Consider the following 230686-nt stretch of genomic DNA (forward strand, 5'->3'; position numbering starts at 1 on the left):
ACGTCCACTTATGGCTAGGCTGCTGGCGACGCTATGGCCACGCGGTTGCCCGAGCATGTCTCTGATGTTTCTGCCGTGTTACGTCATCTGCGGAGCGTGATCGCCGCCGATGGTCAACCCGATCCCCTCCGCACCATACTCTGCTCTGACCGGTTAGCCGAGCTTGCCACGTTCGCCCTTTTCGGGAGATCGGCAGGGGACCGCCACCGAGTCGGCCCTCCGGCTGCGGAATATCCTGGTCGATCGTGACAGGAGAGCACGACGGCCCCGCTGCGTTCGCCCCGGCGGCCGAGCCGACCACGCCACCGCCGAGTCTGGCACGCCGGTTCGTCGCGCTCAGCATCGACTGGGTGCTCTGCCTGCTCGCCACCAACCTCTACGCCGACCCGGTCGCCGACAGTTGGGCGCCGGTGCTCACCCTGGTCCTGGTCTACGGCTTCTTCCTTGGTCTCTTCACGCAGACTCCCGGCATGTGGGTGTGCCGGCTGCGGTGCGTGGCGTACGCCGACGGCGGCCGGATCGGCATCCTCCGTGCGCTGCTCCGGGGTGCCCTGCTCGGCCTGGTGGTCCCAGCGCTGATCATGGACGACCGCCGCCGTGGGCTGCACGACCGGGCGGCCGGTTCGATCGTGGTCGCCGCACCTCCGGCCGGGGCCGGCTCCGTCCCTGGGCGGTGATCCACAGATAATTCGGCTGGCGTGGATGCCTGGGCCGGAGTACTGTATCGATTCAGAACCTCCTGGATCGATACAGAAGGCGGATCGGTGAAGCCGACACTACAGACCGTGGCCGACGCGGTGGGCGTCTCCCGCAGCACGGTCTCCAACGCCTACAGCCGGCCGGACCAGCTGTCACCGGCGCTCCGGGAGAAGATCCACGAGGCGGCCCGCCGCCTCGGCTATCCGGGGCCGGACCCGACCGCCCGATCGCTGCGCCGGGGCCGGATCGGCGCCATCGGCGTTCTCTTCACCTCGGCACTCTCCTACGCCTTCACCGACCCATACGCGGTGCAGTTCCTCCGGGGCATGGCCGAGACCGCCGAGCGGCACGGCAGCGGACTGCTGCTGGTCCCGCTCGCCGAGGAGGACGAGGAGGCCGGCATCGAGGCGGTCCGGAACGCCGCCGTGGACGGGTTCTGCGTCTACTGCGTACCCGCCTGGCACCGGGCACTGGAGGTGACCCGCTCTCGTGGGCTGCCGCTGGTCGCCGCCGAGCGCCCCGCCGAGGCGGGGCCGGAGAGCATGTACGTGGGCATCGACGAGGTGGCCGCCGCCCGATCGGTCGGCAGCCACCTCGCCCGGCTGGGACACCGCCGGATCGCGGTGGTCTCCGACTTCCTGATCGCACAGCGCCGGACCGGCCCGGTCGCCGTGGCCGACCCGGCCGACATCCGCTACGACGTCACCCGGGAGCGGCTGCGCGGCTTCGCCGACGGGCTGGCCGAGGGCGGTGTCGGCTGGGGCGACCTGCTGCTGTGCAACGCCGCCGGGAACAGCCGGGCCGAGGGGGCGGGTGCCGCCGCGTACGCCCTGGATCGCGCGGACCGGCCGACGGCGGTGCTGGCCGTGACCGACCTGCTGGCGCTCGGCGTGCTCGACGCGCTCGCCGCCCGCGGCCTGCGACCGGGCCGGGACGTCTCGGTGACCGGCTTCGACGACATTCCGGAGGCCACCGCCGCCGGGCTTACCACGATCCGGCAACCGGCGGTACGCAAGGGCGCGATCGCCGCCCGGCTGCTGCTGGAACCGCCCGACGATCCCGCCGATCGTCAGGTGCTCCTTCCCACCGAACTGGTCGTCCGCGCCTCGACCGGTCCTGCCGAAAGGAACTGACCGTGGACCTCGTCGGCTACCACCTCGCGCTGGGTGCCACCGAACGGCACGTCAACTCGGCCCGCCCGGGCGCGCCCGTCCGGCCGGACCCCGAGCCGCCGCAGCGCGCCCCTGGCCGGCTGCGCCGGAGCACCGCCGCGATGCTCCGGCTCGTCGCGGACCGGCTCGCCCCGGCGCCGCCGACCCGAGCAGCGTCGACCACCCACGCCTGCACCTCGTGACCGCCGGCCCGAGTCGGCCGTAACACTCCGGCGGGGCGGCGCGGCATTGGGGAACCAGGCTAACCGGCCGCGCATCTGCCGGGACGCGGGCTATCGGCCGCGCATCTGCCGGAAGGCGCCCTTGGGCGGGCGCATGTTCTTCGGAATCGCGCCCTTCGGCAGCTGCGGCCGGGCCGCGGAGAGTGCCTTGAGCCGCTTGTCCAGGGCGTTCACGTCCTTGCCCTTGAGGTTCGGGGGCAGCCGCAGCAGCGTCGTCCGCAGCTTGCGGATCGACAGCTCGTTCTCGCCCTGGCCGATCATGTAGTCGTAGAGCGGCGCGGTGCCGATGACCTTGGCGAGCCGGCGCTTCTCCTGGCCGAGCAGGCTGCGGGTCCGCTGCGGGTTGCCCTCGCCGAGCAGAATCACCCCGGGCTTGCCGACCACCAGGTGGACCATGTCCATCTGGGTGGTCGAGCTGACGGCGGGGGTGACCCGCCAGTCGCCGCGCATGCTCTCCAGGATCGAGGCGGCTGCCCCCGGCTGCCCTTCGGCGGCGTTCATCATCGCCCGGTTCGAGCGCAGGTTCAGCACGATCAGCACACCGAGCAGGGCGACCAGGATGCCGATCGGCAGCCAGAGCCAGCCCCAGTTCAGGACCGCGACCACGGTGAGCGCGATCGGCACCAGTGCCGCGACCACGGCGAGCGGCACGAACCACCTGTCGCGTTTGGCGGTGAACGAGAACACCATGCCGATCTGCTTCAACCGCTGGCCGAACGACACCTTCTCCTGCGCCTTTGCCATGCCACGGAGTCTAGTGTGCGGCGCCGCGTCGCCCGCTCCCCGGCCGGCTCGGGGACGGGCCGCAGCCGGGGCGGACCCGGGGCGGGTAAGGACCTTACGGCGCGCAGGACGCCACGGCGGCCGCAACTGAGGAGGTTGTCCCGGCGGAGATGGGGCGGCGCACCAATGTCTTCGGGGTGCCTTCCGGCGAAGAGTGGAGATCGGCGACGAACACCCGATCGAGACGGAGATCAGCCATGTTCACCACCGACGCCCACTTCCTGCTCATCCTGCACCACACCCATGCCGACGAACTCCGGGCCGAGGCCGACTCCGCACGACTGGCGCGGGCGGCCACCCGCCGCTCCCGCCGGAGCCCGGCCCGGGCCGCGCTCCGGCGGGAGCGGCGGGACACCGCCACCTCCCGGTCCCCGGCGGCCCGGTGAGCCAGGACGCGGCGCCCACCACCACCGGCGCGCGGGACCGGGTCACGGGCCCGGCCCCGCCGCTACCGGGCCATCCGGCTCCGACCCGGGCCGCCCCCGCGACCGGCGACGGCGTCCGGACCTTCGGGCATCCCAGCCGGCGTGGCATCCTCGATCCCGTGACCACTCGCGCCGCCAGCAGTGTTCTCGTCGGCCGCCAGCCCGAACTTGCCGCCCTGCGCGACGGGCTCAAGCGGGTCCGGGCCGACGAGCCGGTGGCGCTGCTCGTCGGCGGCGAGGCCGGAGTCGGCAAGAGCCGGCTTATCGAGGAGTTCGGTCGGTACGCCGCTGCCGGCGGAAGCCAGCTCCTGGTCGGCCACTGCCTGGAACTCGGCGAGCAGGGGTTGCCCTTCGCACCCTTCGCCGAGGCCCTCCGCCAGTTGCTGCGCCGGGACGGGCCGGCCGCCTTCGAGGGCTACGAGCGGGAGTTCGGCCGCCTCCTGCCGGAGCTGGACCGGCTCGCCGCCGCCCCGCCGGGCGCGGAGCACCGCACCGCGCCGGAGGGTCCGGGCGGCGCCGGACTCTCGCCCGACCCGCACCGGGGCTACCTCTTCGAACTGGTCGCCGGACTCTTCACCCGGCTCGCCGCGCGGTGCCCGCTGGTGCTGGTCATCGAGGACCTGCACTGGGCCGACCGGTCGACCCGGGACCTGATCGCCTTCCTGGTCCGCGCGGTCCGGCCGGCCCGGGTGCTGCTGGTCTGCACCTACCGCTCCGACGAGCTGCACCGGGGGCATCCGCTCCGCCCGTTCCTGGGCGAACTCGACCGGACCCGGGGGGTGGAGCGGATCGAGCTGGACCGGCTCGACCGGGAGGGCACCGGCCAGATCCTGGCCGACCTCTTCGGCTTCGAGCCCAGTGACCGGGCCATCGACACCATCCACGACCGCACTCAGGGCAACCCGTTCTTCGTCGAGGAACTCGCCGCCGCCAGCGATCCGAGCGGCTGCGCCGACCTGCCGGAGACACTGCGTGACCTGCTGCTGGCCCGGGTCGACCGGCTGCCGGAGCCGGCGCAGCGGGTGCTCAGGATCGCCGGTGCCGGCGGCACCCGGATCGCGCACGAACTCCTCGCCGAGGTCGCCGGGGTGCCGGAGACCGAGCTGGAGGAGGCGCTCCGGGCCGCCGTGGCCGCCCAGCTCGTGGTCGCCGATCCGGACGGGGGCTACGAGTTCCGGCACGCGCTGGTCCGGGAGGCGGTCCACGAGGACCTGCTCCCCGGCGAGCACGCCCGGCTGCACGCCCGGTACGCCGCCGCCATCGAGGCGCAGCCGCAGCTCGTCGCCGACGGCCGCGTCCCGGCCGAGCTGGCCCACCACTGGTACGCGGCGCACGACTATCCCCGGGCCCTGACCGCGGCCTGGGCCGCCGCCGAGGCGGCCGGCTCCCGTTTCGCGTACGCGGAGCAGGGGCGACTGCTGGAGCGGGTGCTCGAACTCTGGCAGCAGGTGCCGGACGCGGAGCAGCGGCTCGGCCGCGACTATCCGGCCGTGCTGGAGGCGACCCTCTCGGCGACCTCGACCGCGGGTGACTACGGCCGGGCGCTCGCGCTGACCCGGGCCATGCTGGCCGAGCTGGACGGCGCGACCGAACCGGTCCGCACCGCCCGGGTGCGGCTGCTGCGCGGCCGGCTGCTGCGGATCCTCGGCAAGTCCGACGGGGTCGACGAGCTGCGCGAGGCATACCACCTGGTGACCGGCGTGGACGTCGAGCCGAGGGCCGGCGTGGACGTCGAGCCGAGGGCCGGGATCGACGGCGGGCCGGGGGCCGGCGTCGACGGTGACCCGCGTCGGGTCCGGTTGCTGGCCGACATCGCCTTCCAACTGGCCCGGGTGGACCGGGCCGAGGGCGGGCGAATCGCCGCCGAGGCGGTGGCCGCCGCGACCGCCCTCGGCGGCGAGGTGCTGCTGAGCGCGACGCTCGCCGCCGGCTGGGTTTGCAGCCGGCAGGTCTCCGCCGACGCCGGCCTGGCCGACCTGCGCAGGGCCGCCGAGCTGGCCAGGGCGGCCGGTGACTCGGAGACGCTGGTCACCGCGCTGGTGGTCACCTCCGACGTGCTCTGCGAGGTCGGCAGGTACGCCGAGTCCGCCGAGGCGGCGGCGGCCGGGTACGCCGAGGCCCGGCGGGTCGGGATCAGCCGCTCCACCGGCGCCTTCCTCCTCTCCAACCAGGCCGAGGCGCTGATCGCGCTCGGGCGCTGGGACGAGGCCGACGAGCTGTGCGGCCAGGCGGCCCGGCTCGACTTGCCCGGCATCACCGGCTACCACTGGTTGCAGCTGCGGGCCGGGCTGCGGCTGGCCCGCGGCCAGGCCGGTGCCGACGACCTGGTCGCCCGGGCGCTGGGTTTCCTGCGCCGGCCGTACCTGCCACTGGAGTTGCCGCTGCACGAGCTGCGGGTCGAGGCGGCGCTGATGGCCGGGGACGTCGCGGCGGCGGTGGAGGCCGCCGGAGTCCTGCTCGGCCGGCGGCTCGACACCAACCCCCGGTACGGCTGGCCGGCGCTGGCCGCCGCCGCCCGCGCCGCCGTGGCCGCCGGGGACCAGGATCTCGCCGAGCGGGTACGGTCGGCGGCTGCCGGCATCACCGCCCGCTACCCGGCCGAGCTGGCGTACGCGGCCCAGGTCCTGGCGACCTTCGCGAGCGGTGGGGCGGCGGTGCCGGGCTGGCAGGCGGCGGTGGCGGCCTGGCGGGTGGGCGGTCAGCGGTATCCGCTCGGCCGGGCGCTCTACTCGCTGGCCGAGGCGGCGGCCACGGCCGGGGACCGGGTGCAGGCGGCAGCCGCCCTCGAGGAGGTGGTGGCGATCGCCGGCGAGCTGGCCGCCGTACCGCTGGGGGAGTCGGCGGCGACGCTGGCCCGGCGGCTCGGGTTGCGTGCCGCGCCCGGCGCGGCGCCCGGCACCGACCTGCTCACCGCCCGGGAGCGCGAGGTGCTGCGGCTGGTCGCGGAGGGGCACAGCAACAGCCGGATCGCGCAGCGGCTCTTCATCTCGCCGAAGACCGCGAGCGTGCACGTCTCCCGGATCATCGCCAAACTCGAGGTGTCGAACCGGATCGAGGCGGCGGCGGTGGCACACCGGCTCGGCCTGCTCGACCCGCCGGACGCCCGCACCTCGACCCCCGGCCGGGCCGCCGGGTGACGACCGGGGTCGTCAGCCCGAGACCGGTTGCCGGGGCAGCACCGGGGCGGCCCGGCCGGTGCCGTGCTCGCCCGGCCCCTTCTCCTCGTGGTACTCCTCCTCCACGTTGACCGTCCAGACGTCGTGGTCGGTGCCGTCCAGGATGTTCGACACCGACAGCAGCGCGGTCATCATCGAGTGGTCCGCGTTGTTGTAGCGGTGCATGCCGTTACGCCCCACCGGATGCACGTTCGGCACCTCGGCGGCGAGCCAGGCGCGGATGGTGTCGACGTTCTCCCGGTAGGCGAAGTCGTAGAAGGGGTAGGCGCGGGGCATCCGCACCACGTAGCCGGCCTCGACCGAGCCGGGGCGGACCAGCCCGAGGCGCTCCAGCTCGGCGGTGCCGAGTGCGACCAGGTCGGCGTCCGGACTGTTCCACAGCTCGTCGCCGACGTTCAGGAAGTATTCCAGCCCCAGGCAGGTACGCCCGTCCTTGACCAGGTACGGCGACCAGGAGCCGAAGTTCTGGATCCGGCCGACCTGCACCTCCGGTGCGTGGATGTAGATCCAGTTGTCCGGAAAGCTGAACTCGGCGGGGACCACCAGCGCAACGGTCAGGAAGTCGCGGTAGTGCAACTCCCTCGCGGCGGCCTGCACGGCCGGCGGGGCCGGCGGATCCATCGCCAGCACCAGGTGCGAGATCGGCATGGACGACACCACGTGGTCGGCCTCGACCCGGCGCACTGCGGCTCCCGCCCCGACCGTGACCGCGACCGCCCGGCCGTCCGCCCGGTGCACGGCGACGACCGGGCTCTCCATGCTGATCCGGCCGCCGCGCTTCTCGACGTGTTCGGCGCAGCGCTCCCACATCATTCCGGGCCCGTGCTTCGGGTAGTGGAACTCCTCGATCAGGCTGGTGATCTCCTTCTGGTTGCGTTTCGGCAGCAGCGCGCCGCGTACCGCGTTGGAGAGCGAGAGGTTCTTGATCCGTTGTGCCGCCCAGTCGGCGGAGAGTTCGGTCGCCGGTACGCCCCAGAGCTTCTCGTTGTACGTCTTGAAGAAGTGCTCGAAGAGCCGCCGGCCGAACCGCGCCGTCACCCAGCCCGCCAGGTGTGACTGGTCCTTCGGCGGTGCCACCTTGGACCAGAGGTACGAGCCGACGCAGCGAAGCGCCTCCACGATGCCGAGGTTGCGCAGTGCGTTGCCGGCCTTGAGTGGATAGTCGTACAGCTTCCCCCGGTAGTAGATTCGGCTCATCCGGGGCCGGAGCAGGAAGTCCTCGGCGGGCAGGATCTCGTGCCAGAGCGCCTCGACCTGACCGACCTTGGTGAAGAAGCGGTGGCCGCCGATGTCGAAGCGCCAGCCGTCCCGCTCGACGGTACGGCTGATCCCGCCCACCACGTCGTCGGCCTCGAAGACGTCGACGGTGGCGTTCCGCTTGGTCAGCTCGTACGCCGCGGTCAGTCCCGCCGGGCCGGCTCCGATGATCACGGTGTGGGGTGGGGGTGCTGTCATGCTTCTATTCATCACCTTCGACGCGTTGTCGGCAAGCGGCTCCCGGCTGACGGCCGGAATCGCCGAGTGTATGACGCGTCGAGCCCGGCCCACCCTGCCGGTGAACGAGCCGGAGCTGACGAACTTCCGCGGAGCTGACGAACTTCCGCGGAGCTGACGAACTTCCGCGGAGCTGACGGAGTTGGCGGAGTTGGCGGCCGGCGTTACCGGAGGTAGCGGAGTTATCCGGCGGCGGCGCTGGCCGGTGCCCGCCGGGCCTCGACGGCCTGCTGGTAGAGCCGGCCGGCCCGGTACGACGACCGCACCAGCGGCCCGCTCATCACCCCGGCGAAGCCGATCTCCTCGGCCTCCTCGCGCAGCTCCACGAACTCCTCCGGGCGTACCCACCGCTCGACCGGGTGGTGCCGGGGCGTCGGGCGCAGGTACTGCGTGATGGTGACCAGCTCGCAGCCGGCCGCATGAAGGTCGCGCAGGGCCTGGGAGATCTCGGCGCGCTCCTCGCCGAGCCCGAGGATCAGGTTGGACTTGGTCACCAGCCCGGCGGCCCGGGCCTGGGTGAGCACGTCGAGCGAGCGCTCGTAGCGGAATCCCGGCCGGATCCGCTTGAAGATCCGGGGCACCGTCTCGACGTTGTGCGCCAGCACCTCCGGGCGGGCGCCGAAGACCTCGGCGAGCTGCCCCGGGTCACCGTTGAAGTCCGGGATCAGCAGCTCCACCCCGCAGTGCGGCAGCCCTTCCAGGGCGCCCTCGGCCGCATCGGCGGCCTGCGTCCCCTCGCCACCGGCCGGTTGCTCCCGCCGGGTCAGGGCGTGGATCTGCCGGACCGTCTCGGCGTAGAGCCAGGCGCCGCCGTCCGGCAGGTCGTCCCGGGCCACCCCGGTGACCGTGGCGTAGCGCAGGCCCATCGAGACCACCGACCCGGCGACCCGGCGCGGCTCGTCGGCGTCGAAGTCGGCCGGCTTGCCGGTGTCGATCTGGCAGAAGTCGCACCGGCGGGTGCACTGGTCACCGCCGATCAGGAACGTCGCCTCCCGGTCCTCCCAGCACTCGTAGATGTTGGGACAGCCGGCCTCCTGGCAGACGGTGTGCAGCCCTTCCCGGGCGACCAGGCCACGGAGCTGGCTGTATTCGGGACCCATCTTCGCCTTGACCTTGATCCATGGCGGCTTGCGCTCGATCGGGGTCGCCGCGTTGCGGGCCTCGACCCGCAGCAGCCGGCGCCCCTCCGGCGCGACGGGATGGCCGGGGCGGATCTCCGGTGCGGTCACGACGCTCACTCCTCCGGCTCCGGTGGCGGAGGAGGGCGCGGAGTGCTCGATGGTCACGAAATCGAGCCTACGCCGCACCGCCGTACCGATCGACCGTAGGCGACGGGACTCACGTGCCGGACCAGGTGATACCACTCACGCGGGTCGCGGATATTCGGTGTCGGGCGGGCGGCGTCTCCGGCTACCCTCGCCGGCAGAGCGTTGACGGAGCCGAGTACCACCCCGACACCGGAGTCCAGAGAGTCACCGTCGCTGGAAGGTGATCTCCGGTCGGGGCGGGAAGACCCTCCCGAGCTGCGGGAAGAACGGCGCACCGGCGCCCGGTAGAGCCCGCCGCCCGGCCCGGCGTCACGGGCTGTGTAACGAGGCCATCGGCCGGACAGCCGGTGGTGAAGGTGTGGTGGCACCGCGAGTTCCCGCTCGCCCACACCCCGCGGGACCCTTCGGTGCGTCCGCCCGGACCGGTCGGGCGTGCCACGACCACGCCAGGAGTAACGCGAGTGCCACGCATCCTTTCCACGTCCCTGCCCGCGCACGTCGGCGCGACCGTGACGGCCGCCGGCTGGGTGCACCGGCGCAGGCAGCTCAAGTCGGTGACGTTCCTGATCCTGCGCGACGCCGCCGGGTTGGCCCAGGTGGTGGTGACCGCCGACCATCTCCGGGCGCGGCTGGCCGCGCTGCCCGAGGAGTCGGTGGTCGAGGTGACCGGCCGGGTGGTCGGCAACCCGGCCGCGCCCGCCGGGGTCGAGCTGGTCGACCCGGCGGTACGCCCACTGGGCGACCCCGCCGAGCCACCGCCGTTCGACGTCTACCGTCCCGCGTTGACCGCCGCGCTCCCCACCCAGCTCGACCACGCGGCGGTAGCGTTGCGGCATCCACGCCGCGCGGCCGCGCTGCGGATCTCCGCCACCCTGCTGGCCGGCTTCCGGGCCACCCTCGACCGGCTCGGCTTCGTCGAGGTGCACACCCCGAAGATCGTCGCCTCCGCCACCGAGAGTGGCGCCAACGTCTTCGCCCTCGACTACTTCGGCCGTCCCGGTTACCTGGCCCAGTCGCCCCAGTTCTACAAACAGATGCTGGTCGGTGTGCTGGAGCGGGTCTACGAGGTGGGACCGGTGTTCCGGGCCGAGCCGCACGACACCACCCGGCACCTGGCCCAGTACACGTCGCTGGACGTCGAGTTCGGGTTCGTCACCGACCACCGGGACGTGATGCGGCTGCTCCGCGAGGTGTTGTCCGGCATGCTCGACCGACTCGCCGACGTGCCGATGCCGCATGCGCAGATCCCGACGGTGCCGGTGCAGATCCCGGCGGTGCCGGTGCAGATCCCGGCGGTGCCGGTGCAGATTCCGGCGGTGCACTTCACCGAGGCGCTGACGATCGCCGGAGCGCCGCCTGACGAGCCCGACCTCGCCCCGGCCCACGAGCGCGCCCTCGGCGACTGGGCCAGGGCCGAGCACGGCTCCGACTTCCTCTTCGTCACCGGCTATCCGCTGGCCAAGCGCCCGTTCTACACCCATCCCGCCACCGGCCCGGCACCGTCGGGCAGCCCGGGACGGCTGTACTCCAACGGCTTCGACCTGCTGTTCCGGGGCGTCGAGCTGGTCACCGGCGGGCAGCGCCTGCACCGCTACGGCGACTACCTGGCCGCCCTCGCCCAGCGGGGCGAGCCGGTCGAGCCGTACGCCGGCTATCTCGACGCGTTCCGGCACGGCATGCCACCGCACGGCGGGTTCGCGATCGGACTGGAACGGATGGTGGCCCGGCTGCTCGGGGTGGCGAACGTCCGGGAGGTCACCGCCTTCCCCCGCGACCTGCACCGCCTGACCCCGTGACGTGACCAGGGACCCTGCCTGCGGGTTCCTCCCTCGGGAACTTGGGCGGTGGGTCAGGGGAGCAGGGTCGGCAGGTGGCGCTCGACCACCGGCAGGACCTCGGCGACCGTGACGGGGCGGCCCAGCTCCGCGCTGAGCGAGGTGACACCGGCGTCGCGCAGCCCGCAGGCGACGATCCGGTCGTACGCGGAGAGGTCGCAGTCGCAGTTGATCGAGAAGCCGTGCTGGGTCACGCCCCGGGCCACCCGAATGCCGATCGCGGCGACCTTGCGCTCCGGGCCGCGTTCGTCGGCCGGCACCCAGACCCCGCTGCGCCCCTCGACCAGCATGACGGTGCCGAGCCCCAACTCGGCGCAGACGTCGAGCAACAACTGCTCGGTGCGCCGGACGAAGGCCACGACGTCCACCGGCAGGCCGCTCTCCGCGCCGGGGAGCTTGAGGATCGGATAACCGACGAGCTGGCCCGGCCCGTGCCAGGTGATCTTGCCGCCCCGGTCCACGTCGATCACGGGCGTGCCGTCCATCGGCCGGTCCCAGGGCTCGGTGCGCTTGCCGGCGGTGTAGACGCTCGGATGTTCGAGCAGCAGTACGCTGTCCGGCCGCTCCCCGGTGACCACGGCCTCGTGCATCCGGCGCTGCTCGTCCCAGGCCGCCAGATAGTCGATGGTGCCGAGCCGGACACTGGTCAACTCCCCGGCGCCACCGGCGACGCCGGTCACCGCTGCCGTGCTGCCCACCGTGCCAGTGCTACCCACACCTCCAGGGTAGTCCGCTACCGAGCGGTCGCCCCCGCACGTGGCCGGAGTCACCGGCCGGGCCGGATCGCCGGTCGTCGGGTAGCGTCCGGCTCGCCCGCGCAGGCCGGAGGCTACCCGATCACGAGCGGTCACCGGGCGAGGCGCCAGAGCCAGACGTCGGCGACCCGTTGCGGCGGGCCGAGCAGGTCGGTGGTGACGTCGCGCAGCGCGTCGACGTGGATCGGGAACTTCGACCCGTGCACGCGGTCGGGCAGCACCACCGCGTCGACCCGCCAGTAGGCCAGGTCGGCCCGGGCGGCCTCCCGGTCGGCGTCGGTGATCACCGGCCGCTCGCCGGTCTCGGCCACCCGCAACAGCAGCGTGTCGGTGGCCCGGGGCACCGGCCCGATCCGCCCCCGGTCGTCCGGCCCACCCGGGCCGAGGAAGAAGCCGGCGGGGATGCGGAACTCGCCCTGCCGGTGGCTGAGGGCGTACGCCTGCCAGCGCTGCCCGTCGGGGGTCAGGTCCAGGGTGAGCGGCAGCGGCGTCAGCACCCCGCCCGGGGAGACGTACTGCCGCCAGGTGCCGGAGGCGACGAACTCGGGTATCGGTGCCCGCTGCGAGGTCAGCAGCGGCACCGGCAGCAGCGGCAGGAGTGCCACGGCATACCCGGCGAGCCAGCCGATCCGGGCCCGCCGGGATGGCGGGGCGGCGCGCAGCAGGTCCACGGTGTGCGCGAGGACGAGCCCGACCAGCGGAGTCACCACCAGGGCCAGCCGGGACGGCAGGGCTGCGTTGAAGACCGGCAGGTGCCCGAGGAGGGCGTACGGCAGCGGGACGTCGGTGTGCATCCCGAAGATCTTCACCCGGGGTCCCCAGGAGAGCACCGTGAAGACCGCGATGGAGACGCCGAGCGCCCGCAGGGTGGCCCGGCGCTCCGGTGCGGCACGCCGCCAGAGCACGACGAAGCAGAACACGGCCAGCACCAGCAGGGGCAGCCCGAGGAAGGAGTTCTCCTCGGTCGGGTTCGGGGCCAGCGTGGTGCCGAGCCCCGCCTCCCCGGCCAGCGTCCGCTGCGGGTACGCCCCGTACGCGGCGATGTCCTCGGCGTGGATGACCGGGTCGAAGCCGGTGCCGTGGAACCGCTGCGGGCCGAGGAAGTGCAGCCACAGCGGGTACGCCAGCAGCGCGAACGCCACCAGCGCGGTGACCCCGAGCCCGCGTAGGAAGTCCGGCAGCACGGCTCGGGCCTCGGCGCGGCGGGCCGGGTCCAGCGCCCAGGTGCCGAAGAAGACTCCGCAGGCCAGCGCGGTGAAGAAGAGCCCCTCGGCGGCGATGGAGAAGGCGACCGCGACCAGTGTCCCGAGCAGGAGCCCGCCGGAGCGCCATCGGCCGGGCCGGCGCAGCCGGAGTACGCCCCAGAGCAGCATCGGGACGATCCAGCCGGCGCTCCAGTTCAGGTGCGCGTTCGCGTGCGCCACGATGCCGGGGGAGAAGCCGATGAAGAGCCCGCCGAGGATCGCGGCCGGAGTGCTCCGGGCGAGGTGCCGGGAGAGCAACCAGTACCATCCGAACGCCGTGGCGGCGAGGTTGCCGGTGAGGATCACCAGGAAGGTCGTCGGAGCCCCGACCAGGTAGATGAGCGGGGCGAAGACGACGGCGTAGACCGTGATCGAGGTGTTGACCGCCAGGTTCACCCCGTCGGGGACGTTCAGCAGATCGGTGAAGAACGGGTCCTGCCCGTGGGTGAGGGCGTGCGCGCCGTATGCGAGCAGCCACTCGAAGAGAGCCTGGTCGCTGGAGTTGACGGTGACGGCCCGCCCGGCCGGGTCGGGCCAGAGTCCACTGGTGACCCAGCTCGCTCCGGCGATCGCGATCAGCGCGACGAGCAGGTCGGCGCGGCGACGGGCCGACCGCCCGCCGGCGGGCGGGTGCGACGGTCGGGGAGTCGGCCCGGCGAGCGCGGGCGGGGTGAGCGGCACGGGCCGGAGGTTACCAACCCTCGGTCGACACGCCGATCAAGCGGCCATCCTTGACGGATCCCATGGAAATGATTTCCAATTGGATTAACGTCGCAGATGGCGCGTCAACCACCATCTCGGGATGACGTTCGAGGCGACGGAGGCGGAGGCGGCCCGGCCACCGACGTGGCCGGGCCGACGACGCCGGTCCGGTGATCCCCGACGGGAGGAGAGAAAGATGTCCCTGGACGTACCCGCCGCACTGCTGGAGCGGGCCGAGGCCGGCCAGGTCGACGACAGGGAGTTCGTCGACTGCGTCCGGCAGTCCCTGCCGTATGCCTGGGCGGTGGTTTCCGAGGTCTCGGCCCGGGTCCACGCGACCACGGCCGACTACGCCGACCACGCCGTGCCGCCGCCGGGTGAGGCGGAACGGGGCCAGCTGCTCCGCGCACTGGCCAGCGACGCCATCCGGGGAGGGCTGGAACGCCACTTCGGAGTACGGCTCGCGTTCCAGAACTGCCACCGGGTGGCCGCGTTCCGGCCGGGGGCGGTCGGCGGCACGACGTACCGGTGGTTCGTCTCGCCGGTCGCCCAGCTCCGCAACCAGTCACCGGAGCTGCGCGACTGCTGACCGCGATCGTCCGGGGTCGCCGCTGACCGGAGTGGCGCGGGGCCAGGCCGGTTATCCGGTCGGCCCCACGCCGTCGGGCCGCCGTCCGCGGCGGGCGACGGCGACGGCCAGGCCGCCCGTGAACACCAGCAGCGCGCCGAGCGCGGGCAGCCAGTTCGGGATCGGGCCGGCGCCTCCGGTGACCGGGAGCTGCTCGGCGGGCGTCGGCCACGGCGTGGGCGGCTGCGATGTCGTTGGTTGCGGTGTGGGCGTCGGTGGGGTGGGCGTTGGCGCGGGTACGACCCGGAAGGTGACGGTGCCGGGATCCGGCGGCGCAGGGGTGGCAGCCGGGGCCGCCGTCCCGCCGGATGTGCGGAGAGGTGCCGTTGACGCCGCCCTGTCCGAGGCGGGTGCCGGGGCGCCGGCCACCCCCGCCGCCGGACCGGCGACCGCCACAGCGACGGAGAGCGCCAGCGCGAGGGAGAGCGCGAGTGGGCCGGTGGCCCGTCGGGCCTGCCGGATGGCAGTGGCGGTTCGGGCCTGCCGCGGGGTGGTTGCCGGGTGACCGATCCGGTCCTGCGCGCTCATTGAGTCTCCAGCCTGACGGCGCCGCTCGCGGCGCGGCTCTGCCCGGTAGGGGCGGTGAAATTACTTTTGCACGCCTCCTCGCTTTTGCTGGCTCGTTCCCGTAACGGGGAGAGCGGGTGGCGCCGTGCGATCAGCGCTCGGGTAGCGCCGCCGCCAGCGCGCCCGCCAGGTCGGGATGCTCGAACCGGAAGCCGGCCCGGTCGAGTACGCCGGGCAGCACCCGGAGGCTGCGTAGCGGCTCGGTCGACATCTCACCGAGCAGGATCCGCAGGGCGATCGCCGGCACCGGCAGCACCGCAGGCCGGTGCAGTGCCCGGCCCAGCGCCCTCGTGAACTCGGCATTCGTCACCGGGGCGGGACCGACGACGTTCACCGGTCCGGCGATCTCCTCGCGGTCGAGCAGGAAGGTCGTCGCGGCCAGCCAGTCGGCCATCGAGATCCACGGAATCCACTGCCGGCCGCTGCCGAACCTGCCCCCGATGCCGAGCCGGTACGGCAGCAGTTGCGGCTTGAGCAGGCCACCGGTGTGCTCCAGCGGCAGGCCGGTGCGCAGCCGTACCACCCGCACTCCGGCATGTTCGGCAGGGGCGGTCGCGGCCTCCCAGACCCGGCACAGATCGGCCATGAAGCCGTCGCCGGCAGGAGCGTCCTCTTCGACCGGCCGGTCGCCGGTGTCGCCGTACCAGCCGATCGCCGAGCCGTTGAGCAGTGCGCCGGGCCGGCGCTCGGCCGGCAGCGCGGCGATCGCCCGGGCCAGCGTCGCGGTCGTGTCGACCCGGCTGGCCCGGAGCACCTCCTTGAAGCGGGGCGTCCAGCGCTGGTCGCCGATGTTGGCGCCGGCCAGGTTGACCACGGCGGAGACCTCGGCGAGCGCCGCCGGCTCCAACTGCCCGGCGGCCGGATCCCACCGGACCTCGTCCGGGCCGCGCGCCGGGCGCCGGACCAGCCGGACGATGTCGTGGCCCGCCGTCCGGAGCCGATCGGTCAGGTGGGTGCCGAGCCAGCCGGACGCGCCGGCAATCACGATCCGCATGCCTCATCTTCGCGCACGCCGGATCGTCGGCCGCGCAGGCCGGGCGAAGCCGTCCGGCGCGGCTGGTCGAAGGCGCCGGCGGCCGGCGTACCGACGACGGGGCGCCCGGCCGACGGCCGGGCACCCCGTGCGACGCGCCGGTGCGGCTGCTGGTCAGGCCAGGCCGAGTTCGGCCTCGAACTGGCCCGCCTCCAGCCGCTCCTTGATCGCGGTCAGGAACCGGGCGGCGTCCGCACCGTCGACCAGCCGGTGGTCGTAGGAGAGCGCCAGATACACCATCGAACGCGGCGCGATCACCTCGCCGAGCTGCGGGTCGGTGATCACCATCGGGCGCTTGACCACCGAGCCGGTGCCGAGCATCGCGGACTGCGGCGCCGGGACGATCGGCGTGTCGAAGAGCGCACCCCGGCTGCCGGTGTTGGTCAGCGTGAAGGTGGCGCCGGCGATCTCGTCCGGGCTGATCTTGTTGGTCCGGGTCCGCTCGGCGAGGTCGGCGACCCGCCGGGCGATCCCGGCCAGGTTCAGGTCACCGGCGTTGTGGATCACCGGCACCATCAGCCCGCGCTCGGTGTCCACGGCGATGCCCAGGTGCTCCGCCTCCGGATAGGTGATCGTCCCCGCCTCAAGGTCCATCCGGGCGTTGACCACCGGGTAGGTCTGCAACGCCTCGACGGCGGCGAGCGCGAAGAACGGCAGGAACGACAGCTTGACGCCGTGTCGCTCCAGGAAGCTGTCCTTGGCCCGGGCCCGCAGCCTGGCCACCTTGGTGACGTCCACCTCGACGACGGTGGTGAGCTGCGCCATCTCGTGCAGCGACTGCTGCATCCGCTTGGCGATGACCGCGCGGATCCGGGGCAGCTTCTGGGTGCTGCCGCGCAGCGGGCTGGGTGCCGCCTTCGGGGCGGGCGCGGCCGGCTCGGCGGCGGGTGCGGCGGGCTGCGCCTGCTTGGCCGCGCGGGCCGCTTCCGCCGCCGCGAGTACGTCCTGCTTGCGGATCCGGCCACCGACACCGGTCCCGGTCAGCGTGGCGAGGTCGACGCCCTGGTCGTTGGCGAGCTTGCGGACCAGCGGGGTCACGTACCCGGCACCGTTCTCGGTCGACGGGCCGCCGGCCGGCGCGGGGGCCGGGGTACGCGGTGCCGACGGCTGGGCCGACCGCTCGGTCCGGGCCGGCTGCTCGGAGCGCTCGGTCTCCGGCGCCGGGGTCTGGTACGACGCGCCGGGCTGCGCCGTGCCGGTCGGCTGTTCCGCCGGGGCCGGTTCGGCGGCCGGCTGCTCCGGCGCGGGTGCGGGCTTCGGGGCCCCGGTGGCGGCCTGCTCCGGCTCCGGGGCGGGCGTGGCGGGCTCGGCCGCCGGCCGCTCCGGCTGGGCGGGAGCGGCGCCACCGGGCGTGCCGATCACCGCCAGGTCGGCGCCGACCGGGGCGGTCTCGTCCTGGCCGACCCGAATCTCCAGCAGCGTGCCGGCCGCCGGGGAGGGGATCTCGGTGTCGACCTTGTCGGTGGAGACCTCGACCAGCGGCTCGTCGGCCTCGACGGTGTCGCCGACCTCCTTCAGCCAGCGGGTCACCGTGCCCTCGGTGACGCTCTCGCCGAGCGCCGGCATCTTGAGGACGGTGCCCGAGTCGCCGGCCGGTGCGGTCTGGGCCGACACCGTCTCCGGCTCGGCCTGCTCCTCCGCGCCGGCCTGCTCCGCCTGCGGCGCGGCCTGCTCCTCCGCGTCGGCCTGCGGCGCGACCTGCTCGGCCTGTTCCGGCTGCGCAGGCTCGGCCTGTTCCGACTGTGCCGGTGCGGTCTCGCCGGCCGACTCGCCGTCACCGTCGATCACCGCGAGCTCGCTGCCGACCTCGGCGGTCTCGTCCTCGCTGACCACGATCCGGGCCAGCACGCCGGCCGCCGGGGAGGGGATCTCGGTGTCGACCTTGTCGGTGGAGACCTCGAGCAGGGGCTCGTCGACCTCGACCCGGTCGCCCTCCTGCTTGAGCCACCGGGTTACGGTGCCCTCGGTGACGCTCTCGCCCAGCCGGGGCATGGTGACCGATACCGGCATGTTTCAAGACTCCTTCGTGGCCTGTGCGGTCCTGGCCCGGTGGTCGCCGGGCCGGCGCGGAGATTTCTGTGGTCAGGCGTGTGCGTGCAGCGGCTTGCCGGCCAGGGCGAGGTGGGCCTCGCCGAGCGCCTCGCTCTGGGTGGGGTGGGCGTGGACGAGTTGCGCCACCTCGGCCGGGTACGCCTCCCAGTTGAAGATGAGCTGCGCCTCGCCGACCAGTTCACCGACCCGGGCGCCGACCATGTGCACGCCGACCACGGGGCCGTCGTCGACCCTGACCAGCTTGACGAAGCCGGCGGTCCTCAGGATCTGGCTCTTGCCGTTGCCACCGAGGTTGTAGTTGTAGGTCTTGACCTTGTCGGCGCCGTACTGCTCCCTGGCCCTGGCCTCGGTGAGCCCGACCGAGGCCAGCTCGGGGTCGGAGTAGGTGACCCGGGGGATGCCGTTCTCGTCGATCACGGCCGGGTTGCGACCGGCGATCTCCTCGGCCACGAAGATCCCCTGCTGGAAGCCGCGGTGCGCGAGCTGGAGGCCGGGCACGATGTCGCCGACCGCGTAGACGTTCGGCACGCCGGTCCGCAGCCGCTCGTCGGTCAGCACGAAGCCCCGGTCGAGCTTGACGCCCTGCTCCTCGTAACCGAGGTTGGCGGTGTTCGGCCCGCGGCCGACCGCGACGAGCAGCACCTCGGCCTCGAAGGTGTCACCGCCCTCGATGGTGACCCTGACACCCTTCTCGGTGTGCTCGACCTTCTCGAACCGCTTGCCGGTCTTGAACGCGATGCCGCGCTTGCGGAACGCCCGCTCCAGCGCCTTGGAGGACTCCTCGTCCTCGGCCGCCACCAGTCGGGGCAGCGCCTCGATGATCGTGACGTCCACGCCGAAGGACTTCCAGACGCTGGCGAACTCGACGCCGATCACGCCACCGCCGAGCACGATCGCCGAGGTCGGCACCCGGTCCAGGGTCAGCGCGTGGTCGCTGGTGATCACCCGCTCGCCGTCGATCTCCAGGCCGGGGAGGGTCCGGGCGTACGAGCCGGAGGCGAGCACGACGTTGCGGCCGGTGTAGCGGGCGCCGTTCGCCTCGACGGTGTCCGGGGAGACCAGCCGGCCCTCGCCCTCCACCAGGGTGATCTTGGCGCCCTTGATCAGCCCCTGCAGGCCCTTGTAGAGCCGGGAGATCACGCCGTCCTTGTAGGCGTTCACGCCGGACATGTCGACGCCGACCAGCTCGGCCTTGATGCCGAACTGCTCCGACTCGCGGGTCTGGTCGGCGATCTCCGCCGCGTGCAGCAGCGCCTTGGTCGGGATGCAGCCGTTGTGCAGGCAGGTGCCGCCGACCTTGCCCTTCTCGATCATCGCGACCGAGAGGTCCAGTTGGGCGGCACGCAGTGCCGCCGCGTACCCGCCGCTGCCACCTCCGAGGATGACGACGTCGAACGTTCCGCCGTTCGGCTCGCTCACAGTTAACTCCCAGGTCGCGTCGCTGCTACGAGGGTGATGCCGGTCAACCGGGCATACCGCCGCCCGCGACCGGGGTCTTCCGGCCGGTGCGGCGTGGACTTTTCCCGGACGGCCGAGCAGAACCGGGGAGCGCCCACCTCGGTCATCTTGTCACTAGTGGAAGCGGACCGCGTACCGAGGTGCCCAAGGACACGTCGTGGGGACGTACGCTTGCCGGAAGTCGCCGGTTTCGCCGTGCGGCGGCCGTGCCGGGGAGGAGAGGATCGGGTGGCCTGGTTTCGCCGACGTAAGAAGGCGGTTGTCACGGCGGGTGATCGCCCCGCCAGCCGTGCGGATCTTGACCATCTTGAACAGTTTGTCCGGTCGAAGCGCGGCGTCGAGGCGTTCATCGAGCCTCGCACGACCGTGACCGAGACCACCGTGATGTTGATCGCGCACGACGGTGAGTGGACGCGGCGCCGGATCGACGGCCCGGACGGGGCCCGCCGGTTCGCCCACCGGATGGCCATCCCGGTCTACGACGTCCGGCTGGTCGGCTACCCACAGCGGATGCGCGACTTCAACGAGCGTCGCAAGCGGGCGAGCGGCTGACGCGAGCGGGCGAGCCGGCTGACGCAAGCGCGCGAGCGGCTGACCCGCCGGGAGCCGGCGACCCCGCAGGGGGCCGGTCCCGCCGCCATCCGGCGGGACCGGCGGCCGGTCCGTCAGTCGTTGGCCGCGATGTCGTCGACCAGCTCCAGCAGGGTACGCACCGGCACCCCGGTGCCACCCTTCGTCCAGTAGCCGGTCGGCTCGCCGGAGTGGTAGCTCGGCCCGGCGATGTCGATGTGCGCCCACGGCACCTCGTCGGCGACGAACTCCCGCAGGAAGACGCCACCCTGCAGCATGTGGCCGGCGCGGTCCATCGTCGCGTTCACCTGGGAGATGTCCGCGACCTCCGAGTCCATTCCCTTCCGGACGTCGTCCGGCAGCGGCATCGGCCACGTCGGCTCTCCGGCCGTCTCGCCGGCCTGCTGGACCCGCTGGCAGAGCTCGGTGCTGCCCATCACGCCGGCCACCCGCTTGCCCAGCGCCACCACCTGGCCGCCGGTCAGCGTCGAGGTCTCGACCAGGTAGTCACAGCCGTCCTCGCAGGCCCGCGCCATGGCGTCGCCGAGGACCATCCGGCCCTCGGCGTCGGTGTTGAGCACCTCGACCCGCTTGCCGTTGTACATCGTCACCACGTCGCCCGGCCGGTACGCCGTGCCCGACGGCATGTTCTCGGCCATCGGCAGGTACGCGGTCACCGCGACGGCCGGCTTCAGCTCGGCGACGGCGAGCATGGTGGCGGCGACCGCCGCCGCGCCGGCCATGTCGGACTTCATCTCCCACATGCCCTGGGCGGGCTTGATCGACACGCCGCCGGTGTCGAAGGTGATGCCCTTGCCGACCAGCGCGAGCCGCTTCACCGACCCGCCGGCCCCGGCGGTCGCCGGGTCGTAGCTGAGCTTCACCAGCCGGGGCGGCGCCGCCGAGCCCAGCCCGACGGCGAGGATGCCGCCGTAGCCTCCGGCGGCCAGGGCCTGCTCGTCGAGGACCTCCACGCCGAGCCCGGCCTCCCGGGCGGCGGTGGCCACCGAGTCGGCGAAGGACGGCGGGCGCAGCTCGTTGGGGGCGGTGTTGACCCAGTCCCGGCTCCGGCAGACCGCCCGGGCCACCACGCCGGCCCGGCCGATCTCCACGCGGGCCCGGTCGTCACCGGCGTCCGGGACGTGTACCGCGATCGCCGCCACCGGTGGCCGCCGGGTCGGCTGCGGCCGGGTCTTGTAACCGGCGAACCGGTACGCCCCGAGCAGGCCCCCCTCGGCGATGGCGCGCAGCGCGGCCGGGGCGTCCTCGTCGTCCGGCACCGGCAGGGTCAGCGCGACCCGCTCGGCGCCGGCCAGCGCCCGCACGGCCGAGGCGGCGCCCCGGCGGAGGACCTCCGGTGCCGGTGCCGCGCCGGTCGGCTCGGGGCCGAGCCCGACGGCGACGACCAGCGGCGCGGTGATCGTGCCCAGGGTGGCGAGCTTGATCACTTCACCCGGACCGCCGGTGGCGCCCAGCAGCGCCAGGGTCTCGGTGAGCCGGCCGTCGAACGCCGCGGCGATGCTCTCCGCACCGGTGGCGAGGAGCAGGGTCCCGGCGAAGTCGCTGCTCCGCGCGGATTCCACCGCGTCCACCGTCTGGCTGTGCAACCCGATGACGATGGCGTCGACGGCGAGTTCGGCGGGGTCGGTGTCGACCAGGCTGAGGGTTGTGCTGGGCGATGTCACTACGCGGCTCCGGACGGGCGTGGCCGGCCGCGTGGGTGCGGCCCGGCGAAGTGGGTCTCCGGCGCAACTTACAGGCCGGACGAACGGGCTGTCCCGCCGACGGTCCGCCGGACGGGTCCCGCCGATGCTAACCATGGGCCGGATCGCAGGTAGGTTGCGACCCATGACCGACCCGACCCAGACGACCGGCCAGACCCCGGAACACCCCGCCGACCAGCTCCCGGAAAGCGTCGCCGGCCAGCTCCGCCACTCGCCGCTGCACGAGCGGCACGCCGCGCTCGGCGCCAAGTTCGCCGCCTTCGGCGGCTGGTCCATGCCACTGGAGTACGCCGGCGGCGGCGTCCTCCGGGAGCACACGGCGGTGCGTACCGCGGTGGGCGTCTTCGACGTCTCCCACCTGGGCAAGGCCCGGATCACCGGCCCCGGGGCGGCGGACTTCGTCAACGCCTGCCTCAGCAACGACCTGGGCCGGATCGGGCCGGGACGGGCGCAGTACACGCTCTGCTGCGACGACGCCACCGGCGGGGTGGTGGACGACATCATCGCCTACCTCCACGACCCCGAGCACGTCTTCCTGGTCCCGAACGCCGCCAACACCGCCGAGGTGGTACGCCGGCTGCGCGCCGCCGCCCCGGCCGGTATCACCGTCACCGACGAGCACGACGCGTACGCCGTACTGGCGGTGCAGGGGCCGCGCTCGGCGGAGCTGCTCGGCGCCCTCGGACTGCCTACCGGACACGACTACATGAGCTTCTCCACCGCCGAGCTGAGCTTCTCCACCGCCGGGGCCGCCACCGGGCTGGGCGGCCCGGTCTCGCTGGTGGTCTGCCGGACCGGTTACACCGGCGAGCACGGCTACGAGCTGGTGGTGCCGGCCGAGGCGGCGACCGCGGTCTGGGACGCGCTGCTCGCGGCCGGCGAGCCGTACGGGATCCGCACCTGTGGCCTGGGCGCCCGGGACACCCTGCGCACCGAGATGGGTTACCCGCTGCACGGCCAGGACCTCTCCCCGGAGATCAGCCCGGTGCAGGCCCGGCTGGGTTGGGCGGTGGGCTGGGACAAGCCGGCGTTCTGGGGGCGGTCGGCGCTGCTCGCCGAGAAGGCGGCCGGGGCCCGGCGCACCCTCTGGGGGCTGGTCGCGCTCGACCGCGGCATCCCCCGGCCCGGCATGACGGTGTTGACCGCCGACGGTACGCCCGCAGGCACGGTCACCAGCGGCACCTTCTCGCCGACCCGGAAGGCCGGGATCGCCCTCGCCCTGCTCGACCGCGATGCGGGACTGGCGCAGGACGCCGAGGTCGAGATCGACGTACGCGGCCGGCGCGCGGCGATGCGGGTGACCCGCCCGCCCTTCGTCCAGCCCTCCGTGAAGTAGCCACCCACCGGGGCGGCCGCCGGAGGCTGGTCGCCGGATCAGCGTTGGGAACGGTCCCCGGCGTCGAGGACGGCCTGGGTCCAGCCGCCCTCGATCACGCCGCTGCCGTCCAGCAGGGCCCAGTCGACCACGTCGACGGCGTCCACCACGACGGGCTGGCCGACCCGGACGGTCGGGTCCGCCGTGGCGTCGCTGGCGCTGGCGCCGACGATCCGCTCCGGAGTCGTCCAGGAGGTGACCCCGGCCCAGACGAACTCCGGCCCCTCGTCGGTCGGCAGGCCGTACTTGACAAGCAACTGCACCCCCTCCGGCAGGCTGCCGGCGAGGAAGCGCTCCCGGATGCCGGGCAGCCCGTCCCGGGCCGTCGTGATCGCCCGGGCCATCGCGTCGTCGGGGCGGGCGTACCGGACGTCGGACTGGGCGGTGGCGCCGAAGAGGGCGGCGCAGACCGCCGCGAAGTACCGCCCGGCCGGCCCGGGATGGTCGGTGGGCGGCAGCAGGGTCAGGAACGAGTCGGCGTCCGGGTCGGTGGCGGGGTCGAGTTCCAGCCGCAGCGCCGCCGGGCCGGTGGTGTCGTGCTGTTGCGGATTGCCGTAGGCGACCGCGATGTCGTGCCCGGTGACCGAGGTGACGACCGGCAGCTGCACGAAGGCCGGCACCTCGCTGTCGGCGAGTCCGTCCGTCCAGGCCCGGAGCAGCCGCCGGGCCACCCCGGTCATCACCGCGCCCCAGGCCCGGGTCAGATGGGTCGGTACCCCCTGCGCCTGCAACTCCAGCAGCCCGAACCGGCGCAGTCCCTTGGTGGTGAACCAGAGGCCGCCGTCGTCCGAGGAGTACGGCACCAGGACCCAGTCGATCAGGCGTACCCGCCCCTCGGCGTCCGGCAGCGAGCGCAGCGCCGCAGCCGGGTCGAGGAACTGCAGGGCGAAGACGTCGACCACGTCCGCGCCGAGCGACTCGGCGACGGCGGAGGCCACCGTGCGGGCCGCCCACTCGTGCGCCGGTGGCCAGCCGGGCCGGTAACTGGCCTGCACGACCACCAGGTCGGTGGCGGCGTCGAGCCGGGCCAGCTGGGTGTCGGTGGCCCCGAAGGCGGTGAGCAGGTCCGGTGGCAGGTGCGGAAACTCCGCGATCGGTCGGGTGTCGACCGTCATGAGCGGACTGTCCAGCATCTGCCGGGCGAGGTCGTGCACCGGTCCGGAGAGCCGGCCGCCCAGCGCCGCCACCGCGTCGGCCGGAGCCGGGTCGGCCGGGCCGGAGGTGGGCACCAGGTAGGTCGCGGTCAGCGACTCCGGGACCGGCACGGGCAGGAAATCGTCCGTGATGAGCATTGCGTCCCCCCGCTCGGCCGCGTGCCGGCCTCGTCCTCGTATCTGATGTCCTTTTCGCGAACGCTACCCGCGAACGGCAGCCCGGTCAGCCGGTCGGCACCGGCCGGTCGTCCGAGCGGCCCCGCCGGGGCACACCGGTCGGGACTCTCTCCATCCGCCGGCGACGGCACCGCGGGCCCGTCCTCACCCGGCCAGCACCAGACCCAGGAAGCAGAGCGTGCTGGCCACTTCGACGGCGGCGCCGAGCACGTCGCCGGTGATGCCGCCGAGCCGGCGTACCACGTGCCGGAGCAGCAGCAGCGTGCCGGCCAGCGCCGCGGTGACCGCGAGCGGGCCCTGCCACGGCCGGCCCGGCACCGCCGGCACGGCGAGCAACGCGACCGCGGCCGAGAGCCCGACCAGCGTCGCCGGGCCGACGGTGCCGGCGACCAGCGCGCCGAGCCCGTCCGGGCGGGCCGCCGGAACGCCGCGCCGGCAGGCCCAGCTCACCGCGAGCCGTCCGGCCGCCGTCCCGGAGACCATGGCCGCGACCAGCGCGGACCACGGCCGGCCGGCCAGCGCCGCGAACGACGCGGCCTGGAGCAGGAGTACGAGGAGGAGGGCGACCACCCCGAACGGGCCGACGTCCGGCTGCCGCATGATCCGCAGAGCCGCTTCCGGCGACCGGTAGGAGCCGAGCGCGTCGACGGTGTCGGCAAGCCCGTCCAGGTGCAGTCCGCGGGTGAGCAGCGCTGCCGCCGCCACGGTCAGCACGGCGGCGACCAGCGGTGGGGCGATCGTGCCCAGCCCACCCAGCACCGCGGTGAGGAGCACGCCGAGCAGCGCGCCGACGAGCGGCGCCAGGGCCATCGCCGTACCGGCGGAGGCGCGGTCGACCCGGTCGGCCCGCAGCGGCGCGACGGTGAAGATGGTCACCGCCAGCCGGCCGCCGGCCGCGAAGCGGCCCTCAGGCACCCGGTGGCACGGTGGCGCCGTCGCGGCGCCCACCCTCCCGGCCGCCCGCCGCGTCCGTCGCCGGACCCGCCCCGGCCGGGTCCGGCTCCTCCGGGATGCTGGTCGGGCCGGGGCCGGCCGGCGGCGGCTCGACGAACTCCCGATCGTCGTCCGGGCCGTCCTCGACGTCCCGCCCGGGCCGCTCCGGTGCCGGTGGCGCCGGTTCAGGGGTCGCCGGTTCAGGGGCCCACGGTTCGGCCGGGTCCGGCACCGGCGGGCTCTCCGGATGCGACTGCCCGGCCCGGGGCGCCGGATCGGCGGCACCGGTGCCGCCGGGACCGGGCGCCGGAGCGGAGCCGGCGGTGCCGGGTGCCGGAGCTGGGGTCTCGGCGGTCTCCTCGGCGGGATGCGGCGGCAGGGTGGCGGCGAGGGTCAGCGCGGAGCGCAGCACCGGCAGCGCGGCCAGCGCGCCGGCCCCTTCACCGAGCCCGAGCCGCAGATCCAGCAGCGGTTCCAGGTCGAGCACGTCGGCGCCGAGCCGGACACCCGGATGGTCGCCGTGGTCGGGAAGCAGGCACCAGTGCCGGGCCTGGCCGGCGAGGTCCCGGCTGACCAGACCGGCCGCGACCCCGACCGGCCCGTCGAGCAGCACCGGGGTACGCCGGGCCGTCGCGCCGAGCAGGACGCCGGTGGCGATCGCGATGTCGCCGCCACCGAACTCGGCGAGCACGTCCTTGGCGTCCCGGGGACTGCGCCGGGTGCGGTGCATGGCGTCCCGGACGGCGGCGCAACGCAGCATCCATGCCTCGTCGTCGACCTGGCCGCCGTGCGCCACGACCCGGCCGAGCACCGCGGCGGGTTCGGCGCCGGATGTGGCGGCGAGTACCGCCGCGGCGGCGGCCTCGGTACCGGCGCCGCAGGCGGCGAGCACCAGCAGATCCGCGCCCGCGTCCACCGCCTCCTCGGCGAGCCGCCAGCCGTAGCGCAGGGCCGCCTCGATCTCGTCACCGGTCAGCGCCGGGCCCTCCTCCATCGGCCGGGCCTGCGGTGCCGCCACGACCTGGAGGGTGGCGTCTGCCTCGGCCGCCAGCCGGGCGATCGGGCCCGTTCCCTGCCGCGCCTGTTCGGCCCGGCGGGCGGACTCGCCGGGCACCGCGCCGGCGGCTGCCCCGCCGGCGTGGTCGCCGTGCAGCAGGAGCACCCGGACGGAGCGCCAGGGCTGCGGGGTGTCGCTGGCCTGCGTGGCGGCGGCGAACGCGACCACCCGGTCCAGCCGGCCGAGGCCGGTGCCGGGCAGGTCGAGGGTGCCGAGCCGGTCGACGGCGGCGGGACCGGCGTACTCGTCCGGCATCGGCAGGTCCATCCCGGCCTGGATGACCAGGCCGGTGGCGACCATCGGCAGCGCCATGGTCGGTGCGGTCCAGCCGGTCCCGTCCGAGGGAGAGGGCTCGGCCGGGGGCGCGGGGACGACGGTGGGCCGGAGTACCTGGGGCACCGCACCCAGGACGTCGGTCCAGGCCGAAGCGGCCGGTGCGGTGGTGCCACGGTCGGCGGACGTGTCCCGGTCGGCGGGCGGGCCGGGATCGGCCGGGACGGCGCGGTCGGGCTGGGCCGGCACGCCCGGCCGTCGGGCGTCCGGGCTCGGGCCGCCGGCCGGCACCGCCGCCGGGGCTGGCCGGTCGGCGCCGACCTTGAGCCAGGCCGGCTGCCCGGCGACCATCAGCACCACGGCGTCGCAGGCGTCGGCGACCGTCCGGTTGGTGGTGCCGACGGCGTCGGCGAAGGCCCGACCGAGCGGCGTCGTCGGCACCGTCGACAGCCCCACCTCCGGACTGACCAGCACCAGCCGGGCCGGGCAGGCCCGGATCGCGGCGCCGAGTTCGCCGATGGTGGCGACGTCGTCGGCGGGCTGGTGCGCCGGGTCGAGCAGCACGGTCACCCAGCCACCGAGGTCGTCGACGAGCAGGGTCTCCCCGGGCCCGGCCCCGGCGAGCAGTTCGGCGAGCCGGGACGGGTCGGCATTGGCCTCCTCGGTCGTCCAGCTCGGCGGCCGGCGGAGCCGGTGGGCGTCGATCCGGGCCGCCCACTCGGGGTCGTCGACGCCGGTCGAGGCCGTCGCGACGTAACGGACATCCGGTACGTCCTGCACCAGTGCTTCTGCGAACTCGGACTTGCCGGAGCGGATCCCGCCCAGCACCAGGAGCCTGTGCCACCCGTCAACGGACATGCCCGTACCTTAGAGCGCTCGGCCCGGCATCTCGCGGTGAGGTATGTCGCGGGTGAGGTACGGATGCCGTGCCGGGATCGCACCGAGCGCTCCGGGCCGGCTCGTACCGTGCGGCCGACTAGGCTGGCGGAGGTTTGTCGGCGCGGAAGATCGGCGAGGGGAGACGCGACATGCCGTGGAGCTGGCGGTACGAGGGCGCGGACGGCGGTCCGGTCACCGGACCGGCCGAGGCGTTCAGCAGCCAGGCCGACGCCGAGTCCTGGATCGGCCAGACCTGGCGTGAACTCGCCGCCGCCGGCGTCGCCTCGGTGCTGCTGGTCGAGGACGACCGGGTGGAATACAAGATGAGCCTGCAACCGGCGGCCGAGTGACCGGGATGAACTTCGACCAACGCGGCCGGGACCGGCTGGTCCTCGGCGTGCCCCGGGAGGCCTTCCGGCCCAGCCCGATCTTCCTGGCCCTGGTCGCGCTCTTCGTCACCAGCGGGGTCATGACGTGGAACGGGTTCGGCAACCTCCGGCTCGACGTCTTCCTCTTCGTCGTCTCGGGCTGGCTGGTCTCGCTCTGCCTGCACGAGTACGCCCACGCCGTGGTGGCGTTCCGGGCCGGCGACCGGGGAGTGGCCCACCGCGGCTACCTGACCCTCAACCCGCTCAAGTACAGCCACCCGCTGCTCTCGATCATCCTGCCCGTGGCGGTGGTGCTGCTCGGCGGCATCGGCCTGCCCGGCGGTGCCGTCTGGGTGGACCGGCACGAGATTCCCGGCCGCCTTCGGCACTCGCTGGTCAGCCTGGCCGGTCCGGCCACCAACGTGCTCTTCGCGCTGCTGCTGGTCGTGCCGTTCGCTATCGGGGTGGACGTCTTCGCCCGCCCCGAGTTCTGGTCCGGTGTCGCGCTGCTCGCCTTCCTCCAGCTGACCGCGAGCATCCTCAACCTGCTGCCGGTGCCCGGTCTGGACGGCGGCAACGTCCTCCAGCCGTGGCTGACCCCGCAGTGGCGGCGCGGCTACGACCTGATGGCGCCGTACGGCTTCATCCTGCTCTTCGCCCTGCTCTGGAACCCGCGCGTGGGTGGCTGGTTCTTCGGCGGTGTCTTCGCGACCGGCGATCTGATCGGCCTGCCCGCCCACCTCTACGCCGAGGGCCTCCGCATGATCCGCCTCTGGCAGAACTGAGGTGTAAGGAAGGGCCCCCGCTTATCGTTTTCTGTCGTAGCGGGGGCCCTTCCTAACACCCGCTACGGGCGCTTGGCCGGGCTCTGGGTCTTGGCCGGGTCCCGCTCGGTGATCGGGTCGACGACCTCGTCGATCGCCTTGAGCAGGTCGGAGTCGAGCTTCACCCCGGACGCCTTCACGTTGTCGTGCACCTGCTCCGGGCGCGAGGCGCCGATGATCGCCGAGGCCACGTTCGGGTTCTGCAGCACCCAGGCGACGGCGAGCTGGGCCATGCTGAGCCCCGCCTGCTCGGCGAGCGGCCTGAGTCGCTGCACCCGGGTCAGCACCTCGTCGGACATGAACCGGGCGATGAAGCCTGCGCCGCCGGAGCTGTCGGTGGCCCGCGAGCCGGCCGGCGGCTCCTGGCCGGGCTGGTACTTGCCGGTCAGCACGCCCTGGGCGATCGGCGAGAAGACGATCTGGCTGACGCCGAGCTCCTGGCTGGTCGGCACGACCTCGCCCTCGATCACCCGCCAGAGCATCGAGTACTGCGGCTGGTTGGAGACGAGGTGGATCTTGAGCTCCCGGGCCAGCGCGTGGGCGGCCCGGATCTCCGACGCCTTCCACTCCGAGACGCCGATGTAGTGCGCCTTGCCGGAGTGCACGACGTCGGCGAAGGCCTCCATCGTCTCCTCCAGCGGCGTGGCGTAGTCGTACCGGTGTGCCTGGTAGACGTCGACGTAGTCGGTCTGGAGGCGGCGCAGCGATCCGTTGATCGACTCCATGATGTGCTTGCGGGACAGGCCCCGGTCGTTCCGGCCCGGGCCGGTCGGCCAGAAGACCTTGGTGAGGATCTCCAGCCCTTCCCGGCGCTCGCTGCGCAGGGCGCGGCCCAGCACCGACTCCGCCTTGGTGCCGGCGTACACGTCGGCGGTGTCGAAGGTGGTGATGCCGGCCTCCAGCGCCGCGCGTACGCAGGCGAGTGCGGCCTCCTCCTCGACCTGAGAGCCGTGGGTGATCCAGTTGCCGTACGAGATCTCGCTGATCAGCAGGCCGGAGCGGCCAAGGTGTCGGAATTCCATACCTTCGACCCTAGTCCCCGCGCCGGAGTGGATCACGTCGGGCGAGGCCGTGGGGAATGCGGATCACAGCACGGCGGGGAATGCGGATCACAGCACGGGCTTGGTGTCGGCGAGTAACCGGTCGATCTCCTCCATCACGTCGTTCCGGCTCGGGTGGACCGCGTCGATCAGTGGCTCACCCCGGCGGTCGAGCGCACCCCACTGCCCGGCGCCGTTGCCGACCAGGAAGGCGACCGGGTGGATGACCAGCGCCGGATGGGCCGGCGGGACCAGGACCTGCCCGGAGCGGTCGACCACGCCCTTGCGCCCGTTCACGTCCACGATCGCCAGCCCTTCGTCGGTGAAGCCGTCGACGTAGCGGCCGTCGGTGAGCGCGGTGCTGAAGCCGGTGTAGCGGGTCGGCAGCACCACCTTGCCGGTCTTGTCGACCGCGCCCCAGCCGCCCCGGCGGACGGCGGCGATACCGCGCCGGAACGGGCGCACGTCCTCGAAGCCGACCGGGATGACCACCTTGTTGGACTTGTCGATCGCGATCCAGCCGCCGGTGCCGTCCCGGGAGACCCAGGCCAGTCCGTCGGAGAAGGATCCCACGCCGAGGTAGCCCGCCGAGGCCTCGACGAGCAGTTCACCGGTCTCGTCGATCAGCTCCCAGGTCCGGGTCTCCGGCCGGCGTACCCAGGCGGCGCCGTCCCGGAACGGCTGCACGTCGGCGTAGCTCGGCGCGATCGCCAGCTGGCCGTCGGGGTCGGCGTACCCCCAGCGCTGGACCTTCTCGCTGAAGGTCGGCACCGGTGGCTTGTGCACCTGGAGAATCTCGTCCCGGTCGCGCGGGTACGGACCCCAACCGTCCTTGGCGACCTTGTTGAAGACCGCGTCGAGCGCGAGCTCGGTCCGGGAGATCAGATCCGGGTCCTCGACCTTGCGCAGCTCCAGGGCCTTCTCGAAGTGGTTGCACGCCTCCATGTACCGGCCCTGGTCGTAGCAGGACCGCCCGGCGTGCTCGTGCATGGTGGCCCGCAGCCGGTCCGGCAGCTCGGACGAGTTGGCCTCCGCGAAGAGCCGGTCCGCCTCGGCGAAGTCCCCCCGCCACTGGAGGACGTGGGCCAGCCGGGCCTGCGCGATCGCGATCCGCCGCAACTGGCCGGTCGCCTCCGCGTGGGCGAGCGCCAGCTTGCCGTCGGAGAGCGCCTTGCCGAGGTCGCCGAGGATCCGGGAGACCACGGCCCGCAGGCTTAGCAGCCGCGCCCGGGTGGCGTTGTCCTTGGCCGGTTCGAGCTTCTCCGTCAGCCGGTCCCGGATGGCCCGCAGCTCCTCCGGGTCCTCGACCAGCTCCCGCAGGGTTTCGTGGTGGAACCGCCACTCGTACGACGCCAGCACGTGTTCCGGGTCGGTCGCCGACGGCTCCGCCGGAACGTCCTCGGGCTTCGGCTCGGCCGCACGCGCCCCGCCGGGCCGGACGATCGGGGTGAGCATGGTGGGCGCGCTCAGCGCGGTGGCCGCACCGGCGGCCGGCCCGGTCGGCAGCACCGTGTCCGGGCTCGCCTCGGCGACGGGCGACCCGGGCGGCGAGGTGGCCAGCGGCGGGCCGGAGGTGGGCGCGGCGGACGGCGGCCCGGCGGCTGGCGGGCCGGAGGTGGCGGCCGTGGCCGGCGGGCCGCCGGCGCCGACTGCTGGGGCGGTCTCCGCCGATCCACGATCGGCCGCTCCGTCCCCGCCGCTGGCCGTGGGCGGCGCTGCGGTCGCGTCGGCCGCCGGCTCTGCGTCGCCGTCGCCCCGTTGTCGGGGTACGGCGGCGCCGGCGTCCGCTCCGGCGTTCGCGGCGGTGGTGTCGGTGCCCGGCTCGGCGGGGGAGGCGGCCGTCGCGGCAGCATCGTCAAGCGGCCCGAGGGGGGCGTGGTCCGTGACAGGTCCGGTCTTTGGCATGGAGGGTACGGAAGTTCCACTCAGGTCGGCGGCCCGTCCGGTGTCCGGGACGGATCCCGGGCCGGCCGGTTCGATCGGAGGGCCGGACGAGGGGACGGAGGAGGCGGGTTCGATGAGGATATCCGCCGCCGGGGCGGCGGCTGGCTCGACCAGCCAACCACTCTCCGGCCCGGCCGCCTCGTCCGGCAACGGGCTGGCGGACGGGGTGGAGTCGGCCGGCGGCGTGCTGGCGGGCGGGGGTGCGGGGCCGGTGGCCGGCGTCGGGGGTGTGGCGGTGGGCGTCGGCGCGGGCAGGAACTCCAGGCGTAGGCCCGCGGACGGGGGAGGCGTGGCGGGAGGACGCGGACCGGTCTCGTCGGCGGAGGGCTGCCGGGGCGCCGGGGGAACCGGATCCGGCGCCGCGCTCGGGGTCAGCCAGCCCGCCGCCTGCTCGCGTGGCGGCTCCACCGGCTGCGTCGTCTCGGCGGGGCGGGCCGGTTCGGTGGGGCGGACGGGGTCGACGGGGCGGGCCGGCTGGACCGGGCGGGCCGGTTCGGTGGGGCGGACGGACTCGGCGTGGCGGGGCGGTTCGACCGGGCGGGCCGGTTCGGTGGGGCGGACGGACTCGGCGTGGCGGGGCGGTTCGACCGGGCGGGCCGGTTCGGTGGGGCGGACGGACTCCGTGTAGCGGGGCGGTTCGACCGGGTGAGGCGGTTCGGTGGGGCGGGCCGCTTCGGCGGGGCGGGACGGGGCCACGGGGCGAGGCGCTTCCACCGGTCGCCCGGCGTCGACCGGGCGCGGCTCGATCGGGCGGGACTGCTCGACCCGGCGTACCGGCTCGACCGGGTGCGTGGGTTCGATCCGGCGGGCGGGCTCGACCGGGCGCGGCTGCTCGACGGCGCGGGCCGGTTCCCCGGCCCGGGGCGGCACGCTCGGCCCGACCCGCTCGGTCGGTCCCGCCGGAGCGTTGGCCGCGGGCGGATATCCCGCGCCCCGCTCCGGACGGGTCGGCGCTCCGTCCTGCTGGCCGCCGCGCGGCGGCACCCGGTCGGGTCCGGGGACCGGCGGACGGTCGGCTCCGGGGACCGGTGGACGGTCGGCTCCGGGGACCGGTGGACGGTCCGGCCGGCCGTATCCCGGTGCCAGCTCGGCGGCTGGCCGTTCGGCGCCGGGCGGGGGCGGACCGATCCGGTCGCTTCGATCACCACGGTGCGCCGGCCCCGGCCGGCCGGCCGGATCGGTGCCGCGCGGATCGCGGGCCGGCGGTCGCCCGGAACCCAGGTCGGGGAAGCGCCGGCCCTCACGCGGCGGCTCCTGACCCGGGCCGCGCTGCGCCGGCCAGGCCCCGGCGGCGGGTCGCCGGACCGGCGGCGGCTCGGCGCCGGGACGGTCGGGCCGGGCCCGGGGCGGGGTGCGACCGGGCGGCACCTCACGGCCTGCCGGGTGCGGTGGACCGCTGGATCGCGCGGCCCAGCCGTCGGCGCGGTCCGGTCCGGGAGCGCCGTCGAACGCCGCCGGCATCTGGCCGGGACGTCCACCCGGCGCGATCCGGCCCCGGCCGTCCCGTGGTCCGGGGCGGCCGTCGGACGGCATGGGGCGGCGGTCCTGCGGCGGCGGGGTCTCCTCCGAGGCGGGACCGGTGAGCCACCGTCCCCGCCGTTCCTGCGGGGCGGCGGAACGGCCCGGTCGGTCGTCTCCGGAGCGGCGGGGATCGTGCTGCGACGCCGCCCGGCCGCCCGCGAACCCGCTGTCGCCGCGGCCTCCGCGCGGTCCGGGCTCCGCCGCCCGGGGCGAGCGGCGGTCGTCCCGGGCGACCGGCACCGAGCCGCCGGTGCGGTACTCCGCCGGCGGCCGGGCGCGCCCGTTCGACGGTTCGTCCCACGGTTCAGGGGTGGTATCCCGGGAATCGGACGCCGGCTCCCAAGTCGTGGACCGGTCGCCGCTCCAGCGGTCGATGCGGCCGGTGCGCGCGTCGCGCGGCGGTCCGTCCGCCCGGGCGGCCACCGGGCGGGGCCCGGCAGGCTGTCCGGGGCGCCCGTTCGGGATCGCCTCGGGGTGCCCGTCGGGGACAGCGTCGGGCCGGCCCTGGCGGATCGGCTCGGGTGCGTGCGGGGCGCCGTCCGGGCGGCCGAAGGGCTCCGGCTCACCGGGGCGGCTACCCGGTGGCGGCACCTTGGCCCGGCCGGTCGGCACGGCTGCGCGGCCGGCGGGCCGGACGGGGCGACGCCGCTGGTGGCCGATGTCTCCGGCATACCGCTGGCCGGGGAACTGCGGCTCCCACTCCGAGGTCGGTTCGGTCGCCCAGGAGGGTTCGGGTGCCTCGCCCCAGCCGCCGGAGTATCGCCCACTCATACCGGCGCTCCCGGTCGTACTCCGGCGTCTCGACCTGTGGCGCCCCGGCGGGCCGTTGCTCCGGGCCCGGGGCCGCCGGCGAGGCGGCTGACCGCGCGCGGCGCGGCCGGGGAAGCCGGCTCGCGTCGCTCACTCACGGGGTGTCACCTCGTCGAAAATTCTCGCTGGGCAGCCGGGCGTTCCGGGTAAAGTCGCCCGGCTTGGTGCAGCGTGGTCGCGGAAGGAGGGTAACGGCGTGGGCTCGGTCACCGCCACTGTGCCACCACCCATCCGCCGAAACATCATCCCGTGGTTCCGGACATTTGCTGCCATAACCAGATCGGGGTTTCGTCGGTACTCTACATATCGGCAAGCTACCCTTGCCGGCGCCTTCACCAACACCGTCTTCGGCTTCCTCCGTTGCTACGTCCTGCTCGCCGTCGCGTCCGGTGCCGGTGGCGTGGCGAATGGCTACACCCCGGAGCAACTCGCCACCTTCGTCTGGGTAGGACAGGGACTGCTCGCCGTGATACTGCTGTGGCGGTGGACCGAGCTGGCCGACCGGATCCGCACCGGCGAGGTCGCGAGCGACCTGCTGCGCCCGGTGCATCCGGTGGTCAGCTACCTGGCGACCGACCTCGGCCGGGCCGGGTACGCGCTGCTGACGCGGTTCCTGCCGCCGGTCCTCACCGGGCTGCTCTTCTTCGACCTCGCCGCGCCGACCCGGTGGCAGACGGTGCCGCTCTTCGCCCTCTCCACCGGCCTGGCCGTGGTGATCTGCTTCGGCTGCCGCTACCTGGTGAACGCGACCGCCTACTGGCTGCACGACGCCCGGGGCGCGCTGATCCTCTGGACCCTCGGTTCCGGTGTGCTCGCCGGGCTCTACTTTCCGCTGCGGTTCCTGCCGGACTGGATCACCGTGACACTCTGGTTGGCCACGCCGTTCCCGAGTCTGTTGCAGACGCCGCTGGACGTCCTTGTCGAGCGGGACGGACGGCTGGTCCAGGCCGCGATGGTCATCGTGCAGGTGCTCTGGGCCGGGTTGGTGTTGCTGGCGTGTCACGCCGTGCAGCGCCGGGCCGAACGCAGGCTGGTGGTGCAGGGTGGCTGAGGTGCAGGGTGGCTGAGTCGCCGTACCGGCTGCGGCGGGCGCCGGCCTATCTGGCCCTGCTGCGCGGACAGGCCCGGTCGCAGGCGTCGTACCGGACCTCGTTCCTGGTCGACCTGGTCAGCAACGTCGGCGCCACCGCGCTCGACGTGCTCACGGTGCTGGTGCTGTTCCGGGTCACCCGGGAGCTGGGCGGCTTCGACCGGAGTGAGGCGATGGTGATGGTGGGGCTCTCCTCGGCGGCCTTCGCCACCGCCGACCTGGCGGTCGGCAACGTCGAGGGACTCCGCCAGTACGTCCGGACCGGGCTGCTCGACGCGGTCCTGGTCCGTCCGCTCGGCGCGCTTCCCCAACTGCTGCTGATGGACCTGCCGCTGCGCAAGGCGTCCCGCGCCCTCTTCGGGGCGGGGGTGCTGGCCGTGGCGCTGGCCACCGCGGACCTGCACTGGACTGCGGGTCGGGTGGCGCTGGCCGTGCTGGCGCCGCTGGCCGGGGTGGTCTTCTTCGGCGCGATCTTCGTGGCTGCGGCGACGCTCTCGTTCTGGTGGATCGACTCCGGCGAGGTGGGCTCGGCGTTCACCTACGGTGGTCGGGACTTCACCACCTACCCGATGACCGTCTACAGTGGCTGGTTTCGAAACGTCTTCGCGTACGGGCTGGGGTTCGGTTTCGTCGCCTACTACCCGGCGCTGGCGCTGCTCGGCCGGGCCGACCCGCTCGGTTTGCCGGGCTGGGTGGGTTGGGCCGCACCGGTCGTGGCGCTGCCGGCCGGTGCGCTCGCCGCCGCCGTCTGGCGGCTCGGCGTGCGGCACTACCGGAGCACCGGCTCGTGACCGCGACCCGGCCGGAGTCCCCGGTCATCGAGGCGCGCGGGTTGCGCAAGGAGTTCGCGGTACGCGTCCGGGCCGGCCGCTTCCGCCGGACCAGGCGGGTGGTGAGCGCGGTCGACGGGATCGACCTGGCGATCCGCCGGGGCGAGATGGTCGGATACATCGGGCCGAACGGCGCCGGCAAGTCCACCACGCTCAAGATGATGACCGGGGTGCTGACGCCCTCCGCCGGCCAGGTACGCGTCTGCGGGCTGGTCCCGGTGGACCAGCGTACCCGGCTGGCGCTGCGCATCGGGGTGGTCTTCGGGCAGCGCTCGCAGCTCTGGTGGGACCTCCCGCTGCGCGACTCCTTCGACCTGCTGCGGCACGTCTACCGGGTGCCGGCGGCGGAGCACGCGGCGCGGCTGCGGCGCTGCCGTGCGCAGCTCGACCTGGACGACTTCCTCGACATCCCGGTCCGGCAGCTCTCGCTCGGCCAGCGGATGCGCGGCGAGTTGACCGCCGCGCTGCTGCACGGCCCGGAGGTGCTCTTCCTGGACGAGCCGACGATCGGGCTCGACCTGGTGAGCCGGCAGGCGGTCCGGGCCTTCCTGGCCGAGCTCGGCGCCGCCGGTGACACCACGCTGGTGCTGACCACGCACGACCTGGCCGACATCGAGCGGCTCTGCCGGCGCCTGGTGGTGATCGACCACGGCCGGGTGGTGCACGACGGGTCGATCGAGGCGCTGCACGCGCGGTACGGCTCCCGCCGGCTGGTCGTGGCGGACCTGGACGAGCCGCTGCCCGAGCCGCCGGTACTGCCCGGCGCGCCCCTGCTGCGCGCCGAGGCGGAGGGGCGGCGGTTGGTCTTCGCCTGCGAGTCGGCGACCGCCTCCGAGGTGGTGGCCGGGCTGGCCCGGCTGGTGGCGCTGCGCGACATCGCCATCGTGGAGCCCGCCATCGAGGACGTCGTCGCCCGGCTGTACCGCGGGCCTGCGCCGGCCGACACACCGGTGCCGAACTGACCGCATGCGCCGCCGCTGTCCCGGCCGGTCGCATGCCGCCGCCGTTGTCCGGCCGGTCGCATGCGCCGCTGTTGTCCGGCCGGTCGCATGCGCCGCCGTTGTCCGGCCGGTCGCATGCGCCGCCGCTGTCCCGGCCGGGATGGCGGCCGCCGCGCCGGGGGCGTGGAGCAGTGCGCCCGGTCAGACAGGGTCGCCGAGCTTGACCCGGGGGACCGGGGCACGCATCCGGCGGAAGGTGATCGAACGCATGATCGCGTAGAGGTAGAGCGAGCCCATCCGCTGGTCGGTGTTGGGGAACCGTTGCCGGACCAGCTTCCTGATCCGCCGGGAGATCAGCACCGAGTCGATCACCAGGGCGATGGCCAGCAGCCCCCACAGCAGGTTGGAGGCGAACCGCACCTCCGGGGGCATGGTGTTCGCCGAGCCGATCAGCACCACCAGGGCGCCGCCGAAGAACCAGGTGCCGACCGTACGCCGGGAGTCGACCACGTCGCGGGCGAGCCCGCGCTCCGGGGCACGGTCCCGCGGACCGCCCTCCCGGCGGAACTCGGCTGCCGCGTCGGCCCGCGCCTGCCGGCGCCGCTCCCGGACCTCCTGCTTGGTCAGCGGCCTGGTGTCGCCGACCGCCCGCCGCCCGGCGCTCGGCCGCTTCGGAGTCTCCCGGCCCAGCTCCTTCTTGCTCGGCGTGTAGCCACGGGGGCGGGCAGGCGTGGACTCCTCGTCCGGGGTCACCTCGGCGGTGGCCTCGTCGACGAGGTCGGCTGGCTTGCGGCGAAACAACGACGGCACGCAGAAAGGGTAGCCAACCGCCGGCCCGACCCGCACCTCGCGGGTCTGCCGGCGGTCGTCCCGTCCGCTTGCGGCAGCTCAGGGGCGCTCGACGTGGGCGCCGAGCGCGGCGAGCTTGGCCTCGAAGTCCTCGTAGCCGCGGTTGATCAGATCCACCCCGTAGACCCGGGAGGTTCCCTCGGCGGCCAGCGCCGCGATCAGGTGGCTGAACCCGGCCCGCAGGTCGGGGATGACCAGATCGGCGGCGTGCAGCTTCGACGGCCCGGCGATCACCGCCGAGTGCTTGAAGTTGCGGCGGCCGAACCGGCAGGGCGTACCGCCGAGGCAGTCCCGGTAGACCTGGATGGTGGCACCCATCTTGTTCAGCGCCTCGGTGTAGCCGAGCCGCTGCTCGTAGACGGTCTCGTGCACGATCGACAGGCCCCGGGCCTGGGTCAGTGCCACCACCAACGGCTGTTGCCAGTCGGTCATGAACCCCGGGTGCACGTCGGTCTCCAAGGCCACCGCGCGCAGCTCGCCGCCGGGGTGCCAGAACCGGATCCCACCCTCCTGACCCGGGCTGCCCTGCCGGGGCGGCCGGGTGTCGGTGACCTCGTACGCCCCGCCGACCGAGCGGAACACGTTGAGGAAGGTCATCATGTCGGCCTGCTCGGCGCCGAGCACCTCGACCCGGCCGCCGGTGGCCAGCGCGGCGGCCGCCCAGCTCGCCGCCTCGATCCGGTCCGGGATCGGCCGGTGGGTGTAGCCGCCCAGCCGGGCGACGCCCTGCACCTCGATCACCCGGTCGGTGTGCACCTTGATGATCGCGCCCATCTTCTGCAGGACGCAGATCAGGTCGATGATCTCCGGCTCGACGGCCGCGTTGCGTAGCTCGGTGACGCCCTCGGCGAGCACCGCCGTCAGCAGCACCTGCTCCGTGGCGCCCACGCTCGGGTACGGCAGCTCGAACTTGGTGCCGTGCAGCCCGCTCGGCGCGGTCAGGTGCATCCCCTCGGGCGCCTTGTCCACGATCGCGCCGAACTGCCGCAGCGCCTGGATGTGGAAGTCGATCGGCCGGGGACCGATGTGGCAGCCGCCCAGGTCGGGGATGAACGCGTGGCCGAGCCGGTGCAGCAGCGGGCCGCAGAAGAGGATCGGGATCCGGCTGGAGCCGGCGTGCACGTTGATCTCGTCGGTGCTGGCGCTCTCGACGTTGGCCGGGTCGAAGACCAGTTCACCGTCCTCGACGCCGTCGGTGACCTTGACGCCGTGCAGTCCGAGCAGGCCGCGTACCACCTCGACGTCGCGGATGCGCGGCACGTCGAAGAGACGGCTCGGCTCGTCGCCGAGCAGGGCGGCGACCATCGCCTTGGAGACGAGATTCTTCGCGCCGCGCACCCGGATCTGCCCGGAAAGGGGCGTACCCCCGTGTACGACCAGGACGTCGTCGGTCAACGCAACCTCCAGCGGGTCGGTGCTGTGCTCATCCGTCGATGCTCTCCGCGAGGGTGGACCCTCGGGTCCACACTGCCGTCGCCCCGTGGCCCGGTCGGGGCGGCGCGGTCACGCCGTCCGGCCCGGACTCTCTGCACGGCCCCGGGCAGCATAGCGCTCGGTTACGAAAAAGGAACGGTCGCCGGGCGGCGGATGGCACGAAACGGGGACAGAGGCAGGAATCCGTACCTCGTCAATTACTCTCCGTGATGTCCCGTCTCCGTTACGGCAGGGCCAGCATCTGGTCCAGGGCCACCCGGGCGTGGTGCGCCGTCTCCGGGTCCACGGTGATCTGGTTCGGCACCCGGCCGGCGACGAGTTCCTCCAGCGACCAGACCAGATGAGGCAGGTCGATCCGGTTCATCGTCGAGCAGTAGCAGACGGTCCGGTCCAGGAACATGATCTGCTTGTCCGGGTGGGCGTTCGCCAGCCGGCGTACCAGGTTGAGTTCGGTGCCGACCGCCCAGGCCGAGCCGGCCGGCGCCGCCTCGACGGTCTTGATGATGTATTCCGTCGAGCCGACCCGGTCGGCCGAGGTCACCACCTCGTAGCGGCACTCCGGGTGGACCAGCACGTTCACCCCGGGCACCCGCATCCGGACCTCGTCGACGCTGCTCCTGGTGAACCGGCCGTGCACCGAGCAGTGCCCCCGCCAGAGGATCATCTTCGCCTCGCGGAGCTGCTTGGCGGTGAGCCCGCCGCCAGGCTTGTGCGGGTCGTAGAGGACGCAGTCGTCGGCGTCCAGCCCCATCTTCAGCACCGCCGTGTTCCGGCCGAGGTGCTGGTCGGGGAGGAAGAGGACCCGCTGGCCCCGCTCGAAGGCCCAGGCGAGCGCCCGCTCCGCATTCGACGAGGTGCAGACCACGCCACCGTTGCGGCCGACGAACCCCTTGATGTCGGCCGAGGAGTTCATGTACGTCACCGGCACCGTCGACCCGGCCACGCCGAGGTCTTCCAGCGTCTCCCAGGCCGCCTGGACCTGGGGCAGCGCCGCCATGTCCGCCATCGAGCAGCCGGCGGCGAGGTCGGGCAGCACCACCCGCTGGGCGTCGCCGGTGAGGATGTCGGCGCTCTCGGCCATGAAGTGCACACCGCAGAAGACGATGTATTCCGCCTGCGGCCGGGCGGCGGCCTCGCGGGCGAGCTTGAAGGAGTCGCCGGTCACGTCGGCGAACTGGATGACCTCGTCCCGCTGGTAGTGGTGGCCGAGCACGAAGACCCGGTCGCCGAGCGCCGCCTTCGCCGCCGTGGCCCGGTCGACCAGGTCCGGGTCGCTCGGCGCCGGCAACTCGCCGGGACAGTCGACACCGCGCTCGCTGGCCGGGTCGGCGCCCCGGCCGAGCAGCAGCAGGGCGGTTGCGGTGCTGGACGGCTCTACCCAGGTCGAAGTCACGGGTTCCATGCTTCCACAGCGAGGACCGCTTTCCGGCTGTCCGGATGTGGGCTGCCACACTTGCCGACCATGCGGATCCTGATCTGTCCGGACAAGTTCGCCGGTACCCTCTCCGCACCCGAGGCCGCCGAGGCGGTCCGCGACGGGTGGCGGGAGGTCGCGCCCGGCGACGACCTGGTGCTGCGGCCGCTCGCCGACGGCGGGCCGGGCTTCGTGGAGGTGCTGGCCACGGCCCTGCCCGGCCGCCGGGTGCCGGTGCCGACCGTCGACCCGCTCGGCCGGCCGGTGCGGGGCGAGATCCTGCTGAGCCCGGAGGGCGGCACGGCGTACGTGGAGAGCGCCCAGGCATGTGGCCTGCACCTGCTCGACCCGGTGGAGCGGGACCCGAGGCGCACCACCTCGTTCGGCCTCGGCGCGCTGCTCGCCACCGCTGCCGAGGCCGGGGCCGGGCGGGCCGTGATCGGGCTGGGCGGCTCGGCGGTCAACGACGGCGGGGCCGGGCTGCTGGCCGCGCTGAACGCCGTGCCGGTGGACGCCTCCGGCGCGGCCCTCCCGTACGGCGGGGCCGCGCTGCTCGCGGTCGCCGGGCTGGCCGGGCGCCCGCAACTGCGCGGCATGGAGCTGGTGGCCGCGACGGACGTGGACAACCCGCTCACCGGGCTGACCGGGGCGTCGAACGTCTTCGGCCCGCAGAAGGGCGCCTCCCGCGCCGACGTCCTTCTGCTCGACGACGCGCTGCGCCGCTTCGCCGAGGTGCTGGAGCGAGACCTGCCCGACTGCCCGGCCGGGCTGGCGGGACTCCCCGGTGCCGGTGCGGCGGGCGGCCTCGGTGCGGCGGTGCTGGCGCTCGGCGGCCGCTGCGAGTCCGGAATCGGGCTGGTCATTCGGCTGACCGGGCTGGACGCCGCGTACGAGGAGGCCGACCTGGTGATCACGGGGGAGGGTTCCTTCGACCACCAGTCGCTGCGCGGCAAGGTGGTGGCCGGGGTGGCCGGGGCAGCCCGGGACCGGGGCGTGCCCTGCGTCGTGCTGGCCGGCCGGGTCAGCGCGGGGCGGCGCGAGGCGGCGGTGGCCGGCGTGACCGAGGCGCACAGCCTGGTCGACCACTTCGGCGGAGAGCAGCACGGCGGCGCCGAGCGGGCGATGAGCCGGCCGGCGGAGGGCCTGCGGGCGCTGGCCTCCCGACTGGCCCGGCAGTGGAGTAGGTGACGGTCGGTATCGGGCATCGGGGACAGACCGCGCGGCGGGACCGAATCCACCCGAGCCTGGGTGACCAGCGTCGCACCGGCCTAGAATCGTTTTTGTACCCGCATTGGGAATCACCGGCCAGCCGGCTAGCGTTGGCCAGTACGGATAAACATCGCACCGGCGCAGGGGAGACTTTCATCGTGACAACGCCAGCGCAGACCGAGTCGACCGCGGCAACCGCTCCGAGCACCGTCGTCCTGACCGACGTCGCGGCGCAGAAGGTGAAGGCTCTGATCGAGCAGGAGGGCCGCGACGACCTGCGGCTGCGGGTGGCGGTGCAGCCGGGCGGCTGCTCCGGCCTGCGCTACCAGCTCTTCTTCGACGAGCGCTCGCTCGACGGCGACGTGGTCAACGACTTCGGCGGGGTCGAGGTCGTCGTCGACCGGATGAGTGCGCCGTACCTGACCGGCGCCACCATCGACTTCGCCGACCGGATCGACGCCCAGGGCTTCACGATCGACAACCCGAACGCGCAGAACTCGTGCGCGTGCGGCGATTCGTTCCACTGATCGGTGCTATGTCCCGGTTTCGGCCGGCGCGCCCCGATTGACACTGCATACTGAATGCCTGAGCGGGCCGCACCCGCGCGGGTGGCGAGACGTTTCCCGGAGAGTCCGTCACGCCCCCGCGCCGGGCGCGGTCCGCTCGGTGTACACGCCCGCTGCCGGCCGGCCGGCCGGGCGTGGCGACGGGGCGACCGCGTCGGCCTCGCCCCGCTCGTGCAGACGCGAAGGTCGGTGGACGGGCCGCGAAGGCTGCTGGACTGGCCGCGAGGACCGCTGGACGGGCGGCGGAGGCTGCTGGACTGGCCGCGAGGACCGCTGGACGGGCGGCGGAGGCCGGTGGACGGGCGGCGAGGGCCGGGTGACGTTCAGGTGGCCGGTACCCGATCGATCGGGGACGGATCGGACGACGTACCGGTAGGCTGACCCGGCCGTATTCCCGTCTCGACTCCGAGGGCCGACATGAAGATCGCCGTCACCGGCTCGATCGCCACCGACCACCTGATGAGCTTCCCGGGCCGGTTCGCCGATCAATTCATCGCCGACCAGCTGCACAAGGTCTCGCTCTCCTTCCTCGTCGACGAGCTGGTGCTCCGGCGCGGCGGGGTGGCTGCCAACATCGCCTTCGGGATGGCACAGCTCGGGTTGCGGCCGGTGCTGCTCGGCGCGGTCGGCGCCGACTTCGACGACTACCGCTCCTGGCTGGAGCGGCACGGCGTCGACTGCGCCTCGGTGCACGTCAGCGAGGTCGCGCACACCGCGCGCTTCGTCTGCACCACCGACACCGAGATGTGCCAGATCGCCTCCTTCTACGCCGGTGCGATGAGCGAGGCCCGCAACATCGAACTCGCTCCGGTGGCGGACCGGATCGGCGGGCTCGACCTCGTACTGGTCAGTGCCAACGACCCGGACGCGATGCTGCGGCACTCCGACGAGTGCCGCCAGCGCGGATACGCCTTCGCCGCCGACCCGTCGCAGCAGCTCGCCCGGATGGACGGTTCCGACGTGATCGGGCTGATCGACGGTGCCGACTATCTGATGACGAACGACTACGAGAAGTCGCTGCTGCAGAGCAAGGCCGGGCTGACCGACGCCCAACTGCTCGAGCGGGTCAAGGTCCGGGTCACCACCCTCGGCAAGGACGGCGTCGAAATCGCCGGCCGGGACATCGATCCGATCCACGTGCCGATCGCCCGGGAAACCCAGGCCGCCGACCCGACCGGGGTGGGCGACGGCTTCCGGGCCGGCTTCTTCGGCGGCCTCTCCTGGGGACTCGGCCTGGAGCGGTCGGCCCAGATCGGCTCCCTGCTCGCCACGCTGGTCCTGGAGACGGTCGGCACCCAGGAGTACGAGGTCCGCTCCGACCTCTTCGTCAAGCGCCTCGCCGAGTCGTACGGCGACGTGGCCGCCGAGGAGGTCCGCCCGCACCTGCCCTGAGCGGTGCCGCCTGGCGGGGCGCCGGGCGGAGCGCCACGCTCAGTGGGCGCGCCGGATGTCGTAGGCGGGGGAGCCGTCCACGGTCGAGGTGCCGACCAGCTCCTGGCCACGCATCCGGCACCAGGCCGGGATGTCGATCGCCGCTGCCGGGTCGTCGGCGAGCACCCGCAGCACCCCGCCGACCGGCAGCCGGGGAAGCCGCCGGGCCGCCGCGATGACCGGCAGCGGGCAGCGCTGACCGAGACAGTCCACGATCTCGTCCGGTGCGCTCACCGGCGGCCTCCCCGCCGGACGAGCCTGGCTGGCCCCAACACCTCGCATACGTCCTTCCGACCGTCGTCCACCCACGGCTGTCAGCCACGGCTACGGCTCCGCCTACGACGATTGTCCCGGTTGCGCCGACTGGTGGCCAACCGGTCCACCGGGCGCCGATCGGAGGGCCTAGAGCCCGACCACGCCGGCCTCGGCGCGCAGCCCGGCCACGATCCCCGGAAGTTCGGCGAGGAACCGGTCCACCTCGGCCTCGGTGCTCTCCCGGTGCAGTGAGATCCGGACGTTGCCGTGCGAGAGCACCCCCATCGCCTCCAGCACATGCGACGGGCGCAGCGTCGAGGAGGTGCAGGACGAGCCGGACGAGACGGCGAAGCCCCGCCGGTCCAGGGCGTGCAGCAGCGCCTCGCCGTCGACATAGAGGCAGGAGAAGGTGACCAGGTGCGGCAACCGGTGCACCGGGTCGCCGACCACCTCCACGTCCGGCACGGTCGCCGCCACCGTGGCACGGATCCGGTCGACCAGCGGGCCGAGCCGGGCCGCCTCGGCGGCCGCCTCCGCCGCCACCGCCCGCAGCGCGGCCGCCGCCGCCACCACCGCCGGCAGGTTACCGACCCCGGGTATCCGCCCGGTCTCCCGCTCGTCCGCCGGATAGGGCGACTCCCAGCGGGTGCCCTTGCGGACCACCAGCAGCCCCACCCCGGCCGGGCCGCCCCACTTGTGCGCGCTGGCCGTCAGCACCGACCAGCCCTCCGGCACCGGCAGCCGACCCACCGACTGGGCGGCGTCGACGTGCAGCGGCACCCCGGCCGCCGCACACGCCTGCGCCGCCTCGGCGACCGGCTGCACCGTACCGACCTCGTGGCTTGCGCTGATCAGGCTGGCCAGTGCCACCCCGGGGCCGGCCACCGCGGCCGACCAGGCGTCGAGGTCGAGCCGCCCGGACCGGTCCACCGGTACGCCGGTGGCGGTGCCGCCGGCGGCCACGTGTTGCTGCGCGGCGTGCAGCACGGCGGAGTGCTCGATCGCCGAGTGCACCAGGGTGCCGCCCGTCCGGCGCCGCCCGGCCAGGCCGCCGAGGAGAGCGGCGTGCGCGGCGACCGTACCGCTGGGGGTGAAGGAGACCTCGTCGGGGCGTACCCGGAGCACTTCGGCGGTGGCCGCCCGCGCCGCGTCGAGAAGCTGGCGGGCCCGGCGGGCGGGCGCGTAGAGGCGGGCCGGGTCGGCCCAGCCGTCGGCGAGCGCGGCGAGCATCGCCTGCCGGGCTACCGGGTGTAACGGTGCCGCGGAGGCCGCGTCGAAGTAGGCCGGCGCCTCGCTCACCAGCAAACCGTAGCGCGCGACGGGATCGGGGCAGGATTCCCCGGCCGGGTGGGGACACCGACCCCAAGGCCGGTGAGCCGACCCAGGTCGAGTAATCTGCGACCGTCGGTGACGCCTTTGCCGCCGGTGTCGACGAACGCCGACGCCGCGGCGCGCTAGGGAGGCAGGACCAGGTGGTCGCAAGGGGTTCGGAGGTACGGCCGGCGGCCGTACGGCAGAGCAGTCCCCGGGACGCCCGGAGGCGCGGCCCGCGCCCGTCGGTGGGCCGGCTGGCCGGGCTCGGAGCCGGCGGCGCTGCCCTGCTCTTCCTGCTCACCGGCTGCGACGTGGGCCGCACCTTCGCCGGCTTCGGTTGGCCGCAGGAGGGCATCACCCCTGAGGCCAATCGGATGTACGACCTCTGGATCGGTTCGGTCATCGCGGCCCTGGCGGTCGGCTTCTTCGTCTGGGGCCTGATCTTCTGGTGCATCATCCGCTACCGCAAGCGGGGCGAGGCGCTGCCGGTGCAGACCCGGTTCAACATGCCGATGGAGTTCCTCTACACGATCACGCCGATCCTGGTCGTCTCCGTGCTCTTCTACTACACGGCGATCGTGCAGACCGGGGTCAACAAGGTCACCACCGATCCGGACGTGACGGTCGAGGTCGTCGCCTTCAAGTGGAACTGGCAGTTCAACTACCTGGACGGGCCGGGCGAGGACGCCGAGACGGTCGCCTCGACGCTGGGCACCTCCGACGTGGTCCCGATCCTGGTGTTGCCGACCGGCCGGAGCATCCGGTTCGAGGAGACCAGCCGGGACGTCATCCACTCCTTCTGGGTGCCGGACCTGCTCTTCAAGCGGGACGTCTTCCCCGGCAACGTCCGCAACGTCTTCGAGGTGAGCAGCCTCACCACCGAGGGCGCCTTCGTCGGCCGCTGCGCCGAGCTGTGCGGCACCTATCACTCGATGATGAACTTCGAGCTGCGGGCTGTCTCGCCCGAGGCGTACGACCGGTTCATCGAGGCGAAGCGGGCCGGTCAGTCGACCCAGGACGCGCTGGTCTCCATCGGCGAGGAGCCGCTGGCACAGACCACCCGGCCGTTCGACACCCGGCGGGACGTCAACAACTTCGGTAACGCGAGCGCGGGAAGCTGAGGGCAGCGGCAGATGAGGACCGAGTGGAAGCTGTTCAGCGTCGTCTCGCTCTTCCTGGCGGTCGCGGGCGTCGTCTACGGGTTCTGGACCTACGGCGTGGACGGCCGGGTCGAGTGGATCGGTACGGTCGCACTGGCCCTCTCCTTCCTGCTCACCGCGATGTGCGGCGGCTTCTTCTGGTTCGTGTCGCGCCGGATCGACCCCCGTCCTGAGGACCGGCCGGACGCCGAGATCGCCGACGGCGCCGGTGAGGTCGGCTTCTTCAGCCCGGGCAGCTACTGGCCGTTCGGGCTGGCGGTGGCCGCCACCATCGCCGGGCTCGGCCTGGTCTACTGGCAGTGGTGGCTGATCGCCGCCGGTCTGATCGCGGTGGTCTTCGCCGCCTGCGGACTGCTCTTCGAGTACTACACCGGCACCCGGCGCACCGCCGAGCACTGAGGCACCGCCTCCTGCGGTACCCACAATCGCGGCAGAACCGTTGCGCCGTACATCCGGGCTGGGGTCTGTCGCCGTTGACGCTGGGTGCGCGCCCCGGTCACCTGCGCGCCGCCGAACCAGGTGCCATTGGCGGCGGTGAGCTGGTCGAGAATGGCGGTCACCGCATCTTCCGGTGCGACCGCGGGATGGCCGAGCGCGATCGTCACGTCCAGCGAGTGGATGACGGCATGCTCAGTGCACCGACGGCAGCACCGCCCGGCGGCTGCCACGCGTGCAGGCCCGGCGTCGGAGCTGGTCGAGGAGGTCGGCCACCGGCAGCGAGGCGTCCCGCGCGGCCACGGTGTCGGAGAGCGCGGTGAAGTCACCGCCGACCGCCACCATCTCGGCCCCGAACTGCTCGGGTGTAAGCCGTGCCGGCATCGTCACGTGCGCGGTCACGTGGCGGACGAGCCACTTCTCGCACAGCGACGGGGCATCCCACGCCTCGACGGGTGCAGCGGCGAGGATGTCGGCGAGCCGGTCGTAGGTCGGCGTCACCCAGGACTGCAGGTCGGTCACGAGCATTCTCCATGCATGAGGTGGGTGAGGTGCTCCTGGAGCTTGTCGAGGGAGGTGAGAAAGCCGTCGCGGCCCTCGGGCCCGCGCATCGCCTCAGGCACGTGCCGCTGATGGATGACGACCTCGGTGCTGCCGTCACCGAGGTCGTTGAGTGTGCTGGTGGTGTGCAACCCGCTCGCCGGCTCGACCCAGGCGAGCCGCTCGGGCGGGACGACCTCGGTGAAGGTGGCGACCATCCGGTGGCTGCCGTACCCGCCGAGCATCAGGGTCTCGAAGCGGCCGCCAGGGTGGAGCTCGACGACAATGCCGTCGATCGGGGCGGTCATGCCGCGCGGGCCCCAGTAGCGCGCGAGCTCAGCGGGCCTGGTGAGGCACCGCCACACCACATCGCGCGGCGCGCGGAAGACCCGGCGGTGGACGAATTCGTCGTCGTTCACTGATTCTCCCGCTTCTGCAGGCGGGCGAGGTGTGTCTCCAGCCGGTCCATGCGCTCTGACCACCTGCGCCGGCTCTCTTCGATCCACGACACCGCAGCCTCGAGCGCCGCCGGTTCGAGCCGGCACGGCCGGGTCTGCCGATGCCGCCCCCGGCTGATCAGGCCGGACCGCTCGAGCACCCCGAGGTGCTGCGACACGGCCTGCATGCTCATGGCATACGGCTCTGCCAACTCCTTGACCGTCGCCTCACCCACGCTCAGCCGGGCCACGATGTCGCGCCTGGTGCGGTCGGCGAGTGCCGTGAACAGGGCATCGAGCTGCTCATCCTCGACAGCGGATCTCATGCGCAGTACTCAAGCATGCACTTTATAAAGTGTCAACTGGAGAGTACGGTTCGCTATGCTGGGACGATGACCGCGGCCGACGAGATCGTCCGTAGCCGGTACGTCAGTCTGACCACCTACCGCAGGGACGGCACCGCGGTCAGCACGCCGGTCTGGCACGTACCGCACGGTGCTGAACTCTGGATCGTGACCGAAGCGGGTTCGGGCAAGGTCAAGCGGATCCGGAACAACCCGCACGTGCGCGTGCAGCCGTGCTCCGTACGCGGGAGGGTGGCGCCGGATGCGCCGAGCGTGACGGGAACGGCCCGGTTGCTGGACGGCGACGGGACGGCGCGGGCCCGCAAACTGCTGGCTCGTCGATACGTCATGTCACGGATGGGGAACTGGATCGCTCGCCTGCTGCGGCTACGCCGCCCCCCGATGGTCGGCATCATCGTCTCGTTCTAAGGCGTGTTTCGTAAGTCGGGCTGGCGGCGTCAAGGTCACGGCGTGGCGGTGATCGACAACTGAAGAGGTCTCCGGTATCTGGTTCTGCGACCAAGCAAGAACTTCGTACCGGAGACCTCGTGCCCAGCGTAGCGGTGACGAGGCGGCATGACCTGACCGACAGGCAGTGGGCTGTTCTGGCCCCGCTGCTGCCTGCCGCACCGAGAACGGGTCGGCCGCCGAAGTGGGAGAAACGGCAGCTCATCGACGGGATCCGGTGGCGGATCCGGATCGGCGCCCCATGGCGGGACGTCCCGGCCGAGTACGCGCCCTGGCCCACCGTCTACGGCCTGTTCCGCCGCTGGCAGCGCGACGGGACCTGGGACAGGATCCTGGCCGCGTTGCAGGCCGCCGGCGACGCGGCCGGCCGGATCGCCTGGACGGTGAGCGTGGACTCGATGACCAGCCGCGCCCACCAACACGCCGCTGGCGCCCGCACCGACGGCCACCTGCAGAAAGAGTCGCCCGGTGGCGTGCACGACGAACCAGCCGACCACGCCCTCGGACGGTCACGCGGCGGGCTGACCACCAAGACCCACCTGGCCTGCGAACAGGGACAGAAGGTCCTGTCGATGATCGTGACCGCCGGGCACCGTGGCGACAGCCCGCAGTTCATCCCCGTCCTGCGCCGCATCCGCGTGACCCGACTCGGGGTCGGCCGACCCCGCACCCGTCCCGACCTGGTCCTGGCCGACAAGGCCTACACCAGCCGAGGCAACCGCGCCCACCTACGCTCACGCGGGATCAAGGCCTGCATCCCCAGCAAGACCGACCAGGACGCCCACCGCAAAGCCAAAGGCTCCAAGGGCGGCCGCCCGCCCACGTTCGACAAGGACCTCTACCGGCTACGCCACGCCGTCGAAAACGGCATCAACCGGCTCAAACGCCACCGCGGCGTCGCCACCCGCTACGACAAGCTGGCAGTCCGCTTCCAAGCCGTCCTGACCATCACCATCATCACCGAGTGGCTCTGACCGGCTTATGAAACACGCCTTAGTCGACCCGGCCTTCCATCGGAGGGGCACTCAGATCGCCTCCGTTGGCAGAGCAAGAGACCGATGCGCCACAGGGCCGCCGGCTTGCCGGCGGGACGACCTGGCCGGTGGGCCGGCTGTGGGTGTCGTGGCCGCGGCCGGTGTTGCGTGGAATCCGGTATGGGATCGTGGGTCGCCGTACGACGTCCTGATCCCGGTCAACCGACTTCACGCCACACCGCAGCCGCGCACCGTCCCGATAGCTCGATGTGGATGTGGCGTGTACGGCTGCGGATCAACCGACGTGACCATCACCCGCGACGGGGACCTGGTGCACTGGGACTGGTCGGTTGAGGTGCCCATGACGCGGGGGAGTCTCCGGGTGGCAGGACCGCAGCCCTGGGGAACTGGCTGCCGAGGTGTGCCAGACCTTGGCGCGCGTGCCCGGCGAACGGCCGGCGAGCTGGCATGCGATCAGGCCAGACCTGACCGAGCCACCCCCCGATCGCACGCCGGTCGTGGCGACGGGAACAATTCCGGTAGCGAAGCCGGCAAGCCGAGTCACCCGCCGGCCAACCGAACGGCGGGCATCTTCTGCCGCGACCGGTGCGAGCGCGCCTATCGTCGAGGTGACCCTGAGCTGCGTGGACACTGCGTCCGGCGTACCCGCAATTCGCCGACTTCCTGGCGTGCGGGACAGTTCCGTCTCAGCCAGGGGAACGCCCCTCGCTACCAGCGGAGGGTCTTCCGCCACGCGTCCGCTGCCTGCTGTATGGCCTTCGCCGCCTGACGCTGGGCCCGGCCCTCGTCACCTCGCCGAAACCCGGCTACCGCCCCCGACACGTTCGCTCGCGGATCCCGGGTGTTAAGAAGGGCCCCTTCCTATGCAAAATGCGATAAGAAGGGGCCCTTCCTTGCAGGGTCAGCGGTTGGTGCCGCTGCCGATTTCCTTGCGGTCGGGGTGGGGCTCCACCGGGGGGTGACCGGGGGAGACCGGCGCCTCGGCCGGCTTCTCGATCGGGTAGAAGAAGCCCCGGATCGCCGGCCCGAGCGCGCCGAGCCGGTTCATCTTCTTCGGCACCACCCAGCCGACGTACTCCAGCTCGCTGTGTCCGTGCTCGTCGGTCGGGCCGAGCGGCTGGTGGATCTCGACGAACTGCCCGTTCGGGAGCCGCCGGATGATGCCGGTCTCGACGCCGTGCGCCAGTACCTCCCGGTCGTGCTGCTGGAGACCCAGGCAGAGCCGGTAGGTGAGGTAGTAGGCCAGCGGCGGGACGATGATCAGGCCGATTCGGCCGGCCCAGGTCATCGCGTTGAGGCTGATGTAGAACTTCTCGGCGATCACGTCGTTGGCGCCGGAGAGCGTCAGCACCAGCCAGAACGACACCGCCATCGCGCCGAGGGCGGTCCGGCCGGGCACGTCGCGCGGGCGCTGGAGCAGGTTGTGGATCGCCCGGTCCCGGTTCAGCCGGGCCTCGATGAACGGATAGAAGAGCGGGATCACGGTCATCAGGCCGGGCAGCACCACGGTGGGCCAGAAGAGCGGCGGGATGACGTAGCCGTCGCCGATCGGGATGTTGATCTCCCACGGTGGCATCAGCCGGGTCGACCCGTCCAGGAACATGACGTACCAGTCGGGCTGGCTGGCCGCGGAGACCACGGCCGCCTCGTAGGGGCCGAAGAGCCAGATCGGGTTGATCTGGGCGAGTCCGCCGAGCAGCGCGATCACCGCGAAGACGACCATGAAGAAGCCGCCCTGCTTGAGCGCGTAGCGCGGGAACATCCGTTCGCCGACCACGTTCGTGTTGGTCCGGCCGGGGCCGGGCCACTGGGTGTGCTTCTGCTTGAAGACGAGCCCGAGGTGCACACTGATCAGGGCAACCAGCAGGGCCGGGATCAGCAGCACGTGCGCGATGAAGAACCGGCTGATGATGATCTCGCCCGGGAACTCGCCGGAGAAGATCGCCGTGGTGACCCAGGTGCCGATCACCGGGATAGAGAGCATGATCGCCGAGGCGATCCGCAGCCCGGTGCCGGAGAGCCCGTCGTCCGGGAGCGAGTAGCCGGTGAACCCGGCGAGGAAGCCGACCCAGAAGAGCAGGTAGCCGATCATCCAGTTGAGCTCGCGCGGCTTGCGGAACGCTCCGGTGAAGAAGATCCGCATCATGTGCACGATGATCGACGCCATGAAGAGCAGCGCCGCCCAGTGGTGCATCTGCCGCATGATCAGGCCGCCCCGGATATCGAACGAGATGTCCAGGGAGGAGGCGTACGCGGCGGACATGTGCACGCCCTGCAACGGCCGGTAGCTGCCGTCGTAGCTGACCTCCCGCATCGAGGGCTCGAAGAAGAGCGTCAGGTAGACGCCGGTCAGCAGCAGCACGATGAAGGAGAAGAGCGCGATCTCGCCCAGCAGGAAGGACCAGTGGTCCGGGAAGACCTTGTTGAGCAGGGACCGCAGCGGGGTGTTCACCTGGAGCCGGTCGTCGACCTCCCGGGCCGCCTTGCCCGGCGCCGCTGCCAGGTCGAACCTACGACGCTTCATGGCCGCTCCCAGAAGTCGGGCCCGACGGTCTCGGTGAAGTCGGACTGCGCGACGAAGAAGCCTTCCTCAACGGCCAGGGGAAGCTGAGGAAGCCGCCGGCTCGCGGGTCCGAAGATCGGGCGGGCGTTGTCGGTGATCAGGAACTGGGACTGGTGGCAGGGGCAGAGCAGCCGGTTCGTCTGCTGCTCGTAGAGGCTGGCCGGGCAGCCGGCGTGCGTGCAGATCTTCGAGTAGGCGATGTAGTTGCCCCACATGAAGTCCTGCTTGCCGTCCCGCAGGTTCGCCGACCTCGCCTGCTGGGCGTCGCTCTCGCGGAGGTGGATCAGCAGGATCGGGGAGTCGGCGTACTTGTTGGTGGCGCCGCCCGGGATGCCGGGGAAGGCGGTGATCTGCCCGCCGGGGCTGATGTCCTCGGGGCGTACCGGGACGCCGTCGTGGTGGGTCAGGTGGACCCGCCGACCGTCCTGCGGCTGCCAGCCGGTGGTGAAGTACTGGTTGTCCCTGTGCGGCTGCTCGATGAGCCCGCCGATCAGCGGTGCCGCGGCGACCGCGCCGACCGGGGCCAGACCGGCCAGCAGCGAGACGCCGAGCAGCGGGCGGCGGCGTACGCCCATCTCGTCGGCCATGTAGAGCAGCGTGTTGCCGGTGATCTTGCGTTCCTCGTCGCTGTCCGGCTCGACGTGCCGATCCTGGATCGACACCTCCTTGGGCAGCAGCTTCTTGCCCCAGGCCAGGATGCCGACGCCGATCAGCAGCAGCGCGAGGCCGAGGGTCAGGCCGAGGATCGGGGTGTAGAGCTTGCCGGCGCCGGTGCCCGGCTCGTACTCCCACGGCCACCAGATGTACGCCACCACGAACGCGGTCGAGAAGAGGCCGACCAGCAGGAACATCATCGTGATGACCCGGGAGAGCCGGCGCTCGGCCCTGGTGCCCGGGACCGGGAACTGCGGCTCGTAGTGGACGATCTCGATGTCGTCGCGCCGGGCGCCCTCCCGGACGATGTCGAAGCGCGAGACCTGCGGGTCGTTCACGTCGATCGGCTCGCCGGTGGTGGTGTGCGTGTCTCCGTCGGTACGAGTGCTCATGACTTCCCCGCAATCCACAGCGCAGCGAAGACCAGCGCGACCATGCCGACCAGGAAGATCGCCAACCCCTCGGTGGACGGTCCCAGCCGGCCCAGGTTCAGACCACCGGGATCGCGGTCCTCGGCCAGCGTCTCCTGGACGTACGCGATGATGTCGGCCTTCTGCTCCGGCCGTAGCTGGTTGTCACCGAAGACCGGCATGTTCTGCGGACCGGTGAGCATCGCGGCGTAGATCTGCCGGTCGGTCGCGTCCGTGAGGTTGGGGGCGAACTTGCCGGAGGAGAGCGCGCCGCCACCGCCGCCGAAGGTGTGGCAGGCGGAGCAGTTGATCCGGAACAGCCGGCCGCCCTCGGCCGGGTCCCCGTCGCGGTGCAGGTTGTCGCCCTCGGGCAGCTGCGGCCCGCCGCCGAGTTCCTGGATGTACCGGGCCATCTGGGTGATCTGGTCGTCGGTGAAGACCTGCGGCTTCTCCTCGGCCTGGGCCTCCTGGCGGGCCAGCGGCATCCGGCCGGTCCCCACCTGGAACTCCACCGAGGCGGCGCCGACGCCGACCAGGCTGGGCCCGCGCCCCTCGACGCCCTGCGCGTTGCGGCCGTGGCAGCTCAGGCAGCTCGTGTCGAAGAGCGCCTTGCCCTCCTGCGCCGCGGAGCTGAACTGCGGGGTGTCCTGCGCCGCGAGGCCCGGCGCGAAGACGGTGTAGGCGCCGCCGGCCAGGGTGAGCGCGGCCAGCAGCCGGACCGTGGCGCCCAGTCGACGGCGGGCCTTGCCGCGCGGCCTCGACCGCGCGCGGCGCAGCCGCGAGAGCAGCCCGCGGGAGCGGTCGCCGCCGGGGGTGTCAGAAGTCATGGCCTGTGTCCTTAACGGGTTTTCTCGACCTTGTCTCAGGGACGGGGCATCGGGGCGGAGTGTGACAACTCCAAGATCACTGGAGCCAGTAGATCATGCCGTACAGCGCGATCCAGACCACGTCGACGAAGTGCCAGTAGTAGGAGACGACGATCGCCGCAGTGGCCTGCGCCGGGGTGAACCGGCCCATGGTGGTCCGGATCATGAAGATGATGAAGGCGACGAGGCCGCCGGTCACGTGCAGCGCGTGGAAGCCGGTGGTCAGGTAGAAGACCGACCCGTACCCGTCTCCGTTGATCTTCACGCCCTCGTGCACCAGCTCCCGGTACTCGTTGAGCTGGCCCAGGACGAAGACCAGGCCCATCAGGAACGTGATCGTGAACCAGCGGCGCAGCGCGTGCACGTCGCCCCGCTCGGCGGCGAAGACCCCGATCTGACAGGTGATCGAGGAGAGCACCAGGATCACCGTGAACGTGGTCGCGTACGGGATGTTGAGCACCTCGGTGTGCTTCTCCCACAGCTCGGGCGCTGCCGCCCGGATGGAGAAGTACATCGCGAACAACGCCGCGAAGAACATGAGTTCACTCGAGAGCCACACGATCGTCCCGACGCTGACCATGTTGGGTCGGGTCAGCGAGTGGATCCGGCTCTTGTCAATGGCTGAGGCCGCAGTCACGCGGTCATTATTGCCCCTGAGCGGCATCGGCCATCGTCGGGGTGGCCCAACTGCCTCGTCGGACGGGGTCGCGGCGCCCCGCCCGGTTCGGCTGGCCTAGCCTGAAAACGTGCCGCACCTCGAATCCGGCGCCGTCACCGGTGTGCCCGCCGCCCCGGCCGTCCTGGCCGCCGGGGGCACCGAGACGACGCCGTTCACCGTCTCCGCGATCTTCACCGAGAGCACGCTGAACAGCTGGCTCGCCGTCGTCCTGGTGCTCGCCGCCGGCTGCTACCTCTACGGCGTACACCGGCTGCGGGTGCGCGGCGACTCCTGGCCGGTGCTGCGCACGGTGCTCTTCCTCGGGCCGGGGCTCGGCGGCATCGCCGCGGTGACGCTCAGCGGGCTGGGCGCGTACGACACCACGCTGCTCTCGGTGCACATGGTCCAGCACATGGTGCTCTCGATGGTGGCGCCGATCTTCCTCGCCCTGGGTGCCCCGGTGACGCTGGCGCTGCGCACCCTCGGCAGGGCGCCCCGACGCCGGCTGCTCGCGGTGCTGCACAGCCGGGTGGCGAAGGTGGTGACCTTTCCGCTCTTCGCCTACACGATCTTCGTGGTGAACCCGTTCGTGCTCTACTTCTCCGGGATCTACCGGTGGACCCTGGAGAACCCCTTCGGCCACGAGCTGGTGCACGCGCACTTCATCCTCACCGGCTGCCTCTTCTTCTGGCCGCTGGTCGGCCTCGACCCGCTGCCCGGCCGCTGGCCCTATCCGGCCCGGGGGCTGCTGATGGTGCTGTCGGTGCCGTTCCACACCGTGCTCGGGCTCACCGTCATGCAGAGCAGCACGCTCTTCGGCGGCGACTGGTACCCGTCGTTGGCGCTGGCCTGGTCCGACCCGTGGGACGACCAGAGGGTCGCCGGCGGCATCCTCTGGGCCGGCGGCGAGTTCGTCAGCGTCACCATGATCGCCGTGCTGGTGGTGCAGTGGGTCCGGCAGTCGGAGCGGGAGGCCCGCCGGGTCGACCGGGAACTGGACCGCGAGGAGGCTCGGCAGCGCGCCGCCGGCAGCGCGGTGTGACGGCCGGACCGGGTGGCCCCGACCGGCGTACCCGACATCCCGGGATCTGGGCGTGGTCGTCCCCGGCGGCGGGCGGGCCGATCGGGCGCCGGAGCCGACCGGTACGATCGGCGGGCAGCTACGAGGTGGGAGCCCAGCGAGCGATGAGCGATCGTCAGTACACCGTCCTGCTCTACAGCGACGACCCGCAGGTCCGCGACCGGATGCGGCTCGCGGTCGGTACCCGACCGGCGGCCGGGCTCTCCGTGGAGTTCGTCGAGGCCGCCGACTTCGACGAGTGCATCCGGTTGATCGACGAGTACGAGATCGACCTGCTGCTCCTCGACGGTGAGGCGACCCCGACCGGCGGCCTCGCCATCGCCCGGCAGATCAAGGACGAGCGGGACGACGCCCCGCCGGCCTGCCTGGTGATCGCCCGCGCCGCCGACCGCTGGCTCGCGGCCTACGCACAGGTCGAGGCCACCCTGGTGCACCCGCTCGACCCGGTGGCCACCGGCCAGACCGTGGCCGGGCTGCTGCACGGCCGCGCCCGCGGGGCGAACGCGCACTCCTAGGGCTCCGCTCCGGGCTCCGGGGTTCCGACAGACCACCGCACACCGCCAACCACCCGCCCGCCCGGGAGGCCCGCATGGGGGAACGGACCTGGCCCAACCTTCTCGCCGCGCTACTGCGTGCCGAGGAGCTCTCCACCGCCGACACCGCCTGGGCGATGGGCGAGATCATGTCGGGGTCCGCGACCCCGGTCCAGATCGCCGGGTTCGCCACGGCGCTGCGCGCCAAGGGCGAGACAGCGGCCGAGCTGGCCGGCCTGGTCGAGACGATGCTGAGCCGGGCCACCCTGGTGGATCTCTCGGAGCCGCTGCGGGCCGAGGCCGTCGACGTGGTCGGCACCGGCGGCGATCGGGCGCACACCGTCAACATCTCCACCATGACCGCGATGGTGGTGGCCGGGGCCGGCGTACGCGTCGTCAAGCACGGCAACCGGGCCGCCTCCTCCTCGTGCGGCGCGGCGGACCTGCTCGAATTTCTCGGCGTCCCGCTCGACCTCGGGCCGGTCGGGGTGGCCCGGTGCGTGACCGAGGTCGGGATCGGTTTCTGCTTCGCCGCCCGGTTCCACGCCGGGATGCGGCACACCGCGGTACCCCGGCGGGAGATGGGAGTGCCGACGGTCTTCAACTTCCTCGGCCCGCTGACCAACCCGGCCCGGCCCCGCTCCGGCGCCGTCGGCTGCTTCGACCCCCGGATGGCTCCGGTGGTGGCCGAGGTCTTCGCCCGGCGTGGCGACTCGGTGCTGGTGATGCGTGGCGAGGACGGCCTCGACGAGTTCAGCACTGCCGCGCCGACCCGGCTCTGGATCGCGCACCAGGGCCAGGTCACCGAGAGCGTCGCCGACGCGACCGACCTCGGAGTAGCCCGTTCGGCCCCGGGTGCCCTGCGCGGCGGCGACGCCGCGTACAACGCCGAGGTGACCCGGCTGCTGCTGGCCGGCGAGCCGGGACCGGTCCGGGACGCGGTGCTGGTCAACGCGGCCGCGGCCCTCGCCGCGCAGGGCGGGTTCCCCGGCGGGCTGCTGCCGGCCATGCGGGACGGACTGGCCAGGGCGGCCGAGTCGATCGACTCGGGCGCCGCCGCCCGCACCCTCGACGCCTGGGTCGATGTCGCCAAGACCGCCAGGGCCGACGAGCCGTAGCCGGCACCGGCGGCCGACCCTGCGGCGGCCGACCCTGCGGCGGCCGACCCTGCGGCGGCCGACCCTGCGGCGGCCGACCCTGCGGCGGCCGACCCTGCGGCGGCCGACCCTGCGGCAGCCGACACTACCGCCGGCTCCGGCGTACCCGGAGGATCGATCGCCTAACGCCCCGGCGGCGGAGCCGGACGTCCGGGCCGCGGGAGCACACCGCAGTTGACCGATCTCGGCTGCCGTCAGGCCGCGTGTCCACCGGACAACCGGGTACCCCCGAAGTTCAACGACCGGAGGGGGGAACAAACATGTTGGTCGTCAAAAGGTTGGGTGTGATCGTCTCGATGGCGCTGCTCGGCCTCGTACCGGCCGGTGCCGCGTACACCGCCGCCGCGGCGGCACAGCCGTCGGGGACGCCCTCGGCCACGCCGTCCGCTTCGCTCTCGGCGCAGGACAGACAGTTCCTGCAGGCGATACACCAGGTGAATCTCTTCGAGATCGCGGCGGGCAACCTGGCCAAGCAGAAGGGGACGAACCAGGAGGTCAAGAACCTCGGCGGGCGGTTCGTGACGGATCACACGCAGCTCGACCAGAAGGTGCAGAACGTCGCCTCGGCGGCGTCGTTCAACCTGCCGAACAAGATGACCAACGAGCAGCAGGCGGTCATCAACCAGTTGCAGAACGTCTCGGGTGCGGACTTCGACACTCAGTGGATCACGTCGCAGTTGACCGCGCACACCCAGGCGATGCAGTTGGTGCAGGCCGAGCTGACGCAGGGCTCGGACCCGTCGGCCAAGCAGGTGGCGCAGCAGGCGGCGCCGGTGCTCCAGGCGCACCACAACGCGCTGGTGGCGCTGGCGCAGAGCATGGGCGTACCGATCCCGGGTGGCACCACGGTGGCGCCGAGTCCGGGAGTCAGCTCCGGTGCTCCGTCGCCGGGCGGCACGGGCACGCCGAGCCCGTCCGTCAGCTGACCGGTCGCCGCGAGGCGGCATGACGGGTCCTCCGGCCACCACGCCGGGGGACCCGTCGGCGTGTCCGGGCCGGGGAAAGACCTCCGGACCGCCGGCTGACCGGGGGCGCCTCAGTCGGCGTCGGCGAGGCCGATCGCGAACGCCTCCTCGAGGTCGTGCTGCGAGTACGCCCGGAAGGCGATGTGCGACTCGGTGCCGAGCACGCCCTCCACCTTCGAGATGCCGCCGGCGATCACCTCGGCGATCTGGTCGAACTCGCGTACCCGGACCACGGCGATCAGGTCGACGTGGCCGGCGACCGAGTAGACCTCGCTGACGCCGGGCAGCGCGGCCAGCGTCTCGGCAACCTCGGGGATCGAGTCGGTGGCGCAGTCGATCAGGACGATCGCGGTGATCACCGAAGACTCCTCTCGTCGACGTGCTCGCTGGCGCACCCCGCGCCGGACGAAGGTCGGATGCCGCGTTGCGGCTGCCCGCTCATGCTAGAGGTATCCGGTACCGGCGGCGGCCGGCGGTATCCGCGCGCCGGCTGTCGGTCCGGCGGCCGTCGGGTCCGGTCGGAGACCCGACCGGCGACCGGGCTCACCGAACCGGTGCGGAGGACGGCCGCGCGGAGACGGTCAGGGCGTCGCCGACCCGGATCGCGTCGGTCAGGTGCTCGTCGGGGCGTACCCGGCCGCCGGGCCAGATCACGCAGCGGTCCAGGGTGCCCCGGACCACGGCACCGGCGCCGATCACCGCCATCCGGTGTGCGCCGGTCACCTCGGCGGTCGGGTCGACCAGGCTGCCACCGCAAGCGGCGTGCAGGTTCGCCGCCAGGTAGTCGGCGGGGGTGCCGGTGTCGAGATACCTGCCGGAGAACCCGACCACCTCCAGCGCGCCGGCAGCCTCGGCCGGGCGCCACACGGTGCGGACCAGCTCCGCCGGCTCGGTCGGCAGGTCGCGCACCCGGGCCCAGGGCAGCAGCGAGAAGCCGGCGAAGCGGTGCCGGCCGAAGTCGCCGGGGCGGGCCGGCCCGTGCACCGGCTGGCCAAGCAGCCGTACGGTCGTGCCGTCCCAGCCGTCGAGTAGCGCGGCGATGTCCGGGCCGGGCGGCGTGCCGGGCGCGGCGAGATAGGCGTCGGCGTTTCCGACGAGTACGCCCCGCCCGTCGATCCAGTCCCGCAGGTTCGCCACCCCACCGGAGGTGCCGAGCGGGCTGCCGGGCTCGACCGAGAGCCGGGCCCGGCCGGCAACGTGCTGGACCACCTGGTCGCCGAGGTAGCAGGCGTTCACCGCCACCGTCGCCGGGGTGGCGAAGCCGAGCGTCGAGACCCGGGCCAGGGCCCGGTCCAGCAGCGGCACGTTCCCCACCGGACAGAGCGCCTTCGGTAGGTGCTCGGTGAGCGGGCGCAGCCGGCGACCTTCCCCGGCGGCCAGTACCACGGCACAGACCTCGACCCCGCCCGGACCCCGCTCCGGAGTCGCGGCGGTGGCGGCCCCGCTCACGACGGCGGGGGACCGTCGGCCGGACCCGTCTCGGCGAGGGGGCCGATCCGGTAGTGGCCGAGCAGCCGGGCGGTGGCGGTGGTCAGCCGAGGCAGTTCGTCGAGCCGGTGCCAGGCGGCTTCGTAGACCTCGGCGCCGTCGACCACCAGTTCGGTGCGGGAGGCCGGGATCCGTACCTCGAAGACCATGTCGACCCAGCCCCGCAGGTGTACGACGGCGTTCGGCACCGCCGGTCGGAACTCCGTCAACGGCAGCTCGATCCCGGTCTCCTCGTGCAGTTCCCGGGCCGCGCCGACCAGCGGGGACTCGCGGCGCTGGAGCAGCCCGGCCGGCAGTGTCCATCCGCGACCGGGCGGCTGGCGCAGCAGCAGGATCCGGCCCGGCGCCGTCGCCTCGGCGTCGTGGACCAGGGTGACCGCGCCGACGATGTACTTCGGCACCGCCAGCCGGACCAGCTGGCGGCGCAGCCCGATGGGTAGGCGGTAGAAGATCTTGTAGCCGACGGCGCGGGCCGGCGAGCGGCGGGAGGTCACCGAGCCAGGCTAGAGGGCGTGCTGACCCGGCGGGTGACCCGGGGCATGGCCGGTCACTCCTCCTGGTGATCCACCAACGCGATCAACTGCTGGACCACCGTGTCCGGCTCGATCGTCCGGTCGACCACGGCGACAAGCAGGGTTTCCAGGTCGGGGTAGCCCTGTGCCTCGGCGAGCCGGCGCAGCGGCAGGTCGTTGGCGAGCCCGCGGTTGTGCTTGCGCAGCGCCAGCCCGATCGTGGCCCGGCCGAGCCGGACCTTGTCGGAGATCGAGATCGCCGGCTCCTGGTGCTCGGCGAAATAGCGGTTGATCTGCATCTGCGCGTGCGGCGACTTGACGAAGCGGAGCCACTCCCGACGCGGCCCCGGTTGCGCGACCGTCAGGTCGAACTCGCTCTGCGCGTCGGTCTCGCCGAAGATCTCGACCACGTCACCCTCCTCCAGCTCGGAGGAGAGCGGCGCCAGCCGGCCGTTGATTGTGGCGGCGAGGCAGTGGTCGCCCCGGTGCGGACCCAGCTCGTATGCCAGGTCGACCGGGGTGGAGCCGGCGGGAAGGACCACCTGCCGGCCCTCGGCGAAGACCTGGATCTGGGTCTCGGCGAGGTCGCACCGGAGCGACTGGAGGAACTGCGCCGGGTCGGCGGTGTCCCGCTCCCAGTTGAGCACCCGCTGCAACCAGTCGAGCTGTTCGGCGCTGTGCACGGCGTCGGCGCCCGGCGTGGGATAGCGGAAGCCTGCGGCGATGCCGTACTCGGCGGAGCGGTCCATCGCCTTGGTCCGGATCAACACCTCGACGGTACGCTCGCCCGGCCCGATCACGGTGGTGTGCAGTGACCGGTAGAGGTTGTTCTTCGGGGCGGCGATGTAGTCCTTGAACCGCCCGGCGACCGGTCGCCACAGCGCGTGGATCGTGCCGAGCGCGGCATAGCAGTCGGTGTCCGGACCCTCCACCACGATCACGATCCGGGGCAGGTCGAACGGGACGGCATGGTCCCGGGCGACGGTGTCCTTCCAGATCGAGTAGTAGTGCCGGTCCCGGCGCCGGACGGTAGAGACGATCTTGTCGCGCCGGAGCACCACCTTGGCCTGGCCCATCACGTTCTCGAGGTAGTCGGCCCAGGCCGGCCGGTTCGTGACGTACTCGTCTATCCGGGCGTACGCCTCCGGTTCGAGGTGGCGCAGCACCACGTCGTCCAGGTCACGCTTGAGCGCCTGGATGCCGAGCCGGTCGCAGAGCGGGACCAGCACCTCCTGGGTGGCCCGGGCGATCCGGGCCCGGGAGGCGAGCGAGCGGGCGTCGAGGGTACGCATGTTGTGCAGCCGGTCCGCGAGCTTGATGATCAGCACCCGGACGTCCTTGCCGGCCGCGACGATCATCTTGCGGATCGTCTCGGCCTCGGCGGCCTTGCCGTAGAACGCCTTGTCGAACTTGGTCACCCCGTCGACGAGGTGCGCGACCTCGCGTCCGAAGTCACCGGTGAGCGCCTGCAGGGTGTAGCGGGTGTCCTCGACCGTGTCGTGCAGCAGCGCGGCCACCAGGGTCACGGTGTCCATGCCCAGCTCGGCGCAGATCTGCGCCACCGCCAGCGGATGGGTGATGTAGGGGTCGCCGCTCTTGCGGAACTGTCCCCGGTGCATGCTCTCGGCAATGGCGTAGCTGCGGCGCAGCACCGCGACGTCGGCGTTGGGGTGCACAGTGCGGTGGGCCCGGACCAGGTCGGTCACCGGATCGTCCTCACCCGACTGCCAGGACAGTAACGAGCGCAGCCGCCTGCTCAGCGTGATTTCCGTCGGGCGGGCGCTCCCGAGGGCGGCGCCGTGACCGGCGTCGAGGTCCACGCGGAGCCACCTCCTCACTCACCGCCGCGAGCCGGCGCCGACGGCGCGCCGGCATGGCGGCGCGAACGCAAGCCCCGAAATCGGGCAGGACTGCACTTCTCTAACAGCCTAAAGGAGTGAAGGTCGTCCGATCGGTTACTTGCTCATGTGCGTTCGGTCGGTACTTGGCGCGTCGACGCCGCCTCGGCCCGCGCCAGCAGGTCACGGAACCGGGCCGCACCCCTGGCTGGAGAGGCCCAACCGGTGGATGTCTCCACCAACCGCGTGTCGGGTCGTTCCAACCAGGACAGGATGCGTTCGGACTCCTCGGCGGAGGCGCTGGGGACCGGCCCGTGCCCCGGGGACACCGTCTCGGCGGTCGCCCGGACCAGCTCGAGGACTCTCCGGGGCGGCACGCCCGGTGCGGCGGTGCCGGCCCCGGCCAGCCGGCCGTGCCGGATCACCGCGATCTCCCAACCGCCGTCGGCGGCCCGGCGGGCGGCGGCCAGCTCGCCGATCCGGGTCAGCCCGACCAGGCGTTGCATCCGGACGGTGGCCCGGAGCACCGCGACCAGCCGGCTCCGCACCACCGCCGCCTCCTCGTAGCGGCGCGCGTCGGCCAGCACGCCGATCCGGGACAGCAGCGCCTCGACCAGCACCTGCGGGTCGTCGGCCAGGGCGGATCGGACCGGCTCGACCGCCCGGGCCGCGTATTCCCCGGTGGAGATCCGGTGCTCGCAGGGTGCCGGGCAGCGGTCCAGCTCGGCCAGGGCGCACGCCGGGCTGGTCGTCCGCACCGAGAGCCGGGGTGTGCACTGGCGCAGCGGCACCGCGTCGTGCACCCCGGCCGCGGCGAGTTCGGCCGAGCGGCGGGAGCTGAACGGACCGAGATAGGCCTCGTCCTCCGGCCCGAGCGACCGGACCAGCGACAGTCGCGGGTACGGCTCCGAGGTCAGCTTGAGCCAGACCGCCCGCTCCGGATACTTCGACCGGCGGTTGTACGGCGGCGCGTGCGCCGCGATCAGCCGCAGCTCGCGCACCTCGGCCTCCAGCGGATGGGCGCACTCGACCGCCTCGACCCGCTCGGCGGCGGCCAGCATCTCCGATATCCTGGCCCGCTTCTCCGAGGCGGTGAAGTAGCTGCGGACCCGGGCGGCGATGTCGCCGGAGGTGCCGACGTAGAGCGGCCGGTCGTCGGCGGCCCGGAAGATGTAGACACCCGGCACCTTCGGCAACCCGTCGGCCAGGTGCCGCTTGCGGCGCTGGGTCGGGGTGACCGCCCTGGCGAACTCGATCGCGTCGCCGAGGGTCTCCACCCGGTGCCCGCCGAGGCGGGCGATCAGCCCGTGCAGCACGTCCACCGTGGCGCGCGCGTCGGCGAGCGCCCGGTGGGTCGGCTGGTGCGGGGTGCGGAAATAGGCTGCCAGCGTGCCGAGCTTGCGGTTGGGCACCTCGTCGCGGGTGAGCACCCGGCGGGCCAGCGCCGCGGTGTCCAGCACCCGGGGGTTCGGCCAGGTGTAACCGTGCCGGGCGCAGGCCGCCTTGAGGAAACCCACGTCGTAGGGGGCGTTGTGCGCGACCAGCACCGCACCCCGGAGGAACTCCAGCACGCTGGGCAGCACCTCCTCGATCGGCGGCGCCGGCAGCAGCATCGCCTGGGTGATCCCGGTCAGCACCGTGATGAACGGCGGGATCGGCTCGCCCGGGTTGACCAGGGTGCCCAGCACGCCCAGCTCCTCGCCGCCACACACCTTGACCGCGCCGATCTCGGTGATCCCACCGCCGTCCGGGGCTCCTCCGGTGGTCTCCAGGTCGAGCACCACGAAGGTGGTCCGGCGCAGCGACGTCGCCTCGTCGGGCCAGCCGTCCGCGCCGGGAACGCCGCCCGGCAGGCCGTCCAGCGTGCCCTGAACATATTGAGGTGGGACCACGGCGGGCAGGCTAGGCGGCACGTACGACACTTCCGCATCATCCGTACCAGTCGTTACCGGGGGCCGTCGGGGCGAGATCATCTGAGCCGTTCGGCAATTGGGAGGGTGTCGGTGGGAGACTGGCGACATGGCCCGCGCCGAACCGTCCGACGACCGCCTCCGCGAAGAGGCGGCGGAGCCCGCACGTCCCGAGCGTGCCGGCGACCCCGGACGCGTCGGCGGCCCCGAGCCTGCCAGCGATGCCGGCGACCCGGCCGCGGCCGTCGCCGCCGACCACACGCCGGAGCCGGCCGATCGGGATTCGGCCGATGGAGAGCCGGCCGATCGGGAGCCGGACGATCGGGAGCCGGAACCGACGTTGCCGGAGCCGGTCAGGACCCGGATCATCAGCCTGGCGGCGACGGCGCTGCCGACGCTGCCCGTCGAGGAGGTGCCGCCGCCGCTGCGCCGGGTCGCCAAGTTCGCGCCGAACCGCCGGGCCCGGCTCGGCGGCGGGCCGATCGCCACCCAGCTCGCCGCCGACCCGCTCTTCCGGCAGCGGGTGGCCAGCCGGGTGCTCGCCGAGGTCGGCGAACTCGGTTCCGTGGTGGTCTCCGGTGGCAGCCCGGCCGCCGCCGATCCGGTCGAGGTCGCCGCGCTCGCCTACCTGACCCGGCCGGCGGGCTGGCGCGACCTGGTCGAGAACGCCGGTGCGGCGGTCCGGGCCGAGGTCGACAGCGCGATCGTCGCCGAGCTGGTCCGCGAGGCCGAACAGCGCGCCACCCGGGCCGAACACGACCGCGCGGTGGCGAAGGTGGAGGCCGACAAGCTGCGCGACGAGGTGGCCCGGCTCCGGGAGGAGCTGGGCCAACTCCGTGAGGAGAACCGGGTGCTGGGCCGCACGCTCCGGGAGGCACAGGCCCAACACCGGCGGGCGGCCGAGCTGCTCGCCACCGAGAAGGGGCGGGCCGGCCGGGCGGCGGCCGACCACGAGGCGGAGCTGCGCCGGATACGGGCCCGGCTGGCCGAGGCCGAGGCGGCGGCGGGTGCGGTCCGGCAGACGGCGAAGGAGGCCCGCTCGGTCGACGACGCCCGGCTCTGGCTGCTGCTGGAGACGATCGGTCGGGCCGCCGTGGGGCTGCGCCGGGAGCTCGCCCTCGACCCTGCCGACCGGCTGCCGGCCGACTATGTCGCGGACGCGTTCGCCGAGCAGCCGGCCGCGGCCAACTCGGCCCGCGCCCTGGACGCCGACGATCCGGCCCGGCTGGACCAGTTGCTGGCGCTGCCCCGGGCGCACCTGATGGTCGACGGCTACAACGTCACCAAGCGCGGTTTCGGCGACATGTCCCTGGAACAGCAGCGAAAGCGGCTGATCACCGGTCTGGGCGGCATCGCGGCGCAGACCGGGGACGAGGTGACCGTCGTCTTCGACGGCGCCGAACGGATGCACGGACTACCGCCGTCACCCCGTGGCGTACGCGTGCTCTTCTCCCGCAAGGGGGAGACCGCCGACGACCTGATCCGTCGGCTGGTCCGGGCCGAGCCGCCGGGCCGGCCGATCGTGGTGGTCTCCTCCGACCGCGAGGTCGCCGACGGCGTACGCCGGCACGGCGCCTACCCGCTCGGCGCGGACTCCCTGCTCCGCCGCCTCGCCCGCTCCTGAGCCTGTAAGGAAGGGCCCCCGCTTATCGCTTTCTGCATAGGAAGGGCCCCCACTTAACCGGCTGCACGCAGCGCCGGCTGTACGCAGCGCCGGCTGTACGCAGCGCCGGCTGTACGCAGCGCCGGCTGCTTCGCCCGGCTTGATCATTTGTCGCGGCAATGGTGGGCAACGGTGGTTTTGTCGTACCCCTGTCCTAGGGTTCGATGTAACGGACGGTGGTCGAGTCACGACAGCCATCGTCACCGCTGCTCGAGGAGGGCACGTGCTCATCGACTGCGAGAGTTGCACCCGCCGCCGGGGCACGGCGGCCTGTTCCGGGTGTCTGGTCAGCGCGCTGCTGGACCAGGCACCCGGGCAGGCCGCCCTGGCGGCCGACGAGATGCACGCGATCGAGGTCTTCACCCGGGCCGGTTTCGACGTCGAGATCCTGGACGCCCCGGTTTCGGCGCCGACGCGGCTGGGCAACCGTCGACGCAGGCGGGTCGCCTGACGGATCACCATCCGGCGGGGCCACGGCCCGCGGGGGGCGGGACGCTGCCGGGCCCGCCCCAACTGCCCGACGGACGATCCGGGCATAGGATTGGCGGCGCGATCGGGTCGGTGGCGGCGCGATCGGGTGCGCGGAGGGCGGAGCGGATGACAGAGCGGGTGCGGGCCACCGCATGACGCCACGTGCCTGGGCCGGGCTGACCCTCGTCGCCCTCGTGTTGCTGCTCGTCACCGCGACGGCGCTGCTGGTGCCGTGGCACCGGCCGCCCGCGCCCCGCGCCGACCAGCTCGCCGCACTCGACGACCTCGACCCGGCACAGGTGGCCCGAGGGCGGGCCTTCGCCGCTGCCCTGCGGCCCGGCGGCTACGCTGCGCTCGCCGTCGGGCTGGCCGGCGCGCTGCTGCTCGGCCTCACGCCGCTCGGCGCGAAGCTCATCGGCCTGGTCGGCCGCCCGTTCGGAGATCACTGGATCGCCCAGGCCGTGCTCGGCGGCCTGGCCGTGGTGCTGGTCGCCGACCTGGTCACCCTGCCGTTCGCCGCCTGGCGACACGCGGTGGTGGCCCGCTACGGGCTCTCCACCCAGGGCTGGGGCGGGTGGACGGTCGACCTGCTCAAGTCGTACGCGGTCAGTGCCGTGATCGGCGCGGTGGCCCTGCTCGGCTTCTACACCGTTACCCGGCTGGCACCGAGGTGGTGGTGGGCGTTCGGTGCGGCCGGCGCGGCGCTGTTGGTCACGCTCCTCTCGTTCATACTGCCCGTGCTGGTGGAGCCGATCTTCAACCGGTTCACCCCGATGGAGCCGGGGCCGCTCCGCACCGAGCTGCTGGCGCTCGCCGACGCCGACGGCGTACCGGTGAAGGACGTGCTGGTCGCCGACGCGTCGCGGCGGAGCCGGGCGGTCAACGCGTACGTCTCCGGGTTCGGTCCCACCCGCCGGATCGTCGTCTACGACACGCTCCTGCGCGAGGCGCCATCCGCCGAGGTGGCCGCGGTGGTCGCACACGAGCTGGGACATGCCAAGGACCGCGACGTGCTCACCGGCACCCTGACCGGTGCCCTCGGCGCCGCCGCTGCCGTGGTCGTGCTCTATCTGCTCGGCTCGTCGGGCGGGCTGCTGCGGGCCGCCGGGGTCGGCACGGTAGCCGAGCCACGCGCGTTTGCGCTGCTGCTGGCACTGGTCACCGTGGCGGGCCTGCTGTCGACGCCGGTCCAGGCCTGGGTCTCCCGGCAGGTGGAGGCGCGGGCGGACGCACACGCCCTGGCACTGACCCGGGACCCGGCCGCCTTCGAGGCGATGCAGCGCCGGCTGTCGGCGGTCAACCTCGCTGATCCCGACCCGCCCCGGTGGGAGTACCTCTACCGGGCGAGTCACCCATCGACCGTGGAGCGCATGGCCGCGGCCCGCGCGTACGCCCGAGGAGCTGGCGGTTGACCAGGACCCTGCTCGTCACCAACGACTTCCCACCGCGTCCTGGCGGCATCCAGTCGTTCGTGCACGCCCTCGCGGTCCGGCAGCCGACCGGATCGATAGTCGTGTACGCCTCCACCTGGCGTGGCGCCGACAAGTTCGACGCCGACCAGCCGTTCGAGGTGGTCCGGGAGTCGACCGAGCTGCTGCTGCCGACCCGGCGGGTGGCGCGTCGGGCAGCGGAGCTGGCCCGGGCCTACGACTGCGACACCGTCTGGTTCGGCGCGGCCGCCCCGCTGGGGCTGCTCGCCGCCGGGCTGCGCCGCCGGGCAGGGATTCGCCGGGCGGTGGCCCAGACCCACGGTCACGAGGTCGGCTGGGCGGCGCTGCCGGGCGCCCGCTCGGCGCTGCGCCGGATCGGCGACGGCATCGACGTCACCACCTACCTGGGGGAATACACCCGGGTGCGGCTGGCCCGGGTGCTGCGGGACCGCACCGAGCTGCGCCGGCTCGCCCCGGGGGTGGACATCGACGTCTACCACCCGGACGTCGACGGCTCCGGGGTCCGTGCCCGGCACGGCCTGACCGGCCGGCCGGTGGTGGTCTGCGTCTCCCGGCTGGTGCCGCGCAAGGGGCAGGACGCGCTGATCCGGGTCCTGCCGGAAGTCCGGCGCCGGGTGCCGGGAGCCGCCCTGCTGGTGGTGGGCGGTGGGCCGTACCGCAGGGCACTGGAGAAGCTGGCCCGGCGGGTGGGCGTCGCGGCCGACGTGGTCTTCACCGGATCGGTGCCGACCGCCGAGCTGCCGGCATATTATGCAGCCGGCGACGTCTACGCGATGCCGTGCCGGACCCGCAACGGCGGACTGGACGTCGAGGGCCTGGGCATCGTCTACCTGGAGGCGTCCGCGACCGGGCTGCCGGTGGTGGCCGGAAACTCCGGCGGTGCCCCGGACGCGGTCCGGGAGGGCGAGACCGGCTACGTCGTCGACGGCCGTGACGCCGGGCAGCTCGCGGACCGGCTCGGCGTCCTGCTCGCCGATCCGGAACTGGCCCGCCGGATGGGTGTCGCCGGACGCGCCTGGGTGGAGAAGGAGTGGCGCTGGGAGCGGCAGGCCGGGCGGATGACGGAAATCCTGACGGGCTGACCGAAGCCTGTCCGGCGGGTCGTCGGCAACTGCCGACCGTCCTGGTCACACGCCGGGCCGGGGTGCCGCTCGCCCGGCGGGGTGCCGCTCGCACGGCAGGTTGAGTGGCGCCGCTCGCCCGGCGGCGTGGCGCTCGCACGGTGGCTACCGGTGCCCGTTCGCACGGTGGCGACCGGTGCCCGGTCGCACGGCGGGTCGAGTGGCGACGCTCGCACGGCGGGTCGAGTGGCGCCGGTCGCGCGCCGGGGCGCCAGCGGTGGCGTCTGCTGGCGTCCCGGCCGGCGGGGAGGCCGGTCGACGGTCAGAACTTCGGGGCGTCCGGAGCTTCGAGCAGGCCGAGCCGGAGGGCGGTCATCAGGGCCTGGGCCCGGTTGGCCGCGCCGAGCTTCTCGTAGAGCTTGGAGATGTGCGTCTTCGCCGTCGACTCGCTGACGAAGAGCTGCTTGGCGATGCCGGCAACGCTCATCCCGTCGGCCAACAGGCGCAGCACCTGACCCTCCCGGGGTGAGAGCTGCGGGCCGGACGGGGCGAGCCGGCGCTTCATCGCCTCGGCGAGGTCGGCGGCGGTGAACGCGCTCGGGGAGGAAGCGGCGTGCCGGGCGGCGGCGACGACCTCGTCGGCGGGCGCGGTCTTCGGCACGAACGCGCTCGCGCCGGCCTCCAGGGCGCCGAAGAGCTGGTCGTCGCCCGCATACATGGTGAGCACCACGATCCCCATGGTGGCGCTGGACTTGCGCAGCGCCCGGGTCGCCTCCAACCCGCTGCCGTCGGGAAGGCGGAGATCCATGATCACTACATCGGGTTGTAGTGCGCCGGCCTGCCGCACCCCCTCGGCAGCGGTGGCGGCCTCGCCGACGACCTCGAACTGCCGGTCCCGCTCGAACGCGTGCCGCAGGCCCTTGCGGATCAGGTCGTGATCGTCGACGAGCAGGACCTTGGTCCGAGTGGTCGGCGTGGGGCTGGTGGTCATGCTCGGGTTACTCCCCTTCTGATGCGGTGACGCTATCGCGCACGTTATCGCGCCGGGGCGAGCTTCCGAGCACCACTGCCACCGTCGTGCCGCTGGGGTGTCGCGGACTGATCTCTAGCCGGCCCCGGATACGTTCCGCCCTCTCCGCCATGATCGCAAGACCATACCTGCCATCGGGGCGCTGGTCAGCGATGCCCTGACCATCATCCGACACTTCAATCTGGGCGAATGGGGGATCCACGGCACAGGTCACCCAGAGGTTCGACGCCCCGGCGTGCTTGCGGGCGTTGGTGATCGCCTCCTGCGCGATGCGCAGCAACTCGGCCTCGGTGGCCGCCGGGAGCCGGGCGGTCGACTCGTCGAGGGTGTAGTGCACCCGCAGCCCGGCGGAGGCGCCGACGGTGCGGGCGTACTCGGCGATGGCGGCGGCGAGCCCGCCGTGCCGATCGACCTCGCTGCGCAGCTCGAAGAGGCTCAGCCGCAGCTCGGTGATGACCCGGGTCACCTCGCCGCGCAGCGTACGCAGCTCCTCGGTGGTCTCCTTGGCCTCCTCGGGGAGGCTGGCCAGGGCGTTGTCGATGCCGTAGCCGACCATCACCAGTTCCTGGGCCACTCCGTCGTGGATCTCCCGGGCGAGCCGCTGCCGCTCCTCGTTGGTGGCGAGCGACCGTACCTCGTCGAAGAGCAGTGCCGCCTCCAGGCGCAGTGCTGCCGGGCCGGTGATCGCGGTGACCTGGGCGACCACCGGCGGCGGGTAGGCGCCGGCGACGTCGGCCTCCAGGGTGACCAGGCCGACCGTCCGGACTCCGGCGACCAGCGGTACGACCAGTGCCGACACGTCCCCACCGGGATGTGACCGGGCCTGCGACCGGTGCGCCGTCTGCGGCTGCTGGCTGGCCCAGGCGTCGGCGATCGCCGAGTCGGCGTCCAGCGTCGTCTCCCAGTCGACCCGTTCCACCCCGGCCTGTGCGAGCACGACGAGCCGGCCGCCACCGCTGGCGGAGAGTACCGCCGCCCGGTCCGCCCGGGTGACGCCGCGCAGCTCCTCGATCAGGTGCTCCGAGATGCTGCCCGGATCGAGAGTGGCTCCTGGTAGTTGTCGTGCGACGCTGCGTAACTGGGTCAGCAGTCGAGTGGCCTCGGTGTACGGCGGCGGCTTGTTCTCGCCCCGGGCGTGGATGATCCGTTGCAGCGAGCCCGCCGCGAAGAGTCCCAGTGCGGCCAGAATCACCCACTGGGCCGCCACCGTCAGATATCCGACCTGGCCGATCTGCGGCCCGTCGTCGTCACCGGTGAAGAGGCCGCTGAAGACCAGAGTGGCGGCGGCGACCACGATCAGCGCGACGCCCTCCCGGGTACGCCGCTGCAACGCCGCAACGGTGAGCGGTACGGCCAGGTAGGGCAGGATGGCCGAGGCGCCCACACCCGGCATCGGGGTGCCGATGTTCGCCGCCGCGGCGACCTGGCCGGCGGCCAGCCCCACCAGCGCGACCTCGGCGAACCGCCCCAGCGGGGCGAGCAGCCGGTGCCCGGGGGCGATCACCGCCGGGACACCGGCGACGGCGAGCAGGGCGACCCAGCGGAGCTGCCCCGGTTCCCTGGTGGCGATCAGGGTCAGCACCGCGACGAGGGCGAGCATGACGACCCTGGCCGCCGCCGCGAGCGGGTGGGGGCGGGGGAGGGCGGAGGTCGAGGCGGGCACCTGACGGATGGTAGTCAGTCGCCGTATATCCCGGCGATTTCCGCCGAGTATGTCTTCTCCACGACGCTCCGCTTGACCTTCATCGACGGGGTCAGTTCGCCGGTCGCCTCGGTGAAGTCGCGGGGCAGGATCCGGAACTGCTTGATCGACTCGGCCCGGGACACCGCCTGGTTGGCCTCGTCCACGGCGGTCTGGATCTCGGCGCGCAGCTCCGGATCGTCCCGGAGCTCCCCGACCGGGGTGTTCTCCGGGCGGCCGTGCTCGCGCAACCAGCCCGGCAGCACCTCCTCGTCGATGGTGACCAGCGCGGCGACGAAGGGGCGGCGGTCGCCGACCGCCATGCACTGGCTGACCAGCCGGTGCGCCCGGATCCGGTCCTCCAGCACAGCCGGCGCGACGTTCTTGCCGCTCGCCGTGACGATGATCTCCTTCTTCCGCCCGGTGATGCAGAGGTATCCGTCGCTGTCGAGCTCGCCGAGGTCGCCGCTGCGGAACCAGCCGTCCGGGGTGAGCACCTCGGCGGTCGCCTCCGGGTTGTTCCAGTAGCCGTGGAAGACCACGTCCCCCTTGATCAGAATTTCACCGTCGTCGGCGATCCGGATCGTCACACCGGGCAGCGGGCGGCCGACCGTACCGATCCGGGTCGCGCCGGGCAGGTTCACCGCCACCGCCGGGGAGGTCTCGGTCAGCCCGTACCCCTCGTAGACCAGCACCCCGACGCCCCGGAAGAAGTGTGCGAGCCGGGCGCCGAGCGGTGCTCCGCCGGAGATCGCGTTGCGGCAGCGCCCGCCGAGCGCGGCCCGTAGCTTGCGGTAGACCAGCCGGTCGAAGACCCGGTGCCGCAGCCGCAGCCCCAGGCTAGGCCCGGACGGCGTGTCCAGAGCCTGGCTGTACGCGATCGCCACCTGCTCCGCACTGGCGAAGATCCTGCCCTTGCCCTCGTCGTTCGCCTTCTGCACCGCACCGGTGTAGACCTTCTCGAAGACCCGGGGGACCGAGAGCACGAAGGTCGGCCGGAACTCCTTCAAATCGTCGACCAGCTTCTTCACGTCGGCGCTGTGTGCCACGGTGGCTCGGGCCCGCACCGTGCCGATCTGGATCAGCCGGGCGAACGAGTGCGCCAGCGGCAGGAAGAGCAGCGTCGACGCGCCCTCGTTGAAGAGGTTCGGCAGCACCGGGATGGCGTTGCAGATGTCGGAGAGCAGGTTCCGGTGGGTCAGCACACAGCCCTTCGGGCGGCCGGTGGTACCGCTGGTGTAGATGATGGTGGCGATGTCGCCCGCCTTGACCGCCTTGCGCCGCAGGTCGACCTCTGCCGGGTCGACCCGCTCGCCGAGCGAGACCAGTTCGTCGAGGCCGCCGACGTCGATCTGCCAGACATGTTCCAGGCCGGGCAGCCGGTCCCGCACCCCCGCCAGCGCCATGGCGTGCCCGTTGGTCTCCAGCAGGCAGGCCACCGCGCCGGAGTCGGAGAGGATCCAGGCGACCTGCTCCGGGCTGGAGGTGTCGTAGATCGGCACCGGCACCCCGCCGGCCGCCCAGATGGCGTAGTCGACCAGGGTCCACTCGTACCGGGTCCGGCACATCAGCCCGACCCGGTCGCCCGGGTTGATCCCGGCGGCGATCAGCCCCCGGGCCACCGCGACCACCTCGTCGCGGAACTGCCGGCAGGTCACGTCTGTCCAGCCGTCCTGCCGTCCGGCGGGGTCGACGGCCCGACGGACGAACTGCACGCTGTCGGGGGCCTCCTCGGCGTTGTCCCAGACCGGGTCGGTGAGGTTGGCCGCGTCGCCGACGGTGACCTCCGGGGGGACCGAGAACTCGCGCACCTGCACTCCCTCGTGCTCGTTCGATCTCGTGCTCGCGTCGACCGGCCGACGTCAGCCGGTCGGGCTATCCGCAACCTACCTTTGACCGGTCCGGCCCGCCCGAGCAGGTGGTCGACCGGGCACGAACAGGTCGAGATGGTGGGCCGGATCCGCCCCGGCGCGGGGTAGCCTCCCGGACATGGCGGATTCCTCCACCCAGTCGATCGTCATCGCCGCGCCGCCGGCCCAGGTGACGGCGGTGATCTGTGATTTTCCGCGCTACCCGGAGTGGACCGACGCGGTCAAGCGGGTAGAGGTGGTCGAGGAGTACGAGGACGGCTATCCCGCCAGGGTCCGGTTCGTGCTCGACGCCTCCGTGATGACCGACGAGTACACCCTGGCGTACGAGTATGCCGAGGACATCTCCCGGATCGAGTGGCACCTGGTGGAGCCCTCCCGGATGCAGAAGGTCCAGAACGGGTCGTACGACATCGAGGACAACGGGGACGGCACGTCGACGGTGACCTACACCCTGGAGGTCGAGTTGTCGGTCGGCATGTTGGGGATGTTCCGACGCAAGGCCGAGAAGATGATCATGGATGCCGCGCTGACGCAGCTCAAGCGGCGCGTGGAGACTATGAAGGGAGCCGGACCGGCGTAGAGGAGCGGATCATGGAAGACAGCGGTTCGTCCGGACGGGCGACCGATCCGGGTTCTGCCCGGGAGGAGGCCGAGCGGCTGGTGGCCGCCGCGCTCGCGATGGCCCGTTCGGCGGCGTCGGAGGCGCGGGACCGTGCCGGCGCGTTCGGCCCGCTCGGCCAGGTGTTCTCCGACGTCCTGAGCCAGGCCGGCGGCGTACCGCCATCGGGCCGGTCGGAGTCGGGCCGGTCGGAGTCGGGTCGGTCGGAGTCGGGTCGGTCGGAGTCGGGTCGCTCGGGGTCGGGCCGGTCGGAGTCGGGCCGATCCGCGCCGAGCGGACCCGAACGAACGGCGCCCGAGGCTGCCCGCTCCGAGCCCACCCAGTCTGAGACCGCCCGGTCCGGGCACACCGCGTTCGAGGCCGATCTGGCCGGGACGGCGGCCCCGGCCGGGACGGCGGCCCCGGCCGGGACGGTTCCGCCCGAGGCCGGCCGGCCCGAGCCGGCGGGACCGGGATTCGCCGCCGGGTTCGCCACCGGTGATCCCGAGTGCTGTGTCTGCCCGATCTGCCGGTCGATCGCCGCGCTGCGTGACCCGGATCCGGAACTCGCCGAGCGGCTGGCCACGGGAGCGGGCGACTTCGCCGCCGGGGTGGCGAGCCTGCTGCGCGCCCTCTCCTCGGTCAGCAGTTCCAGCCGCGGCCGTGCCGGTGCCGGCCGGCAGGAGGGTGCCGGCCGGCAGGAGGGTGCCGGCCGGCAGGAGGGTGCCGGTGGTCAGGCCCGACCAGCGGCGGACGGGACCGCGCCGGGGACCGACCGGGCGCCCACCGACACCGGCCCTATCAGCGGGTCCGGCCCGGAGCGGGACACCGTGTGGCGCGAGGCGACCCGTACCAGGCATGATTCGTGGCCGGCGGACGAGCCGGACGACGTCTGGGCGGCCGCCACCCGTGCCGAGGCCGGTTCCCGGGAGACGGGGGCGGCCCCCGGTCCGGACCGGGCGACCCCGGCCGGGGCGGAGCCGGTCCGGCCCGCCGCGCCGTCGGCCACCGGACGACCACCGGTACCCGCAGCGCGGACCCCGGAGGGACCGGTCGGCACCGGTCCCGGTGAGCAGGCCGGACCCGGCGAGGGCGGCTGACCGCCGGGACGAGGCTGCCCGGTGGCCGCGGGACGGGGCGGCACGGTACGGCGGCAGTGGCGGACAGTGACCGCAGGGTGCGGTGTGGCAGAGGGGAGCGGCTCGGTGACGCTGACCATCGGAGTCGACGTCGGGGGCACCAAGGTGGCCGCCGGGGTCGTCGACGTCGAGGGTGAGGTGCGGGCACAGCTGCGCCGGGACACCCCCGCCGACGACGTCGCGCGGACCCGGGACGTGATCGTCGAGGTCGTCAAGGAGTTGGCGGCCGAGCACGAGGTGGCGGCGGTGGGCATCGGCGCTGCCGGCTGGATCGACGCCGACCGGTCGACGGTGCTCTTCGCCCCGAACATCGCCTGGCGGGACGAGCCGCTGCGCGACTACGTCGGCAATGCCGTGGGACTGCCCGTGATCGTCGAGAACGACGCCAACGTCGCGGCCTGGGCCGAGTTCCGGTACGGCGCCGCCCGGGACGCCGACGACTCGATGGTGCTCTTCACCATCGGCACTGGAGTCGGTGGTGGCATCGTGCTCGGTGGCGACCTGTTGCGCGGCGCGCACGGCATCGCCGCCGAACTCGGGCACATGCTCTCGGTGCCGGAGGGTCACCTCTGCGGCTGTGGCCGGCTCGGCTGCATCGAGCAGTACGCGAGCGGCAACGCCCTGGTCAGGTTCGCCCGTGCCGGTGCACGGCAGGAGCCGGCCCGAGCCACCATCCTGCTCGATCTGGCCGGCGGTGACGTCGAGGCGGTCAGCGGGCCGATGGTGACCGCCGCCGCCCGCTCCGGCGACCCGGTCTCGGCCACCGCCTTCGCCCAGATCGGGCACTGGCTCGGCATCGGCCTGGCCGACATGGCGCAGATCCTCGATCCACAGGTGCTGGTCGTCGGGGGTGGGGTGGTCGAGGCCGGTGACCTGCTGATGGGGCCCACCCGGCGATCCTTCGTGGACGCCCTGGCCGCACGTGCCAAGATCCCGGTGGCCGAGATCCGTCCGGCGGAGTTGGGCAACTCGGCCGGCATGGTCGGCGCCGCCGACCTGGCCCGGCGGCGGTAGCCGGAACGGAATGCTGTTAAGAAGGGGCCCTTCTTCTACCGAAAGCGATAAGAGGGGGCCCTTCCTTACTCGAAGGGTATTCGATGCGGCTGCGGGTGCTCTCCTACAACGTGCACGGCCAGCGGGACGACGTCGACGCGCTGGCCGGGGCGGTCCGGGCGTTGGAGCCTGACGTGGTGATCGTGCAGGAGGCGCCGCGTCGGTTCCGCTGGCGGCACAAATGCGCAGCCCTGGCCGACCGGCTCGGTCTGGTGGTCGCGGCCGGCGGCCTGCCGTCACTGGGCAACCTGCTGCTGACCAGCCTGCGCGTCCGGGTCTACCAGACCTGGTGCCGGCAGTTTCCGCTGACGCCGGGCCGGCACATGCGCGGTGCGGTCTTCGCCGAATGCGGGGTCGGGGGGTCCCGCTTCGTCGTCGCCGGCTCGCACCTCTCCACCGACCCGACCGAGCGCCCCGGTCAGGCCGCACTCCTCAAGCAGGAGTTGACCGCGCTGCGGCTGCCGGTGGTGGTCGGGGCCGACCTGAACGAGAACTCGGGCGGCGGTGCCTGGCGTACCGTCGCCGACGGGCTCACCGACGTGGCGGTGGTGGCCGGTGGCGAGGGGCGGTTCACCTTCCCGTGCCGGCAACCGCGCGACCGGATCGACGCGCTCTTCGTGGACCCCCGGATCGACGTACTCGGTTACGACGTGGTGGACTCCGAGCAGACCCGGCGGGCCAGCGACCACTTCCCGATCTGCGCCGACCTGCTGCTGCCCGCCGTCGATTGATCCGATCCTCGCTACCACAAGAGGATCAGGCAAGAGAATGCGAGCATCAATCTAACGTTTCTCCTGGTCAGCTGATTCCATGGGATTGTCGATATCCCAATAGCGCTCCAACAGCGCCATGACCGAGGAGAACGCCGTCGATGGCCGTCAACCACGGGTTCCACGCCACCATGACCGCCCGACCGGGCAGGGGCGACGAACTGGTCGAGCTTCTGCTCGATGCGCCGTCCCTGCCGCAGCCGGACTGCGTCGTCTTCCTGGTCGGCCGCTCGGCCAGCAACCCCGACGTCGTCCACGTGACCGAGGGGTGGACCAGCGAGCAGGCCCACAGCAGGTTCTTCGCCTCCGAGCAGGCGCAGGCACTGGTCGCCAGGCTCCAGCCGCTGCTGGTCGGCGAGTCCCACTACACCGACGAGGTCCCGGTCGGCGGCAAGGCCGCCTTCTGAGCTCGCTGACCCGAGGAGGGACGCACCGTGACTCTCGCACGACCTGACGTCGATCCCGAACTGCGCGTGTTGCTCGCCGGCATGCCGCTCGGGTCCGAACTCAACCCCGAACTGCTCGCACAGATCCGGCCGTACGCGTCGACGCCGATCGAGCCGTTGCTCGACGGTCGGGCCGTCGACCGGCGCGAGGTCGTCATTTCCGGCCCGGACGGCGCGCCGATCCCGTTGTCGATCATCAGCCCGGCCGGGGCGCGCGGCACCACCGCGGCGCCGTGCGTGTACTGGATCCACGGCGGCGGCATGGTGATGGGGGACCGCTACTCGCAGATCGACATCCCCCTGGAGTGGCTGGAGCTGTTCGGCGCCGTGGTGATCTCGGTGGACTACCGGCTGGCGCCGGAGGTCGGCGGCACGACCCTGGTCGACGACTGCTACCACGGCCTGCTCTGGGCCGTCGAGCACGCCGCCGAACTGGGCGTCGATCCGACCCGCGTCGTCGTGGCGGGTGCGAGTGCCGGTGGTGGCCTCGCCGCCGGGGTGACCCTGATGGCACGCGACCTCGGCACCCCGCCCATCGCGGCACAGGTGCTGATCGGCCCCATGCTGGACCACCGCAACAGCACCACGTCGAGCCGGCAGTTCTCCGGTGGTCCGGGTGTCTGGACCCGCGAGATGAACGAGTTCGGCTGGCGATCGGTGCTCGGCGACGGCACCGACGGGCAGGTCTCCCCGTACGTCTCACCGGCGCTGGCGGGCAACCTCGCCGGCCTGCCCACCACCTACGTCGACGCCGGCTCTGCCGAGGTCTTCCGGGACGAGGACGTCGACTACGCCACCCGGATCTGGGCAGCCGGCGGCCAGGCCGAACTGCACGTCTGGGCCGGTGGCTTCCACGGGTTCGACGCGCTGTATCCGCGGGTGCCGATCTCGGCCGCCGCCAGGCGGACCCGCAACGACTGGCTCGCCCGCGTACTCACCACGATTTCCGGCGGAGACACTGCGGAACAGGTCAGTCGACCATGCTGACTTCCGGTGGATCGGACGGTGCCGAGCAGGGCGGCGAGCGGCCGAGGCAGGGTGTCCCGGTCAACCGCCGTCTCGACGGGCAGCCGTGCGTAGCGCAGCTTGCGGCGCGAGCCGCTGCCCAGGAACCGCCGCATCTGTGCGTCGAGGGGCCGGCCGCGCCAGGCGGGCTTGGCCACGGCGGTGGTTTCCACAGCGATTAACGGCGCGCGGCGGGCTGGACAAGGGCGACGGCAGCCGAGAGGATTCCCCCGCACGTCGGCACTCGTGCCGGACAAAAGGAGATTCTTCGGTGTCCACCTTCAGCGACCAGGAGAGCAACGAGCCGGCCGCGACCCTCTGGCGGGACGGGCGCCCGGTCTACGACCGGGGCGGCACCGTCTGTGTGATCGGCGCCGGGGCCAGCGGCCTCACCGCCATCAAGAACCTGAAGGAGTACGGCTTCGGCGTCGACTGCTACGAACGGGAGACCGGGGTCGGTGGGGCCTGGAACTGGCGGCACGACCGCAGTCCGGTCTACGCCAGCACCCACCTCATCACGTCCCGCCCATTCACCGAGTTCCCCGACTTCCCGATGCCGGACAGTTGGCCGGACTACCCGCACCACAGCCAGCTACTGTCCTATCTGGAGCACTACGCCGACCACTTCGACCTGCGGCCGCACATCTGGTTTGGCACAGAGGTCGTGCGGGTCGAGCCGGCCGAGGGCGACCGCTGGGACGTCACCACCCGCAGCACCGGCGGTTACGGTGCCGAGCGCACCTCCCGGTACGCCGCCGTGGTGGTCGCCAACGGGCACAACTGGGCGCCGAAGATGCCGGCGTACGAGGGGCTGGACGAGTTCCGGGGCAAGGTGATCCACGCGTCGGCGTACAAGGACGCCACCCAGGTGCGCGGCAAGCGGGTGCTGGTGGTCGGGGCCGGCAACACCGGCTGCGACATCGCGGTGGAGGCCGGCCAGCAGGCGGCCAGGTGCTGGCACTCGACCCGCCGCGGCTACTGGTACGCCCCGAAGTACGCCCTCGGCCGCCCGGCCGACCAGGTCAACGACTCCTTCGGGCTCTACCGCCTGCCGCTGCGGCTGCGGCAATGGATCTTCCAGTGGGTGCTGAACCTGACCGTCGGCGACCTCACCCGGTTCGGGCTGTCCCGTCCCGACCACCGGCTCTTCGAGACCCACCCGATCGTCAACAGTCACCTCGTCTACCAGCTCGGGCACGGGACGATCAACCCGGTGCCGGAGATCGGCCGGTTCCGGCGCAACAGCGTGACCCTCGTCGACGGCCGGGAGCTGGAGCCGGATCTGGTCGTCTTCGCCACCGGTTACCTGCCGCGCTTCGAGTTCCTGGCGCCGGAGCTGCTCGGCACCGACGCGTCGGGGCGACCTGCCCTCTACCTCAACGCCTTTCCCCGGCGGCATCCGACGCTGACCGTCGCCGGCCTGCTCCAGCCCGACTCCGGCCTCCTGCCGCTGGTGCACTGGCAGACCGTGATGATCGCCCGCTGGCTGCGGCTGCGCGAGGCCGCTCCGGAGCGGGCCCGCGCCTTCGCCGGCCGGATCGACGCCGAGGCCGGCAACCGGTGGCACTCCGCGAAGGTCAAGGAAAGCACCCGGCACTGGTTCGAGATCGGGCACATCGACTATCTGCGTGCGGTGCAGCGCACCCTCGACGAGCTGGAGGTGGCGGCGTGAAGACCCGGGTGCTGCGGGTGGCGGACTGGGCCCGCCCGGTGCCGGCGGTGTTCCGGGAGGTGCGGGTCGCCACCCCGGAGGCACCGGAGGGCAAGCCGCCGCTGCTCTTCGTGCCCGGGTTCGGGCACGGGGCCTGGGCCTTCGCCGAGCACTGGCTCGAACACGCCGCATCCCGGGCCTTCGCCGCGCACGCCGTCAGTCTGCGTGGGCACGGCGGCAGCGGGCAGGCACCCAAGGCGACGCTGCGGGCGTACGCGCATGACGTGACCCAGGTGGCCGCCAGCCTGGACCGGCAGGCGGTGCTGGTCGGGCACGGTGCCGGCGCGCTCGTGGTGGCACACGCGCTGGCCCGCTATCCGGCCCGGGCCGGGGTGCTGGTCGCGCCGGTCTTCGGCGGCTGGAGCACGTTCGGCCTGGCGCTGCGCCGCAACCCCGCCGGTACGCTGCCGGCGCTCGTCGGTGGCCCGCTGCGGCTGAGTCACCGCCAGCTGTTCAGTCGGGAGCTGCCGGACGCGGCGGCCCGGGAGTACGCTGGCCGGCTCGGCCGGGCCTCCTCCCGGGCGCAGTGGCAACTGCTCCGGCACCGCGCGCCCGAGCCGCCGGTGGGCAACCCGCCGATGCTGGTGCTCGGCAGCCCCGACGACCGGGTGGTGCCGGCGTCGGCGCTGACCCGCACCGCCGCCCGGTACGGCGCCGCTCCGCTGCTCTTCCCCGGCATGGGCCACGACATGATGCTGGACGCCCGCTGGCGGGAGCCGATCGACGCCATCCTCGACTGGCTGGAAAAGGACGAGACCCGGTAGGGCGATCCGTGATCAGGGAGTGTTCGGCCTGCTATGTGGCGAGCCGAGCGCTCCCTGAGCACGGAGGACCGTCAGGTGGCTGATCAGGGAGGACCGTCAGGTGACGGTGAGCCGGTTGGCCAGGTTGCCACTCTGGTCGAGGGCGGTCAGGTAGGACCGGGCCCAGGCCCGGATGTCGTTGACCCGTAGCTGCCCGCGCATCGCCCGCATCCGGGTCGTCAGGTCGGCCGGGGTGGCCTGGAGCGCGTGCATCAGGGTCAGCTTCAGTCCCTCCAGGTCGTGCGGGTTGACCAGGAACGCCTCCGGAAACTCGGCGGCGGCACCGGCGAACTCGCTGAGCAGCAGCGCGCCGCCGCCGTCGACCCGGGCCGCGACGAACTCCTTGGCGACCAGGTTCATCCCGTCACGCAGCGGGGTCACCGCCATGATGTCGGCGGCCCGGTAGAGCGCGGCGAGCTCGGCCCGGTCGAAGGGCTGCGTCAGGTAGTGGATCGCCGGCTCACCGACCCGGCCGAACTCGCCGTTGATCCGGCCCACCTCGCGCTCCACCCGGTCGCGGAGGATCTGGTACTGCTCGACCCGTTCCCGGCTCGGGACGGCGACCTGCACCATCACCGTGTCCCGCACCTTGACGTGCCCGGTGGCGAGGAGTTCGCTGTAGGCCTTGAGCCGCTGCTCGATCCCCTTGGTGTAGTCCATCCGGTCGACGCTGAGCAGCATGTGCTGCGGGTCACCGAGGTCCCGGCGGATCTGGGCGGCCCGGGCGACCACCTCGGGCCGGTTGGCCAGCGACTCCATCTCGGCCGTGTCGATGGAGACCGGGAAGGCGCCGATCCGCACCACCCGGTCGTCCACCGCGATCCGCCGGTCGGTGGCAGCCAGGTCGAGCACTTTGGTGGCGAGTTGCGCGAAGTTGTGCGCCGCCTGCGGGCGCTGGAAGCCGACCAGGTCGGCGCCGAGCATCCCGAGCAGCAGCTCGGCGCGGCGGGGGAGCTGCATGAAGAGCTCCGGCGGTGGGAACGGCACGTGCATGAAGAAGCCGATCCGCAGGTCGGGACGGATCGCCCGGAGCAGGCCGGGCACGAGTTGCAGGTGGTAGTCCTGCACCCAGACCACCGCGCCGGGCTCGGCCGCCTCTGCGGCGGCCTCGGCGAACCGCTGGTTGATCCGTTGGTACGCCTCCCACCAGCGACGGTGGTAGACCGGCTGCTCCACCGCATCGTGGTAGAGCGGCCAGAGCGTCGCGTTGGCGAAGCCCTCGTAGTGGTCGCGTACGTCCTCGGCGGCGAGTGGCACGGTGTGCATGCGTACGCCGTCGACGTCGGCGAGCAGCGGAGCCGGGCCGGTGCCGCCGGCCCAGCCGACCCAGGTCGCGGGGGTGTGTTGGAGCAGGGGGTGCAGGGCGCTGACCAGCCCGCCGGGGCTGCGGCGCCATTCACAGGCGCCGTCCGGCGCCACGCTGTCGTCGACGGGCAGCCGGTTGGCCACCACCACGAGGGAACTCTGTCGCAATCGGGCACCTCGTTCCGGGCGAGGCGACCACCGCGAATAATGAGCGATCGGGCAGTCGTGAGGGGAAGGTAACTTACAGCAGTATTCCTACTGAGGTGAAATTACGCGAGTGTTACGGGTTGCCTCCACAGCGCGATGATCTCGCGATCTGGACGCCAACTGTCAGCGCACCGGGTCAGCGCACAGGTCAGACCACCGCGCCGTCGTCGGGGTCGTCGTCGGGGTCGGTGCCGGGCCGCAGCCGCCAGATCAGGGTTACGAAGCCGGTGAGAATCCCGGCGAACCCGAGCATGGTGACCAGCCCTCGGTCGATCGGGAGCAGGTGGGGGAAGAGGAAGAGGGCGAAGCCGGCGACGATGGCCAGCGCCCCGATCACCGCGTACTTGGACAGCCGGGGCAGTGGCGGCGGCGGGGGCGGGACGTAGCGCTCCTCCTGCTCGTCGGGGAGCCCGGCGCCGAAGGTGTCCAAGCCGTCGAGGAGTGACCCGTCGCCGTCGGTCCGCCCGCCGACGGAGATCCCGGTGATATCGGTGGCCGAGGGGAGCCGGCGGACGCCCGGATCCGTCGGTCCGGAAGTCTCCGGGCCGGGCCGGGTGCCCGGGGTACCGGTGGCACGCTCCGTCGGCTCGCCGATCGTCACGTCCTCGACCGCCGGCCAGGAACGGTGGTCCGCCGCGACCTCGGTGTGGTAGCCGGCGACGATCCGGGCCCACTCCGCCTCCACGTCCGGGTCGCGGTCCGGGTCGGGGCGGGGGGCCGGCGGCTGGGCCGGAGACTCCTCGTCGGCGAGCTGGGTCAGGTAGTCCCGGGCGGTGGCCAGGAAGCTGCGGTCGACGTAGAGCCGATCCACCGGCCGGGGCGGCACGGTGGTGGTCCGGGTCACCGGGTTGAGGTCGGCGGAGGGTTGCAGGTACGCGGCGATACCGCCGGCGGCCAGCACATCCAGCAGGTGTTCACCGAGCCGCGGATCGACGTCACCGGCGACGGCGTACTCCGTCGCCTCCAGTCCGTTGTCCCGCCGTCCCCGGCGGGCGCCGCCCGCTGACACCCGACCCCCTCCTCACCGGCCCCGGCCCCGGCGCGCGGGGCCGTGTTCGCGACCGCGGCTCGCGCCTGCGTGCCGTGCAATGAATCGTGACACGGCGGGCACGGGTTGCGGGAGTGCGTTGTGGCGCGGCGTACCCGCTTCGTAGGCTTCTTGCCGACAGTTCCCGCCCGCGGCTTCTCCGGGGGCGGCGCGACGCACACCCGTGCGCCGTGCCGGCCGGCGGCCGACGTGGGGACGTGCGGGATCTCGGGAAGGACACTGGTGCTGTACGGGCTGATGAAGTACGTCATCCTCGGACCCTGGCTGAGGTTGGTCTTCAGGCCGCAGGTCGAGGGAAGGGAGAACGTCCCCGCCTCCGGCCCGGCGATCCTTGCCAGCAACCACCTGTCGTTCTCCGACTCGATCTTCATGCCGCTGATGGTCAAGCGAAAAGTGACCTTCGTCGCGAAGGCCGAATATTTCACCGGCAAGGGGCTGAAGGGCTGGCTGGTGAAGATGTTCTTCGTGGGGACCGGCACCATCCCGGTGGACCGTACCGGCGGGCGGGCCGCGCAGGCCGCGCTGGAGACGCAGCTCACGGTCCTCCGCGCCGGCAACCTGGCCGGGATCTACCCGGAGGGCACCCGCTCGCCGGACGGCCGGCTCTATCGGGGCAAGACCGGGGTGGCCCGGCTCGCGCTGGACAGCGGAGCCCCGGTCGTCCCGGTGGTGATGCTCAACGCCGACGAGATCCAACCTCCCGGGAAGCTGCTCCCGAAGATCAAGCGGGTGAAGATCAGGTTCGGTACGCCCCTGGACTTCTCCCGCTACGCCGGCATGGCCGGTGACCGCTTTGTCGAGCGGGCCATCACGGACGAGATCATGTACGAGCTGATGGAACTCTCCGGCCGCGAGTACGTCGACATCTACGCCCAGAAGATCAAGAACCAGCAGTTGAAGGCGGCCAGCAAACCCGCCGCCATCGCATCGCCCAGCGACTCCCTGGCCGCCTGAAAGGAAGGGCCCCCGCTTATCGTTTTCTGTTGTAGCGGGGGCCCTTCCTAACACTTTGGCGCCGAGGGCGGTGCCCAGCGGCGCGGGGCGGCGCTGGTGCTGCCTGGTGGCGTAGGGGCGGCGCTGGTGCTTGCCTGGTGGCGCGGGGGCGGCGCTGGTGCTGCCGGCGTCAGGAGGCGAGCATCGGGGCGCTGGTGTCCTGGGCCGGCCCGCCCTCGCCGAGCCGGAGCAGGCCGGGCATTCGGTTGCGCAGCGCGAAGGCGCGTACCTCGGCCAGCGCCACCTCGGCGGCGGCGTCCTCCCCGGCCAGGGTCAGCTCGGCGGCGGCGAGCGCCAGCCCCAGCATCCGGTCGGTGAGGTCGGGGATCTGCCGGTAGGCCTCCGCCGCCGCGGTGTAGAGCTGCCCGGCGCGGGCATGGTCGCCGTCGACACCGGCCAGCGCCGCCGTCACGGTCTGCACCGCCGCCTCCGCCCAGAGCGTCGAATGGGTGATCGAGTCGAGCATCGCCCGGACGCGTACCGCCGAATCCCGGCCGGCCAGTGCGGCGGCGTACGCGGCGGCTGGTATCCACTCCCCGCTGGCCAGTGCCGGCACCCTCGCCCAGGAGCCGGCCAGCTCGTCGAGGAGCCCGGCCGCCTCCCGGTCCCGCCCCTGCAACGCCCGGCAGAGCGCCCCCAGGGCCAGCATGTTCCAGTGCAGCCGGTGGAAGCCGCTGCGCCGGGCGGTCTCCAGGGCGTCCGTCACGTCGTCCGGGGCACGCATCCCGGTCCGCCCGCCCGCCGGTCCGCCCTTCGATCCGGCGACTGGTGCACCCTTCGATCCGGCGGCCGGTCCGCCCTTCGATCCGCCGGCCGGTACCGGCTCGTCGCGGAGCACCCGCAGGTATGCCCGCATCCCGCGGATCTGCATGTCCCAGCGGCCGGCCGGGGTGTCCACGAACCCGTCGGCCACGGTCAGCAACCGGCCGACGTCGCCCTCGTAGTAGGCGCGGGCCGCCTCCGCAGAGCCGCCGGTCGAGAGCGCCTCGGCCTGGGCCAGCGCCGGGCAGGAGGCGACCAGTTCGTCGGCGCGGATCCAGTCGCCCTCCTCCCGCATGGCGTGTGCGAGGTTGCGTACCACCCGGGGCAGGACCACGAGCTGCGACTCCTGGCAGAAGCGTAGGAGGCCGTGCAGCTCGTCCAGCCCGGCGCGGTCGCCGGACTGGTATCGGGCGGTCGCCACCGTGATCCGCGCGTCGGTCCGGGTCTCCAGCAGCCCCAGCCGCTGCGCGATGTCGGCCGCCGCGCCCGCCGCTGCCACCGCCGGGTCGCGTTCGTAGTTGAGCATGTGCAACCGGCCCAGCTCGGCGTAGGCGTCCGCCTTCTCGGCGGTGTCCGGCAACGCGTCGAAGAGCTCGACGGCACGGTCCAGACAGGACAGTGCCTCGCCCCGGTCCGCGCTCAGCCAGGCGGCCTTGCCGAGCAGGGTCCAGGCCCGCGCCGCGCCGCCGTGGTCGGCGTACGCGAAGAGCCGCTCGGCCAGCGCGTGCAACTGGTCGGTGCCGCCCCCGGCGATGAAGGCGGTGCCGTCGCGGTAGTAGGAGATCTCGGTGAGCAGCAGCTCCAGTTGTAGCCGGCCGACCGGGTCGCCGTCGTCGGCCAGCCCCAGCGCCCGGGCGGCGTGGTTGGCCGCGGCGTCGAGCGCGTGCAGGGCGTACGCCCGGCGGGCCGCCCGGTGCAGCGCCTCCCGGGCCGGTGCGGCGTACCGCCCGGTATCCACCCCGAGGGTGTGGGCGATCTCGTGCGCCGCCCAGCGGTGGTGGGCCAGCACCTCGGCCAGGTCGGTGTCCCGGCCCCGGGACAGCCCGGCCAGCCAGTCGGCGGTCCGCTCGTGCCGGGCGACCCGTTCGGTGCGGGGCAGCCGTTGATAGCAGACGTCGCGGACCAGGATGTGCCGGAACCGGAACTCCGGCTGCCCGGCCATTGCCGAGGTGGACTGCTCGTGCACGAAGTCCCGCTGCTCCAGCCGGCGCAGTGCCCGCTCGACCGACTCGATCGGCTGGCCGAGGGCGGCCGCGACGGCGCCCGGCCAGAACTGCATGCCCACCACCGAGGCGGCGAGCAGCACCATCCGGTCCGAGCCGTCGAGCAGGTCCACCCGGTTGGCGATAACCGAGTGCACGCTCTCCGGCATCGCCAGGTCATGCTGCTTCTCCAGCGACCAGCCCCGGCCGGACTGGCGCAGCGCGCCCTGCTCGACGAGCATCCGCACGTACTCGTGGGCGTAGAGCGGGTTGCCGTCGGCGACCTCGACCAGCGGGCTGAGGGTGTCGGTGGAGAAGGCGGCCTGCCCGAAGATGTGCCCGTAGAGCGAGGCGATTCCGCTGTCCCGCAGCGGCGGCAGCGTGACCGTCAGCGATGCGCCGATGGTCCCGGCCCAGCTCGGCTCCCGGCTGACCAGTTCGGGGCGGGCGGTGCAGAGCAGCAGCAGCGGCACGCTCTGCGCGTACGCCCCGAGCAGTTCGACGAAGTGCAGCATCGCCTCGTCGGCCCAGTGCAGGTCCTCGAAGACCAGCACCGTCGGCTGCCGGGCGGCGAGCGCCACCAGGAACCGGCGCCAGGCCGACTCCGCCTCCTCGGCCGGCAGGGTCGGTCCGGGCAGCCCCACCACCGGGCGCAGCGCGTCCATCAGTCGGTCCGCCGGACCCTGGCCGACCAGTTCGACAAGTGCCGTCTCCAGCCGTCGGGCCGCGGCGGCGGCCGGATCGGTGTCGAGGATCCCGGCCTCCGCCTTGACGATGTCGGCGAGCGCGGCGAAGGTGACGTTCTCGCCGAACGGCCGGCAGCGGCCGATCCGCCAGGTCACCGGCTCGTCGGTCAGCCGCTCGGTGTGCCGGAACAGCTCCCGGACCAGCCGGCTCTTGCCGATGCCGGCGTGCCCGAGCACCGTCACCAGCTGCGGCAGCCGGTCGCGGATGGAGCGGTGCAGGGCGTTGACCAGCAGCCCCAGCTCGTGTTCCCGGTCGATCAGCGGAGTGCTGTCCGGCTCGCGGTCCGGCGGCTGCCGGTCCACCGGCGCCAATGCCAGCCACACCTCGGTCGGGCTCGACCGGCCCCGAAGGGTCACCGGCGTCTGCTCGGCGTAGCGGACCGCGTCCCGGGTCAGCGCGTGGGTGGTGCCGCAGACCAGAACCCCGCCGGGCGGCGCCACCGACTGTAGTCGGGAGGCGGTGTTCACCACGTCACCGGCGACGATGGCCTGGCCACCGTCCCGCGCCGCCGAGACGTCGACCAGCGCCTCACCGGTCGCCACCCCCACCCGGAACCGCAGGTCGTCGGCGCCGGTCGGGGTCAGCCGGGTCAGCACCCGCTGCAACTCCAGCCCGGCGCGGACGCAGCGCAGCGGGTCGGTCTCGGTCGCGACCGGCGCGCCGAAGAGCGCCATCACCGCATCGCCGATGTATTTCTCCACCACCCCGCCGTACTGGCCGATGACGCGGCGGGCCGCCGAGAAGAAGGCCGTCTGCATGCCCCGGACCAGCTCCGGATCGGCCCGCTCGACGTACGGGGTGAAGTCGATGAGGTCCACGAAGAGCACGCTGACCCGCCGCCGGTCCTCCTGGGACAGCGGGGCGGGACGGCCCGACGGAGCCGGCCGGGGCTTTCCGCAGGCCGTGCAGAACGCGACGTCCGCCGGCAGCGGCTGGTCGCAGTGCGGGCAGCTCGGAGTCAGTTCGGTGCCGCAGCCGCCGCAGTATCGGTTGCCGACGGCGGCGATTCGGCCGCATCTGGTGCAGGTAGCGGAGATGCCGTCCTCCTACAGCGTCGACGGGACATGCTGTTCGGCGGGGGCGGCGCCGCCCGGCCGTGGCGGCGGCCGGCCGGAAACTCCGGCGAGTCACCGGCGGTCGTGCGGTCGCTCGACGGCGGCCGCGCGGCCTTCGAATCACCACCGCCGAGTATCAGGGTCGGCACCGGGTGTCCGGAACCGGGTGTCCGGAACCGGGCTGTTGGCTAGCGGACAGTCCCGCCCATAGTGATCCAAGATACAGTCATTGGCGCCTACCTATCGACGAGTTATGGAGGATGGCAATGGTGTACGTCCGACTGGAGAAGGAATGGACCGACGCCGACGGCGTTGGCCACTCCTCGGGAGACATGGTTGACGTGGACGCCGCCACGCTGGCGAAGCTGCAGGCCGCCGGGGTGGTCGGCGGAGAGGGCGGCGAGGGAAAGGGAGGCGGCGGAGAGACGATCAACTGGCCGGGCGCGACCTGACCGGTCCGGCCCGACCCGGTCGGGCCGCCGGTAACCCGGACGGTGGGGCCGGTCGGCGCCTGGTCGCACCTTCTGGACGTGAGTGTGTCGTACTGGACGTGAGTGTGTCGTACTGGACGTGAGTGTGTCGTGCCGTGGGTCGGCGGACGGGTCAGCGTTCGGTCATGCCGGCGCGGCGGCGCAACGCCGCCACGTCGGTCACCACGATCCGCCGCCCCTCGGTACGCAGCCAGCCCCGGCTGGCGAACGAGCCGATCGCCTGGTTGACGCTCTGTCGCGAGCCGCCCGCCATCTCCGCGAGCTGGCTCTGGTTGAGTTCGATGGTGATCATCGGAGCCTGGCTCTCGCCGGCCAGCCGCACCAGCGTCTTGGCGACCCGGCCCGGCAGGTCGAGGAAGACGTGGTCGGCGTTCTGTTCGGTCAGCCGCCGGATCAGCCCACCGAGCGACCGCATCACCGCGTCGAGAATCCGGGGGTTGGAGTGCACGAGTTCCATGAAAGCCCCTCGGGACAGCGCCAGGGCGGTGCAGTCCTCGATGGCCTCGGCGGAGGCCGACCGGGTGGAGGCGTCGAGCAGGGAGACCTCCCCGAGCACGTCCGGCGGCCGGATCACGTTGAGCACCGCGCGCTCGCCGGTCGGCGCGGTGCGGAACACCGCGACCGCGCCCCGGCGCAGGACGATCAGGGACTCGCCGGGATCGTTCTCCACGAAGAGCAGCTGCCCCTTGCGGTAGGTGCGCGGCACCGCCGCGGCGATCACCCGTTGGCGCACCTCGGGCTCAAGGCCGGCGAACATCTCGACGCCGGTGAGGGCGTCGCCCGGCTCAGGCAGGCGAACATCCACGGCTCAACCCCTCCCCGGTAAAAACCACAGTATTGCTCTCGGTCGACCCGCAACCGACCGGGAAGCAAGATGAAACTGATACCGGTAGGGTCCGGCAGCGGTACACATCAGATCATGACGGCCCTGTCGCTTGCTGTACACCCCCGAAATCACTTCTGTGACAGTTCTGCCGCTGACCAGGGGGCATTCTGAGGTCAGATCCGCCACTGGGTGGGGACCATACGGGGGCGTGGCGGATACGTGGGGGCGCGGGGAGCCGGGGCCGGTCGGAGGGCGCGAGTCCGCTGGCCGGCCGCGGCGGACGGGTACCACCCGGCGTGGGGGCGCCGGGCGACCCGATGGAGGAGGCGTGGTGATCCGCCGACACATCCGGATCACCACGCCGACCTCTCGCCGCGCCCGACCGGGCGCGCCGGCGCCGAATGGTGGAAATTCCACCCCGATTCCGGTACGGCGGGACGGATGGGCGAGGATGGCGGCGATGGTCTACCGCTATTTCTACGACTGCGAGTTCATCGAGGACGGCCGGCTCGTCGACCTCGTCTCTATCGGCGTCGTCGACGAGTACGGTCGCGAGTTCTACGCCGTCTCCACCGAGTTCGACGACTCCCGCGCCGTGCCCTGGGTGCGCCGGCACGTGCTGGACAAGCTTCCGTCGCCGGGCGACCGGGCCTGGCGTTCCCGGGAGCGGATCCGGGACGATCTCTACGAGTTCCTGATGGAGCCGGTCCGGGGCCGGCCGGGGGAGCGGCTCGAACTCTGGGCCTGGTACGCCGCGTACGACCACGTGGCGCTCGCCCAGCTCTGGGGCGCCATGCCGGCGCTGCCCCGGGAGATCCCCCGGTTCACCAGGGAGTTGCGGCAGCACTGGGAGGACCGGGGAAGCCCGCCGTTGCCGGAGGCCGCGGCCGGGCGGCACGACGCGCTGGTCGACGCCAGGCACAACCTCGCACGATGGCGGGCCATCCAGGCTCGGCCGGCATCGTCCTGAGCCGCGCCGGAATCCGTTGCCGAAAGGGTCCGGGGCGCGGTGGTCCGGCCCCGGGCGGGCGACTACAGTGCGCAATGACGGCCCGCCCCGGGCCGGCAACGACGCCGACGGTCTGACCTGACTCGCACCCTGGGGCTCGCGGGCTCACTCGTTGCTCCAGGAGGAGAAGCAGATCATGCGTATCGGCGTGCTCACCGGTGGTGGTGACTGCCCGGGTCTGAACGCGGTGATCCGAGCGGTGGTGCGTAAGGGCGTCGCCACCTACGGCCACGAATTCGTCGGGTTCCGGGACGGTTGGCGCGGTCCGCTGGAGGGGCTGACCAAGCCGCTCGACATCGCGGAGGTGCGGGGCATCCTGCCGCGCGGCGGCACGATCCTCGGCTCCTCCCGGACCAACCCGTTCAAGATCGAGGGCGGGGTAGAGCAGATCAAGACCAACCTGGCGCAGCAGGGCGTGGACGCCCTGGTGGCGATCGGCGGCGAGGACACCCTCGGCGTCGCCACCAAGCTGCACGAACTCGGCGTCCAGGTGGTCGGCGTACCGAAGACGATCGACAACGACCTGGGCGCGACCGACTACACCTTCGGGTTCGACACCGCGGTCAACATCGCGATGGAGGCGATCGACCGGCTGCACACCACCGCCGAGAGCCACCACCGGACCCTGGTCGTCGAGGTGATGGGCCGGCACGCCGGCTGGATCGCCCTGCACGCCGGTCTCGCCGGTGGCGCCAACGTGATCCTGCTGCCCGAGCGGCAGTTCGACGTCGACCAGGTCGCGACCTACGTCGAGAAGCGGTTCCAGAAGCAGTACGCCCCGATCGTGGTGGTCGCGGAGGGCGCTCTGCCGCTCGACGGCCAGATGCGCCTGCAGAACCAGGAACTCGACGCGTTCGGGCACGTCCGCCTCGGTGGCATCGGGCAGTGGCTCGCCGACCAGATCGAGGCGAAGACGGGCAAGGAGGCCCGCACGGTCGTACTCGGGCACATCCAGCGCGGTGGCACCCCGACCGCCTTCGACCGGGTGCTCGCCACCCGGCTCGGCCTCCAGGCGATCGACGCGGTCAACGAGGGCGACTGGGGCAAGATGGTCGCCATGCAGGGCACCGACATCGTCCGGGTGCCGCTGGCCGAGGCGACCCGCGAGCTGAAGACTGTGCCGCTGGAGCGCTACACCGAGGCCGAGGTCTTCTTCGGCAGCTAGGGCCCGGCGGTGGCGGGGTGGCCCGTCGCACCCGGCTCCGAGCGGTCACGCCTGATCTCTCGCACCGGGCGCGGGCCACCCCGAGCCTGCCGGCGACGGCTGGACGGCTCGACTGCTGGACAGGCTGATCTGCTTGCAGGCTTGAGCAGAGCTTGCAGGCTTCATGAGGGCCTGCAGGCTTCGGCAGAGTTCGCAGGCTTCGGCAGAGTTCGCAGGCTTGCAGAGTTCGCAGGCTTGCAGAGTTCGCAGGCTTCATCGGAGGAGGAGCGATGGTGCTGGCGCCGGGAGCGCACACGGTCGCCGTGATCGGCACCGGCAAGATCGGCGAGCTGATGCTCTCCGGGCTGCTCCGCGCGGGCTGGCCGGTGGACCGGCTGCTGGCCACCACGCGGCGGCAGAGCCGGGCCGAGGAGATCGCCACCCGCTACGGCGTACGGGTGGTGGAGAACCTGGTGGCGGTCGCCGAGGCGGACGTCCTCGCCGTGTCGGTCAAGCCGCAGGACGCGGACGCGCTGCTCGACGAGATCGGGCCGAAGGTGCCGGCCGACAAGCTGCTGGTCTCGCTCTGCGCCGGGCTGCCGACGAACTTCTTCGCCCGGAGGCTGCCGGAGGGCACCCCGGTGATCCGGGTGATGACCAACACACCGGCCCTGGTCGACCAGGCGATGACCGCGATCTCCGCTGGTGCGCACGCGACGGCGGCGCACCTGGAACTCGCCGAGGAGATGTTCCGGCCGCTCGGCGCGACCCTCCGGGTGCCGGAGTCGCAGCAGGACGCGGTGACCGCGCTCTCCGGCTCCGGCCCGGCGTACTTCTATCTGCTGGTCGAGGCGATGGTCGACGCCGGCATCCTGCTCGGCCTGCCCCGCCAGGTGGCGCACGAGCTGATCGTGCAGACCGCGATCGGCTCCGCCGTGATGCTGCGCGATTCCGGCGAGCACCCGGTGAAGCTGCGGGAGGCCGTGACCTCGCCGGCCGGGACCACCATCTCGGCGATCCGCGAGTTGGAGAACCACGGCGTACGGGCGGCGCTGCTGGCCGCCCTGGAGGCCGCTCGGGACCGGGCCCGGGAGATCGCGGCACAGCACGACTGAGCCAGCCGGTCGACCCGGTCCGGTGCCCGGTGCTCCATACTGTCCGCGTGTTCACCCTTGCCCAGGCACGCCACCTGGTCGCGACGCTGCGGCCCCGGATCGACGAGCTGATCGTGCTCCGCGCCGACCTGGCCGAGATGCGTGCCGACCTGACCGAACACGGGGCCAGTCCGCTCGGCGGGCTGGCCGAGGTGAAGGGTCTCGAGGCGCGGATCTTCGGCATTCTCGAGGAGCTGACCGGGCACGATATCCAGGTCAAGGGCTTCGCCCCGGTGTTGCTCGACTTTCCCGGCGAGCGGGACGGCCGCCCGGTGCTCTGGTGTTGGCTGGAGGGGGACAGCGACCTGGGCTGGTACCACCGGGTGGAGTGCGGCTTCTCCGGTCGGCGCCGCGTCTGATGCGGTAGAGCTGCCGGTCTGACCCGCCCGGCCGCCGTGGCCGCCGGGTCTGACCCCGGCACGCCCCGGTAGTGCTGGCGGGCGGGGTCAGCGGCGGCTCACGGCGCCGGTCGAGGTAGCACCCGCTCGATGGCGGCGGTGATCTCCGGCGACTCCGGTTCGACCTGGGGCGCGAACCGGGCGACCACGGTGCCGTCCGGGCCGACCAGGAACTTCTCGAAGTTCCACCGGACGTCGCCGGAGTGCCCGTCGGAATCCGCCGCCTCGACCAGCGCCGCGTAGAGCGGGTGCCGGTCGGGCCCGTTCACGTCGACCTTCTCGGTCATCGGGAAGGTGGCCCCGAAGGTGGAACGGGCGAACTCGGCGATCTCGTCCGGTGTGCCCGGTTCCTGCCCGGCGAACTGGTTGCTGGGCACCCCGAGGACGGTCAGCCCTCGGTCCGCGTATGTCTCGTGCAGGGCCTGCAGGCCGGCGTACTGCGGGGTGAGCCCGCACTTCGAGGCGAGGTTGACCACCAGTACGGCGGTGCCCCGGAACTGCTCGAGGGCGGCGGATTCCCCGGTCAGCGCTCCGATCTGGACGTCGAAGAGGGTCACCGCGTCCCTCCGTGCCGCTCGCCGAGGCGCCCGGGGCGCCGGTGCCGACTGGGACTCGTGTGTGGCTCGGTCATGGCCCGAGGCTACCGGGCGGCGCAGCCCGCAGGATCCACTTTCTCCTTCCATCCCCGACGTCCCGTCCGCCGTCGGCCGTACGAATCGAAAGATGGACATCTTGACGAAGCGGTGAACTGCTGAGTAGCGTCGCCTCAGCTATCTGGAAAGTTTCCTATCTATTAGGGAGACGCCCACCATGAGGAGATCCATCCGCCGGGCGCTGTGGGCCGGCGTCGCGGCCGCGATGGCCGTCGCCGTGGTCCCGGTCACCGCGGCCCTCGGCGCCGGCAGCCTGACCACGAGCTTCACCGCCACTTCCGACTGGGGCTCCGGCCACGAGGTACGGGTCACCGTCACCAACGGCACCGACGCGTCGGTGGCCAACTGGCGGGTCGAGTTCGACCTGCCCGCCGGGACCACCGTCGGCAGCTTCTGGGACGCCGACGTCACCCGCAGCGGCAACCACTACGTCGCGGTACAGAAGAGCTGGGCCGGTGCGCTCGCCCCCGGTGCATCGTTCAGCTGGGGCTACGTCGGCAGCGGTGGCTACCGCGCGCCGCTGAACTGCACCGTCAACGGCGCGTCCTGTTCGGGCGGCGGCACCCCCACGCCGACGCCGACCACCCCACGGCCGACCGCGACCCCGCCGCCGACCACCCCGCCGCCGACGACCGCGCCGCCACCGAACCCGGGTGCGCAGAAGGTGGTCGGCTACTTCGCCCAGTGGGGCGTCTACCAGCGGGCGTACCACGTCAAGAACATCCACACCAGCGGCTCGGCCGCCAAGCTGACCCACATCCTCTACGCCTTCGGCAACACCACCGGCGGCCGGTGCGCGATCGGCGACAGCTACGCCGACTACGACCGGGCGTACACGGCGGCGGAGAGCGTGGACGGCGTCGCCGACACCTGGGACGCCGGTGCCCTGCGCGGCAGCTTCAACCAGCTCCGCAAGCTCAAGCGGATGTACCCGCACCTCAAGGTGATCTGGTCCTTCGGCGGCTGGACCTGGTCCGGCGGCTTCACCCAGGCCGCGCAGAACCCGGCCGCGTTCGCCGAGTCCTGCTACAACCTGGTCGAGGACCCGCGCTGGGCGGACGTCTTCGACGGCATCGACATCGACTGGGAGTACCCGAACGCCTGCGGTCTGACCTGCGACAGCAGCGGCCCCAATGCGTTCAAGAACCTCATCTCCGCACTGCGGAGCCGGTTCGGCTCCTCGGCCCTGGTCACCGCCGCCATCACCGCGGACGGCAGCAACGGCGGCAAGATCGACGCGGCCGACTACGCCGGGGCGATCAACAACCTCAACTGGCTGATGCCGATGACCTACGACTACTTCGGTGCCTTCGCCCCGCAGGGCCCGACGGCGCCGCACTCGCCGCTGACCTCGTACAACGGGATCCCGCAGCAGGGCTTCTGGTCGGACGCGGCGATCCAGAAGCTGAAGAGCAAGGGCATCCCGGCCAACAAGCTCCTGCTCGGCATCGGCTTCTACGGGCGAGGCTGGACCGGGGTCACCCAGGCCACTCCGGGCGGTACCGCGACCGGGGCGGCACCCGGCACCTACGAGGCGGGAATCGAGGACTACAAGGTCCTCAAGAACACCTGCCCGGCCACCGGCACCGTCGCCGGCACGGCGTACGCGAAGTGCGGCAGCAACTGGTGGAGCTACGACACGCCGGCCACCATCGGCGGCAAGATGTCGTACGCCAAGAGCCAGGGCCTGGGCGGCTCCTTCTTCTGGGAGCTCTCCGGCGACACCAGCAACGGTGAACTCATCACGGCCATCTCCAACGGGCTCCGGTAAGCCCGGTAACCGGCCCGCCGGGCTGCGCCGAGGCGTGCGCCCGGGGCGGGGTGACAGCGGGGGTCGACGCCAGCGACAGGCGGAGTCGGCCCCCGCTGACCCGTTCGAATCATCGGCCGGTCCCTAAGGTGGTCGGATGGTCGCCGCCGTGGAACTGTATTTCGACACCGACGCGACCCGGCGGATCCGGGTGCTCTGGGACGCGCTGGAAGCCGAGGGTGTGCAGAGTCTCCGGTCGTTGCCGGGGCAGCGGCACCGGCCACACGTCTCGCTGACGGTCGCTCCCCGGCTCGACCCCGACGTGGTCGCCGAGGCGCTCGCCGGGACGGTGGTGGCCACGCCGCTGCGGCTCTCCCTCCAGTACGCCGGCCAGTTCGTCGGCCGGGTGCTCTGGCTCGGTCCGAGTCCCACCCCCGAGTTGCTGGACCACCAGGCGGCGGTGCACGAGCGGTTGGCCTCGGCGGGTGTGCCGGTCAGCGAGCTCTACCACCCCGGCCGGTGGGTGCCGCACTGCACCCTGTCGATGCGGGTGCCGAACGCGCTGATGGCGGCGGCGGTGCGGCGCTGCCTGGAGGTCCTGCCGGTCGAGGCGACGGTGGCCGGTGCGGCGGTCGTCGACTACGCCCGGGACATCGTCCGCCCCCTGACCTGACCGGCCGTCCCGCCGACCGGCCGTCCCGCCGACCGGCGGTCGCGTGGACCGGGTCGCTGGGTCGGGCACGCCAACCCGTCGACTGTTCTCAAGACGCGCGTCGGCGGCTGGACACGTGCCAGCCGCCGTCGATCACGTAGATTGCCCGCGGTCTATCCAAACCCGACCGTGGGAGGACACACATGCCGAATCGGTTCAGGACCGCCGGGAGATCCCCGGCGGCGGCCGTACTGGCGGCGACGGTGGCGGCCGGAGCACTGGTGGCCGGCGTGCTGGCGGCGCCGGCGCCGGCGGACGCGGCGGTCAGCCGGGCGGAGTTGGCACAGCGCTGGGCGCCGATCCACTACCAGGACGTGGACGCCACCGGCAGCCACGCGCTCGGCGGCCGCTCCGACTACATCACGAGGGTCGACTTCGACGGCGACCTGAACGGGCGGAACAACTGGGACAACGCCGCCAGCTCCGGCGCGTCCTTCGCCGCGCACGCCTACTACTCGGTGCTGGAGACCAGCTCGCACTGGTACATCACGTACTTTTTCTTCCACCCCCGGGACTGGATCGACCACCCGTTCTTCGAGACCGAGCACGAGAACGACGGCGAGGGCGTCATGTTCGCCATCGAGCGGGACGGCTCGACGTACGGAGTGCTGCGCTCGGCGGTCAGCGTGGCGCACAGCGACTTCTACTCCTACACGCCGGTCGGGAGCAGCTGGACCGGCGGGCGGGAGAACGTCGACGGCACGCTCCAGTTCGCGTCGTCGCCGCACGACTCGTTCCAGCATCCGGTGACCGCACAGGAGGCGCGGGGGCACGGGCTGAAGGCGTACCCGCAGTACAACATCAACGGTGACGGCATCGTCTACTACCCGTCGACGGTGGCGGAGACGCCGAGCAACGGCAACGACCGGGACGTACGCTACAAGCTGATCGACATCTTCGCCTCCGGCGGGCTCTGGGCGCAGCGGGCCAACGCCAGCCTCTTCGCCCACCTCGGCACCTTCGCCGGCGACACCTCCGGCGACTGCGGTGTCGGCACCTTCTCCTGCTCGACGAACTCGGCCAACGCGCCGTGGGGCTGGGACGACGGCAACGACCTGCCGGGGCGGGGCGAGATCGCGACCGACCCCGCGAAGCTGTCGGTCGAGTACTTCACGGTCCCGGGAAGCCTCTCCCGGTCGTACACCTACAACCCGTACGCCAGCGCGGCGGCGGCGCTGCGGGAAGCGGCGAGGACCGCACCGCCGGTCGTCGACTGAGACCGGGCCGCGTGGTGGTCGGGTGCCCGCCGTCCGTGCCGGGCGGGCACCCGACCCGCGCCGTCTCCTCCCAGTTGACCAGGCCGGGGGTCCGGGTGATCGAGGTCGACGGGAGCCGGGACGCCGACGGGGTCGCCGACCTGGTGGCCGAGCACTTCGCGCCCTTCCTGGCGCAGCGGTCGGATTGACAGCCCGGCCGGCACGCTGCCGGCTGAGCACCGGAGGTGGGTTTACCACGTGTCGGGCATGGGGACATTCGCCACTGACGGCCGAGGAGGCGGCACGTGCCCAACCGGCCTTCCCCGGCGCGCGCCGTACCTGGAAACACGAGGAGCGACCGATGCCCGACAACCAGCAGAACGAACCCCAGCAGCAGCCGCCCGGCACCCTCGACGCGATGCGTGCCAAGCCCGACCACGGCGAGGACTCGTACCGGGGCGCGGGCCGGCTGGCGGGGAAGAAGGCGGTCATCACCGGCGGGGACAGCGGCATCGGCCGGGCCGTCGCCATATCGTTCGCCCGGGAGGGCGCCGACGTGCTGATCTCCTATCTGAACGAGCACGACGACGCCCGGGACACCGGGAAGCTCGTCGAGGACGAGGGCCGCAGGGCCGTGCTCGTCGCCGGCAACGTGGGCGATCGGGCCGTGTGCCGGGAGGTGGTCGACCGGGCGGTCGAGGAGTTCGGCCGGATCGACGTACTGGTGAACAACGCCGCGTACCAGATGACCCACGAGACTATCGAAGAGGTCACCGACGAGGAGTGGCAGCACACCTTCGACGTCAACATCACCGCGATGTTCCGGTTGGTCCAGGCCGCACTGCCGCATCTCGGCGAGAAGGCGTCGATCATCAACACGAGCTCGATCAACTACGACACGCCCCGCCCGACGCTGTTGCCGTACGCGACCACCAAGGGCGCGATCGCCAACTTCACCGCCGGGCTGGCCCAGATGCTCGGCGAGCGGGGGATCAGGGTGAACGCCGTCGCGCCAGGCCCGATCTGGACCCCGTTGATCCCCTCGACCATGGCGCCCGAACACGTCGAGAAGTTCGGCAGGAACACCCCACTGGGCCGCCCCGGGCAGCCGAAGGAGGTCGCTCCCGCTTACGTGCTGCTCGCCTCGGACGAGGCCAGTTACATCTCCGGCGCGGTCATCCCGGTCACCGGCGGCAAGCCCATCCTCTGACCATCGTCTCCCCGGAAGGAGTTCCGCCATGCCCGCAGGTTCGAGCCCGAAACGGGAACGGCAGTACGAGCACATCAAGGCCAGTGCGAAGAAGCGCGGCGAGTCGACCGACCGCGCCGAGGAGATCGCCGCCCGGACCGTCAACAAGGAACGCGCCCGTTCCGGCGAATCGAAGACCGCCAGCCGCTCGTCGGTCAAGGACGTCTCCTCCGGGCACCGGGGCGGCAGGCGGTCGCACAGTGGTGCGCAGGGTCGTACCAAGGAGCAGCTCTACAACGAGGCGAAGAAGCGCGACATCAAGGGCCGGTCGAGCATGTCCAAGGCCCAGTTGGAGAAGGCGCTCTCGCGCTGAGGAAACCGTCGCGCACTGAAGAACTGGTCGGCCGCCGCCCGCCGCGGGTGGCGGCCGCGCCACACTGTCTGCGGATCAGCCGGCACGGCGGCACCGATGACGCGATCGGCAGGACCGACGTCGACGCCGGCGGCAGTACCCGCGCCGGGATCCGTGCCGGACTGCACCGCTGACACCCGGCTACCGCCGCCGCACCACCGGCGCGGTTGTCCGGGTCCGGGCGAGGCGGGCCACCCGGCGTTCCCGGGGCGGACCGGCGAGCAGATGACCGGCAACCGTGACGAGGCCGAGCAGGCCGACCGCCAACCAGTGTCCGTCGCCGAGATACTGCAGGCTCGCCCCACCGACCGCCGGCGCCACGAACGCCGCCGCCGGAAAGGTCAGGAAGAAGACCGCCTGGTAGCGGCCACGCAGTGCGAGCGGGGCCAGCTCGGCGTTGATCTCCGCGTTCGGCGGGGCGGCGAGCATCGCGCCGACCGTCCAGACCACCGCCGCCGCCAGGTAACCGGGCAGTCCGTCGGTGACGGCCAGGCCGGCGTACCCGATCGCGGCCAGCCCGAGCGCGGTGGCCAGCACCCGGTGCTTGCGGCGACCGTCGATCAGCCGGGGCACGAAGAGCTGTCCGATCACGATGAGGAACCCGCCGAGTGCCACCACCAGCCCGTACGCCGAGGAACCGAGGCCGTCGGCGCGCATCGCCAGCGGCATCACCGTCGAGGTCTGGGTGGTCATCACGGCGTACGCGAAGGTCAGGCCGACGAAGACCAGGAAGACGCGGTCGGTGAGCGGGGTGAGCAACCCGGCCCGGCGGCTTCCGGCCAGCTCCGGACGGGGCGTCGGCGCGGTGCGGAGCAGGGTCTCCGGCACCTTCCAGGCGATGACGACGGTGGCGGCCAGGGTGGCCGCCGCGTCGACCAGGAAGAGCGCCAGATAGCTCGCCTCGGCGAGCAGGCCGGCCAGCGCCGACGCGCCCGCCATGCCGAGGTTGAGAGCCCAGAACTGGAGGTTGAACGCGCGGGAGCGGCGGTCCGGCGGCACCACGTCGACGATCGCGGCGACGAAGGCCGGGCCCGGCATCGAGTGGGCGATTCCGACCAGCGTCGCGAGCAGCGCGATCGCCGGGAGGTTGGTCACGATCGCGGTGGTGGCCAGCAGCATCGAGGCCGCAAGATGTGACCAGACGAGGGTGCGTCGCCGCCCCCACCGGTCGGCGAGGACGCCGCCGGCCAGGACCCCGGCCACGCCGCCGAGCCCGTACGCCCCGACGATCAGGCCGGCGAGTGCGTCGCTGGCCCCGCGTACGTCGGTGAGGTAGAGCGGGAGGAAGAGCATGGCGAAGGCGCCGACCCGGTTGATCAGCAGCCCCGACCAGAGATACCAGAAGACCGCCGGCAACCCGCCGGCCGTGTCGGCGAGCCACGCCCGTGCCGTCGCCCGCACCCGTCCTCCGGTAAGGATTGTTTCCCGTAATCGGCCGCTGTCGACCGTAGAGAAGATCCGGGCCGGTCCGCCAGGGTGTCACTCGTCACCCCGGATCGGATCGACGGCTGCGTCCGACCGCTGTTCCGTGGAATTTCTGTCTTCGATGCCCACTCTCGACCGGACGTTCGGCAATCAGCGGTCCGGATTTTCGTTCGACTCAGGACGGCCGCCGAACCGATCGAACCGGTAATGCGCGTAGTAGGAAAAGCTCACGTCGGTTGACTCCTAATGTTTGCTCTGTGGATCCGGGCGCACACCGGCGAGTTCCAAACGTTCGGGTGAGATGCCGTACACAAATGGCGGGTTATTGTCGGGGCCGTGACGCGAGAGGCGCTTCGGTCATTGGCGAGCCCTGCGGCCGACGTCGCTGGCACAAACGATTGCCGGGCCGCCCGGCGGTATGTGATGGCCACCGTCGGGGTTGCCGCCACGGGCACCGTCTGGTATGTGGCGTCCCTGACGGTCGGCGCCGGCACCGAGGCGCTGTCGTATGTATTCGTTCCCATCGGCGGTGTGCTCACCACCGCGTCCGTCCGCCATCTGCTCCACAGCAGCGAGCTCGACCCCGTCGCCCGGCGGTTCTGGGGCACCCTGCTCGTCGCGGCGGCTGCCATCACGGTGGGCTACGGCTGGCTGGCGGTGGACATGCTGACGCACGCCGCCCAGGCCCGTACGCGCAGCATGCCGTTACCGGCCGCGGCCTGCGTGGCGATCGGCTTCGGCGTCGCGATCTGGGCGGTGGCCCGGGTCCCGGTGGTCACGACCGGTGGTGTCGAGTGGTGGCGCATGGTGCTCGACCGCACGATCGCGTTCCTCGGCTGCGCGACCGTGTTGTGGTACGTCGGGTTGGCCCCGATGCTCTCCGCCCGGGAGCCGTGGAGCCACCAGGCGATGGCGCTGGTCGGGCTCGCGTTCCTGGTCGCGGTCGGCGCCGCGACGAAGGTGTCGTATGTCGCCGGCGGCCCCGTCGATCGCACCGCGATACGGCTCGTCGCGGCCAGCGGCGGCGTCACCGCCGGGATCGTGGCCGTGCTCGCGGTGTGGTTCGGGTATGCCGGCGGCATTGCCGCCCAGGCGGTCGTGATGCCGCTGACCCCGGTGCTGGCCACGCTGGGCGTCGTGGCGCAGTGCCGTGCCGACCTCGGGCTTCGCCGCTACCCGGCCCGCAGTGGCCTGCTCCTGCCCTACCTGGCCATGATGGCGGTCGACGTGCCGCTGCTCGCGGTCGCGGCCGGCGCACCACTGAGCTGGTCGGTCCGGGTGGTCCTGATCGCCGCCGTGGTGGTGACCACGCTGGTCGGGGCCCGGCAGTTCATCGCCTTCCGGGAGAACGCCCGGCTGCTTCGGAACACGCGTCTTCAGGAGGAGCGACTACAGCACGAGGTCAGCCACGACGCCCTCACCGGGCTGGCCAACCGGGCGCTGTTCCGGGACCGGCTCGCGACTGCCCTCGCCACGACGGAACGGGTCTCGGTGCTCCTTGTCGACCTGGACGACTTCAAAACCGTCAACGATCTGCTCGGCCACGGCGTCGGTGACCGGTTGCTCGTCTCGGTCGCGCAGTTGCTGCGCGCCGAGGTCGGCGATGACGGCCTGCCGGTGCGGGTTGCGGGTGACGAGTTCGCGGTGCTGCTCACCGGCGCCGATGCGGACCCGGAGGCGTTGGCCGGCCGGCTGCTCGCCGCGCTCGACCGCCCGATCAGCGAGCACCGCCTGCTGGTGCAGGCCAGCATCGGCATCGCCGCCGCCCTGCCCGGCGCGACCGTCGACTCGGTGCTGCGGGACGCCGACGTCGCGATGTACACGGCCAAACAGCGCGGCAAGGCGAGCTTCGTGCGGTATGTGGACGGCATGGGGGAGCCCGTGTTGGCACACATGCAGCTCGGCGGCGAGCTGCGACGGGCCTTGGACAACAATGAGTTCCAGGTGGTCTATCAGCCGATCCTGCGGCTGGACGACAACCGGGTGATCGGTGTCGAGGCGTTGGTCCGCTGGCACCACCCGGCCCGCGGTGTCGTCTCCCCGGCGGAGTTCATCCCGGCGGCCGAACGGACCGGCCTGATCGTGCCGCTGGGCCGATTCGTGCTGCGCGAGACCTGCCGCCAGGCGGCCGCCTGGTCGTCCGAGTTCGGATCGGACGCGCTGCAGGAGGCAGGGCTGAACGTCTCCGCGCGACAACTGCACGACCCCGACTTCGTCTCCGATGTGACTGCCGCGCTCGCCGACAGCGGGCTGCCCGCCGAGCGGCTCGTGCTCGAGGTGACCGAGTCGGCGGTGCTTCGCGGCCAACAGGTTTCCCGGACACTGTGTGAGCTCGACGGAATGGGGATCCGCCTGTCGCTCGACGACTTCGGTACGGGCGAATCGTCACTGAGCCTGCTCCGCGCGTTTCCGGCCGCGATCGTGAAGCTCGACAAGTCCTTTGTCGACGGCATCGAGATCGACGACGGCCAGGCGGCCGCCGCCGACGCCCGGCAGGCGGTGGCCCGGGCGGTGCTTCAGCTCGCCCACGCGTTCGGCCTGGACACCGTTGCCGAGGGGATCGAGAACGGCGATCAGGCGGCCGTGCTTCGCGAGCTCGGCTACACGCACGGCCAGGGCTATCACCTCGCCCGGCCGACGACCGCGCAGGGTGTGTCGCGGTTGCTGGCACGCCAGCAGACGATGGTCGCCGCCGAACGCTGAGGCGGCATCATGACGGCGGGTCTGGCGGCCTGGCCTTCTGCGGATAGATGGTCTCGTGGCGGGCCAGCATGGCGACGAACTCGCCGATCTTCCGCTCGCGGGTCTGCGCCCGTTTGACGGCATTGACGCGGTGGATGAGAGCGAACCGGTTGGTGCTGGTGAGCACGTCGAACATGGCCTGGGCGGCGGGGACGGCGGCGATCGCGGCGAGCAGGTCGGCCGGCACCTCGGCCTCCGACGGCGGCGCGTAGGCGGCCGCCCACCGCCCGTCCGCCTTCGCGGCTTCCACCGCGGCGCGGCCCGGGGACAGCATCCGCCCCTGCGCCTCCAACCGGGCGACGTGGGCGACGTTCCGCTGCGACCACGAACTGCGGGACCGGCGAGGGGTGAACCGGATCCAGGAGGTCTCCTGATCCCGCTTACGGGCCTGCCCGTCGATCCAACCGAAGCACAGCGCCTCGTCGACCGCCTGCTGCCAGGTCAGCGTGGTGACCGTGCCGCCCTTCCTGGTCAGGGCGAGCCAGACGCCGGGCGACGTGGCGTGGTTGGCCGACAACCACGCGCGCAGCGCCCCGGCGTCCGCGACGATCAACTCATCCAGCTCGGCGCTCGCCATGACGGCAGGTTAGCCGCTGCACCGCAGCCACAGCACGCGTGGGTCTGGACTCATCGTCGAAGCTCGGCCACCTCGCGCAGCCGCTCGAGCTTGTGCGGGTTGCGGATCGCGTAGATCTGGGTGATCCGGCCGTCCTCGATGACGAACGACACGGCCGTGTCGTTTTCGCCGCCGGGGTCGATGCGCGCCGCGATGCCGCCGTTGAGGTCGACGACGGAAGCCCTGACGGCCGGCGTGACCTCGGCGAAGCGGGCCATCACCGGGGCGACCTTCCCGGCACCGCGGACCGGCTTCGGGATCGTCGGGGCCAGGCCGCCACCGTCGCCGACGACGAGCACGTCGGGAGCCAGCACCTTGAGTAGTCCGGGCACGTCGCCGGTGGCCAGCGCGGCCAGGAACCGCTCGACCACCTGCTCCTGCTCGGAGCGGCTCACCGACATTCGTGGCCGACGTGCCGCCACGTGCCGGCGGGCTCGCGTCGCGATCTGGCGCACCGCTGCCGGCGACTTGTCCAGCGCCTCGGCGATCTCGTCGTACGGCACGTCGAAGACCTCGCGGAGCACGAAGACCGCGCGCTCGGTCGGTAGCAGCGTCTCGAGCACCGCCAGCATGGCGATCGACACGCTCTCCGCGAGTTCGACGTCCTCGGCGACGTCCGGGCTGGTCAGCAGCGGCTCGGGCAGCCACTCGCCCACGTACTCCTCGCGCTGTCGGGCGAGGGTGCGCAGTCGGTTGAGACAGAGCCGGGTCACGATCCGCACGAGGTACGCCCTGGGTTCCCGGACCGCGCCGCGTTCGGCGTCGGCCAGGGCTGCCCACCGCAGCCAGGTCTCCTGCACCACGTCCTCGGCGTCGGCGACCGAGCCGAGCATCTCGTAGGCGACGGTGAAGAGCAGGCTGCGGTGGGCGACGAAGGGGTCCTCGCTCATGACACGGACGCTACCCGCGGTCGCTCGGCCAGTGGCCGCAGGCCGCACGCGGCGGCGAAGCCGTCGGACTCGATGCCGAGCGCCACGTTGCCGCGGGTGCTCATGTTCGCGAATGCGATCACCGAGGTGAGCTCGACCACGGCGGAGGGTCCCAGCGCGGCGTGCAGCCGGTCCACCAACTCGTCGGTCACGGTCGGCGGTGTCTGGCTCATCGCCTCGGCGTACTCCAGGACGTCGCGCTCCAGCGCGGTGAAGACATCCGCCTCCCGCCACCGTGGGATCTCGCGCGCCTTCTCCACGTCGAACCCCCTGTTGCGGGCCTCGAAGTAGTTGAAGTCCAGGCACCATGTGCAGCCGACCAGCGACGCGACCGCCATGTGGGCGAACGACTTCAGGTTCTCGTCGCAGGCGTTCCACTTCTGTAGCTTCCCGCCGAGGCCGAAGCTGGCGAACAGCACCTTCGGGTTGTGCCAGTAGACGCCCACCGCCGTCGGCACCTTGCCCAGCTTCTTCTCGATCATCCGTTTGATCAGCGCTCCCCTGACGCCGGTGATCTCGGCCGGCGGGATGCGGGTCGTGTGCGCCATGTCTCCTCCTGCGATCGGTGGCCGTGCCGACGGCGCGGCAGGTCGTTACGTCATGGAGACACCGGCCGGGCCACGGATGTGACATCGAGCGGGAGACAGCGGCGGACACACCTCGCGGCGGCGTCTGTCGACGTGGTCGGTCAGCAGTTCCTCGGTCGGCACCTCGTCGCACCAGCGGCCGCGGGTGGGATCCAGGGCTCTCCGGACGAAAAATCGATCTTGTTTCGGGTGCCTGCACCGGCACAATGAACGCCGTGTTCGCCGCCACCCGTGCCCTGCTGACGTCGCTCGATCCGCTGCCGTACCGCGAGCGGATGCACCGCCTCGCGGAATGGGCGCGCGTCTCACCCGATCGTGCCGAGGTCTGCGCCGACCTGCGCGAGCGGGGCCCCTACGAGCGGCATCTCGCCCTGGTCGCCGCGCTGGTCGCCCGGGACGGCGACGGCATCGCCGCTGCGGCACGGGACCCGCAGCCCTCGATCAGGAATTTCGCGCTCACCGCGGCGATACGCGCCGGCATGCCGGTCAGCGACATCGCCGACCGGCCGGCGGTGGAGCGGCGCCGTGTCTACCGGGCCCTGCGCCGCCGGCGTGCGCCGGCCGTCGCCGACGCGCTCATCACCGAGGTCCGTGCCCGGTTCGGCGACGGGGAGGCCGCCGCGCTGCTGCCGGCCTGCGGCGACGCGACGGTACGGGCGTTGCTGCCCGAGCTGGAGCACGCGTTCGACCTCGAGCGGCTGGTCCGCTGGCACGCCGGCCCGCTGCTGGACCGGGTCCGGGAGCGGCTGGTCGTGGCCCCACCCGAGCTGCGTGACCGGATCTGGGGCGATGCCGCCCCTGCGGTGCTGCGGTGCGACCCGGTGCAGGTGCTGGACCTGCTCGAACGGTACGCGCCCGAGGAGTCGCTGCCCGGTCCGCTCGACGCGTACGGGATGCTGGCCGCACACGATGCGGGCCGGGTCGCCCGCCTGCTCACCACGCCCGGCCGGGCGGCGTGGTTGACGTGGCTCGCGCCGCCGCCCGCGCTGCTGCGCCGCCTCGCGGTGCTGCCCACCGACGAGCTGGTGCCGCTCGCCACTCGGTGGCGTGAGCACAGCCGGGCATTCGCGGCGCTGCTCGACGCCGTCGCGCCGGCCCGGCGCGGGGAGCTGTACGACCGGGCCCTGGCCGACGCCGACACGGCGGTACTCGTTCCGGCCGCCGAGATCATGGAGGTGCTGCCGGCCGTGGTCCGGATCCGCGAGGCGACCCGGGTGCTGGGCCTGGCGAGGATCCGGGAGCGGGAGTCCGAGGTGCGCACCTGGAGTGCGTACCTGGCCTGGCCGGACGCGTCCGCGGCGCTGGATGCCGCGCTGCGCTCGGGTGACGCCGACGAGCGTGCGCACGGCTACCCGCTGCTGGTGGAGGCCGCCCGACGCTCCCGGGACCCACACGCGGTGGCCGAGGTGGTCGTCCGGCTCGGCCGGCTGCGCAACGAGCAGGATCCGGTACGCGGGGCCGCGCTCACTGCGCTGGCGAAGGTGGCACCACTGCTCACCGCGGAGACGGCGGCCGGGCTCACCCAGTTGACCACCGATGCGGTCGACGCCCGCGACGCCTCCGCCGCCACCACGACGGCGCTGAGCACGCTCGCCGTCGACGTCCTGCGCCGCCACGTCGCCGTGCCGCAGCTGCGCGAGTGGGCGTTGCGGACGATCGATCTGGTGAGCTCCGGCGCGGGCGTGCCGGTGCTGCGCCGCTTCGACACCGTGCTGCGCCGCGGGCAGGAGACGATGGTCTTCGAGCGGCTGCGCGGCTGGGTCGAGGCCGGCATCGCGCGCGGCCGGTACGGTCCACTCTTCGCGCTCACCCACGCGCTCGGCGGGCGTGCCCGGCGGCTGCCGCAGCTCCAGGACCTGCTGCGCCGGGCGATCGGTCCCGACACGCTCCCGTTGGTGGCCCGGACGGCGGTCCAGTGGTGGCTCGACGACCCGCGTACCCGGGCGGACCGGGTCGCCGAGGTGATCGAGATCGACGCCTCGGCGGTGACGATCGACGAGGTGTGGGCGGCGATCTGCACCTCCCGTACCGACCTGCTCGACCGGGTGCTCGACCATCGTCCGCGCGGTCGGTTCGTCGAGGCGGGAAAGTGGTGGGTGCCCGGCCGGGCGTTGCACGTCGAGCGTTGGCTGCCTCGGCAGCAGGCCCGTTTCGTGCACCTGCAGGAGTTGGTCGTCGCCGACGCCGAGCGGGGGGTGTGGGAGCGCGCCGGGGCGCTCCGGGCCGCCGCCGGTGTCCCCGGCGTCGGCCGTGAGCTGGTGCTGCGTCACCTCGACGCCCCCGAGGTGGTGATCGCCGAGGCGGCGCTGGGTGCGCTGGTCTGGACCGACCGGCCGGCCGAGGCGCTGCCTGTGCTGCTCCGGTACGCCGACGGCGACCGGGCGCGGGTCGCGCTCTACGCGGCCGGCCGGGCCGCCCGGCACGTACCGCCGTCCCGGCTGGCCGACGTGTTCGGCGAGGTGCTGACCGGCGCCGCGAAGGTCACGAGTCGGAAGGAGGCGGCCCGGCTGCTGGGCCGCTACGGGCCGCCACCGGTGATGGCGACGCTGCTCGACGCGTACACGGATCCGGGCGCGCACCGCGACGTGCGGGCGGCGATCGTCTCCGCCGCCCGGCAGCGACTGCCGGCCGAGGCGAGCTGGACCATCCTGCGGGCCGCGGTCGACGGCAGCCGGGAGGAGCGGCGTGCGGTCCTGGGCGCCTACCCGTACACCATTCCGGAGCGGCACCGCCCGCGCTACGCCGCGCTCGTCGTCGAGGCCTGCCGTGCCGCCGACCGGGAGGTCCGGCGCGCCGCGTTCGGCCAGCTCGGACAGTGGGCGCCGTGGCTGACCGGTGTCACCGGGCTGGTGGTGGACCGGCTCACCGACCTCGGCGAGACGGTGGCGCACATCGAGGTCGCCAGCCTGCTCACGGCCGGCGGCGACGCGGTACTCGGCGCCGCGCTGGCCCGGCTCGTCGACCGCGACGCGGGCGACGACCACCCCGGCGACCCGGCCGCGGACCGCCCGGCCCGGCGCCGCGTCGAACTCCTCGCCCGCGGTGCGGTCGTCCGGTCCGGAAGCCGTCCGGTCAACGCCGACCGGACCGCGCTGGTCGACGCGGCGCGCTGGCTCGCCGGCCGCCCCGCCTTCACCGGTACGGCCACCAGGCTGCTGGTCGACCTCGGCCGGCTGGACAATCTCGACGAGATCGCCGAACTCTGTACGGGCCGGCCCGTCCTCGCGGTCCGCACCGCGGAACGTGTCGGCACCCGGCTGCGGAACCTCCGCGAGTGGCCCGACCCGGAGATCCTCGCCGGCACGATCGCGCGACTCGCGGGCCACGGCGACCTTGCCGGCGGGCTGTTCGCGGTGGCACTGGTCCGGCACGGGGCGAGCTTCGGATGGAAGGCGCCGTGGCGGGACCTGCTGGTCGGACTGCGCCGGCACCCCGACCCCGACGTGCGCGAGGAGGCGTACGCCGTCGAGATGAGCTGATCGCCGTGCTCCGGTCGCTCGGGGCCTGGTTGTCCATCCGGTGCCGTGCGCGGGCGCGACGGCCTCAGGTTCGTGCGCGCGGGCGCGGCGGCCTCCGGTTCGTGCGCGCGGGCGCGACGGTCCGGTGCCGTCGCGTCGACGATCGCGGCGATGAAGGTCGGGGCCCGGCATGGAGTGGGCGATCCCGACGAGCGTCGCGGGGCGGGTTGGCCGGGCGGGACCACCCGCCGGAGGCACACTGTCGAGCTGCCCCGTTTGTGCGCCCAGCCGGATGGTCCGTGCTGATGCCCGATGGCGACCGAGCGGCGCCGAGCTGCGTGCCCCAGCCGAGGGCTGACTTCGATTGGCCGACCGCAGCGGGAGTGTGGCGAGCCGAGCCGGACCAGCGGACCCGGGCGAGGTCAGCAGCCGAGTTGCAGGCGCGCCTTGAAGCGCAGGGTTCCCGCCGGCACCTGGTCGTCGCAGCGGACGGTGCCCACTTCGATGTTGTCGAAGGTGGTGTACTGGCTTTCACCCATGTTCCAGACGTTGTAGGCCGTCCCCAACGGGGGTGGGAGGTCCTGGCGAATGCATCGGAAACTGGTGTACGAGCCGGCGACCGCCCGGGTGCCCTTGTAGAGGCCGTAGTAGCCCGGTTCGTTGAAGGTCCAGCGCATGCTGGTCGTCTCGGTGTCGGTGCTGGCGGTGGTGCTCTGCACGGAGAATCCGACCTTGACCGAGACCTTTGCGAAGATCGCCCCCGCACTGGAACTGATCTCGACGCTGCCGCCGATGGTCGTACTCACCGAATTGACCCTGCTCAGCGTCTCGGTGCGCTCGCCGGTCGTACCGGGGGCGATGTTGATGCTCATGAAATGCGTGAGCGTCGGGTTGACCTCGGCCGCGTTGATCTCGTACCAGATGGTGTTCGCGGTGCTCGCGTTGCACCAACCGCGAGGTGGCCAGACGAGCGCGGCACTGGCCGGGGCCGCGATCCCCGCGACCGCCAACAGCGCGACAACCGTGACGATGCTGATCCGCCGGAGGGAGCGCGACATCGGGCCGACCATCTTCACAGCGCCTCCAGGACCGGGGTGGTGCACAAAGTATGTCCTCCGGTCGATGGATCAGTCACAGTCCCGGTCGTGCAGCATGGGGAGAAAGATCCACCACGGACATTTCAGGGTCTGAAGCGGGCGGGCGAGCAGTGCAGCCGATTCCGTCGACAGACTTTCCTGGACTTCGCTGAATGTGAGGCCGGACAGGTCGACGCTCGGGGACTGGTCATGCGCACCTGGCCGGGTGTTCCGCCAGCTGGGCAGATTGAGGCGATCAGGTCGCTTTCTGGGACTCTGCGCGCTCCTGGCGTACCTGTTCGAGCATGGCGGTGTCGGATGCGAGGTCCGGGTGGCTGACCTGGCGGTCGAGGTCGACGACAAGTTCGAGTTCACCGATTGCCCGGTCGAGGTCCCCCTCCGCGCGGTGGATCATAGCGATGTTGTACCGCGTGACCGCTTCGCCGGCGCGGTCGCCGACCTCGCGTTGGATGGGGAGGGCTTGTTGGTAGTGGGTGAGGGCCTGTTGCTGGTCTCCGAGGTTGTCGTGCACGTGGCCGATGTTGTTGAGGGTGGTGGCTTCGCCGGTGCGGTCGCCGACCTCGCGTTGGATGGGGAGGGCTTGTTGGTAGTGGGTGAGGGCCTGTTGCTGGTCTCCGAGCCTGTTGTGCACGGCGCCGATGTTGTTGAGGGTGGTGGCTTCGCCGGCGCGGTTGCCGACCTCGCGTTGGATGGGGAGGGCTTGTTGGTAGTGGGTGAGGGCCTGTTGCTGGTCTCCGAGCCTGTTGTGCACGGCGCCGATGTTGTTGAGGGTGGTGGCTTCGCCGGCGCGGTCGCCGACCTCGCGCCGGATGGGGAGGGCTTGTTGGTAGTGGGTGAGGGCCTGTTGCTGGTCTCCGAGGTTGTCGTACACCGCGCCGATGTTGTTGAGGGTGGTGGCTTCGCCGGTGCGGTCGCCGACCTCGCGTTGGATGGGGAGGGCTTGTTGGTAGTGGGTGAGGGCCTGTTGCTGGTCTCCGAGCCTGTTGTGCACGGCGCCGATGTTGTTGAGGGTGGTGGCTTCGCCGGTGCGGTCGCCGACCTCGCGTTGGATGGGGAGGGCTTGTTGGTAGTGGGTGAGGGCCTGTTGCTGGTCTCCGAGCCTGTTGTGCACGGCGCCGATGTTGTTGAGGGTGGTGGCTTCGCCGGCGCGGTCGCCGACCTCGCGTTGGATGGGGAGGGCTTGTTGGTAGTGGGTGAGGGCCTGTTGCTGGTCTCCGAGCCTGTTGTGCACGGCGCCGATGTTGTTGAGGGTGGTGGCTTCGCCGGCGCGGTCGCCGACCTCGCGTTGGATGGGGAGGGCTTGTTGGTAGTGGGTGAGGGCCTGTTGCCGGTCTCCGAGGTTGTCGTGCACGAGGCCGATGTTGTTGAGGGTGGCGGCTTCGTTGCCGCGATGACCGGCCTCCCGGTAGAGGTGTAGGGCCTGCTCGTAGCTGTTCAGGGCCTGCCGGGGTTGTCCTGTGGAGGATTGGGCCCAGCCCAGGTCGTAGAAGGCGCCGGCGTCCGGACCGAGGGTCAGGGTCGCGTTCGCGAGGGCCGCGACGTCGGCGAACCGGGACCTGCCCAGCCACACCCTGCCGACCCGCTCCCCGATGTCCTGGGCGATCGCCGGCTCCCGACCGGCCACCGCCAGCCGGTGCACCTCCACCAACTGCGCGAGGGTGGTCATGACGCGGACGTGGGGGTGGCAGGGTCGGTGACCCAGAGTTTGTGGAGGGATCGTGCGGCGGCGGCGCATGCTGCGGTGTATTCGTCGTCGGTGAGCAGGGGACGGATGAGGGGGCGTAGGACGTTGGAGACGTAGTAGCGGGGTTCGCGGGTTTCGGGGTCGGTGCCTTCTTCGACCAGGCCGAGCTGGGCGGCGCGTTCGATGTGGCCGGTGGCGTCGGGGTGGTCGTGCACCGCCTTGACGGTCTCGGCGGGGACGGGTAGCTCGATGACGTTGACCTTGGCAAGCATCTTCTGCAGCTCGGGGGCCTGGGAGCTGAGGAGGTTCTTCGCGAGGATGGTTTCCCTGCGGAATCGGTCGGCTTCGCTCTCGATAGCGGTGATGAGGCTCTCGATGTCGAGGCTGGTGTCGGCGATGATGAGGTCGAGCCAGTCGAGCAGGCGGGGATTGCCGGCCGCAGCCTCGATGGCACGCCTGCGGATGTCGGGGTTGATGGAGGAGTCGGGCCGCAGGTTCGGCAGGTTTGCGATCTTCTTGGCCTGTTCGATTCCCGTGAGGGTTTCGAGCGACTCGACGACGACGGTGGTTCCGGCGGGTGCCGGGAAGCGGTAGCGGCTGGTGATGATGACTCGGCTGGGACTGCCGGTTCCGCGAATGGCCTTGAGCAGCGCGGGCAGGATCTCGGCCATCTCGGCGGAGAGCACGTGGCCGCCGTCGCGTTCGTCGAGGTTGCCGTCCTCGAAGTCGTCGAACACGAACAGGCAGGGGGTCTGCCCAAGGGGCCCGTCGACATGGAGCAGGTGACGCAGCCGGGCGGCGAGGGGGGCCTGACTGTTGTCGAGCAACTCGGCTGCCTCGATCTCCTGAGCGAGGGTGGGAAGCTTGACCTTGGTGGTGAGCTCTCGGAACTTGGTCAGGTCGACGCGGCCATACCAGACGACACGCTGGTGGGTGGGCATGCGTTCCAACAGCCGGGAGGCGAGACTGCTCTTGCCGAGGCCGCCCATGCCGTGTAGGACGAGGGCCTGCGCCGCGCCGTCGCTGCCGTGGGGTTTCTTGAGGGTACGCAGGCAACGTTGGATGACGCGGCGTCGTCCCACGAAGGCGGCGCGGGAGGCGACCCGGGACAACTGGGTCTGCGGGTCGAGGAATTCCTGGTCGGCGGGGCGGATGTCGATCCGTGCCCGCCGATTGGTGTGCAGCGGCGTGACCATGGGCGCCAGCGGCGACCTGTCGGCGTAGACGCGCAATAGGTGCCAGTTGCCGCGCTTGTGCGCGTACAGGTGCTGGCGGGCCTCGACGACGGCCCGGTCGAGGGGCCCGCCGTCGGCGAGTGTCTGGTAGAGCTGGGCGGCGAACTCGGTCGCGGAGACGTCGCCAACCGGCAGCGCCCACCCCAGCACGGTGGGGGCTCCGGCCCGGACGAGGCTTTCGCTCATCGAGGGGAAGGTGCCGGCGTCGGGGGCGTTGCCGGTGAGGCAGCCGGAGACGAAGACAAGACGGGGCCGGTGCCCGACCATGGCCTGGGCGATCTGGTCAGCGGTGGCGTAGGCGAGCCGACCGAACTCGTCCTCCATCAGGAAGGTGGGTTGGCCGCTCGCGCTGATGGCGGCGTGGCCGCTCAGATGCAGGACATCGAAATATCCCGCACCGTAGTCGCGACTGAGGAAGCGAAGCCCTTCCAAAGTGCCGCTCTCCTCGACGACCAGGTCGGTGCCGGTACGCGAGGTCGCCGACAGGATGGCGGCCTCCTCCGCCTCGTAGTTGAGCACGGGCTCGACGCCCTCCGGAGAGGTGGCCATGAAGAGCACCCGCAGGGGCCGGTTTCCGGGGGCGATTGGGGTCTTGAGCGCCGTACTGGTGCCGATGGCTCGTAGCGGCAGTAGCGGTGCGTGGCTGGAGACGGTCAGGTATGAGCCGTCTGCGGTGAGCAGTTCCCACGGCAGGTGCCGTAGCCGTTCCGCGGCGGTGATCCGCAGCGTTATGCCGGGCGGCTGGCCGAGGACCGGGGTCAGCCACCGTTCATCGCCGTCGAGGAAGGCGGCCAGTTTCGCGCCGAGCTCGCTCAGCTGCGGGGAGCCGAACACCTTCTGCGCGACCGCATGCTGGCTGTAATCGCGTTCCACCATCGCGATCAGGTGATCGACGGCCGCCTTGTCCAGGCCACGGGTCTTCGGTGGGCCGCCACCGGCCGACAGGCGCAGTTCGTAGTAGCTTGACGTCTGCTCGAAGATCTCCAGCTCGTAGCTGTCCATTTCGCCCACCCCTGGTCGTCCTCCGCCTCAGCCCTGCTGCGATTCGTCCTGCCGGAAAACAATCTCCAGCTGGCCCTGAGTGATGTGGGAAACGTCGACCCGGGTGCCGTCGCTGAACAGGATCTTGACGGTGGCGCCTTCGGGACGGCGGGAATGCCACCAATCCCAGATCGTCTTGGCAGAGCCGACACCGGCGAATACGAGCCCGATGACAGCGATCACCATTTCGGCGGAACGCTGTAGCTCTACGGGTGAGATGCTGTCGCCGGGCGCGGCCTTCGCGACAAGGGTGGCGTGCAGTTCCGCTGCCCAATGCGCGGCGTCCGGTCCCGAGACCTCAAGTATGGCAGTACCCACCCGTCTAGCCTTTCCTCGTTTCTTGGAGCTGGCTAAGGAACGCCCGCATCTGGTCCAGCGCCGGATGGCCCGTCTGTTCGGCCAAGGCGATGGCTTGGCGCTGAAAATCGACTGCATCGTCCACTCGCGCCATCTGCGAGAGCAGAAAAGCCATATTGAAGGCCGCAATTGCCTCAGATCAACGATCACCGATGATGCGGAATATCTCAAGCGCTTCCCCAAGGGTGTCCAATACCGCAGCGGAATCGCCCTGCTGGAACTGAATTGCGCCGATGTTGTTGAGAGTGGTGGCTTCGCCGGTGCGGTCGCCGACGTCGCGTTGGATGGGGAGGGCTTGTTGGTAGTGGGTGAGGGCCTGTTGCGGGTCTCCGAGGTTGTTGTGCACGTGGCCGATGTTGTTGAGGGTGGTGGCTTCGCCGGTGCGGTCGCCGACGTCGCGTTGGATGGGGAGGGCTTGTTGGTAGTGGGTGAGGGCCTGTTGCCGGTCCCCGAGCCTGTCGTGCACGGCGCCGATGTTGTTGAGGGTGGCGGCTTCGCCGGCGCGGTCGCCGACCTCGCGTTGGATGGGGAGGGCTTGTTGGTAGTAGGTGAGGGCCTGTTGCCGGTCCCCGAGCCTGTCGTACACGGCGCCGATGTTGTTGAGGGTGGCGGCTTCGCCGGCGCGGTCGCCGACCTCGCGTTGGATGGGGAGGGCTTGTTGGTAGTAGGTGAGGGCCTGTTGCCGGTCCCCGAGCCTGTCGTACACGAGGCCGATGCTGGTGAGGGTGGCGGCTTCGCCGGCGCGGTCGCCGACCTCGCGTTGGATGGGGAGGGCTTGTTGGTGATAGGTGAGGGCCTGTTGCCGGTCTCCGAGCCTGTTGTGCACGGCGCCGATGTTGTTGAGGGTGGCGGCTTCGCCGGCGCGGTGGCCGGCCTCCCGGTGGAGGTGTAGGGCCTGCTCGTAGCTGTTCAGGGCCTGCCGGGGTTGTCCTGTCGAGGATTGGGCCCAGCCCAGGTCGTAGAAGGCGTCAGCGTCCGGGCCGAGGGTCAGGGTCGCGTTCGCGAGGGCCGCGACGTCGGCGAACCGGGACCTGCCCAGCCACACCCTGCCGACCCGGTGCCCGACGTCCTGGGCGATCGCCGGCTCCCGACCGGCCACCGCCAGCCGGTGCACCTCCACCAACTGGACGACCGTGGCAGCCGACCTACCGCGCCTCAGAAACTCCGGCTCCTCCACCCGCCCGCTGTCGGCCGCCGACGCCGGACCATCCGTCAACTCGGCACCTTTCCTGTTTCCGGCTCCGCGACCCTCCGACCCGCACGGTCTATGACCACTCGGCCGTCCACGGCTTGACGCATCTGAGTCGCGACCGATCATGGTCCTCAAGTGATGGCTATACCGCGTCCACAATGGCCAGCACGATACGGCTGACACCGGTCGGGCGGACGAGACCGACCATGATCTGACACCCGGGACTGAGGCAGGTAAGAACACAGCCGGCGCCGATGACCACACGGAGAACCGGGACGGTCAGGGTCTGGCCGTGCCGCCAGGCTCGTCCGGCGAATTGGGGGGACTGTTGTCCTGGTCAGCCCTGCCTGGCGAGGTTGACGAAGGCGCGCCAGGCCGCCAGCTCGAAGGTCAGCACGGGCCCGGCCGGGTCCTTGCTGTCCCGGACGGCGACGACAGCGGGCAGGTTCTCGGCCACCTCTACGCACTCGCCGCCGTTGGTGCCGCTGCGGGTCGACTTCCGCCACTTGGCGTTACTGAGGTGCATGCTGGCTCTCTACTTCCTTCAGCAGGGCGAGCGACTGGTTCTGCGGCAAGGCTACCCCGCGCACGCCCTCCCATCGCGCGAGGAGCAGGGCAACGCTTTCCTCGTCGGTGACGACAAAATCGGCAAGCTGATTCGTCAGGTTTCCTGTCCAGTTGCCGTCGGCGGACCTGGCCAGGGCGAGCTGTCCGGAGAGGCCGACGTGCAGACCGGCGTCGTCGGGGATCAGATGCAGTTGGATGTAGGGCCGTTCGGCCATCCGCTGCAGGTGCCGGAGCTGCTCGGCCATGATGGCGTCACGGCGACGCAGCGCCGACTCGTCGAGAACGGCGATCACCAGCGGTGGCTGCTCCCGGGTCAGAATTTCCTGTCGTTCAAGCCGGTCGGCGACCAGCTTTTCCACCTGCTGATCGGTGCGAGTGGGGTCGAGGCGGAGCACCGCTCGGGCATAGTTTTCGGTCTGCAGCAGGCCCGGGACCAGGGTGGGGTGGTAGTAGCGGAGTTGCGTGGCGGCACGCTCCGCGTCCAGCCAGCGCTTGAACCAGCTAGGCCGGTCGTCCCGCTGCGCCGCCTTCACCAGGGACACCAACAGTCCACCCGTATCCAGGATCTCGTCGGCTCGCGTCGCGTACGGCATGTCGATCGGCCGGGTACCCGTCTCGGCTGCGGAGACGGTGGAGGCCGAGTAGTTGGCCCGCTTGCCGAACTCCTCCTGTGACATGCCGCGCAGGGCTCGTTGCCGCCGGACCTGATCCCTGATGAAGGCGAACGCGTCTTCGTGTCCCATCGGACCTCCAGAGAGTGTGTCTAGATCGCCAGGGCGTTGCCAGCCGCCGTTGGTGGCTGGCCAGACCTGTGCCGTCACCTGCTCGATTGCCTTCCGAGCCTAGTGCCGTCCACACCAGAGTGTCACCCAGCGGAACTGCTCGGTGACCGTCAAGCGCCCGGGTGGAACCTGCCTCGGGAGCCGGTGTCAACCTCCTGCTGAGACCGGCTCCCCTCCAACACCCCGACGAGCACTACCCCGAGGAGGACGTGATGAGTTGGCTCCTGCGGCAGCTGACCGGGCTGCGCCCCTACCACCGCCGAGACTGGCGCCGGCTGTGGCGCTACTGCCGATGCGGTTGGCGCTGGCGCTGCCCGGACTCGCTCGACCTGGTGCCGGTGCCCTACCAGCCACCGCCCCCGCTGACCGAGGCAGAGCTCACCGAGGCCGAGCGGGCCGAGATCCGGGCCCTCGCGACCATGCCGCCGCCCGCCGATGTTTCGAACACGCCTGCACCACCGGCCCGCGCCTGGGCACATGTCCGAGCGGGCAACCGTCGTGTGGTCCGAGCCGAGACCGACCGCGCACACCCGATCAACGCCCGCGCCGAGGGACTGCTCCCGGCACCGGCGCATCGTGCCCGGCACCGTAGTGCACGGACGTGAGCGGTGATCGGCCCGCAGGAACGCTGGTACCGGCACGTCGCCCGGAAACGGAGGCGCCGTCGCGTACCCGATCTCATCGGCGGGCATCTGCCGGCACGGACGTACGACTGCGGCGAGTGTGACCACGCCTGGCCGTGCCGGCCGGCCCGGCGGGCACTGCTTATCGGTTTCGACGGCGACCGGCTCGCCCTGATGATGTACCTCGCCGCCCACCTCGCTCGCGCCCTGGAAGCACTGCCGGACCGGCACCCCGCGCTGATCGTCGGCCAGATCCTCTGCTGGGTGCCCCGCCGCCGCTGACCGCCTCGTCGGCCGGCCGGCCCGCCCCGGTTCGCCGCCTCCCCTCGGCGAGCCGGGGCGGGCGCGCGCCGTCTCGGCAGGACGTCCCGGCCAGCATCGAGGGCGAGGGTTCCCTGCCCACCGCAGCCCGCCTACCGCAGCCCGCTGTCGGCGGATACGTGGTGCATGGCACGCTCGTCGGCATGCGCATCGTCGATCACGTCGCCATGCTGGACGAGGATGGAGTCCGGCTGGGGGAGGCGGCGGGCCGGGCCGGCCTGGACGCGCCGGTGCCCACCTGCCCCGGCTGGCGGATCCGGGATCTGCTGCACCACGTCGGCGGCGTGCACCGGTGGGCGGCGGCGCATGTGGCCACCGGGCGTCGCCGGCCGTTCTCCGCGGGCGAAGAGGCGATGTTCTTCACCATCGTCGACGACGACGAGCTGCTGGACTGGTTTCGGGAGGGGCACCGCGCCCTGGTGAAGACGCTGGGCTCGGCCGACGCGGGCATCGAGTGCTGGGCATTTCTGCCCGCGCCCTCACCGTTGGCGTTCTGGGCGCGGCGGCAGGCGCACGAGACGGCGGTGCACCGGGCCGACGCCGAGTCGGCCACCGGCACGGTTCCGCACTGGGCCCCGTCCTTCGCCGCCGACGGCATCGACGAGCTGCTCGGCGGCTTCTTCGGCCGGCCCGGTGGGCGCCTGGTGGCCGATCCACCCGCCAGCCTGGCCCTGGTGCCGACGGATGTCGATGCCGCCTGGACTCTCTATGTCGAGCCGTCGGGTCGACGGCTGGTCGCTGGCGAGCAGCCTGCCCAGTTGACCGTCGCCGGGCCGGCATCCGAGCTGTATCTGCTGCTCTGGAATCGGACCGGGACGGAACGTCTCGACCTACGCGGCGACAGCGCCGTGCTGGATCTCTGGCGGGCGCGGGCCGTCGTCACCTGGAGTTGACGCCGCCGCCAGACGAGGGGGAGCGAGCGCCGACACCGGCGCTCCCGAGGACCGGGCCTGCGCGGTCAGGGTTCCGGGGCAGGGTTCCGGGGCAGCGTTCCGGGCCTGCGCGGGCGCGGAATATCGGTCGCGGTCGTGAGCGTTCCGACCTAACGTGATCGCCATGTACGGCACGGCCGGTTTCGCGTGGCCCGCAGGGTTCCTCCTGCCGGGCCCCGCCGCCGTGTGCGTGGCATCCAGCTCGCCGAGCGTCCAGCCCCACCGGCTGGATAGCGGCGCGCGAGGCTGACCCTCCTCCCGCACCAGCAGAACCCACGGAGGAGGGTGGCCCGGTTTCCCGGTGTCGCCCTGTCTTGTCGGCGCACCGGATGCGCGGTTCTGGCGCGGTCTCCTACTCGCGGTGTGGCAGCCGCCCGCGCTCGTCGTCCGCCAACCCGTCTCTCTGTCGAGGACACAGTCATGGCCAAGAGCCAGTTCGTACGCACCAAACCGCACCTCAACATCGGCACGATGGGGCACGTCGACCACGGCAAGACGACGCTGACCGCCGCGATCACCAAGGTGCTCGCCGAGCGGGACCCGTCCGTCAACCGGTTCGTCGCCTTCGACGGCATCGACCGGGCGCCGGAGGAGGTCGCCCGGGGTATCACCATCACCATCGCGCACGTCGAGTACGAGACCGCCACCCGGCACTACGCGCACGTCGACATGCCGGGGCACGCCGACTACGTGAAGAATATGATCACCGGGGCGGCGCAGGTGGACGGGGCGATCCTGGTCGTCTCCGCGCTCGACGGTGCGATGCCGCAGACCCGGGAGCACGTGCTGCTCGCCCAGCGGGTCGGGGTGCCGTACCTGGTGGTGGCGCTGAACAAGGCCGACGCGGTCGACGACCCCGAGCTGCTCGACCTGGTCGAGCTGGAGGTCCGGGAGCTGGTCAGCGAGTACGGCTTCCCCGGCGACGAGGTGCCGGTGGTGCGGGTTTCCGCGCTGCGGGCCCTGGAGGGCGACCCGGCCTGGGTCGGCTCCATCGCCGACCTGCTCGACGCCGTCGACCGGTACGTGCCGGTGCCGCCGCGCGAACTCGACCGGCCGTTCCTGATGCCGATCGAGAACGTGCTGACCATCTCCGGTCGGGGGACGGTGGTGACCGGAGCCGTGGAACGCGGCTCGCTGCGCGCCGGTGACCCGGTCGAGGTGGTCGGGCTGGCGCCGACGCTGGCGACGGTGGCGATCGGGCTGGAGACCTTCGGCCGGTCGCTGGAGTCGGCGCAGGCCGGGGACAACGCGGCGGTCCTGCTGCGGGGGGTCAAGCGTGACCAGGTGCAGCGGGGTCAGGTGGTGGCCCTGCCGGGCAGCGTCACGCCGCACCGCCGGTTCAGCGCACAGCTCTACGCGCTGAGCACCGCCGAGGGTGGCCGGCGTACGCCGTTCCACGCCAACTACCGGCCGCAGTTCTACTTCCGGACCACCGACGTGGTCGGCGCGGTCGACCTGGGCGACCTACCCCAGGTCGCGCCCGGTGACACGGTGTCGATCACCGTCGAGCTCGGCAAGCCGATCGCGATGGACGTCGGGCTCGGTTTCGCGGTCCGGGAGGGCGGCCGGACGGTCGCCGCCGGCACGGTGACGGCACTGCTCGACTAGGGCCTCCGCCAGCCCTGGTCGACCGGAGAATCACCCGGCGGCCCGCTCGTCGGGCCGCCGGGTGAGCCGGACCAGCCGGTCGCCGTCCGGGGTGCGGTAGTAGAGCACGTACCGCCCCGAGCGGCGCCGGTGCACGAGTTGGGCGTCGAGCAGTACCCGCAGGTGCCCGCCGACCGAGCCGAGCCCGAATCCGGTGGCGGCTACCAGCCCGGTGGTGCTGGTCGGCGACTCCAGCCGGATCAGGATCTCCGCCCGGACCGGGCCGAGCAGCCGGCGGAGCGCGGCCGGCGGGGCGCCCCGCGCCGGGTCGGCCAGGATCCCGCGGCACGGGTAGACCACCGTGTGTACGTCCGGCTGGTCGGAGCCGACCCACCCCCGGCTGGACGTACTCGGCACGAAGAGCAGGCCGGTGTCGGCGAGGTCCTGCGGCGGCAGGTCGTACGTGTTGATCTGGAGTCGGCCGTGCCCGAGCCAGCGCATTCCCGGCCGCATCCTGTCGAGCGTCGCCGCCCAGCCTCCCGAGCCGAGCAGGTGGATCCGGGAGACGATGTCGGCCTCGAAGAGCCGTTGCCGGCGCGCCCAGTCCGGGCGCAGCGTGTGCCGCCAGACCCACTCCAGCAGGTCGGCGGCGCGTTCCGGCAGGTCGGCGCCGGTCAGCTCGGCGGGGAGCGGCCCGGTCAGCCCGGCCGCCAGGTCGGCCCGGACGACCTCGGCGGCGGTGCCGCGGATCCGATGCAGCTCGGCGGCGAGCGCCGCGTCGGCGTCGGCGGCCGGCGTGCCGGAGCCGCGGGGCGTGCCGGAGCCGCCGGGCGTGGCGAGGAAGTCGGGCAGCCAACGCGGTGGGAAGGCGGCCCGGACGAAGGCGGCGGCGAACGGGTCGGCAGCCAGCCGGGACCGGTACGCGGGGGAGTACGCCTCGATCCAGGACCGCTGGCCCGGCAGCGTCGGATGGCCGTCCAGCGCCTTGAGTGCCGCGACGGTCTCGACCAGCGGGGAGACGGCGAACCTGCTCCGGGCCAGCACGTCCGCGTCGAGCAGCCAGAGCCCCATGGCCACCTCCTGTCTCGCCTGCACGCCCACGACCCCTGGTTTCGTGTGCAGGTGAAAAGGTATCCGGTCGCGGGCGGCGCACCGCAGACTGCTGGCCGTGCGTACCTATCGGGAGTTGTTCCGGGTCCCGGAGTTCCGTCCCCTCTTCCTGCTGATCGCCACCCAGATCGCCGGGACCACCGTCAACGGGCTGGCCCTCGGCACGCTGGTCTACTCCGCCACCGGATCGCCGCTGCTCGCCGCGATCAGCATCTTCGGCCCCTCCTTCGCCCAGGTCGTCGGCGCCACCACGTTGCTCTCGGTCGCCGACCGGGTGCCGCCGCGCGCCGCCCTGGCCGGCGTCGCGCTCGTCCTCGGCGCGGGTGCTCTCGTGCTCGCGCTGCCCGGAATGCCGATCTGGGCGCTCTTCGTGGTGATCTTCTTCATGGGGCTGGCCGGCTCGATGGGCGGTGGCGTCCGCTGGGGGCTGCTCGGCGAGATCCTGCCGGAGGGCGGTTACCTGCTCGGCCGGTCGGTGATCAACATGTCGGTCGGGGCGATGCAGATCAGTGGCTTCGCGCTCGGCGGTGCCCTGCTCACCGTCGCCACACCCCGCCAGGTGCTGCTGATCGGCGCCACCCTGTATCTCACCGCCGCGCTCGTCGCGCGCTTCGGGCTCGGCCGCCGCCCGCCGAGGGCGGTGGGCCGGCCCTCGGTCCGCCGCACCTGGCAGGTGAACGTCCGGCTCTGGGCGGCACCCGCCCGGCGGTACGTCTACCTCTCGCTCTGGCTGCCGAACGGCCTCGTCGTCGGCTGCGAGGCGCTGTTCATCCCGTACGCCCCGGAAGCCGCCGGAGCGCTCTTCGTCGCCGGGGCCCTCGGGATGCTCGCCGGGGACACGACCGTCGGCCGGTTCGTCCCGGCCGGCTGGCGCCGCCGGCTCGTCACCCCGCTGCAACTGCTGCTCGGGGTGCCGTACCTGCTCTTCGCCCTGCCGATCCCGCTGCCGGTGGCGGCGCTCGCCGCGGCGGTGGCCTCGGCCGGCTTCGGCGCGGGAGTGCTGCTCCAGCAGCGCCTCGTCGACCTCACCCCGGCCGACATGCGCGGCCAGGCGCTCGGGCTGCACTCCTCGGGGATGCTGACCATGCAGGCGGTGGCGGCGACCCTGGCCGGTGCCGTCGCCCAGTACCTGCCGGTCGGTGCCACCATGGCCACGATGGCGCTGCTCTCCGTGACGGTGGTGCTGCTGCTCCGCCCCGGGCTGCGCACCTCGGCCGCCGCCCGCACGCCGGAACCAGCCGCCGCCTGATCTCGGCTGCCGGTATCCGACGCCGTACGATCCTCCCTGCTCGGTCCTCAGGCATGACCGGCATCGCTGGGCGGCGCCGCCGACGGGCCCACCACCTGAGGATCCCTCCGGTGGGACTAGGGTGGGAAGCTCTCCGGCGGAAGGAGCGGGATGGTCGGCGTACGGCGGCGGGTGGTCGGCGTGGTCGCGGTGCTGGCGATGGTGCCGCTGGGGCTGACCGGTTGCGGTCCGCTCGACGGGCTCGTCGGGCAGGGCGCCGAGCCCACCCCCACCCCGGACGAGGGGCCGGAGCGGGCCCGGGAGCGGGTGCAGGCGTACCTCGACGCGATGAGGGCGAAGAGCGTCGCCGACGGCCGCGAACAGCTCTGCGAGCCGCTGCGGGAGTCCTTCGACCAGGCCGCCACCGGCCCGACCGGCGACTTCGCGAAGCATTTCACGGTCTCTGCCGCCAAGATCGTCGACGTCCGGGCCAACGGCGCCGACCAGGACGTCAGCACGTCGATCACGGTGAAGGTCGGCGGCAAGGCCGCCTCGACCAGGATTCTCTTCACCGTCGCCAGGGCCGACGGACAGTGGTGCATCGCCAAGGAGGAGGTCGGCGGCCACACCCCGGCCCCGCCGTCCGGCACACCCACCCCGGAGGGCTGACCTGCCGGCGGCCGGTCACGAGGTGCGGGCCGGCGGAGGGCTCCCACGAAGCGGACCGGGACACCTCGCCCCCGTGCCGGTCCGACCGTCGCCGTACGCTTTCTGGCATGCGCCATGAGTGGCACCAGTTGAGCTACCCCGCCGTGAGCAACCCGACGTTGCAGACGAGCCGCCCCACGGAGGACTCCGCCGAGGACGAGGCGCTCGGCCTGGACCGCTGGCGGGAACTGCCCCGGGCCCAGACGCCGCCGTGGCCGGACCAGGCGGTGGTCGACGGGGTCTGCAAGATCCTCCAGAACGTGCCGTCGATCGTCGCGCCCTACGAGGTCGACCAGCTCCGGCAGCGGCTCGCGCAGGTCTGCGAGGGTCGGGCGTTCCTGCTCCAGGGCGGCGACTGCGCCGAGACCTTCACCGACAACACCGAGAGCCACCTGCTGGCCAACGCCCGGACCCTGCTCCAGATGGCGGTGGTGCTGACCTACGGGGCGTCGCTGCCGGTGGTGAAGGTGGCCCGGGTCGCCGGGCAGTACACCAAGCCGCGCTCCCTGCCGACCGACGCGCGAGGGCTGCCGGCATACCGGGGCGACATGATCAACTCGCTGGAGGCGGTGCCGGAGGCCCGGGTCGCCGACCCGCAGCGCATGATCCGGGCGTACGCGAACTCGGCCGCCGCGATGAACATGCTCCGGGCGTACCTCGCCGGTGGGTTGGCCGACCTGCACGCCGTGCACGACTGGAACAAGGGCTTCGTCAAGAACTCCCCGGCGGGCGAGCGCTACGAGGCCATCGCCCGGGAGATCGACCGGGCGCTCGCCTTCATCCGGGCCTGCGGGCTCACCGAGGACGAGGCGCTGCGCACCGTCACCCTCTACTGCTCGCACGAGGCGCTCGCTCTGGAGTACGACCGCGCCCTGACCCGGGTCTCCGACGGCCGGGCGTACGGGCTCTCCGGGCACTTCCTCTGGGTCGGCGAGCGGACCCGGCAGCTCGACGGCGCGCACCTCGACTTCATCTCCCGGATCGCCAACCCGATCGGCGTCAAGCTCGGCCCCACCACCACGCCGGACGAGGCGATCGAGCTCTGCGAGAAGCTGAACCCGGAGAACATCCCGGGCCGGCTCACCCTGATCAGCCGGATGGGCAACGGCCGGGTCCGGGAGGTGCTTCCGCCGATCGTGGCCAAGGTCACCGCCGCCGGCGCCAAGGTCGTCTGGCAGTGCGACCCGATGCACGGCAACACCCACGAGTCCTCCAACGGCTACAAGACCCGGCACTTCGACCGGATCGTCGACGAGGTGCTCGGCTACTTCGAGGTGCACCGGTCCCTGGAGACCCACCCGGGCGGCCTGCACGTCGAGCTGACCGGCGAGGACGTCACCGAGTGCCTCGGCGGCGCCCAGGCGATCGAGGACATCCACCTGCCGGACCGTTACGAGACCGCCTGCGATCCCCGGCTCAACACCCAGCAGTCGCTCGAACTCGCCTTCCTGGTGGCGGAGATGCTCCGTGGCTGAGGCTGACGGCGACCAGTTCTCCCCGGCTGCCCCCGGCCCGGCGGCGGCGGCTGCTGTTCCGGCTGCCCCGGCTCCCGTCGATCTTCGGTCGGACACGGTCACCCGGCCCACCCCGGGGATGCGCGCCGCGATGGCGGCGGCCGAGGTCGGCGACGACGTCTACGCCGAGGACCCGACCGTCAACGCCCTCGAAGCCGAGGTCGCCGCGCTCTTCGGGCACGAGGCGGCACTCTTCGCCCCGACCGGTTCGATGGCCAACCAGATCGCCATCCAGCTCCTGGTCCCGCCCGGCGAGGAACTGCTCTGCGACGCCGACGCGCACGTCGTGACGTACGAGATCGGCGCCGCCGCCGCGGTCGGCGGCGTCTCCACCCGGACCTGGTCGCCGGTCGGCGCCGACCTCGACCCGGAGGTGGTGGCCGCGATGGTCCGCCCGGACGGCTACCACGCGGTGCCGACCCGGGCGATCGCCGTCGAGCAGACCCACAACCGGGGCGGTGGCGGAGTCATCCCGCTGGCCACCCTCGGGCAGCTGCGCCGGATCGCCGACGAGGCCGGTGTCGGACTGCACTGCGACGGCGCCCGGATCTGGCACGCGCACGTCGCCGACGGGGTGCCGTTGGCGACCTACGGCGCGCTCTTCGACACCCTCTCCGTCTGCCTCTCCAAGGGGCTCGGCGCGCCGGTCGGCTCGCTGGTGGTCGGCAGCGCCGAGCGGATTGCCTGGGGCAGGACGATCCGTAAGCGGATGGGTGGCGGGATGCGCCAGGCCGGGGTGCTCGCCGCCGCCGGCCGGTACGCGTTGCGCCACCACGTCGAGCGGCTCGCCGATGACCACGCCCGGGCGGCCCGGCTCGCCGACGCGCTCGCCCCGTTCGGCGTACTGGCCGGTCCGGTGCGCACCAACATCGTCCCGCTGGACCTCACCAAGTGCGGGTTCGACGCTCCCGCGCTGGGTGCGGCGGCCCGGGAGCGGGGCGTCCTCGTCTCGGTGCTCGGCCCGCGCATCGCCCGGCTGGTGACCCACCACGACCTGGACGACACGGGCGTGGACCGGGCAATCGCGGTGCTCACCGAGCTCTTCCGGCGCTGACCCCGATCTCCCGGCGCTGACCCCGATCTCCCGGCGCTGACCCCGATCTCCCGGCGCCGACCCGGATCGTGTGGCGCCGACCCGGCGGGTGGCGGGCTCAGCCGCCGGTCCTGGTGAAGTGCTGGTAGTCGGGGGAGTCCCATCCGCCACCCCACTGCCAACCCGCTGCCGCGAACGCCTTGACCAGGGTGCCGCCCCGGACAGCCATCCCCGGGCGGTAACCGGAGCGGTCCCGGTACGCCGCCCCGGCCGGCGGCAGCACCCGCCCGTCGAGCAGGTACGGGTTCTCCACCGGGTTGACGTCGATCGCCTTCCCGTACGCGTGCGCGGACCACGTCGCCGGGCCGGTGGAGACCGCCTTCCGGCAGTTGAAGCCGGAGGTGTTGTCGTCGGCCATCGACCTGTCGTCGCTGCCGCCGTACGCGTCGACCGGCCGTAGCCGCCGGATCGGAAACCGTTCCCGGTAGAGCGTGGCGAAGACCTCGACCACCTCCGGGGTGACCGACCGGTGCACGATGATCGTGCCGACCTGGGGGCGGCCGTCGAAGTCCCAGTATCCGAGGCGGATCCGCCGGAGCTGGTCCGGGCCGACGGGACAGCCGGGGCGCCAGCTCGCGCCGAGGTCCTCGGCGGTGACCGTGGAGATTTCGATGACGAACCCGGGCACGGTCGAACTCCGGTCACCACCTCCACCGCTACCCGGGCCGGCGGGCGCGGTCGGCGTGCCCGATCCGTCGGTCGGTACGCCTGATTCGCCACCGGCCGACGCCGTCGGTGTCCCCGGGTCTCCGGCCGGGTCGGCCGATGGGGCGGCACAGCCGGCAGCGGCACCGCCGACCATGGCGAGGGCGGCCAGCAGCCCGATCAGCAGCGAATTGGGCGACCTGCGTTTCATCGCCGTCACGCTACGCCACCGGCCGCCACGCTACGCCACCCGGTGCTCCCATCAGGTGGCGGAGGGAGAGGTGGTCAGGTGGCGGAGGGAGAGGTGGCAGTGGGAGGGGTGGCCAGGTGGCGGAGGGTGGTGATGTCGTTGGCGTGGCCATGGTTCTCGCTGGGCGTCTCGACGACCACCGGGATGCCGGCGGTCGCCGGATGGGCCATCAGCTCGGCAAAGGCGGACTCGCCGATGCTGCCCTTGCCGATCGTCTCGTGCCGGTCCCGGGTCGAGCCGCAGAGGTCGCGCGAGTCGTTGGCGTGCACCAGCCAGAGCCGGTCCGACCCGATCGCACCGACCAGCGCGTCCAGCGTCTCGCGCATGCCGCCCTCGCGGGCCAGGTCGTGCCCGGCCGCCCAGGCGTGACAGGTGTCGAAGCACGCGCCGAGCCAGGGATGCCAGTCGACGGCGGCGAGGTACGGCTCCAGGTGCTCGACCCGGGAGGCCAGCGAGCGGCCACCACCCGCGCTCGGCTCCACCAGCAACTTCGGCCCACCAGTGGCGGCGGCCGAGTCGAGCAGTGGCCGCAGCGCCTCGCGTACCTGGCGCATCGCCGCCTCCGCATGCCCGGCGTCGACCGCGCTGCCGGCATGGAAGACCACCCCGGCCGCACCGATCGCGGCCCCCCGGTCCAGCGCGTGCGCCAGCGTCGCCACCGACCGTTCCACGGTTGCCGGGGTCGGCGAGCCGAGATTCACCAGCAGCGACGCGTGGATGTACGCCCGCAGCCCGCGCTCCTCGCAGCCGGCCCGGAACGCCGCGTCCTGCCCGGGATCGCCGGGCGGCAACGCCCAACCGCGCGAGTTGCCGACGTAGACCTGCACCACCTCCGAGCCGACCGCCTCGGCGTACGGCAGGGCCGCCCGGGCCAGCCCTCCCGAGGTCGGGGTGTGCGAGCCGATGGGCCGGTGCGGTGGCGCAGCGGCAGCCGCAGCGGCCGGCGGGCGGCGGCCCGGCCCCGAGACACCTCCCGAGGTGGGCGGAGCGGCGGGTTCAGAGGCAGGTGATGACAACCTGTGTCCCCGGGGGCACCGGCGTGTTCTCGTTCGGGTTCTGGAACCGGACCGTCCCGTTCGGGTTCAACTGCACGCCGACGGCGAGACCCTGGCCCTCCAGGAGCTGCTTCGCCTGCTGGCAGGGCAGGTCGATCACCCGGGGCATGGTCACGGCCGGCGGTCCCTCGCTGACCTCGACCTTGATCTCCGCACCCTTCTCCACCCCGGCGCCGTCCTGCGGGTTCTGCGCGATCACCTGGTCCTTGGGCTTGTCGGAGTCCTTGTATTCCAGGACGAGCTTGAGCTCTAGTTCCTCGACGATGCCGCGTACGTCGTTGATGTCCTTGCCGACCAGAAGGGGGACGGCGATCGGCGCCCTGCCCTTGCTCACGATGACGGTGATCTTGTCTCCGGGCTTGACCACGGTGCCGACCTTCGGGCTGGTGGCGATCACCACGCCCTCCGGCAGGTTGTCGTTGAACCGGTCGGTGCCACGCTCCACGACCAGATTCGCGTTCTCCAGGTCGAGCTGGGCGAGATCGAGCGTCTTGCCGACCACGTCCGGCACCGGGAAGCGCTCCGGACCGAGCGACAGGGTGAGGGTGAGGGTGCCGCCCCGCCGGATCCGGCTCGTCGGCTCGGGATCCTGCGCCAGCACCGCGTCCTTGGCCACCTCCTCGCTGTAGCGGGGATCGGCGAACTTCACCACGAAACCCGACCGCTCGGCCTGCGCCTGCGCATCCGTCCTGGCCAGGCCGGCCAGGCTCGGTGTCTCGGTGTAGCGGCCGAACGCGAACCACCAGCCGACCATCCCGACGACCAGGGCGAGCGCGACCGCGGTCACCACCACCGCGACCCGGCCGGCGAAGATCCGCTCGCCGGTCTCGCGTACCCGGTCGAGAAGGTCCGAACCCGGGCTCGCCGCACGACGGCGGTGCGGGGTGCCGCCGTCCCGGGCCTGTCGCTCCCGGGCCTGTCGCTCCCGCGGCTGGTCTGGCAGGCGGGCCCAGGACGGCCGCTCGCTGGGTTGTACGGGCGAGACCACCATGGTCGGCTGCTGCACCACCGTGGTCGGCTGGTCGACGGTGGATATCTGCCGCAGCACCGTGGTGTTGGCGTTGGCGACCGTGCCGAGGTCGTCCCGGACCACCTGGACCTCGCCCTGGAACGCACCCGCGTCCGTCGGCCGGGCTCCCGGATCGCGGCGGGTCGCCCGGCGGACCAGCTCGTCGAGGACGGGTGGCAGGCCGGGGACGAGCGTGGACGGCGGCGGCACGTCCCGGTCGACGTGCTGCCAGGCGACATCGACGGCCCGGTCGCCGTTGTACGGGACCCGGCCGGTGAGCATCTCGAAGAGCACGATGCCGGCGGCGTAGACGTCGGTACGGGGGTCGGCCCGGCCGTCGGTGACCAGCTCCGGCGCCACGTAGGCGACCGTCGCCATCAACTGGTTGCCGCCCTCGGTGTCGGAACTCGCCTCCACCGCCCGGGCCAGCCCGAAGTCGGCGACCTTCACCACGCTGTCGACCAGGTTGCCCGCGCCGCCGCTCGGCGCCTCGGCCACCAGGACGTTCTCCGGCTTGACGTCCCGGTGCACCATGCCGGCCCGGTGGGCGGCACCGATCGCGGCGAGCATCTGCTCCAGGATCGCGAGCGCCTCGCTCGGGTTGAGCCGCTTGCGCTCGGCCAGGATCTCCCGCAGGTTCCGGCCGCGGACGTACTCCATGACCAGGTAGGGCAGCCCGCCGTGGGTGCCCTGGTCGTAGACGGCGACCACGTTCGGGTGGGTCAGCCGGGCGATGGTCTTGGCCTCGTCGGTGAACCGCTCCAGGAAGTCGGTGAGTTGCACCTGCGCGGCGGGGGCCTGGTTAGGATGAATGATCTTAATTGCGACCGTACGGTCGAGTCGTTCGTCGATGGCGGTGTAAACGGTCGCCATCCCACCACGGGCCACGCGACCGCGGATGCGGTAGCGCCCGTCGATCAGCGAGTTCAGCAGCGTGTCGGCGACCTGTATGTCCATCGGCAGGCAGTCTATGTCTCCAGAGGGCGGCGGCAGAACAGGATGCCACAGCCGACGCCGAAGCGAAAAGTTTCGTGTCGCCCGGCTGTCCTCCGGCACGGCGGTCGCACCCGCTCAGGAAACCTTCCGGCCGGGCCGTCGCGGGGAGCCGCTCGTCGGTGCGGACGGCCGCGTGGCAAGGTGAGCGGGTGACCGAAACCTCACCCGCCGACCCGCAGCCGCAGCCCACCGAGCTGGAGCCCACCGAGCTGGAGCCCACCGAGCCGTCGGGGTGGCTGAGCCTGCCGGAGGTCGCCGAACGTCTCGAGGTGTCGATCAGCAAGGTGCACCAGATGATCAGGGACCGGGAACTGCTGGCGGTCCGCCGGGACGGCACCCGGGTGGTTCCGGCCGAGCTGGTCGCGAACCGGACCGTACGCAAGCACCTGCCGGGCATCCTCACCCTGCTGCACGACGCCGGATACGACGACGAGGCGACACTGCGCTGGCTCTATCTGCCCGACGACACCCTGCCGGGTACCCCGGCGGCGGCGCTCGGCGACGACCGGGCCCGGGAGGTCAAGCGCCGGGCCCAGGCCACCGGGTTCTGACCGGGTTTCGCGTCGTGCAGAGGTTCGCCTACCTGGCGGTGCTCGCCGGATGTCTCGGTGCCGCGCTGTGGCTGGAACCGGTCCTGCGGGTCAACGTGCTGCGGCGGTGGCGTCGACTTCTGCTCACCCTACTGCCGGTAGTCGTGGTCTTCGCGCTCTGGGACCTGGCCGCGATAGCCGCCGGACACTGGACCTTCGATCCGGAGCAGACCACCGGTGTACTGCTCCCCGGAGGGCTGCCCCTGGACGAGTTGCTCTTCTTCCTCGTCGTACCCTGCTGCGCCATCCTCGGCTTCGAGGCGGTCCGGGCGGTACGGCGCTGGCCGGCCGGTGACGAGTCGCCGCGAGACGGCGGCTAGCCCGAACGGGATGCGGGACGGAGTGGACGAGACGGGCGGAGAGGTGCGATGACCTACACGGTGGCGGCCCTGCTGGGGGTGGCCGGCGTCGCCCTGGTCGACCTCTTCGTGCTGCGTACCCGGCTGCTCCTCCGGTCGGTCTTCTGGGCCACCTATCCGATCATCGTCTTCTTCCAGTTGATCTCCAACGGGATCCTGACCGGCCGGAACATCGTCCGGTACGCCCCGGACGCGATCATCGGCTGGCGACTCGCGTACGCGCCGGTGGAGGATCTGCTCTTCGGCTTCGCCCTGGTGCTGCTGACCCTGGCCATCTGGGTCCGGCTCGGCAGGGCCGGCGTGCAGCGCACCCCGGCCGCGGGTGACGGAGCCCGGCTGCTGCGGCTGTTCCGGCCCCTGGATCGGCAGCATCCCGGCACCGCGCCGGTGGCACCCGACCCCGGCCAGTTCCCTGACGGCGCCGGCGCCGGCGCACGCCGGTGGTCCGGTCAGCGCCGTCGGGCGCGGCGCTGATTCGGACGGCCTGCCTGCGACAGGCGTCGCCATCTCCGGTACGCCACGACGGTCAGCACCGCCACCAGGGCCACGTCGAGGAGCGCACCGGGCAGCTTGGTGAGCACCGCCAGGCCGAGCCCACCGGGCAGGACCAGGAAACTGAGGACGATCACCGCTACGGCGACCCGTCGGACCCACCGGTCGGTGGAGAGGCCGACCGCGAGCACGGCCACGGCGGTCAGCCCGTACCACGGGTAGAAGACCGGGGAGAGCAGGGCGAGGGCGGTGAAGGCCACCCCGGTCGTGCCGACCAGGTGGCGCCGTGTGCGGGTCCGGTCGGCTGCCGAAGCGTCCCGCGAGCCGTGCGCCCGCGAGCCGTGCACCCGCGAGCCGTGCGCCCGCGAGCCGTGCACCCGCGAGCCGTGGACCAGTACGCGACAGCCGTGGACCAGTAGTAGTCCCCAGGTGCCGGCCAGGGCGAGCAGGCCGGCGAGCCGGGCCGCCGCCACCGCGCCGTCGACCGCCTCCGGGTGACCGAGGATGCGCAGCAGGTAGCCGGCCGCCATGCCCAGCCCGGTGGGTATCGACGTCCACTGCACCAGTCGGCCCGTGTCGGAGAGGGCGCCGAGCCAGCCCAGGTCAAGCCGGGTGGCCAGGGACACTCCGGCGAAGGCCAGCCCCGCACCGGCCAGCCCGGCGACGGCGGACACCACGACGGTCGGCAGGAGGGTCGGGAGGGGCTGACCGCCCTCGGCCTGGCCGCTGCGAGGCTGGGCGGCGTCGGGCCGGGCGGCGGCGAGTAGGAGGGCGAAGGGTAGTGCCACGATCGCGGTGACCTTGATCGCGACTGCCAGACCGAGCAGCCCTCCGGCGATTACCGCGACCGCGACCACCACGCCGACCGGGACACGGGCCCGGCCGGTGCCCGACCCCGGGCCGGCACCGACGGTCCGGTCGCTGGCCGCCAGCGCCAGGGCGGCCACGACCAGCCCCAGCACCAGCGCGTCGTTGTGCGCGCCGCCGATCGCGTGGACCAGGACGAGCGGTGAGACCAGCCCGAGCCAGGCGGCCCGGACCGGCTCGACGCCACCGGCGCGGACCAGCCGGGGCAGGCAACCCGCGACCAGCAGGACGCCCGCCACCGCCTCGGCCCGGAGCAGCGCGACCGCCACCAGCAGTTGGCCGTCGGTCGACGCCGTGACCAGCCGGGCCACGGCGACGGCCCCGCCGGCCAGCGCCACCGCCAGCGGCCCGTACGGGGTCGTGGTGTCCCGCCACAGCGCGGGCACCGCGTCCGCCCACACGCATCCGCCGGGCAGCACACCCACGGTGTACGGATCGACGCCGTCGAGCCAGAGCGCGCCCTGACAGGCGTAGGCGTACGCGTCCCGGCTGCCGACCGGGGGCGCGACCAGCAGTGGAGCCGCCCAGAGCAGCCCGGTGCGCAGCAGCCACCCCAGCGGCACGCTCCCGGGCCGGCGCCGGATCCGCAGGCCGAGCCGCCACCAGACGCCCGTCAGGATCACCAGTCCGGCGAACCAACCGGCCAGGCCGAGCCAGGAGATCCAGTCGTCCGGCACCTGCGGCGCTCCGGCACCGTCGGTCGGCAGCGCCCCTGCCCCGTACGCACCGGCGGCCAGCACCGCACCGGCGCCGAAGCCGGCCAGCCGGAGTGTGCGGAGCCCGCCGGGTCGGACGGCCCGAACCCGGGCGGTCCGACCCGCAGTCACGTCAGGCATGTCGGGCATGTCGAGCAGCTCAGAACGTCAGGCACGTCAGCATGTCGGGGTGTCAGGGGTGTCAGCACGTCAGGCACCGGGCACAAGGTTGCATCAGTCACATCGATCACATCGGGCAGGTCTTCGCCGGATCGCACCAGACCAGCATCCGGGCCGGCGGCTCGGCGGGCGGGTCCTTCTGCCCGGGGCGAGCGAAAAGGGGGAGGGGTTCCGTACCCCGGTCGTTCAGTCTTTGCGCCGGGTGGCCACGACGGCGAGGTCCACGAGCACCTCGCGGGCCTCGGCCTCCAGGTCGGCGTCGGCCAGCGCGGTCAGCGCCGCGTCGGTGAGGGCGGCGATCCGTCGCTCGGTGCGGTCCAGTGCCCCGCTGTCAGTGATGATCTCGCGTAGCTCGTCGACTCCGGCGGGGTCGAGTCCCGGGTCGCCGAGTCGCCGGGAGAGCACCTCCCGGCCGGCCGGCTCGGTCGTCTCGAAGGCCGCCGCCACCAGATAGGTACGTTTGCCCTCCCGCAGGTCGTCCCCGGCCGGTTTACCGGTCTGGCCCGGATCGCCGAAGACGCCGAGTACGTCGTCCCGCAGTTGGAACGCCTCGCCCAGCGGCAACCCGTACCCGGAATAGGCCGTCCGCAGCCCGGCGGGCGCGCCCGCGAGCGCGGCGCCGAACAGCAGCGGTCGCTCGACGGTGTATTTGGCGGACTTGTACCTGGCCACCTTGCTCGCACGGTCGACCGAGGTGTCCCCGGTGACCTGGGCGAGCACGTCCAGGTACTGCCCGATGGTGACCTCGGCACGCATCTCGTCGAAGATCGGCCGGGCCCGGCTCACCACGACCGGATCGATGCCGCTGCCGTGCAGCATCTCGTCGGACCAGACCAGGCAGAGGTCGCCGAGCAGGATGGCGCTCGACTCGCCGAACCCGTCCGGCTCGCCGGCCCAGCCGGCCGCCCGGTGCCGGGCGGCGAACCGCCGGTGGATCGAAGGCTCGCCGCGCCGGGTGTCGGAGCGGTCCATCAGGTCGTCGTGGATCAGGGCGCTCGCCTGCACGAACTCCAGCGCGGCCAACCCGCTGACGATGTCGTCGCCGTCCCGCCCGCCCGCACCCCGGTAGCCCCAGTAGGCGAAGGCCGGACGCAGCCGCTTGCCACCGCCGAGCACGAACCCCTCCAGGGTCTCCGCGACCGGGCCGAGAGCGTCGTCGACACCGGTCATCCAGGCGCGCTGTCTGGCGAGGAACCGGGTCAGCGACCCGTCGACCCGCCGGCGAAGGTCAGCGCGGTCGACGGGCGACGCGGGGGCGGAATCGGTCACGCCATGACGCTAGTGGATCGACCAACCTGTTGCTCGACGCGGCCACGCCGTTCCGTCCCGCGACCGGCGGCACAGGTCAGCGCCGCCGAACCGGCACCTCCGGCAGGATCAGTGCGGCGCGCCGGGTTCGGAGGGCGTGGCTTGGCCGGCCGGCAGGTCGGAGGTTATCCGGCAGGGCCGATCGAGGGCGCCGGTGGCAGATAGTGGCGCGCGGCGGCGGCCAGCGTCGCGTACCGCCGGCCCGCCGGCTCGGTCCGGTACGCCGCGAGCCGCCGCCCGGTGCCGGCAAGTTCCGCCGCCGCCCGGGCCGATCCGGACCGTACGGCGTCGAGCAGCGCGGCGTCCGCCACCTCGGCGGCCCGCTCCAACTCGCCGAGTTCGAGGTAGGTGCGGGCCAGCCAGGCGCCGTAGATTGCCGACGTCCTGGGCTGGCCCGACCGGGTCAGGGCGGCGCGGAGCAGCGCTTCGGCGCGCAGCGGGCGGCGCAGGGCAGCGAGGCAGCGACCGGTCATCGCGGCAAACTCGCGTCCGTCGAGCCAGTAGAGCCAGCCTGGCCCCCGGTCCGGCTCGTGCCGCCCGGCCGCCCGATCGGCGGCGTCCAGCGCCGCCTGCCCGGTCCGGCGCCGACCGCAGAGCGCCGCGGCGAGCGCGATCCGGTGCAGCAGCACCGCCCGTACCCCGGCCGGGGCGGTGCGCCGGGCACCGAGATATCCGGTACGGGCGAGCAACAGCCCGCCCCGAGGGTCGCCGAAGGTGTTGAGCAGGTGACTCGCCGAGCCGAGAAGGTATCCGCCGAGGCTCCGGTCGCCGGCACCGGCGGCGGCGGTCAACGCCAGCCGGTAGGCGCGGAGCGCGGCGCCGAGTTCGCCCGCGTCGGCGTGCAGCCAACCGGTGAGCTGCGCCGCCTCGGCCAGCAGCGCCAGCCCACGCCGGTCCCGGATGGCTGCCCGGTCGAGCCGATCGACTCTGGTCAGGGCGAGTCTGTCGACTGTGGCCGGGGCGAGCCGATCGACTCTGGTCAGGGCGAGCCGGTCGACTGTGGCCAGGGCGAGCCGGTCGAGTGTGGCCAGGGCGAGCCGGCCGGCCGGGGAGGACAGCAGGTCGCGCCCGGCGACCACGTCGTCGAGCCGACGCAGTCGGGCGACACCGGTCGCGTCGAGCGGCACCTCGGGCACGGGTGCGCCGCCCGTCTCCGGCCCGGGGTGGACCGTCCACCCCGGGCCGACCGGTCCGCCGGGGTCGACGAGCCAGGCGTGTGCCGAGGTCAACAACTCCTGCCGGGCCCGCGCCGTCCCGCCATCTCCCTCCTCCGCCCCTCCTTCGTCGCCGGCAGTCGCGGGCCGGCTCGCGGCGGCGGCAGTCGCGGGCCGGCTCGCGGCGGCGGCGACGTGCAGATCGGCTGCCGGCACATCGAGTATGGTCGCCAGCCAGCCGAGCCAGAACTCGCCGGGTATCCGCTGCTGGCGTTCCCAGCGGGACACCTCGTGCCGGCTGACCGTCGGCACGCCGGAGGCGGCGCAGAGCTGTTCGGCGACCCGGAGTTGGCTCCAGCCCCGAGCCAGCCGCAGCTCGGTCAGGAGCGCGCCGAGTGCGCCCGGTGCGGTGCACCGGCCGGGGACGACCTCGTACGGTCCGTGCTCGACTCGGGGCATGGCAGTCCTTCGGCGCGTGGTGATGACGAACCTGCTGCTGACCCCCGCGCACGACCCCCCGGGAACCGGCGAACCGCCCCCGCTGCGCAGGTCAATTCCTACCGTCCGGGTACGACGTTCTGCTTCCGTCGCCGTGCCTCCGGTGCGCTTCGGCTTTCAGCAGCAGCCGTGCCACCCGCACGGCCACGGCTGTCCGGGGCAGCCCGAGCAGTGCCAGAAGGGTTGCCGGGGCATGTGTGGCCGGAGCCGGAACGGAGCCGGGCGGTTGTAGATCGATGACTGCGGGTGTTTGCGCGATAACTGTCGGGCCTGGCGGACCGGGAGGACTTCCCGGCGCCGATCGCACACCTCACGGTCGGCCGCGCCTGGGCGACGAAAGACGTTCGGGCACGGGCCGAGAAGCGCCGTAAGGATCTTGAAGACGAACACGGGTAACGGCAGAGCACGCCAAGCAGGACGACGTACCCGAGTAGATCTTGACGACCTCTTGTCGTTCCAGGTGCAACAAATCGTCAAGGTCTAAGAGCGGCACCGGTCTGGCGGGGGCCCAGCGTCGCGGGGCATGTCCGGTTCGTACCGTTCAAACCCCTGCCGTAGCCCGGGCATCACCTGAGTCTTCTGGGCGGTACTGGCGGTGAATGCGACGCAGGCGGCCGGGCTGGTGACGATCGACGCCGGCACCATGGCCCGACCCGACCGCCCCGGGCCCCGGGGCCAGACGGCTGGCCCTCCCCGCTGGCCCCTCCTCGCTGGCTCCTCCCCGCCGGCCCGATCCGACGTTCGATCGACGGCAACGGCCAGGACCGACCGGTACGCCTGCCAGGCGCCGGCCGGCACCGGGCCGGTTCGATTCGATCGACGCGTCGAGGAGAGCGCCGTGCCCAGCGAGTTGCCGTTCGACCCGGAGAACCCACCCGACGAGCCGCCGCCGGAGGTGGTGTATCCGATGGCCTGGCGGCTGGCGCTACGCCTCCACCGCGACCACAGTCCACTGCCCGCTGACCCCGCTGACCCCGCTGACCCCGCTGACCCCGCCGACCCCGCCGACCTTCGCGCCAGCCCATCGGCCGGACACGACGCCAACCCACCCACCGGACCGGTCGCCTCCACAGGGCCCTTCGGGCCGTACGTCTGCCGCGCCTGCGCCGATCCGTGGCCCTGCTCCGGACGGCAGATCGCCGTGCGCGGCCTGCTCGCCGCCTGCCGGGAACCCGGCGGTCCTGACGGTGACCGGTAAATGGGACGGAAGAGCGGACTACCCGCCCCGAACGGGACGGAATGGTCTCAAACCCAGCCGGCTCGACCGGTAGAGTCGCCATGTGGCGCTCGGTCTTCCCTCCGTCCTTCCCGGCTCGCAACCGTCGATCGGGGACCTCGTCCGTGGTCCCGAGCCGACCTTCTCGTTCGAGTTCTTCCCGCCCAAGACCGAGAAGGGCGAGGTGCTGCTCTGGCAGGCCATCCGGGAGCTGGAGTCGCTACGCCCCTCGTTCGTCTCGATCACCTACGGGGCTGGCGGCACGACCCGGGACACCACAGTCGCGGTGACCGAGCGGGTCGCGACCGAGACGACCCTGCTGCCGATGGCACACCTGACGGCGGTAAACCACTCGGTCGCCGAGCTGCGCAACGTGATCGGTCGGCTGGCCAGTGCCGGGGTGCGCAACGTTCTCGCGGTGCGCGGCGACCCGCCGGGCGATCCTATGGGCGAGTGGGTGCGGCATCCGGCAGGGGTGCTCTACGCGGAGGAACTGGTCCGGCTGGTCCGCGAGGCGGGCGATTTCAGTGTCGGGGTGGCGGCGTTCCCCTACAAGCATCCCCGTTCGCCGGACATCACCACCGACACGACGTATTTCATCCAGAAGTGCCGGGCCGGTGCGGATTTCGCGATTACCCAGATGTTCTTCGATGCGGACGACTATCTCCGGCTGCGCGACCGGGTCGCGGCGGCCGGCTGCGACACTCCGATCCTGCCCGGCGTCATGCCGGTCACCCAGCTCAGCACGATCGAGCGTTCCCAGCAGCTCTCCGGGGCGCCGTTCCCGCCCGCGCTGGCCGCACAGTTCGACCGGATCGCCGACGATCCGGAGGCGGTCCGGCGGCTCGGCGTCCAGCAGGCGAGCGACATGTGTCGCCGACTGCTCGACGAGGGTGTGCCGGGAATCCACTTCATCACGCTCAACCGGTCGACGGCGACCCGCGAGGTCTGGCAGAGCCTCCAGGCCGGCGTCGGGGTCTGAGCCGGTGCGCCCCGAGCGGGCCCAGGGCCCGTGCGGCGGCGTCCGGCACTGCGTCCGGGCGCGACCTGGATCGCCGTACGGCGGTTGAGCCAGCGTGGGCAACCGGTTGACATGGGACGAGTACGCCAACAAGTGGGCGCGGCTGCACGGCGGCTTCGACCCCCGGATGGCGACCACCTCGGTGCGCCGATGGCTGCGGATGTCGTACCTGCTGGGATATTTTCTCGCCCGGCTGCACGTATCGCCGACCGCGGTGACGATGCTGGGGGTGCTGTTCTGCGTCGGCGTGCCGGTCGCGGTCGCCTGGGCGCCGCCCGGACCGGTCGGGCCGCTGCTGGCGGCGGGGCTCGTGCTGCTCGCCGCCGTGGCGGACAGCATCGACGGCGCTGTCGCCGTGGTCACCGGTCGGACCACCCGGCTCGGCTACGTCTACGATTCGCTGGCCGACCGGATCGGCGAGGTCACCTGGCTGGTCGCCTTCTGGCTGCTGGGCGCGCCGGGCGAGCTGGTGGTGGCGGCCGGGGCGCTCTCCTGGCTACACGAATACACCCGGGCCCGCTCCGTGTCGGCGGGGATGAAGGAGATCGGCACCGTCACCGTGGGGGAGCGGCCGAGCCGGGTCAGTGTCGCCGTGGTCGGGCTGCTTGTGGCCGCGCTGGCGCACCTGGTCATGCCGGAGCTGGCGGCCGGCACGATCACGCTGGCCACCGCGATCTGGGTACTGCTCGGCTTCTTCGGCATGGTCCAGTTGCTCTCGGCGGTGCGCCGGTCCCTGGACACCGGCAGGGAGATGGCCGGCAGGGAAGCGACCGGCCGGGGGACGAGTGGCAGTGCCCCGGCCGGCAGGCCGTCCGCCGCGGATCGACCGGTCGGCGCGGAGTCCTCCGGCCGGCAGCCGATCGGGGAGGAGCCGGCGGCGGAGGGGCCGACCGGCGACGATCTTCCCGGTAAGGAATTGGCCCGCCGCGAGCCGACCGGAGTGGAACTGAGCCGCCGCGAACCGCCCGAGTGACAGGGTGAGGCCCGAGTGGCGGAGCGGGTCGGGCGAGCGGCGGAGCGGGTCAGGCGAGAGCAGTTCGGGCGCGAGCAACCGGAAGCGACCGAGCGATCGGAAGCGACCGACTTTGGTCGATCCGATACCGACCGAAGCACGATGAGACCCGGCACCGGCGCCTGGTGTGCTGGCGGGCATGACAGCACCGCGCCAGCCAGGTGCCACGGGGCAGCCAGCGACCGGCCCGACGGCGAGTCCGGGCCAACCACCTCAGCCAGGTCCGCACCGACCGGGCCCCGTGTCGACCCGCGCCCTGGGGCCCGATCTGGCCCGTGGGTTCATGCTGTTGTTCATCGCCCTGGCCAACTCCCACTACTTCCTGCGTGGCACGTCGGTGCTCGGCGGCTATCCGCAGGACGGTTCTGCCGTCGACCAGGTCGTGACCTGGCTGATCGCGACCGTCGTCGACGGCCGGGCGTTCCCGATGTTCGGTCTCCTCTTCGGGTACGGGGTCGCCCGGATCGCCCACCGGCAGGAGACACTCGGGCCCCGGGCCGTACGCCGGCTGCTGTGGCGACGCAGCCTGGTGCTGGTGGTCGTGGGTTTCCTACACGCGGTGCTGCTCTACGCCGGTGACATCCTGGCGGCGTACGGCGTACTGCTCTTCGCCGGCGCCTGGGCGGTGCGCTGGAAGGACCGCTGGCTGCTGCTGACGGCCCTCGTCTTCTTCCTGCTCCACGCTCTGCCGGGCGGCGGTTCCCTGACGATCAGCAGCGAACCGCCGCACATCTCGATGCTTCCGCCGGATCCGCTTTCCGCCGTCGTCCACCGCGCTCCCGTGTCCCTCTACGTCGCGCTGCTCGGACCGCTCGGCTTCGTCTGTCCGTTCGTGCTCGGCCTCTGGGCGGGGCGTCGGCGCATCCTGGAGCAGCCGCAACCACACCGTGGACTGCTACGCGGGACGGCGGCGGTCGGAATCGGCGCCGCGCTGCTCGGCGCCCAGCCGATCTCGCTGGTACTGGCCGGTGCGTTGCCCGTACCGGACCGGGCGGTGCTCGAACTGCTCGGTCCGCTGCACGACGCGACGGGGATCCTCGGCGGCCTCGGGTACGCCGCCCTGCTCTCGCTGCTCGCCGCCCGGCTAGGGGCGCGGCATCCCCGGCCGGTGGTCGACGCGATCGCCGCCGCCGGTGAGCGGTCGATGACCTGCTATCTGGCCCAGTCCGTCGTCTGGGCCGTCACCTTCACCCCGTTCCTGCTCGACCTCTCCGGCACCCTCACCGTCGCCGGTACGGCGTTGCTGGCCGCCACGACCTGGCTCGGCACCGTGGCGCTGGCCGACCGGATGCGCCGGACCGGGCATCGCGGGCCGTTCGAGGTGCTGATCCGCCGGATCACCTACCGGCAGCCGCCGCGCCCCGGCTAGCCAGGGGCGGCCGGCCGGGGTCAGGCCGGGCCGATCTCGTCCGCGACGATCTGCGCGGAGAGCGTCACCATCGGCAGGCCACCGCCGGGATGGGTGGAGCCACCGACCAGGAACAGGCCACGGACCGGACCCCGGTTCGCCGGTCGCAGCAGCCCACCGACACTGCCGTGGATCGCCCCGCCCGGCGCGCCCGCCGTCCCGGCCAGGTCGGCCGGGGTACGCAGCTCGCGAAAGACCAGCCGGTCCCGCACGTCGACGCCGCGTTCGGCCAGTACCGCCAGCACCCGGTCGGCATAGGCGTCTGCCAGGCCCGGCCGGCGCCAGTCGATCCCACCCAGCGACCGTGCCTGCCGGGGCGCGTTGACCAGCACGAACCACGCCTCGTGCCCGGCCGGCCGCACCAGGGGATCGTCGGGCACGCTGACGAAGACCGTCGGGTCGGCCACCGGTCGGGCCGGTACGCCCCGACCCGGGTCGCCGAAGACCGCGTCGAACTCGGCGTCGTAGTCGGCGGGAAAGAAGACGTTGTGATGCGCCAGGCCGGTCTCACCGCGTACCCCGAGCAGCAGTACGAAGCCGGCCAGGCTGCGCTCGGTCAGCCCGGCGAGCCGGTCGGGGGCCGGCAGCAGTTCCCGGTAGAGGGTGAGCGCGTCGGTGTTCGCCACCACGATCTCCGCCGGGACCGGGGCGACAGCGCCGGCCAGGCGTACCCCGTGGACCCGGCCGCCGGCCGCCTCGATGCCGGTGACAGTGCTACCGGTCGCCACCACCACACCCAGGTCGAGACAGCGGGAGAGCAGCGCGTCGGCGAGGGTGCCGAGCCCGCCGCGCGGATACCACCCGCCGAAGGTCAGCTCGGCGTACGGGATCGCGGCGAGCGCGGCCGGTGCCCGGCGCGGATCGGTGCCGGTGTAGGTCGCGTACCGGTCCAGCATCATCCGGAGCCGGGGGTCGCGCAGGTAGCGCCGGCCGAGACCGCGCAGCGTACCGCCGGGGGCGATCGCGGCCAGGTCGCCGAGTCGCCAGGAGAGTCCCGCCAGGTCCCGGGCCGAGTCGACGGGCCGGCGCAGCACGTCCCGCCAGGAGGCCGTCCAGATCCGCTCGGCGCGGCGCCAGAGCCGGCGCCAGTCCTCGGCGGCCTCGGCGCCGAACCCCTCGGCGATCCGCTCGGCGAAGACCGCCGGATCGGCACAGGAGTCGAGCACCGCCGCCGCGCCCACGGCGGGCCCCGGCTCGGCAGCGGCTCCCGGCTCGGTGACGGCTCCCGGCCCGGCGACGGGGCCCGGCTCGGCAGCGGCTCCCGGCTCGGCTACGGGGCCCGGCTCGGTGACGGCTCCCGGCCCGGCGGCGACCCACCGCGCCGTCGACCCGGCGGTGGGCGGGAAGACGTGCCGGACGATCGGGTCGAGCGGCACCAGGTCGAGATACTCGTCCAGCTTGGCGCCGGTCGCCTCGAAAAGGTCGGCGAAGACCTGCGGCAGGGTGAAGAGGCTCGGGCCGGTGTCGAAGCGGAACGTCCCGACCGGAGTCTCCCGGGTGCGCCGGCCGAGCTTGCCACCGACCACATCGGACCGCTCGTAGACGGTGACCTCGTGGCCGAGTGCCGCTAATCGGGCCGCGGCGGCCAAACCGCCCACACCCGCGCCGATGACGACCACCCGACTCACGTCCGTCCGCCCCCTCGTTCCGGTCAACCGTCGTCGCCGTACCGGTGGCCGGAGCGGCGCGGGTGCGCACCCGCCGCCGGCCACGTGCGCGCCGTCGCGGCCCCCACCGCGCTCAGCGCACCGGTCGGCCCCGCCAACGCAGCCGCCCCCGCCTTCGCAGATGGTACGACCGGAACGTGAGCCAACCGAGGACCACGACCGACAACGGATGTGCCAAAGCGTCGGGCCAGCCGCGGCCGCCGGTCGACGCGGCGCTGACCAGGCGACCGGCCACCCCGAGCAGATAACCGAGCAGGCCGGCCATGGCCACCGTCGGCGCGCCGGTCAGCACCCCGGCGACGGCGAGCAGCGGCGGTAGGACATAGAGCAGGAGCAGCAGGGACAGCACGGCGGCGGCCCCGGCCGGCGGGCCGAACGCCGCCCAGAGCGACTTCGCGTAGCCGTCCCGCAGCTCGGCCCAGGATCCGTACATCCGGCAGTCGGCCAGCCCGGAGCCGTCGGCGAGCGCGATCCGGCCGCCGGAACGCTTCACCGCCCGGGCCAGCTCGATGTCCTCGAGGATCCGGTTCCGGACCGCCGCGTGCCCGCCGGCCCGTCGGTAACCGGCCCGATCCAGCACCAGGAACTGGCCGCCGGCCGCGGCCAGGCTCGGCCGGCGCGAACGCTCCATCGCCGGCAGCGGCAGGAAGGTCAGCCAGAGCCACTGCAACAGCGGCTGGACCAGCCGCTGCGCCGGCGAGCCGGCGACGATCCGGGGGTACGGCGAGAGCAGCACCGCCGAGGCCGACCGGAGCGTGTGCACGGCGGCGGCGACGGCGTACGGGGCGAGCGTGACGTCGGCGTCCACGAAGACCAGTACGGTCGCGTCCGGCCCGGCCCGGTCGGCGAGCTGCTGGCAGGCGTGCGGCTTGCCGAGCCAGCCCGGTGGCAGCGGCGCGCCGCCGAGCAGGCGTACCCGGGGGTTCCCGGCCGCGACCGCCCGGACCACCTCGGTGGTGCCGTCGGTCGAGCCGTCGTCGAGCACCACGATCTCCAGCTCGGGTACGCCCCGCTGGGCGAGCAGCGCCCGCAGGCACGGCGCGACCCGGGTCGCCTCGTCGCGTACCGGCAGCAGCACCGCGACCGGCTCGCCGGCGCGGACGGGCCCGGACGGCGGGCGGCGCAGCCAGCGGCCGGCGTTGCACCAGGTGTGCCCGGTGAGCAGGCCGACGGCCACCACCACCGCCCAGGCGACCATGGGGCCGCCGCTCATCCCGCCGGCCGGTCGGGGTGTAAGGAAGGGCCCCTTCTTATCGTTTTCTGTTGTAGAAGGGCCCCCTCCTTGCAGGCGAGGGGGAGGGCGACGGCGGCCATGGCCAGCGCCCCCCAGCCGGCCGAGGCGGGCAGGCCGAGGAAGACCGCGTGCGCGACGATGCTGCCGAGGTAGGTCCAGAGGTAGAGGGCGTACATGGGTGCGTCGTCCCGGGGACCGGCCGGTGCGGCGGCGGCCCGGCCGGCGACCGGCCCGAGCAGCGCCATCAGCAGTACGGCGAAGAGCAGCCAGCCGAGGTAGTTGCCGACCGGTACGCCCGGTACCCCGGGCAGTGCCGGGTGCGGGTCCTGCCAGCTCCAGTAGCCCTCGGCGACCATCTGCGGGTCGAGGAAGAGGTCCCAGCCGGCCAGCCCCACCGCGGCCAGGGCGACCCGACCCGTCCCCGACCGGGTCAGCCGGACCGCCGCCAGCCAGGCAGGCCAGGCCATCCATGTCCAGGCCAGTGGGATCACCAGCGGCACCCCGGCAAGCTTCGGGCCCAGCTGGCCGGAGTAGGCGTACCCGCCGAACGGCACGCCGGTGGCCACCCCGAGCACCTCGACCGCCAGTCCACCACCGGTGGTGACCAGCACCAGCCCGGTGGCGACCCGGAGGCCCCGGCTGAGCAGGGCGTGACCCACCGACAGCAGATAGCCGAGGCAGACCGTGGCGACGGTCAGCCGGGCCCGATCGGCACCGCCGGTGAGTGGGTAGCCGATCTGGGCCAGCACCAGTACGCCGAGCAGCAGCCAGCTCAACCGGCCGGCGATCCTGCCTCCGGCGGGATCACGTCTGGCGGCCCTGCCTCCGGTGGGGGTGTCTCCGGCGGTCATCGCTCCGGTGGGGTGAGCGGCAGGTCCCGGCCGAGGACCGCGAAGGCGCGCTCGTCACCGGGGAAGCGGAAGTCGCGCAGCACGTCGACGAAACCGAAGCGCCGGTAGAGCCGCCAGGCCCGGGAGGTCTGCTCGTCCGCCTCCGGGGTGGAGAGCAGCGTGGTGCTGCCCTCGGCCATGCCGAGCAGGGCGCGGAGCTGGCGGGCACCGAGTTGGTGCCCCTGGGCGGCGGGCCGGACGTGCAGCTCGACCACCTCGAAGCAGTCCGTGAACCAGGTCTTGCGGGCGTCGCCGGGCAGGGCGTTGTACACCTGGTCGTGCCACCACTGGCCGGGGGCGGAGAGGTACCCGTAGCCGAAGCCGACCAGGTGACCGCTGGTGGTGAGGGTGGCGACGGCGCGGAACCCGGATCGGCGTACGTGGGTCGCGATGTAGCCGCGCCGCGCCTCCAGCAGCTCGGACCGGTAACCCATCGCCTCGCCGTAGACCGCCACCACGTCGTCGAGCCGCCGGGCGAGATCGTCCGGTTTCCATGGCACCAGCCTCATGGTTGTCTGCTCCTCACTACCTGCCGGTGCCGGGCTCCCGGTCGTCGCCGGACGCGACCCAGCCGAGCACGGCCGGGTCACCGGCGAGATCGCGTACCTCGAACCGCGCGAACAGCTCCTCGGCGTACCAGCGTGCGCTGGACGTGCGGTCGATCGCCGCGCAGTGCTCGGGGGAACGGTACGCGAACCGGCGCAGGTACGTCGCGTTCCGCCACACGCTGACGGTGCCCTGCCAGCCGAGCGGGGCCTCCCCGACGCCGAACCGGGCCAGCAGGCCGGGCGCGTCCCGCAGTGCGGCGGCCACCGGCGGGACGGCCCGCCAGAAGGTGCCGGCCCGCGACGGGCGCAGCCGGGCCCGGGTGAGCGCCAGCACGTGCCCATCCCGTGCGGTTGTCGTCCGGGCACCCGTCGCCGGGGAGGGTGCCCGGAGGGTGTCCTCCGTCGGGGGGCGGGGCACACCGAAGGGCTCGACTCCGGACCACCGGCCCCGGCTGGCCAGGGGCCGCAGGTCGAGCCGGGCCTCGGCCACCGCGACGCGGCGCCAGGCCCGCCCGACCGGGCTCTCGCCGAAGGCGGCGGCCTGCCTCGGGTCGGCCCAGACGACCAGCGCGGCCCAGCGGGTCAGGTCGGCGTCGGTCGGCCCGAAGCCGTCACCCGTCCCGGTGCCGAGCAGCTTGCCGAAGCGTACGCCGGGAAGCGCCCGCAGCCGGCGCCGGTCGACGGCCAGCCGGGTCAGTGCCCGGACCAGGGCGCGCGGCGGCACCCGCCAGACGTGCAGGGTGACCAGCCGTACCGGTGGCGGGTCGCCGGACGGTTCGGGCCTGCCCCGTCCGGCCGCAACACGGTCCGGCCCGCTCACGCCACCTCGACGGAGCTGCCGGCGGTGATCCGCAGCAGCTCGGCGGAGGTGGTCGGAAAGACGGCCCGGGGCACGCCACCGGCCGCCCAGATCTCCGGGTGGTCGGCGAGCGCGGTGTCGACCAGGGTACGGATCGGCTTCGGGTGCCCGAGCGGGGCGACTCCGCCGATCGGCTGGCCGGTGTGCTCCCGGACGAACTCCGGGGTGGCCCGCTTGAGGGCGGTCAGCCCGAGGCCAGCGGCGACCCGGGCGGTGTCCACCCGGTGCGCGCCCGAGGTGAGCACCAGCAGCGGCTCGCCGCCCGCGTCGAAGATCAGGGAGTTGGCGATCTGGCCGACCTCGACTCCGAGGGCCGTCGCGGCAGCGGCGGCGGTGTGCACGGCCTCGGGCAGGATCCGGACCCGGCTGGGCGCTCCGGAACCGTCGCGCGCGCCCGCGTTCTCCAGCGCGTCCTGCACCGTCTGCACGTTCGGATGTGACTGCATGACCTCTATCTTGCCTTCCGGCGGTGTCACATCTGCCCCGGGACCGGGGAGGTCAGCGGGGCGTCGCGAGCACGTCGGGAACGAGCGCGGGCGGTGGATCCGCCGGCGGCTCGGCGGAGGGTTCGGCGGTCCGGGCCGTCTCGGCGAGCGCGACCCCGACCAGCACCAGCAGGCCGCCGCCGAGTTGGGCGGCGTTGAGCACTTCGCCGGCGCCGAGAGCGAGCCAGGCGACCGCGGCGGCGAGTACCGGCTCGGTCATGCCGAGGATCCCGACGCTGGTCGCCGGCAGGTGCCGCAACGCGGCCGCCACCAGCAGGAAGGGCAGGATCGAGCCGAGCAGGACGACGTACCCGCAGAGCAGCGCGACCGGGACGCCACCGCTGGTCGCGCCCAGCGGCGCCCAGCCCCCGGTGCCGTCGGTGACGGCCCGGGTGAGCAGGCCGGCCACGGCCGCGGCGCCGAACGCCCAGGTGGTCAGGGAGAGCGTGTCGTGCTCCCGGACGCCCCGGGCGCCGAGCACGTAGTAGCCGGCCAGCATGACGGCGGCGGCGAGGCCGGCGAGCACCCCGAGGCCGTCGAGTGTGAGTTCTCCCCAGACCTCGGCCACGCAGGCCAGGCCGGCGAGGCTGAGGGCCAGCCCGCCCCAGAGCCGGGGGCGTACCCGCTGGTGCTGACCGAATCGGGCCCAGAGCGCGACGAGCAGCGGGGCCGTGTATTCGAAGAGCAGCGCGATGCCGACCGGCAGCCGGGAGATGGCCACGAAGTAGAGCATCGGGGTCAGGAAGAACCCGGCCAGCCCGTAGGCGAGCAGCAGCGGCAGGTGGGCCGCGGTGACCTGGAGCCGCCGGGCGCCCGGTCGCAGCAGCAGGCTCAGGGCGAGCAGGCCGGCGAACGCCCCGGCGGCCCGGATCAGGGTGAGCTGCGCGGCGTCGACGCCGGCTCGGAGCACCAGCTTGGAGACGGTGCCGTTGACGGCGAAGAGCACCGCCGACGAGAGCACCAGGAGTACGCCGAGGGCCGGCCTGCGAGTCGTCACCGGAAGAGGGTAGCCGGCCATCGGTCAGGAGCCGAACAGCTTTTGGTCATTACTGAGCCCGGCCCTGGAGTAGGGGCGTGGGAGGTGGTGCACGGTTCCTTCGGCGGCGTTGACTTCATTGAAACGATTCGATACGTTGCGGACAGTGGGAAAGCCCTTTCCGATCCAATCCGTCCTGCCTGGCCTGTTGCCCGGCACCGAGCTTTCCCAGGCCACCGTTCCCCGCTCAGGAGGACCCATGACGCTCACCACCACCGACCGGACGCCACCCGACCGCCGGTCGCGACGACGTCGCTGGCGAGCCGGCCTGGCGTTGGCGCTCACCGCCGTGCTGGCCGGCGCCGGCACCGCGGTCGGTGCGTCGCCCGCCACGGCGGCCACCATCGACACCGGCGCCTACTACGTCTTCGTCTCCCGGCACAGCGGCAAGGCGCTCGACCTTTACGACTTCGCCACCAACGACGGCGCGCCGATCGTGCAGTGGGCCCGCAACGACGGCAACCAGCAGCAGTGGCAGTTCGTCAGCGCGGGCAACGGCTACTACAAGATCAGGTCTCGGCACAGCGGCAAGTTCCTGGAGATGCCGAACACCTCCGACGGCACCCAGTTGATCCAGAACGCCGACAACGGCACCACCCGCCAGCACTTCGGGGTCGCCGACTCCGAGGGTGGACACGTGCGCCTGATCAGCCGGCACAGCGGCAAGGCGCTGGACGTCTGGGAGTGGTCCACCGCCGACGGCGGGATCATCGCCCAGTACCAGGACCTGGACGGCTACAACCAGCAGTGGCAGATGATCCGGGTCGGCTCCGGCGGCGGCGACGGCGGCAGCGGCAACGGCTGCGGCAGCGGCTCGTTCAACGCCGAGGCGGTGCTGAACGGCGGCACCTGGACCGCTCGCAACGGCGGCAGCACCGTCTACACCGGCAGCGACATGCGCTCCGCGGTGCAGGCCGCGGTGAACAGCCTGTCGTCGGGGCGTACCTCGAAGCAGCGGGTGGTCGTCCGGGGTTCGGGCTCGGTGAGCGCCAACTCCCGGATCTCGCTGCCGAGCTACACGGTCCTGGACGTCTGCGGCACGATCAACGTGACCGGTTCCGGCTCCGGCGACCAGGCCCCGGTGTACGCCCGGGGCGCCACCGACATCGAGGTGCAGCACCTCAACCTGACCGGGTCGCCGCTCTACGGCATCTTCATGCGCAACGTGAACAACCTGACGCTGGGCCAGATCGACATGCGGCTCTCCGGCGGCCTCGGGGTGCGGATCGACAACCACGGCGGCGACCGGGCGGTGAAGGCCCGCAACATCCGGATCGACACCGTGTACGTCCAGGGCAGCGGCACCCACGGCGTGGAGACGTACGGGGTGGACGGGCTGACCGTCGGCACCGTCACCGCCCGCAGCGTCGGCGGGTCCGGACTGCTGCTCAACGACACCATCAACGCCACCGTCGGCACTGTCGACGCCGACAACGCCGGCGCCGGCACCGGGTACGCGGGGTTCCGGATGGCCAACCGCAACGGTCGGGTGGGCAGCAGCTATCCGACGAACATCCGGGTCGGCAACGTGATCGCCCGGGGCGGCGGGCGTGGCATCTTCTGCGTCTCGGAGAGCGGCGGCGCGGTGATCGACCGGGTGACCATCTCGAACACCGGCAACAACTCGATCCTGATCGAGAACTGCTACAACGTCACCATCGCCGGGCAGTCCGGGACGGTGACCGGCGGCGGCGAGGTCCGGATCGCGGCGCGCAGCGAGTTCCCGATCTCCTCGAACATCACCCTGCAGAACCTGACGGTGACCAACACCAACATCACCCAGAGCCCCTGCGGCGGCGCCAACAACGTCATCCGGAACGTCACCCGGAACAACTCCACGCTGAACTGGTGTTGACCCGTACCCGACGGACGCACCGGGTGGTCGCGGACGCTTGCGTTTTTGTCGGTGCCGGGGTGTACTCTCTCCAGTAGTTAGAACGAGTGTTCGATTGGGTGGGTGTCGATTCGAGTCGCCCTGCCGGTCGGGCGCTCGGGCTGACGTCGGGGGTGACGTTCGCGGCGTAACTCCCGAGTGCGGTTTCGCGGACCGCACGGGATCCGGATCCGCGAGTCCGGACCCACCAGGCAGGTCGTCGTCCGCCGCCCACGACCCCCGGGCGGCGGACGACGAACCCGCCGGGTTCGGCCGGTCGGGTGTGGGTGTGGGGAAGCGTCCACATCCGGCCGGCCACACACCGCTGCGTCTTCCTCCGCAGCGGACCAGTCAGACCAGGTGCGTCGCCCTCGGCCGCCGTGCTGGCGCTCGCCGGCGCCGACGTGTTGGCGCTGACCAGCGCGGAGGTGTTGGCGCTGACCAGCGCGGTCATGTCGGCCGGCGCGGGGTGACGCGGTGAATCGGGTGACGCGGAGGAGACAGTCCCATGCCGACCAGCCAGGCCCAGGCACCGACGGTGCCGACGCACGTGCTGCCGCACCGCACCCCGGCCCAACTGCTGACGATCGCCCGGATGGGCTTGGCGGAGGCCGCCGAGACCCGTCCCGACGGCCTGCGGTACGCCACCGCGCACCTGGCCGCGCTGCGCGCGGCGGCGGCGATGCTCGCCGCCCGGGCCCGTCCCGCACCCACCCGCCGAAACCGGGTCACCAGCGTCTGGGCACTGCTGGTGGTCGTCGCCCCGGAGCTGGGCGAGTGGGCCAACTACTTCGCCACCGGCGCCACCAAGCGGGCCGCCGCCGAGGCGGGCATTCCCCGGGTGGTGAGCGCCCGGGAGGCCGACGATCTGCTCCGCGCCGCCGAGCAGTTCGTCGCGGTGATCGAGGTGGCGCTCGGGGTGGCACACCAGCCGGTGCTCGACGGCATGGCCGCCGCCTGAGATAACCGCCGACCACAGACACGGGAAGCAACCGGCCGACCCGGAAACCCTGCCCACGGGAACACGGCGGCCTACGGGAACACGGGGGGCACGATGGCGGGGCGGATGGTGCGCGGTTCCACCGCCCTGGCCGGGCTGGTGCGACCGGCGAGCGACCCGGCGACGACCGATCCGCTCCGGACCCTGCCGGTGCTGTCGGAACTGGCCGGGCTGTTGCCCCAGCGGGGGTTACGGCGCGGCAGCACCGTGGCGGTCGGCCGCCCCGGCTCCAGCGGTGGCACCTCGCTGATGCTGGCGCTGCTCGTCGAGGCATCCCGGGTCGGCGCCTGGTGTGCCGTGGTGGGGATGCCCACGCTCGGTGCGGTCGCCGCTGCCGAACTCGGCATCGCGTTGGACCGGCTCGCCCTCGTCCCCCATCCCGGTCCGGAGTGGGCGACCGTGGTCGCCGCCCTGGTCGACGGGGTTGACGTCGTGGTCGCGGCGGTACCCGGCACGGTCTCCGCCTCGGTCGCCGACCGGCTCGCCGCCCGGGCCCGGCAGCGCGGCAGCGTCTTCGTGCCGTACGGCCGCTGGACCGGAGCCGACCTCACCCTCCAGGTGCTGCACGGCCGGTGGGAGGGGCTGGAGCAGGGGCGCGGCAGGTTACGGCGGCGGGAGGTGACCATCTCGGCCCGGGGGCGTGGTGCGGCCGTACGCCCCAAGGAGATCCGGGTGTGGCTGCCGGGTGACCGTCGGGCGGCGTCGGCGGCCCCGGCGGCGCCGGTCGGGTCCACCGCGCGGCGAAGCTCGCTCACCGTCGTCCGGACGTGGTGACGTTCCGCGCCCGGCCTCCGCCGTGTTCCCCGCTCCTCGACAGCTCCGGAGCGGGGGAACACGGCGGGAAGCCCGGGTGACCGTCAGCCGGTGAGGCCCTGCAGATCCTTCAACATCTCGGCGAAGTCGGCGGTCTCCGACGCGGCCGGAGTCTCGATGTTCACCGGCTTGCCGTAGTCGGTGTAATCGATCTTCATGTCGCTCATCGTGCCCATCACCATGTGCGCCCGACGCGGCAGGTACTGCTCGTCGACCCAGAGGTCGATCTTGACCTCCTTGACGCCGTTCTTGGCCAGCTCCTGCTCGACCGTCTTGCGCGCGTCGGCCTCGAGCTGCCCGAGATAGGTCGCCACCGGGGCGGTGACGGTGTAGTGGACCGTGGGCACCCCGTTCAGGGTCTCCTCACCGACGACGGTGGTCCCCTCGGTCGCCAGCAGCGTCTTGACCTGCTTGGTGGGGTCGACGTCCTCGAGCTGCTTGGTGTAGTCCATCCCCGCCTGGGCGCTGGCAGCGCTCAGGTCCATCTTGAACCAGCGCTTCCCGTCCAGGTCCGCGCGGTCGGCCTCGGGCACCTCGACATAGATGACGGCACCGATCATCCGGATGGTCGTCGGAGCGCCGTCGGGGCCCTCCATCGTCATCTCCGCCTTGACCGGGTCACGCAGGTCCAGGGAGCCCTGCATCTTGATTTTTTCGCCGGCCGCCGTGCCCTCCATGGCCATGGTCACGGAATCGGTCGTGCCGGTCTTGTCGACGACCTTCTGCAGCGAACCCTTGAGGTCGCTGGCGAGCTGCTCCAGTACGCTCGGCTGCTTCGACTCGCCCGGCGTGTCCGTGCCCGAACCGCAGGCGGTCAACGCCAGGGCCGTGAGCGCGGAGACCGTCAGGACCGCGGCGTTCTTCCAACGTGACAAGTGACAGCCTTTCCCCGAGATGTTGGGATCTCCCCATAGAACGGGCGACACGCTATCCCACCCGGGCAACCCGTGGTGGCCGGCCGTGGGCGGCGGGAGCTGGTGCCCTGGCCCGGTCCGGATGGCGGGGCCGGGACAACGCGACTCGAACACACGTTCTAAGATCGGCTTAACTGCAGGTCAAGGAGGTGTGGATCGACGTGTCGCCGCAGCGCGCCGCCGTACGCGCCATGCTGGTCTGGTGCCCCGACTGGCCGGTGGTCGCGGCCGACATCGTCGACGGGATCTCCGCCGCCACCCCGGTCGCGGTGCTGCACGCCAACCGGGTGGTCGCCTGTTCTCCGGCCGCCCGCGCCGACGGGGTGCGACCGGGGCTGCGCAAGCGGGAGGCGCAGAGCCGCTGCCGGCACCTGGCCGTCGTGGAGCACGACCCCGGTCGGGACGCCCGCGCCTTCGAGTCGGTGGTCGCCGCCGTCGAGGAGGTCGTCGCCGGGGTCGAGGTGATCCGTCCGGGGATGTGCGGGGTCGCCGCCCGTGGGCCGGCCCGCTACTTCGGCGGCGAGCTGCGGGCTGCCGAACGGATCGTCGAACACGTCGCCCAGACCTGCGAGGTGGAGAGCCAGCTCGGCGTTGCCGACGGGATCTTCGCCGCCGGGCTGGCCGCCCGGACCGGGCGGATCGTGCCGCCCGGCGGCACCCCGGAGTTTCTCGCCGGCCTGCCGATCGCGGCGCTGGGCCGGCCGCACCTGGTCGACCTGCTGCGCCGGCTCGGCCTGCGGACCCTGGGCGACTTCGCGGCGCTGCCCGCCGGGGACGTCCTGGCCCGGTTCGGTTTCGACGGGGCGCTGGCGCACCGGCTGGCGAGCGGTCAGGACCACCGGCCGCTCGCGGTCCGGCGCCCGCCGCCCGACCTGGCGGTGACCGAGACGTACGACGAGCCGCTGGACCGGGTCGACGCCGCCGCGTTCGCCGCCCGGGCGCTCGCCGAGCGGCTGCACGACAGGCTCGCCGGGCACGCCCTGGCCTGCACCCGGCTCGGCATCGAGGCGGTCACCGCGCACGGCCAGGAACTGCACCGGGTCTGGCGGCACGACGGCCTGCTGACCGCGGCGGCGATCGCCGACCGGGTGCGCTGGCAGCTCGACGGCTGGCTCTCCGGGACCAGCCGGCGCCCCGGTGCCGGCCGGCCCGGTCCGGTCCGGCCGACCGCCGGAATCATCCGGCTGCGGCTGGTCCCCGAGGGAATACTGACCCATCTCGGCCTGCAACCGGGGCTCTGGGGCGAGACCGGAGAGGAACGCGAGCGGGCGCGCCGGGCCCTGAGCCGGGTACAGGGACTGCTCGGCCCCGACGCGGTGGTCACCGCCGTGCTCGGCGGCGGGCGTTCCCCGGTCGAGCAGGCCCGGTTCGTGCCGTGGGGCGACGAACGGGTCCCGCTCCGGCCGCCCGCACCGCCCTGGCCGGGCCGACTGCCGGCACCGGCCCCCGCCGTCGTACTGCCCGAGCCGATGCCGGCGGCCGTCCTCGACGCCGCCGGTGAACCGGTCCGGGTCACCGCCCGCCTGGAGGTGAGTGCGCCGCCGGCCCGGTTGGAGATCGGCGCGCCGGCCGGCATCCGTCCGGCCGGTGCCGCCGTCCGGACGGGTGAGGTCACAGCTCGGACGGGTGAGGCCGCCGTCCGGGCCGGTGAGCCCGCGGCTCGGACTGGCACGGCCACCGTCGGGGCCGGTGGGGCCGCGGTCTGGGCCGGTGAGATCGTCGGCTGGGCCGGACCCTGGCCGGTCGACGAACGCTGGTGGGCTCCGGCCGAGGCCAGCCGGCGGGCACGGTTTCAGGTGGGGCTGGCCGATGGCGCCGCGATGCTGCTCTCCCTCGCCGGTGGGCGCTGGTGGGTGGAGGCGATCTATGACTAAGGCCGGGCTGTGACCAGGGCCGGGCTGTGACCCGATGAGTTTCCACAATCCCGACATGCCCTGGTCGGAGCTGGAACGAACGCTCTCCGGACGCCCGCACCGCCGGGGCGGACACCTGCACGTGGTGGATCCGCTCGCGGTCGACGCCGACGGCGGGGACTCGCCGGCCTGGGCCCGAAAGCGCCCCGGCTACACCCCGCCGGAGCTGCCCGCCCCGGCCGAGGGCACGCTGCCGTACGCCGAACTGCACGCACACACCAACTTCAGCTTCCTCGACGGCGCCAGCCACCCGGAGGAACTGGCCGAGGAGGCGACCCGGCTGGGGCTGACCGCGCTCGCGGTGACCGACCACGACGGCTTCTACGGGGTGGTGCGGTTCGCCGAGGCGGCCCGGGCGCTGCGGCTGCCCACCATCTTCGGCGCCGAACTCTCGCTCGGGCTGCCCGGCCCACAGCCGGGGTCCCCGGGGAAACGCGGAGCGTTTTCTCGGAGTGGCAACGGCGAACCGGACCCGCTCGGCCGGCACCTGCTGGTACTCGCGCACGGCCCCGAGGGGTACGCCCGGCTGGCCCGCACCATCGCCCGGGCGCAACTGCGCGGCGGCGAGAAGGGCCGCCCCGTCTACGGCGAGCTGGAAGAGGTCGCCGAGGAGCTGAAGGACCACGTCCTCGTGCTGACCGGCTGCCGCAAGGGGACGGTGCCGGCGGCACTGCTCACCGAGGGGGTCGAGGCGGCGGCCCGGGAGCTGGACCGGCTGACCGCGCTCTTCGGGGCGGAGACGGTGGCGGTGGAGCTGACCGACCACGGCGACCCGTACGACGGCGACCGCAACGACGCCCTCGCCGAGCTGGCCGCCGCCGCCGGGCTGCCCACCGTGGCCACCAACAACGCGCACTACGCCACCCCGTCGCGGCGCCGGCTGGCCACCACGGTGGCGGCGGTACGCGCCCGGCGCAGCCTGGACGAGATCGACGGCTGGCTCCCCGCCGCCGGCACCGCCCACCTGCGCAGCGGGGCCGAGATGGCGGCCCGGTTCGCCGCCCATCCCGGCGCGGTGGCCAGGGCCGCCGAGTTCGGCGCCGAGCTCGCCTTCGACCTCGACCTGGTGGCGCCGAGGCTGCCGGACTACCCGGTGCCGCCCGGGCACACCGAGATGAGCTGGCTGCGCGAGCTGACCATGACCGGCGCGCTGCACCGCTACGGTCCCCGGGACGCGCACCCGGAGGCGTACCGGCAGCTCGACCACGAGCTGGGGATGATCGAGGCGCTCGGCTTCCCCGGCTATTTCCTGGTGGTCTACGACATCGTGAAATTCTGCCGGGACAACGACATCTACTGCCAGGGGCGGGGCTCGGCGGCGAACTCGGCGGTCTGCTACGCGCTCTGGATCACCAACGTGGACGCGGTCCGGCACCAGCTCCTCTTCGAGCGCTTCCTCGCCCCCGAGCGGGACGGCCCACCCGACATCGACGTCGACATCGAGTCCGACCGCCGCGAGGAGGTGATCCAGCACGTCTACACCAGGTACGGCCGGGAACACACCGCCCAGGTCGCCAACGTCATCTCGTACCGGCCGAGGTCGGCGGTGCGGGACGTGGCCAGGGCGTTCGGCTTCTCTCCCGGGCAGCAGGACGCCTGGAGCAAGCAGATCGACAGGTGGGGGAGCGTGGCGGCGGTCGACGTGGACGACATCCCCGAGCAGGTCGTCACGTACGCGAACGAACTCCAGACGTTTCCCCGGCATCTCGGCATCCACTCCGGCGGGATGGTGATCTGCGACCGGCCGGTGATCGAGGTCTGCCCGGTGGAGTGGGGGCGGATGCCGGGCCGCACCGTGCTGCAGTGGGACAAGGACGACTGCGCCAGCGTCGGGCTGGTCAAGTTCGACCTGCTCGGCCTCGGCATGCTCTCCGCGCTGCACTACGCGTACGACATGATCGAGTCGACCCTCGACCTGGGTGCGATGTCCCTGGACGACCCCGAGGTCTACGACATGCTCTGCCGGGCCGACTCGGTCGGGGTGTTCCAGGTGGAGAGCCGGGCGCAGATGGCCACCCTGCCACGGCTGAAACCGGAGTGCTTCTACGACCTGGTGGTCGAGGTGGCGCTGATCCGGCCCGGCCCGATCCAGGGCGGCTCGGTGCACCCGTACATCCGGCGCAAGAACGGGCTGGAGCCGGTCACCTTCCCGCACCCGCTGATGCGCAACGCGCTGGAGAAGACCCTCGGGGTGCCGCTCTTCCAGGAGCAGCTGATGCAGCTCGCGATCGACCTGGCCGGCTTCGACGCCGGTGGCGCCGACGAACTGCGCCGGGCGATGGGGTCGAAGCGCTCCGCCGAGCGGATGGCGCAGATCCGCGACCGGCTCTACGCCGGGATGGCCGAGCGGGGCATCGTCGGCGAGGTCGCCGACGACGTCTATCTGAAGCTCTCCGCCTTCGCCAGCTACGGCTTCCCGGAGAGTCACGCGATGAGTTTCGCCTACCTGGTCTACGCCAGCTCCTGGCTCAAGCGCTATCACCCGGGCCCGTTCCTGGCCGCGCTGCTGAACGCCCAGCCGATGGGCTTCTACTCGCCGCAGACCCTGGTCGACGACGCCCGCCGGCACGGCGTCGAGGTACGCCGCCCGGACATCAACGCCAGCAACGCCAGGGCGACGCTGGAATCGACCCCGGAAACCCGGTGGGGGAGCGCACCCGGCGAGCCGCCGCACCGGTGGGGGCTGGGCGGCCCGGCGGTCCGGCTCGGGCTGGCCGGGGTGCGGAGCATCGGCGACGACCTGGCCGAGAAGATCGAGCGGGAGCGGGGTGCGCACGGGACGTACCGGGACATGGCGGACCTGGCCCGCCGGGTCAGGTTGACCGCCGCGCAGCTGGAGGCGCTGGCCACCGCGGACGCCTTCGCCTGCTTCGGGCTGACCCGGCGGGAGGCGCTCTGGGCGGCCGGCGCGGCAGCGCAGGAGCGGCCGGGCCGGCTGCCCGGCACCATCGCCGGGGCGGAGGCGCCGACCCTGCCCGGGATGGACGCCGTCGACCGGCTGGTCGCGGACGTCTGGGCCACCGGCCTCTCCCCGGAGAGCCATCCGGCCCAGTTCGTCCGGGCGCAGCTCGACGCGGCCGGTGCGGTGCCGATCGCCCGGCTGGCCCGGATCGAGCCCGGCACCCGGATCCGGGTCGGCGGCATCGTCACCCACCGGCAGCGTCCGGCCACCGCCGGCGGGGTCACCTTCGTCAACCTCGAGGACGAGACCGGCATGCTCAACGTCACCTGTTCACCCGGGCTCTGGCAGCGCTACCGCAGGGTGGCCCGGACCAGCAACGCCCTGCTCGTGCGGGGCCGGCTGGAGCGGCACGAGGGGGTGACCAACCTGGTCGCCGACCGGCTCGACGCGATCACCCCACCCGTCACCCCCGCCTCCCGCGACTTCCGCTGAGAGGTGTAAGGAAGGGCCCCCGCTTATCGCTTTCTGTTGTAGAAGGGCCCCCTCCTAACAGCCTTGGCGCCGGCGCGACCGGCTGCCCCGGGTGGCTTAGGCTCGTCGGGTGGAGCGAAGGGTGGGACGAAGGGTGGAGCCAACTCGCAGCGGACCGGCCAGCCCGGCGGCGACCGGGCCGGGTGCTGCCCCTGCGGCGGACAGGCCGGGTGCTGCCCCTGCGGCGGACAGGCCGCGTACCGGCCCGGCGGCGATCGGGCCGCGTACCGCCGTGGTCTGGGCCGTGCTGCGCCGTGAGCTTGACCGGCAGCCGGGGCGGGCGCTCACCGTGCTCGATGTCGGTGGCGGGACCGGCGGGTTCGCGGTGCCGCTGGCCGAGGCGGGCCACCGGGTGATGGTGGTCGACGCCAGTCCGGACGCGCTGGCCGCGCTGACCCGGCGGGCCGCCGAGGCCGGGGTCGCCGACCGGGTACGCGCGGTGCAGGGCGACGGCGACGCTCTCGCCGGCCTCGTCGAACCGGCCGGCGCCGACCTGGTGCTCTGTCACGCCGTCCTGGAGGTCGTCGACGATCCGGCCAAGGTGGTAGGGGCGATCCGCACCGCGCTGCGGCCGGGCGGCGCGGCCAGCGTACTGGTGGCGAACCGGGCCGCCGCCGTGCTCAGCCGGGTCACGAACGGGCACCTCGATGTCGCCGCCACGCTGCTGCGCGACCCGGACGGGCACGCGAGGTCCCGGGACACCCTGCGGCGGCGTTACGACGCCGACAGCGCCGCCGCGCTGCTGACCGCCGCCGGGCTGGAGGTCGAGCAGACCCACGGGGTACGCGTCTTCGCCGACCTGATCCCGCCGGTGGCCGCCGAGGCGGATCCGGCGGCCCTGCTCGACCTGGAGTTGGCCGCGGCGGCCCAGCCGCCGTACCGGGACATCGCCGCCCAGTTGCACCTCTTCGCCCGTTGCCCGGCATGACGGGCCCACTCGACCTGGTCCGGCCGGCCTACTTCGGTGGCAGCCTCGCCGACGTGCTGCCGAGCGCGCTGTCGGTGCTCGGTGTGCCGGTGGAAGACCCGACGGCCGGCGACCCGCTGCGGCTGGCCGACCGGCTGCCGGGCGTACGCCGGATCGCGGTGCTGCTGGTCGACGGGCTCGGCTGGTACCAGTTGCCGGTCGCCGCCCCGCACGCGCCGGTGCTGACCGACCTGGCCGACCGGTTCGGGCGCCCGCTCACCTGCGGTTTCCCCTCCACCACCCCGACCAGCCTGGTCAGCCTCGGCACCGGGGCCCCGCCCGGTGCGCACGGTGTGCTCGGCTTCCACGTCAACGTGCCCGGCACCGACCGGGTGCTCACGCACATCGACTGGCCCGGCTCACCGGTCGACGGCCCGAACGTCCCCGGCGGCGGCCCGGGTTCACCGGTCGGCGGCGACCGCCCGAGCGGTTCCTGGCCGCCCGTCGGTGCTGATGGGCCGCCCGTCGGTGCTGATGGGCCGCGCGCCGGTGCCGATGGGCCGTCCGCCGGTGCTGATGGGCCGCGCGCCGATGCCGGCGGGTCGCCCGCCGGAGTCGTGGATTACCCCGATCCGCGTCGGTGGCAGCCGCTGCCGACCCAGTTGCAGCGGGCCGGGGCGGCCGGGGTGGCGGTGACCGTGGTGAGCCGGCCGGCCCTGACGAGGACCGGGCTGAGCGTGGCGGCGTACCGGAGTCCGGTGTACCGGGGCGCGGAGGACGTCGACGCCCTGGCCACCGAGATGCTCGGCGCGCTCGGCGCCGGGGACGGCCCGACCCTGGTCTACGGCTACCACCCGGACGTGGACCGGCACGGTCACCTCAGCGGTGTCGACTCCGCCGACTGGCGCTCCGCCGTCACCGAGGTCGACCGTCTGGTGACCCGGCTGGTCGACGGGTTGCCGCCGGACGCGGCGCTGCTGGTCACCGCCGACCACGGCCAGCTCGACATCCCGGCGCAGGGACGGTACGACCTGGACACCGACCCCCGGCTGCGGGCCGGGATACGGGTGGTGGCCGGCGAGCCCCGAGTCCGCTACCTGCACACCCTGCCCGGGGCGACCGCCGACGTGGTGGCCGCCTGGTCTGAGGTGCTCGGCGAGCAGGCCTGGGTGGCGACCCGGGAGGAGGCGGTCTCGGCCGGCTGGTTCGGGCCGGTGCCCGAGGCGCACCTGCCGCGCATCGGTGACGTGGTGGCCGCCTGCCTGGGGGCGACCGTGGTGCTCGCCTCGAAGACGCACAACCCGCTCGAGACGACGCTTGTCGCCTACCACGGCTCCTGCACGGCGACCGAGATGACGATCCCGTTGCTGGTCGTACCCTCGCCCGGGAGCTAGCTCTCGTCGGTCCGTTGTCGCGCCATGGTCGGGAAGGTCGTGACTCGGTAGCCTCGAATGCGCCGGACGGCATGTCGAGCATGCCGCCCAGGTCGGCTGGGACTCGGGCGCGGGGGTGGGCTGATGACGGTACTGCGGGTCCGTGGTTTCGCGCTTCCCGAGGCGGAACCGGTCGACCTCTATGCCGACGGTGACAGATGGACCTCGGATCCGGTCGCCGGCGCCGAGCTGGTAGCCGAAGGCTGGCTGTTGCCCGGATTGGTCGACGCGCACACGCATCCAGGAGCGGAGGCGCCGGGACAACCACTGGACCTCAGCGTCCTGCGGGAGGATCTTCGAGCGCATCTGGCGTCGGGAGTTGCGCTCATCAGGGCTCCCGGTCTTGCGGGCGATCCGCCTGACTGGTTCGGTCTCACGGACGACAGCCCACGAGCCTTCCATGCTGGTCCGTGGATCGCTCAGCACGGCCAGTTCTTCGAGGGCTGGGGCCGCCGTCCGGAGCCGGCCGAGTTGCCCGCCGTCGCGGCCGAGCAGGCGGCTCGTACCGGGTGGGCGAAAATCGTGATCGATTGGCACGTCGGCGACGATGTCATGCCGGTGGAGGTACTGCGCGAGGCTGTCGCACACGTACACGCGGTGGGCGGGCGTCTTGCGGTGCACTCACAGCACCCGGCCGGTGGTACGGTCGCGGTCGAGGCCGGGGTGGACTCCGTGGAACACGGCATGGGGTTGGACCCCACGTTGCTGCCGCGCATGGCCGAGCAGGGCATTGCGCTGACACCGACACTCTCGGTGATCACGGCTTCCCTGCGGCGGGTCTCCGCCGAGCCGGACAGCTCACGCAGGCGGTGGTACGTGTCGGGAGCGAGCGTGCACGGCCAGCTCACAGCTGCCGCCGTCGAGGCCGGCGTCACCGTGCTGGCGGGTACGGACTCACGCCCACACGGCGGCATCGTCAACGAAATCCGCACTCTGGTGGTCGCCGGCGTGCCACCACACGAGGCGATCGCCGCTGCCTCCTGGACTGCCAGGTCCTACCTCGGTCTGCCCGGCCTGGTGGACGGAGCCCCGGCCGATGCGGTCGTCTTCGACGCCGATCCCCGGAGCGACCTCGACCAACTCGACAGGCCGCGCGCGGTCATCGTCCGCGGAAAGTGTCTGCATCGCCGCCCTGATCCTCGATGACCGCAGAACCTCGACCGCCACTCCCAGCCAGCCGCTAGTCTCTCGCCGCAGGCCAGCCCGGACGTCGGGCGTTCCCGGGCGGCGTGGCCGTCGTACCCCCGGGTTAGCCTGCCGGTATGGGTCGTAGCCAGTCCGTGCCACGTGGCGGTGATCCGCGTTTCGGCCCGGACGCCGACGACTCCGGCTCGCCGATCCTGCACGTCGACATGGATGCCTTCTTCGTCGCGGTCGAGGTCCGCCGCCGGCCCGAGTTGCGCGGCCGGCCCGTCGTGGTCGGCGGGGTCGGCCCGCGCGGCGTGGTCAGCTCGGCCAGCTACGAGGCCCGGGCGTACGGGGTGCGCAGCGCCATGCCGGCGATGCGGGCCCGGGCGCTCTGCCCGTCGGCGGTCTTCCTGCCGCCCGACTTCGCGCAGTACACGGCCGCCTCCCGGGCGGTGATGGAGATCTTCCGTGACGTGACCCCGCTGGTGGAGCCGCTCTCGCTGGACGAGGCGTTCCTCGACGTGGCCGGGGCGCGCAAGCTGCTCGGCCCGCCGGCCGGGATCGCCCGGTTGATCCGGGCCCGGGTCGCCGAGCAGGAGGGGCTGACCTGCTCGGTCGGGGTGGCGCCGACCAAGTTCGTGGCCAAGCTCGGCTCCACCCGGGCCAAGCCGGACGGGATGATCGTGGTCCCCGCCGGCCAGGTGCTCGACTTCCTGCACCCGCTGCCGGTCGAGGCGCTCTGGGGGGTGGGGGAGCGGGCGGCCGAGACGCTGCGCCGGCTCGGCCTGCGGACGGTCCGGGACATCGCCGAGGCGCCGGTCGGGCTGCTCCGCACCGGCGTGGGCGAGGCGGCCGCGACCCACCTGCACGAGCTGGCCTGGGGGCGGGATCCGCGCCGGGTCAGCCCGGAGCACGCGGAGAAGTCGATCGGTGCCGAGGTCACGTTCGACACCGACCTGGCCGAGCCGGAGGCGATCCGGCGGGCCCTGCTCGCGCTCGCGGAGAAGGTCGGGGTCCGGTTGCGCCGGGCCGGACAGGTGGGGCGGACGGTGTCGATCAAGGTGCGGTTCGCCGACTTCCGGACGGTCAACCGGTCCCGCACCCTCGCGGGGGCGACCGACAGCACCCGGGAGGTGTTCGACACCGCCTGGGCGTTGTTCGACGCCCTCGCCCCGGGTGACCGGATTCGGCTGATCGGCGTACGGGTCGAAGGGCTCAGCGACGGCGGCCAGACACCCCGGCAGCTCGCGCTCGACGCGCCCGAGCACGGCTGGCGGGACGCGGAGGCGGCCGCCGATGCCGCCGCTGCCCGATTCGGGCGTTCCATGGTGCGTCCCGCGAGCCTGTTGGGGCGCGGCGACCTGCGGCGGACGGAAAATCCGGCCCGGCCATGGGTCGTCCCGCTTTCCGACCCGCGACCCCCCTCGTAGACTGGCGGGTAAGCAGCCGGTTGGGCTGCCACGGTCTGTCGGTCCGACCGGACCGACCAACGTGACCGGGGAGGAGTGCCGTGCCGCTCTCGGAGCACGAGCAGCGGCTGTTCGAACAGATCGAGCAGTCGCTTGCCGAGGACCCAAAGTTCGCCTCGGCTGTGCGCGCCAGCGATCCGCGTTTCCACGCGCGGCGTCGCCTGCTCGTCGCGGTCAGCGTGATCATCGCTGGCCTTGCATTGGTCGTCTATGGCACGGTGAGCAAAACTCCGCTGCTCGGAGTGGCGGGCTTCGTGGTGATGCTCGGTGCGGCCGCCTTCGCGATGCTGTCGCAGCGCAAGGCGCAGTCACCGGACCTGCACGTGGTCGGCGGCACCACCAGCCGCCGCGTCCGCAGCGGGCGACGCCTGTCGTTGATCGACCGACTCGAGGAGAGGTGGCGTCAGCGGCCGGAAGGCCACCGCTGACCGTTCCCGTCCGTGGGGCCCGCCCGCCCCGCTGACGGTACCGCCGGGACCGCTCCCGGCGACCAGCGGCAATTCGCCATGCCCCCATATCTGCTGCCGGCGGTGCGTCTCCGCCGGCCGTTTGCGTTCCCGGTCGGGTTGCCGGCTTCCGGCACCCCTCCTGCCGGCCTCCTGCGAAACAGGTCGTCCTGCTCGGGACCCGGACGGAGGGACCCGGACGGAGGGACCCGGACGGAGGGACCCGGGCCCCGCCGATCACGGTTCGGGTCCCTCCGGCTAACCGCTCAGCGGGACGGGCGGCCGGCCAGGACGCGCCGGGGACTGAACCGCAGCAGCCGCTCCCGTAACCGGCCGGTCAGCCCGACGAAGCCGGCCGAGGCATCCATGGTCGCCAGGCGCCAACGGAGCAACACCGAGGGCGGCAGGGTCGACGCCACCAGCCGGGTACGCCGATCGGCTCCGGCCCGCAGCGCCCGGCGTACCGTGCGGAGGGCGTCGCCGAGCGGACCGTGCCGCAGTGGCTCCCGGGCGTACCGGGCCCGCTCCTCGGCGCGGGCGAGCAGGCGTACCGCCTCCTCGGCGTTGCTCGCCGACAGATCCTCCCGGGCCAGCCGTTCGGCGGTGGCCCGGGGCGTCTCCGCCGGATCCACCGTGACCCGGAAGTCGACAAGGGTGTCGACCAACTCGTCCCAGGCGGCGTGCGCGTCGGCCCGGGCCCGGGCGAGTTCGGAGTCGCTGAGCACCACCCGGGCCACCCCGGGCGGTGCGTCCCCGTCCGCCGCCACCGACGCCAGGGTGCTGGCCGCGGCGGCGGCCCGGGTCTGCCGGCGGCGGCGCAGCAGCACCCGCCGGAGGGCGGGGACGGCGAGCAGCAGCACCAGCAGCCCGACACCGGCGAGCACCCAGAGCGGCCACCGGGGTCCGCCCTCCGGGGCGATTCCGGCGCCGCCGTCGAAGGCCTCCCCGGGATCGCCCTCCGAGCCGTCCGGCGACTCCGGACCGGCCGACGGATCGGTGGCCTGGCCGCCCGGCGTCGTCGGGGTGGTCGCGCTCTCCTCCGGCGCGTCCGGATCCGGTGCCCAGCCGGACCGGACCGAACCGGTGACGCTGGCCGCCGGGGTGGCGTCGAACGGCACCCAGCCGACCCCGGTGAAGTAGACCTCGGTCCAGGCGTGCAGGTTGTTGTTGGTCAACGTATAGGTGTTGCCGGAGCGGTTGGCGCTGGTGAAGCCAAAGGCCACCCGGGCCGGGACGCCGGCCTCGCGGACCAGCCAGGTCATCGCGGCGGCGTACTGCTGGCAGAAGCCGACCTTGTTGGTGAGGAAGTTGACGATGTCCTGCCCGCTGGTCCCGCCCTCGGTGTTCAGGGCGTAGCTGAAGCCGTTCTTCCGGGAGAAGTGGTCGTAGATGGCCCGGACCCGCTCGTAGTCGTTGCGCTTGCCGGCGGTCAGCCGCTCGACGAGTTCCTCGACCTCCCGCACCGGCTCGACGGTCGTGTAGAGCTTCCGGAAGGCGTGCTCCGGCGCCAGGGTCGGCGCGGCCGCGAGCGCGGCCGGGGTGTACTCCGACCGGACGAAGTCGAAGGAGTACTGCCGGCCCCGCGACGACGCCCGCTCCGAGTAGACGACCTGCATGGTCGCGTCGTAGCGCCAGTTCCCGTCGATGCCCCGGGTGGTCACCGGCGCGGTGTAGACGGGCAGGAACGGCATGACGAAGTCGACGATCTCGACCTGGGCCTCGTACTGGGTCCGGGTGATCCCCCGATCCTCGCTCCGGCTCAGCTCACGGGGGACCGGCAGCCCCTGGGTCACCGGCGTCCCCTCTGGGGAACGCGGCCCGAAGCCGGTGCGCTCGAAGTCGTCGGCGACCGCGAAGCGCAGATAGAACGGGTCCGGGTCGTTCGTCGTCACCTTGACCATGTCGCGCTGCTCGGAGCGGTTCAGCTCGCCGCTGAGCTGGGCGAAGAGGTTGACCCGGCCCGGCGAGCCGCCCGCGCCGGGCCGGCCGCTGCCGTCACCGCTCCCACCGCTGCCGAACTGGCTGAGTAGTCCCGAGGTCATCCCCGGCACGGCCAGCGGCAGCAGTACGGCGACCGCGACGCCGATGACCGCCAACCGACGGCCGGCGGCGGCCAGCGGCGACGGCTCCCAGACGTCCACGTCCCGGCCGTCGCCGGTGAACCGGCGTCCGAAGTGGCGGACCCGGTCGACGTTGTCGGCGGCGAGCAGCCAGAGGAAGCCGGCGGCCCCGATCACGAACGGCACCGCCGAGACGCTGTCGACGTGCACCGCCACCGGCACCGAGTAGATCGCCAGCATCGGCAGTCCGGCCAGGGCGGGACGGCGCATCCCGACGGTGAGCACGTCCACCACGACCGCCACCCCGCCGACCCCGAGAGCGGTGAGGAAGAGCAGCGAGTCGAGGTCCTCCACCGGCACCCCGTACGACCGCATGTCCTCGCCCGAGCTGGCCAGCAGCGCGGCGAAGTGGGTGAGGGTGCCCGGCGTGGGCACCAGGGCCATCAGCTCCTGCCCGCTCGGGAAGATCCAGGTCAGCCCGAACAGCAGCGCGGTGGCCATGGCGAGGACCTGGGCCCAGACCGGTGCCCGCCACCACCTGGCCAGGGTCGCCGCACCGGCGATCAGGCCGACGACGACCGCGCACTGCACCAGCCAGGTCCACCGGTCGTAGATGGTGGACATCGGGGCGGCGGCGAGCAGGGTGGCCGCGGCCGCCACGAATCCCAGGTGTCGGCGTCCCCTCATCGGTCCTCTCCGTCCATGGTCACCGCACCCCGCCGGCGACCGTCTCGGCGAGCGCGGCCCGCCAGGCGAAACCCTGCGAGCCCCGGGCGGCCTGCGGCCAGAGCGCCGGCAGCTTGCTGCCGTGCTCGACCCCGACCACCCGCCAGCCGCTCTGCATCAGCGCGAGCGCGGCGGCGCCGTGGGCGCGGTTCGCCTCCTCCCTGGCCTGCGGGGTGAGGTTGAGCCAGGTCGAACTGTCCACCAGGAAGGCGATGCAGGTCACGCCGTTGCCGCGCAGCCCGGCCAGCAGGTCCGCCTCGGCGGTGGTGAGCGTGCCGAGCAGGGCGATGACGAGCCCGCCGTCGGAGCGCTGCCGGACCCGTTCGACGAGCGTCGCCACGTCGCCGCGCTGGCTGAGCCGGACGTCGGCGAGGTAGTCCAGCAGCAGCCCTTCGCCACCGGCGTCGCTGGCGTTCGCGTCGATGCCGGAGTCGCTGACCAGCCGCAGCTTGTAGCCGGCCTGCCGCAGGTGCACGGCGATGCTGGCCACCGCCGACACCGCCCACTCGAAGCTCGCGGTCGGCCCCTCGCCCCGGTGCGCGAACGCCCGGGTGTCCAGCACCACCGTCGCCCGGCTCTCCCAGGGCTGCTCCTCGCGGCGCACCATCAGCTCGCCGGTGCGGGCCGTCGACTTCCAGTGCACCCGGCGCAGGTCGTCACCGCGCCGGTATTCCCGGGTGGCCGCGTCGTCCTCGCCGTGCACCGCCACCGACCGGGCCCGGCTCTCCCCGGTGCCCGCGTACTCGCCGGCCACCCGCACCGAGGGGAGTGGGGTGACCTGGGGGATGACGGTGAGCGGGTCGACGCTGGGGAAGGCCCGGGTCAGCTCGCAGAGCCCGAACGGGTCGGTCAGCCGGATCACCAGCGGGCCGACCTCGTAGCGGCCGCGGACGTCGGCCCGGACCGTGTACGCCACCGAACTGGCCTGGTGCGCCCCGAGCCGCTCCAGCACCACCCGGGGACGGCTGCCGAGGGCGTACGGCAGCCGGTCCTCCAGCAGCAGCGTCCCGGTGGGCAGCCGGGACATGTTCTGCAGCCGGAGCACCACCCGGGAGCTGGCCCCGACCGGCACCCGGTGCGGCTCCAGCGAGCGGCTGCAGGCGAGCTTGTAGCGGCTGCGCCCGACGTAGAGCGCGGCGAGCAGCGGCAGGACGCCGAGCAGCACCGCCACCCGGAGCAGGTCCTTCTCGCCGAGGATCAGCGCGGAGATCGCCGCCGCCACGGCGGCGGCCAGGAAGGACCGTCCCCGGGTGGTGAGCCCCTGCAGCGCCTCGCGCACCGTCACCGCCTCCGCGGCTCGTACTCGGAGCGTCCGGTGCCGTCCCCGGAGGAGGGCCGGGTGTCGTACGGCGAGCGCTGCCGCTCGTGCGGCAGCGGCAGCCGGTGCACCAGCTCGGAGATGATCGCGTCGGTGGTGCGCCGGGAGAGCTGCGCGTCGGCGGTGGAGAGCACCCGGTGGGCGAGCACCGGCACGGCGAGCGCCTGCAGGTCGTCGGGGAGCACGTAGTCGCGTCCCTCCAGTGCGGCCACCGCGCGGGCGGTGCGCAGCAGTTGCAGGGTGGCCCGGGGGGAGGCGCCGAGCCGCAGGTCGGGAGCTTCCCGGGTGGCGGTGACCAGGTCGACGGCGTACTGCTTGACCGCGTCGGCGACGTGTACGTCGCGTACCGTGGCGATCAGCTTGCGCACGGTGGCGGCGTCGGAGACCGGGCGGAGCTCCTGGAGCGGGTCCCGGCCGCCGTGCACGTCCAGCATGGCCAGCTCGGCGCCGGGGTCGGGATAACCCATCGCGATCCGGGCGGTGAACCGGTCGCGCTGCGCCTCCGGCAGCGGATAGGTCCCCTCCATCTCGATCGGGTTCTGGGTGGCGATGACCATGAACGGCGTCTGCAGCTCGTAGGTGACGCCGTCGACGGTGACCTGCCGCTCCTCCATGCACTCCAGCAGCGCGGACTGGGTCTTCGGGGAGGCCCGGTTGATCTCGTCGCCGACCACCAGGTTGGCGAAGACCGCCCCGGGACGGAACTCGAAGTCGTGGGTCTCCTGGTTGTAGACGCTCACCCCGGTCACGTCACTGGGCAGCAGGTCGGGGGTGAACTGGATGCGCCGGACCGAGCAGTCGATCGACCGGGCCAGCGCCTTGGCCAGCTTGGTCTTGCCGACGCCCGGCACGTCCTCGATCAGCAGGTGACCCTCGGCCAGCAGGACGGCGAGTGCCAGCCGGACCGTGGCCGTCTTGCCCTCGATGACCTCCTCGATGTTGGCCACGATCGCGTCGCTGGCGGCGCGGAACTGGTCGCTCGGCAGCGTCCCGCCCAGCTCGTCCCAGGTCTGTGAAGTCACGGGCCTCCTCCTCGTCGGTCACGGCCACCGCTTGTAAGAGTCGCTGGGGTGGTCCGATGGTTCGCGGGAGAGTACGTCCGTCCGGAGTAACCGGATCACCCGCATCACTTCAGGCTAACCGTATTCCTCGGCGGAGCCGAGCACACCCGAGCACACCGGGGTGGCCGGAGGTCGGATCCTCCCCGGGCATACGGGTGCGACAGGCCGAGCAGGACCGGGGTACGATGAGCGCATGTCACGGGTCCACCTGCTCCTTAGCGAGCCGTGCTGACGCGACAGAGAGCGACAGCACGGCTACCCCTCCTGTGTGAGGGGCTTTTTTGTGCCCGGATAACGGACCCGGCCCACAAACCTGAACCCTGATGCTCAGCCAGCGCGGTCGACAAGGGCGAGCGACGACGGACGTAGCGAGGAGAGGACGACATGACGACCGAGGCAGCGGAGCCGGCGGCGGACATCCCGCCGTTCCGGTACACCGCCGAGCTGGCCGGCGAGATCGAGATCCGCTGGCAGGACCGGTGGGCCGAGCGGGGCACCTTCCGGGCGCCGAACCCGACCGGTCCGCTGGCCGACCCCGGCCACCCCCGGGCGGACGCCGAGAAGCTGTTCGTGCTGGACATGTTCCCGTACCCGTCGGGGGCGGGGCTGCACGTCGGGCACCCGCTGGGCTACATCGGCACCGACTGCTACGCCCGCTACCAGCGGATGGTCGGGCGCAACGTGCTGCACACCATGGGCTTCGACGCGTTCGGCCTGCCCGCCGAGCAGTACGCGGTGCAGACCGGCACCCACCCGCGGACCACCACCGAGGCGAACATCGGCTACTACCGGTCGCAGCTGCGCCGGCTGGGGCTGGGGCACGACGACCGGCGCTCGGTGGCGACGATCGACACCGACTACTACCGCTGGACGCAGTGGATCTTCCTGCAGGTCTTCAACTCCTGGTACGACACCTCCGCCAGGAAGGCCCGGCCCATCGCCGAGCTGGTCGCCGAGTTCGAGGCGGGCACCCGGCCCACCCCGGACGGCCGCCCCTGGCCCGAGCTGTCCGAGGCCGAGCGGCGCCGGATCGTCGACGACCACCGGCTGGCGTACGTCTCGGAGGCGCCGGTCAACTGGTGCCCGGGGCTGGGCACGGTGCTGGCGAACGAGGAGGTCACCCCGGACGGTCGCTCCGACCGGGGCAACTTCCCGGTCTTCAAGCGCAACCTGAAGCAGTGGATGATGCGGATCACCGCGTACGCCGACCGGCTGATCGAGGACCTGGACGCGCTGGACTGGCCCGAGCCGATCAAGCTGCAACAGCGGAACTGGATCGGCCGGTCGACCGGCGCGCACATCGAGTTCCCGACCGCCGCCGCGCCGATCCGGGTCTTCACCACCCGGCCGGACACCGTCTTCGGCGCCACCTACCTGGTGCTGGCGCCGGAGCATCCGCTGGTCGAGGCGCTGGTCGGCGACGCCTGGCCGGCGGGGACGAAGGAGGTCTGGACCGGCGGGCAGCCGACCCCCCGGGCCGCGGTGGCGGCCTACCGGACGGCGGCCTCGGCAAAGACCGACGTCGAGCGGCAGGCGGAGAACCGGGAGAAGACCGGCGTCTTCGTCGGGGCGTACGCCAGCAACCCGGTAAACGGCGCGCAGATCCCGATCTTCGTCGCCGACTACGTGCTGGCCGGCTACGGCACCGGTGCGATCATGGCGGTGCCGGGGCAGGACGAGCGGGACTGGGAGTTCGCCGAGGTCTTCGACCTGCCGATCGTCCGCACCGTGCAGCCGCCGGAGAGCTTCGACGGCAGGGCGTACACCGGGGAGGGCCCGGCGATCAACAGCGCCGCGCCCGACGGCGGCCCGGACCTGAACGGGCTGTTCGTCGCCGACGCCAAGGCCAGGATCATCGAGTGGCTGGAGGCCAACGGGCACGGCTCCGGCGCGGTCACCTACCGGCTGCGGGACTGGCTGTTCAGCCGGCAGCGCTACTGGGGCGAACCGTTCCCGATCGTCTACGACGAGCAGGGCAACCCGATCCCGCTGCCCGAGGAGATGCTGCCGGTCGAGCTGCCCGAGGTGGACGACTTCGCGCCGCGCACCTTCGACCCGGACGACGCCGACTCCGAGCCGGAGACGCCGCTGTCCCGGCGCAAGGACTGGGTCGAGGTGGAGCTGGACCTGGGCGACGGGCCGAGGCGCTACACCCGGGAGACCAACGTGATGCCGCAGTGGGCCGGCTCCTGCTGGTACGAGCTGCGCTACCTGGACCCGACGAACGCCGACCGCTTCGTCGACCCGGCCAACGAGCGCTACTGGATGGGCCCGCAGGCCCCCGGCGACTGCGGCGGCGTCGACCTGTACGTCGGCGGCCAGGAGCACGCCGTGCTGCACCTGCTGTACGCCCGCTTCTGGCACAAGGTCCTGTACGACCTGGGCCACGTCTCGTCCTACGAGCCGTACCGGCGGCTGTACAACCAGGGCATGATCCAGGCGTACGCCTTCCAGAACGACCGGGGCAGCTACGTCGAGGCCGCCGAGGTGGAGGAGGTCGACGGCCGTTACTACTTCGGCGACCAGCAGGTCACCCGGGTCTACGGCAAGATGGGCAAGTCGCTGCGGAACGTGGTGACCCCGGACGAGATGTGCGAGGCGTACGGCGCCGACACGTTCCGGGTCTACGAGATGTCGATGGGCCCGCTGGACGTCTCCCGGCCCTGGGAGACCCGGGCGGTGGTCGGGGCCTACCGGTTCCTGCAACGGGTCTGGCGGACGATCGTCGACGAGCAGACCGGCGAGCTGCGGGTGGTGGAGACCCCGGCCGACGAGGAGACCCGCCGGCTGCTGCACCGGATCGTCGACGGGGTCCGTGCCGACCTGGACGGCATCCGGCTGAACACCGCGATCGCCAAGCTGATCGAGCTGACCAACGGGCTGACCCGACTGCCGGCGACCCCGCGCGAGGTGGCCGAGCCGCTGCTGCTGATGCTGTCGCCGTTCGCCCCGCACCTGGCCGAGGAGCTGTGGGCGCGGCTGGGGCACGCCGGGTCGCTGGCGTACGAGCCCTTCCCCGAGGCCGATCCGCGCCTGCTGGTCGCCGAGACGGTGACGTACCCGGTGCAGGTCAACGGCAAGGTCCGGGGCCGGGTGGAGGTGTCTGCGGAGGCGGCCGAGCCGGCGGTCCGGGAGGCGGCGCTGGCGGCGGTCGCCGACCAGCTGGCCGGCCGGGAACCCCGCAAGGTGATCGTGATCCCGGGCCGGATGGTAAGCGTCGTCGCCTGAGGCGGGCGCAGTGTTAGGCGGGGGCCCTTCTACAACAGAAAACGATAAGAAGGGCCCCCGCCTTACACCTACACCTACAGCAGTGCCTCGACGGTGATCGGGAGGTCGCGGATCCGCCGGCCGGTGGCGTGGTGCACGGCGTTGGCGATCGCGGCGGCGGTGCCGACGATCCCGATCTCGCCGACCCCCTTCACGCCGAGCGGGTTGACCACGGAGTCGGCGACCTCGATGGTGTCGACGACGATCTCCGGGGCGTCCGCGTTCACCGGCACCAGGTAGTCGGCGAGGCTCGCGTTGGCCCACCGCCCGGTGTGCGGGTCCATCCGGCTCGCCTCCAGCAGCGCCTGGCTCAGCCCCCAGATCATCCCGCCGAGGAGCTGGCTGTGCGCGGTCCGCCGGTTGAGGATCCGGCCCGGTGCGAAGACGCCGACCAGCCGGCGTACCCGGACCAGCCCGAGGTCGGCGTCGACGGCCACCTCGGCGAACTGGGCGCCGAAGGTGTGCAGGCCGTAGCCGCCGCCGTCCGGCGGGGGCGGCTGCCAGCTGCCGAGCGCATCGACATCCGGCAGGTGGTTGCGCTGGAGCAGCTCGACGTAGCTCTCGCCGACCTCCGGGGAGTCCCGCCGGCACATCCGGCCGTCGCGGACGACGATGCCGCCCGGGTCGGCGCCGTGCAGCGGGGACCCGGCGTCGGCCACCGCCTGCGCGACGAGCTGGTCGCGCAGCGCGGTGCAGGCCAGGTGTACGGCGGAACTCGTCGAGCTGGCCCCGGCCGAGCCGACGGCGGCGGCGATGTTGGGCAGGTCGCTGGTACCGCCGACGAACCGTACCCGGTCGAACGGCAGCCCGAGGCCGTCCGCCGCGACCTGGGTCATCGCGGTGAGCGCGCCGGTGCCGAACTCGGCGATGCCGGCCTCGACGACGGCGCTGCCGTCGCCGTAGAGCCGGGCCCGGGCCCGCTGCGGGTTCATCGGCGCGGCGACCGGATAGGCGGCGCTGGCCATGCCGGTGCCGACCAGCCAGTCCCCGTCCCGCCGCTGCCCGGGTCGGGGGTCGCGCCCGGCCCAGCCGAAGAGTTCGGCGCCGCGCTGGTAGCACTCCCTGAGCCCCTTGCTCGACCATGGGTTGCCGCTGGTCGGATCGACGTCGGCGTGGTTGCGCAGCCGCAGCTCCAGCGGGTCGATGCCCGTCTCGCAGGCCAGCTCGTCCATCGCGGACTCCAGCGCGAACACCCCGGTGGCCGCGCCCGGGGCACGGGTGAAGGTCGGGCTGATGATGTTGCCCCTGGCCAGGCGGTAGCCGCCGGCGTAGTTGGGGCAGGTGTAGAGCACGGACGGGGTCTCCAGGGAGGGTTCGGCCCAGTCGTCGTAGTGCGAGGTCAGTGAGATCTTGTCGTGCCGCAGCGCGGTCAGCCTTCCGTCGGGGTCGGCACCGAGGCTGATCCGCTGCTCCTGCTCCTCCCGGTGCCCGCAGGAGTGGAACATCTGGTCCCGGCTGAGCACCAGCCGGACCGGCCGGCCGACCTGGCGGGCGGCGAGCGCGGCCAGGGTGGGGTGGGCCCAGATCAGCGCCTTGCAGCCGAAGCTGCCGCCGACGAAGTGGCTGACCACCCGGAGCCTGGTCGGGGAGAGCCCGAGGAGCTCCGAGACGGAGAGCTGGGTCGCGGTGGGGCCCTGGGTCGCGTCGTAGAGGGTCAGCCGGTCGCGGTCGTCCCAGACAGCGGTGGTGGTGGAGGGCTCGATCGGGTTGTGGTGGTTGGGCGCGTACCGGTATGTGACGTCGAGCCGGATCGCCGCGTCCCGCAGCCCGGCCTCCGGGTCGCCCCGGCTGGGGCTGCGGCCCGGCAGCATCCCGCCGAAGATCTTCTCCGGCTCGTACGACTGGTCGCGCGCCTGGTCGAGCAGGGTCACCGAGGGCGTCTCGGCGTAGTTCACCTCGACCAGGGTGGCCGCGTGCTCGGCCCGCTCGATCGTGTCGGCGACCACCACCGCGACCGGCTGGCCGGCGTAGTGCACCACGTCGTCCTGCATCGGGAAGAAGCTCTGCCCGTGGGCGACCAGCCCGAACAGTCCCGGGAAGAGTCTCGGCCGCACCGCCACCGGGGGCAGGTCGAGATGGGTCAGCACCGCGTGGACGCCGTCGGCGACGCTGGCCCGGCGGCAGTCGATGCCGATGATCCGGCCGCTCGGCACCCGGGCGCCGACCAGCACCGCGTGGGCGAGGTTCGGCAGGTTCAGCTCGCCGGAGTACCGGGCCGTGCCGGTGGTCTTCGCCATGCCGTCCACCCGCTCGACGGCGGCACCGAGTACCGGGCTCACGACGCTGCTCCGCTCATGGTGGATTACCGTCCTCGCCGACCATCCGGGCGGCACCGGTGACGCCGCGCAGCGCCCGGACGACGGTGCGCCGGGCCAGCTCGATCTTGTATTCGTTCATCCCGTGCGGCACCGCGCCGGCCAGCTCCGCGTCGGCGGCCGCCCGGAACGTCTCGACGGTGGCCGGGGCGCCGACCAGCACCGACTCGGCCCGCCGGGCCCGCCAGGGCTTGGTCGCGACGCCGCCGAGCGCCAGCCGCACGTCGGTGATCACCCCGGCGTCGAGCGAGACGGCGACCGCCGCCGAGGCGAGCGCGAACTCGTACGACTCCCGCTCCCGCACCTTGAGATAGATCGACGTACTCGCCATCGGCAGCGGCGGTACCTCGACGGCGACCACCAGCTCGCCGTGTGCGATCGCGTGCTCCCGGTCGGGACTGTCGCCGGGGAGCAGGAAGAAGTCGTCGGCGAGGAGCTGGCCGTGCCCGCGCGGACCCTGGGTGTGCACCACGGCGTCCAGCGCGACCAGGGCGACGGCGAGGTCCGACGGGTGGGTGGCGATGCAGTGCGGGCTGGTGCCGAGGACGGCGTGGCCCCGGTTGACGCCGACGAGCGCCGCGCAGCCGGTGCCCGGCTCGCGCTTGTTGCAGGCCGCTGCCACGTCCCGGAAGTAGCCGCAGCGGGTCCGCTGCAGCAGGTTGCCGCCGATCGACGCCATGTTGCGCAGCTGCGGGGAGGCGCCGGAGAGCAGGGCCTGGGCGATCATCGGAAAGCGGCGCCGGACCGGCAGGGCCTGGGCCACGTCGCTCATCCGGGCGACGGCGCCGATCCGTACCCCGCCGCCGGGAAGTTCGTCGACCTGGCGCAGCGGGAGGTCGTTGATGTCGACCAGCCGGCGGGACCGGGCCACGTAGACGCGTTGCAGGTCGACCTCGTTGGTGCCGCCGGCCAGGAAGGTGCTCTCCGGGTCGGCGGTGACGGTGCCGATCGCGGTGGCGACGTCCGCCACCCGGGAGTAGCTAAGCGGTCGCATCCGGCCCTCCCGTCCCGGCCTCGTCCAGGACCTGCCGGATCGCGGCCCGGATGTTCGGGTACGCCCCGCAGCGGCAGATGTTGCCGCTCATCCACTCCCGGATGTCGGCGTCGTCGGCGGCGTGCCCCTCGGCCAGGAACGCGACCGCCGACATGATCTGACCGGGGGTGCAGTATCCACACTGGAAGGCGTCCTGGCGCACGAACGCCTGCTGCATCGGATGTGGCGCTCCCTCCTCGGCGAGCCCCTCGATCGTGGTCACCTCGCGGGTCTCGCAGGTGATGGCGAGGGTGAGGCAGGCCAGCACCCGCCGCTTGTCGACCCAGACGGTGCAGGCGCCGCAGGCGCCCTGGTTGCAGCCCTTCTTGCTGCCGGTGAGGTCGAGCCGGTCCCGGAGCGCGTCCAGCAGGCTGACCCGGGGTTCGATCAGGAGGTTGCGCAGGGTGCCGTTGACGGAGAGCCGCACCACGACCGCGTTCGGTCCGCGTACCACGGCGGTGTCGGCGGTCTCCACCGCGCCGGCCGTCTCGGCGTACGACTTCACCCGGTCACCTCGCTGGGCATCGGCTCTGGACCTGGATTCCAGCCTAACGACGGCTGGGCATAACGTGGCAAATACCGCGGAATGACCAGGGGGCGCCCGTCCTCGTCCGCCCGTCGGAGCCGGGTCTACTCCGGCGCACCGGCCCGGCCGGCGCGCTCCGCCCGCCACCAGCGCGCCGCCAGCACGGCGGTGGCGACCAGCCCGAGAGCGCCGGGGCTGACCGCCAGCCAGTTGATCTCGGTCGGGGAGACCGCCGCCGCGCCCACGGCGGCGTACCCGAACGCCGACGGGGTGGCGGCGAGCACGCTGCCCAGAAGGAACGGTCCCAGCCGGGCGCCGGTGGTGCCGTAGCCGTAGCTGATCAGCCCGAAACCGCCGAGCGGGACCAGCCGGACACTGATCACCCCGAGCACGCTCTGCCGGGCGAACCAGCGGTCGAGCCGGGCGAGCCGGCCGCGTACCCGCTCCGCCACGAACTCCCGACCGAGCAGGCGGCCGACCGCGAAGCCGGCGCCCGCGGCGAGCAGCGCGGCGGCCAGCGTGTAGCCGGCACCGGGCAGCGGCCCGAAGATCGCACCCCAGGCGAGCGTTATCGCCGTCCGGGGCACCAGCGCCACCAGTAGCAACGCGCCGACGCCGATCGCCGCCACCGGGGCCAGCGGGCCGAGCCGGTCGGCCAGCCGGGGCAGCTCGGCCGCGTCCGGACGGGGGAGCAGCAGCAGGCCCAGCCCGAGAAGGCCGAGCAGCAGGAGCAGTGCGGTGAACCGCGCGACCGACGGCCGCCGGAGCGGGCGCCGGACGCGGTCGATCACTGCCGGGCGGCGGCCAGGGCCGCGGTGCGTTCGGCCCGGAGCCGGTCCGACCAGGTGTCGTCCAGCGGCGGCAGCTGCTGCACCCCGATCGCCCAGCACAGCAGCAGGTCCGCCAGGGCGGGGTTGCGGGCCAGCGCCGGACCGTGCGAATACGTGCCGAGCAGCTTGCCCCGCCACGCCCCCTCGGTGCTGCCGTCGTTGCCGACCCCGCTGCTGACCCGGGCCAGCGGGGAGACCCCCGGACCGAGGTGGGTCCGGCCGCCGTGGTTCTCGAAGCCGCTCAGCGGCGGCAGCCCGAGCCGGGGGTCGATGTCGCCGGCGAGTTCACCGACGGCCCGGGTCGGCCCCCGGTCGGAGTGCAGGTCGAGCAGGTCCAGGCCGGCGCACTTGGTGCCCTTGGCAAAGAACGAGCCGCCCAGCAACTGGTAGCCGGCGCAGACCGCGAAGATCACCGAGCCCTGGTCGGCCGAGCGGCGCAGCCCGCCGTCCGCGATCAGCCGCTGCGCACCCAGTGCCTGCGGGCCGTCCTCGCCCCCGCCGAGCAGGTAGATGTCGGCCGAGACGGGCAGCCGCTGGTCGGAGCGGATCTCGAGGATCTCCACCGGCATCCCGCGCTGCTGGGCGCGGCGCGCCAGGATCAGCAGGTTTCCCCGGTCGCCGTAGGTGGAGAGCAGGTCCGGGTAGATCCAGACGATGCGCAGGTTGCTCTCTCCGCCGCTCGGGCCGGGCATGCGGTAGGCGGGATCAGTTGACACGGTCCAACTCCGCTCGGATGTCCTGGAACGCCGTGTAGTTGGCGATGACCTCGAGCCGTCCCGGCGGGACGATCGTGATCGCTTCGGTAAAGGTCCGTACGTGCTGGAACGGCACGTCGTTGACGTCCAGCCGGACCGCGAGGTCGTATGCCCGGTCGCCGGTGATCAGCACCTGCCGCCCGCGCAGCGGGGAGAAGTCCACGTCGAAGAGCCAGGAGGTGTCCAGGCCGTCCGGGTCCCGGGCGTTGATCGACAGCAGCGTCGGCGCCTCGTCGGCCATGTCGAACGCCTCCAGCCAGCTCGCCGGGTTCTTCGCCAGCAGCAGCCGGATGGTGCGGCCGTCCTTGACCACCTGTGCGTACCGGCCGGCGACCGAGGCGACCCCGCCGAGCCGGGAGACCGCGTCGGTCGGGCGTACGCCGAACTCGGCGGCGACGGCCAGCGCGGTCGCCGCGTTGCCGAGGTTGACCCGGCCGGGTAGCTGCAGGACGATCTTGTGCCAGTCGCCGGCCGGGTCGACCACGCCGTCGTCCTCGACCACCCACTGCGGCTCCGGCCGGCGCAGCGGACAGCCCGTGCACCACCACTGGTCCGCCATCCGCTCGATCGGGGCGCCGCACTCGGGGCAGACCCACGAGTCGTCGTGCCAGCGCTGCCCGGCGCTGAACCAGGTCACCACCGGCGACGCCACCTGCGGGCTGCGGTCCGGCGGCGGCATCGCCGCCCAGACCACCATCGGGTCGTCGGCGTTGGCGACCACCCGCACCGAGGGGTGCCGGACCAGCGCGGCCCGCCAGAGCTGGGCCATCATCGCCACTTCCTTGGCCCGGTCGAGCTGGTCGCGGGAGAGGTTGAGCAGCGCCACCACCCGGGGCTCGGTGGACTCCAGCACCTGGGCCAGGTAGTGCTCGTCGACCTCGAGCACCGCGTACGGGGTGGTGCCGGCCTTGGCCAGCGCCGACGTGTGCCCGGTCGGCATGTTCGCCCCGAACGAGTTGGTCGCCACCCGGCCGAGTACGCCCACCGCCGCCGCGGTCAGCCGGGTGGTGGTCGTCTTGCCGTTGGTCCCGGAAATGAGCGCGATGGCCCGGCCGGACGCCAGGTGGGCCAGGAGATCTGGATCGATCTTGAGACCGATCCATCCGCCGATCACCGAGCCGTCACCCCGCCCGGCCGCCCGGGAGAGGGCCGCGGCGGTGCGCGACACGGAACTGGCCACCTTTGCCCGGAGAGGCATCTTCCCGTCCGTCACGCGAGCGAGGTTACCGGACGGCGCCGGGCTGGCGACCGTCGCACGATGTACCGGTGCGAGCCCGCGTTCCGGTCCGAGGAGCGGGTGGCAGCGGTGTTGCTACGCTCGGCGGCCGATGAGCCCATCCGTCGCCACCGTGCTGCGGGCCCTTGCCGACCTCGCACCGGCCGCCCCCGAGCGGGTCCTCGACGTCACCCGTCCCGGCCAGCCGCTGATCTGGCTGGCCGATCCACGTTCCTGCCGCCGGTCCCGTGAGGTGGAACGGCTGGCAGCGGCCGACCTGCTGCATCGGGACGAGCGGACGCTGCGCCGTGGCTGGGGACTCGTCGGCGGGGTGGTCGAGACGGATGGCGGCAACCGGAAGGTTCGGGTGCCGCTGCTCAGCGAGCCGGTCCGGCTGGAGCGGACGCTGCGCGGGTACCGCGTCGTCCCGGCGGGCGACCTGGAGGTCACGCCGCTGGTCGAGGACCGGGACCTGGCCGCCCGGCTGGAGGCGGCGCCGGGTCTCGGCGGGCCCGACTGGCTGGCGAGCACCGGTGCCGAGGCCTGGTTGCGCACCGTCGCCACGGCGACCGGCCTGCCGGTACGCGAGATCGACCGGACCCGGCGTACCGGCCGGGCGAGCTTTCCGGCCCGCACACCGGTGCTCTACGTCTCGGCGGTGCTCTTCGGGGTGCGCGACGTCGCCGGGCTGGCCCTCGGTGACCGGCTGCGCGCCTGGGCGGCCCGACCGGAGGTCGACTCCACCGCCCTGGCCGTGCTCTACGGCACCGGCACCCCGGACGGCCGGAACGGCTCCACCGATCCTGCCGGTGCGGCCGAGCCGGTCGACTCGCCGCTGCCGCTCAACGAGGCGCAGGCCGAGGTGGTACGCCGGGTCCGGCGGCAGCCGTTGACCGTGGTCTCCGGTCCGCCGGGCAACGGCAAGAGCCACGCGGTGGTGGCCGCCGCGCTGGACGTGGTCGACCGGGGCGGAAGCGTCCTGGTGGTCACCCAGTCCACACACGCCGCCGACGTGCTCGGCGAGTTGCTGGAACGCTATCCGGGGCCGCGACCGGTGCTCTTCGGCGACGCGGAGCGCCGGGCCGCGCTCGCCGCCTCCCTCGACCTCGGCGCCCAACCGCCCGGCGCCGAACCGCTCGGCACCGAACCGCTCGGCACCGAACCGGAGGTGACGGCGGCGACCCTGGACGCCGACCGGGCCGCCGTCGCAGCGGCGGCCGCCACGGTCGAGCGGGTGACGCACCAGCTCACCGAGCTGCTCGACCTCGAACTGCTGGCCGACTCCGTCCGGCACTGGGCACCGGTGGTCGGCGGGCTCCGCCTCGACGCACCGGGTGCCTTCGAGCCCGGTGCCGACCTGGCCGGAGCGGCCCGGGCCGCAGGCCGGCTCCGGGCCTCGGCCGGCGCCCGGTGGCGGCGCTGGCTGCTGCCCGGACCACCCGGCCGCCGGCTGCGACGTCGGCTCGGCGCCGCCTCCACGGTGTCGCTGGACCGGATCGAGGCGGCGATCGCGGCGGCCCGGGCGGAGGTCGCGGCGGCCCGGTTGGCGACGGTCGGCGGCGCCGATTCGGCTCCACTCTGGGCCGAGCTGGCACAGGCCCGGCAGCGGTGGTCGGCAGCGTTGGGCACCGCGATGCGGCACCGCAGCCGTGGCCCGGACCGCTGGGACTCCGCCGGTCGCCGCAGCGCCGCCGCGCTGGGCGGGGCGCTGCGGGCGGGCCGTAACCGGCGCCGTGAACTCCTCGCCGAGCTGAGCGGGGAGTCCCTGGTCCGCGCCCTGCCGCTCTGGGTCGGCACGGTCACCGACGTCGAGGACCTGCTGCCCCCGATCGCCGGGCTCTTCGACCTGGTGATCATGGACGAGGCGTCGCACACCGACCAGATCCGGGCGGCGCCCGCCCTGGCCCGGGCCCGGCGGGCGCTGGTGGTCGGCGATCCGCGGCAGCTCCGGTTCGTCTCGTTCGTCGCCGACGTCGACGTGGCGGCGACCCTGCAGCGGCACGGCCTGGACAACCGGGTGGACGTACGCCGGGTCAGTGCCTTCGACCTGGCCGCCGGCGCTGCCCCGGTCACCTGGCTCGACGAGCACTACCGGTGCGCCCCGCACCTGATCGAGTTCTCGGCGAACCGCTTCTACGGCGGCCGGATCGCCGTCGCCACCCGCCATCCCCGCAACGAGACGGCGGACGTGATCGACGTCGTGCCGGTGTCGGGCGCCGGGACCGAGACGGGAGTGAACCGGGCCGAGATCGCGTCGGCGGTCGCCGAGATACGCCGGCTGGCCGAGGCGGGTCGGACCGGAATCGGCGTGATCACCCCGTTCCGGGCCCAGGCCGACGCCCTGGAGGCGGCGCTGGTCGCGGCGTTCCCGGTGACCGAGATCGAGCGTCTCGGGCTGCGGGTCGGCACGGTCCACTCGTTTCAGGGCAGCGAGGCGGAGACCGTGGTGGTGTCGCTGGCGGTGACCGACCCGGTTCCCGCCGGACGGTTGCGCTTCCTGACCGACCCGCACCTGTTCAACGTCATGGTGACCCGGGCGCGGCGCCGGATGGTGGTGCTGACCTCGCAGCCGGAGCCGAACGGCCTGATCGGCGACTACCTGCGGCACGCCGGTTCGCCGCCGGGCCCGCGCGGCGAACCGGTGACCGTCCCGACGCCGTCCGCCGCTGGTCCGTCCGCTGCCGACCCGCCCGCTGCCGACCCGCCCGCCGTCGGCTCGTTCGCTGTCGGTCCGTCCGCCGTCGGCTCGTTCGCTGTCGGTCCGTCCGCCGTCGGTCCGGGTGAGGCGGCCGGGGCGGAGCAGGACGGCTGGCCGGCCGAGCTGGCGGCGGAGCTGACCCGGCTCGGGCTACCGGTGCGCCGCCGCTATCCGGTCGGGCGCTGGAGCGTGGATCTCTGCGTCGGCGCGGGCGCGGCGGCGATCGGGCTGAGCTGTGCCGTGCACCCGGCCGGCCCGGCGGCACATATCGCCCGGCACGGTGCACTCGTCCAGGCCGGCTGGGTGGTCGCGGACGCCTTCCCCAGCCGGTGGGGCGGCGATCCGGTACGCGCCGCTCTGGAGATCGCGGCCCGGTGGCCCGGGCTGAGCTGACCCGCTGTCCCCGGCTGAGCTGACCCGCTGTCCCCGGCTGAGCTGACCCGCTGTCCCCGGCTGAGCTGACCCGCTGTCCCCGGCCCTCCGCCACCCGCTGCCGTGGAGCCGAGGCGCCGGCCAGCACCACGAATTTTTCCTCCACTTCCCTCCCCGCCCTCATGATTCAGGCCGGTTACGCCGGTTGACTAGTCGGAAATACCTGCTTATTTCCGGGCGCTCGGCTTCCGACGTACCGCTGTCGGATAGCGGACCCGCGCGGCGGGGTCCCCGTTTCCCTCCACCGCGGGCCACCCGCTCTGACGTGCGGATTCACTCGGGAGACAGCCGGTCTTTCCGGGCGATTCCGGTTGCGGGTGGAGGGAAGTGGAGTAGAGTGGGGCGCGATGGGGGGCCAGGAGGGCCCGCCGGCCCGGGGGGCAGCGGCGCCGCGAACGTCGCTGGAAGGGCGAGGGGGTTGGGCCGGTGTTTCTCGGCACGCACACCCCGCGCCTGGACGAGAAGGGCCGGCTGATCCTTCCGGCCAAGTTCCGGGATGAGCTGGCGGGAGGTGTCGTGATCACCAAAGGGCAGGAGCGCTGCCTCTACGTCTTCCCGATGCCCGAGTTCCAGCGCATCGCCGGGCAGTTGCGCGAGCAGCCGATGACGCACAAGGCGGCCCGGGCCTACGGCCGGGTCTTCTTCGCCAGTGCCCACGACGAGATCCCGGACAAGCAGGGTCGGGTGACCATCCCGATCCACCTGCGGGAATACGCGGCGTTGGACCGGGAGCTGGTGGTGATCGGCGCGAGCACCCGGGTGGAGATCTGGGACAAGCGGTCCTGGGAGACCTACCTCGCGGAGAGCGAAGAGGACTTCGCCGACATCGAGGAGGGGGTGCTGCCGGGCGGACTGTAGGGCGGCGCGTGCCGACGCCCGACGTACTGCGAGATCTCCACCCGCTCCAGGTTCCTGGCGCCTCTTCCCCGGTGCCAGGCGCGATCCTCCGACGGTCCGAAGGTCGGCCCGGGGGAGTAGAGCGGATGGGGATCTGGCGGTATGACGAGCGAGAAACACCGGGCACGTCCGGACGGGACAGCGGTCACTGGGGGTCGACATGGGGGAGCTACGCGGTACGCACGTGCCGGTGCTGCTTGAGCGATGTCTCGAGCTGCTCGCCCCCGCCCTGGACCGGGCTGACCGGCCGACCGTGTACGTGGACGCCACCCTCGGGCTGGCCGGGCACGCCGAGGCGGTGCTCGCCGCGCATCCGCGTACCGTCCTGGTCGGACTCGACCGGGACACCGAGGCGCTGGCCCACGCACGAGCCCGGCTCGACCGGTACGCCGACCGGACGCAGTTGGTGCACGCGGTCTACGACGAGCTGCCCGAGGTGCTGGCGCGGCTCGGGCACGATCGGGTCGACGGTGTCCTCTTCGACCTGGGCGTCTCCTCGCTCCAACTCGACGCGCCCGACCGCGGGTTCGCCTACGCCCAGGACGCACCGCTGGACATGCGGATGGACCAGTCCGCCGGCACGACCGCCGAGGAGGTGGTCAACACCTACCCGCACGGCGAGCTGGCCCGGGTGTTCCGGGTCTACGGGGAGGAGCGGTTCGCCGGGCGGATCGCCTCGGCGATCGTCCGGGAACGGGAACGGTCCCGACTCACCTCGTCGGCCCGGCTCGCCGAACTGGTCAGGGAGGCCATTCCGGCACCTGCCCGGCGTACCGGAGGACATCCGGCCAAGAGGACGTTTCAGGCTTTACGGATCGAGGTAAACCGAGAGCTGGCCGCGCTGGAAACGGCGCTGCCGGCCGCCCTGGACGCGCTGTCCGAGGGCGGTCGCGTGGTGGTGTTGTCCTACCACTCGCTGGAGGACCGGATCACCAAGCAGGTGTTCGCCGGCCGCTCCCGCAGCACCGGGCCGGTCGACCTGCCGGTCGAACTGCCCGGGACCGGACCGACGCTGCGGCTGCTCAGCAGGGGAGCTGAGCTACCGGGCGAGGCGGAGGTCCAGGCCAACCCGAGGGCCGCCTCGGTGCGGCTGCGGGCGGCGGAGCGGATCGGACCCAACGGCGGTGCGAGCACGACGACGGAGCGGCGGGCCGTCCGCGAGCGGCCCGGCCGCGCCGTCGGGGTAACGGATCCGGCCGGTGCGGGGGCATCGGGTGGATCCGGTGGAGTGCCACGGGATACGCCGCAGCCGGCAACCGACGGCGGCGGCACGACGGTACAGGGGGAGGGAAGATGAACGTCAACAAGCGCGAGCGCCGGGAACAGCCCGACGCGGCGCGCGGCGCGCAGCAGCGCGCACCGCGGTCGGGGGGCCGGACCACGGTGCAGCGGGCGCAGCGGGTGGGTGGCGACCGGTCGAACCCGGCGCCGGAGTCCCGCGTCCGGGGGGCGCGACGCTATCCGACGCAGGGCAGCGCCGCCCTGCGCGAGCCCGACTGGGCGGAGCCGGCGGAGTCCGCCCGGGGCCTGCGGGTCTGGGACAGCTCCGACGAGCGGCCGGAGGGTGCGCCGGCGCCGGCGGCGCCGGCTCGGCGCGCGCGGCTCCGGGCGGCGCCACCGCTGCCGGTGGCCCGGCCGAGGGTCTCCTTCGCGGCGCTGATCCTGGCGCTGGTGGTCGGCGGGATGCTCGGCATCCTGGTGGTCAACAGCAAGGTTAACGAGAACGCGTTCCGGCTGGAGCGGCTGCAGCAGCAGCAGTCCACGTTGAACGTCCAGCAGCAGGAGCTGGAGCAGAAGATCGCCGAGGCGGAGGTGCCGGGCAACCTGGCGGCCCGGGCCCGCAAGCTGGGTCTGGTCGACTCGGGGTCGCCGGCCTTCATCCGGCTGCCGGACGGCCGGGTGATCGGAGTGCCACAGCCGGCCGGCGGTGAACCGGCGATCACCAGCCAGCAGGGCACCGGGGGATGATCCGGTGACCTCGCGGTCCGACGAGCCGCGCCGGGACGCTTCGGTGTCCCGGCGCGGCTCGTCGCGTGCCGGCCGGGACTCCGGCGACCGAGGCTCCGGCCAGACCGGCCGTTCCGGGACCGCCGGCCGGTCCGGCAGTGGCCACAGCGGCCGGAGCGGTTCCGGCCAGCCGCCCCGCTCCGGGTCCGGCCTCGGCAGCATCTCCGACGCCCGGGCGTACACTCCGCGCGGCCGCACCGTGCGGGACGATCCCGACCTCCGGCGTACGGCCGGCGGGGCCGCCGACGCGGCAGCCCGGAGCCGGCGTACCCCCAGGACCGGCCGGTCGGCGGACCCGTTCCGGCCGGCGTTGCAGGTACTCGACGGCGGCCGCTCCGGAGGGGCCCGGACCGCCCGGCGCGCCGTCCCGACCGGGGCCGGCCGCACCATCACGCCGCGCCCGCTCCGGGACGGCGGCGACGTCGCGAAGCCGGTGCGCCGGCCCGCCGACGGCGCCCCGGCCCGGAGCGGCGGATCACCTGTCCGGCGGCCGGCCCGGCGACCGCGCCGCCCGCCCCGGCTCGCCGACGCGCACCGGCGGCTGCGGCTCGGCACGCTGATCGCGCTCGCCATGTTCACCACCATCGGGATCCGGCTGGTCGCGGTCCAGGTGGTGGACGCACCGGAGTACGCGGGCGGCGGCGTCGCCGACCGGCTGCGCACCGTCGTCCTGCCGGCACCCCGGGGCGCCATCTACGACCGCTCGGGCGCGGCGCTGGCGCAGAGCGTCGAGGCCCGCTACGTCTACGCCGACCCGGAGAAGGTCGAGGATCCGGCCACGACCGCCGCGGCGCTCTCGCCGCTGCTCGGCATCCCGGCCTCCACGCTGACCGACGAGATGCGGAAGCGGAAGCGGCCGGACGGGCGCCCGTCGCAGTTCGAATACCTGGCCCGCGGCGTCGAGATCAACACCGCCGAGAAGATTATGGATCTCAACCTGGCCGGCATCGGCACCGGGCGGGACGAGCGGCGCGAGGTGCCCGGCGGCGACCTCGCCGCCAACCTGATCGGCTTCACCAGCCAGGACCTGGTCGGCCTGGAGGGGATCGAGGCCCGCTACGACGAGTTGCTGCGCGGGGTCAACGGGGAGCGGGAGTACGAGGTGGGCAACGGCGCCCTGGCCGCGGAGATCCCCGGCGGGCACAGCCGGGTCGTCGAGGCCCGCCCCGGCAGCTCGCTGCAGCTCACCATCGACCGGGACCTGCAATACATGGTGCAGCGGATCCTCGCCAAGCGGATGGAGCAGGTCAACGGCACCATCGGGGCGGCCGTGGTGCTCGACGTGCGTTCCGGCGAGGTGCTCGCCCAGGCCAGCTACCCGACCTACGACGCGGCCGACTGGGGCAGATACGACCCGAGCGACCGTAACGACACCGCCACCAGTTTCGTGGTCGACCCGGGGTCGATACACAAGGCCATCGTCTTCGGCGCCGGTTTGGAGGAGGGGGTGATCACCCCGGAGACCGCCTGGCCGACCCCGTACAGCATCCGCAAGGGTGACCAGATCTTCCGGGACACCCACAACGCGCAGGGCCGGAAGTTGAGTGTGGCCGGGATGCTCGGCTTCTCCTCCAACGTCGGCACGATCCGGATCGCCGACCGGCTCGGCACGGAGAAGCTCCACGAATACCAGCTCCGGTTCGGGCTGGGCCGGCCGACCGGGGAGGGGGTGCCGGGCGAGGCGTCCGGCCGGGTGCTGAAGCCCGGCGAATACAGCGGCTCGTCGTACGGGTCGGTGCCGATCGGGCACAGCGTCGACGTCACGCCGCTGCAGATGGCCGCCGTCTACGCGGCGATCGCCAACGACGGCACCTGGGTGCAGCCACACCTCGTACGCGAGATCATCGGCCCGGACGGGAAGCGGAAGCCCGTGCCGGCACCGCAGACCCGGCAGGTGCTCCGCCCGGAGACCGCCGCGGCACTGCGTACCCTGCTGGAGGCGCCGGTCACGATCGAGGGCGGCACCGCCAGCCAGGCGGCGATCAAGGGTTACCGGATCGCCGGCAAGACCGGCACCGGGTCACGGGTGGTGGACGGCCGCTACGCGCCCGGCGAGGTCGCCTCGTTCATCGGGATGGACCAGGCAGACGACCCGCGCTACGTGGTCGCGGTCTTCGCGTACACCCCGTCGGGCGGGGGCGGGGACGTCTCCGCGCCGGCCTTCAAGGAGATGATGGAGTACGTGCTCCGTCACTATCGGGTGCCGGCGACCGGCGCCGCGCCGCCGAAGTTCGTGGTCTATCCGCGGTGAGCAGCCGAAACGGGACATCATCGGGAGGTGCGGGCAAACCACCGGGGCGGCTGTGCGGGGTGGACCCCGCGACGGGGTAGGGTCTGACGCCGTGCCCGGCAATCCCCGTCCCCGCGCCGTGACGCCGGTCCGGCTCGCCGATCTCGCCGCGCGAGTCGCCGCCGTGACGCCCCCGGACGCCGCCGCCCCCACGGTCGCTCCCGCCGCCCCGGCGCTGCCCGCCGAGGACGTGCCGGTCACCGGGGTGACCCACGCCAGCGGCGACGTCCGCCCCGGCGACCTGTACGCGGCGCTTCCCGGCGCCCGGCGGCACGGTGCCGAGTTTGTCGCGGCGGCGGCACGGGCCGGCGCGGTCGCGGTGCTGACCGACCCGGCCGGCGCTGCGGCGGCGGCCGAGGCGGGGTTGCCCGCCCTGGTGGTGCCGGAGCCGCGCGCGGTGCTCGGCGAGGTGGCCGGGGCCGTCTACGGCGACCCGACCGCCGGGCTGACGGTCATCGGCATCACCGGCACCGCAGGCAAGACCAGCACCACCTACCTGATCGAGTCGGGGCTGCGCGCCGCCGGCCACCGCACCGGGCTGATCGGCACCGTCGAGTGCCGGCTCGGGGACCTGGTGGTGGAGAGCGTCCGGACCACCCCGGAAGCCACCGACCTGCACGCCATGCTCGCCGCGGCCCGGGAGCGCGGCGTCACCGCGGTGGCGATGGAGGTCTCCAGCCACGCCCTGGCGATGGGACGGGTCGGCGGGGTCCGGTTCACCGTCGGCGGCTACACCAATTTCGGCCACGACCACCTGGACTTCCACGCCGACGTCGCCGACTACTTCGCCGCCAAGGCGCGGCTCTTCGACGGCCGCTGCGACGTCGAGGTGCTCAACCACGACGACCCGGCGCTGGCGCCGCTGCGCAAGCCGGGCACCGTCAGCTACTCGGCGGCGGGCGACCCGGCCGCCACCTGGTGGGCCGGCGACGTCCGCGACTCCGGTTACACCCAGACCTTCACCGCGCACGGCCCGGACGGGGTGGCCGGGCGGGCGGGCGTCGCGCTGCCCGGCCGGCACAACGTCGCAAACGCGCTGCTGGCGATCGCCGCCCTGGTCGGTGCCGGGGTCGACCCGGCGGTCGCCGCCCGGGGCGTGGCTGCCTGTCCCGGAGTGCCCGGACGACTCGAACTGGTCGAGGCGCCCGGCCCGGTGCGCGGGGTGGTCGACTTCGCACACACCCCGGACGCGATCGTCGCCGCGCTGACCGCGCTGCGCGACCTGACCACCGCCGGCAACCGGCTGATCTGCGTCCTCGGCGCCGGCGGTGACCGCGACCACGGCAAGCGGTCGTTGATGGGCGCCGCCGCGTCGGCCGGGGCCGACCTGGTGGTGGTCACCGACGACAACCCGCGCAGCGAGGACCCGGCGCTGATCCGGGCCGAGGTGCGGCGCGGGGCGGAGCAGGCCGGCGGGGAGCAGGCCGGCGGGGTGGCCCGGGTGGTGGAGGTGGCCGGGCGCCGGGCCGCGATCGACGAGGCGGTCCGGCTCGCCGAGCCCGGTGACGTGGTCGCGGTGCTCGGCAAGGGGCACGAGCGCGGCCAGGAGATCGCCGGCCGGACACATCCGTTCGACGACCGGGTCGAGCTGGCCGCCGCGCTCGCCGCCCGGTTCGGCAACCTGGTGGGGCGCCGATGATCCCGCTCACCCTGGCCGAGGTGGCCACCGCGGTCGACGGCCGGCTGGCCGGTGCCGCGCCGACGGCCCGGGTCACCGGTGCGGTCGAGTTCGACTCCCGCAAGGTACGCCCCGGCGGGCTCTTCGTGGCGTTTCCCGGGGAGAAGGTGGACGGCCACGACTTCGCGGCGGCGGCGGTGACCGAGGCCGGCGCGGTCGCGGTGCTCGGCTCCCGGGCCGTCGATGGGGTGCCGATGGTGCTGGTCGACGACGCCCGCGCGGCGATGGGCCGGCTGGCCCGGGCGGTGCTGGACCGGCTCCCCGGGCTGACCGTGATCGGGCTGACCGGATCCTCCGGCAAGACCACCACCAAGGACCTGGTCGCACAGCTCACCACCAGGCTCGGCCGCACCGTGGCCCCGCCGGGGTCGTTCAACAACGAGCTGGGGCACCCGTACACCGCGTTGCAGGCCGACGCCGACACCCGGTTCCTGGTGCTGGAGAAGGGCGCCCGGGGGATCGGGCACATCCGCTACCTCTGCGAGATCGCGCCGCCCCGGATCGCGGTGGTGCTCAACGTGGGCGTCTCGCACATCGGCGAGTTCGGCTCGCAGGAGGCGATCGCGCAGGCAAAGGGCGAACTGGTCGAAGGGCTGCCGGCCGACGGGCTCGCGGTGCTCAACGCCGACGACGACCGGGTACGCGCCATGGCGGCCCGCACCGCCGCCCGGACGGTGCTGGTGGGCGAGGCCGCCGACGCCGAGATCCGGGCCGAGGAGGTCGACCTGGACGACCGGGGACGGCCGTCGTACACCCTGGTCACCCCGGAGGGGCGGGCGGCGGTCCGGCTCGGGATCAGCGGGCGACACCAGGTCGGCAACTCGCTCGCCGCCGCCGCGGTGGCCCGGGAACTCGGCATGCCGCTGACCGAACTGGCTGAGGCGCTCGGTGCGCTGGGCCTGCCCTCGACCCGCCGGATGGACGTCTTCGACCGCACCGACGGGGTGACGGTGATCGACGACTCGTACAACGCCAATCCGGCCTCGACCTCGGCGGCGCTGCGGGCACTGGCCGGGATGGGCGCGCGGCGGCGCACCTTCGCGGTGCTCGGCTACATGGCCGAGCTGGGCGATTTCGAACGGGACGGGCACGAGCAGGTCGGCCGGCTCGCGGCCGAGTTGGGCATCGACCGGCTGATCGTGGTCGGTGAGCCGGCCGCGCCGATCCACGACGGCGCGGTGGCGATGGCACATTGGGGAGGAGAGTCGGTGCTGGTTACCGATCAGGCGGCGGCGGTCGAGACGCTGCGCCGCGAGCTGCGGCCGGACGACGTCGTGCTGGTGAAGGGCTCGCGCTACCGCACCTGGGAGGTGGCCGACGCGCTGCGCGCCGAGGCCGTCGGGCCCGGGGACGGGTCCCGATGAGCGGGCCGGTCGCGGCGGCCGACGACGCCCCGGGTCCGGTCGCGGTCCGCGATGGCGCGGTGTCGGTCGCGGCGCACAAGGTCGTGGTGTCGGTCGCGGTGGAAGGCGTTCCGGCGTGAGGGCGGTCATCGTCGCCATCTTCGTGGCGTTCCTGATCTCACTTTTCGTCACACCGGTCGCGATCAAGGTCTTCACCCGGCTCAAGGCCGGGCAGCCGATCCGCGCCGAGGGTCCGGTGATGCACCAGGGCAAGAAGGGCACGCCGACGATGGGCGGCGTGGTCTTCATCGTGGCCACGGTGCTCGCGTACGTCGCGGGGCACCTCGCGCTGACCACCCTGCCCGAGGCGCAGATCGCGCAGGTCACCCCGACCATCACCGCGCTGGTGCTGCTGGGCCTGATGGTCTTCTCCGGTGCCGTCGGCTTCCTCGACGACTTCCTCAAGGTCCGCAAGCGCAACAGCGCCGGGCTGAACAAGCGGGGCAAGTTGCTCGGGCAGATACTCGTCGGCGCCGTCTTCGGGGTGATCGCCCTCTACTTCCCCAGCACCGCGGACGTGACGGTCGGCAGCACCGCGCTCTCCTTCATCCGGGACATCAACGCGCTGGAGGTTGGCAAGGTCGCCTCGGTCGTCATCTTCATTTTCGTGGTGATGGCGACGACCAACGGGGTGAACCTGACCGACGGGCTGGACGGGCTGGCCACCGGCGCCTCGGTGATGGTGCTCGCCGCGTACGCCCTGATCGCGTTCTGGCAGTACCGGCACTGGTGCGCGGACACCGACTACGCCCGGGGCGGTGCGTACTGCTACGAGGTGCGGGACCCGCTGGAGATCGCCCTGATCGCCGGGGCGGCGGCCGGGGCCTGTGTCGGCTTTCTCTGGTGGAACACGTCACCGGCACGGATCTTCATGGGTGACACCGGGGCGCTCGGGCTCGGCGGACTGATCGCCGGGATGGCGATGGCCACCCGGACCCTCCTGCTGCTGCTGATCCTCGGCGGGCTCTTCGTGATCATCACGATGTCGGTGGTCATCCAGATCATCTCGTTCCGGACCACCGGCAAGCGGGTGTTCCGGATGTCGCCCCTGCAACACCACTTCGAGTTGGCCGGATGGAGTGAGGTCAACATCGTCGTTCGTTTCTGGATCATCGCCGGGATCGGAGTGGCGATCGCCCTCGGCCTCTTCTACAGCGAGTTCCTCGCCGCCGTGACCTGACCCCCCGCCCCCCGCCCGTTACCTTTTTGATCGTCCCCATCCGGGGACTGCTCGGTCGCTCGGTCCGGTATGACTTTCTGCCCCTGTCGTACGCATGATCCGGGGGGTGTTGTCGCCGGGCCGGGTGGCGTCGGCGGACCGCTGATAGGGACCCGGCCACCCCGTCCGTGGGGTAGGTCTCTCCGTAACGTGGATGCCGGCAGTCCGGCGCTGTGACCAGCGGCCGAGCCAGGACATCGCGGTGAGGAGGGCAGGCTGTGCACGACGGGTTCGGCGTCTTCATCGGACTCGATGTGGGCAAGGAAGGACACCACGCGGTCGCGTTGAACCGTGAGGGCAAGCGGCTGCACGACGCGACCCTGCCCAACACCGAGACCGGGCTGCGGAAACTGTTCGACAAACTCGCCCGCCACGGCCGGATCCTGGCCGTGGTCGACCAGCCCGCCTCGATCGGTGCGCTGCCTGTCGCGGTCGCCCGCGCCGGCGGCCACCAAGTGGCCTACCTGCCCGGTCTGGTCATGCGCCGGCTGGCCGACCTGCACCCCGGCACCGCGAAGACCGACGCCCGCGACGCCTACGTCATCGCCGACGCCGCCCGCACCCTGCCCCACACCCTGCGTCGGGTCGACACCGGCGACGAGACCCTGGCCGAACTGGAGGTGATGGTCGGCTACGACGACGACCTCGCCAGCGAGGTCACCCGCGTGGCCAACCGCATCCGGGGCCTGCTCACCCAGATCCACCCACCCCTGGAACGCGTCCTGGGACCGAAGCTGCAGCACCCCGCAGTACTCGAGGCGCTCTCGCGGTGCGGCGGACCCACCGGTCTGCGCAAGGCCGGCCGGGCGAAACTCACCGAGATCGTCAAGGCCCGCGCGCCGCGCATGGGCACCCGCCTGGTCGAGCAGATCTTCGCCGCACTCGACGCGCAGACCGTCGTGGTCCCGGGCACCACCGCCGCCGAGACCGTCCTTCCCCGACTCGCCGACAACCTGCGTGACCTGCTGCGACAACGCGACCAGGTCGCCGAACAGGTCGAAGGGATGCTCGATACGCACCCTCTTGCCCCGGTCCTGACGTCGATGCCCGGCATCGGCGTCAGGACCGCAGCCCGAATCCTGCTCGAAGTCGGCGACGGCAGCTCGTTCCCCACCCCCGGCCATCTGGCCGCGTACGCCGGCCTGGCCCCGGTCACCCGCCGCTCCGGCACCAGCATCCGCGGTGAACACCCACCCAAGGGTGGCAACAAGCAGCTGAAACGCGCGTTCTTCCTGTCCGCGTTCGCCGCTCTCGCCGACCCGCTCAGCCGCGCCTACTACGACCGCAAACGCGCTGAGGGCAAGAAACACAACGCCGCCCTCATCTGCCTCGCCCGCCGCCGCGTCGACGTCCTCCACGCCATGCTCCGCACCCAGCGGCCATACCAGCCCAAAACGGCGGACGAACCCCGCCTCGCTGCTTGACACAACCCATAGGGACACCCCCCGCCCCCCGCCCCCACGTCCCACCACCCCAATCCCCGCACCACCCATCTCTTTCCAAGATCGCAGATCTTGGAAAGAGATGGTCGCTATCACGACCTTCCGCTTCCAAGGTCTGCGATCTTGGCGTAGATCAGGGGCGCCGGGCGGGTGGGACACGCCGTAGGTGGGTTCGGGGCGACACGCCGGTCGGTCGCCTGCGGCGGGGCGACCGGATCGGCGTCGATGATGGGCGGATGGGGGAGGACGGAGGCGCGGCGCGGTGACCGACGAGCAGCCAAACCGGGACGGCGGCACCGGCGCCGGGAGAGGTGCCAGGCGCTCCGCCGACCCGCCCGCGCGCCGCAGCGGCGGTGCGCGGCCGAGCGCCCGCGCCGACACCGCTGGCGGCGCCGGCCCGGTCGGGGGAGCCAACCCGCAGCCGGGCGAAGCCACGCCACCGGCCGGGATCGACGTGGCCGGTGGGCTCGCCGTGCTGCGCGGGCTGCTGGCCCGGCCGCTCGCCTCCTACTATCTGCTCATCTCCAGCTCGGGGCTGCTGCTGCTGATCGGGCTGACGATGGTCTTCTCGGCGACCAGCGTCCGGGCGTACGCCGCCGACGGCAACGCCTTCGCCGCCCTCGCCAAGCAGGCGCTCTTCGCGCTGATCGGGCTGGTCGCGTTCTGGATCTGCCAGCGGCTGCCGGCCAGGACCTTCCGGGCGGTCGGGCTGCCGACCCTCGGCGTCGCCGTGGTGCTGCTCGTGGTGCTCGACACCCTGCACCTCTGGGACAAGCTCAACGGCGCCGCGGACGCCACGCTCGGCCCGCTGGAGGCCCGGCTACTCTGGCTCTACATCGGCCCGATCCAGGTGCAGCCCTCCGAGCTGGCAAAGTTCGGCCTGGTGCTGTGGGGCGCCGACATGATCGCCCGCAAGGGCGCCGCGCTGGGCTGGTGGCGGGAGCTGGCCACGCCGCTCTTCCCGGTGGTGGGCCTGCTCTTCCTGCTGGTCGGCTACAACGACCTGGGCACCATGCTCTGCCTGCTCGCGGTCGTGGTCGGGCTGCTCTGGACGGCCGGCATCCGCAAGCGGGTCTTCGCCACTCTCACCGTCTTCGGCCTGGTCGGCGTCGGGCTGCTGGTCGCCGCCGCCTCGATCGGCGCCGGCTCGGGCGACGGGGACGCCGAGAACTACCGGCTGGCCCGGCTCACCATGTTCTTCGACCCGCCGCCGCCCGACGAGTGCGGACTCACCGACTGCTATCAGTACCTCCAGGCCCGGTACGCGATCGACAACGGCGGCTGGTTCGGGGTCGGGCTGGGCAAGAGCAGCCTCAAGTGGAACTGGCTGCCCGAGGCGCACAACGACTTCATCTTCGCCATCCTCGCCGAGGACCTGGGCGTGGTGGGCTGCGCGGTGGTGCTGACCCTTTTCGCCGTGCTGGCGTACACCGGGTTGCGGATCGCCCGCCGGGTCGCCGACCCGTTCCGCCGGCTCGCCGCCGCCTCCGCCACCGCATGGCTGGTCAGCCAGGCGACGATCAACATCGGTGGGGTGGTCGGGCTGCTGCCGATCACCGGCCTGCCGCTGCCGTTCATCTCCGACGGCGGCAGTGCCCTGGTGGTGACCCTGGCCGCGGTCGGCATGCTCGCCTCGTTCGCCCGTGCCGAACCAGACGCGGCGCGGGCCCTGCATGCCCGTCCGGCGCCCCGGTGGGTACGGCTACTCTGGGCCCCGTTGCCGCCGCTTCCCTCGGCGCGTCGCCGTGGGAAGCTTCCTCCGGGCGCCCGGGAGCCCGCCTCCGGATCGGGACGGCGACGGGAGACCGAGACCGGGCCGGCGGGTGCCCGGGCGAGACGAGGGCGCGCCGGTACGGCGAGCGAGAGGAGACGCTGATGGGTCCGCTGCGGTCGGTGGTGCTAGCGGGAGGAGGCACGGGTGGGCACATCTACCCGTTGCTGGCCTTCGCCGACTGCCTGCGCCGGCACGACCCGGGAGTGCGGATCACCTGCGTCGGCACCCCGAGAGGGCTGGAAAACGAGCTGATTCCGCCGCACGGCTACGATCTGCGGCAGATCCCGGCCTATCAGCTCCCGCGGTCGGTCAACATGAACCTGATGCGTACGCCGGACCGGATGTGGAAAGCCGCCCGGGCCGCCGGAAAGGTGATCGACGAGGTGGACGCCAACGTCGTCATCGGGTTCGGCGGCTACGTCTCGGTGCCGGCCTACCTCGCGGCGTGGCGCCGGGAGCTGCCGATCGTGATCCACGAGGTCAACGTGCCGCCGGGGGTGGCGAACCGGCTCGGCATGAAGTTCACCAAGCACGTGGCGGTCGGCTTCCCACACCAGCCGGACCAGGCCGAGGCGCTGCGCGGTGCCCGGGTGGTCGGGGTGCCGCTGCGGCGCGGCATCGCCACCCTCGACCGGGCCGCGCACCGGGCCGCCGCCCGGGCGCAGTTCGGCCTGCACCCGGAGCTGCCGACCCTCTTCGTGGCCGGCGGCTCGCAGGGCGCCCGCTCGATCAACCTGGCGGTCGCCGGTGCCGCCAAGTCGCTCGCCGCCGCCGGGGTGCAGGTGCTGCACGTGATCGGCGCCCGCAACGAGCCGGTCGCCGTCCCGCCCGACCTTCCGGTGCCGTACGTGACCCTGCCCTACCTCTCCCAGATGGAGCTGGGTTACGCCGCAGCCGATCTGATGCTGGGCCGGGGCGGCGCGATGACCTGTGCGGAGGTCGCGGCGATCGGGCTGCCCACGGTCTACGTGCCGTACCCGCACAGCAACCAGGAGCAGAAGCGCAACGCCCTGCCGGTGGTCGAGGCCGGCGGCGGCCTGCTGGTCGACGACGCCGAGATGACCGCCGCCTGGGTGGAGCGGAACGTCATCCCGCTGATCCGCGACCCGCACCGGCTGGCCGCGATGGGTGCCGCCGCGGCGGCGTACGGCCGGCGCGACGGCGACGAGGCGCTGCTCGACTTCGTCTACGAGGCGGTGGCCCGATGAGGCCGACCGGTGGTGGCGCGACGAGGCAGACCGGTGGCCCGATGAGGTCGACGGCCGGTACGGTGCCGCCGGCCGGTGGCCCGACCGCCCCGACCGGAGGATCGTCGCCGGCCGTCGACGGCAACCCGCAGACCGGACGGTCCACGAGTGGAAGGCTGGTGTCATGAACACCGCGCAGTTCAGCCCGGCCGGCACGCTGGCCGCCGAAGACCTCGGCACCATCCACCTGATCGGAGTGGGCGGGGTCGGCATGAGCGGGCTGGCCCGGCTGCTGCTCACCCGGGGCCTGCGGGTCTCCGGCAGCGAGCTGCGGGAGTGGCCGGCGCTGGCCGGGCTGCGGGCGCTGGGCGGCACGATCCACATGAGCCACGCCCCGACCAACCTGGACGGCGTCGACACCGTCGTCTACTCCAGCGCGATTCCGCAGGACCATCTGGAGCTGGTCACCGCGCGGGAGCGCGGGCTGCGGGTGCTGCACCGGTCGGAGGCACTGGCCGCCGCGATGACCGGGCGGCGCACGATCGCGGTCGCCGGCACCCACGGCAAGACCACCACCACCTCGATGGTGACCCTGATCCTGCAGCACGCCGGCCAGGACCCGTCGTTCGTGATCGGCGGCGAGATCTCCGAGGTGGGTTCGAACGCCCACCACGGCAGCGGGGAATACTTCGTCGCCGAGGCCGACGAGAGCGACCGCTCCTTCCTGCTCTACCGGCCGTACGTCTCGATCGTCACCAACATCGACGAGGACCATCTCAACACCTACGGCGACTACGCCGGGCTGGAGGAGGCCTTCGCCGACTTCGCCCGGTTGACCGACCAGGAGGGGTTCGTGGTGACCTGCGCCGACGACCCGGGCACCCGGCGGATGGCCGAGACGCTGCGCGCCGAGGGGCGGACCGTCTACACCTACGGCACCTCCGCCGATGCCGACCTGCGGTTGACCGAGCTGGTCTCGTCGGCCGGCGGCGTACGCTATCTCGCCGTCCTGGACGGGGAGTCGCTCGGCGAGATCCGGCTGCCGGTGCCGGGCGCGCACCTCGGGCTGAACAGCGCCTCGGCGGTGCTCACCGCGGCCCGGCTCGGGCTCGGGATCGACTCGGTGACCTCGACGCTGGCCTCCTTCCCCGGGGTCCGCCGTCGCTTCGAGCGCAAGGGCGTGGTGGCCGGCGTCCAGGTCTACGACGAGTACGCCTACCATCCCACCTCGATGACCGCCGCCCTGAAGACCCTGCGCGAGGTGGCCGGGGACGGGCGGCTGATCGTCGTCTTCCAGCCGTACCGGGTGTACCGGACCCGGGACCTCCAGGCCGAACTGGCCACCGCCCTCGCCATCGCCGACGAGGTGGTGGTGCTGGAGGTCTTCGGGCCGGGCGAGGTGCGGGCACCCGGCGAGGGCGGGGCCGCGCTTACCGAGGCGGTCGACCTGCCCGCCGAGCGGAAGATCTTTCTGCCCTCCTGGGAGGACGTACCGGCCGAGGTGGCCCGCCGGGCCCGCCGGGGTGACGTGGTGGTGACCATGGGCGCGCCTCCGATCTCGCTGATGGGCGACGAACTGCTCGACGCGTTGGCCGGTGAGCCGGCCCTCGAAGAGACGGTCGGTCCGACCCGGGCGCCGGGCGGCGCCGGGGCGGCCAGCGACGCCGGATGAGCCCGGGCGCGCCGCGTGGCCGGTCCGGCGGTCCGGCTCCGGGCGGCCGGCGCGGCGGCCCACCGGGTGCCCGGGGTGCCGGTGGACGCGGCGCGGGCCGGTCCGGTCGGGCTGCACCGGGCGGTCCCGGCGCCGGCACCACCCGGTCCGGGGCGGGGCGCACCGCCACGGGGCGCGGCGGCGACCGGGGCTGGCGGCTGGTTCGGGCCGGCACCGACGCGGTGCCTCCGTCGGTACGGCGGTTCACCCGCAGGGCCCGGCAGCGGCGGTTGCGCGCCGCGCTGCCCTGGACGCTGCTCGCCGGGGTACTCGCGCTCACCCTGGCCGGCGCCGGGATCGTCTACGGCACCTCGGTCTTCGGCTTCCGTACGCTGCGGGTGGTCGGCACCGAGCTGGTCACCGACGACCAGGTGCGCCAGGCGGTACGGGAGACCGAGGGCGTGCCGCTGGCCCGGATCGACCTCGACGGAGTCCGGGCCCGGGTCGCCGAGCTGCCCCCGGTGGCCCGGGTGACGGTCTCCCGGCAGTGGCCGAACACGCTACGGGTCGAGGTGGTGGAGCGGACCCCGGTGGCGGTGGTGCCGCAGAATCGGCGCTACCTGGTGGTCGACGCCTCCGGCGTGGTCTTCCAGACCCGTGCCGACCGTCCGGGCGGGCTGCCGCTGGTCCGGCTCGGCACGCCCGGTCCGGACGACGCCGCGACCAGGGGCGCGTTGGAGGTGCTCGCCGCGCTCACCCCGGAGCTGCGGGATCGCCTCGCCGAGCTGGTGGTGGAGGGCCCGGCCCGGATCGTCGTCAAGCTGCGCGGCGGCCGTACGGTGCTCTGGGGCGACGCCTCGCGCAGCGACACCAAGGCCCAGGTGGCGACGTCGTTGCTGGCCCGCGAGGGGGAGACCGTCGACGTGCGGACGCCGGACGTGGTGACGATCCGCTGATCCGGGTGGACCAACCACCCGATCGGTGCGGTGACATCCCGGCCGGTCCGGTCGACCGTGACGTTTTCGGTGGGCGTGCCGACACGCCGCGCAGGTCCTTGGGTTCGGCCGCGCGTCCGCATACCTTGCCCCGAGAGGATCAATGGTTGACATAACTGTAAGCCTCTAGTAGAGGGTGAGGGTTACCCTTCGCCTCCTCGTACGGGACGGGTGTCGGCCTCGCTCCGGCCGGATCGCCGGGCGGGGTGGCGGCCGCCGAGATCGAAGGGAAGGACCGGCGATGACACCTCCGCACAACTACCTGGCGGTCATCAAGGTCGTCGGCATCGGCGGCGGCGGCGTCAACGCCGTCAACCGGATGATCGAGGTCGGGCTCAAGGGCGTCGAGTTCATCGCGATCAACACCGATGCGCAGGCCCTGCTGATGAGCGACGCCGACGTCAAGCTCGACGTGGGCCGGGAGCTGACCCGGGGGCTGGGCGCCGGCGCCAACCCGGACGTGGGCAAGAATGCCGCCGAGGATCACCGCGACGAGATCGAGGAGGTGCTCAAGGGCGCCGACATGGTCTTCGTCACCTGCGGCGAGGGCGGCGGCACCGGCACCGGCGGGGCGCCCGTGGTGGCCAACATCGCCCGCAAGCTGGGCGCGCTGACCATCGGCGTGGTGACCCGCCCGTTCTCCTTCGAGGGCAAGCGGCGGCAGGTGCAGGCCGAGGCCGGCATCGACGAGCTGCGCAACCAGTGCGACACGCTGATCGTGATCCCGAACGACCGCCTGCTCGCCCTCGGCGACCGGGGCATCAGCATGATGGACGCGTTCCGCCAGGCCGACCAGGTGCTCCTCTCCGGTGTGCAGGGGATCACCGACCTGATCACCACGCCGGGTCTGATCAATCTGGACTTCGCCGACGTCAAGAGCGTGATGAGCGGTGCCGGCAGCGCGCTGATGGGCATCGGCAGCGCCCGGGGCGACAACCGGGCGGTGGAGGCGGCCGAGGCGGCCATCTCCAGCCCGCTGCTGGAGCAGAGCATGGACGGGGCCCGGGGGGTGCTGCTCTCCATCGCCGGCGGCTCCGACCTCGGCCTCTTCGAGATCAACGATGCGGCGCAACTGGTCACCGACGCCGCGCACCCGGACGCGAACATCATCTTCGGTGCGGTGATCGACGACGCGCTCGGCGACGAGGTCAGGGTGACCGTGATCGCCGCGGGCTTCGACGGCGGCGCGCCGGCCTACAAGCCGGTCGACCCGGCCCGCAAGGTCAGCCCGCCGGCGCCGCCGCACGTCACGCCGGTCTCACCGTCGCCCCCGCCGCCGGCACAGGCCCCGCGCCGGGTGCTCTTCGACGACGTGGACGTGCCGGACTTCCTGAAGAACGGTTCCTGAGCCGCCAGAGGACCGAAGCCACCAGATGACCGAGCCACCCCTCCCGGCGCCGGACGCCCGCCGGGCCGAACTCGCGGCCAACCTGGCCCGGGTGCGCGCCCGGATCGACGCCGCCTGCGCCTCGGCCGGCCGCGACCCGGCCGACGTCACCATGGTCGCGGTCACCAAGACCTACCCGGCCAGCGACGTGACGCTGCTGGCCGGGCTCGGCGTGCGGGACGTCGGCGAGAACCGCGACCAGGAGGCGGCGCCGAAGGCGGCCGAGGTGGCGGCGTCCGGTGCCCGGGTGCGGTGGCACTTCGTCGGGCAGCTCCAGCGCAACAAGGCCCGCTCGGTGGTCCGCTACGCCGACCTGGTGCACTCGGTGGACAGCGTACGGCTGGCCGGCGCGCTCGCCGAGGCCGCACGGCGGCAGCGGGAGCAACCGCTGGAGGTGCTGGTCCAGGTCAACCTGGACGGTGCGGCCGACCGGGGTGGCGCACTCGTCACCGGCGGCGACCCGGACCGGGAGGTGACCGGGGTCGCGGCGGCCGTCGCCGGCCAGGACTCGCTGCGGCTGGCCGGGGTGATGGCGGTGGCGCCGCTCGGCGTCGATCCGGAGCCCGCGTTCGCGACGTTGGCCGAGGTCGCGGCCGGGTTGCGGGCCGAGCATCCGGGCGCGGTGGTCGTGTCGGCGGGGATGAGTGGTGACCTGGAGGCGGCGATCGCCTACGGCGCGACACATGTACGGATCGGCAGCGCGTTGCTCGGAATGCGTACCACGCTGCGGTAGCCTGGCAACCGGACACCAAACTACATCAGTGTTGTTTGAGGCGACATCCCCACCTGGTGGGGGTCGGGGTGAGACCGGTTTCACGGTCGGGCCAGGGGTTGCCGCCTCAGGCCGGTGGGCACTGCAGTGTTCACGCGCGTGACAGGGGACACGGCACGGGGGGTGTGTGTCGCACGGCGGACGGAGGGGCGCGGGATGGGTGCACTGCGCAAGGCGGGGGTCTGGCTCGGGCTCGTCGAGGAGGACGACGAGCGGGCCTACGACGACGGTGGCTACGACAAGGGTGGCTACCGCGAGTCGCGCTACCGGCAGAGCCGGTACGCCGACGAGTTCGCCGACGAGGACGAGGAGCAGGACGACCCGCCGCCGCCCCGATCCCGGGCCGGTGAGCGAAGCCGGCTCGCCGAGCGTACGGTCGGCCGCGCCGCCGAGCGCGACCACGCCGACGGTGACCGTCCGGAGCGGAGTGACCGCGCGGAGCGTTCGAGCGTGCGGTCGATCAGTCGGCCGAGCAACGCCGAGCCCTCCTCCGCGCTGACCTACCAGACCCGGGACAACCTCGCCCTCGCGCCGCAGGCACCGCTGCGCGAGCGGCCGGTCCCCGTCGAGCAGCCGGAGCAGCGCTACCAGATCACGACGCTGCACGTCACCACCTACCGCGAGGGGCGCACCATCGGGGAGCATTTCCGGGACGGCGTGCCGGTGATCATCAACCTCACCGAGATGGACGAGGCGGATGCCCGCCGATTGGTCGATTTCGCGGCCGGTCTCGCGTTCGGGCTGCGGGGTACGATCGAGCGCGTGACCAACCGGGTGTTCCTACTCTCACCGGCTAACGTCCAGGTCACCGCGGAGGACAAGGCCAAGATCGCTGAGGGTGGGTTTTTCAGCCTGAGCTAGCCCGACCGAGGGATCCGCCTGCCGTGTTTCTGCCCATCCTGTTTCAGGTGCTCTACCTGGTTGTCTACGTCTTCCTGCTGGTGCTTTTGGCCCGGTTTGTCCTAAGCGCCGTTCTGCAGTACGGCCGCCGCTGGCAGCCCGGCCGGGGGGCGGCGGCGGGAATGGAATCGGTGTGGAGCGTCACTGATCCGCCTCTCAAGGCGTTGAGGCGTGTGATCCCGCCATTGCGAATTGGTACCGTGAGCATCGACCTGGCCTCCCTTGTGCTCCTGGTTATCCTGTTCGTGCTGATGAGATTCGTGTTAGGGCCGTTGATCATCAGGTCAACAACCTGGTGACCAGCGTGCCGCGCGGCCGCAACTGACCCGAGGAGTTTCGATGCCGCTGACCCCGGCCGACGTCCACAACGTCGCCTTCAAGAAGCCGCCTATCGGCAAGCGGGGGTATGACGAGGAGGAAGTCGACGCGTTTCTGGACGAGGTCGAGCGCGAGCTCGCCCGTTTGATCGAGGAGAACAACGAGCTGCGCGCCCAGGTGGAGCGCGGTGGCCGTGGCGGCGCACCAGCCGGCCCGGGCCCCGACCCACGGCTGGCCGCCGAGCTCAGCGACGTCAAGGCGCAGCTCGACCGGGTGCAGCGCGACAAGGCCGCGGCCGAGCAGGCCGCCCGGGCGATGCAGGCCGAGCTGGAGCAGGTCCGGGCCCAGGGCGGCCCGGTGCCGGGCGGCCCCGACGGCGAGCAGCAGGCGCTCCGGGTGCTGATGATGGCGCAGCGGACGGCCGACGACCACGTCTCCGACGCACGCCGCGAGGCGGACCAGCTCCTCTCCGAGGCGCGCACCAAGGCCGAGGAGGTGACCCGCGAGGCGCGGGCCAAGGCCGACGCGCTGGAGCGGGACGCCCGCCAGCGGCACCAGGAGGCGATGGGCGGTCTGGACGCCAAGCGGACCGCGCTGCAGAAGCACATCGAGGAGCTCAAGCAGTTCGAGCGGGAGTACCGCACCCGGCTCAAGGCATACCTGGAGAGCCAGCTGCGCGATCTCGACGGTCGTGGCCAGGGCCTCGAGGTGGAGATGACCCGGACCGACGGCAATCGGTCCGGTGGCAGCACTCCCGGCCTTGCCACCGCCGGGCTGGCGAACTCGTACGGCGGGGGCGGGCGCTCCAGCGCGCTGGAGACCGGGCGCTGATCCCCACACGGGGATCAGTGCGGGGCGGACGAACCGGAACCGATGCGTCGGGAGTGAGCCGTGATAGTCGGCAGTCTGGTGCTCATCCTCGCCGCCGTCGCGCTGCTCGTGCTCGGCCTGGCAAGCGGGTCGAGCGGCCTGCTGATCAGCTCGATCGCCGTCAGCCTGCTGGCCGCCGTCGCGCTGGTGGTGGGTGCTCGCCAGGCGGCCGGGCTCCGGGGCGCGGCGGGCTTCGCTCCCGAGGGGCCCGGTGACGACGGGCTGACCGCACCCGGTGGCGGCGGGGCGGGCGAGCCGCGCCGGCGCCAGCCGCCGACCAGCACCCGGATGCCCCCGACCGACTCCCGCCTGGCGGGGAACAGCCGGGAGGGGACGGCCGAGCCGTTCCCGGCGGGCGGACCGCTGCTGACCGAGCCCGTCGAGGCGACCATCCCCGCCCAGGCCACCCGGCCCGGCGCCGAGGACACCGGCTGGCGGCAACCGGCCGGCTCGTCGGAGGCGCCCACCGCCCCGGCCGGGCGGGGCGAGCCGGACGAGGTCCCGGCGGACGAGCCGGCGCCCCAGCCGGTCTCCGAGGCCGACGCCGCGCTGGTCGCCGGCCTGCTGGAGGACGTGTACGTGGTCGACGGTCGGCCGCGCTACCACCTGGTGGACTGTGCACATCTGGCCGGACGGGAGAGCGAACCGCTTCCGGTGAGCGAGGCGGTGGAGCTCGGTTTCACCCCGTGCGGGCGATGCGAGCCGGATACCGCCCTGCTCAGCGATGCGCGCCCGGGCTGACCGTGCGGTGGCGCCGGCGGCTGTCGGCGTACCCGAAGCGTGGAGAGTTCCGGCCCGTGCGCAGCAGCACCTCTCTGGACCGGCCCGGACACCGTGACGACGCCCGGAGCGAGGACGATCGCGGTCCGGGTCAAGCCGGGGTCGGCCCGGGCCCGGGTCGGCGGCCGCTTCGACGGCCCGCACGGTCCGGCACTGGTGATCGCGGTGCATCCGCCGGCGGCGGACGGACGGGCGACCGAGGCGGCCCGGCGGGCACTCGCCGAGGCGCTCCGGCTCCGACCGGCGGCGGTCAGCCTGCGTACCGGCGCGGCCAGCCGGGACAAGCTCTTCCAGGTGGACGGCGACGGCCCCGAGATCGACGCGCGGGTACGCGATCTGCGCGACGGACCCGTGCGGTGACGGCCCGGACCCGTGCGGCGACGGGCCTGTTCCGTACGGCGACGGGCCTGTTCCGTGCGTGGCGGTCGTGACCGATCGGCTCGATTCCGCCCTGTTGATCGGCGCGGCGGTGCTGCTCGTCGCCGTCGGCGCGGTCCGGCTCTCCACCCGGCTCGGCCTGCCCAGTCTGCTGGTCTATCTCGCCATCGGGGTGGCGATCGGCGAGTCCGGGCTCGGGATCCGCTTCGACGACGTCGAGCTGACCCGGGCGCTCGGCTTCTGCGCGCTGATCGTGATCATCGCCGAGGGCGGCCTGACCGCGCGGTGGAGCACACTGCGCCCGGTGCTCGGGATGGCCGCGACGCTGGCCACGGTGGGCGTGGTGGTCAGCATCGGGGTGGTCGGGGTGGTGGTGCACCTTCTGCTCGGCCTGGACTGGCGGCTCGCGTTCCTCTACGGCGCGGTGCTCTCCTCCACCGATGCGGCGGCGGTCTTCGCCACGCTGCGCTGGCTGCGGCTGCCGCGCCGACTGGTCGCCACCCTGGAGGCCGAGTCGGGGATGAACGACGCCCCGGTGGTGCTGCTCGTCGTGCTCCTCTCCACCTCGTCGTTGGCCGGGCACGTCTGGTGGCACGAGGTGCTGCTGGTCGGCTACGAGCTGGTCGCGGGTGCCGTGCTGGGTTTCGGGGTGGGGATGCTCGGGCGGTGGACGCTCCGCCGGGCCGCCCTGCCCTCCTCCGGGCTCTATCCGATCGCCGCGGTCGGCTTCACCGTGCTGGCGTACGGGGTGGGTACGGTCTCGCACGCCTCCGGGTTCATCGCCGTCTACGTGGCCGGGGTGGTGCTCGGCAACTCCCGGCTGCCGCACCGGCAGGCGATCCTCGGTTTCGCCGACGGGCTGGCCTGGATCGCCCAGATCGGCCTCTTCGTGCTGCTCGGCCTGCTCAGCTCGCCGGGGCAGCTGGAGCACGCCCTGCTGCCGGCCGTGGTCACCGGGCTGGCGCTGCTCTTCCTCGCCCGTCCCCTGTCGGTGCTGGTCAGCGTGGCCGGATTCCGGGTGCGACTGCGGGAGCAGGCGTTCCTCTCCTGGGCCGGGCTGCGCGGGGCGGTGCCGATCGTGCTGGCCACGATCCCGCTCTCCGAGGGACTGCCCGGTGCCGGCCGGCTCTTCGACACGGTCTTCGTGCTCGTGGTGATCTTCACTCTGGTCCAGGCCGGCACCCTGGCTCCGGTGGCCCGGCGGTTGCGGATCGCCGCTCCGGCGGAGCTGACCGAGCTGCGGGTGGAGACCGCGCCGCTGGAGCGGATGCAGGCGGACCTGTTGCAGCTGGAGATCCCACCGGGTTCCCGGCTGGTCGGGGTGCACCTGGACGAGCTGCGGTTGCCGGTCGGCGCCTCGGTGACCCTGGTCTCCCGGGACGGTGTCGGGTTCGTCCCCGGACCGGACACCCGGCTCAAGGTGGGGGACAGCCTGCTGATCGTGGCGACCGCCCGGGTCCGGGACGAGGTCGAGCGTCGGCTGCGGGCGGTCAACCGGCGGGGTCGGCTGGCCCGCTGGTTCGGGGAGCACGGCGCAGATAGGAATAAATGATGCTATCGTTCCTTTCGCCCGTTTTGTGGTTTATTTCGGGCTGAAATGCGTAACATCGGTGCGGCATGTTGTCGGACGTCTGTACGTTCCGTATTCTTGCCAACCTCCGGAGTGCGCGGCGTCCTGCCGCGCCCGTTTTGCAATTGGGGGACGTCGTGGCCGGACGGGCGAGGGTCGGAGGCGGGAGGGCCGGAAAATCCGGACCCACGCCTGCGCCCGACGCGATCCGGCGGCCCCACACCGCCGCGCGGCAACGGCCTCCGGCGCCTTCCGGTGCCGGCGACACCGATCTCCGCCGCCGGCACCACCCGACCGGTCGCGCCCGTCCGAGCGACCGCACCGCGCAGGACCCGCCGGACCGTTCCGCGAGCGTCGGAGGTTCCTGTCCAGGCACGGCCGATCGCCGCGGGGTCCGCGGCCGAGGGAGCGACGATGGCTAAGCCAGCAGAGACCAGGACCGCCGGACGCAAGTCGGCACCGAAGGCCACGCGCAGCGCCGCGGAGACCGACAAGATCCGGGCCGCGCTGGCGGCCCGCCGGGACGAACTCCGCAGCGAGTACGATCAGACGCTGAGCGAGATCACCGAGCTGCAGCGCGACCGGCTGACCGACTCGGCCGGGGACGACCAGGCCGACACCGGCACCAAGACGTTCGAGCGGGAGCAGGAGATCTCCCTCGCGAACAGCATCCTGGAGCGCATCACCCAGGTGGAGCGGGCCCTGGAGCGGCTTGACGAGGGCGGCTACGGCTGGTGCGAGCGGTGCGGCAATCCGATCCCGGTGGAACGGCTTGCCGCATTCCCGTCCGCCACGCTGTGCGTCTCGTGCAAGCAGTTGGAGGAACGCCGATGAGCCCTGCCGGGTGACGGACGGAGGAAGGGACTCCTGCTGAACATCGACGACGAGCGGGCGACCATCGACGAGCGGAGGGCCGGCGACGACGAGTCGACCGCCACCCGGCCCACCGACTCCGGCCGGGATCGCCCCGGCCCGGCGCGCACCCGACGACTGGCCGTCACGGTGCTGTTGGGCACCGCCGTACTGGCCTGGCTCGCCGACCTGGGCACCAAGCACCTCGCCCTGGCGACCCTGACGGACCGGGAGCCGGTACGCCTGCTCGGCGGCGCCGTCTATCTGAGCCTGACCCGGAACAGCGGAGCGGCGTTCAGCCTCGCCTCCGACCACACCTGGGTCTTTCCACTGGTCACGGCGGGGGTGATCGGCTGGATCGGCTGGATGGCGCTTCGGCTGCGCTCGCTGCCCTGGGCGATCTCGCTCGGGCTGGTGCTCGGCGGTGCGCTCGGCAACCTGACCGACCGGATCTTCCGCGCGCCCGGGGTCTTCGTCGGGCACGTGGTCGACATGGTCAGCCTCTTCGACCCCTACGGGCAGGTCTGGCCGATCTTCAACCTGGCGGACAGCGCCCTGGTGAGCGGGGTCGTCCTGGCCGTGCTGCTGGAGTTGACCGGCCGGCAGCGGGACGGCACCCGGCTGGGTTCCCGGCCGAAACCCGCCGGCCCGAGCGGGGGCGACGACCCCGGCACGCCACCGGCCGGCGGTGTCGACGACGACAGCGAGCGGCGGGACCGCCCGTGACCTCCGTTCCGGACGCGGGCCCGCGCCGACCCGCGGGCGAGCGCCGCTCCCTGCCGGTGCCCGACGGGCTCGACGGCATGCGACTGGACCAGGCCGTCTCCCGGCTCTTCGGCCTCTCCCGCACGGCGGCGGCAACCCTGGTCGAGGCCGGTGACGCCCTCGTGGACGGCGCCGCTCGGCCCAAGTCCGACCGGGTCTCCGCCGGTTCCTGGCTGGAGGTGCTGCTGCCCGCCCCGCCCACGGCGCCGACGGTCATTCCGGAGACGGTGCCCGGGCTGCGGATCGTGCACTCCGACGACGACATCGTGGTGGTCGACAAGCCGGTCGAGGTGGCGGCGCATCCGAGCCCGGGCTGGTCCGGCCCGACCGTGATCGGCGGGCTGGCCGCGCTGGGTCACACCATCGCAACGAGCGGAGCCGCCGAGCGCCAGGGTGTGGTGCACCGGCTCGACGTCGGCACCACCGGCGTGATGGTGGTGGCCAAGAGCGAGCAGGCGTACAGCCTGCTCAAGCGGGCCTTCAAGGAGCGGGAGGTGGAGAAGCGCTACCACGCGGTGGTGCAGGGCCACCTCGACCCGCTGCGCGGCACGGTCGACGCGCCGATCGACCGGCACCCGACCCACGACTACCGGTGGGCGGTGGTCGCCGGCGGCAAGCCGAGCATCACCCACTACGACACACTGGAGGCGTTTCCGGCGGCGAGCCTGCTCGACGTGCGGCTGGAGACCGGACGTACCCACCAGATCCGGGTGCATCTCTCCACCCTGCGGCATCCCTGTGTCGGTGATCTGACATACGGCGCCGATCCCACCCTGTCGACCCGGCTCGGCCTCACCCGCCAGTGGTTGCACGCCCGCGAGTTGGCCTTCGCGCACCCCCGTACGGGCGAGCAGGTCCGGTTCGTCAGCGACTACCCTGACGACCTGGAAGTTGCACTCCGCATCCTGCGCGACTGACCGACCGGCAGGGATCACCCGACGAGGGGGAGTTCGTCCGTGCGCCTCGGCGACCTGTTGCGACAGTTGGACAGCCGACTGTTGCCACCCCTGGCCCGGGGGATGGCCCGGCTCGGGCACGGCCGGCTCCGGCTCCGGCTGCTGACCACGGTGGCGTTGTTCAGCTCGGCGGCCGTGTTGATCACCGCGGTCTGGGCGGCGGACCGGCAGCCGGTCGGCGACCCGACCGTCGGCGAGGTCACCCGGGTCGGGGTGGTGCAGGGCGAGTCGATCCCCGGCTATCTCGAATCCGCCCGGGGCGAGTTGCGGGCCCTGGTCGCGGGGGCGGCCTCGGAACCGGCAAGACCGACGTACGCCCTGGTGACCCTCTCGGCCTATCTGGCGCCGGACCGGTTGACCCCGGTGTTGGCCGGGGTCTCCGTCTCGGAGGTGGTCGCCCGGCTCTGGCGCCCCGGCACCCAGACCGAGATCGTGCGCATCCCGGCCATGCGCCTCCCGGATGACGTGGTGGCCGGGATGTCGCAGGTGGCGGAGCGGAAGGACCGGGAGGCGCGGGACTACCAGGAGCGGGCCGCGGCGGTCACCGGCGACGGCGCCCGCGAGCGGGACCTGCGGACGTTCTACGCCAGCGGCGCCCGGGTGGCCGACGAGGAGGCGACCGCGTACCGGTCCGGGTGCTCGTGCGTCTACGCCGCCGTGGTGCGCGGCGACCCCGCCGCGTTGGCCCGGATCGACGCCCGCCCCGAGGTGCGGACCGTGGACCCGGCGCCCGAGGTGCAGCGGCTGGACCGTACCGTCCTCACCCCGCCGCTGCCCGAGCAGGACGATGTCGCCCGCCCGCCGGCCGACGCGAGCATGCCGCCGGTGGACGACACCGAGAGCACCGCCGGGCCGGGTGTCGGACGTGAGTCGGCAACGGGGCCCAGCTCCGCCGGTCCGTCGGCCGGTCCGTCGGCCGGGCCGCCCGTCACCGTGACCACCGGTCCGGTCGGTCCCGGTGCGACGGATCCGCCGCCCGTGGTGGAGACACCCACGCTCGATCCTCCGCCGGAGCCCGATCCCACCGACGGATCGGCGCCGGCCGAGATACCGTCGGACCGGTCGCCACCCGGCACGGCGTCACCGGCCGACGCGCCCGCCAGCGGGCCGACGACCGGCGGGACGTGACGGTGGTCGACAGCGGAAACCTCCGGTCGGCGGTGGGCACGCCGACGGTGGTGGGTGCGGTACCCCATGTGGTCCGAATAGGGTTTGCTTCGTAGCCTGTCAGGGCGGGGACCGATGGTGCTGGGAGGGGCGAGCCGTGGACGGCACCGAGACCGGCTGGAGCCGGCCGGCGGAATCAGCGCCGCGTTGGCGGGCGCTGCTCGACCGGGCCCTGCACGGCGGCCGCACCGATGAGCAGCGGCTTCTCGACGAGCGGTCGAGGGACGGGCGGACGGCGCCGGCGGAGGGCGGCCGGAGCGGCGGCCGGTCCGCCGGCTATCCCGGCCGGCCGGAGCCGGACCCCCGGGGGTCCGGCCCCGGTTACCCGGGTGGGTCCTACCTGCCGCCGGAGGGATACGGCGGCGGCACCGAGCATCGTGCCCCACCGGCGCATCCGGGCGAATCCCGCTACGCCGCCCTGGACCACGGCTACCGTTCCGAAGCCGGTTTCGGCCCCGGGCGCCCAGCCGAGACCGGATACCGGCCCGATCCCGGATATCCGGCCGAGCCGGGCTTCCGGCCCGGCCCCGACCAACGGCCGGCTGCCGGCCGGCGCGAGACCGACTACCCGGCGAGCGGCTACCGGCCCGAGCCCGGCTACCGGCCGGAGCCGGTAGACCCCGGCTTCCCGGCGGAGTCCCGCTACTCGGCGCTCGGCAGTGGTTACCAGCCGCCACCGGCGATGCCGCCACCGGTGGTGCCGGCACCGCGTCCGGCGCTGCCCGGCCCGCCGCCACCGGCCCGGCACCCGGATCCGGGCGCCACCGGCGCTCTGCCGCCGCGGGCGGTGCCGCCCGCCGCCACCGGCCGGTCGATCCCGGCACCCCGCGCCTCGCTGGCGCCACCGCCGGCTCCGGCCCCGCCGCTGCCGGCGGGCCCGCCGCCCGGACCTCCGCCGGCCGTCGGCCAGCCACCGGTGGACGTCGGGTACGCCACGGTCTCCCGGCGGTCGAGCCTCGACCCCTATCCGGCCCGGCAGCAGCGGCCGGCCGACCCCGAGGTGGAGCGGGCCCGCAACGTGCTCCGGCGCGACATGGGCTCGCCCCGGGTGCTCGCCTTCGCCAACCCCAAGGGCGGCGTGCACAAGACCACGGCCACGGTGCTCGCCGCGGCGACGGTGGGCAGCGTACGCGGCCGTGGCGTGCTCGCCTGGGACGACAACGAACTGCGTGGCACCCTCGGCCTTCGGGCGGGCAGTGCCCGGCACGCCCGGACGATCCGACACCTGGTCGCCGACCTGATCGAGACCGAGGCGCTGCCCGACAACCAGCTCATCGAGCGGCTCGACGACTACCTGCGGCACGCCTCCGACGGCTCGTACGACGTGCTGGCCGGCGAGGAGAGCCCTCGGTTCGCCCAGCGCCTCGACCAGCACACCGTCCGGCGGGTGCTGGAGCTGCTCCGCCGCACCCACGAGGTGATCTGTGTGGACACCGGCAACAACGTGGAGAGTTCCAACTGGCAGACCGTGCTGCGCGCGGCCGACCAGTTGGTGGTCACCACGGTGCCCCGGGAGGACGCCGCGTTCACCGCCGACTGGATGCTCGACCTGCTCCACGACATCGGCATGAGCGAGCTGGCGGAGAACGCCGTCACCCTGCTCTCCTGCCCGACCCCGGGCCGCTCGCCGCTGCTGGACGACCTGAAGCGGCACTTCGCGACCCGCACCCGGGCGGTCGCCGTGGTCCCCTACGACCCGGCGCTCGAGACGGGCTCCTCGATCGAGCACGCCCACCTGGCGCAGGAGACCCGGGACGCCTGGCTGCAGGCCGCCTCGATGATGCTGGAGCCCTTCGCCCGCTGAGCACGTAAGGAAGGGCCCCCGCTTATCGCTTTCTGTCGTAGAAGGGCCCCCTCCTAACAACCGTGCACACCGGGATGTGGGGCAGGTCGCCGAGGGAGTGTCAAGCCTGGAGACCGCGTGGCCCGGGGACTAGGCTCGGGTGCCGGCGGTCGCGCCGTGCGGGTGCGTCCCCGCCGTCGGGCACGTTCGTGCCGTCCGGCCTGCGCGCGCCAGCCGCCGCGTGGTGCCGTTGGGGGATGCGTCGCTGGCTGACCGGCAGCCGCCGCCGACTCGGCGGGCCGGCGGGCAGCCGCGTGAGGGAAGGGGGGCCTGGGTGTCTGACTCGTTCGTGCACCTGCACGTGCACACCGAGTATTCGATGCTCGACGGGGCGGCCCGGCTCAAGGAGTTGTTCGCCGAGACCGACCGGCTCGGCATGCCGGCGCTGGCAATGACCGACCACGGCAACCTCTTCGGGGCGTACGACTTCCACAAGCAGGCCACGGCGGCCGGAGTGAAGCCGATCATCGGGGTGGAGAGCTACGTCACGCCGGGGACGGACCGGCGGGACCGGACCCGGGTGCGGTGGGCTGACGGCGGCGAGAACGACGTCTCCGGCGGTGGCGCGTACACCCACATGACGATGATCGCCGCAGACGTGGATGGCTTGCGGAACCTGTTCCGGCTGAACTCGCGGTCGAGCCTGGAGGGTTACTACTTCAAGCCGCGAGCCGACCGGGAGCTGCTGCACCAGTACGGCAAGGGAATCATCGCCACCACCGGCTGCCCCTCCGGCGAGGTGCAGACCTGGCTGCGGATCGGCAACTTCGACAAGGCGTGCGAGTCGGCGGCGGAGTTCCGGGACATCTTCGGAGCGGAAAACTACTACCTCGAGGTGATGGACCACGGGCTCGACATCGAGACCCGGATCCGGCAGGACCTGATCCGGCTGGGTAGGAAGCTCAACCTCAAGCCGGTGGCCACCAACGATCTGCACTACACCTACGCCAAGGACGCCGACGCGCACGAGGTGCTGCTCTGCGTGCAGTCCGGGTCGACGCTGGCCGACCCGAAGCGGTTCAAGTTCGACGCCCGGGACTTCTATCTGAAGTCGCCGGCCGAGATGCGGGCGCTCTGGGACGCGGAGGTGCCGGGGGCGTGCGACAGCACCCTGGAAATCGCCGAGCGGATCGGTGACTACTCGGAACTCTTCGCGCCGCGCAACCTGATGCCGCAGTTCCCCGTGCCGGCGGGGGAGACCGAGGAGACGTTCCTGCGCAAGGAGGTGCTGCGCGGGCTGGAGCGGCGCTTCCCGGGCGGGGTTCCGGAGGACCGGCGCCAGCAGGCGGAGTACGAGCTCGACGTCATCCTCAAGATGGGCTTCCCGGGCTACTTCCTGGTGGTCGCGGACCTGGTCGCCTACGCGAAGCGGGAGGGGATCCGGGTCGGGCCCGGGCGTGGCTCGGCGGCGGGCGCGATCATCGCGTACGCGCTGGGCATCACCGAGCTGGACCCGATGGCGCACGGCCTGCTCTTCGAGCGCTTCCTCAACCCCGACCGGGTGTCGATGCCCGACATCGACATGGACTTCGACGAGCGTAGGCGCGGTGACATGATCCGCTACGCCACCGAGAAGTACGGCGAGGAGCGGGTCGCGCAGATCATCACGTACGGGACGATCAAGGCGAAGGCGGCGATCAAGGACGCGGCCCGGGTCCTCGGTTACCCGTTCGCGATGGGTGACCGGATCACCAAGGCGATGCCCCCGGCGGTGATGGGCAAGGACATCCCGCTCGGTGGCATCTTCGACCCCAGCCACCAGCGCTATCCGGAGGCGGCCGAGTTCCGGCAGCTCTACGACGGCGACGGCGAGGTGCGCAAGGTCGTCGACACCGCGAAGGGCCTGGAAGGGCTGAAGCGGCAGTGGGGGGTGCACGCGGCCGGGGTGATCCTCTCCCGGGACCCGCTGGTGGACGTGCTGCCGATCCAGAAGCGCGAGCAGGACGGCTCGATCATCACCCAGTGGGACATGGGTGCCTGCGAGACCATCGGCCTGCTCAAGATGGACTTCCTGGGCCTGCGCAACCTGACCATCATGGACGACGCGCTGGAGGCGATCCGGGAGAACCGGGGCGAGGACCTGGTCCTGGAGGACCTGCCGCTGGACGACAAGGCGACGTACGCGCTGCTCTCCCGGGGTGACACCCTCGGAGTCTTCCAGTTCGACGGCGGCCCGATGCGGGCGCTGCTGCGCTCGATGGCACCTGACAACTTCGAGGACATCTCGGCGGTCGGCGCCCTCTACCGGCCCGGCCCGATGGGCGCGAACGCGCACAACGAGTACGCCGACCGCAAGAACAACCGCAAGCCGGTGGTGCCGATCCACCCCGAACTCGCCGAGTCGTTGCAGGACATCCTCGGTGACACCTACGGCCTGATCGTCTATCAGGAGCAGGTGATGGCGATCGCGCAGAAGGTGGCGGGCTACTCGCTCGGCAAGGCCGATCTGCTGCGCCGGGCGATGGGCAAGAAGAAGAAGGAGATCCTCGACAAGGAGTTCGCCCCCTTCGCCGCCGGCATGAAGGAAAACGGCTACAGCGACGCGGCGATCAAGACGCTCTGGGACATCCTGGTCCCGTTCTCCGACTACGCCTTCAACAAGGCACACAGCGCGGCCTACGGTGTGGTCTCCTACTGGACCGCCTACCTGAAGGCGAACTATCCGGCCGAATACATGTCCGCGCTGCTCACCTCGGTCGGCGACGACAAGGACAAGTCCGCGGTCTACCTGGCCGAGTGCCGGCGGATGGGCATCAAGGTGCTGCCGCCGGACGTCAACGAGTCCAACGCCCGGTTCGCCGCCGTCGGCACCGACATCCGGTTCGGGCTGGCCGCCGTCCGCAACGTCGGCACGAACGTGGTGGAGTCGATCCGGCGCTCCCGCAAGGAGAAGGGCAACTTCACCGACTTCTACGACTACCTGCGCAAGGTCGACGCGGTCGCCTGCAACAAGAAGACCGTCGAATCGCTGATCAAGGCGGGCGCGTTCGACTCGCTCGGGCACACCCGCAAGGGGCTGCTCGCCGTGCACACCGACGCGATCGACTCGTTCATCGCGCTCAAGCGCAACGAGGCGGTCGGCCAGTACGACCTCTTCGGCGACGCGTTCGGCGGTGGCGATGGTGACGGCGGGTCGGGCGGCGGCATGGTGGTGACCCCGTCCATCCCGGCCGGCGAGTGGGACAAGACCGACCTGCTCACCTTCGAGCGGGAGATGCTCGGCCTCTACGTCTCCGACCATCCGCTCTTCGGGGTCGAACACGTGCTCGCCGCCGCCGCGGACATGTCGATCGCGGCGCTCGCCGAGGAGGGCGGGGTCGCCGACGGGCAGGTGGTCAATCTGGCCGGCATCCTCTCCGGGGTGCAGCGCCGGATCACCAAACAGGGCCGAGCCTGGGCCTCGGCCACCCTGGAGGATCTCGGCGGCGCGGTCGAGGTGCTCTTCTTCCCCAACACCTACGAGCTGGTCGGGCAGTACATCGCCGAGGACGCCATCGTGGTGGTCAAGGGCCGGGTCGACCGCCGCGACGACCAGCCCCGGTTGATGGCCATGGATCTGTCGATGCCCGACATCACCGCTGCCGACGAGGTCAAGCCGGTGGTGCTGGCCCTGCCGCCGTCCCGTTGCACCCCGCCGCTGGTCGAACGCCTGCGCGAGGTGCTGACCAGCCATCCCGGCTCCGCCGAGGTGCACGTCAAGCTGATCAACGGCTCCCGTGCCACCCTGCTACGACTAAGCCCACTCCGCGTCGCCCCCACCACCGCCCTGATGGCCGACCTCAAAGCCCTACTGGGCCCGACCGCCGTCGCCGGCTGAGGAGCTGCCAGAACGAGCTCTGGGTGGCCGCTGACCCAGTTCTGCGCTTCACCGCCTTTGACGTGCGCCGCAACCGGAGTACGTGGTGGCACAGATGCGTGCCGCACTCGAGACGGCCGGCTGGCGCGAGAGTTTGTGAGCCACTTCCTGCTGGCCCGGGACCGGGTTGGGCGGTTTCCTGATACCGGGCCGCCAGCGCCGTGCCGGGCCTGAGAGGATCATCGGGTGAGTCCGGCAACCTCCCGCCCCGACGGTACGTTCGGTGAGGGCGACGACGACCACCCTTCGTCGACCTCAACTCCACCTGCCCCGCCCCGCACCCCCGGCGCCGGACCGGTGAATGTCGGGGTGCCGCCGGAGACGTCGGCCGGCTCGTACGGCACTGGACCCTCGGAGACCACCGGGCCGGCTCCGCTCGGGTACCCCGGCGTCACGCCTCAGGAGAGAGACGATCCGGCCGGCCGGCGGCGTCGGGGCCTGATGGTCAGCGTCGGCGCGTTGCTGGCGTTGATCTTGTCAGGGGTTCCGTTCGGCCTGGTCTGGTGGGTCGTGTCGCCGGGCGTGCCGGTGGTGCAGAGCGACGACGGAGCGCTGCTGGCCGCGCCGCAGCCGGAGGAGTTCATCGCCGCCGACGGCTGGTTCAGCCTGCTGGGCTTCGGGCTCGGCGTGCTGGCCGCGATCGTGATGTGGCTGGTGCTGCGCCGGCAGCGGGGTCCGGTCGGCATGCTGGTGGTGGTGCTCGGCATGCTCGGTGCCGCCGTCGTGGCCTGGCAGCTCGGCCGGCAGATCGGCCTGGACGGCTACGAGCGGCAGCTCGCCACCGCACCGCCCGGCGCGACCTTCAGCAAGCCACCGGACCTGTACGGCGGGGAGTACGACCTGCTGCTCGGGTTCCTTCCCGCCGTCGGGGACCTGCTGGTGCCGGCGTTCGGCGCGGCGGTGATGTACACCCTGCTGGCCGGCTGGTCCCGCTATCCGGGACTGCGGCCCGAGGCCGAGCGGGCCCCCGAGCAGGCGCCCGGGTCGGTCAGTTGGGACTTGCCGGCACCGCCAGCTCCGCCAGCGGCACCGGCACCGCCCGCACCTGACGCAGCAGAGCCGCCTCGCGATTGAGCAGCCCGAGTTCCGCCTTCAACCGGCCGGCGGTGTCGGGCGTCGCCAGTAGCCGTTGCCGATCGGTCAGGGTGAGTGCGGCGGTCGCCGCCACCAGGTGCGACAGCACGGTCGGGTCGTCCGGCATCTGCTCGGAAATCTCCTCCGGGTCGTCGCGGACCAGCGTGAGATAGCGCCGGAAGACCGCGAGCACCCGGGGCGCGAGCAGGTCGGCGAGCTGTTCCTGCCCGACCGGCTCGGGCAGCCACTCCACCTCGGCGGTCAGGTACGGTGTCGGCCCCTCCTCGACCCCGGCGATCCGGAAACGGCGACGGCCGACGGTGACCACGTCCAGCCGGCCGTCCGGCAGCTCGGTCACCTGGCGGAGTTCCGCCGTGCAGCCGACCTCGTGCAGGGTGACCGGCGAGCCGTCCGGGCGCCGGTCGGTCAGCTCCGGCTGCTCCGACCGCGACTCCTGCTCGAGCCGGGGCTCCGGGTCCGGTCGGGACTCCGGGTCGGGGCGGGCGGCCACCGCCGCCGAGCCGCCGCTGCGGATGGCGACCACGCCGAACTCCCGGGGCGTGCCGTCCGGTAGGCCGCGCAGGTGGCGCATCAGGTCGAGATAGCGCGCCTCGAAGATGTGCAACGGTAGGACAAGGCCGGGAAAGAGCACCGTCCCGAGCGGAAAAACCGGCAGCCGCGCACCCACCGGTCGAGCCTACCCGTGCCGATCAGGAGAGGAAGAGCATCAGGGTGTCGTACTCGCCCGCCCCGGGGAAGGGCCGCCCGTAGCCGACCCGCTTCCAGCCCCACGCCGAGTACGCCGCCTGGGCCGGCCCGGCGTCCGGGTGTGCGAGCAGCGCCACCCTGCTCTCCGGGCGCTCGGCCACGAAGGTGTCGTGCAACCGACGGGCCACGCCCCGGCGCCGGAACCCGGCCCGGATAAGCAGCTCGCTGACGTACGCGGTGGGTTGGCGTGCCGCCGGATCCGTTCGGTCGCCGCCCGGCCGGGTCAGCTCGCCGGCCGGCCGGATCAGCAGATCGTCCCAGAGCGGCGAGTCGACCTCCAGCCGAAAGCCGTAGAGGTAGCCGATCAACAGCTCGCCCTGCCACACGGCGGCGAGCCGGAACGCCGGTTCGCGGCGGTGCTCGGCGAACCTGACCTGGAAGTCGCGGACCTCTTCGGCGCCCTCGTGGTAGGGCGGCTCGGCGTACACCTCGGCGTAGAGCTCGGTGAGGTCCGGCACGATCTCGCTCACCGTTTCCCGGTCGTACGTCCTCAGGCTGTCAGCCATGGCGACCTCCGCCGGGCGGTAGCGCGACGGGACTGGGCCGCCGGCCCGCGCCGGTCGGGCAATCCTACGCTCGGCCGCAACCGGTTCACACGGTCGAACGGTCCGGATTCCCAGAGCGTTCCGGGTTCGCAGAGCGTTCCGGGTTCGCAGAGCGTTCCGGGTTCGCAGAGCGTTCCGGGTTCGCAGAGCGTTCCGGGAGCCGGGTGTGCGGCCCGGTCCCACCCGGAGCCTGCCCGGTCCCGGCGCGCTGCCACAGCTGCGCGAGGCGTGCTACCAGGTCCGCCCGCCCGGCCGGATCGGCGAGCAGGTCGAGCCGTTCGAGCAGCGAGCGGGACTCGGCGTATCCCACTCCGTGCAGGGCGTTGGCGCCCAGCCAGGAGACGCAGAGCGCCTCGATGGCGTTGCCGAGGGTCTCGCCCGGGTCGGCCCCTGCCGGACCGGGTGCGCCGCCCGCCGACCGGAAGCCGGCGAGCGCCGCCGCAGCCAGCGGCTCGTCGAGCCGGTCCGCCTGTGGAAAGGCAAACTCGCAGAGTACGGCCGCGATGTCCAGCACCGGCGGGCCGAAGGAGAGATCGTCGAAGTCGATCACGCCGGCCAGGACTCCGTCCCGGTAGATGGTGTTCGGCGGCCAGATGTCGGCGTGGATGGCCGGGTACCAGCCGGCCGGCCCGGCCGTTTCCAGGGCCCGCATCGCCCGGTCGAAGCGCGGCGGTGTCCGGGCCAGGTCGCCTGGCCAACCCAGTGCCGCCGCGCGGTCCGCGAAGCCGTCGAGCAGCCGGACCGAGCGGGACCGGAAGGACTCCGACGACGGCAGCCCGTGGTCCAGGCCGGCCAGCGCGGCGCCGAGCCGGGCGACGGCGGCACCGATCTGGGCACACTGGTCGGGGCCGAGCGGTATCCTGTCGCCCGCGACGCCCTCGATGAACCGGTTCGCCACCACCCGGTAGCCCCGCCAGTGCTGCACCAGCTCGCCGTCGAGGCCGGGCACGGGGACCGGGGAGTACTCGAATCCGCGTTCCCGCAGGAAGCGCAGCACCGTCAGCTCGCAGTGCAGGTGCTCGGGCGACGTGTAGCCGTTGTTGCAGACCCGGATCGCGAGAACCCGGTCGGCCGAGGCCACCCGATAGGTGACGTTGGGAATTCCGCCGAGGTATTCGGTCTCCAACGGCTCCACCATGCCGTAGAACGCGGCGATGTCCCGCATCTGGCCGGGCTGGATGGTCGGTCGGTCGAAATCCATGCGACCCGTCCTGCCGTCCTCTGGTCACGCGCGCTCACCCGGGCGGATGTGCGAACCCGCCGAAGCGGATGTGCGAACGAAGCGGATGTGCGAAAAGGTACGTCGGGAACGTTGCCGCCCGCACCCCGCCGTTCGGGCGGGACGTGCTGGATGATCAGGCCGGTCGTTCCCGGCCGCACCGTGCGCCCGTCCCAGTCCGCAGACGCCGCCGTCGCCGCGCCGGCCCTGCTGGATACGATGACGACCATGCTGTTGGCTGATGGCCTGGTGGTGCCGGACGATACCCGTGCCCTGCTGCTCGATCTCGACGGAGTCCTGATCGACACCCTCACGATGGACTACGACCTGGTGGAGACGCTGCTGCGTCCGCATGCCGACGTCGCGGTCCCGAGAGAGGTCATCCGCCGCCATTTCGCCTACGCCCTGCCCGATTTCTGGACCCGGGTCACCCGCGACGTCGGGCTCGACCTGACCGACGACGCCCTGGCCGATCTGGTCGCCCGGCACGAGAAGGAGCGCCGACTCGTCACCCCGGTGGTGCACGCCGGCGTTCCCGAGCTGCTCCGGGACGCCCGGGCGGCCGGGCTGCGGATCGCGGTGGTCTCCAACAACCCCCGCGCCGACGTGGCGCAACTGCTCTCCGCCGCCGGCCTGCGCGACGGCGTCGACGAGGTGGTCGGCAACGACGAGGAGGGGTTGCGGAAGAAGCCGGCGCCGGACCCGTACCTCGCCGCCGCGGCCCGGCTGGACTGCCCGCCCTCCTCCTGCGTCGCCGTCGAGGATTCCGTGCTCGGGCTGGAGTCGGCCGACGCCGCCGGCTGCCACGCCCTCGGGGTGGCCACCGGCTCGGCGACCTTCGCCGAGCTGGCCGCCTCCGGGCACGCCGTCACCTGCTACACCAGCCTCGGGCCACGCCGGGTCCGGCTGGGCCGGGAGGGGATCACCAACAAGGTCCTCGACACCCCCAACGACTTCGTCAGCCACATGGTCGAGCACATCGCGTGGCGGCTGGGCTGCTCGATCGAGCTGCGCTGGACCAGCGACGACTGGGTCGAGCTGGGCGGCGCGCTCGGCCGGGAGATCGCCCGGATGCCACGGCTGCGCGACAGCTCGGCCGCGCTCGGCATGATCGACGACGGCAGCGCCGAGGTCCGGCTCCGGGCCGACGCGGAGCGGGCCGGCGCCCGGTTCTCCGCCTCCGCCCAGCTCGACCTGGAGTGGTTCCTCTCCGTGCGCTGCGAGCAGCTCGCCCGGGGCGGGCCGCTTGTCGAGATGCTGGACGCGCTCGGCCGGGCCGCCGGGCTCGACATCGCCGTCACCGTCGGCGGCTTCGAGGACCCGCACCACACCTGGGAGGGCGTCTACCGGGCGGTCGGCATCGCGCTGGACCGGATGTACAACCCGCCGGTCGCCGAGCCGCCGCTGCCGGAGGCGTCCGCGGCCACCGGGCCGGCGGTGGAGCCCGCCGGCCGCGCCGTCGAACGGGGCTGGTCGGTCGAGACCCTCTCCCCGGTGGCGGCCCGGCTGCGCCGGGAGACCGCCGAGAGCGTGGTCACCATCGACGTACGGCTGGCCGGCGCGGCCGAGCCGGGGGCCGAGGTCACCATCGACGTCGCCGACTCGGTGAGCGTGACCGGTCTGGCCGGGCTGCTCGACTCGTACGCTCGCGCGGCCGGCCTGCGGCTCACCGTCGGCTTCCACGCCAGCCGGCTCAGCTCCAGCCACGTGGTGACCGAGGACGTCGGGCTCGGGCTCGGCCGGGCGCTGCGCGGCATGGCCATCGAGCGGATGAGCGAGCTCGGCATCTACGGGGCCGGCTCCAACGTGCGGGACGTCGACGACGTGTCGCGCCCGGTCCGGGTCGGCCTGAGCATGGAGGGGCGGAAGTTCTGGAAGTACGTGCCGTTCGGCGAGGACTACCCGTCGTTCCGACGTTCGTTCCTGATCGGCCACACCCTCTGCGGCGACCTCTTCAGCGAGGACCTCGACGACTTCGTGGACGGCTTCGCCGGTGGCCTGCAGGCGAGCGTGATGGTGCACGTGGCACCCGGGGTCGGCGCCGAGCAGGGTTGGCCGGAGGTCTTCCCGGCGCTCGGCGAGGCCACCCGGGAGCTGCTCTCGGTCAACCCGTACCGCAAGGCCCTGGCGCCCGGCGTCAAGGCGACGCTGGCATGAGCCGGCTGCCTGGCACGAGCCAACAGGGCGGCATGAGCCGGCGGGGTGGGGAGGCGGCGTGACCCGGACCGGGAGCCCGACCGGGCTGCGCTTCCCGGCGGCGGTGCGGCAGGCCACCGCGTACGTGCCGGACTGGTCGGGGCAGGATCGCACGGGACTGATCCGGCTGGACCGCAACGAGGCGACGGCGCCGCTCTCGCCGGCGGTCGCCGAGGCGCTGGTGGCGCACATCCAGCGGCACGGTGTGCACGGCTATCCGGAATATCCGCGCCTGGTGGCGGCGCTGGCCGGCTACACCGGGCTGCCGGCGGGCTGGATCCTGCCGACCAACGGCTCCGACCAGGCCATCGACGTCTGCCTGCGGGCATTCCTGGCGCCGGGCGCGACGATGCTTGTCGCCCGCCCCGAGTTCGTGATCTTCGGCCACTCGGCCGGGCTGCTCGGCGCGGAGGTGCTCGGCGTGCCCTACGGCCCGGACCTGGAGTTTCCCTACGCCGAGTTCCGGGCCGCCGCGACCGCCGGGCCGGATCTGATCGTCTTCGTCAACCCGAACAATCCGACCGGCACCCCGGTGGACGTGGAGTTCATCGTCGAGACGGTCGAGGCGTATCCGGCGACCCCGGTCGTGGTCGACGAGGCGTACGCCGAGTTCACCGGCGTCACCGTCGCGCCGCTGATCGAGCGCTACCCCAACCTGGTCGTGCTGCGTACCTTCTCCAAGGCGTTCGCGATGGCCGGGCTCCGGTTGGGCTACGTGCTGGCCCGGCCGGAGGTGGTCGACCAGCTCGTCAAGATCCGCAATCCGTTCGACGTGAACGCGCTCGCCGTGGTCGCGGCGCTGGCCCAGCTGGAGCGGGTCGACGAGATGCGGGCGTCGGTGGCCGAGACGATGCACCGGACCAAGCCGGCGGTGCTGGACTTCTTCCGGGAGCACGGGGTCCCGGTCTGGCCGGGGGCGGCGAACTTCCTGCTCGTCCGGCCGGGCGGGTGCGCCGAGACGATGGACCGGCTGCGGGCGGCCGGGATCCTGGTCCGCCGGATGACCCCGCCCGCGCTGGCCGGGACGTTCCGGATGAACCTCGGCACCCCGGCAGAGATGACAACGTTCATGGACGTCTATCGTGAGCTGCTGCCCGCCCCGGGCGGCGTGGAGGCGAAGCAGTGACACTGCAGGTCAACCGGTACCCCCTGGAGAAGCTCTCCGAGTCGGAGCGGCGGGTGCTGATGCAGCGCGTACGGGCCGACTACAGCTCGGTCGAGGCGGACGTCCGGGCCATCGTCGCGGACGTCCGCGACCGTGGCGACGCCGGGCTGCTGGCCCAGACCGCCCGGCTGGACGGGGTGACCCTGTCGGCGGAGACGCTGAAGGTCACCGACGAGGAGTTCGAGGCAGCCGAGGCGGCGGTCAGCCCGGCGGTGCGGGAGGCACTGGCCAGCGCCATCGCCAACATCCGGCACCACCACGAGGCGCAGCTGCCACAGTCCTCCTGGATGCAGGAGGTGCGGCCGGGCGTCCTGGTCGGCGAGCGGTGGACCCCGATCACCTCGGTCGGGCTCTACGTCCCCCGGGGCAAGGGCTCCTTCCCGTCGGTGATGACCATGCTCTGCGCGCCGGCCGTGATCGCCGGGGTGCCGGAGGTGGCGGTCTGCACCCCGCCCGGCCCGGACGGCACCGTCGACGCCGCCTCCCTGGTCGCCGCGTCGCTCTGCGGGGTGCGCACCATCTACAAGATGGGCGGCGCCCAGGCCATCGCCGCGTTCGCCTACGGCACCGAGACGGTACGCCGGGTCGAAAAGATCGTCGGCCCCGGCAACGAGTACGTCTCGACCGCCAAGCGGCTCGTCTACGGCGAGGTGGACCCGGGCCTGCCGGCCGGCCCGAGCGAGTCGGTGGTGCTCTGCGACGGCGCCGCCGACCCGGAGGTCGCCGCCCGCGAGCTGCTGGTCGAGGCGGAACACGGCAGCAACTCGGCCGCCCTGCTGGTGACCCACTCGGCGGCGCTGGCCGACGCGGTCGAGAAGCTGCTGCCCGACCTGGTCGACGCGCTGCCCGAGCAGCGCCGGCAGTTCTGCACGGCTGTGCTCGCCGGCTACGGCGGCATCGTGCTCACCACCGACCTCGCCGCGTCGGTCCGGTTCGTCAACGAGTACGCGCCGGAGCACCTGCGGGTGCTGGTGGCGAACCCGTTCGAACTGCTGCCGAAGCTCACCAACGCCGGTGAGATCCTGCTCGGGGAGAACACCTCCATCCCGTTCGGCAACTTCGCCGTCGGGGTGAACGCGATCCTGCCGACCGGCGGCACGGCGCGCAGCCAGTCCTGCGTCGGGACGATCGACTTCATGAAGCGGTCGTCCTTCGCCTACGTCTCCGACGAGGGGGTGGCGGCGGTGGGTCCGACGGCGGTGACGCTGGCGACCTACGAGGGTTTCCCCGCGCACGCCTCCGCCGCGCAGTTCGTGGTCGACCGGGCGGCGGCCCGGACCCGGGCGGCGGAGAGCTGACGAGCCCCGTACCGGGGGACGGAGTCGGGGCTACGGGTAGTTGAAGACGATCGGCGGCCGTGCCGCACGGTTCCTGGCGAGTGGTCCGATCCGGCGCAGTTCCGCCTCCAGGTGGTGTCGGGCGGCCAGCCGTCGGGCCTTGCCGAGCAGCCGGGCGGCCGCACCCGGCCGTCCGGTCGTCCGTAGCGCCATCGCCGTCGCCAGGTAGCACTGCACCGTGCTGTGCCGGAGCTGCTTCGCCTCGTAGGTGGCCCGCACCCGGTCGTAGAGTGTCAGGTCCGTCTCCCCGTCCTGGCGCTTCGCCTCGGCGAGCCCGACCAGCGCGTGCGCCTGCTCGGTCTCGCTGGCGGTGCTCTCGAAGCGTTCCACCGCCGCCAGGTAGGAATCCCGCGCCCGGCCGTTGCGGGACGAGGCCCGGTACGTCTCGGCCAGCCCGAGCAGCGCCCAGCCCTCGCTGCGGGTGTCGCCGACCCGCAGGCACAGGTCGAGTCCGGCGGTGTGCTGCCGTTCGGCCTCGGCGAACTCCCCGGTCAACCGGAGCACCTCGCCGATGCCCCAGAGCGCGTACGCCTGGCGTTCGGGATTGTCCCGGGCCTCGGCCAGCGAGAGCGACCGGCGGTACGCGGCCAGCGCGGCCGGCCAGTCCTCCAGCAACCGGGACACCTCGCCGAGCCCGTACACCGCCTCGATCGTGCCGCTGTCGTCGAAGATGTCGGCAAACGCCTGCCTGGCCTGCTCGTAGCGCTCACGCGACCGGCGGTAGTCGGCGCGCAGCCGATCCAGTTTCGCCAGGCCGAGCTGGGCCCGACCCAGTTCCCGGGCCGCCTCCGCACCGGGCTGTGCCCGAGCCGAGCGGGCGGCCTCGGCGTACTCCTCGGCCGCCTCCGGATAGCGGCTCGCCATGCGGAGGCTGTCCGCGCGCCGGTTGTGCATCACCGCCGCGTCCAGGGTGCCCTGCCGGCCGGCGACCGCGACCTTCCAGTGGTGTGCCGCCCGCGCGTAGTCGCCGCGGATGCTCTCGCAGCTCGCGATCACCGCGTGCAGCCGGGGCAGCCAGTCCGGCTCGACCCGGCCCCGGTCGAGCACCCGCCGGGTCAGCTCGCGCATGGCGTTGCCGCCACCCCTGGCGAGGATGTCCTCCCGGTGTGTGAACATCAACTCGATCGCCGCGGCGACGTCGTCGGCGTCCAGCAGCACCCGTGCGGCGGAGAGCAACTGGCCGGTCTCCCGGAGCTGCGTCGCGGCCCGGTGCCGGACCTCGGTCAGGGTGACCCGGTCGGTGGTGGCCAGCACCGACCGCGCGACGTTGGAGTGCAGGTAGAGCCGGCCCTCGGCGCTGCGGACCAGCGGCGGGCTGTGCCGCAGCGTCTGGAGCGTGCGGGAGAACTCCGGGGTGTTCGCCGCGTGCTCCACCGTGGACCGGGTGGTCGGTGCGGCGATCACCGCGAGCGCCAGCAGCACCTGCCGGGCCGCCGGTGACACCTGGGCGAGATAGCGGTTCAGCCAGTGCTGGTGCAGGTCCTCCGGTTCGGCCGGGTCGAGGTCGCCACGCTCCACCGCCCGCCGCCACTCCGCGCTGCGGATGAACTGCTCGACGCAGGTGATGTCCTCGCCGAGCGCGCCGATCCAGTCCAGCGCCCGGTCGGAGACGGTCAGGCCGTGCAGCCGGACGAAGTCGGTGACCTCGTCGGGTGTCAGTCCGGTCGTCCCGGTCACCGGGGCGGTCAGCTGCGGGGCGAGCCGGTCCCACGAGGTGAGCACGACCAGGGACCGGCCCTGGCCGGCAGCCCAGAGCAACTGGTCGAGCAGGTCGACGATCTCCTGTTGCCCGTCCCGGCGCGGGAAGTGCGCGTTGTCGAAGACCAGCAGGTGCCGGCCGGCCCGGACGGCCTCGATGGTGGCCCGGACCGCTGGCTGCGGGTCGCGGAGGAAGGTGTCGTCGATGACGGCCTCGATCGGCTCGATCGCGCCCTGGTGTTCGAGCAGGTGCAGGGCAAGCCTGCGCAGCAGCCGCTCGATGGTGCGGTTGGGGGGCGGTTCGAAGTCGTACCAGTAGACGGAGTCGACCCGTCCGAGGTCGCGCAGGCCGGTCACCAACTCGGCGGCGATCATGGTTTTGCCGCTGCCGGAGGGGCCGTGCAGCACGACGGCGGACTCGGTGGAGCCGAGCAGCCGGTCCCGCAGCTGCCGGACGGTGTCCCGATCGGCCAGGTAGACCTCGGGCAGCGGCGGCGGTGCGGTCGCGGCGGCCAGCCGGGACAGCTCCGGGTTCGCCGTCGCCAGGTGCGACACCGCGCGCCGGCGCCACTGCCGGGCCAGCTCGACCAGGTCGACGGCGACTCCGGTGCCGGCCAGCACGCCCCGGTCGACGAGCGCGGCGTCGGCGGTCAGCCGTTCGTCCTCGCGGAAACCCACCACCGACCCGACCACCGTGTGGCTGCGCAGGTCGACCACTGGCCCGCCGCTCTGCCCCTGGCTGCGTACGGAGAAGGCGATCCGGAAGCGGCGGCGCTCGGGAACCGTGCGGAGGAACTCGCCGCTGAGCGCGCCGAGCCCGGTGCGCCCCTGGTCGGCGACGGTGAAGCCGTAGACGCGCACCGGTGCACAGTCGGCGCCCGGCCCGGTGAGCACGTCCGGTTCGGCGAGCGGCAGGTAGCCGGGCGGTTCGAGGTCGAGGTGCAGCAGCGCCCAGTCCGCGTCCCGGTCCGCCCACCGGGGCTCGTGCCGGGCGGCGACGCCGGACATGGCGGGCCCGCCGGAGGCGAAGTGCACGTCGAGCGGGAAGCTGCCGGGCGTACGGTGCAGGTGTGCCTTGACGGCGTGAAAGGCGGTGACCAGGTGCCCGGCGGGCGAGACGAAGAAGCCGGTGAAGACGCCCTCGTCGAAGCCGGAGACGCGCAGCCGGACGACGCTTTCGCGGACCGCCTCGGCCAGGAAGCCGCTCAGCGCCGAGGCCCGGTCGGTCATCAGCTCGGGGTGGCCACGTCCGGCGGACAGATCGTGTCGAGCTGCCGCCGGATCACCAGCACGGCGGCGGTGCTCAGCGGATCGATCACGAGTTCCGCGGCGACGTCGGTCAGCAGGGTCGCGACCAGGCCGACGAGTGCCACCTCACCCAGTTGCTTGCCGCGTTCGCTGAACCGGGCGTAGCGGAGCCGTTCGCAGAGCACCACCCGGAGGCGGTCACGGGACTCCTTCAGCCAGCCGTCGAAGAACTCACCGAGCTGGCCGGGGCGCCCGCCACCGGCCAGGATGAGGTCCGGCTCCTCCTCGGCGGCGAGGTACTGGGCGTACCAGCGCCGCAGCGCCTCCTCGGGATCGGCGAGCAGCGCACGGATCTCAGCTTCTGAGGGGGACAACTGCCGGGTCTCCTCTTCGGCGGCGGACACGTCCGCTCCGGATCGAATGAGGGCGATGATATCGGCGCGGTGGGGACGCGTCCGTCTCCTGCGGGGTCGGATTTCGTCACGCCGGACGTGCCGACTATTGTTCGTTCGGTGAGTTCTCTGCTGCCGGTGGCGCTGTTCGCGCTCTCCGGTGTGCTGATCGGCGGGCTCTGGTCGATGCGGCGCCAGGGGTCGTCCCGGGCCGTGGTCGGTCTGATGGCCGCGCTTGCCCTGCTGGCCGCGGTCGGCGGCGTGCTCTGGTTGCTGCCTGGAGACGGCTGATGCCCCGGGTGGTGGTGCTGGACTACGGTTCCGGCAACCTGCGCTCGGCGCAGCGCGCCGTGGCCCGGGCCGGCGCCGAGGTGACGGTCACCGACGATCTCGCTGCGGCAGCCGCCGCCGACGGCCTGGTGGTGCCCGGGGTGGGCGCCTTCGCCGCCTGCATGGCCGGGATCGAGGCGCTGCGGGCCGGGCCGGTGATCGCCGAGCGGGTGGCGGCGGGTCGCCCGGTGCTGGGGATCTGCGTCGGCATGCAGATCCTCTTCGAATACGGCGAGGAGCACGGCGTGGTGAGCAAAGGGCTGGGCCTGCTCCCCGGCGGCGTGACCGGGCTGGCCGCCCGGCGGGTGCCGCACATGGGCTGGAACACCGTCGCGCCCCCGCCCGGGTCCCGGCTCTTCGCCGGCCTGCCGCCCGAGGCCCGCTTCTACTTCGTGCACTCCTACGCCCCGACCGACGTCGCCGCGCTCGCCGCGGCCGGTGCGCTGGCGACCACCGCCGAGCACGGCGGGCGGTTCGTGGCGGCGGTGGAGCGTGTGCCGCTGTCGGCCGCCCAGTTCCACCCGGAGAAGTCCGCCGAGTCCGGCCGCGTCCTGTTGCAGAACTGGCTGGCCACCCTGTGAACGCCGCCCCGCCCGCCCCGGCACGCCGGCCGGCTTTTCTCCCGGCACGCCGGCCGGCCGCTCCCCGGGCGCGCCGGACCGCTTTTCCCGGGGCATGCCGGCCGGAGCTGCCGGCCCGGTCAAAAGGCGCATCCCGGTGAGCAAGGAGCGGGCGCGGCGCCGCGCGCTCCGGCTGGCGGAGGCGGAGCGGGAGCGTGCTGCCAGAGCCCGGGCGGTGGCCCGCCGCCAGCGCCGGCGGGCTCTGCTGCGCCGGCTCGGCCCGCGACTGCCGGACCGGCGTACCGGGCGGCTCTTCGCCCGGCGCAGCCGGGGCGAGCGGGCCGGCGTGGTCGTGCTCTCCCTGGCGGCGGTGATCGTCATCTGGCTGCTCGTCGACGAGCTGGCCCTGCGGCTCGGGTTGATCGCGTTGCTGCTGCTGGTGCTGCCGGCGGTCGTGGTGATCGCGCTGGGCCGCCGGACCTGAACCCCGGCCCGATGAACTCGTCGATCCCGGCTGCGGCCGACCGACTCCGCTTCTGCCAACCGAGGAGAGCACGTTGAGCCTGACCCTGCTTCCCGCCGTCGACGTCGCGGACGGCCAGGCCGTCCGCCTGGTCCAGGGCGCCGCCGGCAGTGAGACCAGCTACGGGGACCCGCTGGAGGCGGCCCTGGCCTGGCAGCGGGACGGTGCCGACTGGATCCACCTGGTCGATCTCGACGCCGCGTTCGGCCGGGGCTCGAACGCCGCACTTCTCGCCGAGGTGGTCGGCCGGCTCGACGTACGGGTGGAACTCTCCGGCGGGATCCGGGACGACGAGTCGCTGCGGGCTGCGCTCGGCACGGGGGCGGCCCGGGTCAACATCGGCACCGCCGCCCTGGAGGACCCGCAGTGGTGTGACCGGGTGGTCGGCGAGTACGGCGACCGGGTGGCGATCGGGCTCGACGTGCGGGGTCGTACCCTCGCGGCCCGGGGCTGGACCCGGGACGGCGGCGACCTCTTCGAGGTGCTGGATCGGCTGGACCAGGCAGGCGCGGCGCGCTATGTGGTGACCGACATCACCAAGGACGGCATGATGCGCGGCCCCAACCTCGACCTGCTGCGCGAGGTATGCGGCCGGACCGACGCCCCGGTGATCGCCTCCGGCGGCGTCTCGACCCTGGAGGACCTGCGGGCGCTCGCCGGGCTGGAGCCGCTCGGGGTGGAGGGTGTGATCGCCGGCAAGGCGCTCTACGCCGGCGCCTTCACCGTCGCCGAGGCGCTCGCCGTGCTGCGGGAGAAGTGACGGGCGTGGCCGCGCGGGCACGGGCTAGGCTCGGCCCATGACGGTGGCGGTGCGGGTGATCCCCTGTCTCGACGTGGACGCGGGACGGGTGGTCAAGGGCGTCAACTTCGTCGACCTGCGGGACGCGGGTGACCCGGTCGAACTGGCGGCGGCATACGACGAGGCCGGCGCCGACGAGCTGACCTTCCTCGACGTCACCGCCTCCTCCGACAACCGGGGCACCATGCTCGACGTGGTCCGCCGCACCGCCGAGACCGTCTTCATCCCGCTCACCGTCGGCGGCGGAGTGCGCCGGGTCGAGGATGTCGACGTGCTGCTCCGGGCCGGCGCCGACAAGGTGGGGGTGAACACCGCCGCGATCGCCCGGCCGGAGCTGATCTCCGAGATCGCCGAGCGGTTCGGCCGGCAGGTGCTGGTGCTCTCGCTCGACGTGCGGCGCATCCCGGCCGGCACCACCACCGCGAGCGGCTTCGAGGTGACCACCCACGGCGGCCGGCGGGGCACCGGGATCGACGCGGTGGACTGGGCCGCCCGGTCCGCCGAGCGGGGGGCCGGAGAGATCCTGCTCAACTCGATGGACGCGGACGGCACCAAGGCCGGGTTCGACCTGGAGCTGATCGGCGCGGTCCGCCGGGTGGTCGACGTACCGGTGGTGGCCAGCGGCGGTGCCGGCGCGGTTGCGCACTTCCCACCGGCGGTGGCGGCCGGCGCGGACGCGGTCCTCGCGGCCAGCGTCTTCCACTTCGGTGAGCTCAGCGTCGGCGAGGTCAAGAGCGCGCTGCGCGGCGCCGGTCATCCGGTCCGCTGAGGACGGTGGCCGCGGCGTCTGGCATGCGAGACTGGCGTGATGGATCTGAGATCCGAGCCCGCGAGGCTGAACCTCACGATCGCGAGAATCGCCATCGCGCTCGCCGCAGCCGTGACGGCGACCTGCATCGGAGTCGTGAATTCCATGGTGCGGCCGTCGACGGATGTCATCCTCGTCGGGTTGTGCCTGCCGACGTCCGTCGGGGTCCTCCTGCTCTTCCGCGCTTCGGTCTACACCTGGCGACGAGCCGCGACGCGGGCGCGCGCATTCGTCGTGGACGACGGGCGCGCCTTCCTGCTCCTGCCCGACCGCGCGACGACGCGCGCCGTCGCCTTCCTGCTGATGTGCACGTTCTCGGTGGGTTACCCGATCGTCGAGGCACGGGACGCCGGCCTCGGGGTGATCGAGTGGGTGGTCGTCGGGTTGGCCGTGGTCATCGTTCCCACGGCCGTCCTGCACGCCGTGTTCGTGTGTCGAGGCACGCCCCGCCCGCTCGTGGTCGTGACATCCGACGGTGTTTCCGTGCGCGGGTTCTTCGGCTGCGTTCACGTGGCATGGGACTCGTTCGCGTCCGACTACGCCATCTGGCCCGACCGGCAACTGCACCTCAACCTGCCGGTCTTCGCGCGGGAGTCGGTGCAGCAGCGAGGGAAACGGCCGTACGGAGTGCAGCTTCCGGCGCCGTACGAGCCGTTGCGCATCTCCGCGGCATGGTCCACCAACCCGTGGTGGGCCGGCCAGGCGTTCGCGTTGTACCGGAACCGCCTGCAGCGTCGACGCCAGATCGGCAGCCGGGCCGCACACGACATCCTCGTCCGCCAACTGAGCATCCACGAACTCGAGATCGATGAACAGCTGGAAAGGTACCGGTAGTCGCTGACGAGCCCGACGTCCGACATCTCCGTCGGGTGCGCTGGCTACCGCCGAGGTCCGTGGGCTATCCGCGGTTCTCCGGCGAGCGGCGCGGCATCGGCAGGGTGAACCGGGCGGCATACTCCTGCACCGCGGCGGCGTGTTCGTCCTCGGCGAGCTGCCAGTCGTGGTTGCCGGGGGAGTGCCGGCGGGTCAGCACCCCGTGCACGGTCTCGACGGTGGTGGCCAGGCCGCCGTGCGGCCGCGTACGCCAGAGGTGTTCACCGGCGGAGGTGACCCGGAACCAGCCGTCCGAGACGGTGATCAGGCCGGCGCCCACCAGACGGCGCACCGCGGCCTCGATCTCGTGACGGGCCGGAAGGGCCCGGTTGAGATGGTCGGCGGTGGAGAGCACGTCGGCGAGCCGGACTCCCTCCGGTCGGCGGGTGCTGCTCGACCGTCGGTGCCGGCCGGCACCACCCGCGATGATCAGTGACACGAAGATCCAAGCGTCGGACCAACGCCATCCCTCATCCCCCATGGGGAAATGATGCCGTGCCACGGCAGCCGACGGAACCGTTGTACACCGGTTCATTCCGCGGATCTCGGGTGAACGAGGCTCCACGAGGGACGTACCGGTTCCGTACGGCCGGCGCTTCCCGTACGACGGACGCTTCCGGCCCCGTAGGGCCGGCGCTTCCGGCCGGCGCTTCCTTGCCGGTCAGGCGGACGTGGCGAGGTGCATCGGCCGGGGCGGGTCGGTGACGGCGGCGGATGACGGCGCGACGGTGAAGAGGGGGATGAAGACGTGCACCAGCGGGCCGATCGCCAGCGCGTACGCCAGGGTGCCGATCCCGACCCGGCCGCCGAGG

The 230686-nt window shown here is 72.8% G+C and carries 197 protein-coding genes and 2 pseudogenes (1 of these 199 cut by a window edge); 116 read left to right on the top strand and 83 right to left on the bottom strand.

Translation table 11 applies throughout. The features are described from left to right. The first annotated feature begins 245 nt into the window (after nucleotides 1–245). The 3 genes from ACN28C_RS14150 (at nucleotide 246) to ACN28C_RS14160 (ending at nucleotide 2053) form a co-directional block, all read left to right on the top strand. Nucleotides 246–677: an RDD family protein gene (locus ACN28C_RS14150; RefSeq protein ID WP_422773923.1), complete on the top strand. Its 432-nt coding sequence runs from the start codon at nucleotides 246–248 to the stop codon at nucleotides 675–677. A gap of 87 nt (nucleotides 678–764) precedes the next feature. Continuing rightward, nucleotides 765–1832 (top strand): LacI family DNA-binding transcriptional regulator, encoded by a 1068-nt coding sequence (locus ACN28C_RS14155; protein WP_422773924.1) that lies wholly within the window; start codon nucleotides 765–767, stop codon nucleotides 1830–1832. Between the two features lie 2 nt (nucleotides 1833–1834). Then, nucleotides 1835–2053 (top strand): hypothetical protein, encoded by a 219-nt coding sequence (locus tag ACN28C_RS14160; RefSeq protein WP_422773925.1) that lies wholly within the window; start codon nucleotides 1835–1837, stop codon nucleotides 2051–2053. Between the two features lie 90 nt (nucleotides 2054–2143). On the opposite strand, the gene ACN28C_RS14165 is transcribed toward ACN28C_RS14160, so the two are convergent. Further along, on the bottom strand, nucleotides 2144–2836 hold the full coding sequence (locus ACN28C_RS14165) for a DUF4191 domain-containing protein (protein WP_422773926.1): 693 nt from the start codon (nucleotides 2834–2836) through the stop codon (nucleotides 2144–2146). A 236-nt stretch (nucleotides 2837–3072) separates the two neighbouring features. Between ACN28C_RS14165 and ACN28C_RS14170 the strand changes: the two genes are divergently transcribed. Next, nucleotides 3073–3261, top strand: a complete 189-nt coding sequence (locus ACN28C_RS14170; protein ID WP_422773927.1) for a hypothetical protein — start codon at nucleotides 3073–3075, stop codon at nucleotides 3259–3261. A gap of 158 nt (nucleotides 3262–3419) precedes the next feature. Continuing rightward, nucleotides 3420–6437, top strand: coding sequence for a helix-turn-helix transcriptional regulator (locus tag ACN28C_RS14175; protein ID WP_422773928.1), 3018 nt, complete (start codon nucleotides 3420–3422; stop codon nucleotides 6435–6437). 12 nt (nucleotides 6438–6449) lie between these two features. On the opposite strand, the gene ACN28C_RS14180 is transcribed toward ACN28C_RS14175, so the two are convergent. Next, complete coding sequence (locus ACN28C_RS14180) at nucleotides 6450–7931, bottom strand: NAD(P)/FAD-dependent oxidoreductase (RefSeq protein ID WP_422773929.1); 1482 nt, start codon at nucleotides 7929–7931, stop codon at nucleotides 6450–6452. Nucleotides 7932–8152: 221 nt separating this feature from the next. Beyond that, the gene (locus ACN28C_RS14185; protein WP_422773930.1) at nucleotides 8153–9256 is read right to left on the bottom strand and encodes a lipoyl synthase; all 1104 of its coding nucleotides are present in this window, start codon (nucleotides 9254–9256) and stop codon (nucleotides 8153–8155) included. A gap of 443 nt (nucleotides 9257–9699) precedes the next feature. Between ACN28C_RS14185 and aspS the strand changes: the two genes are divergently transcribed. Then, nucleotides 9700–11034 (top strand): aspartate--tRNA(Asn) ligase, encoded by a 1335-nt coding sequence (gene aspS, locus ACN28C_RS14190; RefSeq protein ID WP_422773931.1) that lies wholly within the window; start codon nucleotides 9700–9702, stop codon nucleotides 11032–11034. 53 nt (nucleotides 11035–11087) lie between these two features. Here the strand turns inward: aspS and lipB are convergent, their stop codons facing one another. Together lipB and ACN28C_RS14200 are read right to left on the bottom strand one after the other, a co-directional pair. After that, nucleotides 11088–11753 (bottom strand): lipoyl(octanoyl) transferase LipB, encoded by a 666-nt coding sequence (gene lipB / locus ACN28C_RS14195; RefSeq protein ID WP_422774659.1) that lies wholly within the window; start codon nucleotides 11751–11753, stop codon nucleotides 11088–11090. 167 nt (nucleotides 11754–11920) lie between these two features. Beyond that, on the bottom strand, nucleotides 11921–13753 hold the full coding sequence (locus ACN28C_RS14200; RefSeq protein ID WP_422773932.1) for a DUF2079 domain-containing protein: 1833 nt from the start codon (nucleotides 13751–13753) through the stop codon (nucleotides 11921–11923). A gap of 217 nt (nucleotides 13754–13970) precedes the next feature. On the opposite strand from ACN28C_RS14200, the gene ACN28C_RS14205 reads away from it, so the two are divergent. Further along, a complete protein-coding gene (locus tag ACN28C_RS14205) occupies nucleotides 13971–14363 on the top strand; it encodes an SCO5389 family protein (protein ID WP_422774660.1) in 393 nt (130 codons plus the stop codon). A 51-nt stretch (nucleotides 14364–14414) separates the two neighbouring features. Here ACN28C_RS14205 and ACN28C_RS14210 read toward each other — a convergent pair whose 3' ends face one another. The 4 genes from ACN28C_RS14210 to lpdA all read right to left on the bottom strand — a co-directional run bounded on the left by ACN28C_RS14210 (nucleotide 14415) and on the right by lpdA (nucleotide 19473). Next, the gene (locus ACN28C_RS14210) at nucleotides 14415–14930 is read right to left on the bottom strand and encodes a hypothetical protein (RefSeq protein WP_422773933.1); all 516 of its coding nucleotides are present in this window, start codon (nucleotides 14928–14930) and stop codon (nucleotides 14415–14417) included. Nucleotides 14931–15060: 130 nt separating this feature from the next. Continuing rightward, nucleotides 15061–15963: a TIGR01777 family oxidoreductase gene (locus ACN28C_RS14215; protein ID WP_422773934.1), complete on the bottom strand. Its 903-nt coding sequence runs from the start codon at nucleotides 15961–15963 to the stop codon at nucleotides 15061–15063. Between the two features lie 153 nt (nucleotides 15964–16116). Next, nucleotides 16117–18012, bottom strand: coding sequence for a 2-oxoglutarate dehydrogenase, E2 component, dihydrolipoamide succinyltransferase (sucB, locus tag ACN28C_RS14220; RefSeq protein WP_422773935.1), 1896 nt, complete (start codon nucleotides 18010–18012; stop codon nucleotides 16117–16119). Between the two features lie 72 nt (nucleotides 18013–18084). After that, nucleotides 18085–19473 carry a dihydrolipoyl dehydrogenase gene (gene lpdA / locus ACN28C_RS14225; protein ID WP_422773936.1) on the bottom strand — a complete coding sequence of 463 codons (1389 nt, stop codon included), beginning with the start codon at nucleotides 19471–19473 and terminating at the stop codon, nucleotides 18085–18087. A 267-nt stretch (nucleotides 19474–19740) separates the two neighbouring features. On the opposite strand from lpdA, the gene ACN28C_RS14230 reads away from it, so the two are divergent. Beyond that, nucleotides 19741–20064 carry a hypothetical protein gene (locus ACN28C_RS14230; RefSeq protein WP_422774661.1) on the top strand — a complete coding sequence of 108 codons (324 nt, stop codon included), beginning with the start codon at nucleotides 19741–19743 and terminating at the stop codon, nucleotides 20062–20064. 113 nt (nucleotides 20065–20177) lie between these two features. Here the strand turns inward: ACN28C_RS14230 and ACN28C_RS14235 are convergent, their stop codons facing one another. After that, nucleotides 20178–21767 carry a leucyl aminopeptidase gene (locus tag ACN28C_RS14235; protein ID WP_422773937.1) on the bottom strand — a complete coding sequence of 530 codons (1590 nt, stop codon included), beginning with the start codon at nucleotides 21765–21767 and terminating at the stop codon, nucleotides 20178–20180. A gap of 124 nt (nucleotides 21768–21891) precedes the next feature. Between ACN28C_RS14235 and gcvT the strand changes: the two genes are divergently transcribed. Next, nucleotides 21892–23142: a glycine cleavage system aminomethyltransferase GcvT gene (gene gcvT, locus ACN28C_RS14240; RefSeq protein WP_422773938.1), complete on the top strand. Its 1251-nt coding sequence runs from the start codon at nucleotides 21892–21894 to the stop codon at nucleotides 23140–23142. Between the two features lie 38 nt (nucleotides 23143–23180). On the opposite strand, the gene ACN28C_RS14245 is transcribed toward gcvT, so the two are convergent. The 3 genes from ACN28C_RS14245 to ACN28C_RS14255 form a co-directional block, all read right to left on the bottom strand. Next, nucleotides 23181–24473, bottom strand: coding sequence for a DUF2314 domain-containing protein (locus ACN28C_RS14245; protein WP_422773939.1), 1293 nt, complete (start codon nucleotides 24471–24473; stop codon nucleotides 23181–23183). Between the two features lie 183 nt (nucleotides 24474–24656). Then, the gene (locus ACN28C_RS14250; protein ID WP_422773940.1) at nucleotides 24657–25427 is read right to left on the bottom strand and encodes an adenosylcobinamide-GDP ribazoletransferase; all 771 of its coding nucleotides are present in this window, start codon (nucleotides 25425–25427) and stop codon (nucleotides 24657–24659) included. After that, nucleotides 25420–27633 carry a bifunctional adenosylcobinamide kinase/adenosylcobinamide-phosphate guanylyltransferase gene (locus ACN28C_RS14255; RefSeq protein ID WP_422773941.1) on the bottom strand — a complete coding sequence of 738 codons (2214 nt, stop codon included), beginning with the start codon at nucleotides 27631–27633 and terminating at the stop codon, nucleotides 25420–25422. Before ACN28C_RS14255 ends, ACN28C_RS14250 begins: the two co-directional genes overlap by 8 nt. A gap of 170 nt (nucleotides 27634–27803) precedes the next feature. On the opposite strand from ACN28C_RS14255, the gene ACN28C_RS14260 reads away from it, so the two are divergent. Together ACN28C_RS14260 and ACN28C_RS14265 are read left to right on the top strand one after the other, a co-directional pair. Continuing rightward, nucleotides 27804–28004, top strand: coding sequence for a hypothetical protein (locus ACN28C_RS14260; RefSeq protein WP_422773942.1), 201 nt, complete (start codon nucleotides 27804–27806; stop codon nucleotides 28002–28004). Between the two features lie 5 nt (nucleotides 28005–28009). Then, nucleotides 28010–28807 (top strand): site-2 protease family protein, encoded by a 798-nt coding sequence (locus ACN28C_RS14265; RefSeq protein WP_422773943.1) that lies wholly within the window; start codon nucleotides 28010–28012, stop codon nucleotides 28805–28807. A gap of 62 nt (nucleotides 28808–28869) precedes the next feature. Here ACN28C_RS14265 and ACN28C_RS14270 read toward each other — a convergent pair whose 3' ends face one another. After that, nucleotides 28870–29868 carry an aldo/keto reductase family protein gene (locus ACN28C_RS14270; RefSeq protein ID WP_422773944.1) on the bottom strand — a complete coding sequence of 333 codons (999 nt, stop codon included), beginning with the start codon at nucleotides 29866–29868 and terminating at the stop codon, nucleotides 28870–28872. A gap of 87 nt (nucleotides 29869–29955) precedes the next feature. Continuing rightward, a complete protein-coding gene (locus ACN28C_RS14275) occupies nucleotides 29956–31791 on the bottom strand; it encodes a WG repeat-containing protein (RefSeq protein WP_422773945.1) in 1836 nt (611 codons plus the stop codon). Nucleotides 31792–31903: 112 nt separating this feature from the next. Here ACN28C_RS14275 and ACN28C_RS14280 point away from each other — a divergent pair, with 112 nt between their 5' ends. The 4 genes from ACN28C_RS14280 (at nucleotide 31904) to ACN28C_RS14295 (ending at nucleotide 37043) form a co-directional block, all read left to right on the top strand. Beyond that, the gene (locus ACN28C_RS14280; RefSeq protein ID WP_422773946.1) at nucleotides 31904–32458 is read left to right on the top strand and encodes a hypothetical protein; all 555 of its coding nucleotides are present in this window, start codon (nucleotides 31904–31906) and stop codon (nucleotides 32456–32458) included. Between the two features lie 1974 nt (nucleotides 32459–34432). Beyond that, nucleotides 34433–35212, top strand: a complete 780-nt coding sequence (locus tag ACN28C_RS14285; protein ID WP_422774662.1) for an ABC transporter permease — start codon at nucleotides 34433–34435, stop codon at nucleotides 35210–35212. An 8-nt stretch (nucleotides 35213–35220) separates the two neighbouring features. Then, nucleotides 35221–36042: an ABC transporter permease gene (locus tag ACN28C_RS14290; protein WP_422773947.1), complete on the top strand. Its 822-nt coding sequence runs from the start codon at nucleotides 35221–35223 to the stop codon at nucleotides 36040–36042. Then, the gene (locus ACN28C_RS14295; RefSeq protein ID WP_422773948.1) at nucleotides 36039–37043 is read left to right on the top strand and encodes an ABC transporter ATP-binding protein; all 1005 of its coding nucleotides are present in this window, start codon (nucleotides 36039–36041) and stop codon (nucleotides 37041–37043) included. The genes ACN28C_RS14290 and ACN28C_RS14295 overlap by 4 nt, the downstream gene beginning before the upstream one ends. A gap of 180 nt (nucleotides 37044–37223) precedes the next feature. On the opposite strand, the gene ACN28C_RS14300 is transcribed toward ACN28C_RS14295, so the two are convergent. The 3 genes from ACN28C_RS14300 to nadA all read right to left on the bottom strand — a co-directional run bounded on the left by ACN28C_RS14300 (nucleotide 37224) and on the right by nadA (nucleotide 40698). Then, on the bottom strand, nucleotides 37224–37832 hold the full coding sequence (locus tag ACN28C_RS14300; protein ID WP_422773949.1) for a DUF3043 domain-containing protein: 609 nt from the start codon (nucleotides 37830–37832) through the stop codon (nucleotides 37224–37226). 78 nt (nucleotides 37833–37910) lie between these two features. Beyond that, the gene (murA, locus tag ACN28C_RS14305) at nucleotides 37911–39266 is read right to left on the bottom strand and encodes a UDP-N-acetylglucosamine 1-carboxyvinyltransferase (protein WP_422773950.1); all 1356 of its coding nucleotides are present in this window, start codon (nucleotides 39264–39266) and stop codon (nucleotides 37911–37913) included. A 262-nt stretch (nucleotides 39267–39528) separates the two neighbouring features. Beyond that, nucleotides 39529–40698, bottom strand: coding sequence for a quinolinate synthase NadA (nadA, locus tag ACN28C_RS14310; RefSeq protein WP_422773951.1), 1170 nt, complete (start codon nucleotides 40696–40698; stop codon nucleotides 39529–39531). A 69-nt stretch (nucleotides 40699–40767) separates the two neighbouring features. Here nadA and ACN28C_RS14315 point away from each other — a divergent pair, with 69 nt between their 5' ends. The 3 genes from ACN28C_RS14315 (at nucleotide 40768) to ACN28C_RS14325 (ending at nucleotide 43886) form a co-directional block, all read left to right on the top strand. Beyond that, complete coding sequence (locus ACN28C_RS14315; protein ID WP_422773952.1) at nucleotides 40768–41907, top strand: glycerate kinase; 1140 nt, start codon at nucleotides 40768–40770, stop codon at nucleotides 41905–41907. A gap of 179 nt (nucleotides 41908–42086) precedes the next feature. Beyond that, nucleotides 42087–42455 carry an iron-sulfur cluster insertion protein ErpA gene (gene erpA, locus ACN28C_RS14320; RefSeq protein WP_422773953.1) on the top strand — a complete coding sequence of 123 codons (369 nt, stop codon included), beginning with the start codon at nucleotides 42087–42089 and terminating at the stop codon, nucleotides 42453–42455. Between the two features lie 456 nt (nucleotides 42456–42911). Then, nucleotides 42912–43886, top strand: coding sequence for a carbohydrate kinase family protein (locus ACN28C_RS14325; protein ID WP_422773954.1), 975 nt, complete (start codon nucleotides 42912–42914; stop codon nucleotides 43884–43886). Between the two features lie 39 nt (nucleotides 43887–43925). Here ACN28C_RS14325 and ACN28C_RS14330 read toward each other — a convergent pair whose 3' ends face one another. Both ACN28C_RS14330 and ACN28C_RS14335 read right to left on the bottom strand, forming a co-directional pair. Then, entirely contained in the window at nucleotides 43926–44159 is a 234-nt protein-coding gene (locus ACN28C_RS14330; protein WP_421494427.1) for a sulfurtransferase TusA family protein, read from the bottom strand. A gap of 168 nt (nucleotides 44160–44327) precedes the next feature. Then, the gene (locus tag ACN28C_RS14335) at nucleotides 44328–45479 is read right to left on the bottom strand and encodes a cysteine desulfurase family protein (protein WP_422773955.1); all 1152 of its coding nucleotides are present in this window, start codon (nucleotides 45477–45479) and stop codon (nucleotides 44328–44330) included. A gap of 173 nt (nucleotides 45480–45652) precedes the next feature. Between ACN28C_RS14335 and coxB the strand changes: the two genes are divergently transcribed. Further along, complete coding sequence (gene coxB, locus ACN28C_RS14340; RefSeq protein ID WP_422773956.1) at nucleotides 45653–46615, top strand: cytochrome c oxidase subunit II; 963 nt, start codon at nucleotides 45653–45655, stop codon at nucleotides 46613–46615. Nucleotides 46616–46627: 12 nt separating this feature from the next. Beyond that, a complete protein-coding gene (locus ACN28C_RS14345; protein ID WP_422773957.1) occupies nucleotides 46628–47053 on the top strand; it encodes a cytochrome c oxidase subunit 4 in 426 nt (141 codons plus the stop codon). Here the strand turns inward: ACN28C_RS14345 and ACN28C_RS14350 are convergent. The 4 genes from ACN28C_RS14350 to ACN28C_RS14365 are packed head-to-tail and all read right to left on the bottom strand — an operon-like array spanning nucleotide 47020 to nucleotide 48392. Further along, nucleotides 47020–47259 carry a hypothetical protein gene (locus tag ACN28C_RS14350; protein ID WP_422773958.1) on the bottom strand — a complete coding sequence of 80 codons (240 nt, stop codon included), beginning with the start codon at nucleotides 47257–47259 and terminating at the stop codon, nucleotides 47020–47022. The genes ACN28C_RS14345 and ACN28C_RS14350 overlap by 34 nt on opposite strands. A gap of 25 nt (nucleotides 47260–47284) precedes the next feature. After that, on the bottom strand, nucleotides 47285–47611 hold the full coding sequence (locus ACN28C_RS14355; protein WP_422773959.1) for a maleylpyruvate isomerase N-terminal domain-containing protein: 327 nt from the start codon (nucleotides 47609–47611) through the stop codon (nucleotides 47285–47287). Next, nucleotides 47608–48048 (bottom strand): SRPBCC family protein, encoded by a 441-nt coding sequence (locus tag ACN28C_RS14360; protein ID WP_422773960.1) that lies wholly within the window; start codon nucleotides 48046–48048, stop codon nucleotides 47608–47610. Before ACN28C_RS14360 ends, ACN28C_RS14355 begins: the two co-directional genes overlap by 4 nt. Then, entirely contained in the window at nucleotides 48045–48392 is a 348-nt protein-coding gene (locus ACN28C_RS14365) for an ArsR/SmtB family transcription factor (protein WP_422773961.1), read from the bottom strand. Before ACN28C_RS14365 ends, ACN28C_RS14360 begins: the two co-directional genes overlap by 4 nt. Before the next feature lie 66 nt (nucleotides 48393–48458). Here ACN28C_RS14365 and ACN28C_RS14370 point away from each other — a divergent pair, with 66 nt between their 5' ends. Both ACN28C_RS14370 and ACN28C_RS14375 read left to right on the top strand, forming a co-directional pair. Then, on the top strand, nucleotides 48459–48839 hold the full coding sequence (locus ACN28C_RS14370) for a PPOX class F420-dependent oxidoreductase (RefSeq protein ID WP_422773962.1): 381 nt from the start codon (nucleotides 48459–48461) through the stop codon (nucleotides 48837–48839). A gap of 134 nt (nucleotides 48840–48973) precedes the next feature. Next, nucleotides 48974–49852 (top strand): IS5 family transposase, encoded by an 879-nt coding sequence (locus ACN28C_RS14375; protein WP_422768979.1) that lies wholly within the window; start codon nucleotides 48974–48976, stop codon nucleotides 49850–49852. 922 nt (nucleotides 49853–50774) lie between these two features. On the opposite strand, the gene ACN28C_RS14380 is transcribed toward ACN28C_RS14375, so the two are convergent. The 4 genes from ACN28C_RS14380 to ACN28C_RS14395 all read right to left on the bottom strand — a co-directional run bounded on the left by ACN28C_RS14380 (nucleotide 50775) and on the right by ACN28C_RS14395 (nucleotide 55003). Next, nucleotides 50775–52397, bottom strand: coding sequence for a cytochrome b (locus ACN28C_RS14380; protein WP_422773963.1), 1623 nt, complete (start codon nucleotides 52395–52397; stop codon nucleotides 50775–50777). Continuing rightward, nucleotides 52394–53482, bottom strand: a complete 1089-nt coding sequence (locus ACN28C_RS14385) for a ubiquinol-cytochrome c reductase iron-sulfur subunit (protein ID WP_422773964.1) — start codon at nucleotides 53480–53482, stop codon at nucleotides 52394–52396. The genes ACN28C_RS14380 and ACN28C_RS14385 overlap by 4 nt, the downstream gene beginning before the upstream one ends. After that, nucleotides 53479–54327: a cytochrome c gene (locus tag ACN28C_RS14390; RefSeq protein ID WP_422773965.1), complete on the bottom strand. Its 849-nt coding sequence runs from the start codon at nucleotides 54325–54327 to the stop codon at nucleotides 53479–53481. The genes ACN28C_RS14385 and ACN28C_RS14390 overlap by 4 nt, the downstream gene beginning before the upstream one ends. 76 nt (nucleotides 54328–54403) lie before the next feature. Beyond that, complete coding sequence (locus tag ACN28C_RS14395; protein ID WP_422773966.1) at nucleotides 54404–55003, bottom strand: cytochrome c oxidase subunit 3; 600 nt, start codon at nucleotides 55001–55003, stop codon at nucleotides 54404–54406. Nucleotides 55004–55145: 142 nt separating this feature from the next. On the opposite strand from ACN28C_RS14395, the gene ACN28C_RS14400 reads away from it, so the two are divergent. From ACN28C_RS14400 to ACN28C_RS14415, 4 genes are all read left to right on the top strand, one after another. After that, complete coding sequence (locus ACN28C_RS14400) at nucleotides 55146–56066, top strand: cytochrome c oxidase assembly protein (protein ID WP_422774663.1); 921 nt, start codon at nucleotides 55146–55148, stop codon at nucleotides 56064–56066. Between the two features lie 143 nt (nucleotides 56067–56209). Continuing rightward, nucleotides 56210–56620 (top strand): hypothetical protein, encoded by a 411-nt coding sequence (locus tag ACN28C_RS14405; protein WP_422773967.1) that lies wholly within the window; start codon nucleotides 56210–56212, stop codon nucleotides 56618–56620. A gap of 74 nt (nucleotides 56621–56694) precedes the next feature. After that, nucleotides 56695–57756, top strand: a complete 1062-nt coding sequence (gene trpD, locus ACN28C_RS14410; protein WP_422773968.1) for an anthranilate phosphoribosyltransferase — start codon at nucleotides 56695–56697, stop codon at nucleotides 57754–57756. Nucleotides 57757–58055: 299 nt separating this feature from the next. After that, nucleotides 58056–58721, top strand: coding sequence for a DUF4142 domain-containing protein (locus tag ACN28C_RS14415; protein WP_422773969.1), 666 nt, complete (start codon nucleotides 58056–58058; stop codon nucleotides 58719–58721). 110 nt (nucleotides 58722–58831) lie between these two features. On the opposite strand, the gene ACN28C_RS14420 is transcribed toward ACN28C_RS14415, so the two are convergent. The 5 genes from ACN28C_RS14420 to ACN28C_RS14440 form a co-directional block, all read right to left on the bottom strand. Beyond that, nucleotides 58832–59119, bottom strand: coding sequence for an Lrp/AsnC family transcriptional regulator (locus tag ACN28C_RS14420; protein ID WP_421494407.1), 288 nt, complete (start codon nucleotides 59117–59119; stop codon nucleotides 58832–58834). Between the two features lie 184 nt (nucleotides 59120–59303). Continuing rightward, a complete protein-coding gene (locus tag ACN28C_RS14425) occupies nucleotides 59304–60209 on the bottom strand; it encodes a nucleotidyltransferase family protein (RefSeq protein ID WP_422773970.1) in 906 nt (301 codons plus the stop codon). Continuing rightward, entirely contained in the window at nucleotides 60206–60742 is a 537-nt protein-coding gene (locus ACN28C_RS14430; protein ID WP_422773971.1) for an NUDIX hydrolase, read from the bottom strand. The genes ACN28C_RS14425 and ACN28C_RS14430 overlap by 4 nt, the downstream gene beginning before the upstream one ends. Before the next feature lie 53 nt (nucleotides 60743–60795). Further along, entirely contained in the window at nucleotides 60796–62580 is a 1785-nt protein-coding gene (locus tag ACN28C_RS14435; RefSeq protein WP_422773972.1) for a RelA/SpoT family protein, read from the bottom strand. Nucleotides 62581–62723: 143 nt separating this feature from the next. Next, nucleotides 62724–64490 (bottom strand): DEDD exonuclease domain-containing protein, encoded by a 1767-nt coding sequence (locus ACN28C_RS14440; protein ID WP_422773973.1) that lies wholly within the window; start codon nucleotides 64488–64490, stop codon nucleotides 62724–62726. Between the two features lie 127 nt (nucleotides 64491–64617). On the opposite strand from ACN28C_RS14440, the gene ACN28C_RS14445 reads away from it, so the two are divergent. The 4 genes from ACN28C_RS14445 (at nucleotide 64618) to ACN28C_RS14460 (ending at nucleotide 69175) form a co-directional block, all read left to right on the top strand. Further along, complete coding sequence (locus tag ACN28C_RS14445) at nucleotides 64618–66132, top strand: NYN domain-containing protein (RefSeq protein ID WP_422773974.1); 1515 nt, start codon at nucleotides 64618–64620, stop codon at nucleotides 66130–66132. Between the two features lie 262 nt (nucleotides 66133–66394). After that, the gene (locus ACN28C_RS14450) at nucleotides 66395–66622 is read left to right on the top strand and encodes a hypothetical protein (RefSeq protein WP_422773975.1); all 228 of its coding nucleotides are present in this window, start codon (nucleotides 66395–66397) and stop codon (nucleotides 66620–66622) included. Between the two features lie 172 nt (nucleotides 66623–66794). Continuing rightward, nucleotides 66795–68054 carry a M48 family metallopeptidase gene (locus tag ACN28C_RS14455; RefSeq protein ID WP_422773976.1) on the top strand — a complete coding sequence of 420 codons (1260 nt, stop codon included), beginning with the start codon at nucleotides 66795–66797 and terminating at the stop codon, nucleotides 68052–68054. Continuing rightward, a complete protein-coding gene (locus tag ACN28C_RS14460) occupies nucleotides 68051–69175 on the top strand; it encodes a glycosyltransferase family 4 protein (RefSeq protein WP_422773977.1) in 1125 nt (374 codons plus the stop codon). Before ACN28C_RS14455 ends, ACN28C_RS14460 begins: the two co-directional genes overlap by 4 nt. 301 nt (nucleotides 69176–69476) lie before the next feature. Here the strand turns inward: ACN28C_RS14460 and ACN28C_RS14465 are convergent, their stop codons facing one another. The 3 genes from ACN28C_RS14465 to ACN28C_RS14475 are packed head-to-tail and all read right to left on the bottom strand — an operon-like array spanning nucleotide 69477 to nucleotide 73676. Beyond that, complete coding sequence (locus tag ACN28C_RS14465; protein WP_130460771.1) at nucleotides 69477–70145, bottom strand: response regulator transcription factor; 669 nt, start codon at nucleotides 70143–70145, stop codon at nucleotides 69477–69479. Between the two features lie 7 nt (nucleotides 70146–70152). Then, nucleotides 70153–71847: a GAF domain-containing sensor histidine kinase gene (locus ACN28C_RS14470; protein WP_422773978.1), complete on the bottom strand. Its 1695-nt coding sequence runs from the start codon at nucleotides 71845–71847 to the stop codon at nucleotides 70153–70155. A 14-nt stretch (nucleotides 71848–71861) separates the two neighbouring features. Beyond that, nucleotides 71862–73676 (bottom strand): AMP-dependent synthetase/ligase, encoded by a 1815-nt coding sequence (locus ACN28C_RS14475; RefSeq protein WP_422773979.1) that lies wholly within the window; start codon nucleotides 73674–73676, stop codon nucleotides 71862–71864. A gap of 178 nt (nucleotides 73677–73854) precedes the next feature. Between ACN28C_RS14475 and ACN28C_RS14480 the strand changes: the two genes are divergently transcribed. The 8 genes from ACN28C_RS14480 to ACN28C_RS14515 all read left to right on the top strand — a co-directional run bounded on the left by ACN28C_RS14480 (nucleotide 73855) and on the right by ACN28C_RS14515 (nucleotide 81222). Continuing rightward, on the top strand, nucleotides 73855–74316 hold the full coding sequence (locus tag ACN28C_RS14480) for an SRPBCC family protein (RefSeq protein ID WP_421494396.1): 462 nt from the start codon (nucleotides 73855–73857) through the stop codon (nucleotides 74314–74316). Between the two features lie 11 nt (nucleotides 74317–74327). After that, the gene (locus ACN28C_RS14485) at nucleotides 74328–75434 is read left to right on the top strand and encodes a hypothetical protein (RefSeq protein WP_422774953.1); all 1107 of its coding nucleotides are present in this window, start codon (nucleotides 74328–74330) and stop codon (nucleotides 75432–75434) included. 105 nt (nucleotides 75435–75539) lie between these two features. Beyond that, on the top strand, nucleotides 75540–76487 hold the full coding sequence (locus ACN28C_RS14490; RefSeq protein ID WP_422773980.1) for an ROK family glucokinase: 948 nt from the start codon (nucleotides 75540–75542) through the stop codon (nucleotides 76485–76487). 83 nt (nucleotides 76488–76570) lie between these two features. Then, nucleotides 76571–77257: an endonuclease/exonuclease/phosphatase family protein gene (locus ACN28C_RS14495; RefSeq protein ID WP_422773981.1), complete on the top strand. Its 687-nt coding sequence runs from the start codon at nucleotides 76571–76573 to the stop codon at nucleotides 77255–77257. A 140-nt stretch (nucleotides 77258–77397) separates the two neighbouring features. After that, entirely contained in the window at nucleotides 77398–77703 is a 306-nt protein-coding gene (locus ACN28C_RS14500) for a putative quinol monooxygenase (protein ID WP_422773982.1), read from the top strand. A 27-nt stretch (nucleotides 77704–77730) separates the two neighbouring features. Further along, complete coding sequence (locus ACN28C_RS14505) at nucleotides 77731–78729, top strand: alpha/beta hydrolase (RefSeq protein ID WP_422773983.1); 999 nt, start codon at nucleotides 77731–77733, stop codon at nucleotides 78727–78729. Between the two features lie 289 nt (nucleotides 78730–79018). Next, nucleotides 79019–80419: a flavin-containing monooxygenase gene (locus ACN28C_RS14510; RefSeq protein WP_422773984.1), complete on the top strand. Its 1401-nt coding sequence runs from the start codon at nucleotides 79019–79021 to the stop codon at nucleotides 80417–80419. Beyond that, complete coding sequence (locus tag ACN28C_RS14515) at nucleotides 80416–81222, top strand: alpha/beta hydrolase (RefSeq protein WP_422773985.1); 807 nt, start codon at nucleotides 80416–80418, stop codon at nucleotides 81220–81222. The genes ACN28C_RS14510 and ACN28C_RS14515 overlap by 4 nt, the downstream gene beginning before the upstream one ends. A 96-nt stretch (nucleotides 81223–81318) precedes the next feature. Here ACN28C_RS14515 and ACN28C_RS14520 read toward each other — a convergent pair whose 3' ends face one another. Both ACN28C_RS14520 and ACN28C_RS14525 read right to left on the bottom strand, forming a co-directional pair. Beyond that, complete coding sequence (locus ACN28C_RS14520) at nucleotides 81319–82734, bottom strand: alpha,alpha-trehalose-phosphate synthase (UDP-forming) (protein ID WP_422773986.1); 1416 nt, start codon at nucleotides 82732–82734, stop codon at nucleotides 81319–81321. A gap of 187 nt (nucleotides 82735–82921) precedes the next feature. Further along, nucleotides 82922–83782 (bottom strand): DUF308 domain-containing protein, encoded by an 861-nt coding sequence (locus tag ACN28C_RS14525; protein WP_422773987.1) that lies wholly within the window; start codon nucleotides 83780–83782, stop codon nucleotides 82922–82924. Between the two features lie 261 nt (nucleotides 83783–84043). On the opposite strand from ACN28C_RS14525, the gene ACN28C_RS14530 reads away from it, so the two are divergent. Next, complete coding sequence (locus ACN28C_RS14530) at nucleotides 84044–84775, top strand: lysophospholipid acyltransferase family protein (RefSeq protein ID WP_422773988.1); 732 nt, start codon at nucleotides 84044–84046, stop codon at nucleotides 84773–84775. Between the two features lie 169 nt (nucleotides 84776–84944). Here the strand turns inward: ACN28C_RS14530 and ACN28C_RS14535 are convergent, their stop codons facing one another. Further along, nucleotides 84945–88562 (bottom strand): AAA family ATPase, encoded by a 3618-nt coding sequence (locus tag ACN28C_RS14535; RefSeq protein WP_422774664.1) that lies wholly within the window; start codon nucleotides 88560–88562, stop codon nucleotides 84945–84947. A gap of 284 nt (nucleotides 88563–88846) precedes the next feature. Between ACN28C_RS14535 and ACN28C_RS14540 the strand changes: the two genes are divergently transcribed. Then, a complete protein-coding gene (locus ACN28C_RS14540; RefSeq protein WP_422773989.1) occupies nucleotides 88847–89032 on the top strand; it encodes a hypothetical protein in 186 nt (61 codons plus the stop codon). A gap of 151 nt (nucleotides 89033–89183) precedes the next feature. Here ACN28C_RS14540 and ACN28C_RS14545 read toward each other — a convergent pair whose 3' ends face one another. Continuing rightward, nucleotides 89184–89876, bottom strand: a complete 693-nt coding sequence (locus ACN28C_RS14545; RefSeq protein ID WP_422773990.1) for a Crp/Fnr family transcriptional regulator — start codon at nucleotides 89874–89876, stop codon at nucleotides 89184–89186. Nucleotides 89877–90357: 481 nt separating this feature from the next. Here ACN28C_RS14545 and ACN28C_RS14550 point away from each other — a divergent pair, with 481 nt between their 5' ends. The 4 genes from ACN28C_RS14550 to ACN28C_RS14565 all read left to right on the top strand — a co-directional run bounded on the left by ACN28C_RS14550 (nucleotide 90358) and on the right by ACN28C_RS14565 (nucleotide 93563). Then, nucleotides 90358–90867, top strand: coding sequence for a polyadenylate-specific 3'-exoribonuclease AS (locus ACN28C_RS14550; protein WP_422774665.1), 510 nt, complete (start codon nucleotides 90358–90360; stop codon nucleotides 90865–90867). 175 nt (nucleotides 90868–91042) lie between these two features. Beyond that, entirely contained in the window at nucleotides 91043–92071 is a 1029-nt protein-coding gene (locus tag ACN28C_RS14555) for a 6-phosphofructokinase (RefSeq protein ID WP_422773991.1), read from the top strand. Between the two features lie 269 nt (nucleotides 92072–92340). Continuing rightward, nucleotides 92341–93165, top strand: a complete 825-nt coding sequence (gene proC / locus ACN28C_RS14560; RefSeq protein ID WP_422773992.1) for a pyrroline-5-carboxylate reductase — start codon at nucleotides 92341–92343, stop codon at nucleotides 93163–93165. A 47-nt stretch (nucleotides 93166–93212) separates the two neighbouring features. After that, on the top strand, nucleotides 93213–93563 hold the full coding sequence (locus ACN28C_RS14565; RefSeq protein WP_422773993.1) for a DUF2203 domain-containing protein: 351 nt from the start codon (nucleotides 93213–93215) through the stop codon (nucleotides 93561–93563). 98 nt (nucleotides 93564–93661) lie between these two features. On the opposite strand, the gene ACN28C_RS14570 is transcribed toward ACN28C_RS14565, so the two are convergent. Continuing rightward, nucleotides 93662–94159 carry a glutathione peroxidase gene (locus ACN28C_RS14570; RefSeq protein WP_422773994.1) on the bottom strand — a complete coding sequence of 166 codons (498 nt, stop codon included), beginning with the start codon at nucleotides 94157–94159 and terminating at the stop codon, nucleotides 93662–93664. A 253-nt stretch (nucleotides 94160–94412) separates the two neighbouring features. Here ACN28C_RS14570 and ACN28C_RS14575 point away from each other — a divergent pair, with 253 nt between their 5' ends. From ACN28C_RS14575 to ACN28C_RS14600, 6 genes are all read left to right on the top strand, one after another. Further along, entirely contained in the window at nucleotides 94413–96026 is a 1614-nt protein-coding gene (locus ACN28C_RS14575) for a glycosyl hydrolase family 18 protein (RefSeq protein WP_422773995.1), read from the top strand. A 136-nt stretch (nucleotides 96027–96162) separates the two neighbouring features. Continuing rightward, on the top strand, nucleotides 96163–96678 hold the full coding sequence (locus ACN28C_RS14580; protein ID WP_422773996.1) for a 2'-5' RNA ligase family protein: 516 nt from the start codon (nucleotides 96163–96165) through the stop codon (nucleotides 96676–96678). 182 nt (nucleotides 96679–96860) lie between these two features. After that, on the top strand, nucleotides 96861–97934 hold the full coding sequence (locus ACN28C_RS14585; protein WP_422773997.1) for a hypothetical protein: 1074 nt from the start codon (nucleotides 96861–96863) through the stop codon (nucleotides 97932–97934). A 35-nt stretch (nucleotides 97935–97969) separates the two neighbouring features. Beyond that, entirely contained in the window at nucleotides 97970–98122 is a 153-nt protein-coding gene (locus tag ACN28C_RS14590) for a hypothetical protein (RefSeq protein WP_422773998.1), read from the top strand. Between the two features lie 152 nt (nucleotides 98123–98274). After that, nucleotides 98275–99123 (top strand): glucose 1-dehydrogenase, encoded by an 849-nt coding sequence (locus tag ACN28C_RS14595; RefSeq protein WP_422773999.1) that lies wholly within the window; start codon nucleotides 98275–98277, stop codon nucleotides 99121–99123. A gap of 28 nt (nucleotides 99124–99151) precedes the next feature. Then, nucleotides 99152–99475 (top strand): plasmid stabilization protein, encoded by a 324-nt coding sequence (locus tag ACN28C_RS14600; RefSeq protein ID WP_422774000.1) that lies wholly within the window; start codon nucleotides 99152–99154, stop codon nucleotides 99473–99475. Between the two features lie 180 nt (nucleotides 99476–99655). On the opposite strand, the gene ACN28C_RS14605 is transcribed toward ACN28C_RS14600, so the two are convergent. Next, entirely contained in the window at nucleotides 99656–100915 is a 1260-nt protein-coding gene (locus ACN28C_RS14605) for an MFS transporter (protein ID WP_422774001.1), read from the bottom strand. Nucleotides 100916–101404: 489 nt separating this feature from the next. Here ACN28C_RS14605 and ACN28C_RS14610 point away from each other — a divergent pair, with 489 nt between their 5' ends. Beyond that, nucleotides 101405–103642, top strand: a complete 2238-nt coding sequence (locus ACN28C_RS14610; protein ID WP_422774002.1) for a putative bifunctional diguanylate cyclase/phosphodiesterase — start codon at nucleotides 101405–101407, stop codon at nucleotides 103640–103642. Between the two features lie 7 nt (nucleotides 103643–103649). On the opposite strand, the gene ACN28C_RS14615 is transcribed toward ACN28C_RS14610, so the two are convergent. Genes ACN28C_RS14615 through ACN28C_RS14625 form a run of 3 tightly spaced genes read right to left on the bottom strand, consistent with a single transcriptional unit; the run spans nucleotide 103650 to nucleotide 105774 of the window. Beyond that, nucleotides 103650–104258 carry a YdeI/OmpD-associated family protein gene (locus tag ACN28C_RS14615; protein ID WP_422774003.1) on the bottom strand — a complete coding sequence of 203 codons (609 nt, stop codon included), beginning with the start codon at nucleotides 104256–104258 and terminating at the stop codon, nucleotides 103650–103652. A 50-nt stretch (nucleotides 104259–104308) separates the two neighbouring features. Continuing rightward, nucleotides 104309–105187 (bottom strand): RNA polymerase sigma-70 factor, encoded by an 879-nt coding sequence (locus tag ACN28C_RS14620; RefSeq protein WP_422774004.1) that lies wholly within the window; start codon nucleotides 105185–105187, stop codon nucleotides 104309–104311. Continuing rightward, nucleotides 105184–105774: a carboxymuconolactone decarboxylase family protein gene (locus tag ACN28C_RS14625; protein WP_422774005.1), complete on the bottom strand. Its 591-nt coding sequence runs from the start codon at nucleotides 105772–105774 to the stop codon at nucleotides 105184–105186. Before ACN28C_RS14625 ends, ACN28C_RS14620 begins: the two co-directional genes overlap by 4 nt. 245 nt (nucleotides 105775–106019) lie before the next feature. Here ACN28C_RS14625 and ACN28C_RS14630 point away from each other — a divergent pair, with 245 nt between their 5' ends. After that, on the top strand, nucleotides 106020–109292 hold the full coding sequence (locus tag ACN28C_RS14630; RefSeq protein ID WP_422774006.1) for a hypothetical protein: 3273 nt from the start codon (nucleotides 106020–106022) through the stop codon (nucleotides 109290–109292). Nucleotides 109293–109693: 401 nt separating this feature from the next. Here ACN28C_RS14630 and ACN28C_RS14635 read toward each other — a convergent pair whose 3' ends face one another. From ACN28C_RS14635 to ACN28C_RS14665, 7 genes are all read right to left on the bottom strand, one after another. Further along, the gene (locus ACN28C_RS14635; RefSeq protein WP_422774007.1) at nucleotides 109694–110329 is read right to left on the bottom strand and encodes a hypothetical protein; all 636 of its coding nucleotides are present in this window, start codon (nucleotides 110327–110329) and stop codon (nucleotides 109694–109696) included. A 274-nt stretch (nucleotides 110330–110603) separates the two neighbouring features. Further along, a complete protein-coding gene (locus ACN28C_RS14640) occupies nucleotides 110604–112034 on the bottom strand; it encodes a tetratricopeptide repeat protein (protein WP_422774008.1) in 1431 nt (476 codons plus the stop codon). Continuing rightward, nucleotides 112031–114289 carry a CHAT domain-containing protein gene (locus tag ACN28C_RS14645; RefSeq protein WP_422774009.1) on the bottom strand — a complete coding sequence of 753 codons (2259 nt, stop codon included), beginning with the start codon at nucleotides 114287–114289 and terminating at the stop codon, nucleotides 112031–112033. The genes ACN28C_RS14640 and ACN28C_RS14645 overlap by 4 nt, the downstream gene beginning before the upstream one ends. Before the next feature lie 27 nt (nucleotides 114290–114316). Further along, nucleotides 114317–114646, bottom strand: coding sequence for a hypothetical protein (locus ACN28C_RS14650; RefSeq protein ID WP_422774010.1), 330 nt, complete (start codon nucleotides 114644–114646; stop codon nucleotides 114317–114319). Between the two features lie 178 nt (nucleotides 114647–114824). Next, entirely contained in the window at nucleotides 114825–115805 is a 981-nt protein-coding gene (locus ACN28C_RS14655; protein ID WP_422774666.1) for a tetratricopeptide repeat protein, read from the bottom strand. A gap of 409 nt (nucleotides 115806–116214) precedes the next feature. After that, nucleotides 116215–116403, bottom strand: a complete 189-nt coding sequence (locus ACN28C_RS14660; protein WP_422774011.1) for a DUF397 domain-containing protein — start codon at nucleotides 116401–116403, stop codon at nucleotides 116215–116217. Further along, nucleotides 116390–117187: a helix-turn-helix domain-containing protein gene (locus tag ACN28C_RS14665; protein ID WP_422774667.1), complete on the bottom strand. Its 798-nt coding sequence runs from the start codon at nucleotides 117185–117187 to the stop codon at nucleotides 116390–116392. The genes ACN28C_RS14660 and ACN28C_RS14665 overlap by 14 nt, the downstream gene beginning before the upstream one ends. Before the next feature lie 251 nt (nucleotides 117188–117438). On the opposite strand from ACN28C_RS14665, the gene ACN28C_RS14670 reads away from it, so the two are divergent. The 4 genes from ACN28C_RS14670 to tuf all read left to right on the top strand — a co-directional run bounded on the left by ACN28C_RS14670 (nucleotide 117439) and on the right by tuf (nucleotide 120710). After that, a complete protein-coding gene (locus ACN28C_RS14670) occupies nucleotides 117439–117831 on the top strand; it encodes a hypothetical protein (RefSeq protein ID WP_422774012.1) in 393 nt (130 codons plus the stop codon). Nucleotides 117832–117834: 3 nt separating this feature from the next. After that, a complete protein-coding gene (locus tag ACN28C_RS14675; RefSeq protein WP_422774013.1) occupies nucleotides 117835–118131 on the top strand; it encodes a flavin reductase in 297 nt (98 codons plus the stop codon). A 182-nt stretch (nucleotides 118132–118313) separates the two neighbouring features. Then, complete coding sequence (locus tag ACN28C_RS14680; protein WP_422774014.1) at nucleotides 118314–119063, top strand: maleylpyruvate isomerase family mycothiol-dependent enzyme; 750 nt, start codon at nucleotides 118314–118316, stop codon at nucleotides 119061–119063. 459 nt (nucleotides 119064–119522) lie between these two features. Then, entirely contained in the window at nucleotides 119523–120710 is a 1188-nt protein-coding gene (gene tuf / locus ACN28C_RS14685; RefSeq protein WP_422774015.1) for an elongation factor Tu, read from the top strand. 30 nt (nucleotides 120711–120740) lie between these two features. On the opposite strand, the gene ACN28C_RS14690 is transcribed toward tuf, so the two are convergent. Then, entirely contained in the window at nucleotides 120741–121784 is a 1044-nt protein-coding gene (locus ACN28C_RS14690; protein ID WP_422774016.1) for an ArsR/SmtB family transcription factor, read from the bottom strand. Between the two features lie 73 nt (nucleotides 121785–121857). On the opposite strand from ACN28C_RS14690, the gene ACN28C_RS14695 reads away from it, so the two are divergent. The 4 genes from ACN28C_RS14695 to ACN28C_RS14710 all read left to right on the top strand — a co-directional run bounded on the left by ACN28C_RS14695 (nucleotide 121858) and on the right by ACN28C_RS14710 (nucleotide 126303). Then, nucleotides 121858–123048: an MFS transporter gene (locus ACN28C_RS14695; protein WP_422774017.1), complete on the top strand. Its 1191-nt coding sequence runs from the start codon at nucleotides 121858–121860 to the stop codon at nucleotides 123046–123048. A gap of 150 nt (nucleotides 123049–123198) precedes the next feature. Further along, nucleotides 123199–123696: a hypothetical protein gene (locus ACN28C_RS14700; protein ID WP_422774018.1), complete on the top strand. Its 498-nt coding sequence runs from the start codon at nucleotides 123199–123201 to the stop codon at nucleotides 123694–123696. Between the two features lie 107 nt (nucleotides 123697–123803). Next, entirely contained in the window at nucleotides 123804–125210 is a 1407-nt protein-coding gene (locus tag ACN28C_RS14705) for a class II 3-deoxy-7-phosphoheptulonate synthase (protein ID WP_422774019.1), read from the top strand. Further along, a complete protein-coding gene (locus ACN28C_RS14710) occupies nucleotides 125203–126303 on the top strand; it encodes a threonine aldolase family protein (RefSeq protein WP_422774020.1) in 1101 nt (366 codons plus the stop codon). The genes ACN28C_RS14705 and ACN28C_RS14710 overlap by 8 nt, the downstream gene beginning before the upstream one ends. Nucleotides 126304–126400: 97 nt before the next feature. Here ACN28C_RS14710 and ACN28C_RS14715 read toward each other — a convergent pair whose 3' ends face one another. The 3 genes from ACN28C_RS14715 to pknB form a co-directional block, all read right to left on the bottom strand. Further along, nucleotides 126401–127198, bottom strand: a complete 798-nt coding sequence (locus tag ACN28C_RS14715) for a M15 family metallopeptidase (protein WP_422774021.1) — start codon at nucleotides 127196–127198, stop codon at nucleotides 126401–126403. Between the two features lie 74 nt (nucleotides 127199–127272). Continuing rightward, on the bottom strand, nucleotides 127273–128142 hold the full coding sequence (locus ACN28C_RS14720; RefSeq protein WP_422774668.1) for a deoxyribonuclease IV: 870 nt from the start codon (nucleotides 128140–128142) through the stop codon (nucleotides 127273–127275). Between the two features lie 91 nt (nucleotides 128143–128233). Continuing rightward, nucleotides 128234–130258 carry a Stk1 family PASTA domain-containing Ser/Thr kinase gene (gene pknB / locus ACN28C_RS14725; RefSeq protein ID WP_422774022.1) on the bottom strand — a complete coding sequence of 675 codons (2025 nt, stop codon included), beginning with the start codon at nucleotides 130256–130258 and terminating at the stop codon, nucleotides 128234–128236. A 188-nt stretch (nucleotides 130259–130446) separates the two neighbouring features. On the opposite strand from pknB, the gene ACN28C_RS14730 reads away from it, so the two are divergent. From ACN28C_RS14730 to ACN28C_RS14740, 3 genes are read left to right on the top strand one after another with little or no spacing between them, the layout of a single operon-like run. Further along, on the top strand, nucleotides 130447–130848 hold the full coding sequence (locus ACN28C_RS14730) for an Rv2175c family DNA-binding protein (protein ID WP_422774023.1): 402 nt from the start codon (nucleotides 130447–130449) through the stop codon (nucleotides 130846–130848). A gap of 14 nt (nucleotides 130849–130862) precedes the next feature. Continuing rightward, nucleotides 130863–131207 (top strand): lycopene cyclase domain-containing protein, encoded by a 345-nt coding sequence (locus ACN28C_RS14735; protein ID WP_422774024.1) that lies wholly within the window; start codon nucleotides 130863–130865, stop codon nucleotides 131205–131207. A 48-nt stretch (nucleotides 131208–131255) separates the two neighbouring features. Further along, nucleotides 131256–131720 (top strand): lycopene cyclase domain-containing protein, encoded by a 465-nt coding sequence (locus ACN28C_RS14740; protein WP_422774025.1) that lies wholly within the window; start codon nucleotides 131256–131258, stop codon nucleotides 131718–131720. On the opposite strand, the gene mptB is transcribed toward ACN28C_RS14740, so the two are convergent. From mptB to ACN28C_RS14755, 3 genes are all read right to left on the bottom strand, one after another. Then, a complete protein-coding gene (mptB, locus tag ACN28C_RS14745) occupies nucleotides 131696–133441 on the bottom strand; it encodes a polyprenol phosphomannose-dependent alpha 1,6 mannosyltransferase MptB (protein WP_422774026.1) in 1746 nt (581 codons plus the stop codon). The two genes, ACN28C_RS14740 and mptB, sit on opposite strands and share 25 nt — an antisense overlap. A 225-nt stretch (nucleotides 133442–133666) precedes the next feature. Then, nucleotides 133667–134749, bottom strand: coding sequence for a polyprenyl synthetase family protein (locus ACN28C_RS14750; RefSeq protein WP_422774027.1), 1083 nt, complete (start codon nucleotides 134747–134749; stop codon nucleotides 133667–133669). Between the two features lie 164 nt (nucleotides 134750–134913). Continuing rightward, nucleotides 134914–136401: a transcriptional regulator gene (locus ACN28C_RS14755; RefSeq protein WP_422774028.1), complete on the bottom strand. Its 1488-nt coding sequence runs from the start codon at nucleotides 136399–136401 to the stop codon at nucleotides 134914–134916. A gap of 877 nt (nucleotides 136402–137278) precedes the next feature. Here ACN28C_RS14755 and ACN28C_RS14760 point away from each other — a divergent pair. The 4 genes and pseudogenes from ACN28C_RS14760 to ACN28C_RS14775 all read left to right on the top strand — a co-directional run bounded on the left by ACN28C_RS14760 (nucleotide 137279) and on the right by ACN28C_RS14775 (nucleotide 141058). Beyond that, entirely contained in the window at nucleotides 137279–137638 is a 360-nt protein-coding gene (locus tag ACN28C_RS14760; RefSeq protein ID WP_422774029.1) for a hypothetical protein, read from the top strand. 82 nt (nucleotides 137639–137720) lie between these two features. Continuing rightward, a complete protein-coding gene (metF, locus tag ACN28C_RS14765) occupies nucleotides 137721–138638 on the top strand; it encodes a methylenetetrahydrofolate reductase [NAD(P)H] (protein ID WP_422774030.1) in 918 nt (305 codons plus the stop codon). Nucleotides 138639–138732: 94 nt separating this feature from the next. Then, nucleotides 138733–139413 (top strand): annotated as a pseudogene (locus tag ACN28C_RS14770) (CDP-alcohol phosphatidyltransferase family protein); the annotation flags it as partial. A gap of 559 nt (nucleotides 139414–139972) precedes the next feature. Continuing rightward, complete coding sequence (locus ACN28C_RS14775) at nucleotides 139973–141058, top strand: DUF418 domain-containing protein (protein ID WP_422774031.1); 1086 nt, start codon at nucleotides 139973–139975, stop codon at nucleotides 141056–141058. Nucleotides 141059–141078: 20 nt separating this feature from the next. On the opposite strand, the gene ACN28C_RS14780 is transcribed toward ACN28C_RS14775, so the two are convergent. Genes ACN28C_RS14780 through ACN28C_RS14810 form a run of 7 tightly spaced genes read right to left on the bottom strand, consistent with a single transcriptional unit; the run spans nucleotide 141079 to nucleotide 147777 of the window. Further along, nucleotides 141079–142809, bottom strand: a complete 1731-nt coding sequence (locus ACN28C_RS14780; protein ID WP_422774032.1) for an FAD-dependent oxidoreductase — start codon at nucleotides 142807–142809, stop codon at nucleotides 141079–141081. Between the two features lie 28 nt (nucleotides 142810–142837). Continuing rightward, entirely contained in the window at nucleotides 142838–143962 is a 1125-nt protein-coding gene (locus ACN28C_RS14785; RefSeq protein WP_422774669.1) for a glycosyltransferase family 2 protein, read from the bottom strand. An 11-nt stretch (nucleotides 143963–143973) separates the two neighbouring features. Next, nucleotides 143974–144786 (bottom strand): carotenoid biosynthesis protein, encoded by an 813-nt coding sequence (locus tag ACN28C_RS14790; RefSeq protein WP_422774670.1) that lies wholly within the window; start codon nucleotides 144784–144786, stop codon nucleotides 143974–143976. Nucleotides 144787–144845: 59 nt separating this feature from the next. After that, nucleotides 144846–145397, bottom strand: a complete 552-nt coding sequence (locus tag ACN28C_RS14795) for a GNAT family N-acetyltransferase (protein ID WP_422774033.1) — start codon at nucleotides 145395–145397, stop codon at nucleotides 144846–144848. A 16-nt stretch (nucleotides 145398–145413) separates the two neighbouring features. Next, a complete protein-coding gene (locus tag ACN28C_RS14800) occupies nucleotides 145414–146256 on the bottom strand; it encodes a monooxygenase (RefSeq protein WP_422774034.1) in 843 nt (280 codons plus the stop codon). Further along, nucleotides 146253–146741, bottom strand: a complete 489-nt coding sequence (locus ACN28C_RS14805) for a YbaK/EbsC family protein (RefSeq protein WP_422774035.1) — start codon at nucleotides 146739–146741, stop codon at nucleotides 146253–146255. The genes ACN28C_RS14800 and ACN28C_RS14805 overlap by 4 nt, the downstream gene beginning before the upstream one ends. Before the next feature lie 52 nt (nucleotides 146742–146793). Beyond that, nucleotides 146794–147777 carry an EamA family transporter gene (locus ACN28C_RS14810; protein WP_422774036.1) on the bottom strand — a complete coding sequence of 328 codons (984 nt, stop codon included), beginning with the start codon at nucleotides 147775–147777 and terminating at the stop codon, nucleotides 146794–146796. A gap of 238 nt (nucleotides 147778–148015) precedes the next feature. Here ACN28C_RS14810 and ACN28C_RS14815 point away from each other — a divergent pair, with 238 nt between their 5' ends. The 3 genes and pseudogenes from ACN28C_RS14815 to ACN28C_RS14825 all read left to right on the top strand — a co-directional run. Then, on the top strand, nucleotides 148016–149671 hold the full coding sequence (locus ACN28C_RS14815; protein WP_422774037.1) for an RICIN domain-containing protein: 1656 nt from the start codon (nucleotides 148016–148018) through the stop codon (nucleotides 149669–149671). 526 nt (nucleotides 149672–150197) lie between these two features. After that, nucleotides 150198–150650 carry an SAV_6107 family HEPN domain-containing protein gene (locus ACN28C_RS14820; protein WP_422774038.1) on the top strand — a complete coding sequence of 151 codons (453 nt, stop codon included), beginning with the start codon at nucleotides 150198–150200 and terminating at the stop codon, nucleotides 150648–150650. A 105-nt stretch (nucleotides 150651–150755) separates the two neighbouring features. After that, nucleotides 150756–151476 (top strand): annotated as a pseudogene (locus ACN28C_RS14825) (hypothetical protein); the annotation flags it as partial. Between the two features lie 70 nt (nucleotides 151477–151546). On the opposite strand, the gene ACN28C_RS14830 reads toward ACN28C_RS14825, so the two are convergent. Then, nucleotides 151547–152377: a hypothetical protein gene (locus tag ACN28C_RS14830; RefSeq protein WP_422774039.1), complete on the bottom strand. Its 831-nt coding sequence runs from the start codon at nucleotides 152375–152377 to the stop codon at nucleotides 151547–151549. Between the two features lie 230 nt (nucleotides 152378–152607). Between ACN28C_RS14830 and ACN28C_RS14835 the strand changes: the two genes are divergently transcribed. From ACN28C_RS14835 to ACN28C_RS14865, 7 genes are all read left to right on the top strand, one after another. Then, nucleotides 152608–154290, top strand: a complete 1683-nt coding sequence (locus ACN28C_RS14835; protein WP_422774671.1) for a DNA polymerase Y family protein — start codon at nucleotides 152608–152610, stop codon at nucleotides 154288–154290. A gap of 34 nt (nucleotides 154291–154324) precedes the next feature. Continuing rightward, nucleotides 154325–157723, top strand: a complete 3399-nt coding sequence (locus ACN28C_RS14840) for an error-prone DNA polymerase (RefSeq protein WP_422774040.1) — start codon at nucleotides 154325–154327, stop codon at nucleotides 157721–157723. Between the two features lie 253 nt (nucleotides 157724–157976). Continuing rightward, nucleotides 157977–158690, top strand: coding sequence for a methyltransferase domain-containing protein (locus ACN28C_RS14845; protein WP_422774672.1), 714 nt, complete (start codon nucleotides 157977–157979; stop codon nucleotides 158688–158690). Next, complete coding sequence (locus ACN28C_RS14850; protein ID WP_422774041.1) at nucleotides 158687–160063, top strand: alkaline phosphatase family protein; 1377 nt, start codon at nucleotides 158687–158689, stop codon at nucleotides 160061–160063. Before ACN28C_RS14845 ends, ACN28C_RS14850 begins: the two co-directional genes overlap by 4 nt. Nucleotides 160064–160186: 123 nt before the next feature. After that, nucleotides 160187–161248: an amidohydrolase family protein gene (locus tag ACN28C_RS14855; protein WP_422774042.1), complete on the top strand. Its 1062-nt coding sequence runs from the start codon at nucleotides 160187–160189 to the stop codon at nucleotides 161246–161248. 116 nt (nucleotides 161249–161364) lie between these two features. Further along, on the top strand, nucleotides 161365–162660 hold the full coding sequence (locus ACN28C_RS14860; RefSeq protein WP_422774043.1) for a DNA polymerase IV: 1296 nt from the start codon (nucleotides 161365–161367) through the stop codon (nucleotides 162658–162660). A gap of 80 nt (nucleotides 162661–162740) precedes the next feature. Next, on the top strand, nucleotides 162741–163127 hold the full coding sequence (locus ACN28C_RS14865; protein WP_101367165.1) for a DUF3040 domain-containing protein: 387 nt from the start codon (nucleotides 162741–162743) through the stop codon (nucleotides 163125–163127). A 284-nt stretch (nucleotides 163128–163411) separates the two neighbouring features. Here ACN28C_RS14865 and ACN28C_RS14870 read toward each other — a convergent pair whose 3' ends face one another. From ACN28C_RS14870 to ACN28C_RS14880, 3 genes are read right to left on the bottom strand one after another with little or no spacing between them, the layout of a single operon-like run. Further along, entirely contained in the window at nucleotides 163412–165892 is a 2481-nt protein-coding gene (locus ACN28C_RS14870; RefSeq protein ID WP_422774044.1) for a transglutaminase TgpA family protein, read from the bottom strand. Nucleotides 165893–165911: 19 nt separating this feature from the next. Continuing rightward, entirely contained in the window at nucleotides 165912–167210 is a 1299-nt protein-coding gene (locus ACN28C_RS14875) for a DUF58 domain-containing protein (protein WP_422774045.1), read from the bottom strand. Nucleotides 167211–167212: 2 nt separating this feature from the next. Further along, nucleotides 167213–168271, bottom strand: coding sequence for an AAA family ATPase (locus ACN28C_RS14880; RefSeq protein ID WP_422774046.1), 1059 nt, complete (start codon nucleotides 168269–168271; stop codon nucleotides 167213–167215). A gap of 423 nt (nucleotides 168272–168694) precedes the next feature. Here ACN28C_RS14880 and leuS point away from each other — a divergent pair, with 423 nt between their 5' ends. Further along, on the top strand, nucleotides 168695–171538 hold the full coding sequence (leuS, locus tag ACN28C_RS14885) for a leucine--tRNA ligase (RefSeq protein ID WP_422774047.1): 2844 nt from the start codon (nucleotides 168695–168697) through the stop codon (nucleotides 171536–171538). A gap of 74 nt (nucleotides 171539–171612) precedes the next feature. On the opposite strand, the gene ACN28C_RS14890 is transcribed toward leuS, so the two are convergent. The 6 genes from ACN28C_RS14890 to ACN28C_RS14915 form a co-directional block, all read right to left on the bottom strand. After that, nucleotides 171613–173856, bottom strand: a complete 2244-nt coding sequence (locus ACN28C_RS14890) for a xanthine dehydrogenase family protein molybdopterin-binding subunit (protein WP_422774048.1) — start codon at nucleotides 173854–173856, stop codon at nucleotides 171613–171615. A gap of 13 nt (nucleotides 173857–173869) precedes the next feature. Beyond that, complete coding sequence (locus tag ACN28C_RS14895) at nucleotides 173870–174886, bottom strand: FAD binding domain-containing protein (RefSeq protein ID WP_422774049.1); 1017 nt, start codon at nucleotides 174884–174886, stop codon at nucleotides 173870–173872. After that, complete coding sequence (locus tag ACN28C_RS14900) at nucleotides 174873–175379, bottom strand: (2Fe-2S)-binding protein (protein WP_422774673.1); 507 nt, start codon at nucleotides 175377–175379, stop codon at nucleotides 174873–174875. The genes ACN28C_RS14895 and ACN28C_RS14900 overlap by 14 nt, the downstream gene beginning before the upstream one ends. A 176-nt stretch (nucleotides 175380–175555) precedes the next feature. After that, the gene (locus ACN28C_RS14905; protein WP_422774050.1) at nucleotides 175556–176242 is read right to left on the bottom strand and encodes a TVP38/TMEM64 family protein; all 687 of its coding nucleotides are present in this window, start codon (nucleotides 176240–176242) and stop codon (nucleotides 175556–175558) included. Further along, complete coding sequence (locus ACN28C_RS14910) at nucleotides 176239–176973, bottom strand: type 1 glutamine amidotransferase (RefSeq protein WP_422774674.1); 735 nt, start codon at nucleotides 176971–176973, stop codon at nucleotides 176239–176241. Before ACN28C_RS14910 ends, ACN28C_RS14905 begins: the two co-directional genes overlap by 4 nt. A gap of 13 nt (nucleotides 176974–176986) precedes the next feature. After that, nucleotides 176987–178234, bottom strand: coding sequence for a MurT ligase domain-containing protein (locus ACN28C_RS14915; protein WP_422774675.1), 1248 nt, complete (start codon nucleotides 178232–178234; stop codon nucleotides 176987–176989). 130 nt (nucleotides 178235–178364) lie between these two features. Here ACN28C_RS14915 and ACN28C_RS14920 point away from each other — a divergent pair, with 130 nt between their 5' ends. The 29 genes from ACN28C_RS14920 (at nucleotide 178365) to ACN28C_RS15060 (ending at nucleotide 215413) form a co-directional block, all read left to right on the top strand. After that, nucleotides 178365–181343, top strand: a complete 2979-nt coding sequence (locus ACN28C_RS14920) for a DEAD/DEAH box helicase (protein WP_422774051.1) — start codon at nucleotides 178365–178367, stop codon at nucleotides 181341–181343. A gap of 465 nt (nucleotides 181344–181808) precedes the next feature. Further along, the gene (mraZ, locus tag ACN28C_RS14925) at nucleotides 181809–182240 is read left to right on the top strand and encodes a division/cell wall cluster transcriptional repressor MraZ (protein ID WP_421494317.1); all 432 of its coding nucleotides are present in this window, start codon (nucleotides 181809–181811) and stop codon (nucleotides 182238–182240) included. 199 nt (nucleotides 182241–182439) lie between these two features. After that, nucleotides 182440–183576 carry a 16S rRNA (cytosine(1402)-N(4))-methyltransferase RsmH gene (gene rsmH / locus ACN28C_RS14930; RefSeq protein WP_422774052.1) on the top strand — a complete coding sequence of 379 codons (1137 nt, stop codon included), beginning with the start codon at nucleotides 182440–182442 and terminating at the stop codon, nucleotides 183574–183576. Then, the gene (locus ACN28C_RS14935; RefSeq protein ID WP_422774053.1) at nucleotides 183573–184247 is read left to right on the top strand and encodes a hypothetical protein; all 675 of its coding nucleotides are present in this window, start codon (nucleotides 183573–183575) and stop codon (nucleotides 184245–184247) included. The genes rsmH and ACN28C_RS14935 overlap by 4 nt, the downstream gene beginning before the upstream one ends. 4 nt (nucleotides 184248–184251) lie before the next feature. After that, nucleotides 184252–186537 (top strand): peptidoglycan D,D-transpeptidase FtsI family protein, encoded by a 2286-nt coding sequence (locus ACN28C_RS14940; RefSeq protein WP_422774054.1) that lies wholly within the window; start codon nucleotides 184252–184254, stop codon nucleotides 186535–186537. A 52-nt stretch (nucleotides 186538–186589) separates the two neighbouring features. Next, entirely contained in the window at nucleotides 186590–188215 is a 1626-nt protein-coding gene (locus ACN28C_RS14945; protein WP_422774055.1) for a UDP-N-acetylmuramoyl-L-alanyl-D-glutamate--2,6-diaminopimelate ligase, read from the top strand. Further along, nucleotides 188212–189618 (top strand): UDP-N-acetylmuramoyl-tripeptide--D-alanyl-D-alanine ligase, encoded by a 1407-nt coding sequence (locus ACN28C_RS14950; RefSeq protein WP_422774056.1) that lies wholly within the window; start codon nucleotides 188212–188214, stop codon nucleotides 189616–189618. Before ACN28C_RS14945 ends, ACN28C_RS14950 begins: the two co-directional genes overlap by 4 nt. Beyond that, the gene (locus ACN28C_RS14955) at nucleotides 189615–189737 is read left to right on the top strand and encodes a hypothetical protein (RefSeq protein WP_422774057.1); all 123 of its coding nucleotides are present in this window, start codon (nucleotides 189615–189617) and stop codon (nucleotides 189735–189737) included. Before ACN28C_RS14950 ends, ACN28C_RS14955 begins: the two co-directional genes overlap by 4 nt. Beyond that, nucleotides 189734–190837: a phospho-N-acetylmuramoyl-pentapeptide-transferase gene (mraY, locus tag ACN28C_RS14960; protein ID WP_422774058.1), complete on the top strand. Its 1104-nt coding sequence runs from the start codon at nucleotides 189734–189736 to the stop codon at nucleotides 190835–190837. Before ACN28C_RS14955 ends, mraY begins: the two co-directional genes overlap by 4 nt. Nucleotides 190838–191094: 257 nt before the next feature. Next, nucleotides 191095–192300, top strand: coding sequence for an IS110 family transposase (locus ACN28C_RS14965; protein WP_422769885.1), 1206 nt, complete (start codon nucleotides 191095–191097; stop codon nucleotides 192298–192300). 466 nt (nucleotides 192301–192766) lie between these two features. After that, on the top strand, nucleotides 192767–194194 hold the full coding sequence (locus ACN28C_RS14970) for an FtsW/RodA/SpoVE family cell cycle protein (RefSeq protein ID WP_422774676.1): 1428 nt from the start codon (nucleotides 192767–192769) through the stop codon (nucleotides 194192–194194). Beyond that, nucleotides 194194–195300, top strand: a complete 1107-nt coding sequence (murG, locus tag ACN28C_RS14975; RefSeq protein WP_422774059.1) for an undecaprenyldiphospho-muramoylpentapeptide beta-N-acetylglucosaminyltransferase — start codon at nucleotides 194194–194196, stop codon at nucleotides 195298–195300. Before ACN28C_RS14970 ends, murG begins: the two co-directional genes overlap by 1 nt. A 163-nt stretch (nucleotides 195301–195463) precedes the next feature. Next, a complete protein-coding gene (gene murC / locus ACN28C_RS14980; protein ID WP_422774060.1) occupies nucleotides 195464–196951 on the top strand; it encodes a UDP-N-acetylmuramate--L-alanine ligase in 1488 nt (495 codons plus the stop codon). Then, nucleotides 196948–197886, top strand: a complete 939-nt coding sequence (locus ACN28C_RS14985) for a cell division protein FtsQ/DivIB (RefSeq protein ID WP_422774061.1) — start codon at nucleotides 196948–196950, stop codon at nucleotides 197884–197886. Before murC ends, ACN28C_RS14985 begins: the two co-directional genes overlap by 4 nt. 280 nt (nucleotides 197887–198166) lie before the next feature. Further along, a complete protein-coding gene (gene ftsZ, locus ACN28C_RS14990) occupies nucleotides 198167–199273 on the top strand; it encodes a cell division protein FtsZ (RefSeq protein WP_422774062.1) in 1107 nt (368 codons plus the stop codon). Between the two features lie 25 nt (nucleotides 199274–199298). Continuing rightward, nucleotides 199299–200045, top strand: coding sequence for a YggS family pyridoxal phosphate-dependent enzyme (locus tag ACN28C_RS14995; protein ID WP_422774063.1), 747 nt, complete (start codon nucleotides 199299–199301; stop codon nucleotides 200043–200045). A gap of 195 nt (nucleotides 200046–200240) precedes the next feature. Further along, on the top strand, nucleotides 200241–200945 hold the full coding sequence (gene sepF, locus ACN28C_RS15000) for a cell division protein SepF (protein ID WP_422774064.1): 705 nt from the start codon (nucleotides 200241–200243) through the stop codon (nucleotides 200943–200945). Nucleotides 200946–200974: 29 nt separating this feature from the next. After that, the gene (locus ACN28C_RS15005; protein ID WP_421497393.1) at nucleotides 200975–201283 is read left to right on the top strand and encodes a YggT family protein; all 309 of its coding nucleotides are present in this window, start codon (nucleotides 200975–200977) and stop codon (nucleotides 201281–201283) included. Nucleotides 201284–201323: 40 nt separating this feature from the next. Beyond that, a complete protein-coding gene (locus ACN28C_RS15010) occupies nucleotides 201324–202133 on the top strand; it encodes a DivIVA domain-containing protein (protein ID WP_422774065.1) in 810 nt (269 codons plus the stop codon). A gap of 60 nt (nucleotides 202134–202193) precedes the next feature. Continuing rightward, nucleotides 202194–202913 carry a hypothetical protein gene (locus tag ACN28C_RS15015; protein ID WP_422774066.1) on the top strand — a complete coding sequence of 240 codons (720 nt, stop codon included), beginning with the start codon at nucleotides 202194–202196 and terminating at the stop codon, nucleotides 202911–202913. A 93-nt stretch (nucleotides 202914–203006) separates the two neighbouring features. Continuing rightward, nucleotides 203007–203312, top strand: a complete 306-nt coding sequence (locus ACN28C_RS15020; RefSeq protein WP_422774067.1) for a DUF167 domain-containing protein — start codon at nucleotides 203007–203009, stop codon at nucleotides 203310–203312. A gap of 67 nt (nucleotides 203313–203379) precedes the next feature. Then, entirely contained in the window at nucleotides 203380–204882 is a 1503-nt protein-coding gene (locus tag ACN28C_RS15025) for a potassium/proton antiporter (protein WP_422774068.1), read from the top strand. A 432-nt stretch (nucleotides 204883–205314) separates the two neighbouring features. Further along, nucleotides 205315–205734: a TraR/DksA family transcriptional regulator gene (locus ACN28C_RS15030; RefSeq protein ID WP_421494299.1), complete on the top strand. Its 420-nt coding sequence runs from the start codon at nucleotides 205315–205317 to the stop codon at nucleotides 205732–205734. 36 nt (nucleotides 205735–205770) lie between these two features. Further along, nucleotides 205771–206478, top strand: coding sequence for a signal peptidase II (gene lspA / locus ACN28C_RS15035; RefSeq protein ID WP_422774677.1), 708 nt, complete (start codon nucleotides 205771–205773; stop codon nucleotides 206476–206478). Nucleotides 206479–206555: 77 nt separating this feature from the next. After that, nucleotides 206556–207434 (top strand): RluA family pseudouridine synthase, encoded by an 879-nt coding sequence (locus ACN28C_RS15040; RefSeq protein ID WP_422774678.1) that lies wholly within the window; start codon nucleotides 206556–206558, stop codon nucleotides 207432–207434. Nucleotides 207435–207473: 39 nt separating this feature from the next. Beyond that, nucleotides 207474–208601 carry a hypothetical protein gene (locus ACN28C_RS15045; protein WP_422774069.1) on the top strand — a complete coding sequence of 376 codons (1128 nt, stop codon included), beginning with the start codon at nucleotides 207474–207476 and terminating at the stop codon, nucleotides 208599–208601. 136 nt (nucleotides 208602–208737) lie between these two features. After that, nucleotides 208738–210444: a MinD/ParA family ATP-binding protein gene (locus tag ACN28C_RS15050; protein WP_422774070.1), complete on the top strand. Its 1707-nt coding sequence runs from the start codon at nucleotides 208738–208740 to the stop codon at nucleotides 210442–210444. 313 nt (nucleotides 210445–210757) lie between these two features. Then, entirely contained in the window at nucleotides 210758–214300 is a 3543-nt protein-coding gene (gene dnaE / locus ACN28C_RS15055; RefSeq protein WP_422774071.1) for a DNA polymerase III subunit alpha, read from the top strand. Between the two features lie 498 nt (nucleotides 214301–214798). Beyond that, a complete protein-coding gene (locus ACN28C_RS15060; RefSeq protein WP_422774072.1) occupies nucleotides 214799–215413 on the top strand; it encodes a DUF2567 domain-containing protein in 615 nt (204 codons plus the stop codon). On the opposite strand, the gene ACN28C_RS15065 is transcribed toward ACN28C_RS15060, so the two are convergent. The 3 genes from ACN28C_RS15065 to ACN28C_RS15075 all read right to left on the bottom strand — a co-directional run bounded on the left by ACN28C_RS15065 (nucleotide 215328) and on the right by ACN28C_RS15075 (nucleotide 217927). Further along, nucleotides 215328–216101 (bottom strand): LON peptidase substrate-binding domain-containing protein, encoded by a 774-nt coding sequence (locus ACN28C_RS15065; protein WP_422774073.1) that lies wholly within the window; start codon nucleotides 216099–216101, stop codon nucleotides 215328–215330. The genes ACN28C_RS15060 and ACN28C_RS15065 overlap by 86 nt on opposite strands. 22 nt (nucleotides 216102–216123) lie before the next feature. Further along, nucleotides 216124–216687, bottom strand: a complete 564-nt coding sequence (locus tag ACN28C_RS15070) for a GNAT family N-acetyltransferase (RefSeq protein ID WP_422774074.1) — start codon at nucleotides 216685–216687, stop codon at nucleotides 216124–216126. A gap of 85 nt (nucleotides 216688–216772) precedes the next feature. Then, nucleotides 216773–217927 (bottom strand): phosphotransferase, encoded by a 1155-nt coding sequence (locus tag ACN28C_RS15075; RefSeq protein WP_422774075.1) that lies wholly within the window; start codon nucleotides 217925–217927, stop codon nucleotides 216773–216775. Nucleotides 217928–218173: 246 nt separating this feature from the next. Here ACN28C_RS15075 and ACN28C_RS15080 point away from each other — a divergent pair, with 246 nt between their 5' ends. The 3 genes from ACN28C_RS15080 to hisD are packed head-to-tail and all read left to right on the top strand — an operon-like array spanning nucleotide 218174 to nucleotide 222604. Further along, complete coding sequence (locus ACN28C_RS15080; protein WP_422774076.1) at nucleotides 218174–220102, top strand: HAD-IA family hydrolase; 1929 nt, start codon at nucleotides 218174–218176, stop codon at nucleotides 220100–220102. A 58-nt stretch (nucleotides 220103–220160) separates the two neighbouring features. After that, a complete protein-coding gene (locus tag ACN28C_RS15085) occupies nucleotides 220161–221267 on the top strand; it encodes a pyridoxal phosphate-dependent aminotransferase (RefSeq protein ID WP_422774077.1) in 1107 nt (368 codons plus the stop codon). Then, nucleotides 221264–222604: a histidinol dehydrogenase gene (gene hisD, locus ACN28C_RS15090; RefSeq protein WP_422774078.1), complete on the top strand. Its 1341-nt coding sequence runs from the start codon at nucleotides 221264–221266 to the stop codon at nucleotides 222602–222604. The genes ACN28C_RS15085 and hisD overlap by 4 nt, the downstream gene beginning before the upstream one ends. 30 nt (nucleotides 222605–222634) lie before the next feature. Here the strand turns inward: hisD and ACN28C_RS15095 are convergent, their stop codons facing one another. Together ACN28C_RS15095 and ACN28C_RS15100 are read right to left on the bottom strand one after the other, a co-directional pair. Then, entirely contained in the window at nucleotides 222635–225571 is a 2937-nt protein-coding gene (locus ACN28C_RS15095; protein WP_422774079.1) for a tetratricopeptide repeat protein, read from the bottom strand. Next, complete coding sequence (locus ACN28C_RS15100) at nucleotides 225571–225993, bottom strand: hypothetical protein (RefSeq protein WP_422774080.1); 423 nt, start codon at nucleotides 225991–225993, stop codon at nucleotides 225571–225573. Before ACN28C_RS15100 ends, ACN28C_RS15095 begins: the two co-directional genes overlap by 1 nt. A 108-nt stretch (nucleotides 225994–226101) precedes the next feature. Between ACN28C_RS15100 and ACN28C_RS15105 the strand changes: the two genes are divergently transcribed. The 6 genes from ACN28C_RS15105 (at nucleotide 226102) to ACN28C_RS15130 (ending at nucleotide 229835) form a co-directional block, all read left to right on the top strand. Further along, nucleotides 226102–226272: a hypothetical protein gene (locus ACN28C_RS15105; protein ID WP_422774081.1), complete on the top strand. Its 171-nt coding sequence runs from the start codon at nucleotides 226102–226104 to the stop codon at nucleotides 226270–226272. Further along, entirely contained in the window at nucleotides 226272–226892 is a 621-nt protein-coding gene (gene hisH / locus ACN28C_RS15110; RefSeq protein WP_422774082.1) for an imidazole glycerol phosphate synthase subunit HisH, read from the top strand. The genes ACN28C_RS15105 and hisH overlap by 1 nt, the downstream gene beginning before the upstream one ends. 136 nt (nucleotides 226893–227028) lie before the next feature. Further along, nucleotides 227029–227355, top strand: a complete 327-nt coding sequence (locus ACN28C_RS15115; RefSeq protein WP_422774083.1) for a hypothetical protein — start codon at nucleotides 227029–227031, stop codon at nucleotides 227353–227355. A gap of 73 nt (nucleotides 227356–227428) precedes the next feature. Further along, entirely contained in the window at nucleotides 227429–228154 is a 726-nt protein-coding gene (gene priA, locus ACN28C_RS15120) for a bifunctional 1-(5-phosphoribosyl)-5-((5-phosphoribosylamino)methylideneamino)imidazole-4-carboxamide isomerase/phosphoribosylanthranilate isomerase PriA (RefSeq protein WP_422774084.1), read from the top strand. Nucleotides 228155–228191: 37 nt separating this feature from the next. Beyond that, nucleotides 228192–228962 carry an imidazole glycerol phosphate synthase subunit HisF gene (hisF, locus tag ACN28C_RS15125; RefSeq protein ID WP_422774085.1) on the top strand — a complete coding sequence of 257 codons (771 nt, stop codon included), beginning with the start codon at nucleotides 228192–228194 and terminating at the stop codon, nucleotides 228960–228962. A 39-nt stretch (nucleotides 228963–229001) separates the two neighbouring features. Continuing rightward, nucleotides 229002–229835, top strand: coding sequence for a hypothetical protein (locus ACN28C_RS15130; RefSeq protein WP_422774086.1), 834 nt, complete (start codon nucleotides 229002–229004; stop codon nucleotides 229833–229835). 64 nt (nucleotides 229836–229899) lie between these two features. On the opposite strand, the gene ACN28C_RS15135 is transcribed toward ACN28C_RS15130, so the two are convergent. Beyond that, on the bottom strand, nucleotides 229900–230355 hold the full coding sequence (locus ACN28C_RS15135) for a hypothetical protein (protein WP_422774087.1): 456 nt from the start codon (nucleotides 230353–230355) through the stop codon (nucleotides 229900–229902). 180 nt (nucleotides 230356–230535) lie between these two features. Next, nucleotides 230536–230686, bottom strand: the end of a protein-coding gene (locus ACN28C_RS15140; protein ID WP_422774088.1) for a YczE/YyaS/YitT family protein. It continues 539 nt past the right edge of the window; only the last 151 of its 690 coding nucleotides appear in the window; its start codon lies off the right edge, out of view — the gene reads right to left on this strand; the stop codon is at nucleotides 230536–230538.

The organism is Plantactinospora sp. WMMC1484 (genome assembly GCF_049315195.1).
Classification (GTDB): domain Bacteria; phylum Actinomycetota; class Actinomycetes; order Mycobacteriales; family Micromonosporaceae; genus Plantactinospora.

Bases quoted from the DNA above. Each gene is read 5' to 3' on its own strand.
- ACN28C_RS14215 (WP_422773934.1), bottom strand. From the start codon at position 15,963: ATGCGGATCGTGATTGCCGGCGCGTCCGGCTGGCTCGGCACCCACCTG.
- ACN28C_RS14625 (WP_422774005.1), bottom strand. From the start codon at position 105,774: ATGGCGCACACGACCCGCATCCCGCCGGCCGAGATCACCGGCGTCAGG.
- ACN28C_RS14180 (WP_422773929.1), bottom strand. From the start codon at position 7,931: ATGACAGCACCCCCACCCCACACCGTGATCATCGGAGCCGGCCCGGCG.
- ACN28C_RS14775 (WP_422774031.1), top strand. From the start codon at position 139,973: ATGCTGTTGTTCATCGCCCTGGCCAACTCCCACTACTTCCTGCGTGGC.
- tuf (WP_422774015.1), top strand. From the start codon at position 119,523: ATGGCCAAGAGCCAGTTCGTACGCACCAAACCGCACCTCAACATCGGC.
- ACN28C_RS14325 (WP_422773954.1), top strand. From the start codon at position 42,912: ATGAAGATCGCCGTCACCGGCTCGATCGCCACCGACCACCTGATGAGC.
- ACN28C_RS14635 (WP_422774007.1), bottom strand. From the start codon at position 110,329: ATGTCGCGCTCCCTCCGGCGGATCAGCATCGTCACGGTTGTCGCGCTG.
- ACN28C_RS14580 (WP_422773996.1), top strand. From the start codon at position 96,163: ATGGTCGCCGCCGTGGAACTGTATTTCGACACCGACGCGACCCGGCGG.
- ACN28C_RS15040 (WP_422774678.1), top strand. From the start codon at position 206,556: ATGCGACTGGACCAGGCCGTCTCCCGGCTCTTCGGCCTCTCCCGCACG.
- ACN28C_RS14315 (WP_422773952.1), top strand. From the start codon at position 40,768: ATGCGGATCCTGATCTGTCCGGACAAGTTCGCCGGTACCCTCTCCGCA.
- ACN28C_RS14205 (WP_422774660.1), top strand. From the start codon at position 13,971: ATGTCCCTGGACGTACCCGCCGCACTGCTGGAGCGGGCCGAGGCCGGC.
- ACN28C_RS14495 (WP_422773981.1), top strand. From the start codon at position 76,571: ATGCGGCTGCGGGTGCTCTCCTACAACGTGCACGGCCAGCGGGACGAC.
- ACN28C_RS15075 (WP_422774075.1), bottom strand. From the start codon at position 217,927: ATGGATTTCGACCGACCGACCATCCAGCCCGGCCAGATGCGGGACATC.
- ACN28C_RS14415 (WP_422773969.1), top strand. From the start codon at position 58,056: ATGTTGGTCGTCAAAAGGTTGGGTGTGATCGTCTCGATGGCGCTGCTC.
- ACN28C_RS14950 (WP_422774056.1), top strand. From the start codon at position 188,212: ATGATCCCGCTCACCCTGGCCGAGGTGGCCACCGCGGTCGACGGCCGG.
- ACN28C_RS14985 (WP_422774061.1), top strand. From the start codon at position 196,948: ATGAGCCCGGGCGCGCCGCGTGGCCGGTCCGGCGGTCCGGCTCCGGGC.
- ACN28C_RS14245 (WP_422773939.1), bottom strand. From the start codon at position 24,473: ATGCTCATCACGGACGATTTCCTGCCCGTGCCGGTCCCGGAGTCGCTG.
- sucB (WP_422773935.1), bottom strand. From the start codon at position 18,012: ATGCCGGTATCGGTCACCATGCCCCGGCTGGGCGAGAGCGTCACCGAG.
- ACN28C_RS14575 (WP_422773995.1), top strand. From the start codon at position 94,413: ATGAGGAGATCCATCCGCCGGGCGCTGTGGGCCGGCGTCGCGGCCGCG.
- ACN28C_RS14260 (WP_422773942.1), top strand. From the start codon at position 27,804: ATGCCGTGGAGCTGGCGGTACGAGGGCGCGGACGGCGGTCCGGTCACC.
- ACN28C_RS14550 (WP_422774665.1), top strand. From the start codon at position 90,358: ATGGTCTACCGCTATTTCTACGACTGCGAGTTCATCGAGGACGGCCGG.
- ACN28C_RS14915 (WP_422774675.1), bottom strand. From the start codon at position 178,234: ATGCCTCTCCGGGCAAAGGTGGCCAGTTCCGTGTCGCGCACCGCCGCG.
- ACN28C_RS15070 (WP_422774074.1), bottom strand. From the start codon at position 216,687: ATGGCTGACAGCCTGAGGACGTACGACCGGGAAACGGTGAGCGAGATC.
- ACN28C_RS14585 (WP_422773997.1), top strand. From the start codon at position 96,861: ATGCCGAATCGGTTCAGGACCGCCGGGAGATCCCCGGCGGCGGCCGTA.
- ACN28C_RS14620 (WP_422774004.1), bottom strand. From the start codon at position 105,187: ATGAGCGAGGACCCCTTCGTCGCCCACCGCAGCCTGCTCTTCACCGTC.
- ACN28C_RS14455 (WP_422773976.1), top strand. From the start codon at position 66,795: ATGACGCCACGTGCCTGGGCCGGGCTGACCCTCGTCGCCCTCGTGTTG.
- ACN28C_RS14275 (WP_422773945.1), bottom strand. From the start codon at position 31,791: ATGCCAAAGACCGGACCTGTCACGGACCACGCCCCCCTCGGGCCGCTT.
- sepF (WP_422774064.1), top strand. From the start codon at position 200,241: ATGGGTGCACTGCGCAAGGCGGGGGTCTGGCTCGGGCTCGTCGAGGAG.
- ACN28C_RS15080 (WP_422774076.1), top strand. From the start codon at position 218,174: ATGCTGTTGGCTGATGGCCTGGTGGTGCCGGACGATACCCGTGCCCTG.
- proC (WP_422773992.1), top strand. From the start codon at position 92,341: ATGGTGCTGGCGCCGGGAGCGCACACGGTCGCCGTGATCGGCACCGGC.
- leuS (WP_422774047.1), top strand. From the start codon at position 168,695: ATGACGACCGAGGCAGCGGAGCCGGCGGCGGACATCCCGCCGTTCCGG.
- ACN28C_RS14895 (WP_422774049.1), bottom strand. From the start codon at position 174,886: ATGCGACCGCTTAGCTACTCCCGGGTGGCGGACGTCGCCACCGCGATC.
- ACN28C_RS14740 (WP_422774025.1), top strand. From the start codon at position 131,256: ATGACCTACACGGTGGCGGCCCTGCTGGGGGTGGCCGGCGTCGCCCTG.
- ACN28C_RS14840 (WP_422774040.1), top strand. From the start codon at position 154,325: ATGAGTTTCCACAATCCCGACATGCCCTGGTCGGAGCTGGAACGAACG.
- ACN28C_RS14390 (WP_422773965.1), bottom strand. From the start codon at position 54,327: ATGACTTCTGACACCCCCGGCGGCGACCGCTCCCGCGGGCTGCTCTCG.
- ACN28C_RS14210 (WP_422773933.1), bottom strand. From the start codon at position 14,930: ATGAGCGCGCAGGACCGGATCGGTCACCCGGCAACCACCCCGCGGCAG.
- ACN28C_RS14820 (WP_422774038.1), top strand. From the start codon at position 150,198: ATGCCGACCAGCCAGGCCCAGGCACCGACGGTGCCGACGCACGTGCTG.
- hisF (WP_422774085.1), top strand. From the start codon at position 228,192: ATGACGGTGGCGGTGCGGGTGATCCCCTGTCTCGACGTGGACGCGGGA.
- ACN28C_RS14795 (WP_422774033.1), bottom strand. From the start codon at position 145,397: ATGAGGCTGGTGCCATGGAAACCGGACGATCTCGCCCGGCGGCTCGAC.
- ACN28C_RS14870 (WP_422774044.1), bottom strand. From the start codon at position 165,892: ATGAGGGGACGCCGACACCTGGGATTCGTGGCGGCCGCGGCCACCCTG.
- ACN28C_RS14860 (WP_422774043.1), top strand. From the start codon at position 161,365: ATGGGTCGTAGCCAGTCCGTGCCACGTGGCGGTGATCCGCGTTTCGGC.
- ACN28C_RS14165 (WP_422773926.1), bottom strand. From the start codon at position 2,836: ATGGCAAAGGCGCAGGAGAAGGTGTCGTTCGGCCAGCGGTTGAAGCAG.
- ACN28C_RS14500 (WP_422773982.1), top strand. From the start codon at position 77,398: ATGGCCGTCAACCACGGGTTCCACGCCACCATGACCGCCCGACCGGGC.
- murG (WP_422774059.1), top strand. From the start codon at position 194,194: ATGGGTCCGCTGCGGTCGGTGGTGCTAGCGGGAGGAGGCACGGGTGGG.
- ACN28C_RS14815 (WP_422774037.1), top strand. From the start codon at position 148,016: ATGACGCTCACCACCACCGACCGGACGCCACCCGACCGCCGGTCGCGA.
- ACN28C_RS14935 (WP_422774053.1), top strand. From the start codon at position 183,573: ATGAACGTCAACAAGCGCGAGCGCCGGGAACAGCCCGACGCGGCGCGC.
- ACN28C_RS14480 (WP_421494396.1), top strand. From the start codon at position 73,855: ATGGCGGATTCCTCCACCCAGTCGATCGTCATCGCCGCGCCGCCGGCC.
- ACN28C_RS14595 (WP_422773999.1), top strand. From the start codon at position 98,275: ATGCCCGACAACCAGCAGAACGAACCCCAGCAGCAGCCGCCCGGCACC.
- ACN28C_RS14670 (WP_422774012.1), top strand. From the start codon at position 117,439: ATGAGTTGGCTCCTGCGGCAGCTGACCGGGCTGCGCCCCTACCACCGC.
- ACN28C_RS14805 (WP_422774035.1), bottom strand. From the start codon at position 146,741: ATGCAGTCACATCCGAACGTGCAGACGGTGCAGGACGCGCTGGAGAAC.
- gcvT (WP_422773938.1), top strand. From the start codon at position 21,892: ATGCTAACCATGGGCCGGATCGCAGGTAGGTTGCGACCCATGACCGAC.
- ACN28C_RS15010 (WP_422774065.1), top strand. From the start codon at position 201,324: ATGCCGCTGACCCCGGCCGACGTCCACAACGTCGCCTTCAAGAAGCCG.
- ACN28C_RS14265 (WP_422773943.1), top strand. From the start codon at position 28,010: ATGAACTTCGACCAACGCGGCCGGGACCGGCTGGTCCTCGGCGTGCCC.
- mptB (WP_422774026.1), bottom strand. From the start codon at position 133,441: ATGCCTGACGTGACTGCGGGTCGGACCGCCCGGGTTCGGGCCGTCCGA.
- ftsZ (WP_422774062.1), top strand. From the start codon at position 198,167: ATGACACCTCCGCACAACTACCTGGCGGTCATCAAGGTCGTCGGCATC.
- ACN28C_RS14370 (WP_422773962.1), top strand. From the start codon at position 48,459: ATGACCGCGGCCGACGAGATCGTCCGTAGCCGGTACGTCAGTCTGACC.
- ACN28C_RS14600 (WP_422774000.1), top strand. From the start codon at position 99,152: ATGCCCGCAGGTTCGAGCCCGAAACGGGAACGGCAGTACGAGCACATC.
- ACN28C_RS14485 (WP_422774953.1), top strand. From the start codon at position 74,328: ATGGAAGACAGCGGTTCGTCCGGACGGGCGACCGATCCGGGTTCTGCC.
- ACN28C_RS14680 (WP_422774014.1), top strand. From the start codon at position 118,314: ATGCGCATCGTCGATCACGTCGCCATGCTGGACGAGGATGGAGTCCGG.
- pknB (WP_422774022.1), bottom strand. From the start codon at position 130,258: ATGGACATACAGGTCGCCGACACGCTGCTGAACTCGCTGATCGACGGG.
- ACN28C_RS14615 (WP_422774003.1), bottom strand. From the start codon at position 104,258: ATGGCGAGCGCCGAGCTGGATGAGTTGATCGTCGCGGACGCCGGGGCG.
- ACN28C_RS14785 (WP_422774669.1), bottom strand. From the start codon at position 143,962: ATGGTCGCCTGGGCGGTGGTGGTGGCCGTCGGCCTGCTCACCGGGCAC.
- ACN28C_RS15135 (WP_422774087.1), bottom strand. From the start codon at position 230,355: ATGGGGGATGAGGGATGGCGTTGGTCCGACGCTTGGATCTTCGTGTCA.
- ACN28C_RS14755 (WP_422774028.1), bottom strand. From the start codon at position 136,401: ATGCCCCGAGTCGAGCACGGACCGTACGAGGTCGTCCCCGGCCGGTGC.
- ACN28C_RS14995 (WP_422774063.1), top strand. From the start codon at position 199,299: ATGACCGAGCCACCCCTCCCGGCGCCGGACGCCCGCCGGGCCGAACTC.
- ACN28C_RS14345 (WP_422773957.1), top strand. From the start codon at position 46,628: ATGAGGACCGAGTGGAAGCTGTTCAGCGTCGTCTCGCTCTTCCTGGCG.
- ACN28C_RS14715 (WP_422774021.1), bottom strand. From the start codon at position 127,198: ATGAAACGCAGGTCGCCCAATTCGCTGCTGATCGGGCTGCTGGCCGCC.
- ACN28C_RS14255 (WP_422773941.1), bottom strand. From the start codon at position 27,633: ATGTCCGTTGACGGGTGGCACAGGCTCCTGGTGCTGGGCGGGATCCGC.
- ACN28C_RS14540 (WP_422773989.1), top strand. From the start codon at position 88,847: ATGGTGTACGTCCGACTGGAGAAGGAATGGACCGACGCCGACGGCGTT.
- ACN28C_RS14630 (WP_422774006.1), top strand. From the start codon at position 106,020: ATGAACGCCGTGTTCGCCGCCACCCGTGCCCTGCTGACGTCGCTCGAT.
- ACN28C_RS14645 (WP_422774009.1), bottom strand. From the start codon at position 114,289: ATGGACAGCTACGAGCTGGAGATCTTCGAGCAGACGTCAAGCTACTAC.
- ACN28C_RS14955 (WP_422774057.1), top strand. From the start codon at position 189,615: ATGAGCGGGCCGGTCGCGGCGGCCGACGACGCCCCGGGTCCGGTCGCG.
- ACN28C_RS14405 (WP_422773967.1), top strand. From the start codon at position 56,210: ATGAGCGATCGTCAGTACACCGTCCTGCTCTACAGCGACGACCCGCAG.
- ACN28C_RS14445 (WP_422773974.1), top strand. From the start codon at position 64,618: ATGGCCCGCGCCGAACCGTCCGACGACCGCCTCCGCGAAGAGGCGGCG.
- ACN28C_RS14835 (WP_422774671.1), top strand. From the start codon at position 152,608: ATGCTGGTCTGGTGCCCCGACTGGCCGGTGGTCGCGGCCGACATCGTC.
- ACN28C_RS14170 (WP_422773927.1), top strand. From the start codon at position 3,073: ATGTTCACCACCGACGCCCACTTCCTGCTCATCCTGCACCACACCCAT.
- ACN28C_RS15095 (WP_422774079.1), bottom strand. From the start codon at position 225,571: ATGACCGACCGGGCCTCGGCGCTGAGCGGCTTCCTGGCCGAGGCGGTC.
- ACN28C_RS14555 (WP_422773991.1), top strand. From the start codon at position 91,043: ATGCGTATCGGCGTGCTCACCGGTGGTGGTGACTGCCCGGGTCTGAAC.
- murC (WP_422774060.1), top strand. From the start codon at position 195,464: ATGAACACCGCGCAGTTCAGCCCGGCCGGCACGCTGGCCGCCGAAGAC.
- ACN28C_RS15030 (WP_421494299.1), top strand. From the start codon at position 205,315: ATGGCTAAGCCAGCAGAGACCAGGACCGCCGGACGCAAGTCGGCACCG.
- ACN28C_RS14920 (WP_422774051.1), top strand. From the start codon at position 178,365: ATGAGCCCATCCGTCGCCACCGTGCTGCGGGCCCTTGCCGACCTCGCA.
- ACN28C_RS14365 (WP_422773961.1), bottom strand. From the start codon at position 48,392: ATGAGATCCGCTGTCGAGGATGAGCAGCTCGATGCCCTGTTCACGGCA.
- ACN28C_RS14855 (WP_422774042.1), top strand. From the start codon at position 160,187: ATGACGGTACTGCGGGTCCGTGGTTTCGCGCTTCCCGAGGCGGAACCG.
- ACN28C_RS14380 (WP_422773963.1), bottom strand. From the start codon at position 52,397: ATGAAGCGTCGTAGGTTCGACCTGGCAGCGGCGCCGGGCAAGGCGGCC.
- rsmH (WP_422774052.1), top strand. From the start codon at position 182,440: ATGGGGGAGCTACGCGGTACGCACGTGCCGGTGCTGCTTGAGCGATGT.
- ACN28C_RS14665 (WP_422774667.1), bottom strand. From the start codon at position 117,187: ATGGGACACGAAGACGCGTTCGCCTTCATCAGGGATCAGGTCCGGCGG.
- hisH (WP_422774082.1), top strand. From the start codon at position 226,272: ATGCCCCGGGTGGTGGTGCTGGACTACGGTTCCGGCAACCTGCGCTCG.
- ACN28C_RS14270 (WP_422773944.1), bottom strand. From the start codon at position 29,868: ATGGAATTCCGACACCTTGGCCGCTCCGGCCTGCTGATCAGCGAGATC.
- trpD (WP_422773968.1), top strand. From the start codon at position 56,695: ATGGGGGAACGGACCTGGCCCAACCTTCTCGCCGCGCTACTGCGTGCC.
- ACN28C_RS14850 (WP_422774041.1), top strand. From the start codon at position 158,687: ATGACGGGCCCACTCGACCTGGTCCGGCCGGCCTACTTCGGTGGCAGC.
- ACN28C_RS14660 (WP_422774011.1), bottom strand. From the start codon at position 116,403: ATGCACCTCAGTAACGCCAAGTGGCGGAAGTCGACCCGCAGCGGCACC.
- ACN28C_RS15130 (WP_422774086.1), top strand. From the start codon at position 229,002: ATGGATCTGAGATCCGAGCCCGCGAGGCTGAACCTCACGATCGCGAGA.
- ACN28C_RS14700 (WP_422774018.1), top strand. From the start codon at position 123,199: ATGGTCGGCGTACGGCGGCGGGTGGTCGGCGTGGTCGCGGTGCTGGCG.
- ACN28C_RS14640 (WP_422774008.1), bottom strand. From the start codon at position 112,034: ATGACCACCCTCGCGCAGTTGGTGGAGGTGCACCGGCTGGCGGTGGCC.
- ACN28C_RS14385 (WP_422773964.1), bottom strand. From the start codon at position 53,482: ATGAGCACTCGTACCGACGGAGACACGCACACCACCACCGGCGAGCCG.
- ACN28C_RS14910 (WP_422774674.1), bottom strand. From the start codon at position 176,973: ATGCCCGGCCCGAGCGGCGGAGAGAGCAACCTGCGCATCGTCTGGATC.
- ACN28C_RS14465 (WP_130460771.1), bottom strand. From the start codon at position 70,145: ATGACCACCAGCCCCACGCCGACCACTCGGACCAAGGTCCTGCTCGTC.
- ACN28C_RS14705 (WP_422774019.1), top strand. From the start codon at position 123,804: ATGCGCCATGAGTGGCACCAGTTGAGCTACCCCGCCGTGAGCAACCCG.
- ACN28C_RS14280 (WP_422773946.1), top strand. From the start codon at position 31,904: ATGAGGATATCCGCCGCCGGGGCGGCGGCTGGCTCGACCAGCCAACCA.